Annotated in this window: 210 protein-coding genes, 1 tRNA gene, 1 other RNA gene, 3 pseudogenes and 1 riboswitch (1 of these 216 only partly in view); of the genes and pseudogenes, 115 read left to right on the forward strand and 100 right to left on the reverse strand. The window is 65.7% G+C overall.

Going from position 1 to position 225,824, the window contains the following annotated elements; genetic code table 11:
* Nucleotides 1-17: 17 nt before the first annotated feature.
* From QX121_RS04435 to QX121_RS04445, 3 genes are all read right to left on the reverse strand, one after another.
* The gene (locus QX121_RS04435) at nt 18-1,295 is read right to left on the reverse strand and encodes a multidrug effflux MFS transporter (protein WP_315811277.1); all 1,278 of its coding nucleotides are present in this window, start codon (nt 1,293-1,295) and stop codon (nt 18-20) included.
* Between the two features lie 119 nt (nt 1,296-1,414).
* Complete coding sequence (locus tag QX121_RS04440; RefSeq protein WP_315778772.1) at nt 1,415-3,238, reverse strand: aminopeptidase P family protein; 1,824 nt, start codon at nt 3,236-3,238, stop codon at nt 1,415-1,417.
* Between the two features lie 479 nt (nt 3,239-3,717).
* A complete protein-coding gene (locus QX121_RS04445) occupies nt 3,718-4,614 on the reverse strand; it encodes a 50S ribosomal protein L11 methyltransferase (RefSeq protein ID WP_315736799.1) in 897 nt (298 codons plus the stop codon).
* A 268-nt stretch (nt 4,615-4,882) separates the two neighbouring features.
* On the opposite strand from QX121_RS04445, the gene QX121_RS04450 reads away from it, so the two are divergent.
* A complete protein-coding gene (locus tag QX121_RS04450; protein ID WP_315736801.1) occupies nt 4,883-5,047 on the forward strand; it encodes a Flp family type IVb pilin in 165 nt (54 codons plus the stop codon).
* A gap of 189 nt (nt 5,048-5,236) precedes the next feature.
* On the opposite strand, the gene QX121_RS04455 is transcribed toward QX121_RS04450, so the two are convergent.
* On the reverse strand, nt 5,237-6,838 hold the full coding sequence (locus tag QX121_RS04455; protein ID WP_315811278.1) for an NAD(P)/FAD-dependent oxidoreductase: 1,602 nt from the start codon (nt 6,836-6,838) through the stop codon (nt 5,237-5,239).
* 200 nt (nt 6,839-7,038) lie between these two features.
* Here QX121_RS04455 and QX121_RS04460 point away from each other — a divergent pair, with 200 nt between their 5' ends.
* The 4 genes from QX121_RS04460 (at nt 7,039) to QX121_RS04475 (ending at nt 13,332) form a co-directional block, all read left to right on the forward strand.
* Entirely contained in the window at nt 7,039-9,318 is a 2,280-nt protein-coding gene (locus QX121_RS04460; RefSeq protein WP_315811279.1) for a fused MFS/spermidine synthase, read from the forward strand.
* Between the two features lie 506 nt (nt 9,319-9,824).
* Nucleotides 9,825-10,778, forward strand: a complete 954-nt coding sequence (locus tag QX121_RS04465) for a sugar-binding protein (protein WP_316178606.1) — start codon at nt 9,825-9,827, stop codon at nt 10,776-10,778.
* 13 nt (nt 10,779-10,791) lie between these two features.
* A complete protein-coding gene (locus QX121_RS04470; protein ID WP_315811280.1) occupies nt 10,792-12,294 on the forward strand; it encodes a sugar ABC transporter ATP-binding protein in 1,503 nt (500 codons plus the stop codon).
* Between the two features lie 12 nt (nt 12,295-12,306).
* Nucleotides 12,307-13,332 carry an ABC transporter permease gene (locus QX121_RS04475; protein WP_315755099.1) on the forward strand — a complete coding sequence of 342 codons (1,026 nt, stop codon included), beginning with the start codon at nt 12,307-12,309 and terminating at the stop codon, nt 13,330-13,332.
* Between the two features lie 53 nt (nt 13,333-13,385).
* Here QX121_RS04475 and QX121_RS04480 read toward each other — a convergent pair whose 3' ends face one another.
* Entirely contained in the window at nt 13,386-14,174 is a 789-nt protein-coding gene (locus QX121_RS04480; protein ID WP_315811281.1) for a L,D-transpeptidase, read from the reverse strand.
* 319 nt (nt 14,175-14,493) lie between these two features.
* Here QX121_RS04480 and QX121_RS04485 point away from each other — a divergent pair, with 319 nt between their 5' ends.
* Nucleotides 14,494-14,844: a hypothetical protein gene (locus QX121_RS04485; RefSeq protein ID WP_315736808.1), complete on the forward strand. Its 351-nt coding sequence runs from the start codon at nt 14,494-14,496 to the stop codon at nt 14,842-14,844.
* Nucleotides 14,845-14,870: 26 nt separating this feature from the next.
* Here the strand turns inward: QX121_RS04485 and QX121_RS04490 are convergent, their stop codons facing one another.
* Nucleotides 14,871-15,632 carry an ABC transporter permease gene (locus QX121_RS04490; protein ID WP_315736810.1) on the reverse strand — a complete coding sequence of 254 codons (762 nt, stop codon included), beginning with the start codon at nt 15,630-15,632 and terminating at the stop codon, nt 14,871-14,873.
* A complete protein-coding gene (locus QX121_RS04495; RefSeq protein WP_315755102.1) occupies nt 15,629-16,549 on the reverse strand; it encodes an ABC transporter ATP-binding protein in 921 nt (306 codons plus the stop codon). The genes QX121_RS04490 and QX121_RS04495 overlap by 4 nt, the downstream gene beginning before the upstream one ends.
* Before the next feature lie 290 nt (nt 16,550-16,839).
* On the opposite strand from QX121_RS04495, the gene QX121_RS04500 reads away from it, so the two are divergent.
* Nucleotides 16,840-17,574 (forward strand): hypothetical protein, encoded by a 735-nt coding sequence (locus tag QX121_RS04500; RefSeq protein ID WP_315811282.1) that lies wholly within the window; start codon nt 16,840-16,842, stop codon nt 17,572-17,574.
* A 121-nt stretch (nt 17,575-17,695) separates the two neighbouring features.
* A complete protein-coding gene (locus QX121_RS04505; RefSeq protein WP_315811283.1) occupies nt 17,696-18,742 on the forward strand; it encodes an alpha/beta fold hydrolase in 1,047 nt (348 codons plus the stop codon).
* Nucleotides 18,743-18,747: 5 nt separating this feature from the next.
* On the opposite strand, the gene QX121_RS04510 is transcribed toward QX121_RS04505, so the two are convergent.
* The 6 genes from QX121_RS04510 to QX121_RS04535 all read right to left on the reverse strand — a co-directional run bounded on the left by QX121_RS04510 (nt 18,748) and on the right by QX121_RS04535 (nt 25,007).
* On the reverse strand, nt 18,748-19,371 hold the full coding sequence (locus QX121_RS04510; protein ID WP_315811284.1) for an isoprenylcysteine carboxylmethyltransferase family protein: 624 nt from the start codon (nt 19,369-19,371) through the stop codon (nt 18,748-18,750).
* A 41-nt stretch (nt 19,372-19,412) separates the two neighbouring features.
* A complete protein-coding gene (locus tag QX121_RS04515; RefSeq protein ID WP_315736817.1) occupies nt 19,413-20,438 on the reverse strand; it encodes an NAD-dependent epimerase/dehydratase family protein in 1,026 nt (341 codons plus the stop codon).
* On the reverse strand, nt 20,439-20,990 hold the full coding sequence (locus tag QX121_RS04520) for an Mpo1-like protein (protein WP_315778758.1): 552 nt from the start codon (nt 20,988-20,990) through the stop codon (nt 20,439-20,441). It lies immediately after the preceding gene.
* 244 nt (nt 20,991-21,234) lie between these two features.
* Nucleotides 21,235-21,906 (reverse strand): OmpA family protein, encoded by a 672-nt coding sequence (locus QX121_RS04525; protein WP_315811285.1) that lies wholly within the window; start codon nt 21,904-21,906, stop codon nt 21,235-21,237.
* Entirely contained in the window at nt 21,906-22,322 is a 417-nt protein-coding gene (locus QX121_RS04530; RefSeq protein ID WP_315736821.1) for a hypothetical protein, read from the reverse strand. Before QX121_RS04530 ends, QX121_RS04525 begins: the two co-directional genes overlap by 1 nt.
* A 114-nt stretch (nt 22,323-22,436) precedes the next feature.
* Nucleotides 22,437-25,007 (reverse strand): ATP-dependent helicase, encoded by a 2,571-nt coding sequence (locus tag QX121_RS04535; protein ID WP_315811286.1) that lies wholly within the window; start codon nt 25,005-25,007, stop codon nt 22,437-22,439.
* A 291-nt stretch (nt 25,008-25,298) separates the two neighbouring features.
* On the opposite strand from QX121_RS04535, the gene QX121_RS04540 reads away from it, so the two are divergent.
* Nucleotides 25,299-25,472, forward strand: a complete 174-nt coding sequence (locus QX121_RS04540) for a DUF1328 domain-containing protein (RefSeq protein WP_006614063.1) — start codon at nt 25,299-25,301, stop codon at nt 25,470-25,472.
* A gap of 83 nt (nt 25,473-25,555) precedes the next feature.
* Here the strand turns inward: QX121_RS04540 and QX121_RS04545 are convergent, their stop codons facing one another.
* From QX121_RS04545 to QX121_RS04560, 4 genes are read right to left on the reverse strand one after another with little or no spacing between them, the layout of a single operon-like run.
* Nucleotides 25,556-26,200, reverse strand: coding sequence for a hypothetical protein (locus QX121_RS04545; protein WP_315811287.1), 645 nt, complete (start codon nt 26,198-26,200; stop codon nt 25,556-25,558).
* A complete protein-coding gene (locus tag QX121_RS04550) occupies nt 26,197-26,961 on the reverse strand; it encodes an OmpA family protein (protein WP_315811288.1) in 765 nt (254 codons plus the stop codon). Before QX121_RS04550 ends, QX121_RS04545 begins: the two co-directional genes overlap by 4 nt.
* A 1-nt stretch (nt 26,962) precedes the next feature.
* Nucleotides 26,963-27,724 carry an MBL fold metallo-hydrolase gene (locus QX121_RS04555; RefSeq protein WP_315736828.1) on the reverse strand — a complete coding sequence of 254 codons (762 nt, stop codon included), beginning with the start codon at nt 27,722-27,724 and terminating at the stop codon, nt 26,963-26,965.
* A gap of 60 nt (nt 27,725-27,784) precedes the next feature.
* Nucleotides 27,785-28,624, reverse strand: a complete 840-nt coding sequence (locus QX121_RS04560; protein WP_315811289.1) for a roadblock/LC7 domain-containing protein — start codon at nt 28,622-28,624, stop codon at nt 27,785-27,787.
* A gap of 262 nt (nt 28,625-28,886) precedes the next feature.
* On the opposite strand from QX121_RS04560, the gene QX121_RS04565 reads away from it, so the two are divergent.
* Complete coding sequence (locus QX121_RS04565) at nt 28,887-30,386, forward strand: amidase (RefSeq protein WP_315811290.1); 1,500 nt, start codon at nt 28,887-28,889, stop codon at nt 30,384-30,386.
* A 5-nt stretch (nt 30,387-30,391) separates the two neighbouring features.
* On the opposite strand, the gene QX121_RS04570 is transcribed toward QX121_RS04565, so the two are convergent.
* The gene (locus QX121_RS04570; protein WP_315811291.1) at nt 30,392-31,231 is read right to left on the reverse strand and encodes a class I SAM-dependent methyltransferase; all 840 of its coding nucleotides are present in this window, start codon (nt 31,229-31,231) and stop codon (nt 30,392-30,394) included.
* A gap of 159 nt (nt 31,232-31,390) precedes the next feature.
* On the opposite strand from QX121_RS04570, the gene QX121_RS04575 reads away from it, so the two are divergent.
* The gene (locus QX121_RS04575; RefSeq protein ID WP_315811292.1) at nt 31,391-32,929 is read left to right on the forward strand and encodes a helix-turn-helix domain-containing protein; all 1,539 of its coding nucleotides are present in this window, start codon (nt 31,391-31,393) and stop codon (nt 32,927-32,929) included.
* Between the two features lie 16 nt (nt 32,930-32,945).
* Here the strand turns inward: QX121_RS04575 and QX121_RS04580 are convergent, their stop codons facing one another.
* Nucleotides 32,946-33,452, reverse strand: coding sequence for a thioesterase family protein (locus QX121_RS04580; RefSeq protein ID WP_315811293.1), 507 nt, complete (start codon nt 33,450-33,452; stop codon nt 32,946-32,948).
* Nucleotides 33,453-33,524: 72 nt separating this feature from the next.
* Between QX121_RS04580 and QX121_RS04585 the strand changes: the two genes are divergently transcribed.
* Nucleotides 33,525-34,946: an FAD-binding oxidoreductase gene (locus QX121_RS04585; RefSeq protein ID WP_315771420.1), complete on the forward strand. Its 1,422-nt coding sequence runs from the start codon at nt 33,525-33,527 to the stop codon at nt 34,944-34,946.
* A gap of 160 nt (nt 34,947-35,106) precedes the next feature.
* Here QX121_RS04585 and QX121_RS04590 read toward each other — a convergent pair whose 3' ends face one another.
* The 4 genes from QX121_RS04590 to QX121_RS04605 all read right to left on the reverse strand — a co-directional run bounded on the left by QX121_RS04590 (nt 35,107) and on the right by QX121_RS04605 (nt 38,739).
* Nucleotides 35,107-35,379: a GCG_CRPN prefix-to-repeats domain-containing protein gene (locus QX121_RS04590; protein WP_315736838.1), complete on the reverse strand. Its 273-nt coding sequence runs from the start codon at nt 35,377-35,379 to the stop codon at nt 35,107-35,109.
* A 267-nt stretch (nt 35,380-35,646) separates the two neighbouring features.
* On the reverse strand, nt 35,647-35,877 hold the full coding sequence (locus tag QX121_RS04595) for a hypothetical protein (protein WP_315811294.1): 231 nt from the start codon (nt 35,875-35,877) through the stop codon (nt 35,647-35,649).
* 198 nt (nt 35,878-36,075) lie between these two features.
* Nucleotides 36,076-37,779: a SulP family inorganic anion transporter gene (locus tag QX121_RS04600; protein ID WP_315811295.1), complete on the reverse strand. Its 1,704-nt coding sequence runs from the start codon at nt 37,777-37,779 to the stop codon at nt 36,076-36,078.
* 42 nt (nt 37,780-37,821) lie between these two features.
* Nucleotides 37,822-38,739: a LysR family transcriptional regulator gene (locus QX121_RS04605; protein WP_315778742.1), complete on the reverse strand. Its 918-nt coding sequence runs from the start codon at nt 38,737-38,739 to the stop codon at nt 37,822-37,824.
* A 354-nt stretch (nt 38,740-39,093) separates the two neighbouring features.
* Here QX121_RS04605 and QX121_RS04610 point away from each other — a divergent pair, with 354 nt between their 5' ends.
* The 16 genes from QX121_RS04610 to QX121_RS04685 all read left to right on the forward strand — a co-directional run bounded on the left by QX121_RS04610 (nt 39,094) and on the right by QX121_RS04685 (nt 59,303).
* On the forward strand, nt 39,094-39,792 hold the full coding sequence (locus QX121_RS04610) for an outer membrane protein (protein WP_315736843.1): 699 nt from the start codon (nt 39,094-39,096) through the stop codon (nt 39,790-39,792).
* 232 nt (nt 39,793-40,024) lie between these two features.
* On the forward strand, nt 40,025-40,459 hold the full coding sequence (locus tag QX121_RS04615; protein WP_315811296.1) for a DoxX family protein: 435 nt from the start codon (nt 40,025-40,027) through the stop codon (nt 40,457-40,459).
* A 214-nt stretch (nt 40,460-40,673) separates the two neighbouring features.
* The gene (locus QX121_RS04620; RefSeq protein WP_315811297.1) at nt 40,674-41,486 is read left to right on the forward strand and encodes a class III extradiol ring-cleavage dioxygenase; all 813 of its coding nucleotides are present in this window, start codon (nt 40,674-40,676) and stop codon (nt 41,484-41,486) included.
* Nucleotides 41,487-41,714: 228 nt separating this feature from the next.
* Nucleotides 41,715-41,867, forward strand: a complete 153-nt coding sequence (locus tag QX121_RS04625) for a hypothetical protein (protein WP_315771425.1) — start codon at nt 41,715-41,717, stop codon at nt 41,865-41,867.
* 568 nt (nt 41,868-42,435) lie between these two features.
* Nucleotides 42,436-43,812 carry a group II intron reverse transcriptase/maturase gene (gene ltrA / locus QX121_RS04630; RefSeq protein WP_409997696.1) on the forward strand — a complete coding sequence of 459 codons (1,377 nt, stop codon included), beginning with the start codon at nt 42,436-42,438 and terminating at the stop codon, nt 43,810-43,812.
* A gap of 454 nt (nt 43,813-44,266) precedes the next feature.
* Nucleotides 44,267-45,568, forward strand: a complete 1,302-nt coding sequence (locus QX121_RS04635; RefSeq protein WP_315811298.1) for an MFS transporter — start codon at nt 44,267-44,269, stop codon at nt 45,566-45,568.
* A gap of 70 nt (nt 45,569-45,638) precedes the next feature.
* Nucleotides 45,639-46,871 (forward strand): cytochrome P450, encoded by a 1,233-nt coding sequence (locus QX121_RS04640; RefSeq protein ID WP_315811299.1) that lies wholly within the window; start codon nt 45,639-45,641, stop codon nt 46,869-46,871.
* Nucleotides 46,872-47,040: 169 nt separating this feature from the next.
* Entirely contained in the window at nt 47,041-50,808 is a 3,768-nt protein-coding gene (locus tag QX121_RS04645) for an AsmA-like C-terminal region-containing protein (RefSeq protein ID WP_315811300.1), read from the forward strand.
* A 31-nt stretch (nt 50,809-50,839) separates the two neighbouring features.
* The gene (locus QX121_RS04650) at nt 50,840-51,781 is read left to right on the forward strand and encodes a LysR family transcriptional regulator (protein WP_315713383.1); all 942 of its coding nucleotides are present in this window, start codon (nt 50,840-50,842) and stop codon (nt 51,779-51,781) included.
* A 121-nt stretch (nt 51,782-51,902) separates the two neighbouring features.
* A complete protein-coding gene (locus tag QX121_RS04655) occupies nt 51,903-52,784 on the forward strand; it encodes a shikimate dehydrogenase (RefSeq protein ID WP_315811417.1) in 882 nt (293 codons plus the stop codon).
* A gap of 80 nt (nt 52,785-52,864) precedes the next feature.
* The gene (locus QX121_RS04660; protein ID WP_315736852.1) at nt 52,865-54,004 is read left to right on the forward strand and encodes an ABC transporter substrate-binding protein; all 1,140 of its coding nucleotides are present in this window, start codon (nt 52,865-52,867) and stop codon (nt 54,002-54,004) included.
* 71 nt (nt 54,005-54,075) lie between these two features.
* Nucleotides 54,076-54,951 (forward strand): branched-chain amino acid ABC transporter permease, encoded by an 876-nt coding sequence (locus QX121_RS04665; protein WP_315755128.1) that lies wholly within the window; start codon nt 54,076-54,078, stop codon nt 54,949-54,951.
* Complete coding sequence (locus QX121_RS04670; protein WP_315811301.1) at nt 54,948-55,946, forward strand: branched-chain amino acid ABC transporter permease; 999 nt, start codon at nt 54,948-54,950, stop codon at nt 55,944-55,946. The genes QX121_RS04665 and QX121_RS04670 overlap by 4 nt, the downstream gene beginning before the upstream one ends.
* Nucleotides 55,943-56,686 (forward strand): ABC transporter ATP-binding protein, encoded by a 744-nt coding sequence (locus tag QX121_RS04675; RefSeq protein ID WP_231320008.1) that lies wholly within the window; start codon nt 55,943-55,945, stop codon nt 56,684-56,686. The genes QX121_RS04670 and QX121_RS04675 overlap by 4 nt, the downstream gene beginning before the upstream one ends.
* An 11-nt stretch (nt 56,687-56,697) precedes the next feature.
* Nucleotides 56,698-57,435, forward strand: coding sequence for an ABC transporter ATP-binding protein (locus QX121_RS04680; protein ID WP_315778722.1), 738 nt, complete (start codon nt 56,698-56,700; stop codon nt 57,433-57,435).
* Nucleotides 57,432-59,303: a bifunctional sugar phosphate isomerase/epimerase/4-hydroxyphenylpyruvate dioxygenase family protein gene (locus QX121_RS04685; RefSeq protein ID WP_315778720.1), complete on the forward strand. Its 1,872-nt coding sequence runs from the start codon at nt 57,432-57,434 to the stop codon at nt 59,301-59,303. Before QX121_RS04680 ends, QX121_RS04685 begins: the two co-directional genes overlap by 4 nt.
* A gap of 1 nt (nt 59,304) precedes the next feature.
* Here the strand turns inward: QX121_RS04685 and QX121_RS04690 are convergent, their stop codons facing one another.
* Entirely contained in the window at nt 59,305-60,228 is a 924-nt protein-coding gene (locus QX121_RS04690; RefSeq protein ID WP_315811302.1) for a LysR family transcriptional regulator, read from the reverse strand.
* A gap of 89 nt (nt 60,229-60,317) precedes the next feature.
* Here QX121_RS04690 and QX121_RS04695 point away from each other — a divergent pair, with 89 nt between their 5' ends.
* Entirely contained in the window at nt 60,318-61,106 is a 789-nt protein-coding gene (locus QX121_RS04695) for an NAD(P)H-dependent oxidoreductase (RefSeq protein WP_315796337.1), read from the forward strand.
* A 16-nt stretch (nt 61,107-61,122) separates the two neighbouring features.
* Here the strand turns inward: QX121_RS04695 and feoB are convergent, their stop codons facing one another.
* The 7 genes from feoB to ssrA form a co-directional block, all read right to left on the reverse strand.
* Nucleotides 61,123-63,000 carry a ferrous iron transport protein B gene (gene feoB, locus QX121_RS04700; RefSeq protein WP_315736861.1) on the reverse strand — a complete coding sequence of 626 codons (1,878 nt, stop codon included), beginning with the start codon at nt 62,998-63,000 and terminating at the stop codon, nt 61,123-61,125.
* Nucleotides 63,001-63,020: 20 nt separating this feature from the next.
* Nucleotides 63,021-63,296 (reverse strand): ferrous iron transport protein A, encoded by a 276-nt coding sequence (locus QX121_RS04705; protein ID WP_315713372.1) that lies wholly within the window; start codon nt 63,294-63,296, stop codon nt 63,021-63,023.
* Between the two features lie 107 nt (nt 63,297-63,403).
* Nucleotides 63,404-63,691 carry a ribbon-helix-helix domain-containing protein gene (locus QX121_RS04710; RefSeq protein WP_315736862.1) on the reverse strand — a complete coding sequence of 96 codons (288 nt, stop codon included), beginning with the start codon at nt 63,689-63,691 and terminating at the stop codon, nt 63,404-63,406.
* Nucleotides 63,691-63,876, reverse strand: a complete 186-nt coding sequence (locus QX121_RS04715) for a DUF4169 family protein (RefSeq protein ID WP_315736863.1) — start codon at nt 63,874-63,876, stop codon at nt 63,691-63,693. The genes QX121_RS04710 and QX121_RS04715 overlap by 1 nt, the downstream gene beginning before the upstream one ends.
* A gap of 238 nt (nt 63,877-64,114) precedes the next feature.
* Nucleotides 64,115-65,539 (reverse strand): class II fumarate hydratase, encoded by a 1,425-nt coding sequence (gene fumC / locus QX121_RS04720; RefSeq protein WP_315811303.1) that lies wholly within the window; start codon nt 65,537-65,539, stop codon nt 64,115-64,117.
* A gap of 96 nt (nt 65,540-65,635) precedes the next feature.
* Nucleotides 65,636-66,166 (reverse strand): SspB family protein, encoded by a 531-nt coding sequence (locus QX121_RS04725; RefSeq protein WP_315778714.1) that lies wholly within the window; start codon nt 66,164-66,166, stop codon nt 65,636-65,638.
* A gap of 295 nt (nt 66,167-66,461) precedes the next feature.
* Nucleotides 66,462-66,816, reverse strand: a transfer-messenger RNA (tmRNA) gene (gene ssrA / locus QX121_RS04730).
* 95 nt (nt 66,817-66,911) lie between these two features.
* Between ssrA and QX121_RS04735 the strand changes: the two genes are divergently transcribed.
* The 12 genes and pseudogenes from QX121_RS04735 to QX121_RS04790 all read left to right on the forward strand — a co-directional run bounded on the left by QX121_RS04735 (nt 66,912) and on the right by QX121_RS04790 (nt 76,951).
* Nucleotides 66,912-67,508 carry a chromate transporter gene (locus tag QX121_RS04735; RefSeq protein WP_315811304.1) on the forward strand — a complete coding sequence of 199 codons (597 nt, stop codon included), beginning with the start codon at nt 66,912-66,914 and terminating at the stop codon, nt 67,506-67,508.
* Nucleotides 67,505-68,038, forward strand: a complete 534-nt coding sequence (locus QX121_RS04740) for a chromate transporter (RefSeq protein WP_315713367.1) — start codon at nt 67,505-67,507, stop codon at nt 68,036-68,038. Before QX121_RS04735 ends, QX121_RS04740 begins: the two co-directional genes overlap by 4 nt.
* 97 nt (nt 68,039-68,135) lie before the next feature.
* Nucleotides 68,136-68,915: a tripartite tricarboxylate transporter TctB family protein gene (locus tag QX121_RS04745; protein ID WP_315736869.1), complete on the forward strand. Its 780-nt coding sequence runs from the start codon at nt 68,136-68,138 to the stop codon at nt 68,913-68,915.
* Nucleotides 68,916-68,922: 7 nt separating this feature from the next.
* Nucleotides 68,923-70,437, forward strand: coding sequence for a tripartite tricarboxylate transporter permease (locus QX121_RS04750; protein WP_315811305.1), 1,515 nt, complete (start codon nt 68,923-68,925; stop codon nt 70,435-70,437).
* A 12-nt stretch (nt 70,438-70,449) separates the two neighbouring features.
* Nucleotides 70,450-70,611 (forward strand): annotated as a pseudogene (locus QX121_RS04755) (tripartite tricarboxylate transporter substrate binding protein BugD); the annotation flags it as partial.
* 180 nt (nt 70,612-70,791) lie between these two features.
* The gene (locus QX121_RS04760; RefSeq protein ID WP_315811306.1) at nt 70,792-71,586 is read left to right on the forward strand and encodes a thymidylate synthase; all 795 of its coding nucleotides are present in this window, start codon (nt 70,792-70,794) and stop codon (nt 71,584-71,586) included.
* 3 nt (nt 71,587-71,589) lie between these two features.
* Nucleotides 71,590-72,075: a GNAT family N-acetyltransferase gene (locus tag QX121_RS04765; RefSeq protein WP_315736874.1), complete on the forward strand. Its 486-nt coding sequence runs from the start codon at nt 71,590-71,592 to the stop codon at nt 72,073-72,075.
* Entirely contained in the window at nt 72,072-72,584 is a 513-nt protein-coding gene (locus QX121_RS04770) for a dihydrofolate reductase (protein ID WP_315811307.1), read from the forward strand. The genes QX121_RS04765 and QX121_RS04770 overlap by 4 nt, the downstream gene beginning before the upstream one ends.
* Before the next feature lie 248 nt (nt 72,585-72,832).
* Nucleotides 72,833-73,960 carry an FtsH protease activity modulator HflK gene (gene hflK, locus QX121_RS04775; protein ID WP_315736878.1) on the forward strand — a complete coding sequence of 376 codons (1,128 nt, stop codon included), beginning with the start codon at nt 72,833-72,835 and terminating at the stop codon, nt 73,958-73,960.
* Entirely contained in the window at nt 73,957-74,895 is a 939-nt protein-coding gene (hflC, locus tag QX121_RS04780; RefSeq protein ID WP_315736879.1) for a protease modulator HflC, read from the forward strand. Before hflK ends, hflC begins: the two co-directional genes overlap by 4 nt.
* Nucleotides 74,896-75,015: 120 nt before the next feature.
* Nucleotides 75,016-75,222 (forward strand): DUF2065 domain-containing protein, encoded by a 207-nt coding sequence (locus QX121_RS04785; protein ID WP_008960820.1) that lies wholly within the window; start codon nt 75,016-75,018, stop codon nt 75,220-75,222.
* 226 nt (nt 75,223-75,448) lie between these two features.
* Complete coding sequence (locus tag QX121_RS04790) at nt 75,449-76,951, forward strand: Do family serine endopeptidase (RefSeq protein WP_315736881.1); 1,503 nt, start codon at nt 75,449-75,451, stop codon at nt 76,949-76,951.
* Nucleotides 76,952-77,863: 912 nt separating this feature from the next.
* Here QX121_RS04790 and arsH read toward each other — a convergent pair.
* From arsH to serB, 7 genes are all read right to left on the reverse strand, one after another.
* Nucleotides 77,864-78,565, reverse strand: coding sequence for an arsenical resistance protein ArsH (gene arsH / locus QX121_RS04795; protein WP_315771725.1), 702 nt, complete (start codon nt 78,563-78,565; stop codon nt 77,864-77,866).
* A 78-nt stretch (nt 78,566-78,643) separates the two neighbouring features.
* A complete protein-coding gene (locus tag QX121_RS04800; RefSeq protein WP_315771700.1) occupies nt 78,644-79,159 on the reverse strand; it encodes a heme-binding protein in 516 nt (171 codons plus the stop codon).
* Entirely contained in the window at nt 79,144-79,380 is a 237-nt protein-coding gene (locus tag QX121_RS04805) for a thioredoxin family protein (RefSeq protein ID WP_315756369.1), read from the reverse strand. Before QX121_RS04805 ends, QX121_RS04800 begins: the two co-directional genes overlap by 16 nt.
* 16 nt (nt 79,381-79,396) lie before the next feature.
* A complete protein-coding gene (locus QX121_RS04810; RefSeq protein ID WP_409998857.1) occupies nt 79,397-80,392 on the reverse strand; it encodes a permease in 996 nt (331 codons plus the stop codon).
* 53 nt (nt 80,393-80,445) lie between these two features.
* Complete coding sequence (locus tag QX121_RS04815; RefSeq protein WP_315771696.1) at nt 80,446-80,742, reverse strand: metalloregulator ArsR/SmtB family transcription factor; 297 nt, start codon at nt 80,740-80,742, stop codon at nt 80,446-80,448.
* 460 nt (nt 80,743-81,202) lie between these two features.
* Nucleotides 81,203-81,466, reverse strand: a complete 264-nt coding sequence (locus QX121_RS04820; protein WP_315736882.1) for a hypothetical protein — start codon at nt 81,464-81,466, stop codon at nt 81,203-81,205.
* A 448-nt stretch (nt 81,467-81,914) separates the two neighbouring features.
* Entirely contained in the window at nt 81,915-82,805 is an 891-nt protein-coding gene (serB, locus tag QX121_RS04825) for a phosphoserine phosphatase SerB (protein WP_315811308.1), read from the reverse strand.
* Between the two features lie 3 nt (nt 82,806-82,808).
* On the opposite strand from serB, the gene miaA reads away from it, so the two are divergent.
* The 8 genes from miaA to ilvC all read left to right on the forward strand — a co-directional run bounded on the left by miaA (nt 82,809) and on the right by ilvC (nt 91,224).
* Nucleotides 82,809-83,729, forward strand: a complete 921-nt coding sequence (gene miaA, locus QX121_RS04830) for a tRNA (adenosine(37)-N6)-dimethylallyltransferase MiaA (RefSeq protein WP_315778690.1) — start codon at nt 82,809-82,811, stop codon at nt 83,727-83,729.
* A 14-nt stretch (nt 83,730-83,743) separates the two neighbouring features.
* On the forward strand, nt 83,744-84,025 hold the full coding sequence (locus QX121_RS04835; protein ID WP_315778689.1) for a FitA-like ribbon-helix-helix domain-containing protein: 282 nt from the start codon (nt 83,744-83,746) through the stop codon (nt 84,023-84,025).
* An 805-nt stretch (nt 84,026-84,830) separates the two neighbouring features.
* Nucleotides 84,831-86,600, forward strand: coding sequence for an acetolactate synthase 3 large subunit (locus tag QX121_RS04840; RefSeq protein WP_315778685.1), 1,770 nt, complete (start codon nt 84,831-84,833; stop codon nt 86,598-86,600).
* 224 nt (nt 86,601-86,824) lie between these two features.
* Nucleotides 86,825-87,808 carry a threonine dehydratase gene (locus QX121_RS04845; protein WP_315811309.1) on the forward strand — a complete coding sequence of 328 codons (984 nt, stop codon included), beginning with the start codon at nt 86,825-86,827 and terminating at the stop codon, nt 87,806-87,808.
* A 175-nt stretch (nt 87,809-87,983) separates the two neighbouring features.
* Nucleotides 87,984-88,526: an acetolactate synthase small subunit gene (ilvN, locus tag QX121_RS04850; protein WP_315736889.1), complete on the forward strand. Its 543-nt coding sequence runs from the start codon at nt 87,984-87,986 to the stop codon at nt 88,524-88,526.
* 3 nt (nt 88,527-88,529) lie between these two features.
* Nucleotides 88,530-89,219 carry a class I SAM-dependent methyltransferase gene (locus QX121_RS04855; RefSeq protein WP_315778683.1) on the forward strand — a complete coding sequence of 230 codons (690 nt, stop codon included), beginning with the start codon at nt 88,530-88,532 and terminating at the stop codon, nt 89,217-89,219.
* A gap of 229 nt (nt 89,220-89,448) precedes the next feature.
* Nucleotides 89,449-90,054, forward strand: a complete 606-nt coding sequence (locus QX121_RS04860) for a LysE family translocator (RefSeq protein ID WP_315736891.1) — start codon at nt 89,449-89,451, stop codon at nt 90,052-90,054.
* Nucleotides 90,055-90,204: 150 nt separating this feature from the next.
* Complete coding sequence (gene ilvC, locus QX121_RS04865) at nt 90,205-91,224, forward strand: ketol-acid reductoisomerase (RefSeq protein WP_315736892.1); 1,020 nt, start codon at nt 90,205-90,207, stop codon at nt 91,222-91,224.
* 82 nt (nt 91,225-91,306) lie between these two features.
* On the opposite strand, the gene QX121_RS04870 is transcribed toward ilvC, so the two are convergent.
* From QX121_RS04870 to QX121_RS04880, 3 genes are all read right to left on the reverse strand, one after another.
* Entirely contained in the window at nt 91,307-91,885 is a 579-nt protein-coding gene (locus tag QX121_RS04870) for a hypothetical protein (RefSeq protein ID WP_315811310.1), read from the reverse strand.
* 70 nt (nt 91,886-91,955) lie between these two features.
* The gene (locus QX121_RS04875) at nt 91,956-94,037 is read right to left on the reverse strand and encodes a TonB-dependent receptor plug domain-containing protein (RefSeq protein ID WP_409999308.1); all 2,082 of its coding nucleotides are present in this window, start codon (nt 94,035-94,037) and stop codon (nt 91,956-91,958) included.
* Between the two features lie 95 nt (nt 94,038-94,132).
* Nucleotides 94,133-94,351, reverse strand: a riboswitch (cobalamin riboswitch).
* A 188-nt stretch (nt 94,352-94,539) separates the two neighbouring features.
* On the reverse strand, nt 94,540-95,652 hold the full coding sequence (locus QX121_RS04880; protein WP_315796360.1) for a DUF2336 domain-containing protein: 1,113 nt from the start codon (nt 95,650-95,652) through the stop codon (nt 94,540-94,542).
* Nucleotides 95,653-96,188: 536 nt separating this feature from the next.
* On the opposite strand from QX121_RS04880, the gene QX121_RS04885 reads away from it, so the two are divergent.
* The gene (locus QX121_RS04885) at nt 96,189-97,046 is read left to right on the forward strand and encodes an SDR family oxidoreductase (protein ID WP_315811311.1); all 858 of its coding nucleotides are present in this window, start codon (nt 96,189-96,191) and stop codon (nt 97,044-97,046) included.
* Nucleotides 97,046-97,354: a hypothetical protein gene (locus QX121_RS04890; RefSeq protein WP_315811312.1), complete on the forward strand. Its 309-nt coding sequence runs from the start codon at nt 97,046-97,048 to the stop codon at nt 97,352-97,354. Before QX121_RS04885 ends, QX121_RS04890 begins: the two co-directional genes overlap by 1 nt.
* A gap of 31 nt (nt 97,355-97,385) precedes the next feature.
* Here QX121_RS04890 and QX121_RS04895 read toward each other — a convergent pair whose 3' ends face one another.
* Together QX121_RS04895 and QX121_RS04900 are read right to left on the reverse strand one after the other, a co-directional pair.
* Nucleotides 97,386-98,027: a response regulator transcription factor gene (locus QX121_RS04895; RefSeq protein ID WP_315811313.1), complete on the reverse strand. Its 642-nt coding sequence runs from the start codon at nt 98,025-98,027 to the stop codon at nt 97,386-97,388.
* Nucleotides 98,024-99,433, reverse strand: a complete 1,410-nt coding sequence (locus QX121_RS04900; RefSeq protein WP_315811418.1) for a sensor histidine kinase — start codon at nt 99,431-99,433, stop codon at nt 98,024-98,026. The genes QX121_RS04895 and QX121_RS04900 overlap by 4 nt, the downstream gene beginning before the upstream one ends.
* 189 nt (nt 99,434-99,622) lie before the next feature.
* Between QX121_RS04900 and QX121_RS04905 the strand changes: the two genes are divergently transcribed.
* Both QX121_RS04905 and QX121_RS04910 read left to right on the forward strand, forming a co-directional pair.
* Nucleotides 99,623-100,555, forward strand: a complete 933-nt coding sequence (locus QX121_RS04905) for a DUF2380 domain-containing protein (protein WP_315756353.1) — start codon at nt 99,623-99,625, stop codon at nt 100,553-100,555.
* A gap of 190 nt (nt 100,556-100,745) precedes the next feature.
* Nucleotides 100,746-102,455 carry a sulfatase-like hydrolase/transferase gene (locus QX121_RS04910; RefSeq protein WP_315811314.1) on the forward strand — a complete coding sequence of 570 codons (1,710 nt, stop codon included), beginning with the start codon at nt 100,746-100,748 and terminating at the stop codon, nt 102,453-102,455.
* A gap of 48 nt (nt 102,456-102,503) precedes the next feature.
* Here QX121_RS04910 and QX121_RS04915 read toward each other — a convergent pair whose 3' ends face one another.
* From QX121_RS04915 to QX121_RS04930, 4 genes are all read right to left on the reverse strand, one after another.
* Nucleotides 102,504-103,727: an ABC transporter substrate-binding protein gene (locus QX121_RS04915; protein ID WP_315811315.1), complete on the reverse strand. Its 1,224-nt coding sequence runs from the start codon at nt 103,725-103,727 to the stop codon at nt 102,504-102,506.
* 32 nt (nt 103,728-103,759) lie between these two features.
* Entirely contained in the window at nt 103,760-104,746 is a 987-nt protein-coding gene (locus tag QX121_RS04920; protein WP_315811316.1) for a tripartite tricarboxylate transporter substrate binding protein, read from the reverse strand.
* An 86-nt stretch (nt 104,747-104,832) separates the two neighbouring features.
* On the reverse strand, nt 104,833-106,029 hold the full coding sequence (locus QX121_RS04925; RefSeq protein WP_315811317.1) for a CoA transferase: 1,197 nt from the start codon (nt 106,027-106,029) through the stop codon (nt 104,833-104,835).
* Nucleotides 106,030-106,046: 17 nt separating this feature from the next.
* Nucleotides 106,047-106,937 (reverse strand): IclR family transcriptional regulator, encoded by an 891-nt coding sequence (locus QX121_RS04930; protein WP_315811318.1) that lies wholly within the window; start codon nt 106,935-106,937, stop codon nt 106,047-106,049.
* 183 nt (nt 106,938-107,120) lie between these two features.
* On the opposite strand from QX121_RS04930, the gene QX121_RS04935 reads away from it, so the two are divergent.
* Entirely contained in the window at nt 107,121-107,516 is a 396-nt protein-coding gene (locus tag QX121_RS04935) for a rhodanese-like domain-containing protein (protein WP_315811319.1), read from the forward strand.
* A gap of 143 nt (nt 107,517-107,659) precedes the next feature.
* On the opposite strand, the gene QX121_RS04940 is transcribed toward QX121_RS04935, so the two are convergent.
* Both QX121_RS04940 and QX121_RS04945 read right to left on the reverse strand, forming a co-directional pair.
* A complete protein-coding gene (locus QX121_RS04940) occupies nt 107,660-109,216 on the reverse strand; it encodes a glycine betaine ABC transporter substrate-binding protein (protein ID WP_315811320.1) in 1,557 nt (518 codons plus the stop codon).
* On the reverse strand, nt 109,213-110,007 hold the full coding sequence (locus QX121_RS04945; RefSeq protein ID WP_315811321.1) for an ABC transporter ATP-binding protein: 795 nt from the start codon (nt 110,005-110,007) through the stop codon (nt 109,213-109,215). The genes QX121_RS04940 and QX121_RS04945 overlap by 4 nt, the downstream gene beginning before the upstream one ends.
* A 130-nt stretch (nt 110,008-110,137) precedes the next feature.
* Between QX121_RS04945 and QX121_RS04950 the strand changes: the two genes are divergently transcribed.
* From QX121_RS04950 to QX121_RS04970, 5 genes are all read left to right on the forward strand, one after another.
* The gene (locus QX121_RS04950; RefSeq protein WP_409997663.1) at nt 110,138-110,944 is read left to right on the forward strand and encodes an ABC transporter ATP-binding protein; all 807 of its coding nucleotides are present in this window, start codon (nt 110,138-110,140) and stop codon (nt 110,942-110,944) included.
* Nucleotides 110,945-111,161: 217 nt separating this feature from the next.
* Nucleotides 111,162-111,947, forward strand: a complete 786-nt coding sequence (locus tag QX121_RS04955) for an ABC transporter permease (RefSeq protein WP_315756344.1) — start codon at nt 111,162-111,164, stop codon at nt 111,945-111,947.
* A gap of 223 nt (nt 111,948-112,170) precedes the next feature.
* Nucleotides 112,171-113,184: an ABC transporter substrate-binding protein gene (locus tag QX121_RS04960; RefSeq protein ID WP_315736915.1), complete on the forward strand. Its 1,014-nt coding sequence runs from the start codon at nt 112,171-112,173 to the stop codon at nt 113,182-113,184.
* 4 nt (nt 113,185-113,188) lie between these two features.
* Nucleotides 113,189-113,905: an NUDIX hydrolase gene (locus QX121_RS04965; RefSeq protein WP_315736917.1), complete on the forward strand. Its 717-nt coding sequence runs from the start codon at nt 113,189-113,191 to the stop codon at nt 113,903-113,905.
* The gene (locus QX121_RS04970; protein ID WP_315811322.1) at nt 113,902-114,828 is read left to right on the forward strand and encodes a polyphosphate kinase 2 family protein; all 927 of its coding nucleotides are present in this window, start codon (nt 113,902-113,904) and stop codon (nt 114,826-114,828) included. The genes QX121_RS04965 and QX121_RS04970 overlap by 4 nt, the downstream gene beginning before the upstream one ends.
* Nucleotides 114,829-114,864: 36 nt before the next feature.
* Here the strand turns inward: QX121_RS04970 and QX121_RS04975 are convergent, their stop codons facing one another.
* Nucleotides 114,865-117,633 (reverse strand): EAL domain-containing protein, encoded by a 2,769-nt coding sequence (locus tag QX121_RS04975; protein ID WP_315811323.1) that lies wholly within the window; start codon nt 117,631-117,633, stop codon nt 114,865-114,867.
* A 148-nt stretch (nt 117,634-117,781) separates the two neighbouring features.
* Nucleotides 117,782-119,035: a FecR family protein gene (locus QX121_RS04980; protein WP_315811324.1), complete on the reverse strand. Its 1,254-nt coding sequence runs from the start codon at nt 119,033-119,035 to the stop codon at nt 117,782-117,784.
* 127 nt (nt 119,036-119,162) lie between these two features.
* Between QX121_RS04980 and QX121_RS04985 the strand changes: the two genes are divergently transcribed.
* On the forward strand, nt 119,163-120,962 hold the full coding sequence (locus QX121_RS04985; protein ID WP_315811325.1) for a ShlB/FhaC/HecB family hemolysin secretion/activation protein: 1,800 nt from the start codon (nt 119,163-119,165) through the stop codon (nt 120,960-120,962).
* Between the two features lie 273 nt (nt 120,963-121,235).
* Here the strand turns inward: QX121_RS04985 and QX121_RS04990 are convergent, their stop codons facing one another.
* Entirely contained in the window at nt 121,236-122,018 is a 783-nt protein-coding gene (locus QX121_RS04990; protein WP_315811326.1) for a sulfite exporter TauE/SafE family protein, read from the reverse strand.
* Nucleotides 122,019-122,289: 271 nt separating this feature from the next.
* Nucleotides 122,290-123,537, reverse strand: coding sequence for a multidrug effflux MFS transporter (locus QX121_RS04995; protein WP_315811327.1), 1,248 nt, complete (start codon nt 123,535-123,537; stop codon nt 122,290-122,292).
* A gap of 207 nt (nt 123,538-123,744) precedes the next feature.
* Between QX121_RS04995 and QX121_RS05000 the strand changes: the two genes are divergently transcribed.
* Nucleotides 123,745-124,086 (forward strand): YqfO family protein, encoded by a 342-nt coding sequence (locus QX121_RS05000; protein WP_315811328.1) that lies wholly within the window; start codon nt 123,745-123,747, stop codon nt 124,084-124,086.
* A gap of 120 nt (nt 124,087-124,206) precedes the next feature.
* Here the strand turns inward: QX121_RS05000 and QX121_RS05005 are convergent, their stop codons facing one another.
* Nucleotides 124,207-126,516, reverse strand: a complete 2,310-nt coding sequence (locus tag QX121_RS05005; protein WP_409999309.1) for a tetratricopeptide repeat protein — start codon at nt 126,514-126,516, stop codon at nt 124,207-124,209.
* Nucleotides 126,517-126,830: 314 nt separating this feature from the next.
* Here QX121_RS05005 and QX121_RS05010 point away from each other — a divergent pair, with 314 nt between their 5' ends.
* Complete coding sequence (locus QX121_RS05010; protein ID WP_315713314.1) at nt 126,831-127,073, forward strand: hypothetical protein; 243 nt, start codon at nt 126,831-126,833, stop codon at nt 127,071-127,073.
* Nucleotides 127,074-127,207: 134 nt separating this feature from the next.
* On the opposite strand, the gene QX121_RS05015 is transcribed toward QX121_RS05010, so the two are convergent.
* Nucleotides 127,208-127,465: a hypothetical protein gene (locus QX121_RS05015; protein WP_315811329.1), complete on the reverse strand. Its 258-nt coding sequence runs from the start codon at nt 127,463-127,465 to the stop codon at nt 127,208-127,210.
* Here QX121_RS05015 and QX121_RS05020 point away from each other — a divergent pair.
* The 5 genes from QX121_RS05020 to QX121_RS05040 all read left to right on the forward strand — a co-directional run bounded on the left by QX121_RS05020 (nt 127,458) and on the right by QX121_RS05040 (nt 132,944).
* Nucleotides 127,458-129,665 carry an arylsulfatase gene (locus QX121_RS05020; RefSeq protein WP_315811330.1) on the forward strand — a complete coding sequence of 736 codons (2,208 nt, stop codon included), beginning with the start codon at nt 127,458-127,460 and terminating at the stop codon, nt 129,663-129,665. The two genes, QX121_RS05015 and QX121_RS05020, sit on opposite strands and share 8 nt — an antisense overlap.
* A 53-nt stretch (nt 129,666-129,718) precedes the next feature.
* Nucleotides 129,719-130,507, forward strand: coding sequence for a hypothetical protein (locus tag QX121_RS05025; RefSeq protein ID WP_315796388.1), 789 nt, complete (start codon nt 129,719-129,721; stop codon nt 130,505-130,507).
* Between the two features lie 101 nt (nt 130,508-130,608).
* A complete protein-coding gene (locus QX121_RS05030) occupies nt 130,609-131,637 on the forward strand; it encodes a transporter (protein WP_315779365.1) in 1,029 nt (342 codons plus the stop codon).
* A gap of 151 nt (nt 131,638-131,788) precedes the next feature.
* A complete protein-coding gene (locus tag QX121_RS05035) occupies nt 131,789-132,421 on the forward strand; it encodes a CAP domain-containing protein (protein ID WP_315811331.1) in 633 nt (210 codons plus the stop codon).
* 169 nt (nt 132,422-132,590) lie between these two features.
* Nucleotides 132,591-132,944, forward strand: coding sequence for a hypothetical protein (locus QX121_RS05040; protein ID WP_315736933.1), 354 nt, complete (start codon nt 132,591-132,593; stop codon nt 132,942-132,944).
* 64 nt (nt 132,945-133,008) lie between these two features.
* On the opposite strand, the gene QX121_RS05045 is transcribed toward QX121_RS05040, so the two are convergent.
* Nucleotides 133,009-133,734 carry a Crp/Fnr family transcriptional regulator gene (locus QX121_RS05045; RefSeq protein WP_315811332.1) on the reverse strand — a complete coding sequence of 242 codons (726 nt, stop codon included), beginning with the start codon at nt 133,732-133,734 and terminating at the stop codon, nt 133,009-133,011.
* Nucleotides 133,735-133,857: 123 nt separating this feature from the next.
* Between QX121_RS05045 and QX121_RS05050 the strand changes: the two genes are divergently transcribed.
* Nucleotides 133,858-134,088 (forward strand): hypothetical protein, encoded by a 231-nt coding sequence (locus QX121_RS05050; RefSeq protein WP_315796394.1) that lies wholly within the window; start codon nt 133,858-133,860, stop codon nt 134,086-134,088.
* Here QX121_RS05050 and QX121_RS05055 read toward each other — a convergent pair whose 3' ends face one another.
* Complete coding sequence (locus tag QX121_RS05055; RefSeq protein ID WP_315811333.1) at nt 134,089-134,700, reverse strand: TetR/AcrR family transcriptional regulator; 612 nt, start codon at nt 134,698-134,700, stop codon at nt 134,089-134,091.
* 180 nt (nt 134,701-134,880) lie between these two features.
* On the opposite strand from QX121_RS05055, the gene QX121_RS05060 reads away from it, so the two are divergent.
* Nucleotides 134,881-135,171: a hypothetical protein gene (locus QX121_RS05060; protein ID WP_315811334.1), complete on the forward strand. Its 291-nt coding sequence runs from the start codon at nt 134,881-134,883 to the stop codon at nt 135,169-135,171.
* Nucleotides 135,172-135,450: 279 nt separating this feature from the next.
* Here QX121_RS05060 and QX121_RS05065 read toward each other — a convergent pair whose 3' ends face one another.
* From QX121_RS05065 to QX121_RS05085, 5 genes are all read right to left on the reverse strand, one after another.
* Nucleotides 135,451-136,629, reverse strand: a complete 1,179-nt coding sequence (locus tag QX121_RS05065) for a PepSY-associated TM helix domain-containing protein (RefSeq protein WP_315811335.1) — start codon at nt 136,627-136,629, stop codon at nt 135,451-135,453.
* Between the two features lie 23 nt (nt 136,630-136,652).
* A complete protein-coding gene (locus tag QX121_RS05070) occupies nt 136,653-138,944 on the reverse strand; it encodes a TonB-dependent siderophore receptor (RefSeq protein ID WP_409999310.1) in 2,292 nt (763 codons plus the stop codon).
* 385 nt (nt 138,945-139,329) lie between these two features.
* A complete protein-coding gene (locus QX121_RS05075; protein WP_315736945.1) occupies nt 139,330-140,781 on the reverse strand; it encodes a HAMP domain-containing sensor histidine kinase in 1,452 nt (483 codons plus the stop codon).
* Between the two features lie 249 nt (nt 140,782-141,030).
* Nucleotides 141,031-142,590 carry a serine hydrolase gene (locus tag QX121_RS05080; protein WP_315811336.1) on the reverse strand — a complete coding sequence of 520 codons (1,560 nt, stop codon included), beginning with the start codon at nt 142,588-142,590 and terminating at the stop codon, nt 141,031-141,033.
* A gap of 315 nt (nt 142,591-142,905) precedes the next feature.
* Complete coding sequence (locus tag QX121_RS05085; protein ID WP_315811337.1) at nt 142,906-143,652, reverse strand: alpha/beta fold hydrolase; 747 nt, start codon at nt 143,650-143,652, stop codon at nt 142,906-142,908.
* A gap of 444 nt (nt 143,653-144,096) precedes the next feature.
* Here QX121_RS05085 and QX121_RS05090 point away from each other — a divergent pair, with 444 nt between their 5' ends.
* The 8 genes from QX121_RS05090 (at nt 144,097) to QX121_RS05125 (ending at nt 150,666) form a co-directional block, all read left to right on the forward strand.
* Nucleotides 144,097-144,231, forward strand: a complete 135-nt coding sequence (locus tag QX121_RS05090; protein ID WP_315736949.1) for a hypothetical protein — start codon at nt 144,097-144,099, stop codon at nt 144,229-144,231.
* A 296-nt stretch (nt 144,232-144,527) separates the two neighbouring features.
* Nucleotides 144,528-144,653: a hypothetical protein gene (locus QX121_RS05095; RefSeq protein WP_284423887.1), complete on the forward strand. Its 126-nt coding sequence runs from the start codon at nt 144,528-144,530 to the stop codon at nt 144,651-144,653.
* 112 nt (nt 144,654-144,765) lie between these two features.
* The gene (locus tag QX121_RS05100) at nt 144,766-146,343 is read left to right on the forward strand and encodes a 2-isopropylmalate synthase (RefSeq protein WP_315756322.1); all 1,578 of its coding nucleotides are present in this window, start codon (nt 144,766-144,768) and stop codon (nt 146,341-146,343) included.
* 299 nt (nt 146,344-146,642) lie between these two features.
* Nucleotides 146,643-147,659, forward strand: a complete 1,017-nt coding sequence (locus tag QX121_RS05105) for a TRAP transporter substrate-binding protein (RefSeq protein WP_315736952.1) — start codon at nt 146,643-146,645, stop codon at nt 147,657-147,659.
* Between the two features lie 122 nt (nt 147,660-147,781).
* Nucleotides 147,782-148,348: a TRAP transporter small permease gene (locus QX121_RS05110; protein WP_315811338.1), complete on the forward strand. Its 567-nt coding sequence runs from the start codon at nt 147,782-147,784 to the stop codon at nt 148,346-148,348.
* Nucleotides 148,345-149,670, forward strand: coding sequence for a TRAP transporter large permease subunit (locus QX121_RS05115; RefSeq protein WP_315811339.1), 1,326 nt, complete (start codon nt 148,345-148,347; stop codon nt 149,668-149,670). The genes QX121_RS05110 and QX121_RS05115 overlap by 4 nt, the downstream gene beginning before the upstream one ends.
* Before the next feature lie 149 nt (nt 149,671-149,819).
* Nucleotides 149,820-150,425, forward strand: coding sequence for a Spy/CpxP family protein refolding chaperone (locus QX121_RS05120; protein WP_315811340.1), 606 nt, complete (start codon nt 149,820-149,822; stop codon nt 150,423-150,425).
* Nucleotides 150,426-150,590: 165 nt separating this feature from the next.
* Nucleotides 150,591-150,666, forward strand: a tRNA-Lys gene (locus QX121_RS05125).
* Between the two features lie 134 nt (nt 150,667-150,800).
* Here the strand turns inward: QX121_RS05125 and QX121_RS05130 are convergent.
* The 3 genes and pseudogenes from QX121_RS05130 to QX121_RS05140 form a co-directional block, all read right to left on the reverse strand.
* Nucleotides 150,801-150,979, reverse strand: a pseudogene (locus tag QX121_RS05130) (transposase); the annotation flags it as partial.
* Nucleotides 150,980-151,075: 96 nt separating this feature from the next.
* Nucleotides 151,076-152,476, reverse strand: coding sequence for an ATP-binding protein (locus tag QX121_RS05135; RefSeq protein WP_315811341.1), 1,401 nt, complete (start codon nt 152,474-152,476; stop codon nt 151,076-151,078).
* A complete protein-coding gene (locus tag QX121_RS05140; RefSeq protein ID WP_315811342.1) occupies nt 152,473-153,135 on the reverse strand; it encodes a response regulator transcription factor in 663 nt (220 codons plus the stop codon). The genes QX121_RS05135 and QX121_RS05140 overlap by 4 nt, the downstream gene beginning before the upstream one ends.
* 159 nt (nt 153,136-153,294) lie before the next feature.
* On the opposite strand from QX121_RS05140, the gene QX121_RS05145 reads away from it, so the two are divergent.
* The 7 genes from QX121_RS05145 (at nt 153,295) to QX121_RS05175 (ending at nt 162,728) form a co-directional block, all read left to right on the forward strand.
* Nucleotides 153,295-153,717, forward strand: coding sequence for a PepSY domain-containing protein (locus QX121_RS05145; protein WP_315811343.1), 423 nt, complete (start codon nt 153,295-153,297; stop codon nt 153,715-153,717).
* Between the two features lie 252 nt (nt 153,718-153,969).
* Complete coding sequence (locus QX121_RS05150) at nt 153,970-154,440, forward strand: DUF2271 domain-containing protein (RefSeq protein WP_315736963.1); 471 nt, start codon at nt 153,970-153,972, stop codon at nt 154,438-154,440.
* A gap of 23 nt (nt 154,441-154,463) precedes the next feature.
* Entirely contained in the window at nt 154,464-156,668 is a 2,205-nt protein-coding gene (locus QX121_RS05155) for a PepSY domain-containing protein (RefSeq protein ID WP_315811344.1), read from the forward strand.
* Entirely contained in the window at nt 156,649-157,653 is a 1,005-nt protein-coding gene (locus QX121_RS05160) for an FAD:protein FMN transferase (protein ID WP_409999311.1), read from the forward strand. The genes QX121_RS05155 and QX121_RS05160 overlap by 20 nt, the downstream gene beginning before the upstream one ends.
* A 204-nt stretch (nt 157,654-157,857) precedes the next feature.
* The gene (locus QX121_RS05165; protein WP_315811421.1) at nt 157,858-158,895 is read left to right on the forward strand and encodes a zinc-dependent alcohol dehydrogenase family protein; all 1,038 of its coding nucleotides are present in this window, start codon (nt 157,858-157,860) and stop codon (nt 158,893-158,895) included.
* Between the two features lie 273 nt (nt 158,896-159,168).
* Entirely contained in the window at nt 159,169-161,094 is a 1,926-nt protein-coding gene (locus tag QX121_RS05170; RefSeq protein ID WP_315811346.1) for a hypothetical protein, read from the forward strand.
* 11 nt (nt 161,095-161,105) lie between these two features.
* Nucleotides 161,106-162,728, forward strand: a complete 1,623-nt coding sequence (locus QX121_RS05175; RefSeq protein WP_315811347.1) for a PEP/pyruvate-binding domain-containing protein — start codon at nt 161,106-161,108, stop codon at nt 162,726-162,728.
* Nucleotides 162,729-162,776: 48 nt separating this feature from the next.
* On the opposite strand, the gene QX121_RS05180 is transcribed toward QX121_RS05175, so the two are convergent.
* Complete coding sequence (locus tag QX121_RS05180; protein ID WP_315736971.1) at nt 162,777-163,742, reverse strand: LysR substrate-binding domain-containing protein; 966 nt, start codon at nt 163,740-163,742, stop codon at nt 162,777-162,779.
* A gap of 220 nt (nt 163,743-163,962) precedes the next feature.
* On the opposite strand from QX121_RS05180, the gene QX121_RS05185 reads away from it, so the two are divergent.
* The 11 genes from QX121_RS05185 to QX121_RS05235 all read left to right on the forward strand — a co-directional run bounded on the left by QX121_RS05185 (nt 163,963) and on the right by QX121_RS05235 (nt 174,509).
* Nucleotides 163,963-164,994, forward strand: a complete 1,032-nt coding sequence (locus QX121_RS05185; RefSeq protein WP_315736972.1) for an ABC transporter substrate-binding protein — start codon at nt 163,963-163,965, stop codon at nt 164,992-164,994.
* A gap of 191 nt (nt 164,995-165,185) precedes the next feature.
* Nucleotides 165,186-166,229: an ABC transporter ATP-binding protein gene (locus tag QX121_RS05190; protein WP_315811348.1), complete on the forward strand. Its 1,044-nt coding sequence runs from the start codon at nt 165,186-165,188 to the stop codon at nt 166,227-166,229.
* A complete protein-coding gene (locus QX121_RS05195) occupies nt 166,226-167,107 on the forward strand; it encodes an ABC transporter permease (RefSeq protein WP_315736974.1) in 882 nt (293 codons plus the stop codon). Before QX121_RS05190 ends, QX121_RS05195 begins: the two co-directional genes overlap by 4 nt.
* Complete coding sequence (locus QX121_RS05200; protein WP_315811349.1) at nt 167,104-167,913, forward strand: ABC transporter permease; 810 nt, start codon at nt 167,104-167,106, stop codon at nt 167,911-167,913. Before QX121_RS05195 ends, QX121_RS05200 begins: the two co-directional genes overlap by 4 nt.
* Before the next feature lie 11 nt (nt 167,914-167,924).
* Entirely contained in the window at nt 167,925-169,061 is a 1,137-nt protein-coding gene (locus QX121_RS05205) for an FAD-dependent oxidoreductase (protein WP_315811350.1), read from the forward strand.
* Nucleotides 169,062-169,095: 34 nt separating this feature from the next.
* A complete protein-coding gene (locus QX121_RS05210) occupies nt 169,096-169,392 on the forward strand; it encodes a (2Fe-2S)-binding protein (protein ID WP_315736978.1) in 297 nt (98 codons plus the stop codon).
* Nucleotides 169,389-170,795 carry an NAD(P)/FAD-dependent oxidoreductase gene (locus tag QX121_RS05215; protein WP_315811351.1) on the forward strand — a complete coding sequence of 469 codons (1,407 nt, stop codon included), beginning with the start codon at nt 169,389-169,391 and terminating at the stop codon, nt 170,793-170,795. Before QX121_RS05210 ends, QX121_RS05215 begins: the two co-directional genes overlap by 4 nt.
* Entirely contained in the window at nt 170,792-171,925 is a 1,134-nt protein-coding gene (locus QX121_RS05220) for an FAD-dependent oxidoreductase (protein WP_315811352.1), read from the forward strand. The genes QX121_RS05215 and QX121_RS05220 overlap by 4 nt, the downstream gene beginning before the upstream one ends.
* Before the next feature lie 7 nt (nt 171,926-171,932).
* Nucleotides 171,933-172,280 carry a RidA family protein gene (locus QX121_RS05225; protein ID WP_315737085.1) on the forward strand — a complete coding sequence of 116 codons (348 nt, stop codon included), beginning with the start codon at nt 171,933-171,935 and terminating at the stop codon, nt 172,278-172,280.
* Nucleotides 172,281-172,410: 130 nt separating this feature from the next.
* Nucleotides 172,411-173,802, forward strand: a complete 1,392-nt coding sequence (locus QX121_RS05230; protein WP_315778603.1) for a M20/M25/M40 family metallo-hydrolase — start codon at nt 172,411-172,413, stop codon at nt 173,800-173,802.
* Nucleotides 173,803-174,200: 398 nt separating this feature from the next.
* A complete protein-coding gene (locus tag QX121_RS05235; RefSeq protein ID WP_409999312.1) occupies nt 174,201-174,509 on the forward strand; it encodes a DUF892 family protein in 309 nt (102 codons plus the stop codon).
* 294 nt (nt 174,510-174,803) lie between these two features.
* Here the strand turns inward: QX121_RS05235 and QX121_RS05240 are convergent, their stop codons facing one another.
* Genes QX121_RS05240 through QX121_RS05260 form a run of 5 tightly spaced genes read right to left on the reverse strand, consistent with a single transcriptional unit; the run spans nt 174,804 to nt 178,770 of the window.
* Nucleotides 174,804-175,571 (reverse strand): ABC transporter permease, encoded by a 768-nt coding sequence (locus QX121_RS05240; protein ID WP_315811354.1) that lies wholly within the window; start codon nt 175,569-175,571, stop codon nt 174,804-174,806.
* Nucleotides 175,568-176,335: an ABC transporter permease gene (locus QX121_RS05245; protein ID WP_315811355.1), complete on the reverse strand. Its 768-nt coding sequence runs from the start codon at nt 176,333-176,335 to the stop codon at nt 175,568-175,570. The genes QX121_RS05240 and QX121_RS05245 overlap by 4 nt, the downstream gene beginning before the upstream one ends.
* Nucleotides 176,332-177,135, reverse strand: a complete 804-nt coding sequence (locus QX121_RS05250) for an ABC transporter ATP-binding protein (protein ID WP_315736991.1) — start codon at nt 177,133-177,135, stop codon at nt 176,332-176,334. The genes QX121_RS05245 and QX121_RS05250 overlap by 4 nt, the downstream gene beginning before the upstream one ends.
* 1 nt (nt 177,136) lies before the next feature.
* The gene (locus tag QX121_RS05255; protein ID WP_315736992.1) at nt 177,137-177,835 is read right to left on the reverse strand and encodes a GntR family transcriptional regulator; all 699 of its coding nucleotides are present in this window, start codon (nt 177,833-177,835) and stop codon (nt 177,137-177,139) included.
* Nucleotides 177,835-178,770, reverse strand: a complete 936-nt coding sequence (locus tag QX121_RS05260; protein WP_315811356.1) for an ABC transporter substrate-binding protein — start codon at nt 178,768-178,770, stop codon at nt 177,835-177,837. The genes QX121_RS05255 and QX121_RS05260 overlap by 1 nt, the downstream gene beginning before the upstream one ends.
* Nucleotides 178,771-178,870: 100 nt before the next feature.
* Between QX121_RS05260 and QX121_RS05265 the strand changes: the two genes are divergently transcribed.
* Both QX121_RS05265 and QX121_RS05270 read left to right on the forward strand, forming a co-directional pair.
* The gene (locus QX121_RS05265; RefSeq protein ID WP_315811357.1) at nt 178,871-179,860 is read left to right on the forward strand and encodes a fumarylacetoacetate hydrolase family protein; all 990 of its coding nucleotides are present in this window, start codon (nt 178,871-178,873) and stop codon (nt 179,858-179,860) included.
* Between the two features lie 50 nt (nt 179,861-179,910).
* Entirely contained in the window at nt 179,911-180,687 is a 777-nt protein-coding gene (locus QX121_RS05270; protein ID WP_315778590.1) for a cyclase family protein, read from the forward strand.
* Nucleotides 180,688-180,957: 270 nt separating this feature from the next.
* Here QX121_RS05270 and QX121_RS05275 read toward each other — a convergent pair whose 3' ends face one another.
* On the reverse strand, nt 180,958-181,569 hold the full coding sequence (locus tag QX121_RS05275) for a heme-binding protein (protein ID WP_315811358.1): 612 nt from the start codon (nt 181,567-181,569) through the stop codon (nt 180,958-180,960).
* Between the two features lie 111 nt (nt 181,570-181,680).
* Nucleotides 181,681-182,160: an STM3941 family protein gene (locus QX121_RS05280; RefSeq protein WP_315811359.1), complete on the reverse strand. Its 480-nt coding sequence runs from the start codon at nt 182,158-182,160 to the stop codon at nt 181,681-181,683.
* 724 nt (nt 182,161-182,884) lie between these two features.
* Here QX121_RS05280 and QX121_RS05285 point away from each other — a divergent pair.
* Both QX121_RS05285 and ccoG read left to right on the forward strand, forming a co-directional pair.
* Nucleotides 182,885-183,679, forward strand: a complete 795-nt coding sequence (locus tag QX121_RS05285; RefSeq protein ID WP_315811360.1) for a fumarylacetoacetate hydrolase family protein — start codon at nt 182,885-182,887, stop codon at nt 183,677-183,679.
* 355 nt (nt 183,680-184,034) lie between these two features.
* Nucleotides 184,035-185,516: a cytochrome c oxidase accessory protein CcoG gene (gene ccoG, locus QX121_RS05290; RefSeq protein ID WP_315811361.1), complete on the forward strand. Its 1,482-nt coding sequence runs from the start codon at nt 184,035-184,037 to the stop codon at nt 185,514-185,516.
* A gap of 8 nt (nt 185,517-185,524) precedes the next feature.
* On the opposite strand, the pseudogene QX121_RS05295 reads toward ccoG, so the two are convergent.
* The 7 genes and pseudogenes from QX121_RS05295 to xoxF5 form a co-directional block, all read right to left on the reverse strand.
* Nucleotides 185,525-185,848, reverse strand: a pseudogene (locus QX121_RS05295) (amidase); the annotation flags it as partial.
* A gap of 105 nt (nt 185,849-185,953) precedes the next feature.
* A complete protein-coding gene (locus QX121_RS05300; protein WP_315811362.1) occupies nt 185,954-188,287 on the reverse strand; it encodes a xanthine dehydrogenase family protein molybdopterin-binding subunit in 2,334 nt (777 codons plus the stop codon).
* Nucleotides 188,288-188,289: 2 nt separating this feature from the next.
* The gene (locus tag QX121_RS05305) at nt 188,290-188,742 is read right to left on the reverse strand and encodes a (2Fe-2S)-binding protein (RefSeq protein WP_315741262.1); all 453 of its coding nucleotides are present in this window, start codon (nt 188,740-188,742) and stop codon (nt 188,290-188,292) included.
* A gap of 360 nt (nt 188,743-189,102) precedes the next feature.
* Complete coding sequence (gfa, locus tag QX121_RS05310) at nt 189,103-189,666, reverse strand: S-(hydroxymethyl)glutathione synthase (protein ID WP_315713222.1); 564 nt, start codon at nt 189,664-189,666, stop codon at nt 189,103-189,105.
* A gap of 33 nt (nt 189,667-189,699) precedes the next feature.
* Nucleotides 189,700-190,809 carry an S-(hydroxymethyl)glutathione dehydrogenase/class III alcohol dehydrogenase gene (locus QX121_RS05315; protein WP_315756267.1) on the reverse strand — a complete coding sequence of 370 codons (1,110 nt, stop codon included), beginning with the start codon at nt 190,807-190,809 and terminating at the stop codon, nt 189,700-189,702.
* 78 nt (nt 190,810-190,887) lie between these two features.
* A complete protein-coding gene (locus QX121_RS05320; protein ID WP_315713645.1) occupies nt 190,888-191,367 on the reverse strand; it encodes a c-type cytochrome, methanol metabolism-related in 480 nt (159 codons plus the stop codon).
* A gap of 132 nt (nt 191,368-191,499) precedes the next feature.
* Nucleotides 191,500-193,305 (reverse strand): lanthanide-dependent methanol dehydrogenase XoxF5, encoded by a 1,806-nt coding sequence (gene xoxF5 / locus QX121_RS05325; RefSeq protein ID WP_315741264.1) that lies wholly within the window; start codon nt 193,303-193,305, stop codon nt 191,500-191,502.
* 407 nt (nt 193,306-193,712) lie between these two features.
* Here xoxF5 and QX121_RS05330 point away from each other — a divergent pair, with 407 nt between their 5' ends.
* On the forward strand, nt 193,713-194,660 hold the full coding sequence (locus tag QX121_RS05330; protein WP_315741265.1) for a helix-turn-helix domain-containing protein: 948 nt from the start codon (nt 193,713-193,715) through the stop codon (nt 194,658-194,660).
* Nucleotides 194,661-194,680: 20 nt separating this feature from the next.
* Here the strand turns inward: QX121_RS05330 and QX121_RS05335 are convergent, their stop codons facing one another.
* The 3 genes from QX121_RS05335 to QX121_RS05345 are packed head-to-tail and all read right to left on the reverse strand — an operon-like array spanning nt 194,681 to nt 197,647.
* Complete coding sequence (locus QX121_RS05335; protein ID WP_409999313.1) at nt 194,681-195,619, reverse strand: substrate-binding periplasmic protein; 939 nt, start codon at nt 195,617-195,619, stop codon at nt 194,681-194,683.
* Nucleotides 195,616-195,957 carry a cytochrome c gene (locus tag QX121_RS05340; RefSeq protein ID WP_315771598.1) on the reverse strand — a complete coding sequence of 114 codons (342 nt, stop codon included), beginning with the start codon at nt 195,955-195,957 and terminating at the stop codon, nt 195,616-195,618. Before QX121_RS05340 ends, QX121_RS05335 begins: the two co-directional genes overlap by 4 nt.
* Nucleotides 195,958-195,982: 25 nt before the next feature.
* A complete protein-coding gene (locus QX121_RS05345; RefSeq protein WP_315741267.1) occupies nt 195,983-197,647 on the reverse strand; it encodes a methanol/ethanol family PQQ-dependent dehydrogenase in 1,665 nt (554 codons plus the stop codon).
* A gap of 383 nt (nt 197,648-198,030) precedes the next feature.
* On the opposite strand from QX121_RS05345, the gene QX121_RS05350 reads away from it, so the two are divergent.
* Together QX121_RS05350 and pqqA are read left to right on the forward strand one after the other, a co-directional pair.
* Nucleotides 198,031-198,303 carry a hypothetical protein gene (locus QX121_RS05350; protein WP_315741268.1) on the forward strand — a complete coding sequence of 91 codons (273 nt, stop codon included), beginning with the start codon at nt 198,031-198,033 and terminating at the stop codon, nt 198,301-198,303.
* A gap of 217 nt (nt 198,304-198,520) precedes the next feature.
* Nucleotides 198,521-198,601, forward strand: coding sequence for a pyrroloquinoline quinone precursor peptide PqqA (gene pqqA, locus QX121_RS05355; RefSeq protein WP_009031067.1), 81 nt, complete (start codon nt 198,521-198,523; stop codon nt 198,599-198,601).
* Nucleotides 198,602-198,769: 168 nt separating this feature from the next.
* On the opposite strand, the gene QX121_RS05360 is transcribed toward pqqA, so the two are convergent.
* Nucleotides 198,770-199,078, reverse strand: a complete 309-nt coding sequence (locus QX121_RS05360; protein WP_315796444.1) for an EthD family reductase — start codon at nt 199,076-199,078, stop codon at nt 198,770-198,772.
* A gap of 215 nt (nt 199,079-199,293) precedes the next feature.
* Here QX121_RS05360 and QX121_RS05365 point away from each other — a divergent pair, with 215 nt between their 5' ends.
* The gene (locus QX121_RS05365; RefSeq protein ID WP_315741270.1) at nt 199,294-199,506 is read left to right on the forward strand and encodes a hypothetical protein; all 213 of its coding nucleotides are present in this window, start codon (nt 199,294-199,296) and stop codon (nt 199,504-199,506) included.
* Between the two features lie 30 nt (nt 199,507-199,536).
* Here the strand turns inward: QX121_RS05365 and QX121_RS05370 are convergent, their stop codons facing one another.
* The 4 genes from QX121_RS05370 to QX121_RS05385 are packed head-to-tail and all read right to left on the reverse strand — an operon-like array spanning nt 199,537 to nt 202,342.
* Nucleotides 199,537-199,884 (reverse strand): hypothetical protein, encoded by a 348-nt coding sequence (locus tag QX121_RS05370; protein ID WP_315756261.1) that lies wholly within the window; start codon nt 199,882-199,884, stop codon nt 199,537-199,539.
* Nucleotides 199,885-199,924: 40 nt separating this feature from the next.
* A complete protein-coding gene (locus tag QX121_RS05375; protein ID WP_315756260.1) occupies nt 199,925-200,635 on the reverse strand; it encodes an ABC transporter ATP-binding protein in 711 nt (236 codons plus the stop codon).
* Entirely contained in the window at nt 200,625-201,362 is a 738-nt protein-coding gene (locus tag QX121_RS05380; protein ID WP_315811363.1) for an ABC transporter permease, read from the reverse strand. Before QX121_RS05380 ends, QX121_RS05375 begins: the two co-directional genes overlap by 11 nt.
* On the reverse strand, nt 201,362-202,342 hold the full coding sequence (locus QX121_RS05385) for an ABC transporter substrate-binding protein (protein ID WP_315811364.1): 981 nt from the start codon (nt 202,340-202,342) through the stop codon (nt 201,362-201,364). Before QX121_RS05385 ends, QX121_RS05380 begins: the two co-directional genes overlap by 1 nt.
* 86 nt (nt 202,343-202,428) lie before the next feature.
* Between QX121_RS05385 and QX121_RS05390 the strand changes: the two genes are divergently transcribed.
* Nucleotides 202,429-202,788, forward strand: a complete 360-nt coding sequence (locus tag QX121_RS05390; protein WP_315811365.1) for a hypothetical protein — start codon at nt 202,429-202,431, stop codon at nt 202,786-202,788.
* Between the two features lie 20 nt (nt 202,789-202,808).
* Here QX121_RS05390 and QX121_RS05395 read toward each other — a convergent pair whose 3' ends face one another.
* Nucleotides 202,809-203,630 (reverse strand): quinoprotein dehydrogenase-associated SoxYZ-like carrier, encoded by an 822-nt coding sequence (locus QX121_RS05395; protein WP_315811366.1) that lies wholly within the window; start codon nt 203,628-203,630, stop codon nt 202,809-202,811.
* A gap of 56 nt (nt 203,631-203,686) precedes the next feature.
* On the reverse strand, nt 203,687-204,613 hold the full coding sequence (locus QX121_RS05400) for a quinoprotein relay system zinc metallohydrolase 2 (RefSeq protein WP_315811367.1): 927 nt from the start codon (nt 204,611-204,613) through the stop codon (nt 203,687-203,689).
* 161 nt (nt 204,614-204,774) lie between these two features.
* On the opposite strand from QX121_RS05400, the gene QX121_RS05405 reads away from it, so the two are divergent.
* The gene (locus tag QX121_RS05405) at nt 204,775-205,656 is read left to right on the forward strand and encodes a substrate-binding domain-containing protein (RefSeq protein WP_315811368.1); all 882 of its coding nucleotides are present in this window, start codon (nt 204,775-204,777) and stop codon (nt 205,654-205,656) included.
* A complete protein-coding gene (locus QX121_RS05410; RefSeq protein ID WP_315811369.1) occupies nt 205,653-206,213 on the forward strand; it encodes a PQQ-dependent catabolism-associated CXXCW motif protein in 561 nt (186 codons plus the stop codon). Before QX121_RS05405 ends, QX121_RS05410 begins: the two co-directional genes overlap by 4 nt.
* Nucleotides 206,214-206,245: 32 nt before the next feature.
* Here the strand turns inward: QX121_RS05410 and QX121_RS05415 are convergent, their stop codons facing one another.
* The 5 genes from QX121_RS05415 to QX121_RS05435 form a co-directional block, all read right to left on the reverse strand.
* Complete coding sequence (locus QX121_RS05415) at nt 206,246-206,857, reverse strand: hypothetical protein (RefSeq protein ID WP_315796451.1); 612 nt, start codon at nt 206,855-206,857, stop codon at nt 206,246-206,248.
* Complete coding sequence (locus QX121_RS05420) at nt 206,854-207,708, reverse strand: ABC transporter permease (RefSeq protein WP_315741281.1); 855 nt, start codon at nt 207,706-207,708, stop codon at nt 206,854-206,856. The genes QX121_RS05415 and QX121_RS05420 overlap by 4 nt, the downstream gene beginning before the upstream one ends.
* The gene (locus tag QX121_RS05425) at nt 207,705-208,520 is read right to left on the reverse strand and encodes an ABC transporter ATP-binding protein (protein ID WP_315811370.1); all 816 of its coding nucleotides are present in this window, start codon (nt 208,518-208,520) and stop codon (nt 207,705-207,707) included. Before QX121_RS05425 ends, QX121_RS05420 begins: the two co-directional genes overlap by 4 nt.
* Complete coding sequence (locus tag QX121_RS05430) at nt 208,517-209,449, reverse strand: YVTN family beta-propeller repeat protein (RefSeq protein WP_315811371.1); 933 nt, start codon at nt 209,447-209,449, stop codon at nt 208,517-208,519. Before QX121_RS05430 ends, QX121_RS05425 begins: the two co-directional genes overlap by 4 nt.
* A gap of 158 nt (nt 209,450-209,607) precedes the next feature.
* A complete protein-coding gene (locus tag QX121_RS05435) occupies nt 209,608-210,816 on the reverse strand; it encodes an ABC transporter substrate-binding protein (RefSeq protein WP_315811372.1) in 1,209 nt (402 codons plus the stop codon).
* 142 nt (nt 210,817-210,958) lie between these two features.
* Between QX121_RS05435 and QX121_RS05440 the strand changes: the two genes are divergently transcribed.
* On the forward strand, nt 210,959-211,438 hold the full coding sequence (locus tag QX121_RS05440; RefSeq protein WP_315741287.1) for a DUF3280 domain-containing protein: 480 nt from the start codon (nt 210,959-210,961) through the stop codon (nt 211,436-211,438).
* A 648-nt stretch (nt 211,439-212,086) separates the two neighbouring features.
* Here the strand turns inward: QX121_RS05440 and fghA are convergent.
* Nucleotides 212,087-212,932 (reverse strand): S-formylglutathione hydrolase, encoded by an 846-nt coding sequence (gene fghA / locus QX121_RS05445; protein ID WP_315811373.1) that lies wholly within the window; start codon nt 212,930-212,932, stop codon nt 212,087-212,089.
* A gap of 85 nt (nt 212,933-213,017) precedes the next feature.
* Nucleotides 213,018-213,638: a response regulator transcription factor gene (locus QX121_RS05450; RefSeq protein ID WP_315713180.1), complete on the reverse strand. Its 621-nt coding sequence runs from the start codon at nt 213,636-213,638 to the stop codon at nt 213,018-213,020.
* Nucleotides 213,639-213,792: 154 nt separating this feature from the next.
* Between QX121_RS05450 and QX121_RS05455 the strand changes: the two genes are divergently transcribed.
* The gene (locus tag QX121_RS05455; RefSeq protein WP_315811374.1) at nt 213,793-215,139 is read left to right on the forward strand and encodes an ATP-binding protein; all 1,347 of its coding nucleotides are present in this window, start codon (nt 213,793-213,795) and stop codon (nt 215,137-215,139) included.
* 408 nt (nt 215,140-215,547) lie between these two features.
* On the opposite strand, the gene QX121_RS05460 is transcribed toward QX121_RS05455, so the two are convergent.
* Both QX121_RS05460 and QX121_RS05465 read right to left on the reverse strand, forming a co-directional pair.
* On the reverse strand, nt 215,548-215,790 hold the full coding sequence (locus QX121_RS05460) for a bacterioferritin-associated ferredoxin (protein WP_315811375.1): 243 nt from the start codon (nt 215,788-215,790) through the stop codon (nt 215,548-215,550).
* A 65-nt stretch (nt 215,791-215,855) separates the two neighbouring features.
* Nucleotides 215,856-216,710, reverse strand: a complete 855-nt coding sequence (locus QX121_RS05465; protein ID WP_315811376.1) for a xanthine dehydrogenase — start codon at nt 216,708-216,710, stop codon at nt 215,856-215,858.
* A gap of 396 nt (nt 216,711-217,106) precedes the next feature.
* Between QX121_RS05465 and QX121_RS05470 the strand changes: the two genes are divergently transcribed.
* Together QX121_RS05470 and nifA are read left to right on the forward strand one after the other, a co-directional pair.
* On the forward strand, nt 217,107-217,955 hold the full coding sequence (locus QX121_RS05470) for an SDR family oxidoreductase (RefSeq protein WP_315771573.1): 849 nt from the start codon (nt 217,107-217,109) through the stop codon (nt 217,953-217,955).
* Nucleotides 217,956-218,380: 425 nt separating this feature from the next.
* Nucleotides 218,381-220,120 (forward strand): nif-specific transcriptional activator NifA, encoded by a 1,740-nt coding sequence (nifA, locus tag QX121_RS05475; protein ID WP_315740942.1) that lies wholly within the window; start codon nt 218,381-218,383, stop codon nt 220,118-220,120.
* A 334-nt stretch (nt 220,121-220,454) separates the two neighbouring features.
* Here nifA and QX121_RS05480 read toward each other — a convergent pair whose 3' ends face one another.
* Entirely contained in the window at nt 220,455-221,537 is a 1,083-nt protein-coding gene (locus QX121_RS05480) for an integrase core domain-containing protein (RefSeq protein WP_315811377.1), read from the reverse strand.
* Nucleotides 221,538-221,884: 347 nt separating this feature from the next.
* Here QX121_RS05480 and QX121_RS05485 point away from each other — a divergent pair, with 347 nt between their 5' ends.
* The 5 genes in view from QX121_RS05485 to QX121_RS05505 are tightly spaced (at most 38 nt apart) and all read left to right on the forward strand, a layout consistent with a single transcriptional unit that may run on beyond the window.
* Entirely contained in the window at nt 221,885-222,079 is a 195-nt protein-coding gene (locus QX121_RS05485; protein WP_006609648.1) for a 4Fe-4S dicluster domain-containing protein, read from the forward strand.
* A 38-nt stretch (nt 222,080-222,117) separates the two neighbouring features.
* Nucleotides 222,118-223,635 carry a Fe-S cluster assembly protein SufB gene (gene sufB / locus QX121_RS05490; protein ID WP_315811378.1) on the forward strand — a complete coding sequence of 506 codons (1,518 nt, stop codon included), beginning with the start codon at nt 222,118-222,120 and terminating at the stop codon, nt 223,633-223,635.
* Between the two features lie 37 nt (nt 223,636-223,672).
* Entirely contained in the window at nt 223,673-224,434 is a 762-nt protein-coding gene (gene sufC, locus QX121_RS05495) for a Fe-S cluster assembly ATPase SufC (protein ID WP_315740944.1), read from the forward strand.
* A 19-nt stretch (nt 224,435-224,453) separates the two neighbouring features.
* Nucleotides 224,454-225,779: a Fe-S cluster assembly protein SufD gene (gene sufD / locus QX121_RS05500; protein WP_315811379.1), complete on the forward strand. Its 1,326-nt coding sequence runs from the start codon at nt 224,454-224,456 to the stop codon at nt 225,777-225,779.
* A gap of 3 nt (nt 225,780-225,782) precedes the next feature.
* Nucleotides 225,783-225,824, forward strand: partial view of a cysteine desulfurase gene (locus tag QX121_RS05505; protein ID WP_315771564.1) — the start only. 1,200 nt of this gene lie beyond the right edge of the window; only the first 42 of its 1,242 coding nucleotides appear in the window; it begins with the start codon at nt 225,783-225,785; its stop codon lies beyond the right edge, outside the window.

Consider the following 225,824-nt stretch of genomic DNA (forward strand, 5'->3'; position numbering starts at 1 on the left):
TCGCTCACGTACCTCCCTCACATTACCCCGGCTTCGTCCTCTTCCGCCGTCTCGATCAGCTCCTTCGTCACCTTGATCTGCGTGCGCGGGACCAGGAAGATCATGCTGCAGGCGCAGGCGAGGGACAGGGTGAGCATCGCTGATGTCAGCGGCAGCGTGCTGCTGAAATGGCCGCCGAGCCAGGCGCCGAGCTGCGACGTCAGCGCGCCCACGCCCATTTGCAGGAATCCCATCGCGCCGGAAGCGGTGCCGGCTGCGCCCGGCCGGACGCTGATGGCACCGGCTGCGGAATTCGCCATCACGGCGGCATTGGCGAACATCAGCAGCATCTGCGTGCCGAACAGCACTGATGGCACCTGGTTGAAACCGAACAGGCTCCACGTGAAGTTCAGCGCGGCACTGGTGAGCTGCAGTCCCAATCCGAACCAGATCAGCCGATCGAGCGAATGGCGCGGCGCGTAGCGCACGCAGAACAGGTTGCCGACGAAATAGGCGAAGCCGGTGGTCGCAAACCACGCGCCATACTCCGCCGATGAGCGGCCCATCTGCACCTCGACGATATACGGCCCGCCGCCGGCGAAGGCGAAGATGATCTGCGACGCCAGCACCTGGCAGAGCATGTAGCCGAGGAAGGCGCGGCTCCTGACGAGCATGGCGACGTCGTGGCGGAAGCTCGCGCCTTCGATGCGGGCAGGGCGCGTTTCCGGCAGGGTCAAGGTCACGGCGATCGCGGTCACGATCGACAGCGCGGCGACGACGTAGAAGATGGCGTGCCAGCCGAACGCGATCTCGATCAGGCCGCCGGTCAGCGGCGACAGCATCTGCGCGATCATCATGACCGCGACGACGAGGCTGATCATCGCGCCGATGCGCTCGCGCGGATAGAGATCGCGGATGATGGCGCGGCTGATCACCATGCCGCTGGCGCCGCCGAGCGCCTGGAAGAAGCGCGCCGCGATCAGCTGGGGCAGGGTGTCGGCGAAGATGCAACTGACGCTTGCGACGATCGACAGCGCGAGCCCTGCAAGCATCACGGGGCGGCGGCCGAAGCGGTCGGAGAGCGGCCCGAGCAGCAGCTGCGAGATCGCGATGCCGGCCATGTAGAACGACACCGTCATCTGCACGACGGAGGCGTCGCGCCCGAACGTGGTCGCGAGCAGCGGCAGGGCCGGCACCAGCAGGTAAAGCGAGATCGGCGCCAGCCCGGTCATGACGACCAGGAGGACCAGCACGGTGCGCGAGGGGACGGCGCGCGGTGGCGCCGCCCCGGGCGGTCTGCTGATCATTCCATGCATGGTGCCGCTCAAATCAGGTGAACGCCCTGACTGTAGCGGCCTTCCGCTTCGCGGAAATGCCTGTTTCGGCATGCGCCCATGCGGGCAGCGGGACAGTTGGTAGCAGGGCGCGCGGATCGCTACAGTGGCGCAGTCGCCTGATCGAGCCAGCGCTGGTCGTTCTCGTCGAGCGCTGCACGGACGGTTTCCCTGACCCGGCCATGATAGGCGTCGAGCCACGCCCGTTCCTCGGCGGTCAGCATGGCGACGTCGATCAGGCGGCGGTCGATCGGCGCCAGGGTCAGCGCCTCGAAGCCGTTCATCGGCTTCTCCGCGTCCGCGACGTCCTTCGCCACCACGAGCTCGAGGTTCTCGATGCGGATGCCGAACGCGTCGGTCTTGTAGTAGCCGGGCTCGTTGGACAGGATCATGCCGCGCTTCAGCGGTGTCGTGCCGAGCTTCGAGATGCGCGCGGGTCCCTCGTGCACCGACAGATAGCTGCCGACGCCGTGACCGGTGCCGTGCTCGAAATCGATGCCGGCCTGCCACAGGAACTGCCGCGCCAGGGTGTCGAGCTGGGCGCCGGTAGCGCCATCGGGGAAGATCGCACGTGCGATCGCGAGGTGGCCGCGCAGCACGCGGGTGAAGCGGTCGCGCATCTCCTCAGTCGGCACGCCCACGGCGATCGTGCGGGTGACGTCGGTGGTGCCGTCCTGATATTGCGCGCCGGAATCGATCAGCAGCAGATCGCCCGGCATGATGCGGCGGTTGCTCTTGCGGGTGACGCGATAATGCACGATCGCGCCGTTGGGACCGGTACCCGAGATGGTCGGGAACGACACGTCCTTGAGCGCGCCGGTGTCGCGGCGAAAGCTCTCCAGCGCCTCGACCGCATCGATCTCCGTCAACGTGCCCTTCGGCGCCTCGCGATCGATGAAGGCCAGAAAGCGCACCAGCGCGACCGCATCGCGCTGATGGGCGCGCCGCGTACCGTCGATCTCCACCGCGTTCTTGGCGGCCTTGAGCAGGCTGACCGGATCGGCGCCGCGCACCGCCTTGCCGCCGGCGCCCTGGATCAGGCGCGTCAGGGCATCGGCTGCCGTGGCGCTGTCGAGCGCGATGGCTGCGCCGGATTGCGCGAGCTCGGTCAGGCGCGGTGTCAGCACGTCCGGCTCCGCCACCTCGGCGCTCTGCTCGAGATGATCGCGTGTCAGGTTCGAGAGCTTGCGGGAATCGATGAAGATGGTCGGACGTCCGGTCTTCGGCACCAGCGCATAGGACAGCGGCAGTGGCGTGTGCGAGACGTCGGCGCCGCGGATGTTGAAGGTCCAAGCGACGTTGTGGGAATCGGACAGCACCAGCGCCTCGACGCCGAGCCGCTCGATCTCCTGGCGGATCCGGCCGAGCTTGTCCGCCTCGCTCTCGCCGGATAATTCGGCGCCGTGGATGGATACGGCGCCGAGCGGCGGCAGCGGGCGTTCGGTCCAGATGCTGTCGACCGGGTTGCTCTCGACCGGCACCAGCTCCGCGCCGGCCTTGGCACAGGCGGCGGCCAGTCGTTCGGCCGCGGCCGTCGTATGCAGCCACGGATCGAAGCCGACGCGGTCACCGCTCTGCAGGTGTCGCGTCAACCAACTCTCGGGCGGCGGCTCGATCAGCGATTCCACGGTCCAGGCCTTGCCGTCGACCTGCTTGCCGGCCTGCAGCGTATAGCGGCCGTCGACGAAGATCGCGGCGGCCTGCGGCAGCACGATCGCAAGGCCGGCCGATCCGGTGAAGCCGGTGAGCCACGCCAGCCTTTCCTCCGACGGTGGCACATACTCGTTCTGCTGCTGGTCGGCGCGCGGCACGATGAAGCCGGTCAGCTTGCGCCGTGCCAGCTCCTCGCGGAGAGCAGCCAGCCGCGCGGTCAGCGCCACGCCGGTTTCGGGTTCTTCGAACGTCTGGAACAGAGCTTCGAACATCGGTCTCATACTTTAGAAGTGGATCTTGCCGCGTCGGCGACGAATACTCCTCCAGCAGGCAGTGCAGTGCACGAAGAATCTCCTTGCATTCGCCTGTGCAAAAAGATTTGCTGTCGCATGCCGGTCATCCGAAAGAGATGCGGCGAGGAAACGTATGGACGTGACGACCACGATCGTAAAGATCATCCACGGTCGCATGATCTGGGGAGTGCCTCAACTCAACGGCGAGGGGATGCACGATGCCTGCTTTTACCTTCGAAAAACTATCGGCGCCCGCGCCAAGTGGACCAGCGCCCGCACCGGCCGAGAAGCCGCGCAGTGCGCTGGCGGATCTCGTCAATCGTCTCGTCGCGCCGCGCGTTCGACGTGCCTCTCGTAGTCAGTCCGACTCCACCTCCCAGCAGAGCCAGCCGAAGACGTAATCGCGAGCTTGCCGCACCCAGCGTGCAGGTTCGATCCATGCCATGAGCTGATCCGCCTCACTGCTGCTTTTGCAGCAACAGGCTGCTCCACCCCTCGATTCTCAAATGCCGGACCGGAACCAGGCCGCGGGCACGATAGGCGGCGCAGACGGCGCGTGCCTGCGGGGTCAACAGGCCCGACAGGATCACGAAGGCCCCGGGCGCGAGGTGGCGCTGCATCGGCGCGGCCAGCTGGCGCAGCGGGTTGGCCAGGATATTCGCCAGCACCAGGTCGAAAGGGCCGCACCGGGCAAAGTCCGCGGCGGCGAAGCCGGTAGCACGGATGACCCGGACCAGGGGGCCTGCGCCGTTGAGCCGGGCGTTCTCCCGCGCCACCATGACCGAGGGCGCATCGATGTCGCTCGCCAGCACGGACCGGTGCGTCGCCTTGGCGGCGGCAATCGCGAGCACGCCGGTGCCGGTGCCGAGGTCGAGCACCCGTCGCGGCGCGCGGGTCTTGAGCACGTGATCGAGCAGCAGCAGGCAGCCGCGCGTGGTGCCGTGGTGACCGGTGCCGAAGGCGAGCGCCGCCTCGATCTCGATCCCGAGCTTGTTGCCGGGCACCCGCTGCCGGTCATGGCTGCCATGGACCATGAAGCGGCCGGCCGGCACCGGGACGAGGTCGTCCAGGCTGGCCTTGACCCAGTCCTTGGCCTCGACGACTTCGAATGCCAGGGTCTGGGCTACGTCGGAGCCCGCCGCCCCGCCGACGAGCTCCCGCACCAGCGTCTGATCCGGCGGATCGGCGAAATGAACCGTCACGTCCCAGCGGCCGTCCGGCCGCTCGAAGGCCGCGACCGCGGCATCACCTTCGAAGAACACCTCGGTCAGGACGTCGACGGCCGGGCGCGCGGTCGCTTCATCGGCAACGGTGAAGCTGGCCTTGTGGGTGGCGGGCGTGGTCGTTGAGGTCATCAAGGTGGATCCTGGCGAGATTTGACGGCGTGGTTAAGGGATTTGTCTGCCAACGCAAGCGATAGGACCGGAAATCTGCCAGGTTGGAACATTCAACGGTTGTATCTTGCCGCTGGCGGGGCGACGTAAAAGTTGTGATTCAATTCCCGCAAAGAATCTCTGCAACTTGAACAGAGCGCCTTATCTCAACTTTAGGTTCTGGCCGCCTAATTTTCTCGTCATGGGAACCGGATGATCCTCGGTTCCTGGGTTGGGAAACGAGGTTCAGATGAAGACCACTCTGCTGAAGTTCTTGCGTGATGAATCTGGCGCCACCGCCATCGAATACGGCCTGATCGCAGCCGGCATCTCGCTGGCCATCATTGCCGCAGTCAACGGCCTGGGCAGCTCGCTCAGCAGCAAGTTCGAGTCGATCAACACGTCGCTGAAGTAATCCGCCTGACACGGCGTTCTCGAAGAACCGGGCCTCAGCGCCCGGTTTTTCTGCTTTTGGGGTGGGGGAATCTCGAAAGCAGGTCCACAGCATACCCACACGGCCGTGCACTGCTTATTGGATCGTTCATCCACTGCGCGTCCACAGCTTGTCCACAAGGACGCTCACCCGCCTTTCCACCCCTTATCCTCAGCCGAACAGGGCGCGATGGTCGGACAGGATCGCCTGGGCCGCATTGTGGCCGGGGGCGCCGGTGACGCCGCCGCCGGGGTGGCTGCCCGAGCCGCAATGGTAGAGCCCTTTCAGCGGCGAGCGATAATCGGCGTGACCGAGCATGGGGCGGGCCGAGAACAACTGGTTCAGGGTCAGCGCGCCGTGGAAGATGTCGCCCCCGATCAGCCCGAACTGGCGCTCGAGGTCGAGCGGCGACAGCACCTGCCGGCCGAGCACGCTGGCCGCAAAGCCCGGTGCATAACGGTCCACGGTCGCGATCATGAGGTCGGCGACCTCGTCGCGATGATTGTCCCAGGAACGGCCGTCCGGCAGCTCGGGCGCGACATGCTGGCAGAACAGGCTGGCGACGTGCTGGCCCGCGGGCGCCAGCGTCGGGTCGAGGGTGGAGGGAATCAGCAGCTCGACCACGGGATCGCGGCTCCAGCCATGCGCCCGCGCGTCGAGATAGGCCTGGTCCATGTAACCGAGGCTCGGGCCGAGGATGATCCCGGCGGACAGATGGTCGCCGTCGCCCGGCAGCGCGCTGAACGAGGGCAGCCGGTCGAGCGCCACGTTCATGCGGAACGTGCCCGAACCGCACCGCCAGTTCCTGATGCGGCTCAGGAACGGCGCGGGCACGGCGCCGGCCGGCACCAGGCGCGTATAGAGCAGCTTCGGGTTCACGTTGGCGACGACATGGCGGGCGCGGATGGTGCGGCCATCCTCGAGCACGACACCGACCGCGCGGTCGCGCTCGACGATCACCTCGCGCACGCCGGCCTCGACCTCGACCAGCGTTCCCAGCTCCTTCAGGTACCCGGCCATCGCCTGCGTGATCGCCCCCATGCCGCCGATCGCATGGCCCCAGACGCCCTTCTTGCCGTTCACCTCGCCGAAGGCGTGATGCAGCATCACATAGGCCGAGCCGGCGGCGTAGGGGCTGGCATAGTTGCCGACGATGGCATCGAAGCCGAACAGCGCCTTCACCAGGTCGGTCTCGAAGATCTCGTCAAGCATCTCGCCGGCCGAGCGCGTGAAAAGGTCGAGCAGGTCGCGCTGCTGCTCCAGCGACAGCGCGCGCAGGGTGTTGGCGGTGCCGAGCGCGTTGAAGGCCTCGCGGATCGCCGACAGCCCGAACTGGGCGACCAGGTTCGGCGGCGCCCGCAGCACGAGGCTGCGCAGCACGTCCGCGATGGCCTCGAGCCGTGCCGAGAACGGGCCGATCGCGTCGGCGTCCCGCTCGCTCAGTCGCGCAACCGAAGCCAGCGTGCGACCCTCGCCCGTCAGCAGATAGCGGCCGTCGGGCGAGGGCAGGAAGTTCTGCGCCCGGCGCTCCACGATCTCCAGCCCGTGCTCGTGCAGCTTCAGGTCGGAGATGACGCGCGGATTGAGCAGGCTCACCGTGTAGGACGCGACGGAGTTGCGGAAGCCCGGATGAAACTCCTCGGTGACCGCGGCGCCGCCGACCACCTTGCGGCGCTCGACCACATGCACGCGCAGGCCTGCCATCGCGAGGTAGGCCGCACAGGTCAGGCCATTATGGCCGGCACCGATGATGATGACCTCGGTTTCATTCATGTCAGCTTCAAAAAGCCCTGTTTAATGACCCGCACCGGGAACCTCGGCTGGTGCTGTCGCGCCGGACGGCTGCGACGTCAAGGGAAACTCCATTTTGCCTCAGCTCCTCGCCATACCGCCCTGCGATCCGCTATGTCTCGTCTGCTCATCGCGGTCCGGTCTTGGCATCTGATGCCGGCCGCGCCGCTGCCGGAGTCGTCATGACCTCAATCGCCTCGCCCGCCGCCGTCGCTCAGCCCTCTGCCGCACGCAACCGGCTGGTGCTCGTCGTCTATACCGCCGCAATTTTCGTCAGCGCGCTGCTGCTGTTCTCGGTGCAGCCGCTGTTCACCAAGATGGTGCTGCCGCGGCTCGGCGGCTCGCCGGCGGTGTGGTCGGTGGCAATGGTGTTCTTCCAGACCTTGCTGCTCGCGGGTTATGCCTATGCGCATTTTCTCACCCAGCTGCCCAGCCGGGTGCTCCCGATCGCGATTCATCTGCTGCTGCTCGGTTTCGCCATCCTGACGTTGCCGCTGTCGATCGCGAGCAGCTGGGGTGACCCGCCCAGCTCCGGTTACGGGCTTTGGCTGCTCGGCCTGTTCACCGTGTCGATCGGCCTGCCGTTCTTCGCGCTCGCTGCCAACAATCCGCTGCTGCAGGCGTGGTTCGTGCGCTCAGGTCATCCGGCCGCGCCCGACCCGTATTTCCTCTATGCATCGTCGAACATCGGCAGCTTCCTGGCGCTGTTGTCCTATCCTCTGCTGATCGAGCCGATCTTCAGCCTGCGCGTGCAGAACCTGATCTGGACCGGCGGCTATGGCCTCCTGATCGCGCTGATAGCCGGCTGCGGCGTCCTGCTGCTGCGGTCGCCGGTGATCGTCACGAGCCTGCTGCACACCGGGGACAGCAATGCCCCGGCGCCACGCTGGCTGCTGCGTCTGCGCTGGATCTTCCTGGCCGCGGTGCCCTCCGGCCTGCTGATTGCGGTGACGGCGCATATCTCCACCGACGTCGCGGCCGCGCCCTTGCTGTGGGTGCTGCCGCTGTCGCTCTATCTGTTGACCTGGGTGCTGGTGTTCCAGTCGCGGCCGCTGCTGCCGCACAAATGGATGCTGGCGCTGCAGCCGCTTGCGATCGCCGGCGTCGTCGTCCTGCTCGCCTTCGGCGGCGAGCAGAATCTTGCGCTCACGCTCGGCGGCCATCAGCTCTGCTTCTTCATCATCGCCATGGCCTGCCATGGCGAGCTCGCGCGCACGCGCCCGCCTGCCAAGTATCTCACCGGCTTCTATGTCGCGCTGTCGTTCGGCGGCATGGTCGGCGGCCTGTTCGCCGGCCTGATCGCCCCCTTCACCTTTTCTTGGGTCGCCGAATATCCGATCCTGCTGGCGCTCGCGGCGCTGTGCCGGCCGGCGGCCAATGAGCGCTTGCCACGGATCACGCGCTGGTACTGGCTCCTGCTCGCGGTCATTGCCCTCGCGCTGCTGGTGCCCGCCGGAATGACCGGCAAGCTCACGACCTATCTCGAGGACCACCGCGTCTATGTCGCGGGCGCCGTGGGCGTGCTCGCCGTGCTGCTCGCTCTGCTGCTGAACGGTGGCCGCTGGAAGGTGTTCGCGACGGCCGCGCTCGCGCTCGTCCTGATCCGCGCCTATCCGGCCGATGACGGCCGCGTCGAGACGGTGCGCAGCTTCTTCGGCGTGCACAAGATCGTGGTGACCTCGGACGGGCACTATCACGTGCTGATGCATGGCACGACCATCCACGGCGCGCAGAAATATCTCAACGCCGACGGCTCCAAGGTGACGGGGCGGCCCGAGCCGATCACCTACTATCACAAGGACGGCGGCATCGGCCGCGCCATCACCGCGATCCGGGAGCGCAAGGGCGCGCCGCTCAAGGTCGCCGTCATCGGTGTCGGCGCCGGCACACTCACATGCGCAGCCGAGCCTGGCGAGAGCTGGAAATTCTTCGAGATCGACCAGACCATGGTCGATACCGCCAGCGACCCGAAATATTTCAGCTACATCAGGAACTGCGCGCCGGACTTCAAGCCCGTCATCGGCGATGCCAGGCTGACCTTTGCCAAGGAGCCGGACGGCACCTACGATCTCATCATCGTCGATGCCTATTCCTCGGATGCGATTCCGATCCATCTGGCGACGGAGGAGGCGATGGCGATCTACAAGGCGAAGCTGGCGCCGCAGGGTGCCGTCGTGATGCACGTCTCCAATCGGCATCTGGAGCTGGAGAGCGTTGTCGTCGGCATCGCCGACGCCAACGACCTGAAGAGCTGGGTCTACAACGAGGACTCCGGCCGCGACGACGAGTACATCTTCTCCACCGACGTCGTCATCAGCGCGCGCGAGGACGCCGACGTCGGCACGCTGGCCTCCTCGGACAAGTGGACCGAAACCGAGCCGACCGACGGCGAGCGGGTCTGGACCGACGATTACTCGAACATTCTCGGCGCAGTGTATCGGCGGCTGCGCGACGGCGAGTAACAGGGCACTGCCGCCGTTCGACGTCGCCGGGCCCGGATCGCCGTGATGATGGCGTCTGCGCCCAAAGAGGTGCGCGCCTCGTCATTGGCGGGCCTCGGTTGCATTGCCGCATCTATTTCTCGACCGTCTGATCGCCGACTTTGCTGTACCGCATCGCAAAACGCAGTGGTTACGCGCTTTCTGCGTGGGCCTCTGTTGCGTGCCCGTCATGACCATGCTACCTTGAGGTGCGCCCCTCATTTGAAGTCGGTACTTTGCGCGTCTTCGAATGGGTGGGTTGGGGCACGCACGCGCAGTCGAGCTGGATCGCAAACTGAGCGGTGAGGGACCGGTCTGGTCGTCTCGCCCTGAGCGAACGATCGCGCGGACGCTGTCCAGATCGAGGTGCTGTTCGTCCGGGCGGAGCCAGCGGTTCGGACGAGAGATGATTGTTCGCGACTAGATATCGTTCGACTACAAAATGCCGGCCGCATCAAAGCAGGCCGGCTTCACATGGGAGGGGTTCAATGAAGCGTCTTTGGATTGCCGGTGCGTCTGCCTTGTTGTCGATGGCGCTCGGTCTCGGCTCCGCGGGAGCCGCGGACAAGAAGGTCCTCGCCTTCGTCGTCAACGGCGCGTCCGACTTCTGGAAGATCGCCGAAGCTGGCGTCAAGAAGGCGCAAGGCGAGCTGCCCAACTACAACCTGCAGCTCAAATATCCCGAGCAGGCGGCAGCCGCCGTGCAGCAGCGGATGCTGGATGACCTCGTCGCGGCCGGGGCTGCCGGAATCATGGTGAGCGCCGTCGATCCGAAGAACCAGACTGAGCACCTCAACAAGATTGCCGCACAGACGGTGCTCTTCACCACCGACAGCGACGCTCCGCAATCGAAGCGCATCGCCTATATCGGCTCCTCCAATACCGAGCTCGGCAAGGATGCCGGCAAGCTGATGCTGAAGGCGCTGCCGAATGGCGGCAAGTGCGTCGGTTTCGTCGGCCTGCTCGGGGCTGACAACGCCCGCGAGCGCATCGAAGGCGTGAAGGCGACCATCAAGGGATCGAAGGTCGAGCTGGTCGACGTACGCGGCGACGAGATCGACCAGACCCGGGCCAAGCGCAATGTCGAGGACATCCTGGCGGCGATGCCGGACGTCAGTTGTCTGGTCGGCTTCTATTCCTACAACACGCCGCGTATCTACGAGGTGCTGAAGGAGGCCGGCAAGCTCGGCAAGATCAAGGTCATCGGCTTCGACGAGGATCCGATCACGCTCGGCGGCGTGAAGGACGGCGCGATCGAGGGCACGGTGGTGCAGCAGCCGTTCGAGTGGGGCTATCAGGGCATGAAGCTGATGGCGAAGGTCGTGCAGGGCGACAAGTCCGGCGTTCCGGCCAACGGCATCATCATCGTGCCCGGCAAGGTGATCGAGAAGTCCAACGTCGACGACTTCATGGCGCAGATGAAGCAGATGCTGAAGAAGTGACGCGACGGCCGGCGTGCGCGAGCCCTTCCTTGAGCTGATCGACATCGGCAAGACCTATCCTGGCGTGGTCGCGCTCGACCACGCCAGCCTGTCGGTCGCGCCCGGCGAGGTGATCGCCCTGGTCGGCGAGAACGGCGCCGGCAAGTCGACCTTGATGCGCGTGCTCGGCGGCGTGGTGGAGCCGAGCAGCGGCACGATCCGGATCGATGGCGTGGCGCGGACCAGCTACACGGTGGCGGACGCGATCGCGTCCGGCATCGCCTTCGTCCACCAGGAGCTGAACCTGTTCGACAATCTCGATGTCGCAGGCAACGTCTTCATCGGCCGCGAGCCGGTCTATGGCGGCCCGCTGCGGCTGATCGACCGCAAGACGCTGCGGGCCAAGGTGCGTCCGCTGATCGCGCGCCTCGCCGCTGATTTCGAGCCGGATACGCCGCTCGCCGAGCTGTCCTTGGCGCAGCGCCAGCTGGTCGAGATCATCAAGGCTTTGTCGCTCGACGCGCGCTGCGTCATCATGGACGAGCCGACCTCCAGCCTGACGCTGTCGGAAACCGAGCGGCTGATGCAGGTCATCGCCGGCCTGAAGGCGGACGGGGTCAGCGTCATCTTCATCACGCATCGCCTGAACGAAGTCATGCAATGCGCCGATCGCGCCATCGTGCTGCGCGACGGCCGCATGGTCGGCGCGCTGACGCGAGACGAGCTCAGTCCTGCCGCGATGATCCGGCTGATGATCGGCCGGGACCTGCGGTCGCTCTACGTGCCGCCGGCCGCGCCGCCCGGCGAAGCCGTGCTCGACGTGGTGGAGGCCGTGACCGCGACCTATCCCAACCAGTCCGTCAGCCTGCAGCTCCGGCGCGGCGAGATCCTCGGGCTTGCAGGTCTCGTCGGCTCCGGCCGCACCGAGCTCGCGCGCGGCATCTTCGGCGTCGAGCCGCTGCTGGCCGGGGGCATGAGCCTGGAGGGCGAGCCGATCCGCATCTCGACGCCGCGCGCGGCGATCGATCGCGGCATCTATCTCATTCCGGAAGACCGCAAGGCTTGCGGCCTGCTGCTCGACCTGTCGATCGCCGAGAACATCTCGCTGCCGGATCTCGCCTCCTATCTCAGCTTTGGACTTGTCGACATCAGGCGTGAGACCGAGAATGCCGATCGGCAGCGCGAACGGCTCAAGATCCGGGCGTCCGACGTTAAGGTCTCGGTCGGCACCTTGTCCGGCGGCAACCAGCAGAAGGTCGTGCTCGCCAAATGGCTGTCGATGCGGCCAAAGGTCCTGATCTTCGACGAGCCGACCCGGGGCATCGATGTCGGCGCCAAACAGGAGATCTACGACATGCTGCGGCGTCTGGCGGATTCCGGCGTCGCGATCCTGATGATCTCGAGTGACATGGAGGAGGTGATCGGGGTGAGCGACCGGATCGCAGTGATGCATGAAGGCATGATTTCGGGCTTCCTGGCCCGCAACGAGTTCAGCGAGCACAACGTGCTTCAGCTCGCCGTCGGCCATACCGTCTGAGCGAGGGCGCCCGTGCAGAAGAAAGATCTCAGCCTGCTGATCCTGATCCTGGTGGTCGGCGCCGTCGTGGCCTTCATCAACCCGCGCTTCCTGCTGGTCGGCAACCTCTCCAATACCGCCAACCAGGTCGGCATGTTCGGCATTTTCTCGATCGCGGAGGCCTTCGTCATCATCGTCGGCGGCATCGAGCTCGCCGTCGGCTCGGTGATCGCGTTGCTCGGCGTGCTGTTCATCGACCTCATCGTCAACCGGGACGTCGACTGGATCGCCGCCTTGTTCCTCATCCTCGCCGGCGGCATCGCCATCGGCTTGGTCCATGGCACGCTGGTCACCAAGATGCGCATCCAGCCCTTCGTGGTGACCCTGTGCGGGCTGCTGATCTACCGCGGCGCGGCGCGCTACTACACCGAGGATGCCACCGCCGGCTTCGGCTATGGCGCAAGCTTCCCGGCGCTGGAATGGCTGGCCGCCGGCCGCACCGATGTCCTCGGCTTTCCGCTGCCGCATAGCGTCGTGGCGCTCGTCATCGTGGCCGGCATCGCCTGGCTGGTGCTGCACCGCTCGGTGTACGGCCGTTATTTCTACGCGGTCGGCAAGAACGAGGAGGCGGCGCGCTACTCCGGCATCCGGTCCGATCGGGTCACGATCGCGGCCTATGTGATCTGCGGCGGGCTGACAGCGCTGGCCGCGGTCCTGCTCGCGATGTACACCCGCTCGATCTCGCCGGCGGTGCACGGCTCGTTCTACGAGCTCTATGCGATTGCCGCGGCGGTGCTCGGGGGCTGTTCGCTGCGCGGCGGCGAGGGCTCGGTCATCGGCGTCGTGCTCGGCACGATCCTACTGCAGATGCTGCAGAACCTAGTCAATCTGCTGGGCATCCCGAGCTCGCTCAATTTCGCCGTGATGGGCACGGTGATCCTGATCGGCGTGCTGGCCGATCAGTATTTCGTGCAGCGGCGCACGCGCATGCCGACGGCCCGTGGGCAGGCCAGCGCCGATCGCGCGTCCGCCTCGCTCGAGCGGGTCAACGCCGAGTGAGGAGGCGCCGATGCGCTGCGTAACAGCGCCCGGCCGCGAGGATCAATGCGCGATCAGTCCTGATAGGTGTAGTAGCCGCGCGGCTGATAATAAGAGCGCGGCTGGTAATAGCGCGGCTGCGCGTAGCTCGGATTGCTGTTTTGGTAATCGTACTGCTGCTGCTGCGGATAGGCCTGCGCGTCGTAGACGCGCCGGGCCGTGCCGCGCGGCGCCGGATAGCGCACGCCGTTGTCGCTGCCGTCGGCGGGATAGATGTAGCCGTCATCGGGCCGCTGCTGCGGAACGACCTGGCGTCCCGGCAGCATCTGTGGCTGCGGCGTCAGCACGACCGGCTCGCCACTGTCGTCATACTGCTGCGGCACGTCGCGGCGGGCAACAGCGGTGCCGCGGCGTGGATTGCGCGCCAGCGCCACCTCGGCCGAGCCGGTCAGGGTCACCGTGGTGTTGAGCACGCCGTCCTTTTGCACCAGGTCGTAGAGCGTCGTGGCATTCGCCTTCGACAGCCGGACGCAGCCGTGAGACGCGGGGGTGCCGAGCCGGCCCTCTGAATCGGTGCCGTGAATGGCGTGGCCGACCTTGGTGAAGAAGATCGAGTGCGGCATCGGCGCGTCGTCGAACTCCTTGGAAAAATGATCGGCTTCCATGCGGAAGGCGCGGAACGAGCCATTGGGCGTTTCGCGCGAGGGAATGCCGGTCGAGACCGGCCACCGGTAGCGCTCGACGCCATCGACGGCGACCGTCATGATCTGGTTGTTCTTGTCGACGGTGATGTCGATCTTGGCCAGAGCTGGCGTGGCCGACAGAAAGGCGAAGCCGGCAACTGCAAAAAGGATGGTACGCATCTAACCTCTGGCCTCCAGGGCCCTCGACTGTGGAGAGACCTCAAACGGGACTTCGACAACGCCCAGGTCATCGCCTCGGTCTGCACTATGTCGGAATTGCGGGCTTTGTTCCAGCCGAGGGCACCCTCAACCTTAATGGCGGGCAGGGACCGGACAAAGGCTCCCCGCGTTCATCGGCGCTGACATTTTCGCGACCCGCGGATGGCCTTTCATTCCGGCGCTTAGGACCTCTCTAATCGGTCCAATTCGTCACGACCGCGCAACTTTTTGGCCGCATCCGCGTTTCAAGGATTCCTCCATGCGGTTTCCAGGATTCAAAATGCTGACGATGAAGGCCAAGACGGCGGTGCTCGACGATCGCGCGCCGCAGAAGCTGACATATCTGCTCGCCGCGCTCGCGCTGGTCATCCTGGCGCTGGCCTGGCTGGCGCTGCCGCAATTCGCCCATGCCCAGGGCATCATCCGTGGCGCCCATGAAGGGGCCCACGAAGGCAACCGCATCGCCGGCCCGGTCGGCGGCGTCGTCGGAGGCGCGGTCGGTGCGGGTGTCGGCGGAGCCGTGGGCGCCGTCGAGGGCGTGCTCGGCATTCCACACCGCTCCTATTACCACCGGCACTATCACTGCCGGGGATACCGCGATGGCTACGGCCGCTTCCACTGCTACCGCTGAGCTGGAACGCCGCCCCCGATGCCGGCTCAATGCTTGAGCCGGTATCCGGTCTTGAAGATCCACCAGATGATCGCCATGCAGATCGCCAGGAACAGCAGCGTCACGCCGACGCTGATTTCCACCCTGACGTCGGCGATCTCGTAGAAGCTCCAGCGAAAGCCGGAGATCAGGTAGACCACCGGGTTGAGCAGCGCGATCGAATGCCATGTCGGCGGCAGCATGTTCACCGAGTAGAAGCTGCCGCCGAGGAAGGTCAGCGGCGTCACCACCAGCATCGGGACCATCTGCAGCTTCTCGAAGCCGTCGGCCCAGATGCCGATGATGAACCCGAACAGGCTGAAGGTCACGGCCGTCAGCACCAGGAACGCCAGCATCCACACCGGGTGCTGGATGTGCAGCGGCACGAACAGGCCGGCGGTGGCGAGGATGATCAGCCCGAGAATGATGGATTTCGTCGCGGCCGCGCCGACATAGCCGAGCACGATCTCGAAATGCGAGATCGGCGCCGAGAGGATCTCGTAGATCGTGCCGATGAATTTCGGGAAGTAGATCCCGAACGAGGCGTTGGAGATGCTCTGGGTCAGCACCGACAGCATCACGAGGCCGGGCACGATGAAGGTGCCGTAGCTGACGCCCTCGACCTGGCTGATGCGCGAGCCGATCGCGGCGCCGAACACGACGAAGTAGAGCGAGGTCGACACGACGGGCGACACGATGCTCTGCAGCAGCGTGCGCCAGGTGCGTGCCATTTCGAACTTGTAGATTGCGGCGACCGCGCGAAAATTCATTGCCGCACCAGGCTCACGAAGATGTCTTCCAGGGATGATTGCTTGGTCTCGAGATCGACGAAGCGGATGCCGGCGGTCCTGAGATCGCCGAGCAGGCTGGTGATGCCGGTGCGCTCGCCTTTGGTATCGTAGTCATAGGCGAGCCGCCAGCCGTCGTCCGACAGCGCGAGATCATAGGGCGCGAGCGCCTCGGGGACGGCTTCGATCCGGTGCTGCAGATGCAGGCTCAGCCGCTTCCGGCCGAGCTTTGCCATCAGCTTGGCCTTGTCCTCGACCAGGACGATCTCGCCCTTGTTGATGACGCCGACGCGATCGGCCATTTCCTCGGCTTCCTCGATGTAGTGCGTGGTGAGAATGATGGTGACGCCGGCGGCCTTGAGCTCGCGCACGACGTCCCACATGCCCTTGCGCAGCTCGACGTCGACGCCGGCGGTCGGCTCGTCCAGGAACAGCACCTGCGGCTCATGCGACAGCGCCTTGGCGATCATCACGCGGCGCTTCATCCCGCCGGACAGCGTGATGATCTTGGCGTCCTTCTTGTCCCAGAGCGAGAGGTCCTTGAGGATCTTCTCGATCAGGGCGGGGTTGTTGGGCTTGCCGAACAGTCCCCGGCTGAAGCTGACCGTGGCCCATACGGTCTCGAACGAATCGGTGTGCAGCTCCTGCGGCACCAGCCCGATCAGCGCCCGCGCGGCGCGATAGTCGCGGTTGATGTCGTGGCCGCCGACCGCGACCTTGCCCGTAGACGCATTGACGATGCCGCAGATGATGCTGATCAGCGTCGTCTTGCCGGCGCCGTTGGGCCCGAGCAGCGCGAAGATCTCGCCCCGCTCGATCGCGAGATCGACATTGTTGAGTGAGGTGAAGCCCGAGGAATAGGTCTTCGACAGGCCGGTAACGGAAATGACGGGAGGCATCACGAGGGAATTCGATCCGAGGGATTCGAAAAGGGCAGGGAGCTGCGCGAAGGAGGGGGCGCAGGCGCGGGCGAAGCGCTCAGATAGGAACGGCGGTGCGTTACCGCAATCGCGCGCGCCGCTCTCGATCGTGTCGCTTGTTGGGCTTTTCCGTGGCCGACGCCGGTGAGTGTTGCTGCGCAGCCACGTCTGGGGGAGGAACGCGCACCGCAATGTCCGACGATGTTGCGTCCGCGAGCATCTTGGGTACGGTCGCGCCGTCTCGACATTTCCGCCGCGGAGAAGGACCGATGACGCCACGCGCCAGCACCGTTCGACCCACCTGCAAGCGCAGCCTCTCGGCGCGCTGGTTTGGCATGGTGGCGCTGGCCGTTGCGCTGGCTCTGCCGCTCGGCACCGGATCGGTGCGGGCGGCGCCGAGCCCGGCGGCCGCGAGTGCCGCCAGCAGCACGCATGTCTATCTGCTGCGCGGCGTGCTCAACATCTTCTCGCTCGGGCTGGACGACATCGCCGCCAAGCTGGATTCGCAGGGCATTCCGAACACGGTCGCCAATTTCGTGTCGTGGTCGTCGCTCGCCGACGAGGCGGCGGCCGCCTATCGCGCCGGCCGGATCAAGACCATCATCCTGGTGGGCCATTCCTCGGGCGCGACGGCGCTGCCTGACATGATCAACAAGCTCGGCCAGCTCGGCGTGCCCGTGAAGCTCGCGATCGGGCTCGACTCGGTGTTCAAGACCAAGCTCGTTGGCGGCAACGCCGAGCGCTACATCAATTTCTACATCGCCAGCGGCGCCGGTGAGCCGGTCCGCCGCGACGACGGCTTCCGCGGCAAGCTCGAGAATGTCGACGTTCAGTCGGTTCCCGGTGTCGGCCACGTCACGATCGAAAAGAACCAGATCATGCAGCAGAAGGTGATCGGTGCCATCGACGGCGTGGTGTTCGGCGGTCGGGGCCGCCCGGCGGCGGCGCCGCCGACCCGCATGGCCGCCCCGCAGCGGGCTGCCAACGTCACCGGTTACCGGTAATAGGCGGCCGCGCCACCGGGCGCGCGCCCCAAAATGCTCCCATTCGGCGGCGACAAGCGGTATGGCAGGGGGGGAGATGACCCTGCTTGATCTGAGCTTGAGAGCTTTCCCGGGAGCGCGAATGACCAGCGTGGCGCGAATCGCGAGGCGGTGGCTCGGCCCAGCCAAGGCGGCTGCCGGCAGGAGATTGCTCGCGATTCTCGTCACCACACCTCTCCTCGCCGGACTTGCCGCCCCGAGCATCTCGCAGGCCGCCCAGCCCGGCGCTGCTTCCGCCCCCGCGCCGACCAGATCTGCCAAGGCATCCCCGGCAGCAACCCCCGCGGCGATCCGCGCCGCACCCCCCGCGCCGCCCGAGATCAGCCAGCCGCTGCCGCCGCCGCGGGTGTACCTGTTCCGCGGCGCGCTCGGGCCGCTGTTCTCGACCGGGATGGACCGTCTGGCCGAAAAGATCGAGCAGGCCGGCTACCGGGCCAGTGTCTATGAATTCACGCTGTGCGACCTGATCGCGCTCCAGGTGGCCAAGAACTACCGCCAGGAGCCGGGCCCGATCGTGCTGATCGGCCATTCGATGGGCGGGCTGTGCAGCGTCCGCATCGCGATCACGCTGCAGGAGCAGAACATCCCGGTTGCCCTCGTCGTCACCGTCGATCCGGCGCATGCGACCAAGAGCGTGCCGCCCAACGTGCAGCGCTTCATCAACCTGTTCCTGTCCGACAACATTCTCGGCGGCGGCGACGTCAAGCCCGAGCCCGGTTTTCGCGGTCATTATGCGAGCTTCGACATGAAGGATCATGACGAGGTTACGCACATCAACATCGACAAGATGGAGGATGTGCACGCCCAATTGGTCACCATGATCAGCCAATTGTCGCAGACCTCGGCCACTGCCGAGGCCGACCCGGTGCCGCTGCGCTACTTGGTGCCGCCGAAAGCCTCCGTGGAGTTGTGGGACAGCGGCACTGCACTGGCGGTGCGGCCGGGCGAGACCCTGGACCAGATCGCCACCAATTATCGCGTTCCGCTCTGGGCTCTGCAGCAGTCCAATCGCGGCCTCGCCGCCCAGCCGCTGGTCCCCGGCCAGCGCATAATCCTGCCGCGCCATCTGCTGCCGCAGGTGGCAAGCCAGCCGCCGCAGCTACCGTCAGAAGCCCAAGTCAGGCGCTGAGCGCTTCAGCCCGGCGGCAGGAACGGAATGATCATCGGCACGCGCTGCCGGTAGGTGACGTAATCCGGCCCGAGCTCCTGAGCGAGGAAGACCTCTTCCATCTTCGCCTTCCAGGCCATCCCGAGCGAGATCAGGACGGCGCCGAGCACGGCGGTCACCGTGCCCACCGCGACGCCGGTGGCGATCATGCCGAGGATCAGCCCGGTATAGATGGGGTGACGGACCATGCCGTAGGGGCCGGTATCGATCACCTTGTGGCCTTCCTTGTGGGTGATCGCGTTGGACCAGAAGCGGCCGAGATGGATGCGCGCCCACCAGGTGAAGGCGATGCCGGCTAGGGTCACGACGGTCAGCAGGTAGACGCCGGTCTCGCCGGGATTCCAGAACGGCTTCTCGCCGAGCAGGCGCGAGGTCCACGGCGTGAACAGGATGCCGCCGAGCACGATCAGCGCGTGATAGCGGCTGGTCTTGATCACCGTCACATGCTTGCGGGTCTGCCCCGACCAGAACGAGGCGCCGACCCAGCTCGCGAGCCAGATCAGCCAGATGATGGCGAGCAGCGAGGTGGGCCAAGTGGTGGTCCATCCGCTGAACGCAAACGACGAGATGGGGCTGGCATCGCCGGACATGTCTTGGAACCGTTGTGAGACCTGGGACCGGCTGCTCTTAGCTATTCGGCCGCGGTGCGAAAAGGGTGTTGTTTGTCGTCGGGCCGCCTTCGCGGCTCGGAATCGAGCAGAAAGGCGATCGTCTCGCGCAAGCTCGGCTCGATCGGGCGCGGGGCGTAGCCGAGCTCGCGCTTGGCCCTGTCGATCGACAGATCCGAGGCCGCGCGGGCGATCCGCACCCCCTCGGCGGTGCCGGACGGGCAGCGCTTGGTGAGGTGATCGGAAACGAACTCGAGCATGCCCGCCGACAGCTCGGCCAGCCGGCCGGGCACGGCGACCGCGACATGCTTGCGGCCGCTGATCGCCGCCATCAGATCGAGGATGCGGCTGAGGCGCAGGCTCTCGCCGCCGAACACGTAGCGGCCGCCGACCCTGCCGCGCTCCATCGCCAGGATCAGGCCCGCCGCGACGTCGCGGACGTCGACCAGGTTGACGATGAAGTCGAGGTAGAGCTGGAGCCGGCTGTCCAGGAAGAGGCGCAGCATCTGCGACGGTGGTGTCAGGTTGCTGTCATGCGGGCCGATCGGCATCGTCGGCGTGCCCACGACGACGGGGAAGCCGTCCGCGGCGGCTGCCATGGCGCGAGCCTCGGCGAGCGCCTTCGAGCGCGTATAGGCGCCCGGCATCGCGTCGGCCGGAGGTGCGGTCGGCGCCGAGGCGGCGCCGGTCGAGCCCGGATAGTCGAACAGGATCGATTCCGTCGAGCAGTGCAGGAACCGGCGCACCCGGCCGGCACGCGCCGCCGCCAGCACGGTCTCGGTGCCGACGCAGTTGACGCGAAAGAAGTCCTCGCGGTCCGGCATCCACATGCCGGGCAGTCCGGCCAGATGATAGACCTGATCCGCGCCGGCGACCGCCTGCTTCACCAGGCCCGCATCGAGCACCGAGCCTTCGATGTACTCGACGTCAGCGATCATGTGGCTGGGGCAGCGAATGTCGAGCACACGCACCTCGGCGCCCCGCGTCGTCAGCGCAGAGACGAGGTGATGGCCGATGAAACCGCTGCCGCCGGTGACGAGGACTTTCATTTAGGGACGCGAGTGCTGATCGCCTTGAAGCCGGTCCGATGCGAGCCGATCCGGCGACCAGTTCGGCGCGATGAGGTCGGCCACCGAAGGCCGCAGACCCAACGCCATGTACAATTTCGCCATCACGAACATCGGACCGAGAAAGAGATGCGCCGGATGATCCAGCAGAGATGGATTGTTGCGCTCGAACACCTTGTGGCCCACGGCCTGCGAGACGAAGCCGAAGATGATGAGCGCGGCAAACAGCGCCCAGAAGGCGACACCATGGACGTGATCGGCGATCATCATGGCCGCAGCAAGGAACAGCACGGCGAAGGCGAGGATGCCGGCCCCGAGTGCGGCATCGAGCAGCAGCCAGTAGAGCAGGACGGGCAGCGCCAGCACGGCGCCGAGGCCGATCCGGATGCCGAGCGCGTCGAAATGCCACAAGCTCAGGGGCAGCACGGCGCCCAGGAACAACAGGATGATCCCGAACACATGCATTAGGCCGTTGCGCGGATCGCGATGATATTCGACGTAGTCGACCATCTGGCGTCGGAACATGGCGTTCATGGCTGGCTCGCTCGTCAATGAGATCGACCGCCGCTCAATCGACGGCCGCAAAAAGGGGGCTATACCATCAAGCGGCTGCATCGACAAACCCGGCAATCGCGGCCCGGCCGCATCGCCGGGCAGAGCGCCGACTTGAAAACGGGTTCCATTCGCGCCGGCCGGAGAGCGCACCGGCAACCTGCTGAAACAACAGTCGCACCGGCAGCGCTCCGGGTTCATGGCCTCCGCGCAGGGCCCAATTGCATCAATTGCGATGCTTGCGGGGGCCCTGCCTGCTGGGCGTCGCCGGAGCAGGGGGCGGAGGTGGCGCTGCGGCCTCTTCGACGGTTTTTGCGATCGGAATGATCTGGATCTGCTGATTGACGGCGGCGGTCGGCTTGGACGGGTCAAGCAACTGCTCCTCGCCAAGTCCGATCGATTGCAGCCGCTTGACCGAGATCTTGAAGGTATTCGCCAGGATGTCGCGGATCGCGTCGGCGCGGCGCTGGCTCAGGATGACATTCGACTCACGCTTGCCGTTGGCTTCGACATGGCCGACGATCAGGAACGTGTAGGGCAGGAGGTCGGAATACACCATCGCATCGGCGATCCGCCCGACGGCTTGGTATGATTCCGGACGCACGATCGGCGTGTCCACGTCGAATTGGATGTCGACGTTCAAGGCCGGCAGATTCATCAGCTCCGGCGCGATCGGCGGACGCTTCTGCGGCGGTGGCTCGTTGCGCCCGCGCATCCTGGAGCGCTCCTGGGTCTGCTGCTTCAGCGCCGGCAGATCCAGCGCGGGCGCGGTTTCGAAGCGGACGAGCTGGCGCACGATGTCCTCGCGACTCACCTCCTGCGACCATACGGGCGCGCTCGCGGCCGCCAGCGAAGCCGCGATCAGCCCTGACAGCAGTGATCTCGCTGCCCGCCGCATCAGCGATACCCCGCTTCGCCCATCGCCTGCTGACACCGCGCGCTCACACCGTTGGTCGTCATCAGGCACGGGATTGATTTGCTGGTCTCCTTCGTGGAGCCGCCGCACAGCTTGACGATCTCGCGCTGGCAGGCATTGGCGACCGTGACCCGCGCGGCGATGCGCTTCTGGATCGCCTCGAACGCCTTGAAATAGGTTGCCTTGCACTGCGCGGAGACCACGTCCTGGTTGCGCGAGAGGCATTCCTTGAGGCGGTTGGAGTCGAGGTTGACGCCGCGGCAATTGGCGGTGATGTCAGCGCCGCAACTGGACGCGATCAGCCCCGCGGAGTCGCCAAAGCTCATCGTCTGCGCCGCCGCCAGCGAGGGCACACACAGCGCGACCGCAACACTCAACAGAATGTATCCTCGGACCATGATTGCATCTCATACGATGCACGCTGCCATGGTCAAGGCCAAACAACGGCGAAGTGTGAAGCTCGATTGCGACGCGCGGCAACGGCCGCCCGGCGGCGCGGCCGTCGCGCCAGATCACGCCCGCTGGACGAAGCTGTCGACGACGTGCTTCTCGCCGGCCTTGTCGAAGGCGATGGTCAGCTTGTTGCCGTCGATCTTGACGACGCGGCCATAGCCGAACTTCTGATGGAAGACGCGGTCGTCGAGCGTGAATTCCGACGTCGTGCCGGTGGATTTCGCCACCAGCTCGCCCTCGATGGTCATCGGTCCGCGCTTGCCGCGGCCGAAATGACCGCCGAACGGATCACGGCCTGAGAACGGCGATGGCTCTTCCTTGAAGCCGCCCTCCGACGAACCGCGTGCCGCGCCCGGCCGACGTGCCTGCGCGCGCTGCCAGCCCGGCGTGGAATAGCTCGATCCGAACGACTCGACATTATCGAAGCGTGACGGGCCGTAGCCCCCAGCGCCGCCCCAGCCCGAGCCCCCCTTCGATTCGGTGATCTCGACGCTCGCCGCGGGCAGTTCGTCGAGAAAGCGGGACGGGATCGTGGTGGTCCAGGTGCCGTGGATGCGGCGGTTGGTGGCGAAATAGATTTTTGCCCGACGCCGCGCGCGGGTCAGGCCGACATGGGCGAGGCGGCGCTCCTCTTCCAGCCCGGCGCGGCCCTGCTCGTCGAGCGTGCGCTGGCTCGGGAATAGACCTTCCTCCCAGCCCGGCAGGAACACGTTGTCGAACTCCAGCCCCTTGGCCGAGTGCAAGGTCATCAGCGACACCGCTTCCTCGTCGGCGGCGCCCTCGCGGTCCATCACCAGCGAGATGTGCTCGAGGAAGCCGTGCAGGTTCTCGAACTCCTCCATCGAGCGGACGAGCTCCTTGAGGTTGTCCAGCCGCCCGGCCGCATCGGCCGAGCGGTCCTTCTGCCACATCTCGGTGTAGCCGCTCTCGTCGAGCACGATCTCGGCGAGCTCGGTGTGCGACGTGACCTCGCGCTGGGCGCGCCAGCGCTCGAACTGCAGGATCAGCCCGCGCAGCGAGCCGCGTGCCTTCGGTTTCAGCTCGTCGGTCTCGACCACCGCGCGCGCCGCCTCGAACAGCGGGATGCGGCGCTTGCGCGCGTGGTCGTGCAGCATCTGCACGGTGGCGTCACCGAGCCCGCGCTTGGGCACATTGACGATGCGCTCGAAGGCGAGATCGTCGGCCGGCGAGTTGATGACACGCAAGTAAGCCAGCGCATCGCGGATCTCGGCGCGCTCGTAGAAGCGCGGGCCGCCGATGACGCGGTAGGGCAGGCCGAGCGTGACGAAGCGGTCCTCGAACTCGCGCATCTGGTAGGAGGCGCGCACCAGGATCGCGATATCGTTGAGATGCTCGCCCCGGCGCTGCAGCTCCTCGATCTCCTCGCCGATGCCGCGCGCTTCCTCCTCGGAATCCCAGGCGCCAGTGACGGTGACCTTCTCGCCCTCGACGTCCTCGGTGTGCAAGGTCTTGCCGAGCCGGCCTTCGTTGTGCGTGATCAGGTGCGAGGCGGCGGCGAGGATGTGCCCCGTGGAGCGGTAGTTGCGCTCCAGGCGAATGACCTTGGCGCCGGGGAAGTCGTGCTCGAAGCGCAGGATGTTGTCGACCTCGGCGCCGCGCCAGCCATAGATCGACTGATCGTCGTCGCCGACGCAGCAAATGTTTTTGGGAGGAGACGCGGGGCTGGGCGCAGCAACACCCGTCTCGTCATCACCGGGCCGACGCGCAGCGTCGTGACCCGGTGATCCATCTTCTTCCGAAGACGCGATGGATTGCCGGGTCGAGCCCGGCAATGACGAACCAGGGGACGACGGCGCCTGCGACAGCAGGCGCAGCCACAGATATTGCGCGACGTTGGTGTCCTGATACTCATCGACCAGGATGAACTTGAACCGGCTCTGGTACTGCCGCAGTACGTCCGGGTTCTCGCGGAACAGCCGGATGCTCTCCAGCAGCAGGTCGCCGAAATCGGCGGCGTTGAGGATCTTCAGCCGTTCCTGATAGCTCGCATAGAGCTTGCCGCCCTTGCCGTTGGCGAACACGGCGGCCTCGCCCGAGGGCACCTGGGATGGCGCCAGGCCGCGGTTCTTCCAGCCGTCGATCAGCCCGGCCAGCATGCGCGCCGGCCAGCGCTTGTCGTCGACGTTCTCGGCCTGCAGCAACTGCTTGAGCAGGCGGATCTGGTCGTCGACGTCGAGCACGGTGAAATTGGACTTGAGCTGTACCAGCTCGGCATGGCTGCGCAGGATGCGGCCGGAGATCGAGTGGAAAGTGCCGAGCCACGGCATGCCCTCGACCGCCTGTCCCAGCATCTCGGCAAGCCGCGTCTTCATCTCGCGCGCGGCCTTGTTGGTGAAGGTCACCGACAAAATCTCACTCGGCCGTGCGCGCCCCTGGCTCAGGATATGCGCGATGCGCGTGGTCAGCACCCGGGTCTTGCCGGTGCCTGCGCCGGCGAGCACCAGCACGGGACCATCGAGCGTCTCGACCGCTTCGCGCTGCTCCGGATTGAGGCCCGCCAGATAGCGCGCCCCACCGGTCGCGGCGGCGCGGGCGCGCGCGGCAATGCCGCCGGCGACGGGCTGGTGGTCGGGCGCAGGAAAAGGGCTCACGCGGTTGGGCTCGGTCATCAGCGAATCAGTCTCGTCCCTCTGATGGCATCATACGACGGCATCACGAGGTCTGCAGGAAGGAGCCCTCATAGCAGGGATTGACGGCTATATGGGGCCGGCGGGGGCGTTTTACAGCCCTAAATCGGGGCAGACGGACGCCGCTCCAGCCTCCATGGGCGTTTGTTCCGGCCAATCGCGAATTTTTAGCGGCCCGCGCGCCCGGAACCTTTGTTCCGAGCCACGATTGTCCTGGCAACGGCGCAAGCTCCGCGTCGCTTTGAACCGCAATCGAGAGACAGAGGTCGTGTCATGTTAGGCTGGGTTGTCACCTTCCTGGTTATCGCATTGATCGCCGGCATCCTCGGCTTCGGCGGCATCGCTGGTGCGTCGATCGAGATCGCCAAGATCATCTTCTTCATCGCCATCGTGCTGTTTCTGGTTTCGGCCGTCGTGGGCCTCGCCCGCGGCCGCAGCCGCGTGTAGTCGGCCTCATCCCTGACAATGAGGTCGGCGAAGGGCGCAGTGCCTCGCAAGAGGTGCTGCGCCCTTTGCGTTTTGGGGAGGTGTCAGGCCGGCGCAGTCAGCGCGACCTGCACCTTGGCGAGCGCGGGATCGAGCGCAACGGAGGCGAGGCGCGCATCGTTGGAGAGCGCGGTCAGAGTGAGCGTCTGGTCCTGCACGCGGAAGATCCGGCACAGCGTCGTCGCTTCGGAGGCGTCGCGCAGCATCACCGACAACGGCGCGATGTGGGTCTCGTCGGCGATCTTCTCCGCCACCAGCGCAAGCCGCGTCGCCGCTGCCGCAAGCTGCTCGGTGCGGTGGGCAGTCGTATTGGCCGCAAGCGGCAGGCCTTCCTCGTTGGTGAGCAGCACGGTTTGGAAGCGGCCGACTTCGGCGATGCGGTCGAGCAGCGGCACCAGCTCTCGGCGCCGGCCGGGCCGGCTCGCGAGCTGCGCCAGATCCAGCGAGATACGCTCACGCTCGACCAGCGGCGCCAGCACATCCTCGATCGCGCTGCGCAGGCTGGTCTCCCGCTCGATGGCGTCGTGGCTGCTCTGCTCCTGCAACTGGTCGAGGCTGGCCGCCTGCATTTGCACCTGCCGCCGCAACAGCTCGCGGGACAGCGCGCCCTGGCGGGCGCCGAACAAATAGCCCGAGGTGAGCAGCAGAATGGCGGCGCCGAGGCCGCTCACGATGGCATAGATCGTCATGGTCGCTTCGTCGCTGTGAGTTGACTGCAATCGTCGACGCCCGCAATGCGCAGCACGGCCTTGCGGTCGCCCGCGACCGCCTGGGCATCGCCGCGCGCCTCGCCGGCGCCGGCCGCGCGCACCGACATCCGCTGCGCGGAGAGCCCCTCGCGCTTCAACTGGGCCGCGATCTCCTTGGCGCGCGAATAGCTCAGCAGCACGTTCAGATCCTCGGTGCCGCTGGCGTCGGTATGGCCCTCGATGATGATGGTCGCCTCACCGTGGCGCGCGAGCGCGCGTTGCAGGATCGCCAGCGACCGCTTCATGTCGGCAGGGTTCGGTCGCGCGCTGCCGCGCTCGAAGCCGATCGCCAGCGGGGCGAAGCACTCGGCGGGGGGCTTCGTCGTGCCCTGGGGCTCCGGGGGCGCTGCCGGGGCGATCGGCGGAGTTGGTGGCGCGATCACGACGGGAGCGATTGCGGGCGACGTCGGCGGCGCGATGATCGGCGCCGGTTCGACGATCCGCGCCTCCCGTCGCTTGGGCGCCGCGTCGGCAACGCGGTCGTCGCGCTGCGGCACGGCCGTCACCGGCATTGCGGCCGTCGCGGTCGGCGGCGTGGCGGTGCCTTGCTGCCAGAGCGCTGCGGACATGACGGCGATCAGGGTGCCGGCGATGGCGAAGGCCGCGGCGAGCCAGACCGGCGCCTCCTCGCCGGCCACGGCGCACGCATCGACGCGCATTGCGGGCGACGGCGGAACGGAGTTCGGGGAAGGCGCCAGCATGTCAGCCCACGGGCACCTTGAATTTCGGCGTGATCAGGTCGATGCCGCATTCGAGCCCCGCGCACCACGCGATAAACTGGCGCGACATCGTCGCATCCGGAAACAGCGCGCCGTGCTGCGGGGCGATGATCTCGATGTCGAGCGTGCTGACCATCTGCGCCCACGCCTTCATGACGCGGTTGGAGACCATGTAGCGCCGGTGAAAGCCTTCCATGAAGCGCGTATGCGCCTTGAAGTCGCGCACGACGGTGTAGTCGACGCCGATCGAGGCGCCGAGGTCGCCGCTGTAGAGGATCTTCGAGATCGGATCGTAGAGCTGGAAATTGCCCTCGCTGTGCAGGAAGTGCGCCGGCAGCGCGTAGAGCCTGCTGCCTGCGAGATCGAACACCATGCCCTCGTCGGGAATCGGCTTCAGCCGGTGGGCGACGATGTGGTCGAAGCCGAAATGCGGCACGAAGCGGGTCCATAGCTCGGAGATGTAGGCGTCGGCATCGGTCGTCATCAGCCAGCCGTTGATCGCCGCGACGATGTCGGGGTCCTGGTGCGACAGAAACAGATATTTCAGCCGCCCGCCCGAGAGCTGGCTGAAGGTCTCGCTGAGCACCCTGGAATAGACCTTGTGGCCGCCGGGATCGAGCAGCATGCCGACGCGGTCGTGGATGATGAGATGCTGGTTCGCCTGCACCGCGAGATCGCCGGCGCCGAAATCCTCCAGCAGGATGTTCTTGTGAACGCCGTCGTCATAGAGGACGGTATTGGCCATGAAACTACTCCCGTCGGCGCCGCGTCGTCGCCGCGCGCCGGCTCATTGGACGACGGTGCGCTACAGCACCTTCTGCAGCGACCGGACGGCTTCGCGCATGTCGAAGAAGGTGAGCCCGAGCTTGCTGTTCTCGTTGGTGAGCGCGAGCAGCAGCGCGCCGCGGCCGGCGCTGACCAGCACGGCATAGCCGGACTCGCCGCGGATGATGACCTCCTGCAGATGGCTGCGGCCGAGCTCCATGGCGGCGCGGCCGCCGAGCGACAGCAAGGTCGCGGTCATGCCGGCGACCCGCGTCTCCTCCATGTCGGCCGCGAGCACGCTCGCGATCATCAGCCCGTCCTCCGAGATCAGCGCGCAGGCCTCGACCCCGAACGAGTCGCTCTGCAGCTTGCGCAGCACCCGGTTGATTTCATCGAGTCGTGACATCGGCTTCTCCTCGACGGCGCGCGGGGCAAACTTGGAATGAAACTGACTTTGAGCCATGGCGGGATCCTGGGTGTCATCTTGAGCTGTTGAAACGGAAGCGGTCGGAATGTCGGGGTGTGCAGTAATGGAGGAGGGATGCAGCGGGTCATCCGGGACCAACCTCGTCGTTTGTTCCGGACTGCCGTCCGGCGCCGTCAGCGCGCGCGTTTCGATCGTATCAACCGCATCGTCGAGCGCGCGCTGCTCGGCCTTGATGCGTGAGCGCGAGACCGGCGGGTCCATCGCCTGCAACTGGGTCACCAGCGCCTGGCGTGCCGACTGGTAGACTTCGGCGCGGCGCTCGGGGGAGGAATCCGGCAGGTTCTCCATCGCGCGCGACAGCAGGATGAAGTAGTCGGCGGTGGTCACAGGAACAGCTGCCGCATCCTCATGCGGACCGTGCGCTCGGCTCAGCAGGCTTGCGAGGCGTCCCATCGCTCTCTCGTCAACTCTACGCAACTAACGATGCGTAAGGTTAGGTCGGCACAAGAGACGCGACGAATGATCTGAATCAAATTAACTAGATTCGGGACCAAGCTGCGCAATCCGGCCGTCAGGTCGACCGGGGTCGACCATCGTGCCGCCACGATTGCCACCGTTGCGCCCGATTGATGCCGCGTTCGGCGCAACTGCGCCTCTGTTGCAACCAGAATCAGCTACGATGACGGCGGCGAATTGCAGTACGGGGGAGGGCAATGTGAACGTCCGGGACTATGTGCGGCGCGATGCGACGGCGCTTGCCGCCGCGGTGAAGGGCGGCGAGACCAATACGGCGGAGCTGCTGCAGCTCGCGCTGGCGCAGCACGAGCGGGCCCAGCCGAGGACCAACGCCGTCTGCAGGCTGATGGAGCGCGAGGCCCGTGCGCAGCTCGCCAAGCCTGCCAACGGCCCGCTCACCGGCGTGCCGTTCCTGATCAAGGACTGCGCCCAGGACTATGCGGGCCTTCCGACGGCCTATGGCAGCAAGGCGCTGTCCGGTTTCGTCGCCGGCGAGCATGCCTCGGTCGTCAGGCGGTATCTCGAAGCCGGCCTCGTGATCTTCGGCAAGACCAACCTGCCGGAGCTCGCGCTGAAGGGCGTCAGCGACTCCCGCGCCTTCGGCCGCGTCAGCAACCCCTGGAATCCCGCACATACGCCGGGCGGCTCCAGCGGCGGCGCTGCGGCGGCGGTCGCTTCGGGCGTCGTGCCGATGGCCGCCGGCAATGACGGCGGCGGTTCGATCCGCATTCCCGCCGCCTGCTGTGGCCTGTTCGGGCTGAAGCCGTCGCGCGGCTTGGTCTCGTCGGGCCCGGGCTTCGGCGAGTACTGGTTCGGCGCCTCCTGTGAAGGCGTGCTCTCGCGCAGCGTGCGCGACACCGCGCTCGCGCTCGACGTCATCGCGGGCAGTGAGCCGGGCGATCCTTTTCTCACCGCCGAGCCCGGCGTGGTCTACGCCAACGCGGTTGCCCACGATCCCGGCCGCCTGCGCATCGGCTACACGACGGCGTCGCCGATCGGCACGGAGGTGCACGCCGAAGCGAAGCTCGCGGTCGACAACGCGGTGAAGCTGCTGCAGGGCCTCGGTCACGAGGTCGAGGAGGCCACCCCTGACATCGACGGCGCCGCGCTCGCGACCTCGTTCCTGCACATCTATTTCGGCCAGGTCGCGGCGCTGGTGGCCGATGCGCGCGGCAAGGGCGCGAAGCGCGAGGAGTTCGAGCTGCTGACGCGGGTGTTGTCGACGCTGGGCGGCGCGATCTCGGCGGGCGCGCTGACAGCGCAGCTGCTGAAATGGAACGGCTTCGCGCGCGCGCTTGCCCGCTTCCATCTGCGCTACGATCTGCTGCTGACGCCGACGCTCGCGCATCCGCCGATCCGGCACGGCCAGGGCGATCCCTCGACCGCCGAGCAGACCTTGCTCGACATGCTCGACCGCATCGGCCTGCTCGGGCTGTTGACGCGCTGGGGCGTGCTCGACGGCATGATCGACAAGATCGCCCGCGACAGCCTGCAATACGTCCCGTTCACGCAGCTCGCCAATCTCACGGGCACGCCGGCGATGAGCGTGCCGCTGCACTGGACCGCCGACGGCCTGCCGCTCGGCGTGCAGTTCACGGGCCGGCTCGGCGACGAGACCAGGCTGTTGCAGCTCGCCCGCCAGCTCGAGCAGGCGCAGCCCTGGTTCGACCGCTTGCCGGACTGGGTGGTGCAGAGCTGACGATCTCAGCGCTTGATGATGACCACTTCGAGATACTCCGACGGCACTACCATCGTGCCGTCCTCGGCGCGATTGAGCGTCCCGATCAGGGCCAGCATGTCGCGCTTGAGATCGGCCTGGCGGTCGCCATCAAGCGCAGCGAAGGCCTTGAGCACCGGACCATAGTAGGTCTTGAACACGTCGACGAAATGCTCGGGCGAGCGGTAGCGCATCGCGAAATGACGCCGATGGCAGCGAATGTCGGCGGCATCGGCGAACATCTCTCGGATGCGTGCCTCGGTGCCCCACAGCGCCGGCGATTTGGCGCCGGCGGGCGGTGGCAGATATTTGCCGAGCGTCTTGAACAACTGGCCGATGAAGCCGTCGGGGGTCCAATTGGCCAGGCCGATCTTGCCGCCGCTGCGGCACACCCGGGTGAGCTCGGCGGCGGCGCGCTCCTGCCGGGGCGTGAACATCACGCCGAATGTCGAGACCACCACGTCGAACGTGCCATCGCCGAACGGAAGCGCCTCGGCATCGGCCTCCTGGAACTGCACGGACAGGCCGTCGGCGGCGGCACGCTGGCGACCGCGGTCGAGCAGGGCAGGCACGTAGTCGGTCGAGACGACGTTGCACCAGCGCCGCGCCGCAGCCAATGTGACGTTGCCGTTGCCGGCGGCCACGTCGAGCACCTTCTGGCCGGCGCGGATGTCAAGCGCCTCGCAGAGTTCCTCGCCGACGATCTGCAGCGTGTTGCCGACGATGGCGTAGTCGCCGGACGACCACGCGCTGTGCTGGCGTGCCTTGAGCGCGGTGAAATCCGGCTCTGCGGTCACGCCGGCCTGAATTGCAACTGATGCGGTCATGATGGTCTCCTCCGGAGAATGCAGCGCTGTTGCGCGCGCTGGTGTGTGGAGACGTACGCGACAGGCTTTGGGCAGCGCTATCCAGATCGCGACACGGCCATCCAGATCGTGAACTTTTCGAGCGCCGCCGATGACCCATAGGCAATTGGACGTCGTCGCATGATGGACGGAGATCAGGTTCCCCTGGCGGCGCGGCAGCCTTTGCCACGCAGCGTACGCCGCGCGCTCGAAGCGATGCATGACGACCTCGGGCGGCGCTGGACGCTGGCCGATCTGGCGAAGATTGCCGGCGTTTCCGGACGGACCTTGCAGCGCCAGTTCGTCAGGTCGATCGGCCGGTCGCCGCAAATGGTCCGGCAGGAGCTCGGCTACGCGCGCGCCCGTGTCGAGTTTCTGCAGGGGCGCGCCGGCGAGAAGGTGATGGACGTCGCTCTGCGCTGCGGCTTCCCGCATTACGGCCGCTTCGCCGCCGGCTATCGTCGCTGCCACGGCGAGACGCCGTCGGAAACCCTGAGGCGGCAGGCGGTCTTGATGGCGCAGCTCGCCGCGTCGCGCACCACCATTGCGCCGGTACGCGACCGGCCGACCATCGCCTTCGCCATGACCGCCACCGATCCGAGCGTGCGCGAGCTGGCGGACGACCTCGCGGCCGAGCTCACGCTGGCGCTGACCCGCGCCGGATTTGCCGTGACGACCCAGCCGCGCGCGGCGCGCTACCGCATGAACGCGTCGCTCCACGGTCGGGATGGCGCGTCCCGGCTGCTGCTGCAGCTGATCGACCAGGACAGCGGCGGGCTGATATGGGCGCATCGCGGCGAGGTCATGCTGCGGTGGGAGGCCGACAGTCACGAACGGTTGGCCGCCCGCGTGGCGGCATCGCTGCTGCAAAGCCTGCGCCGCGCCGAGATCGATCGGGCGCTGCGCAAACCGGATGAGGATCTGACCGCGCAGGATCTCGCGCTGCGCGCCATGCCCGGCGTGCTGTCGCTCGACGCCGACGGCAACCGCAGTGCGCTCGAGCTGCTGCATCAGGCCATCGCCCGCGATCCCCGTCATGCCCTGGCCACGGCGCTCGCGGCCTGGGCCTACGGCCAGCGCGCGGTCTATCATTTCGGCACCGCGCCCGGGCAGGATCGGCAGCTTGGTCGCGCCCTGGCGCAGCGCGTGCCGACTGAGCTTGCGGATGCGACCGTGCTGTGCGTGCTCGGCAATGCGCTCACCTTGCTGGATGAGCTCGCCGAGGCCGAGCAGGTGGTGGGCCGGGCGCTCGCGCTGGATGGCGGTGCCGCCTGGGCCTGGAGCCGCAGCGGCTGGCTCGATGTCTATCGCGGCGATGCCGCGTCGGCGATCGAGCGCTTTCGGATTGCGCTGGATCTCGCGCCGCAGGACCCGCTCGCCTTCAACGCCCTCATTGGAATCGGCTGCGCGCATTTCGCCGCCGGCACCTACGCGGAGGCGGCGCGCTGGCAGCAGCGCGGCCTGCGCGAGCATCCGTCGTCGCTGTGGGTGCACCGGACCATGTGCCCGTCCCACGTGCTGGCGGGTGAGCGGCCGGAAGCCCTGCGCAGCCTGCAGGCGCTGCGTGCCGGCTATCCGGACCTGACCCTGGCCGAGGTCCAGCGCGGCATGCCGCCGCTGCCGGACGCCTATTCGGCCCGGGTATTCGAGGGATTGTCCGACGCCGGCCTGCCGGCGTAGCGGCGGCCGGTCACCGTCATCTCTTCGGCATGCCGATGGTGCGGCCGAGCCCGTCGGGCCGCGGCAGCGTGGCATGCGCCTGCAGCACGCGGGCGATGTTGGCCTGGATGTCCGGCGGAAACGGTGCGACCTTGCGCTTGGTCATGTCGATGTGCACCGACATGTTCTCCGAGGTGGCGGAGACCCAGCCTTCCTCGGCATGGCGCAGCTCCTCGAAGGTGTGCAGCCGCTTCTCGTCGGCGGCGATCAGCCAGACCGCGATCTGGACGGGATCGCCGAGATGGATCTCGCGCAGGTACCGCACGTGGCATTCGGCGGTGAAGGTCGAGCCCTGGCGCTCCTTCATGTAGGCGGGACCGATGCCGAGCTCGGCCCAGATCTGGTCGATGGCGCGGTCGAACATCACGTTGTAGTAGGCCATGTTGAGGTGGCCGTTGTAGTCGATCCATTGCGGCTCGATCTGCATGACCTGTGACAGAAACGGTCCGGCGCCTTGCGCTGCGGGCACTGCATTATCGCTCATCGGCTCTTCCGTTTGCTCCCTTGACCCCTTGATCGTCCTTTGTCACGGTCCGCCCAACTTTCGGAGGAAGCAGTGGCGACGACGATCCCCCATCACGATTTGAAGCGGCCCGCGCCGGAGGCGCTGAAAAGTGCGCTCGACGCGCTCGCGGCCCGCTTCGGCAACAGGCTTATCACCTCGCAGGCCGTGCGCGAGCAGCATGGCCATACCACGACCTGGCTGCCGACGCAGCCGCCGGATGGCGTGGTGCTGGCGCAGGAGACCGCCGACATCCAGGACGTCGTCCGCATCTGCGCGCCAAAGGGCGTGCCGATCATTCCGTTCGGCACCGGCACCTCGCTGGAGGGCCAGGTCAATGCGCCGGCCGGTGGCATCTGCATCGACATGCGCGACATGAACAAGGTGCTGGAGGTGCATGCCGAGGACCTCGACTGCGTGATCCAGCCCGGCATCACCCGCAAGACCTTGAACGAATATCTTCGCGATCAGGGCCTGTTCTTTCCGATCGATCCCGGCGCCGACGCGTCCCTTGGCGGCATGGCCTCGACGCGGGCTTCCGGCACCAATGCCGTGCGCTACGGCACCATCCGCGAGAACGTGCTGGCGCTGAAGGTCGTGCGCGGCGATGGCGAGATCATCAAGACCGGCACCCGCGCCAAGAAGTCCGCCGCCGGCTACGATTTGACGCACCTGTTCATCGGCGCCGAGGGCACGCTCGGCATCATCTGCGAGATGACCATCCGCCTGCGCGGCATTCCCGAGACCATCGCCGCGGCGTCGTGCTCGTTCGAGACCGTGCGCGGCGCCTGCCAGGCGACGATCCTCGCGATCCAGACCGGCATTCCGATGGCGCGCATCGAGCTGCTCAACGCCGCGCAGGTCAGGGCGTGCAACGCCTATTCCAAGCTGACCTTGCCGGAGACGCCGCTGCTGCTGCTCGAATTCCACGGCAGCGCGGCCGAGGTCGCCGAGCAGTCGAAGAACTTCGCCGAGATCGCGCGCGAGTGCGGCGGCGGCGACTTCGCCTGGACCACCAAGCCCGAGGACCGCACCAAGCTCTGGCAGGCGCGTCACGACGCCTATTGGTCGGTGAAGGCGATCCGGCCCGGCGTCGGCGTGGTCGCGACCGATGTCTGCGTGCCGATCTCGCGGCTCGCCGATTGCGTCACCGAGACCGAGGAGGATCTCGCGCGTCTCAAGCTGACCTCGCCGATCGTCGGCCATGTCGGCGACGGCAATTTCCACTGCTCCTTGATGTGCGATGTCGACGATGCCGATGAGATGGCGCGCGGCGACGAGTTCATGCATCGCCTCGTCGAGCGCGCGCAGGCCATGGACGGCACCTGCACCGGCGAGCATGGCATCGGCCAGGGCAAGCAGAAATATCTCGAGTCCGAGCTCGGCCCGGAAGCGCTCGATGCGATGCGCGCGGTGAAGCAGGCGCTCGATCCGCAGAACATCTTCAATCCCGGCAAGATCATCCCGGCGCGCTGATTGGCAATCCAAGCCGAGCTGAGTTTCGGATTTGGGTCCGGCGCGCAGGGCCGCTGCTGACATCTCCCTCCATGCGGGGAGATGTCGGATCGCGTGACGATTCGCCAAATAGAAAATGCCGCCGCGTTCGACACGCGGCGGCATTTTGTTTCCGTTCAGATCAACGGCAGACGCGGCGCGGTCCCCACGGGGTCGGCCGCACCCAGCAGGTGCGCGGGCCGAAGCCGCCATAGCCATAGGGGCGGTAGACGCGCGGGGCGGGCCGGCAACGGCCCCAGCGGTCCGGGAACCAGCCGGGACCGCAGCCGCCGGCGACGCGCTCGACATTGCTGTCCGGAGCAGCCGGCTGAGCCGGCAGCGTGAAGGCCTGCGCGGCCGACGCGCCCAACATGACGGTCGCGGCGAGCAGGGCGGAGGTGAACAGATTGCGCATTGCAGTGCGGTCCTCTCGTTGGTTTCGAAGCAGTGTAGTCCTTAGACGTCGTCGGACAGGTTTTGGTTTCGCAATTTTCTCGACGCCGCGAAACCTCTTCCTGGTACCACAGAGATCTCCATGACACCGATCGCGCGATGCAGCTCTGCTGATCATGTGGCGCATCGCTGCAGTTTGGTCGCCGTCGTGCGGTGTTCTAGCAGACATTCGCTGCAAGGAACATGAACGATCAGCGACGCGTCCTGCTGGCTTTCGTCGCAGGCGGCATCATTTGCCGCCTTGCTGCGCCTTTGCGTCCTTCAGCGCCGTCCTGCAGCCGTCGGAGAGCTTGTCGAACTTCTCGATCATGCATTGCTTGATGCGGCGGCCGCCCGGCATGATTCCAGTACAGAGCGTACGCACATCGTCGCCGCAGGCCTGGCGCATGGCGCTCCTGTCCTGAGCCTGGGCGGCGGTGCTGGAGATGACTATCAACAGCAGCGGAAGCAGCTTGTGCATGATCGATGATTCCTCTCTCGCCGCGGCCGACGCGCCGGGCCTCGTGAGGCGGTTGTCTCGCCGATGAATTTAGCGGGCATATGTCGACCGTCGCCGCAACGTGTAACGGTTTGTATCACGAGGTCACTGCGCAGAGCGCAAGCGTCCGCTTGCCCCGGAGTCGTCGTCGACCACGGCGGCGCTCGTGCCGCCATTCCCTCAAGCGTGCACATCCGAGGCACTGCTGCGCAGCTTCCGCAGCGCGTGATCGACGCTGTGGAACACGCGATCCCGCGGCAGCACATCGTACAGGCCGAACCGTTCGAAGGCTTCCTGGGCCCGCAGCGACTCCAGCCGCGCCACCGCGAACACGATACCGGTCTCGTTGCAGATATGGATCACGTCGCGCAGAGTCTGCGCGGCGGTGAAATCGATCTCGACGATGGCGCTGGCCTCGAACACCACCAGCCGCGGCTTGCGGCTGCGCAGCAGGCGCTGCATGTCGGCGCGGAACGTCGCTGCATTGAGGAAGCTGAGCGGGGCCTGGAAGCCGACCACGGCGATGTCGGACAGATCCTCGCCCTTGATCTGCGGATGCGCCGGCCACCAGATCGTCGTGTCCGGCACGCGCTGGAAGGCGATGAGGTGGGCGCGTGTCGTGCTCCAGATGCCGTGCAGCAGCGACAGCGCAATGCCGAGCGCGACGCCCTGCTCGATTGGCAGCGCGACGATCGCCACCGCGGTCGCCAGGATGAGCAGGAACTCGCCCTTGGACGCGCGATAGACGCTTGTGATCTGCGCGACGCGGATGATGCGTAGCGCGACGAACAGCAGCACGCCGCCGAGCGCCGCTTCCGGCACATTCGCAAGCAGCCGAGCTCCGAACAGCACGAGCAGCAGCACGATCGCGGCGGCGAGCAGGCCCGCGACCTGCGACCGGCCGCCGGTCTCGACCACGATGCCGGTGCGCGGCGGACTGGCATTGACCGGAAACGCGCCGAACAATCCGGCGAGCAGGCTGCCGGCACCGGCGCCGAGGAAGTCGCGGTCGACATCGGCGGAACCATCGGGATCGGAAGGGAACGAGCGCGTCGTCGCCGACGTCTGCACCATCACCACAACCGCGATCAGGAAGGCGAGCGGGATCAGCTTCGCCCATTGTTCCGGTCCGATCAGCGGCACGGACGGCATCGGCACCGTGCCGGCGATCTCGCCGATGACGGGCACGCCGCCCCCCTTCAGCCCGGCCGACACCACGAACAAGGTCGAGGCCGCGAGCGCGATCAGCGCGCCGGGTATGCGGGCGCTGATCCGCTCGCAGACCGTGATGGTCGCGAGCACGCCGAAGCCGATGAGCATCGTGTACGCGTTGGCCTTGCCGAGTTCGCCCGCCAAGGTGGCGATCCGCGCCAGCGTTGGCCCGCTCGGTGACGGCAGGCCGAGCACGCCCGGCAATTGCGAGACGATGATGTGCACGGCAATGCCGGCCAGGAAGCCCACGGTGACCGGCACCGACAGCACGTTGGCGATGCCGCCGAGCCTGAAGCCGCCGGCCAGCACCAGCATGACCCCGACCAGCAGCGCCAGCGCCGCGGCCAGGCTGCCGTATTCGGGCGTGCCGCTGGTCGCGAGCAGCGCCAGGCCGCCGGCGAAGATCGGCGTGATCGTGGAATCGGCGCCGCAGGACAGGAAGCGGTTGGCGCCGAACAGCGCGAACCCCAGGGATCCCGCCATGAAGGCGAAGAAGCCGGTCTCGGGCGTGAAGCCGCCGAGCTTGGCGGTCGCCATCTGCTCGGGAATCGCGATCGCCGCCAGCGTCAGCCCGGCGGCGAGATCGGCGGGCAGGGCGCTGATCCGCCAGCCTCGCAGGGAGCGGAGCATCGGCCAATGATAGTTGCCGTCGTGGCGTGGTTGCTCGATCATGTCGATGTCTCCGAGTGCATCGCGGCCGAGCTGTTCGTCCGCTCACGCAAGATCGCGATCCCAAGGTGGCTCGGGCGCGAACGCCGCGGCGAGGTGGTCGATGAAGGCGCGCACCTTGGCCGATGGCGTGCGATCCGGCAGGTAGACGGCATGCACCGCCAGCAGGTCCGATGGCGGCACGTCGAGCGTCAGCGGCACCAGCCGTCCTGCGCGGATCTCGTCGCCGACGATGAAGGTCGGCTGGTAGATCACGCCTTGCCCGGCCAGGGCGGCGGCGAGCAGCGCATCGCCATTGTTGGCGCGCAGATTGCCGCTCACGGTGACGTCGACGGCCGCCTTGCCGCCCATGCGCCAGCGCGACGGGCCGGCCGCCGCCAGCGTATAGCCGAGGCAGTTGTGGTCGGCGAGATCGGCCGTGGTGCGCGGCGTCCCATGGGCGGCGAGATAGGACGGCGCCGCGCAGACCATCATCCGGCACGGCGCCAGCCGCCGCGCCACCAGGCTGGAGTCCTTGAGCGTGCCGATGCGGATCGCGAGATCCCAGCCTTCCTCGATCAGGTCGACGAGCCGGTCGTTGAGGCCGAGCTCGACGCTGACGCCGGGATAGAGCGCGGCGAAGCTTGCGAGCAGCGGCGCGATCTGGCGCGTGCCGAAGGCGAGCGGGACATTGAGCCGCAACAGGCCGCGCGGCTCGACCCGGTCGGCCGCGATCGCGCTCTCGGCCGCCTCGAAATCGCCGAGCACCCGCTCGGCGAGATCGAGATATCGCCGACCGGCCTCGGTGATGGTCAGCCGGCGCGTGGTGCGGTGAAACAGCTTCGTGCCGAGTCGCGTCTCCAGCGCTGCCAGATGTTTCGTGACCATCGTTGGCGACATGCCAAGCGCACGCGCGGCCGCCGACAGGCTGCCAGAACTGGCGATCCGCGACATCACTTCCAGTCCAGTCAGACGGTCCAGCATTCAGCCTCACTCGCCGGGTGTGAGGTGTCTCGCTAGCAGACTCGTGAGGTGCGGGGAATCATCACTCTTGCGGACGGGGGCGGGGGTGGGCGTCCGTCATAACGATGGCGCGAATCAGTCGCGCTGCCTTCGCGTCATCGCACTGCAAGTGAAAAGATGTCGCAACAAATTCGGGTTCTCGCCGGTATCAGTTGCCGCGCCACAGTGCAGTCCCGAACAATGCCGCATTTGATCACTTCCTGACCCAAAGCGGGTCAACTTGGTGCCCGACTTCGTTTTCAGTTTCCGCCCCGCGCGAGCGCCTTCTGGGGATGCACTCGCTTGCACATGTATTGAGTTTGTGAGGATGGGTTGATGAAAGCAGTGTACACTCTTGCTGTTGCCGCCTGTGGCGTCCTGCTTGCCGGCACGGTCGCGCAGGCAGGAGATTTCAGGGTCCAGCGGCCCGTAGCAGTCTACGATGCCCCGTACTACAATTGGACCGGCTTCTATGCCGGCGCATTCGCCGGGGGCGCGCACGGGCTGTGGACCATCGACTTCTATCGCAACAACAATCACGGCCATGCCGAGGAGGGCGCTGATGGCGTGGCCTTCGGCCTCTATGGCGGCTACAATTATCAGTTCGCCAATCGCTTCGTGGTCGGCGCCGAGGTCGATCTCGGCCGGTCCACCGCGTCGCAGAGCAACGACATCTTCGACAACGATTCGTCCTACGCCAAATACGGCATGTTCGGCTCGGTCCGCGCGCGCGCCGGCTATGCGTTCGACCGCTTGCTGGTCTTCGGCACGCTCGGTGTCGGCATCGCCAACTTGACCAACAATATCCAAAAGGGCCGCAACGCCGGCGAGCAGGTGGTGTGGGAGGATCAGGTGAAGGCCGGCCTCACGACAGGCGTCGGTGTCGAATACGCCTTCACCAGCAACTGGGTCGGACGCGGTGAATATGTCTACACCGACTACGGCAACGTGACGCTGTTCAATCGCGACGGCAACCGTGCCGACTTCAAGAACGAACTCCACCTGATCCGCGTTGGCGCGAGCTACCGGTTCTGATCGGGAGCGGCGGCATGTGCCCCCGGTTTCCGGAGGCATGTCGGCGTCATGCAACGGTGGACGAACGGGGCGTCGGCATTCGAGGCGCCGTGGCGTCGGTGCGTAAGGCGGTACGTCCACGACGAACCGCCTGCCACCTCACCTCAATGGTTTGAGCTGTCTTTCCTGGCGGCCAGATTATCGTCTCCCAGGGAATGATCTATGTCTCGGCACTATCCATTGGGAGCCCGAGATGATCGATTCGCGCACTGCACCCTACGCCGCCCTGCTGCTTCGCCTGACGCTGGGTGGCTTGTTCCTGGCCCATGCCAGCCTCAAGCTGTTCGTGTTCAGCCCGGCCGGCACTGCAAAATTCTTCGGCAGCATCGGCCTGCCGCCCGAGCTCGCCTACCTCGTCATCACGGCCGAGATCCTCGCCGGCATCGCGCTGATCCTCGGCGTCTACACCCGCTGGGTGGCGCTCGCCGCCGTGCCGATCCTGCTCGGCGCCATCTTCACCGTCCATGGCTCCGCGGGGTTCTTCTTCAACAATCCGAAGGGCGGCTGGGAGTATCCGGCGTTCTGGGCCGTCACGCTGGTGATCCAGGCCCTGCTCGGCGACGGCGCCTATGCGCTGGGCAGCCTTCGCAGCGGTCTTGCCGGCGGGCAGTTGCGCAACGCGCATTGATCGTCATGGTTGGTTGACTGCCGCGACAATCTCAGTGTCGTCCCCGCGAACGCGGGGACCCATAACCACAAGCGGACTTGGGTTGAGCGCGCTGGTCGACGCGCAGCCTGCCTCAAATGCCGATCACGCGGTATGGGTCCCTGCTTTCGCAGGGACGACAGCTGTGGGTTGGGTTGGCAGCTGAACATCCCTCTAGAGAACGAGGAGCCATGACATGACCCTGCCCAGCATCTTCCTGTCGCACGGCTCGCCGATGCTGCCGCTCACGGATTCGGCCGCCCGCGACTTCCTCGTCGGCCTCGGCGGCAGTCTGCCGCGGCCGAAGGCGATCCTGGTGATCTCGGCGCATTGGGAGACCGACATCCCCACCGTCAATGCGGTCGCTGCCAACGAGACGATCCACGACTTCTACGGCTTTCCGCGTGAGCTCTATCAGTTGCGCTATCCCGCGCCGGGCGCGCCCGATCTCGCGCACGCCGTGGCGGCGCGGTTGCAGGCGGCCGGCCTGCCGGTCGGCATCGACCGCGCGCGCGGCCTCGATCACGGCGCCTGGGTGCCGCTGCTGCTGATGTATCCGCAAGCCGACATTCCGGTGCTGCAACTCTCGATCCAGACCGAGCGCGGTCCAAGGCATCATCTCGAACTCGGCCGCGCGCTGGCGCCTTTGCGCGAGGAAGGCGTGCTGATCATCGGCAGCGGCAGCTTCACCCACAATCTCGGCGAATTCCGCAAGCGCCGGCTCGACATCGACGACCCCGCGCCGTCCTGGGTGGTCGACTTCGCCGACTGGGTGCACAACGCCGCGATCGAAGGCCGCGTCGACGATCTCGTCGACTACCGCCGTCTCGCTCCGCATGCGCGCGACAACCATCCGACCGACGAGCACTTCCTGCCGCTGTTCGCAGCGATGGGCGCGGCCGGCGAGGGCGGGCGCGTCGAGCGCCTGCACAACAGCGCCAATTACGGCGTGCTGCGCATGGATGTCTATGCGTTCCATGGCGTCGACGAGGCGAGGGCAGCGGCGTGAGCCGCTGAACTCATTAGTTCTGCAATGTCCAAGCCGCCGTCATTCCGGGGGGAGGGCCGCTCGCCTTGAACCCGAAATCTCGATATTGGCTGACGTCTTCTACTAATCACGAGCGATGGCGGAGCGTTGCCTGCCCGTCGGGTTACTATGTCGCAGGTGATTTCGCTTGTGTCGTCGGGCAAATCACCGCGATCCTTCCGCGCATCCCGCCTCACTTGCGGAGGGGCGTTGCGCGCGATCGTCACGACACGCGAGGCGGGGAGCGGTGGCCGCGAGAACTCGCAGCATGTCCTTTTCGATGTGCGGACGAACGATGCTCTTGCGGACGTGAAGTTGCAGGGTTCTGATACCTCGACGCTGGTATCACCGCGCAACGCGTGAAATGCGTTGTCGCGCATGGCGGCCAACAAGCCGAGCGCCAGGAAGCCTGCATATAAGCGTGAAGACCATCGCGCAGGGAGGGCCGGGTGATCTCGGCTGAACCTGTGGTACCTGCCGCCTGCATTTTTTTGAGCAGGCGGGCCACGGGCGGTGTGCCGAGTATGAACGACAGCTTGGAGGTGGAAGTCCTCTATCCAGCCTGATGGCGGCGAAGGATTAGCGAAGCGCAAGGGCGTCATCGCGAGGTGGGGTCTGAAGACAGCGTGGAGCAAAGCCGCGGCCCGATGAACAAACATCGGATGTGAGGCCTACCCGGCCGGACGAGCGAGCCACCAATCGCGAAGTCCACGGTCATCAAGGGGCGGGGTGGTAGATCCGACGGGCATGCGGTGAAGGCGGTCGGTCTTACCTCGGGAGATCTGCGTCGTGTCCCGGCAACGGGACTGAGGTCGTTGCAAGGCGATCTGAACGCGACGCAGAAGTCAGCAGAGGGCATAGTAGGCGGCAGCGTACCGCCGAAGGCCCGAACGATGGAAGTTCTGGTGGAGCGGTGATCTCGCACGACCCAATGCGGCAGGAAGCTCAGAGCAATCTGAACCCTCGCCCCGGACCGAGGGGTGAAGCCCCGCGGGCCGGCGCCGGGGCGGCCGAAGCTCGCGCGGCGAAAGCCTGTCTCGATCAGACGGCGGTCGCGGGACCGTCGATGGAAAGGATCGTCGCACGTGAGAACCTGAAGAAGGCATTGGACCGAGTGAAGCGCAACAAGGGCGCGGCGGGGGTCGACGGGATGACCGTGGATGATCTGCCGGCCTACCTGAAGGTGAACTGGCTCGCGATCCGCGCCCAACTGCTCGACGGCACCTACAAGCCGCAGCCGGTGCGGCGTGTCGAGATTCCGAAGGCATCGGGCGGCGTCAGGCTGCTCGGCATCCCGACGGTGCTCGACCGCTTCATCCAGCAGGCGGTTCTGCAGGTGCTGCAAAGCGAATGGGATCGGACGTTCTCCGAGACGAGCTTCGGCTTCCGGCCGGGCCGCTCGGCGCATCAGGCGGTGGCGAAGGCGCAGACCTACATTGCGTCCCGGCACGCGGTCGTGGTGGATATCGATCTGGAGAAGTTCTTCGACCGGGTCAATCACGACATCCTGATGGGGCTGGTCGCCAAGCGGGTTGCCGACAAGCGACTCCTGAAGCTGATCCGCGGCTTCCTGACTGCGGGCGTGCTGGAGGGAGGGCTGGTCAGCCCGACGGAGGAAGGAACGCCGCAAGGCGGGCCGCTCTCGCCGCTGCTGTCGAACCTGATGCTGGACGTGCTGGACAAGGAGCTGGAGAGGCGAGGTCATCGCTTCGTGCGCTATGCCGACGACTGCAACATCTATGTGCGCAGTCGGAAGGCGGGCGAGCGGGTGATGGCGAGCATCGAGAGATTCCTGGAACGGCGCCTCGAGCTCAAGGTGAACAGGGCCAAGAGCGCGGTCGCCAGACCGAGCCACCGCAAGTTCCTGGGCTTCAGCTTTACGCAGGGGAAGAAGCCGCGCCGGCGCATCGCGCCTGAGGCCATTGCCCGTTGCAAGGCGAGAGTTCGGGAGCTGACGGGGCGACAGTCTGGCCGAAGCCTGGAGCAGATCATCGAGAAGCTGGCGCTGTATCTGAAGGGATGGCGCGGCTACTTCGGGTTCTGCGAGACGCCGTCGGTGTTGCGCAAGCTCGATGAGTGGATCAGGCGGCGGTTGCGCGCCGTCGTCTGGACCCAATGGAAGTGCGGTCCTACTCGCTTCGACGAGCTGCGACGCCGCGGCGTCGACCGGGAGACGGCGCTTAAAACCGCCGGCAACCCACGTGGTCCCTGGCGGCTCGCCAACAGCGCCGCACTGGCCAACGCTCTGCCAAGGTCCTTGTTCGCCTCACTCGGCCTGCCTTTCCTCGCAGCCCGCAAAGCCGCTTAATCCGCCGAACCGCCGTATACGTGATCCGTATGTACGGTGGTGTGGGAGGGGTGGAGTCGCGAGACTCCCCCCTATCCCGATCGGCCAGCGCCCGGCCTTCCCTGCGCCCTCCTGATTGATGAGGGTGAGCAGCTAAGCACAGCTCGGGCGCGATGGCGCCGCGAGAAAGCGCAGCCATGACCCAGCGAAGCTCGCCACACACGCGGTGTCGTCCCGGCCTTGAGCCGGGACCCATAACTACCGGCGTGAATGAGACGGATGACCGCCAGCCATATCCCTCGCGAGATCACGCGGTATGGGTCCCGGCGTTCGCCGGGACGACAGCTGGGCAGAGGGAATAGTGCGGCGCACACATGACCTCGGAGGTAACTGACACGGGATGGCGCGGCGTAGAAAATCCTTGACCCCTCCGCATGCAGATGATGCGAAGGATGCACCAGGGAGTGAAACAACAATGCGCCTGCCGTTCTATTATGGCTGGGTCATCGTCGCCGTGACCTTCGTGACGATGGCCGTCGGCGTCAATGCACGCACGGCGTTCTCGCTGTTCTATCCGCCGATCCTCGCCGAATTCGGCTGGGACCGCGGCGTCACCGCCGGCGCGTTCTCGTTCGGCTTCGTTGCCTCCGGAATCGTCAGTCCACTGATCGGACGGCTGATGGATCGCACCGGCCCGCGGGCCGTAATGGAACTCGGCGTCGCGCTGATGGCCGGCGGCCTGTTGCTGGCGCCGCTGACCTCGCAGCCCTGGCATCTCTACATCACGATCGGCGTGATGGTCGGCGCCGGCAGCGTCTGCCTCGGCTATTCCGGCCAGTCCCTGTTCCTGCCGAACTGGTTCATCCGCCGCCGCGGGCTGGCGATCGGCATCGCCTTTGCCGGCGTCGGCATCGGCTCGATGACGCTGTTGCCGTGGGTGCAGCACATGATCGCGCAGACCAACTGGCGCACGGCCTGCACCGCGATGGGCATCGTCGTGCTGGTCGTGCTGGCGCCGATCAATCTGCTGCTGCGCAAGAAGCCGGAGGAGATCGGCCTGCGTCCCGACGGCGACGTCGCGCCGCTCGCCAATGCGGTCAAACCGGTCTCCAACATCGTCGATGCCGCCTGGGCCGGCACCGACTGGACATTGTCGCGCGCGCTGCGCACGGGCCGGTTCTGGTGGCTCGCGCTCGGCTATTTCTTCGGGCTCTACGTCTGGTACGCGGTGCAGGTGCACCAGACGAAATACCTGCTCGAGATCGGCTTCAGCTCGAGCGTCGCGGTGTGGGCGCTCGGGGCCGTCAGCCTGCTCGGGATTCCCGGCCAGATCGCGCTCGGCCATCTGTCGGATCGCCTGGGGCGTGAGGCGGTGTGGGGATTAGGCTGTCTCGGCTTCGCGATCTGCTTCGCCGCGCTGATCGCGCTCAAGGCCGCGCCGTCGCTCGTGCTGATCTACGTCATGGTGGCGACGCAGGGCGCGCTTGGTTACGGCCTGACCTCGGTGATGGGCGCGGTCGCGCTGGAAATATTCCAGGGCGCGCATTTCGGCAGCATCTTCGGAACGCTGATGCTGATCGGGCTGTGCGGCGGCGCAGCAGGGCCGTGGGTGACCGGCGTGCTCTATGACTACACCCTGAGCTACACGCCGGGCTTCGTGATCGCCTTCCTCGGCGCCTTCGTCTCGGCGGCGGCGATCTGGATCGCGGCACCCCGCAGGGTCCGCCTCGTCGCCGGCCAATTGCACAGGTTAAGGACGGCAGGGGCCACGGCGTGATGTGTGATCCGGCCGACTTGCCATCGCCGCGCGGCCGTGAGCTAATCGGCCAATCCAAGGGAGGGACCACATGAACGAGCATGTCCAGGCCGCCAAGGCTGCGCCGCTGTTCAATCCGCTGTCGCCGGAGTTCATCCGCGACCCCTATCCCTTCTATGCGCAACTGCGCGACAACGATCCGATGCATGTGACGCCGTTCGGCGCGTTCCTCGCCAGCCGGCACGCGGAATCGAGCCTGGTGCTGCGCGACAAGCGCTTCGGCAAGGACTTCGTCGCGCGTTCGATCCGGCGCTACGGTCCCGACATCATGCAGGAGCCGGTGTTCCAGAGCATGCGGCATTGGATGCTGCAGCAGGACCCGCCGGACCACACCCGGTTGCGCGGCCTGGTCGTGAAGGCGTTCACCGCGCGGCGCGTCGAGGACATGCGGCCGCGCATCCAGGAGATCGTCGACCGCACGCTCGATCAGGTGATCCCGCAGGGCCGGATGGACCTGATCGAGGACTTCGCGTTCAAGCTGCCCGTCACCGTGATCTGCGACATGCTCGGCATTCCCGAGGAGCATCGCGAGGCGTTCTACAAGAGCTCGCGCGAGGGCGGCCGACTGCTCGAGCCGGTGCCGCTGTCGAAGGCCGAGATCGCCGAGGGCAATGCCGGCAACGCCGTGTCCAAGGCGTATTTCCAGCACCTGTTCGAGTTGCGCCGGAAACATCCCGGCGACGATCTGACGACGCAGCTGCTGCAGGCCGAGGAGGACGGTGCCAAGCTCAGCCATGAGGAGCTCACCGCCAACATCATCCTGCTGTTCGGCGCGGGGCACGAGACCACGGTCAACCTGATCGGCAACGGCCTGCTGGCGCTGCACCGCAATCCGGACCAGTTGGCGCTCTTGAAGGCGCGGCCGGAGCTGATCACGAACGCGATCGAGGAGTTCCTGCGCTACGATTCCTCGGTGCAGCTCACCGGGCGGGTCGCGCTCGAGGATATCGAGGATCTCGGCGGCCGGCGGATTCCTGCGGGCGAGAGCGTGCTGTGCCTGCTCGGCTCGGCCAACCGCGATCCCGCCGTGTATCCGGACAATCCGGAACAGCTCGATATCACCAGGCCAAACGTGAAGCCGCTGTCGTTCGGCGGCGGCATCCACCATTGCCTGGGCGCGCAGCTTGCCCGGATCGAGGCCGAGATCGCGATCGGAACCCTGCTGCGGCGGCTGCCGGAGCTGAAGCTGGACGATCCGGACAACCCGGAATGGCGGCCGACCTTCGTGCTGCGCGGCCTCAAGCGGCTGCCGGCCCACTGGTAACCATCTTCGTTAACGGAGTTGTGCAACGCCCCCGGAAAGACCGACAGCGCTGTGACTTCGCCATACTTAATCCTATATGATGCAGCGCTCCGGTATCGATGCCAGTGGGCCGCGGCCGCATTGGTTTTAAGGTTGGGACACCGGAGCGTTGTCCTTTGAGGGAGACCCCGTGCAGACGACCCTGCTCGGCTTGGCGATTGCCTTCATCCTTGCGCTCCTTGCTGCGCTGATCGGCCCGTACTTCGTCGACTGGAACCAGTTCCGGCCGCAGTTCGAGGCCGAGGCGAGCCAGGTCATTGGCGTGCCCGTGCGGGTCGCCGGTGCGCTGGATGCACGGCTGTTACCGACGCCGACCTTAAGGCTGCGCCAGGTCACGTTCGGTGGCGCCAACCATCTCGGCAAGCTGCGCGCCGACAAGCTCGACGTCGAGTTCAGCCTTGGCGATCTGATGCGCGGGGAATGGCGGGCGAACGAACTCACCATCGGCGGCATGGCCGCCGATCTCGGCCTCGATGCCAAGGGCCTGGTCGACCTGCCGGCTGCCTCCGGCCGCTTCAATCTGGCCGCGCTCGCGATCGACCGGTTCAATCTCACCGGCCGCGTCGCCCTGCACGACGCAGCCAGCCGCTCGACGCTGGAGCTGACCGACATCGTCTTCTCCGGCGACGTGCGCTCGCTGGCTGGCTCCCTGCGCGGCGACGGCGCCGTGTCGATCCGCGGCGGCCGCTACCCGTTCCGGGTGTCGTCGAGCCAGGACAAGGACTCCAACGGCCTGCGCGTCCACCTCAACATCGACCCGGGCGAGCGTCCCGTGATGGCCGACATCGAAGGCCTCATCAGCTTTCCCAACCGCTCGCCGAAGTTCGAGGGCGCGCTGACGCTGTCGTCGCCCCCGAAAGAGCAGGGCGCCGACAACGACAAGCCCGCCCAGTCTGCGAAGGAGCCGTCCGCAAAGCAGGTCCAACAGGCCAAGACCCGTCCGCTGAACCAGGCCGGCGCGACGCCTTGGCGCATCGCCACCAAGATCGTCGGCGACCAGGCGACGGCCAAGCTCGACCAGATCGAGGTCAGCTTCGGCCAGGAGGATCGCTCGCTGAAATTCGCGGGCAGCGGCGACGTCCGTTTCGGCGCCGCCCCCGCGCTGAAAGCCTCACTGTCCGCACGCCAGCTCGATGCCGACAAGCTCCTGGCCGGCGGTGACGACGTCAAGGACCGGCGGGCGATTGCGCCCGCGCTGGTGCTGCCGGCGCTGCGCAACTGGATTGCACAACTGCCGACCTTGCCGATGCCGGCCAACGTGCAGTTCGCGACCGAGCAGATCATGCTCTCCGGCCGCCCGGTGCAGAACTTCACCGCCGACCTGCACAACGAGCCGTCGGCATGGAGCCTCGAGAAGGTCGATCTGCGCGCGCCCGGTTCGACGCGGCTGACCTTCCGGACCATCGGCATCTCGACCTCGGTGACATCGGGCTTCACCGGCGCGCTCGATCTCGAATCGTCGGAGCCCGACACGCTGGTGGCCTGGCTGCAGGGCCGCAGCGACAGCAGCTACCGCACCCAGCGTCCGCTGCGGCTGCGCGGCGACCTCAACGTGGCGCCGGAGCGGATCGCGATCGACAGCCTCAAGGCCGATATCGACGGCGGCTCCGTCGATGGACGCGTCGCTCTCGTCAACCGGTCGGCCGGGCCGGGCTCGCGTTTCGAAGCGGTGCTGAAGGGCGACCGGCTCGACCTCGACGCGGCGATGGCCGTGACCCGGTCGCTGGTCGGCGTCACCGGCGAGTGGCCCGCCGAGGCCACCGTGGCGCTCGACGTCGGCCGCGCCAAGCTCAGCGGCCAGGAGCTGCGTCCGCTCACCGCGCGCTTTTCCTACGATCCCAAGACCATCGCCATCGACCAGATCAAGTTCGGTCAGAGCGGCGGCGTGACGAGCGAGGGCTCCGGCCGTTTCGATCGCGCCGACGCGACCGGGCGGCTGGTCGTGACCTCGATGGCCGGCTCGCTCAAGGAGATCACGGCGCTGGTGCAGCCGTTCGCGCCGCAGATCGCCGCGCGCTTCGATGCACTCGGCACGCCTGCCGGCGCTGCCCGGTTGAAGCTCACGCTCGATCTCGCCAAGGATCCTGCCAATGCCGACCGCAGCCAGGCCAAGGCGGTGCTCGATCTCGATGCGCCGCAACTCAAGGGCTCGGCGACGCTGACGGCCAAACCGTCGGCGGCGGCGCTGCGCAGCTTCGAGGTCGACGCGATCGATCGAACCGAGCTTGGGATCGAGAGCCGCGTCGCGGCCGAGCAGGGCAATGTCGTGCTGGCGCTGCTCGGGCTCGATCGCGTCGCGGCGGCCGGCAACGGTCCGGCCCAGTTCGACGCCAGCGTGACCGGCAGCTGGCGCACGCCGCTGCGGGTGAATGCGAAGCTGTCCGGCGCCGGGCTCGATGGCGATGCGCAAGGCTCCGTCGATCCCTGGGGGGACACCGCCAAGGCCAACGTCAATCTGCGCCTGCGCAGCGCCAATCTGTCGCCGTTGTTCGGATTGAAGCCGCAGGATCCGGCGGCGCAGAACATCCGCCTGTTCTGCCGTCTCGGTCTTTCCAACAATCGCGTGACGCTCGACGACATCGACAGCACGGTCGGTGGATCGCGGCTGCGCGGCCGGCTCGCCCTGGTGCTCGACGAGGACAAGCAGATCGATGGTGAGCTCGGGCTGGACGCGCTCGACGTGCCGCAAGTGTTCTCGGTGCTGGTCGGCGCAGCCGGGCGTGAGCAGGCCGAGCCTCTCGGCGCAGGTCTCTTGAAGGGATGGCGCGGGCGGGTCTCGTTCCAGGCCCTCAGCGGCGCCATTCTGAACGGCACGGATCTGCGTCCGCTGGGTGGCGCCATCAAGAGCGACGGCCAGTCGCTGACCATCGAGAACGTCAAGGGCAAGCTCGGCGGCGGCGACGTCACCGCGACCGTCGATGCGCGCTCCAACGCGAATGGTCTCGTCCTGAACGGCCGCGTCGAGCTCGCCGGCATCGACGGCAACGCGCTGCGCTATCACAGCCTGAAGATGCCGGCCGGCAAGGTTTCGGCGCAGATGACGCTCGCCGCCGAAGGGCGCAGCGTGCAGGCACTGGTCAACGCGCTCTCGGGCAATGGCACGGTGACGCTCGACAATGCGGCGCTCCCCAATCTCGACCCGCGGGCGTTCGATGCGGCGTTGCGCGCGGCCGACGCAGGCCAGGTGAGCGACGACGGCAAGTTGCGGCAGGTGATCGAGCCGGTGCTGACATCGGGGACGTTGCCGGTCGCGTCTGCTCAGATCCCCTTCATCATCCGCGATGGCCGGCTGCGTGTCGGCGCCACCACGCTCGAAGCGCAGGGCGCCCGCGCCGTCGTGTCCGGTGGCTTCGACATTCCTGCCGACCAGGCCGACATTCGCGCCAGCCTGAGCGCGAACACCGTCGGCAACGCCAACAGCCGTCCCGAGATCCAGCTGTTCGTGATCGGCACGTCCGGGGCGCTGACGCGCGCGGTCGACGTCACCTCGCTGTCGTCGTGGCTCGCGGTGCGTGCGATCGATCGCGAAACGCGGCGTCTGGATGCGATCGCGCGCGGCGAGGTGCCGCCGGCCTATCCGTCGTCCACCGCGTCGCTGCCCGGTGTACCCGAGGCTGGCCCGGCCGCGCCGAGCGCGGCCGACGTGCCGCTGCCCGGGCGTGATCCGCGGCGTGAGCCGCGCGCCAAGCTCGGCGGTCCCCGCGCCGTCGTGCCGCCGCTGACCCCGCCGCTCTCCGCTCCCGCGCCTCAGCCGGCGGCACCGGTGGCATCGAGCCAGCCGCAGGTCGCGCCCTTGCCGCCGCCGGTCGAGATCAAGCCCGCGCCGGGTGCGCTGCCGCCGCGCCCCAGGCCCGTGCCGCGTCCGCCGGTCGTGCTGACGCCGCCGGGCAGTCCATGATGCCGGCTGACGGCGTGCGGGGACCGCGCCGATGATGACGTTGCGACAGGTCGAGGTCATTCGCGCGGTCATGGTGACGGGCACCATCAACGGCGCCGCGCGCCTGCTGAAGGTGTCGGCACCGGGCGTCAGCCGTCTGGTGAAATACACCGAGCGCTCGCTCGGCATCCGTTTCTTCCAGCGCCAGAACGGCCGCTATTTCCCGACCCCCGAGGCGCAGAACATCTTCGAGCAGATCAACAGCGTCTACGAGAAGGTCGACGATCTCAGCTACATCATCTCCAACATCGGCCGCGGCGCGCTGTCGGAACTGCGCGTCGGCTCGGTGCCCAGCATTTCCCAGGTGATGGTGCCGCGCGCGATCGAGCGCGTCCGCCGCCGCTATCCCGATCTCGGCATCGACATCAACATTCTCAAGATCGAGGAAGCGATCGACTATCTGATGCTGGGCAAGGGCGAGTGCGTGGCGATGAGCTACCGACTCGATCATTCCGGGCTCGAATTCCTGCCGCTGGCCTCAGGCGAATTGTTCTGCATCGTGCCGCCGGGACACGAGCTCGCCGGCCGCAAGCAGGTGTCGGCTGCCGAGATGACGCGCTATCCGCTGATCGGCATCGATCCCAACGACCCCTACGGCCGGATCATGGCGGAGATCTTCGCGCGCAACAAACTCAGCTACAACATCTCGATCAAGGCGCGCTTCGGCACCACGGTCTGCGCGCTGGTGAAGGCCGGGCTCGGCATCGCGGTGATCGACCAGTTCACGGTCGCGCATGGCGGCTATCCCGGCATCGAGTTGATCAAGATTGCCGAGCCCACGCGGTTCGACACCTACATCGCCGTCAAGCGCGGCACGCCGCTGTCGCTCTACGCCGAACACTTCATCGACTGCCTGCGCGCGGAGATGCGCGCGCTGGAGCCCGGCCGACGTCAGGTGGCCAAACCGGCGAAATCCGGCGGCGGCAAAAAATAACATGATGTTAGGTTCAGCCGATATTTGAGTAATTGTGTTAGCGAGCGAACGCGCTATCGTCTGCATCGAAATCCGCGCGTGCGACGCTCGCACGTCACAGCAGCAAGAGACAAAAGCGAACGTGCCCGATCTTTCCGCGCTCAAAGCCCGCAAATTCCTGACCGGCTTGATCGGTGCGCCGATCGCGCATTCGGCGTCTCCCGCGATGCACGAATATGCCGCGGCGGCGCTCGGCGTGCGCTGCCATTACCAGCTGATCGAGGTGGCCGGTGCCGATCGCGCGGGTCTGGCGACGCTGCTTGAAGGCGTGCGCCGGCTCGGCTTTGCCGGGGTCAATGTGACCTATCCCTACAAGGAAGCTGTGGTCGAGCTGCTCGACGAACTCGCGCCGAAGGCGGCGGCGATGGGCGCCGTCAATACCGTCGTCGTGCGCGATGGCCGGCTGATCGGCCACAATACCGATACCACCGGCTTCGAGCGGGCAGTGGCGCCGCTGGTCAGCCGGACCGGTCGCGGCGTCGTGGCGCTGATTGGGGCCGGCGGGGTTGGTAAAGCGATTGCGTTCGCGCTTGCGAACCTCGACGTCGCAGGCTTGCACATCTACGACACCGAGCGTGCGCGTGCGGAGAAGCTGGCGAACCTGCTTCCGGGCGGCAAATCCATCACGGTGGCCGATAGCGTCGAAGAGGCGCTGCAGGGGGTGGTGGGCGTCGTCAACGGCACACCGATCGGGATGCTGCCGAACCGCGGTACGCCGGTGCCGGAACACTTGCTGCGCGCCGATCTCTGGGTCGCCGATGCCGTCTATTCGCCGCTGTGGACGCCGCTGCTGAAAGCCGCCAAGGCCAAGGGCGCGCGCGTTCTGCTCGGCCGCGAGCTTGCGATCTACCAGGCCGCCGACGCGTTCGAGCTGTTCACCGGTCTAGCACCGTCGACCGAGGCGATGGGCGCGGCGTTCGACAACCATATGGCGGAGAGATATCCGGCGGTTGACGCCGCCTGACCAAACCGGCCAATACGCGCCGGACTAGTCGTTCAAGCAAGAAACGCAAACAAGCGTTTGGAAACAGAGGAGGAAACAACGTGAGATCGATCACCCTGGCTGGCCTGTGCTCAGCCGTGCTGCTGTCCGGAGCCGCCTTCGCGCAATCCGGCGCCCCCATCAAGATCGCCAATGTCGCCGAGCTCTCAGGCGGTGGCGCCACCGTCGGCAACAACTGGAAGAACGGCATCGATCTCGCCGTCGAGGAAATCAACGCCAAGGGCGGCATCCTCGGCCGCAAGATCGAGGTCAGCCATGCCGACTCGCAGTCGAACCCCGGCGTTGCGCGTGCGCAGGTGCAGAAGGCGCTCGATGGCGAGCCCTACGTGCTGCTCGGGCCCGGCTATTCCGGCTCGGTGAAGGTGACGGCGCCGCTGGCGGCCGAGGCCGGCATCACCCAGATCATGGGCGGCGAAGCGGCCGAGCTCACGCAGGCCGGCAACAAGTTCCTGTTCCGCACCTCGTTCGGCCAGCAATCGTCGATGCCGAAGGTCGCGAAGTACATCAACGATGAGCTGAAGGCGAAGTCGGTCGCGGTGGTCTGGGTCAACAATGATTTCGGCCGCGGCGGTCGCGACGTCATCACCAAGGAGTTCAACCGTCTCGGCATCAAGGTCGCGGCCGACCTCTCGACCGAAGCCGGCCAGGCCGACTTCGCCGCCGACGTCAGCAAGATCAAGGCGGCGGCGCCGGATGCGGTCTTCATCTATGTCAACGAGGAAGAGAGCGCGCGCATCCTGAAAGAGATCAAGCGCCAGGGCGTGACCGCGCCGCTGATCGGCGAGACCACGCTGGTCGGCCAGAAGGTGATCGAGCTCGCCGGCGATGCCGCCAACGGCGCCCGCGGCCATGTCGGTCTCACCACCGACGCACCGATCGAGGCCATCAAGGCGTTCCGCGACCGCTTCGTGAAGAAGTACAACTACGTGCCGGATCACAACGGCCTCAAGGGCTATCTCGCGATCTACATGGTCAAGGCCACGACCGAGAAGATGGGCAAGGTGGATTCCAAGGCCTTCGCCGACACGCTGCACGGCCTGACCATCAAGACCTCGACCGAGCCGAATATCCTGATGGATGTCACGTTCGACCAGAACGGCGACATCGATCGCCAGGGCTTCCTGGTCGAGGTGGTCGAAGGCAAGCAGGTCGTGAAGCAGGTGCTGCCGAAGCTCAACTGAGGACAACGGTCGACCGGCGGCGCCGGAGGGGATGCCAGTGCCGCCGTCACCCAAAGGCCTAGGGGGAAACGATGTCCAATCTGCTCGACCTGATCGTGGCGGGTCTCGCCACCGGCGCCATCTACGCGCTCGTTGCCGTCGGCTTCACCTTGCTGTGGCAGACCTCGCAGACCATCAACTTCGCCCAGGGCGAGTTCGTGATGCTGCCGGCCTTCCTGATGCTCGCGGTGATGCATCTCGGCGCGCCGTTCTGGCTCGCGGTTCTCGTCGGCATCCTGTTGTCGGCACTGCTGCTCGGTCTCGCCTTCAAGATGCTGCTGGTCGATCCGATGCTGCGGCATGGCGTGCTGCCGCTGGCGATCGCCACCATGGCGCTGGCGGTCGGGATCAAGGAGGCGGTGAAGCAGTTCTTCAGCGCCGAGGCATCGCCTTTCCCTTCGATCGTGCCGGTAGGTGACGTCACCGTCCTGGGCCGGGCGATTTCGCTGCAGAGCCTCGGCGTGCTCGCAGTCGCGATCCTCGCGGTCGTCGGATTGACCACGCTGTTGAACCGCACCTCGCTCGGCCATCAGATGCAGGCGGCCGCGCAGAATCCCACGGTGGCGCGCATCATCGGCGTGCCCGTCGAGCGTATGATCCTCCTGACCTTCCTGATCAATGCCGTGCTGGTCGCGCTGGCCTCGCTGCTGATCACGCCAATCTATCTCGCGAAGTTTTCCAGCGGCGAGGTGCTCGGGCAAGCGGCGTTCATCGCCGCGATCGTTGGCGGCTTCAACCAGGTGCGCGGCGCCATTGCCGGCGGTCTCCTGATCGGCGTCGTCGACAACCTCGCCGCCGCCTACGTCTCCACTCAGTATCGCGCCGCCGTTCCGATGGTGCTGCTGATCCTTGTCATCCTGTTCCGGCCGCAGGGCCTGCTCGGACGCGCCGAGGAGCGTACGGTATGAGCAAGCACAGCAAACTGCTTCTCGCCGCGCTCGGTCTCGTCATCATCGCGGGTCTGATCATCATCCCGATGAACTTCAACCGCTACGGCCTGTATATTCTGAGCCAGTGGGCGGTCATGACCATTGCGGCCATGGGGCTCAACCTCACGCTCGGTTATGCCGGACAGGTGTCGCTGGCCCAGGGCGCGTTCGTCGGCATCGGCGCCTACGGGGCCGCGATCCTGACTACGCATGGCTGGCCACTGATCGCCGCGCTAGGGCTCGTCATCGTGATCTGCTTCGCCGTCGGCTGGCTCTTGGGCTATCCGGCGCTGCGCGTGCAGCACCACTATCTCGCCTTTGTCACGCTCGCCTTCTCGACCTTGGCGTTCCTGGTGTTTCGCAACGAGAGCTGGCTCACCAACGGCATCTACGGCATCAGCAACATTCCGCGCCCGGAAATCTTCGGCTTTCCGACCCGCAAGCCATTGCCGTTCTATTACCTCTGCCTCGGCTCGCTCGGTCTGGTGACGCTGGCGATGTGGTGGCTGATCCGCTCGCCCTGGGGCCGCGCCTTCATGGCGCTGCGCGAGAACCCGATCCGGGCGCAGTCGCTCGGCATCGACACCAGGCGCTACACGCTGATGGCGTTCGCAATCGGCTCCGTGCTCGGCGGCATCGCCGGCGTGCTCTATGCGCCGCTGACGCAATATGTCGATCCCGTGCCGTTCAACCTGCAGCTCTCGCTCGATCTCTTGATGATGGTGATCGTCGGCGGCGCCGGCTTCATGCTCGGGCCGTTCCTCGGAGCCATGATCGCGGTGCTGCTGCCGGAGTGGCTGCGCTTTGCCGAAGGCTATTACCTGATGCTCTACGCGGCCGCGGTCATCGTGCTGCTGATCTATTCGCCGAGCGGCATCCTCGGCATTCTCGACCGCTATCTCAGCTCACGCCGGACTCAGGCGGCATCCGCGCTGCGAGCGGCGGCTCAATCCAAGCTGGAGGCCGCGCAATGACAGCAGTTCTCGACGTCCGCGACGTCAAGAAGAGCTTCGGCGGCATCACCGCCGTCAACGGCGTCAGCTTCGACGTGCAGGAGGGCGAGATCCTCGGCCTGATCGGTCCCAACGGCTGCGGCAAGTCGACCCTGTTCAACTGCATCCTTGGCCAGCTGGTGCCGAGCGCGGGCGAGGTGAGGGTCGATGGCAAGCTCGTTACTGGACAGCGTCCGTCGGACCTCAATCGCCTCGGCGTCAGCCGCACCTTCCAGCTGCTGCAGGTGTTTCCCAAACTGTCGGTGCGCGACAATCTGATCCTTGCCGGGCAGGAGCATCGTGGCAGCATGCTGTCGCGCCTGCTCGGTCCGTCGGATGCGGGACTCACCGAGACGGCCGATCAGATGATCGGCTTCTTCAAGCTGGAGCATCTTGCCAACGAGCCGGCGGGCGGCCTCTCCTACGGCCAGCAGAAGCTGCTCGATGCGGCCATGGCGTTCATGGGCGGCCCGCGGCTGGTGCTGCTCGACGAGCCTGCAGGCGGCGTCAACCCGACCATGCTGGGCGACCTCAAGGAGCGGCTGATCGCGATCAATCGCGAGCGCCGCGCCACCTTCGTCGTGATCGAGCACAACATGGAGTTTGTGATGTCGCTGTGCTCGCGCGTGATGGTGATGGCGGAAGGCAAGGTGCTTGCGATCGGCAAACCCGACGAGATCAGGGCCAACCCGGCCGTGATCGAAGCCTATCTCGGACACTGAGGGAGCCGGCGATGAGCGATCCCATTCTCGATGTCCAGAACCTCGTCGGCGGCTACGGCAAGATGACGATCCTCAACGGCACGACCTTCTCGGTGCCGGCGGGCTCGATCACCACCGTCATCGGTCCGAACGGCGCCGGCAAGTCGACCGTGTTCAAGGCGATCTTCGGCCTGCTCAAGCTGCGCGAAGGCAAGGTGGTCTTCAAGGGCCGCGACGTCACCGGCTTGAGCCAGCGCGCGCTGCTCGGCGCCGGCATCTGCTACATCCCGCAGGGCCGCAACATCTTCGGTGAGCTGTCGGTGCGTCACAACATCGAGCTTGGCGGCGTCGCCGCTTCGCGCGATCTCGATCTGACCGCCCGCGTCGAGGCGGCGCTCGACGTCTTTCCGGTGCTGCGCAAGAAGGCGGATCGTCAGGCCTCGACCCTGTCGGGCGGCGAGCAGAAGCAGCTCGAGATCGCGCGCGGGCTGCTTCTCGAGCCGCAGCTGGTGCTGATCGACGAGCCCTCGATTGGCCTGTCGCCCTTGATGGTGCAGCAGACCTTCGACATGCTGAAACAATTGCGCGACCGCGGCGTCTCGGTGCTCCTGATCGAGCAGAATGCGCGCTCGGCGCTGGAGATCTCCGACTACGGCATCGTGCTCGAGCTCGGCCGTACCCGCATCATCGACAAGGCCGATCGCGTGCTGGCCGATCCGCGCATCGGCCAACTGTTCCTGGGCGGCGCGATGGAGGAGACGGCGGCATGAACCAGCGCTCGATCGCAACGGTCTCCATCTCTGGCGCGCTCGACGAGAAGCTCAAGGCGATCGCTGCCGCCGGCTTCGATACGGTCGAGATCTTCGAGAACGATCTGGTCGCGTTCGGGATGCGGCCGCGCGAGATCGGGCAGATGTGCCGCGACCTCGGCCTTGCGATCTGCGCCTATCAGCCGTTCCGCGATTTCGAGGGCATGCCGGAGCCGCAGCGCGCGCGCAACTTCATCCGCGCCGAGCGCAAGTTCGACCTGATGCAGGAGCTCGGCACGGATCTGCTGCTGATCTGCAGCAGCGTGTCGCCGGCCTCGCTCGGCGGCATCGACCGCGCCGCCGCCGATTTCCACGAGCTCGGCGAGCGCGCCGCGAAGCGGGGTCTGCGCGTCGGCTATGAGGCGCTGGCCTGGGGCCGTCACGTGCATGACTATCGCGATGCCTGGGAGATCGTGCGCCGCGCCGATCACAAAGCCATCGGCGTCATCCTCGACAGTTTCCATGCGCTCGCACCGGCGCTGCCGACCAACGCGATTCGCTCCATTCCCGCCGACAAGATCTTCCTGGTGCAACTCGCCGATGCGCCGAAGCTCGAACTGGATGTGCTGTCCTGGAGCCGGCATTTCCGCAGCTTTCCCGGGCAAGGCGATCTGCCGGTCGGGGCGTTCATGGAGGCGGTGGCCGCGACCGGCTATACGGGGCCGCTGTCGCTGGAGATCTTCAACGATCAGTTCCGCGCCGGCTCGGCGCCGCGCACCGCGCTCGACGGCATGCGCTCGCTGCTGCTGTTGCAGGATGACCTCGCCGGGAAGATGCCCGCCCAGCCGGAGCCGCGCTTCGAGCCTCGGGTCAGGAGCCACGGCATCGGCTTCGTGGAATTCGCGGTCAGCGAGGACAAAGCGGAGTCTCTGGCGAGACTGTTCGGGCAGCTTGGCTTCCGCAAGACGGGGCGTCATCGCAGCAAGGCGGTGCAGCGCTGGTCCCAGGGCGCAATCGAGCTGGTGATCAACTGCGAGCCGGCCAGCTTTGCGCATTCGCATTACGTCACGCATGGGGCAGGCGTCTGCGCGTTGGCGCTGGACGTCGACAGCGCCGCTCGTGCCATGGCGCGGGCGCAGTCCTTGAAGACGCGCACCTTCACGCAGCCGGTCGGGCCGGGGGAACTGGAAATTCCGGCGATCCACGGCGTCGGCGGCAGCCTGTTGTACTTCCTGGATACGCACGGGCGGCACTGGGACGTCGATTTCGAAGCTGTCGCCAGCGACAGGAGCACCGACCGTCTCGTCGCGGTCGATCACATCGCCCAGTCGATGCCGTATGAAGAGATGCTGTCCTGGCTGCTGTTCTATGCCGGGATCATCGACTTCTCGCGGCTGCCGCAGATGGAGATCGCCGACCCCCGAGGCCTCGTGCAGAGCCAGGCGATCGTCAACGGCGATCGCAGCCTGCGCTTCATCCTCAACGGCTCCTCGGCGACGCGCACCTTGTCCTCGCGTTTCATCTCCGAGTTCTTCGGTTCCGGCGTCCAGCACATCGCGTTCTCCTGCGACGACATTTTTGCAGCCGTGGCCGAGATGCGCGCCCGCGGCGCCGGCTTCCTCGACATTCCCGATAACTACTACGACGATCTCGAAGCCAAGTATGATCTTGCGCCCGAGACGATCGCAGCGCTCCGTGCCAACGAGATCCTGTACGACCGCGACGGCGACGCCGAGTTCTTCCAAGTCTACACCCATATCTTCGAGGAGCGCTTCTTCTTCGAGATCGTGCAGCGGCGCAACTATCAGGGCTTCGGTGCGGCCAATGCCGCGATCCGGCTGGCGGCGCAGGCGCGCGAGGTGCGGCCGGACGCGATGCCGCGGCTGTAGCTCAGGGCTCGGGCCGGATGCCGGGCAGGCCGACGATCTCCTCGGCGAGATAGTCGATCAGCAGCCGCACGCGCGCGATGCCGGCGCGCTCCGGGACGATCAGCATGTTGAGGGGAGTCGATGGCAGACGGTGGTCGGGCAGGATGACCGTCAGCCTGCCAGCCGCGATGAGGTCGTCGACCAGCCACGCATGGCTCCCGCCGATTCCGCGCCCGGACAGCACGGCCTCTCGAACCGCGAGTCCGTGATTGGTGCGGAAGCAGCCTCTGAACGGCACCTCATGGCGTTCTCCGTCGGGTCCCATGACGACCAGCGACTCGCTGCCCGCGACGTTGGTCATGCGGATGCCGTCATGCCCGATCAGTTCTTGCGGCGTGCGCGGCGTGCCGCGTCTCGCCAGGTAGTCGGGAGAAGCGACCAGCAGCCGGTGCGAGTAGCCGAGCGACCGCAGCTTCAGAGAACTGTCGGTGAGCGGGGCGAGACGCAGCGCGATGTCGACACCCTCCCGCACGAGGTCGATGCGCTCGTCGGTCAAATTGAGATCGATCGCGATGTCCGGATAGAGATCCTGAAACGCGAAGACCAGCCGCGCGACATGCAGGATGCCGAAGGCCGCCGTGCAGGAAATCCGGATGATGCCGCTGGCAGCGCCGCGCGCACCGCGCGCCTCGTCGCCGGCCTGTTCGATAAGCCGCAGGATCTGGACGCAGTTCGTGTAGTAGCGGCTGCCTTCGTCGGTCAGGGTGACGCGCCGGGTGGTGCGGCTGAGCAGCGGCACGCCGATCGCATCCTCCAATTCCTGAAGGTGACGCGAGATGGTGGACTGGCCCAGCCCGAGCTCGCGCGCCACGGCCGACAGGTTGCCGCGCTCGGCGACCCGGACGAAGCTGCGCATGTTGATGAGGCTGATGTCTGATTTATCCATAAAACAGCTTAATGTTATCGATATAGGTCATATAGTGGATAAGTTGGCGCGCGTCTATGTTCCGGCTGTTCCAGCAAAGGATCCAAGCCATGAACGTGCTGCTCGTCTTCGCCCATCCCGAACCCCGCTCGCTGAACGGCGCCCTGCGCGAGGTCGCCGTCGCCGAGCTCAAGGCCCAGGGCCACGAGATCCGGGTCTCAGATCTCTACGCGATGGGCTGGAAGTCGGCCACCGACCGCGCCGACTTCCCGCTCTTGCCGCCGGACGGGCCTCTGAACGTCGCCACCGCGTCTGGCGAGGCCTTCAAGACCCACACCTTGACCGAGGACGTCAGGGCCGAGCAGGACAAGCTGCTCTGGGCCGACGCGGTCATCCTGCAGTTCCCGCTGTGGTGGTTCACGATGCCCGCGATTCTCAAGGGCTGGGTCGACCGGGTGTATTCCTACGGCTTCACCTATGGCGTCGGCGAGCACAGCGACAAGCGCTGGGGCAACCGCTATGGCGAGGGTGTGTTTGCCGGCAAGCGCGCGATGCTGGTCGTGACCACCGGCGGCTGGCAGGAGCATTATTCGGAGCGCGGCATCAACGGGCCGATCGACGATCTCCTGTTTCCGATCAACCATGGCATCCTGTTCTATCCCGGCTTCGACGTGCTGCCGGCCTTCGTGGCGCACAAGGCGAGCCGGATCGACGAGGCCGGATTTGTTGAGATCGCTGACCGACTGCGCGAGCGCATGCGGACGCTGTTCACGGATCAGCCGACCCCGTACCGGCGGCAGAACCACGGCGACTATCTGATCCCGTCGATGCAGCTTCGTCCCGAGCTCGGCGCGCCGGACGCGCGCGGCTTCGCGCTGCATGTCGACGCCGCGCGCTGACGTGGAGGGCGCGGGCTCAGCCCGCGCCCATCGCGACCGCAATGTGGTAGGTCGCGAACGCGGCCGCATAGGCGAGCGCGAACATGTAGAAGAAGGTGACGGCCATCCAGCGCCAGCTGCCGGTTTCTCGGCGGATGACGGCGAGCGTCGAGGCGCATTGCGGGGCGAAAATGTACCAGGCGAGCAGCGCGAGCGCGGTGGCGAGGCTCCATTTGCTGGCCAGCACCTGTCCGATCTGCTCGGCGGCCTCCTTGCCGCCTTCGATCGCATAGACGGTGCCGAGCGCGGCGACTGCGACTTCGCGGGCGGCCATGCCGGGCACCAGCGCCACCGCGATCTGCCAGTTGAAGCCGACCGGCGAGAGCAGGGGGGCGATCGCCTGGCCGATCATCGCCGCGAGGCTGTAATTGATCGCGGGCTCGGTCGCCCCCTCCGGCGGCTGCGGGAACGACGCCAGGAACCAGATCAGCACCATCATCGCGAAGATCGTGGTGCCGGCGCGCTGCAAGAACATCTTGGCGCGGGTGTAGACGCCGATCGCGATGCTGCGCAACCGCGGCATCTTGTAGTCCGGCAGCTCCAGCATGAACGGCGCCGGCTGGTAGTCGCGCATCAGGAAGAACTTCACCAGGAACGACACCAGCAGCGCGCTGATGATCCCGGCGGCGTAGAGCCCGAACATCACCAGGCCCTGCAGGTTGACCAGGCCCCACACCTTGGTCGGCGGGATGAAGGCCGAGATGATCAGCGTATAGACCGGGATCCGCGCCGAGCAGGTCATCAACGGCGCGATCAGGATCGTGGTGAGCCGGTCGCGGCGGTTATCGATCACGCGCGTCGCCATGATGCCGGGAATGGCGCAGGCAAAGCTCGAGAGCAGCGGGATGAAGGCGCGGCCATGCAGCCCGGCGCCGCCCATGATGCGGTCCATCAGGAACGCCGCGCGCGCCATGTAGCCGAAATCTTCCAAGAGCAGGATGAACAGGAAGATGATGATGATCTGCGGCAGGAACACGATGACGCTGCCGACGCCGGAGATCACGCCGTTCTGCAGGAAGCTCTGCAGCAGGCCTTCGGGAAGCTCGTCGTGAACGAGCTGGCCGAGCGCGTCAAAAGCCGCCGACAGCACCTGCATCAGCGGCTGGGCCCAGGCGAACACCCCCTGAAACATCACGAACAGGATCGCCAGCAGGATCAGCAGGCCGCCGACCGGATGCAGCGCGATGGCATCGATCCGGGCGGTCCAGGTATCGGGCCGCTCGGGCAAGCTGACCGTCTCCGCGATGATACGATCGGCCTCGCGCTGGGTGGCGCGCAGCTCCGGGACCGTGAGAGGACGCCAGGTGTTGGCGCGCTCTCCGGTGGCCGCGGCCGCCCGGGCGAGGAGCTCGTCGGTCAGCCGCAGCAGGTCGTCGGTGCCGCCCTTGCGCACGGCGATCGACGTCACCACCGGCACGCCCAGCGCTAGCGACAGGGCGGGGACGTCGACCGTGACGCCGCGCCGCTTGGCGATGTCGAACATGTTGAGCACGAGCGCCAGCGGCCGGCCGGTGCTCTTGAGCTCGAGCAGCAGCCGGATCGTCAACCTGAGGTTGGTGGAGTCGGCGACGCACAACACCAGATCGGGCAGGACCTCGCCGGTGGCACGTCCCAGCACGAAATCCCTGGTGATTTCCTCGTCAGGGCTGCGACCGCGCAAGGAATAGGTGCCGGGCAGGTCGACCAGCGAGACCTGGCGGCCCTGCGGGGTGACGAATGCGCCCTCTTTGCGCTCGACCGTGACCCCAGGATAGTTCGCGACCTTCTGGCGGCTTCCCGTCAGCGCGTTGAACAGCGAGGTCTTGCCGCTGTTGGGCGTACCCACCAGGGCCAGATGCAGCAGAGGGCTTTCCATGACGACGCTTTCCGCGCGGCCTATGCCACGATGACGGCCATGGCCTCGCGCCGGCGGACCGCGACGGTGATGTTGTCGACACGCACGGCGATCGGATCGCGCCCGACGATCCCCTCATGCAGAATTTCGACCCGGGCGCCCTCGACGAAGCCCAGTTCGATCAGCCGGCTCTCCAATTCGACGTCCGGCAGGGACGAGCTCGCGCCGCCCGCAGCCAGATGCTGGATTGTTCCGGTATAGCCTCGCCGGGCGAGACCGAGCGGCTGAGGCGGCCTTGTATCGCAGATTTCGCTCATAGCCTGTATTTTCAATCGCGTGCCAAGAGGTCAAGCGCGGCATGTTAAATGCCGCTGCATCTTAGAGCGATTTTAAACAGGCCGGGCGGACCGCCGTCTGATCTGCCTCAAGGAGCCGCGGCGGCTGCCGTGTGCCGGGCGTCCACCGCCGCCTTCGGCTCGAGGCCGGAAGAAGCTGCGGCGCGGCTCTTGAAGTGGTCGAGCACGAACAGCCGGATCGCCGAGGACAGGTTGCCCTGCTGGCGATTGTTGTCGATCTCTCCGACCAGCTCGGACAGGGTCATGTTACGGAGACCCGAAATCTCCTTCATGCCGTTCCAGAAGGCCTCTTCGAGGCTGACGCTGGTCTTGTGGCCAGCAACCACGATTGAACGTTTTACGACGGGCGACTTCATCACGCGTCCTCGCCATTGATACGATGTTGATCGAGTAATTCGTTCGCGCGCTTGTCGCGTTGCGCGTCATTTGCGCGTTCGGACTTCGTCCTGCCGAAGCGAGCGCGGTTGCTTTCGGCGACCTTCGCTGCTTCATCGCGCTCCACGCGCTTTCTGAAACGTTTCAAGTTGATGACATCACCCATGCTTGCTCCAATCATCTAAGCCATCGAACGTCGTGACGAGAGCATGCGCATTGCGCGGATGAGCCCAGGCGTTCTCCAGACAATCACGTCATCGCTCCCTGATAGTTCGAGGGCCAGTCGCGTCGTTGCGAGCGGGATTTGTTTACTCACCAAACGCAGCAGAACTTGTAGTCGAGAGTATCCTTTAGGGGTTAACGGCGAGAATTGCATCACCCCCCGTAGTACTACGGGACTACCGTCAGGGTCGTCCGGGCCTCGTCATCTTCTCGGGTTGCACGAGGCGGTTGAATTCGTCCTCAGACACGAAACCGAGCCTTAAAGCTTCCTCTTTCAGCGTCGTGCCGTGCTGATGCGCTGATTTGGCGACCTTGGCCGCATTGTCGTAGCCGATCTTCGGCGCAAGCGCCGTCACCAGCATCAGCGAGCGCTGCATCAGCTCTCGAATCCGATTCTCGTCGGCGCGAATTCCAGTCACGCAATGTTCGCTGAATGAACGCGCTGAATCACCTAGTAATTGTACGGACTGCATCATGCAATGTGCGAGCAATGGCTTGTAGACGTTCAGTTCGAAATGCCCCTGGCTGCCGGCCATGGTGATCGCCGTGTGATTGCCGAACACCTGGCAGCACACCATCGTGAGTGCTTCGCACTGCGTCGGATTCACCTTGCCCGGCATGATCGAGGAGCCGGGCTCGTTCTCCGGCAGGATCAATTCCCCCAATCCCGAGCGGGGGCCCGATCCGAGAAAGCGGATGTCGTTCGCGATCTTGAACAGGCCGGTGGCCGCCGCGTTGAGCGCGCCATGTACGTACACATAGGCGTCGTTGGACGCGAGCGCTTCGAATTTGTTGGCGGCGCTGGTGAAGGGCCAGCCGGTGATGTCGGCAACATGCTTGGCGAACAGCTTCGCGAATTTCGGATCCGCGTTCAGGCCGGTGCCCACGGCGGTGCCGCCTTGGGCCAGCGGCAGGAGCTCTCGCGCCGCCGTCTCGATTCTTGCGATCGCGCTCTCGACCTGCGCGGCGTAACCGGAGAACTCCTGGCCGAGCGTGAGCGGCGTGGCGTCCTGGGTGTGGGTGCGGCCGATCTTGACGATGTCCGCGAACGCGTCCTGCTTGGCGCGCAACGCCGCCAGCAGCTCCGACAGCGCCGGCACCAGATGGCCCGAGATCGCCCGTGCCGCGGCGATGTGCATCGCGGTGGGGAAGGAGTCGTTGGACGACTGGCTCATGTTGACGTGATCGTTCGGATGCACGGGCTTCTTGGTCCCGCGTTCGCCCCCGAGCAGTTCGCTGGCGCGGTTGGCGATCACCTCGTTGAGGTTCATGTTGCTCTGGGTGCCCGAGCCGGTCTGCCAGACGACCAGCGGAAAGTGGTCGTCGAGCTTGCCGTCGATGACCTCCTGCGCCGCTTGGACGATGGCGTCCGCCATGCGCGGCTCGAGCAGGCCGAGCTCGCGATTGGTCTGCGCCGCAGCCATCTTCACGAGGGCAAGCGCGCGCACGATGCCGATTGGCATGCGGTCGTGGCCGATGCGGAAATTCTGCCGGCTGCGCTCGGTCTGCGCGCCCCAATAGCGGTCGGCGGCGACCTCGATCGGGCCGAAGCTGTCGGTCTCCGTGCGCGTCGATCCGTGCGATGATGAACTAGCTGAATGTGCCATGAAGCATGCCCGTCATTGGTTGCGAACCGGCGTCGACCGGTTCGAGCATGCTTCAATCTAGTGATCCGACCGTCGTTCCGCGCGGGGCGAATGCGCCTACTTCTTGCGGAAACGGTCCAGACGCACGACTTCGGCGCCTTCTCCTGGCGTGGCCGGCGGGAGCGGCTTGTCGTCGCCGGCTTCGGCCGGCGTCGCAGGCAACGGACCGGCAATGGCCGATGGCGCCGGCGCGGCCGGCAGTTTCGGCGCGGCCGGCGTCTCGGCAATCGCCTCCGACGGCTCGAACTGCAGTCCGAATTGTACGGACGGATCGAAGAAGCTCTTGATGGCGTGGAACGGCACCACGAGGCGCTCAGGGATGCCGCCGAACGACAGGCCGACTTCGAACCGATCCTCCGAAACCACCAGATCCCAGAACTGGTGTTGCAGGATGATCGTCATCTCCTCCGGATATTGCGCCAGCAGCCGCGGCGACAGCTTCACGCCCTCGGCCTTGGACACGAATGTGATGAAGAAATGATGCTCGCCTGGGAGTCCATGGGCGGCAGCGTCGCTCAGCACCCGGCGCAGCACCCCGCGCAACGCGTCGCGCGCCAGCACATCGTATCGAATATGATCCGTCGCCATGATCGGTCCTGTGTCGTGTAGGGCTGCGCCCGACGCTTCGGGCGGCCGCGCCCGGCAAGGCAGCAGCATTCCCGACTCGCGTCAATCACATCGTACCCGGCATCGGCGCTGAGGTCAGCAGCCATGCCGGTCGATCGCCAGATATGGGAACGGGTAGAAGCTGGCGGAAGTCCGGTCAACGAAGGAATGAATCGAAGCCGCGCCAAAAAGCTGGGGACAGCACGGCCCTGAAGCGGAGATGGGTTAAAGCGGAGACAGGTTAAAGCGGAGACAGGTTAAAGCGGAGGAACGTGAAAGTGGAGGCTTCTGTTGCCAGGTGCCTCCGAACCCCGCCTAACGGAGCTTAACCCGTTAGGACTTTAAGGTGGTCTTTCAAACTGCGTTACGCAGCCTGAGCAACCGGAGCAAAGTTGTCGTTGGCAACTATTGCAGTAGCCCGATAACGGCGGAACAATACCGGGAAAAAGCTCGCCCTTTACGCCCTCGTCGATCCTATTTCGCCCCCGCCAAAACCCATCTGTCGATGGGCTTTGGTGGAGGCGCCGGGTACCGCCCCCGGGTCCGAATGGTTTATTTCGACGGCGATTTATTTCCATAGCCGGCAAGCCGGCAGGTTCTATATAGGCCCCCGGCCGGCGGATGCACAGGGCCGAAACGCCGCGGCACGCGACAAAAATGTGGGCGGCTGCCGGGAACCCTCTGGTTCGACCTTGGCAGGCTGGTTTTCGTCCTCCTACAGTGCGGCATGCCTTCCGAAGTTGCGCTGGTTGCCTCTCCCGCGGCCGACATCGCCAAACACCCGCCCAACCTTCGCACGCTCTTCTTCGCATTCGCGAAAATGTCGCTGTCGGGCTTCGGGGGCGTGCTGGTGTTCGCCAGGCGTGCAATCGTCGATGAGCATCGCTGGATGACGGCGGAGGAGTTCAACGCGACCTTCGCGCTCTGCCATTTCCTGCCCGGACCCAACATCGTGAATTTCTCCGTGGTGTTCGGCGCGCGGTTGCGCGGTGTCCCCGGCGCGCTCGCTGCCTTTGCCGGCCTGCTCGGGCCCCCGGTGCTGCTGATCACCTCTCTCGGCGCCATCTACGGTCATTTTGGACAAGCCGACACGTGGCGACGGGGGCTTGCTGGCGTGTCCTGCGTGGCCGTGGGCCTGCTGGCGTCGGTGGTGTTTCGCATGATCTCGCCGCTCCTGAAGAAGAGCGACCTGGCGGGCCTCGTCGTCGTGGCCGGCGTGTTCGTGGCGATCGGGTTGGCGCGCCTGCCACTTCAGGAGGTTCTGCTGGTGGCCGTTCCGCTCAGCCTTGCCGTCACCTATGCCAAGACGCGGTGGGCACGATGAGTGGGGACGACAATCCGTTGTTCCAGCTGTTCTGGACCTTTGCGTTGATCTCGCTGTTTGCGGTTGGCGGCGCAGTGGCGGCGATTCCCGAACTGCAACGTGTTGCAGTCGAGGCCCGGCACTGGATGACGGACAAACAGTTCGCCGATCTGTTCGCACTCTCGCAATTGTCGCCCGGGCCCAACGTTCTGATCGTCACCCTGATCGGCTATTCGGTTGCAGGCGTGGCAGGTGCGGCGGTCGCGACGATCGCGATGTGCGGTCCCACCGCCGTGCTCTCCTATTTTGTCAGCCGCTGGCTCTCGAATGCGCGGGATGCGCGCTGGCCCGCCATGCTGCAGGCGACGCTGGTGCCGCTGTCGATCGGCTTGATGGCCGCGAGCGCCTGGATTCTCGGTCAGGCTTCCGACCAGACGTGGCGGGCGTTCGCGCTGACGGTCCTTGCCGCAGTCGTTGCATCTATGACGCGACTCAATCCGCTCTGGCTGCTCGCCGCGGGCGGCTGTCTTGGTTTTGCTGGCCTTCTCTAGGGAAAGTCGCTAGGCAAAATAGAAGCGCGACCGGTTTGCTCCGGGCCGCCGAACGAAAACAGTGCCGGCCATCAAGGCCGATCAGGGAGGGCGAGGCATGGCCGAGACCACGGGCCAATTGTCGGGCGAAACGGCGGGCATGCCGGCTGCCCGCAGCGCGACCGGCGCATCGATCATTCTGGTCCTTGCCTTCGCGCCACAGATCATCGAACTGCTGATCGCCTTGGCTGGTCTCGTGGCGCCACTATCCGGACGCGGTCCGCTGCAGGTCATTGCGGCCCATGCGTCGGCCTTGTCAATGGCGATCCCGAGCCTGGCGCAGCAATATGCCGCAAGCGGCAAGACATCGCTGTCTTCCGATGTTCTGCTGGCTCTTATCTACACCTATCCGCTGATCGCGGTCGCGGTGTTCACATTCATGGCACGTCCACGCGCGCCGCAGGACTATTTCGGCGGCGTCGTGCTGATGGCGATCGCGCTGTTCGCGCTGTGGGCCTCCAGCGATCTGCAGGGCATGCGCGGCTTCTCGTTCGGTGCCGGAACTGCGCCGCGGATGTTCGGTCTGCTGCTGCTGGGGCTCGGAGCTGCCGTGGCCGTGATCGGCGTCGTGAGTGAAGGCGCGCAGCTTGCGACCTATCACTGGCGCGGACCGCTGTTCGTCTCGCTCGCGATCCTGACCTTCGCCGTCTCCATTCGCCCGCTCGGACTATTGGTCACGGGGCTTGCAAGCTTCCTGATCGCGGCGATCGGCAGCCCCGAGACGCGCTGGCGCGAGGCCCTGATCGTTGGCATCTGCCTGACCGGCGGCTGCGCGCTGCTGTTCCCCTACGTGCTGGGATTGCCGATGCCGCTGTTGCCGCGTTTCCTTTTGCAGTGAGGGCGTGATGGATCTGTTTGCAAATCTCGCCCACGGTTTCGCCGTCGCGTTGTCGCCGATCAATCTGCTGATGTGCCTGATCGGCGCGCTGGTCGGCACGCTGGTCGGCGTTCTCCCGGGCATCGGGACCATCGCCACCGTCGCGATGTTGCTGCCGATCACCTTCGGCCTGCCGCCGGTCGGCGCGCTGATCATGCTGGCCGGCATCTACTACGGCGCCCAGTATGGCGGCTCGACGACGTCGATCCTGGTCAACATTCCTGGCGAGGCGACGTCGGTGGTAACCGCGCTCGACGGCTTCCAGATGGCGAAGCAGGGCCGTGCCGGTCCGGCGCTGGCGATCGCCGCGATCGGCTCATTCTTTGCCGGCTGCGTTGCCACCGTGCTGATTGCGATCCTCGGCGCGCCGTTGACCAGGCTCGCGCTGGCGTTCGGCCCAGCCGAGTATTTCTCGCTGATGGTGCTGGGCCTGATCTTCGCAGTCGTGCTGGCGAAGGGCTCGGTGCTGAAGGCGATCGCGATGATCGTGCTCGGACTGCTGCTGTCGATGGTCGGCTCGGACATCGAGACCGGCGTCTCGCGCATGGCCTTCAATATTCCCGAGCTCGCCGACGGCCTGGGCTTTGCCACCGTCGCGATGGGCGTGTTCGGCTTTGCCGAGATCATCCGCAATCTCGATGCCGGCGCGGAGATGGACCGCGACCTCGTGCAGAAGAAGATCACCGGCCTGATGCCGACCCGAAAGGATCTGAAAGACTCCACGCCGGCGATCCTGCGCGGCACGGTGCTCGGCTCGATCCTCGGCATCCTGCCGGGCGGCGGTGCGGTGATCGCCTCGTTCGCGGCCTATACGCTGGAGAAGAAGCTCGCGCGAGATCCGTCGCGGTTCGGTCGCGGTGCGATCGAGGGCGTCGCGGCGCCGGAGAGCGCCAACAATGCGGCGGCCCAGACCTCCTTCATCCCACTGCTGACGCTCGGCATTCCGCCGAATGCGGTCATGGCGCTGATGGTCGGCGCGATGACCATCCACGGCATCGTGCCGGGCCCGCAGGTGATGCAGAAGCAGCCTGATCTGGTCTGGGGCATGATCGCCTCGATGTGGATCGGCAATCTCATGCTGATCATCATCAACCTGCCGTTGGTCGGCATCTGGGTGCGGCTCTTGCGCGTGCCGTACCGGCTGATGTTCCCGTCGATCGTGATCTTCTGCGCGATCGGGATCTACTCCGTCAACAACGCGCCGGTCGATGTCATCCTGGCGGGCGCGTTCGGCCTCGTCGGCTACTGGCTGATCAAGCATGATTTCGAGCCGGCGCCGCTGCTGCTCGGCATGGTGCTGGGGCCGCTGATGGAGGAGAACCTGCGCCGCGCGCTGTTGATCTCGCGCGGCGACTGGTCGGTGTTCCTGACGCGGCCGCTGTCCGCCGTGCTGCTCGCGATTGCCGCGGGGCTGCTGGTGCTGGCGGTGCTGCCGACGCTGCGCCGCAAGCGCGACGAGGTTTTCGTGGAAAGCGAAGGCTGACCTCGCGGGCCAGCCGCCGCTGCCCAGGCGCTCGACGACGAGGGCGTCCGCAAGCGCCTGCTTGAGTTCGATAGCGTCATTCCCGGTGCTGCGGACCGCACGCCGGAAGCGCTGGCGGCGCTGGTGAAGGCGGAAATCATCAAGTGGACCGCGGTGCTCAAGCCGGCGAGCTAGCGCGAGACGACCTTCGAGGCGGAAGGGGCAGGGCGAAACGGACGGTTCCGCCCTTGTCATTTGCGGCGGCGGCCGACAATTTTCAGGGTATAATTGGCGACCGGGCCGAGTCGAGGCTAGGGCCGGGCGATTCCTGCCGTTAAATTCGCCGCCTTCTGCGAAAGGCCGCCAGCGCGCACCATGCATCAGTATCACGATCTGCTCGAACGCATCCTGTCCGACGGTGCCGAGAAACACGACCGCACCGGCACCGGCACGCTGTCGGTGTTCGGCCACCAGATGCGCTTCAACCTTGCGGCCGGCTTTCCGCTGGTGACCACCAAGCGGCTGCCGCTGAAGGCGATCGTGCACGAGCTGCTGTGGTTCCTGAAGGGCGACACCAACATCAAATACCTGCACGACAACGGCGTCACCATCTGGGACGAGTGGGCCGATGCCAATGGCGATCTCGGCCCCGTTTACGGCTATCAGTGGCGCTCGTGGCCGACGCCGGACGGCGGCCATATCGACCAGATCGGAGGCGTGATCGACATGATCAGGCGCAATCCGGATTCGCGCCGGCTGATCGTGACCGCCTGGAACCCGGCCGATGTCGAGAAGATGGCGCTGCCGCCGTGTCATTGCCTGTTCCAGTTCTACGTCGTGAACGGCAAATTGTCGTGCCAGCTCTATCAGCGCTCGGCCGACGTGTTCCTCGGCGTGCCCTTCAACATCGCCTCCTACGCGCTGCTGACGATGATGGTGGCGCAGGTGACGGGATTGAAGCCCGGCGAATTCGTGCACTCCTTCGGCGACGTGCATCTCTATTCCAACCACATCGAGCAGGCGCGGCTGCAACTCACCCGCGCGCCCCGTCCGCTGCCGACCATGACGCTCAATCCGGACGTCAAGGACATCTTCGGCTTCCGCTACGAGGACTTCGCGCTCGCCGGCTACGATCCGCATCCGCATATCAAGGCCGAGGTCGCGGTCTGACGCATGCCACTGTCGATCCGCAGCGCCCGGCCTGACGACATCGGAAGCGTGTTCGCGCTGATCCGGGAGCTCGCCGACTACGAGAAGCTCTCGCACGAGGTTTCAGCCAGCGAGGCGGACATCGCCGCGGCGCTGTTCTGCGCGCATCCCACGCTGTTCTGCGACATCGCCGAGTGGAACGGCGAGGTCGCGGGCTTTGCGGTCTGGTTCGTCAATTTCTCCACCTTCGCCGGAAAGCCCGGCATCTATCTCGAGGACCTGTTCGTTCGCCCCGCGTTCCGCCGCAACGGCATCGGCCAGGCGCTGCTCGGCCATCTCGCTCGCACCTGTGTCGAGCGCAACTGGGCGCGGCTGCAATGGTCGGTGCTCGACTGGAACGCGCCGTCGATCACCTTCTACAAGTCGCTCGGTGCCGAGCTGATGGACGACTGGAAGCTCTGCAAGGTCATGGGCGAGGCGCTCGCTCAGCTCGCGGAGAGGGCGCCGTGATCGAGATCGTGCTGATCGTCGCAGTCGCCGACAACGGCATCATCGGCGCCGCCGGTGCGATCCCGTGGCGGCAGAAGAGCGACATGCAGCGCTTCAAGGCGATGACCATGGGCCGCCCGATCGTGATGGGCCGCAAGACCTTCATCTCGTTTCCGCGCCGGCCGCTGCCGGGCCGCACCAACATCGTCGTCACCCGCGATGCCGAGTTTCGCGCGCCGGGCGCGATCGTGACCCATACCGTCGATGAAGCGCTCGGCATCGCGCGTGGTGATGCGCTGCGGCGTTCAGCCGCGGAGATCGCGGTCGTCGGCGGCACCGAGCTCTTTGCTGCGACGATGCCGATCGCCGACCGGTTGGAGATCACCGAGGTGCATGCGAGCCCGCTTGGCGATACCGTGTTTCCGGCGATCGACCCGGCCCAATGGGAGGAGGTGGCGCGGGAGCGCCATGCCTCGGGGCCTGACGATCAGGCCGAATTCTCCTACGTCACCTATCGCCGGCGGCGGTGAGCGTTTGCCGGTGGGACCGGCGCGACGGCCGTTCAAGACCGTCCGTTAATGATGAAGTCGCGCTGTTTGGCCGCGTGGCGGATTTGAGGCCGCGGCAAACCGGCGCTTCCGGCCCTGTTTACATTGACAAAACCCGGTTCGGGCTTAGCTGGAGCGCTACGTTGTAAGGGGCGGGGCCGTCCCTTATAACCCGGCGACCGTCGGGGCCGGCGTTGGTGCACACTCAGCCTCTCGGAGGAGATCGATCGATGGCGTGGAAGAATCAGGGCGGAGGCCCGTGGGGTCAGGGTCCGAAGGGGCCCTGGGGCTCGGGACCGCAACCGGTCGGTCCAAGGCCGCCCGACCTGGAAGATCTTCTGCGGCGCGGCCAGGACCGGCTGCAGCAGTTCATCCCCGGTGGCGGCTTCGGCACCGCCGGCGTCCTGCTGATCGTGCTCGGCGCCATCATCATCTGGCTCGCCTCCGGCATCTACCGCGTGCAGTCCGAGGAGCTCGGCGTTGTGCTCCGCTTCGGCAAATATGTCCGCGATGAGCAGCCGGGCCTGCGCTATCACCTGCCTTATCCGATCGAGACCGTGCTGCTGCCCAAGGCGCTGCGCGTCAACTCGATCTCCATCGGCATCACCGCCAATGACGATCCCGGCCGGCGCGGCCGCGGCGGTCGCGATGTCCCCGAGGAAAGCCTGATGCTGACCGGCGACGAGAACATCGTCGACGTCGACGTCACCGTTCTCTGGCGCATCAAGCCGAAGGGCGCCGCCGACTTCCTGTTCAACATCCAGAACCCCGAGGGCACCGTGAAGGCGGTGGCCGAGAGCGCGATGCGCGAGGTGATCGGCCGGTCGAACATCCAGCCGATTCTCACCGGCGCCCGCACCGTGATCGAGCAGAACGTGCAGGAGTTGATGCAGAAGACGCTCGACAACTACGGCTCCGGCATCCAGATCACCCAGGTGCAGATGCAGAAGGTCGATCCGCCGGCCCAGGTGATCGAGGCGTTCCGCGACGTCCAGGCGGCGCGTGCCGACCTCGAGCGTCTCCAGAACGAAGCCCAGACCTACGCCAACAAGGTCGTGCCGGATGCGCGCGGTCGCGCCGCGCAGATCCTGCAGGTCGCCGAAGGCTACAAGGAGCAGGCGATCGCCGAGGCCAAGGGCCAGAGCGCGCGCTTCCTCAAGGTCTATGACGAGTACAAGAAGGCGCCCGACGTGACCCGCGAACGGATCTATCTCGAGACCATGGAGCGCGTGCTCGGCGGCTCGGAGAAGCTCGTGCTCGACAGCGGTGCCTCCGGCGGCCCCGTGCCGCTGCTGCCGCTCGGCGATCTCCTACCGCGCCGTACGGCGCCGGCGGCTCAGCAGGGAGGCGTCCGATGAGGTCCCCCGTTGCAGGCATCGTCGCGCTCGTCGCCGTGCTCGTGCTCGTCGTCATCGGCTACAGCTCGCTGTTCACCGTGCAGCAGACCGAGCAGGCGCTGGTCGTGCGGTTCGGCAAGCCGGTCGACGTCGTCACCGAGCCTGGCCTGAACTTCAAGGCGCCGTTCATCGACAACGTGATCTCGATCGACAAGCGCATCCTCGACCTCGAGAACCCCTCGCAGGAAGTGATCGCCTTCGACCAGAAGCGGCTCGTCGTCGACGCCTTCGCGCGCTACAAGATCAAGAACGCGCTGCAATTCTACCAGAGCGTCGGCTCGATCCAGACCGCCAACGTCCAGCTCGGCACGCTGCTCAACGCCTCGTTGCGCCGCGTGCTCGGCGAGGTCACCTTCACGCAAGTCGTGCGCGACGAGCGCGAGGGCCTGATGCGCAAGATCCGCGATCAGCTCGACAAGGAGGCCGACGCCTACGGCATCCAGGTGGTGGACGTCCGCATCCGCCGCGCCGACCTGCCGGAGGCCAACAGCCAGGCCGTGTACAACCGAATGAAGACCGAGCGGCAGCGCGAGGCCGAGGAGTTCCGGGCGTTCGGCGGCCAGAAGGCCCAGGAGATCAGGTCGAAGGCCGATCGCGAGGCCACCGTGATCGTCGCCGAGGCCAACTCGCAGGCGGAGCAGACCCGCGGCGCCGGCGATGCCGAACGCAACCGGCTGTTCGCCGAGGCCTACAGCAAGGACCGCGACTTCTTCGCCTTCTATCGCTCGATGACGGCGTATGAGAACGGCCTGAAATCCGGCGACACCCGCTTCCTGCTGCGGCCCGATTCGGAGTTCTTCCGCTACTTCGCCAACCCCTCGGGGAAGCCGGCGGCGGAGACCTCGTCCACCGCCGGCTCGACCGCGGCCGTCGCGGTGCCGGCGCCCAAGCCCTGATGGCACCTGCCTGATGCCCAGGGCGGTTGATCCGGGCGAATAGGAGTTGACATGGACGGGGCGAAGCCGTTGCTTCGCCCCGTTACATATCAAGAAGGTCGAACGGGAGGTCCGGGTCCGATGAGGTCCATTGCGTTTTCCGATTTCCTCATCGGATTAGGTATCCTGTTCGTGCTCGAAGGCCTGATGTTCGCGGCCAGTCCGGAGTGGATGCGGCGGGCCATGAAGACTGCGATGACCACGCCCGACAACGTGCTGCGCGCGGTTGGCATCGGCTCCGCGGTGGCCGGTTTGGTCCTGATCTGGGTGATCCGGCGACCGATCTGAGCGGCGGATTGTTGTGCGTTTGCGCGTTCGCCGAACGAGGGGCGGCCGCGGCAAACGACGGTCCGCCGGCCGGCCAACGCCATTGTGAGGCGATGGCTGCGCCATTTTGCCGTATTAGGTCGCCCTCAATGATGAATCTGCGGTCCGATCCGGCGTGCTTGCGTCCCCCGCCGGTTCCGGCGCACTGTAACGGTTGAATTTGCCGACTTTTCTGGAGATCCGCCCGATGACCGCAACCCTTGCTTTCAGCCGTCGACTGCGCCCGATCCTGACCGCGGCGGTTCTTGCCGCGGGGTGGGCGCTCGCGCCGGCCCCGGCCTCGGCGCGGGGGCCGGAGGGGATCGCCGATGTCGCCGAAAAGGTGATCGACGCCGTCGTCAACATCTCGACCTCGCAGACTGTCGAGCCCAAGGGCGGCTCGTCCGAGGGGCGGAACGCCAATCCGCAGGTGCCGCCGGGCTCGCCGTTCGAGGAATTCTTCGACGACTTCTTCAAGAACCGCCGCGGCGGTCCGGGCGGTCGCGGCGGCGCCGACAACTCGCCACGCCGCACCAACTCGCTGGGCTCCGGTTTCATCGTCGACGATTCCGGCGTCGTCGTCACCAACAACCACGTCATTGCCGACGCCGATGAGATCAACGTGATCCTCAACGACGGCACCAAGATCAAGGCCGAGCTGGTCGGCGTCGACAAGAAGACCGACCTTGCGGTGCTCAAGTTCAAGCCGCCGCGGCCGCTGACCGTCGTCAAGTTCGGCGACTCCGACAAGCTGCGGCTGGGCGATTGGGTGGTCGCAATCGGCAACCCGTTCAGCCTCGGTGGCACCGTCACCGCCGGCATCGTCTCGGCCAAGAACCGCGACATCTCGTCGGGACCCTATGACAGCTACATCCAGACCGACGCCGCCATCAACCGCGGCAATTCCGGCGGCCCGCTGTTCAACCTCGAGGGCGAGGTCATCGGCGTCAACACGCTGATCATCTCGCCGTCGGGCGGCTCGATCGGCATTGGCTTCGCGGTGCCGTCGAAGACCGTGGCCGGCGTCGTCGACCAACTGCGCCAGTTCGGCGAGCTGCGCCGCGGCTGGCTCGGCGTGCGCATCCAGGGCGTCACCGACGAGATCGCGGAGAGCCTCAACATCAAGCCGGCGCGCGGCGCGCTGGTCGCCGGCGTCGACGACAAGGGACCGGCCAAGCCGGCTGGCATCGAGCCGGGCGACGTCGTCGTCAAGTTCGACGGCCATGACATCAAGGAGCCGAAGGACCTGTCGCGCATCGTCGCCGACACCGCCGTCGGCAAGGAGGTCGACGTCATCGTCATCCGCAAGGGCCAGGAGCAGACGCTCAAGGTCAAGCTCGGTCGGCTCGAGGATACCGAGAAGGTGCAGCAGGCGGCGATCAAGAAGGACGAGCCGGCCGAGAAGCCGGTGACCCAGAAGGCGCTCGGGCTCGATCTCGCCGCGTTGTCGAAGGACCTGCGCGCCCGCTACAAGATCAAGGACAGTGTCAAGGGCGTCGTCGTCACCGGCGTCGACCAGGCCTCCGATGCCGCCGAGAAGCGGCTGTCGGCCGGCGACGTCATCGTCGAGGTCGCCCAGGAGGCGGTGACCTCGGGCGTCGACATCAAGAAGCGCGTCGACCAGCTCAAGAAGGACGGCAAGAAGTCGGTGCTGCTGCTCGTCTCCAACGCCGACGGCGAGCTGCGCTTTGTGGCGTTGAGCCTGCAATAGGGTAGGAGTCCACGCCTCCACATCGCGGGGCACGGTGCGTAGGGTGGGCAAAGGCGCACCGTGACCTACGCTTGGTACGACGCTCTCTCGCGCGCCGTGCCCACCATGTGGCTCTGCGTTCGCGGCACGACGGTGGGCACGCTGCCGCCCTGCGGACGGCTGCTTTGCCCACCCTACGGCAGCTCCACACTCCGCTGTCGTCCCGGCCTTGAGCCGGGACCCATAGCCCCAGGGAGCAGTTTGGGCCGGGCTGATCATTGGCCGTTTGCTCGTCACGACGGCCGCGGCGTATGGGTCCCGGATCGGCGCCCCGACGCGCTGGCGCGCGCCGTGGCTTGTCCGGGACGACGACGGTTCGCAAGGCGAATTCACGGCTCAAACAGCAATCGACATAGCTTTGCAGTCTCGCGGCGCCATCGCGCCCGAGGTCTGCAATCAGTTCGTCCCTCGCGACAATGCAGAGGGCGCAGGGAATGCCGGGTGAAGGCCTCACCCATGGCCCGCCTGCTGAAAAAATGCAGGCGGCAGGTACCACAGGCAAAGCCGATTCAACCGGCATTCCCTGCGCGGCGGTCTTCACGCTTATACGCAGTCTCCCTGGTGCGCCGGGCTTGTTGGCCACCATTGCCCATGCAATGCGAAGCATTGTCACGAGCGTGACACCAGCATCGGGGTGTCAGGACGCTGCGACTTCACGTCCGCGAGCGATCGTTCGTCCGCACTCTCATTGAAGAGAATGCTGCGATCTCTCGCGGCCACCGCTCCCCGCCTCGCGTGTCGTGACGATCGCGCGCTACGCCCCTCCGCAGTGAGGCGGGATGGCGCTAGACAATCATGAATTCTGTAAAATAGCAAGATATTTATTTTTTCCAGAATTAAACGGGCGGCAGCCGCTCCACGGCAGGCGCCGGCTCACAGCGACCGCTGGTTGACCCGCTTCGACAGCTCCTCGGCACTTTCCTTGCGCTCGGAATAGCGGTCGACCAGATAGTCCGCCCGGTCGCGCGTCAGCAGTGTGAACTTGACGAGCTCTTCCATGACGTCAACGACGCGATCGTAGTAGGACGACGGCTTCATGCGATCGGTGTCGTCGAACTCCGCGAACGCCTTCGGCACCGATGACTGGTTCGGGATGGTGATCAGCCGCATCCAGCGGCCGAGCACCCGAAGCTGATTGACCGCGTTGAACGACTGCGAGCCGCCACTGACCTGCATCACGGCCAATGTCTTGCCCTGCGTCGGCCTGACGGCCCCGAGCGACAGCGGGATCCAGTCGATCTGCGTCTTCATCACGCCGGTCATCGCGCCGTGCCGCTCCGGCGAGCACCACACCATGCCTTCGCACCAGGTCACGAGGTCGCGCAGCTCGCGGACCTTCGGATGATCCGGCTCGGCGTCGTCGACCAGCGGCAAGCCGTGCGGATCGAAAGTCCGTGTCTCCGCGCCGAAGCGCACGAGAATGCGCGCCGCTTCCTCGGTCAGCAGCCGGCTGAACGAGCGTTGCCGGAGCGATCCGTAGAGCAGCAGGATTCGCGGAGGGTGGGAGGAGAGCGCAGGCTCCAGCAGCTTCGCGCGGTCGATGGCACGGAATGAGGTTTCGTCCAATTGAGGCATCGTGTCAGACAACGCGGTATCCTCCGGCAAAATGATCGGCGTTGGCCGTCCTCGTTCGAGATCCGCCGGTACAAGCGCTCAGAACGCGATGTCCGCAGCGACGGCTTCGATGCCGGCGTTCGCGCAGATGTCGTCTTTGTCGCCTCCGGGCGCGCCGGATACGCCGATCGCTCCGACCTGCTGGCCAGCGGCCTCTATTGGCATGCCGCCGCCGACCATGACAACGCCGGGAACGTTGACGATGGCCCGTTCCGGAGCATCCGGTCGTGCCAGGCGGGCTGCGAGCGTGCTCGTCGCCTCGCGCCAGCTCGCGGCCGTCCGCGCCTTGCCCGTCGCGGCCTCTAGCGTATGCCAGCCGGCGAAACGGTCGCGCAGGGTGACCAGCGCGAGCCCCGACGGATCGCTCACGGTCACGGCAGTCTGCCAGCCGCGTTTGCGGCACTCCGCGAGCGCCGCCTGTGCCGCCTTGAGCGCCGTGTCCGGCGCGATGATCCGGCGCGTCCACGTGGGTTCGTCGGCGCGCGCCACGACAGCCGGGCCGAGCAGGAGGACCACTGCGAGCAGCGGACGCAACACCATCACGCCGACAGCCATTTCGCCATGTCTTCTGGCTTCGGCAGGCCGCCCGCATGGACGACCTTGCCGTCGATCACCACGCCCGGCGTCGAGGCGATGCCGAACCGGGCGATGTCGGCGAAGTCCGTGATCTTTTCCAGCTCGATCTCGATGCCGAGCTTGCTTGCTTCCGAGGAGGCCATTGCTGCGGTCTGAACACAGCGCTTGCAGCCGGAGCCGAGAATTTTGACGTTCTTCATGGGGCTTGTCCTTTCATCAGAACAGGGCGTTGAAGAGATAGCCGACGGCGACGATGCCGGCGGCGACCACGCCCGCGAAGACAGCGATCAGCCGGAGCGTCAGCACCTTGCGCAGAATGAGCATCTCGGGAAACGAAAGCGCGATGACGCTCATCATGAAGGCGAGCACCGTTCCGAGCGCCGCGCCCTTGCCGAGCAGCGCCTCGACGACGGGAATGATGCCCGCAGCGTTGGCGTACATCGGCACGCCGATCAGCACCACGGCCGGCACGGACCACCATTGGTCCTTGCCCATGATCGAGGCGAGCAGCTCGTTCGGGACATAGCCGTGAATGAATGCGCCCGCCGCAATGCCGATGATGATCCAGGCCCAGACGCGGCCGACGATGTCGCGCACCGCGTCGATCCCGGCCCGGATCCGATCGGCGACGGTCTGTGAATCGGGCTGCAGCTCCGCCTGTCCTGCGCGCACGTCGCGAACCCACTGCTCGAGCCAGCCTTCGAGATGCAGTCGTCCGATGATCCATCCCGCCACGATCGCGACCGCCAGACCGAAGGCCAGATAGATCGCGGCGATCCTCCAGCCGACCAGCGCGAACAGCAGGCCGAGCGCGACCTCGTTCACCATTGGCGCCGCAATCAGGAACGAGAAGGTCACGCCGAGTGGGACGCTCGCCGAGACGAAGCCGACGAAGAGCGGCACCGCCGAGCACGAGCAGAAGGGAGTGAATACGCCGAGGATCGCAGCCGCGACGTTGCCGAGGCCCTCGCGCTTGCCGGCGAGCAATGCGCGGGTTCGCTCGGCTGAAAAGAAGCTGCGCACGACGCCCATGCCGAATACGACCAGCGTCATCAGCATCAGCACCTTGGGCGCGTCGAACACGAAGAAGCGCGTGGCTTGTTCCAGATGGCTGCCGCGGGGCACCGGCAGCAACGACACCAGCCATGCCGAGAGCGCCTCAAGCTGCCAGTAGATCGCAAACCACATCGCGACGGCAGTTGCCGTCGCCATGATCCAGATCGCAGCCGATGCCGATCCGTCAGGGTAGGTTGAAGCTTCGGTTTTCATGCTGCGCTCCTGTCCGGCTCAGGCATGGCCGCCATGACGGCGTCGAGGATGGCGCGCCGATCGGGCGTCAGGTCAGGGCTCAGCCGATACCGGACCCACTGGGCGTCACGGCGGTCGATGACGAGACCTGCGGCCTTGAGGGCGGACATGTGCCGGCTCATGCGCGATGCGCTGGCTCGGAGCTGCTGCATGAGCTCGCAGACGCAATGCTCGCCGCCGTCCCAAAGGATGCGCAGGGCGGCGAGACGGGTCGGCTCGGCCAGAGCGACGAGCAGCGGGACGGGATCGGACATGGCGGCGATATATGCGTATTTTCGTATTTGCGCAATAGCGCATATAATGGTTATGGATATGCGGTTTGACCGGCAATCGGCGCGGCGCGCGGCGTCAGGCTGACAATGGCTGGGTGATGCATGGCCCGCGCGGCGACGCCCTGCGAGATCCAGGTTGGGAAATTAGGCGAGCTGCTTGGCGTCAGGCCAATGCACGCGCAGGATGGTCTTGCCGCCGGCGGCCGGAATGTCCGTGCGACTGGTCTCGACGACGCGGCCGCCGAGCGGGGCATGAAAGCGGAGAGCGGCGATGTTGGCCTCGAAGACCCAAAGGTGCAGCGGGCTGGGCGTCTGGGCTGTCCGCGGAGCGGATGTCCAGGATCTTCACCACGCGCGACGCCACGCGTTTTCTCGGATAGGGAGCGCGGCCTCGCCGAGCGAGACGCGCGCTGCCTATGTGACGATGGGTTGCTCGCGTCGCTCAGTTGCGAACGCTGCCCACGGTGGTCGGAGCGACGAGAGCGGCGCTGCGACGGTGCTGGGCGAGCACGGCGAGCTGGTGCGGGGAGGCGGCGCTGTCCGCGGCGATGGTCTGCTGCGCGGCGGATGCACCGACGACAGAAAGCTGGTGCGGGGTGGCCGGCAGCGCGCCGACTTCGTAGCTCGGCAGCTCACCGGCGACAGCCGCGCCGGTCAGCAGCGCGAGGGCAAGAAGAGAGCCGGGAATGATGTGCTTGATGGTCATCGGGAGGTCCTTTTGTGACGATGATCGATTGCATCGCGTGCAATCGCTTTCGTTTCCTTGGACACTCCCTAGCCTTGTCAGCTTTATATGCGCTGCAGCATGATTTGACAATTCATCGATTGGTGATGCGGTTAAAGCGACACTGCGCGCCCCGCCTTGATGCGGAGGGCGAATGATCTGATCTGCGATCTGAGATGAGATTGGAATGAAGTTACGTGCGAGTGCATAGGATTGAAATAAAATCCTAATGATGTGCTGATCAGGCTTTTCGTAACGGCTTTGCTTGCCTTGCGTCCGACTCTGGATTGCTTCGCTGCGCCGCTGCGCTCGCAATGACGGCCTGGCGGCTGCCCATGAATGCGTCCTCTCTCACAACAAGGGGAGAGGGCGCCGTATTGCGCTTCGCTTGCACGCGTCGTTTGACATCCGCGCCACGGCGGCGGCTCTGTCAGTCGACGAACTGATCGCGCGTGTAACCTTGCGCATAGAGCAGGGCGGTGAGGTCGCCGTGGTCGATGCGGGCCGAGGCGGCGGCCGAGACCGCGGGCTTGGCGTGATAGGCGACGCCGAGACCGGCCGCCTCGATCATGCCCAGGTCGTTGGCGCCGTCGCCAACCGCCAGGGTGTCGATCTCGTCGAGATCGAACGACTCGCGCAGTTCGATCAGGGTGGCGAGCTTGGCGTCGCGGCCGATGATCGGCTCGCGCACATCGCCCGTGAGCTTGCCGCCATCGATGATGAGCTCATTGGCGCGGTTCTCCTGGAAGCCGATCTTGGCCGCGATGGCGCTGGTGAACAGCGTGAAGCCGCCGGAGATCAGGCAGGTATAGGCGCCGTTGGCGCGCATGGTCATTACCAGATGACGGCCGCCCGGCGTCAGCTTGATGCGTTTGGTCAGGACCTCGTCGACGACGCTCACCGGCAGGTCCTTCAGCAATGCGACGCGCTCGCGCAGCGCCGGCTCGAACGCGATCTCGCCGCGCATGGCGCGCTCGGTAATGGCGGCGACGCGCGGCTTCAGCCCGGCGAAGTCCGCGAGCTCGTCGATGCATTCCTGGCCGATCATGGTGCTATCCATGTCGGCGAGAAAAAGCTTCTTGCGCCGGACGGCTTCGGGCTGCACGACGATGTCGATCGGCATGTCGCCGCGCAGGTCGCGCAGGCGCGCCTCGAGCTTGTGGACCTCGCCGTCGTGGGCGAAGGGGATGTCGATCGCGACCTCGTCGAACAGCCAGCGCGGCGTGCCCGGCGAGGGCAGCACGGCCAGGAAGGCCTCCACGATCGTGGTATCAAGCGCGGGATCGGCGGGATTGCAGATGAAGGTGGCGACGAGAGACATCAGGTGACTTTGCCAGGGATCAACAAAGCCGTGCTTATCGCAGGGCCGACCGCCAGCGGCAAGTCGGCGCTGGCGGTGGAACTTGCGCAAAAAGCGGGCGGGGTCGTCATCAACGCCGATTCCATGCAGGTTTACCGTGACCTGAGAATCCTGACGGCGCGGCCAACACCTGACGACGAGGCTGATGTGCCGCACCGGCTCTACGGCCATGTCGACGCAGCCGTGAACTACTCGGCCGGCCACTATGTCCGGGATGCCGCGGTCGTTCTTGCCGAGGCGCACGCGGCCGGGCGGCTGCCGATTTTCATCGGCGGCACCGGGCTGTACTTCAAAGCGCTGACACGGGGATTGGCGGCGGTCCCGCCCGTCCCTGACGAGGTCCGAGACGCGGTGCGCCTGCGGCTCGACCGCGACGGGGTCGAGGCGCTGCATGCCGAGCTGGCGCGGCGCGATCCGGCGGCGGGCGCGCGGCTGAACGTGCGCGACCGCACCCGCGTCGCCCGCGCGCTGGAGGTGATCGAAGCCACCGGTCGGCCATTGGCCGAGTGGCATGCCGAGACCACCCCGCCGCTGCTGCCGGAGGGCAGCTATCGGGCGCTGTTCATCGCGCCGGAGCGCGAGACGCTCTATGCGCGGATCGACGCGAGGTTCGATCTGATGCTGGATCGCGGCGCGCTGGAGGAGGTTGAACAGCTGGCGGCCCGCGGGCTCGATCCGCTGCTCCCGGCCATGAAGGCGCACGGCGTGCCGGCGCTGATCCGTTATCTCCGCGGGGAGATCACGCGGGAGGAGGCGGCCGTCATCGGCAAGGCCGACACCCGCCATTATGCCAAGCGGCAGTTCACCTGGTTCCGGCATCAGCTGCCGGAGTTCGGGTGGATGACGCCGGAGCAGGCGCGGGCGTGGGTGGCGTCAGCCGAGTGAAGGAGGAGATCACGATGGCAGATATTCTGATCCGTGACGTCGACGAGACCACAATGAGCTTGCTGCGCCGCAGGGCCGAGCTGCGGGGCCTCAGCTTGGATGCCTATCTGTTTGAGATACTGGAGAAGCTTGCGCGCGAGGAAGCTGGTTCCGCCGATGACGATGAACCGTTCGGCAGTTGGCTATTCTCAATTTCGAGGCCCGGCGTCGACTTGGATGAAGAACTACGGCGTCTTCGGGAGCCCCGCAGCACGCTTCGATCATTCCAGGCCCCGCAGCGGGAGGACGGGACTTAAGGTTCTGTGAACCCTACTAATGCGGGGCAAGGACCTCCACATCGCTACCCGTCCTTGCGAAGCTCATGGCTAACAACCATCCTGGTGTGTGGTTGGTCTCAGAGGAGGAGGCACCCTTGGGAACCAAGAACGACGGACAATCGATGCAGTTCGAGTTTTATGGTCGCGCTGCGGGCCAGGATCGAAAGCATTTCCGCCTTGGGACAAGTATGGGAATACCGGGTCCAAACTATTTCGCGGATGTCCGTGGATTCGCAAATGAGCAGGTGATTCATGATGCCATTGCTGGCTCTTTGGACCCCAAAGATATTGAACACGTCCTAACTGAGTTGCTGGACTCTCGTAAGCTTGCCCGAGAGTTCATGTGGTTTCGCTTGAAAATGAGGGAGAATGCCCCGAGGTCTTAGAACGAGAAGTGCAGACGTTGCCCCGGAGTGACGGCCGGGGGCTCATTTACCGCTCGCCGAACGGAAAATTCCGCGTTAACATTACAAAATCGCGCTGACGAGCCGGCTTTGCCTTGACATTGGGGCATCGCTGGCTATCTTTCGCGCAACCTTTGGGAAGTTAGATCGGCACCATGCGCAACATTATTACCGCCATCCTTATTGTAGTCGTACCCAGGCGCATCGCCGGGGATGGCTAGCGGCCATCCATGATCCGAGCGGTGCGCAGGGCCTTCCAGGGCCCTTTTTTATTGCCCGGAAGCCGTCGAACCGACCAGCCGAGCCACTGACCGAAGCCATCCGCTAGACCCGACCGACCAAGACGACAAGCCGCTGACAGAAGCGATCCGGAGCCTGCCATGACCGACAAGAGCCACGATCCGAACCAGATGACCGGCGCCGCGATGATCGTGCGCGCGCTCATCGACCACGGCGTGCAGCACCTCTTCGGCTATCCCGGCGGCGCGGTGCTTCCGATCTATGACGAGATCTTCCAGCAGAGCGAGGTTCAGCACATCCTGGTCCGCCACGAGCAGGGCGCCGGCCACGCCGCCGAAGGCTATGCGCGCTCGACCGGCAAGCCCGGCGTCGTGCTGGTGACCTCGGGCCCCGGCGCCACCAACATGGTGACCCCGCTGGCCGACGCGCTGATGGACTCGATCCCGCTGGTCTGCATCACCGGCCAGGTGCCGACGCACCTGATCGGCAACGACGCCTTCCAGGAGTGCGATACGGTCGGCATCACCCGGCCCTGCACCAAGCACAATTGGCTGGTCCGCAACGTCAACGATCTCGCAAAAGTGCTGCACGAGGCGTTCTACGTCGCGACCACGGGCCGTCCGGGTCCGGTCGTCGTCGACGTGCCGAAGGACGTGCAGTTCGCGACCGGAACCTATCATCCGCCGCGCAAGTCGGACGTGCACATCTCCTACGCCCCGCGCGTCAAGGGCGATGCGACGCAGATCCGCAAGGCGGTGGCGCTGCTGGCCGGCGCCAAGCGGCCGGTGATCTATTCCGGTGGCGGCGTCATCAATGCGGGGACCGAGGCCTCGAAGCTGTTGCGCGAGCTGGTCGAGGTGACGGGCTTCCCGATCACCTCGACCCTGATGGGGCTGGGCGCCTATCCGGCGTCGGGCACCAACTGGCTCGGCATGCTCGGCATGCACGGCACCTACGAGGCCAACATGACGATGCATGATTGCGACGTCATGCTGTGCGTCGGTGCGCGCTTCGACGACCGCATCACCGGCCGCACCGACGCGTTCTCGCCGAACTCGAAGAAGATCCACATCGACATCGATCCGTCCTCGATCAACAAGAACATCCGCGTCGACGTGCCGATCATCGGCGATTGCGGCGATGTGCTCGCCGACATCCTGCAGGTGTTCAGGGCCGAGGCGAAGAAGCCCGACATCAAGGCGTGGTGGCAGCAGATCGCCACCTGGCGCGCGCGCAACTCGCTCGCCTTCAAGCCGAACCGCGACGTGATCATGCCGCAATATGCGATCCAGCGGCTGTTCGAGCTGACGCGCGGGCGCGACACCTACATCACCACCGAGGTCGGCCAGCACCAGATGTGGGCGGCGCAGTTCTACGGCTTCGAGGAGCCGCACCGCTGGATGACCTCGGGCGGGCTCGGCACCATGGGCTACGGCCTGCCGGCCGCGATCGGCGTGCAGGTGGCGCATCCCGACAGCCTCGTCATCGACATCGGCGGCGACGCCTCGGTGCAGATGACGATGCAGGAGATGTCGACGGCCGTGCAGTACGAGCTGCCGGTCAAGATCTTCATCCTCAACAACCAGTACATGGGCATGGTGCGGCAGTGGCAGCAGCTCCTGCACGGCAACCGCCTGTCGCATTCCTACTCGGAGGCGCTGCCGGACTTCGTCAAGCTGGCAGAGGCCTATGGCGGCGTCGGCCTGCAGGTGTCTAAGCCCGGCGATCTCGACGGCGCGATCAAGGAGATGATCTCGGTCAAGAAGCCGGTGCTATTCGACTGCCGCGTCGCGGCGCTGGAGAACTGCTTCCCGATGATTCCGTCCGGCAAGGCGCACAACGAGATGATCCTGCCGGCGGAAGCGTCCGATCCGGCCGCGGCGTTCGCCGGCGGCAAGGCGCTGGTGTGAGGACTGATCGTGAGGGCGATGCCAACCCAACACTCCGCTGTCATCGCCCGGCTTGCCGCCTTCGCTAAAGCTTCGGCGCGCCCTGAACGCGCGGCCTCGTCGAAGCCTTGGCGAAGACGGGACCGGGCGATCCAGTACGCCGCGGCCACCATGAGTCCTACGACGGCGACGGCGTACTGGATGCCCGCTTTCGCGGGCATGACAGCTGTGATCAGGAGGCGGCCGTGTTCACACTAGCCGAGCTCGAAGCCGCCCACGCCATCGTCGCGGCCGCGGTGCCGGCGACGCCGGCGCATGCGTGGCCGCTGCTGGCGCAGCGGCTGGGGACGCATGTCGTCGTCAAGCACGAGAACCACACCCCGGCCGGCGCCTTCAAGGTGCGCGGCGGGCTGGTCTATGTCGACAACCTGAAGCGCACGCATCCCGGCGTTCGCGGCCTGATCACCGCGACGCGCGGCAATCATGGCCAGAGCGTTGCGTTTGCCGGCCGTCGCAACGGCCTGCCGGTGACGATCTATGTGCCGCATGGCAATTCGGTCGAGAAGAACCGCGCCATGGCGGCGTTCGGTGCCGAGCTGATCGAGCACGGCAGCGACTTCCAGGAGGCGCGCGAGGAGGCTGGCCGCCACGCCGCGCGCGACGGCCTGCACATGGTGCCGTCGTTCCATCCCGATCTCGTGCGCGGCGTCGCCACCTACGCGCTGGAGCTGTTCCGCAGCGCGCCCGATCTCGACGTGCTCTACGTCTCGATCGGGCAGGGCTCGGGCATCTGCGGCTGCATCCTGGCGCGTGATCTCTTGGGCCTGAAGACCGAGATCGTCGGCGTGCAATCGACCGAGGCGCCGTCCTACGCGCTGTCGTTTGCGGCCCGCACCGTCGTGACGACCAACAGCGCCGATACGCACGCCGACGGCCTTGCCACCCGCAGTCCCGATGCCGATGCGCTGGCGATCATTCTTAAAGGCGCCTCGCGCATCGTGCAGGTCAGCGACGCCGAGATCGCCGAGGCCGTGCGCATTCTCTGGACCGACACCCACAATCTCGCCGAAGGCGCCGGCGCGGCACCGCTCGCAGGTGCCTTGCAAGAAAAGGGCAGGCTCGCCGGCAAGCGCGTCGGCCTGGTGCTCACGGGCGGCAACATCGATCTCGACCTGTTCAGGCGCTGGGTGCTGCCGGCGGCCACGCATGCCGAAGCGGGGGCCGCATGAGGAACTCGCAACTCGCCACAAACACCGCCGTCATACCCGGGCTTGACCCGGGCATCCACGAACCGCGCGCTCGACGCTCGACGTGGATGGCCGGGAGCGCAGACAAGTCTACGCAGTCTGCGCAAGGCAGACTGCTATGCCCGGCCATCACGGCTGAAATCCTATGGGGACACCAATGAACCAGCCAGCATCGGCCTATTTCATGGAAGAGCGTCACGATCCGAACGAGACGCACACGCTTGCGGTGCTGGTCCAGAACGAGCCGGGCGTGCTCGCGCGCGTCATCGGCCTGTTCTCGGGCCGCGGCTACAACATCGAGAGCCTCACCGTCTCCGAGACCGAGAGCCAGAAGCATCTGTCGCGCATCACCATCGTGACGACCGGCACGCCGATGGTGATCCAGCAGATCAAGCACCAGCTCGACCGCATGATCCCGGTCTACCGCGTCGTCGACATGACGCTGACCAAGCGCGCGATCGAGCGCGAGCTCGCGATGGTCAAGGTGCGCGGCACCGGCGAGCCGCGCGTCGAGGCGCTGCGGCTGGCGGATGCGTTCCGCGCCCGGGTGATCGACGCCACCACGGAAAGCTTCGTGTTCGAGATCACAGGCAATACCGACAAGATCACGCAATTCATCGATCTGATGCGTCCGCTCGGCCTGGTGGAAGTCGCCAGGACCGGCATTGCGGCGATCGGGCGGGGATCGGAAGGGATGTGAGCCATGCTGGCGCGCGACTGGTACTACAACGAACGCAACCGGATCGGGCTCGACCATGCCGTGGCCTCGATCTATGGCTCGGGCGATGATGCCGACGAGCGCGCGCGCGCCGCTCTGAAGATGCTCGGCGTCAAGCCGGGCTGGCGGGTGGCCGACATCGGCTGCGGCAACGGCGTGCTGGCGACAGAGGCGGCGCTGCTGGGCGCGGTGGTCGACGCCATCGACATCTCGCCGGCGATGCTGGCGCTGACCCGGATCTACAGCCGCGACCGCCGTACCGCGGTGCGGATGCATTCGGCGGGGCTGCTGTCGTTCGCCTATGAGGCTGCGACCTACGACCTGATCGCCAGCGAGTTCACGCTGCACCATCTGCCGGACTTCTGGAAGGCGGTGGCGCTGGCGCGGATCTTCGCGGCGCTGAAGCCCGGCGCGCAATTCTTCCTGCGCGACATCGTCTATGTCAGCATGCCCGACGGCGCCGAGCGCTCGGTCGAGCAGTGGGCGGACTTCAACATCAAGAACCACGACCTCGCTCGCGACAGCGTCATCACCCACATGCGCGACGAGAACTCGACCTTTGCCTGGGTGATGGAGCGCATGCTCGCCGAGGTCGGATTCGTGACCGTATCCGCCGACTACCACGCGCCGATGCACGCGACCTATGTGCTGCAGAAGCCGGCGGGGCAGGGCTAGGCGCTGATGCTTGTGCGCGACGGTGAGGTGGGCACGCTGCCACCCTCCCCTGGAGGGGGAGGGTCGGCTCACATCGCGCGAAGCTGCGATGTGAGCCGGGGTGGGGTGATGCCTCCACGCCGGAGCTATGTCTGGGGCCCACCCCACCCCGATCGCGCATTGCATGCGCGATCAACCCTCCCCCTCCAGGGGAGGGTGAAGAGTCGTCGTGCGGAGAGAACTCATTAGAATGTCCCAGCAGCTCCTCATCGCCTTCGTCACCTTCGCGTTCGTGATGGCGTTCACGCCAGGGCCGAACAACATCATGCTGCTGTCGTCGGGCGTGACCCATGGCTTCCGCCGCACGGTGCCGCACATGATGGGCGTCAGCTTCGGCTTCGCCTTCATGGTCGGGGCCGTCGGCTTCGGCCTCGCCACGGTGTTCATCTCCTATCCGGTGCTGCAGGAGGTGCTGAAATATCTCGGCGCCGCCTACCTGATCTATCTCGCCGTGGTGATCGCGTTCTCCGGATCGGCCAAGCCGGATGACGACACGACGCCGCGCGGCCCGATGTCGTTCTGGGGCGCAGCGCTGTTCCAGTGGGTCAACGCCAAGGGCTGGGTGATGGTGATCAGCACCATCACCGCCTATGCCGCGATCGCCAGCTTCCCTGCCAATGTCGCGCTGCAGGTCGGGATCAGCTTCGTGATGGCGATCGGCTCGACCATTACCTGGACCCTGTTCGGCACCGCACTGCGGCCGCTGCTGAGTTCCGAACGCGCGGTGCGCGGCTTCAACATCCTGATGGCGGTGCTGCTGCTCGCCTCGCTCTATCCCGTCTTCATGGACGCATGAGGGAGGCGGCCGCCATGCGAGATCGGGGTTTCCAACCACGCCCAAAATGCTCTAGACACGGGCCGGATTTCGTCCGGGCGCAGCCGCCCGTGCCTCACCCAAGCGTCTGACTTTTCAGCCAATTCCGGCCATCTCAAAGAGGAAACGACAATGCGTGTCTACTACGATCGCGACGCCGATCTGAACCTGATCAAGGGCAAGAAGGTCGTCATCGTCGGCTACGGCAGCCAGGGCCACGCCCACGCGCTCAACCTGAAGGATTCCGGCGTCAAGGACGTCGCGATCGCGCTGCGCAAGGGCTCGGCTTCGGCCAAGAAGGCCGAGGGCGCCGGCTTCAAGGTGATGGAAGTCGCCGAGGCCGCCAAATGGGCCGACCTGGTGATGATGCTGACCCCGGACGAGCTGCAGGGCGACATCTATCGCGAGCACCTGCACGACAACATGAAGCAGGGCGCCGCGCTCGTGTTCGCCCACGGCCTCAACGTGCATTTCAACCTGCTCGACCCGCGCCCCGATCTCGACGTGCTGATGATCGCCCCGAAGGGCCCCGGCCACACCGTCCGCTCCGAGTACCAGCGCGGCGGCGGCGTGCCCTGCCTGATTGCGATCGCCAAGGATTCCTCGGGCAACGCCCATGACCTCGGCCTGTCCTACGCCTCGGCGATCGGCGGCGGCCGCGCCGGCATCATCGAGACCACCTTCAAGGAAGAGTGCGAGACCGACCTGTTCGGCGAGCAGGCGGTGCTGTGCGGCGGCCTGGTCGAGCTGATCAAGGCCGGCTACGAGACCCTGACCGAGGCCGGCTACGCCCCGGAGATGGCCTATTTCGAGTGCCTCCACGAGGTGAAGCTGATCGTCGACCTGATCTATGAAGGCGGCATCGCCAACATGAACTACTCGATCTCCAACACCGCCGAATATGGCGAATACGTCACCGGTCCGCGCATCGTCACGGCCGAGACCAAGGCGGAGATGAAGAAGGTGCTCGGCGACATCCAGTCCGGCCGCTTCGCACGTGACTGGATGCTGGAGAACAAGGTCAACCAGACCTCGTTCAAGGCGACCCGCGCCAAGCTCGCCCAGCATCCGATCGAGGAGGTCGGCGCCCGGCTGCGCGACATGATGCCCTGGATCAAGAAGGGCGCGCTGGTCGACAAGAGCAAGAACTGAGTTCGCGCAGGACTTGCTGAGAATTGAGAACGGCGGGCCGAGGCCCGCCGTTTTTGTTTGGTAGGTGAGTCCTTAGGCTGTTTCAGGACGTCGCGCGGCGTGAGGCCAGCGGCGCGAGCAGGCGGACGATCTCGCTGACAGCGACCAGGCCGACGAGCCAGGCGGCGCTGGTCAGGCCGAGGCGGGCGACGATCGGGAGCGTGAAGCTCGCGGCACCGCCGAGCGCGGGCGTGGCGGCCAGCAGCACCAGCTCATACGCCGTGTAGGCGCCCAGCAGGGCGGCGGCAAAGGCGAGCGGAGCCGGGCTTGCGCGCAGAGCCTGCAGCACGCCCCGGGCCGTGGCAGTGGCGCTGAGCGCGGCGGCGCCGATCATCGCGCCCCAGGCCAGCGTGTTGGCATCGACCGGATAGTGCAGGGCGCCGAAGCCGATGCCCTGGTTGACCAGCCAGGCGCCGAGCATCACCGGCAGCGCCGTGCGCAGCGAAAGCATGGCGGCCGCAATCACGGCGAAGGCCGCAAACGGCGTCGCGCAGGCGAACACGAAGCTCGCCAGCGCACAGGCGGTCGTCAGCAGCGCGAAACAAAACGCGGCTGCATGCCGCGGCGGGACGGGCGCGAGGCGAGCCTCGGAACCAGAGGGGGCGAGGACGTCGAGAGTCATGGAACATCTCCTGTTGTTGCAATTGTAGTCCAGTTTTGAGGCGGCTGTCAGCCGCTTCGGGAGGTCTGCATCACTGCACGCCGAAGCTCGCGAGCCGGATGCCGCCGAACACGCCGAAGCCGGGTGCCAGGAAGCCGGTCGGGTTCTGGGTGTGACGGTTGAACAGGTTATCGATCCGGCCAAACACCTTGACCTGGTCGGACAGCGCGTAGTCGCCGCGCAGGTTCACGAGCGCATAGCCGGGTGCGACGAGGCCGGTGGTCATGCCGTCGCGGCTGACATCGAGCCAGTCGCCGACCCGCAGCAAGGTGGCCGACAGGCTCAGCGCATCGATCGGCAGCCAGGTGGCGGTGGCGCTCCATTTCTCCTTCGGCCGGCGCAGCAATTGCTGGCCGGTGGCCGCGTCGACGGCGCGGGTGAAGGTGTAGTCCGCGCGCAGCGATATCCGATCGGTGAGCCGCGCCGTCACGAAGCTCTCGGTGCCTTCGGTGGTGGCGAGGCCGACATTGGCGTAGGAGGTGAAGGTCGCGTTGAAATTGATCAGGTTGGTGATGCTGTTGTGGAAGTAGGTCGTGCCGAAGCGGACGCGATCGTCGAACAGCGGCTGCTCGAAACCGGCATCGTAGCCGGCGCTCTGCTCCGGCCGGAGGTTGGGATTGGCGAAGAAGTTGAACGCCGGGAAATCCTGGTGCAACTGGCTCAAGGTCGGTGCCTTGAAGCCGGTGCCGTAGCTCGCCTTCAGCTTGGTCTCGGTGACCGGCAGGATCACCGCCGGCGCGATCCGGTAGGTGCCATGGCCGCCGAACTGGTCGTTGACGTCGTTGCGCAGGCTCGCCACGACGAACCAGCGCTTCGCGAACTCGGTCTGCAGCTCGACGAAGCCGGCCTTGTTGCCGTTCTCGGCCGAAAGGTCGGTGGTCTTCAGCCGTTCGGTCTGCTGCTCCAGGCCGACGATCAGGTTGTTGCGCGGGGCGAGCTCGGTCACCGCGTGCCAGTCATATTTGATGCGCTCGCCGGTCGCGACCGCGGCGACGGGATTGCCGGCCGTCAGATCGGACGACCAGTTGTTCACATAGTTGACGCCGAAGTAGTTCCTGATGCGGCCGCCGAGCAGCGACCATACGGCTTCCTCGCGCGTCGCCAGTTGATGGATGGTGTGGTTGCTCTGGGCGGCGTCGGGAAAGCTGGGAAAGCCGCTGTCGCCGGTGAACAGCAGGGTGGCGTCAGTGTAGCGGACCACCGAATTGAGCGTCCAGGCCTCGTTGAGATCGACGCCGAGCTTGGACGAGGCGGTGACGTTGTCGTAGGCGTTGCCGATGGCCTTCTGCCCCGCAGGCAGCAATTGCCACGGGGTCACCGGAACGTCACCGGCGTGCAGACGCGCGACGTTGACTGCGTAGTTGACATTGTCCTGGGAGCCGCTGACGCCGGCTGACTGGTTGAAGGTCTTGAACGAGCCGCTCTCGATCGAGGCGGTCGCCCGCGCAGGTCCGTCGCCCTTGCGCGTGATCACCGAGATGACGCCGCCGATGGCATCGGAGCCGTACAGTCCGCTCTGCGGCCCGCGCAGCACCTCGAGCTGCTGGATGTCGGCGGCGAGCACATGCGCGAAATCGAACGCGCCGTTGCCGTTGGTGACGTCGCCTGCGTCGATGCCGTCGATGATGAGCTTGGTGTGGTTGGCATTGGTGCCGCGCATGAAGACGTTGGTCTGGCCGCCCGGGCCGCCGGCCTGCACGATGTTCAATCCGGGGACCGTGCTCAGGATGTCCGGCACGGTGCGGGCCTGCTGCGCGGCGATATCCTTGTCGGTCACCACGGTGATCGCATTCGCGACGTTGGCGACCGGCGTCACAACGCCGGTCGGGCTGACGGCGACGGGGGCGCTGGCCGGCGCTGCCGGCTTTGCAGCCGGCGTCTGCCGTCGCGCGGCGTTGCGGGTTGGAGAACCGCCGGACACCGCCGGCCCTGCGGCAACCGGCTTGCGCGGCGCGTCAACCTCGACCGGCGGCAAAAGGTTGGGGGAGGCGGATTGCTGCGCGGCTGCCGGGAAAGCACCGAGCAGCGCAAACGACGCGAGGACGCAGAGCGACGACAGAACGGCGCGATGCCGCCTGGCATGGGGAACGGGAGACACGAGTGACCTCGGCATGACGTCAGTGGCACGTCACCGCGAACGAGGTCTCACGCAGACCTTTGCAGACCTGCCTGAAAACGATGCCAATAACGCCCCGACCGGCATCCTCGCGTGTGACCACGGCTGACGGCAGGTCTCCTGGCTCGCGGGTCATCACCTCCACGTCGCCTTCCCGGGACCGAGATTTCCCAGTGGCCTATGACGCGAGATTCGCCGCTTACAGTTGCGGGGGCAGCTGCGGCCTTCGATCACGTCTCTTGCGAGACGCATCCGGCACCGCATTCCCTTTTGAGCCCCGGTCGAGGGGCACCGTCACGATCACCGTAGGAGTGCGGGCGCACCAAAGTCAATCCGGCGCCCGGCGATCTCCTGGCGATAACGCTGGCCGGTCGGCTTGATGATGCCCGGCCGCCTGCGACAACCATAGCTGTCGTCCCCGCGTTCGCAGGGACGACAGCGGAGTATGAGGAGGCTCGCGAGTCGTTGCTGATGAGGATTGCGTCTTGTGAGCACCCGCTCACTTCTCGACCTTGTTATGCACCATCCAGAACCGCAGCGTGCGCTGGGCGGTGTCGAGCGACAGCCGGGCATAGTCGCGCTCGGCGAGCTTCAGGGTGTCGCTGTCGATGGCGTGCTTGATCGGCCGGTGGGTCAGGATCTTCGCCACCACCGACCAGGCCAGCCTGGCGGCACGGCAGGGGATCAGCACGATGTCGGTGCGCGGGCCCTCGAGCACCTTGGCCATCATCTCGGTCGGGACGTTGTTGAGCAGGCCGAGTGCGGCGGAAACCTCGCCGAAGCGGCGGGTCTCGGCGAAGAAGGCGATGGCGGCATCGTTGAGCTCGTTCAGCCCCTTCATGCGCTTGACGGCGTCTTCGGCGAGCGTGAAGTCGCGGCCGACCAGGCCGCCGTCGCTGCGCGCGACGTCCGCGATGGCCTTGAGGATCTTCTTGATCTCCTGCTGCAACGCCGGCGGCGCCGAGGACATCAGCTTGGCGCGCACGGCTTCGGTGGCGCGGCGCAAGAGGTCGCGCAGGTGCTTGGTGGGCAGGTCGACGCGCAGCCCGATGATCTCGGACAGCTCGTCGTCATCCGCGGCATGCGCCATCATCCCGGAATAGCCGGTATCGGAGAAGCGCGCGGTCTGGTTGTTGGCGAGCTTGCGGATGACCCGGCGCTCGCCGCGGTCGACGATGATGTCGGTCACCGCCTCGGTCAGATGCGGACGGCTGGAGATCGCCATCAGGTGATCCTGGCCCTTGGTCGCCGCGACCTCGACCAGCGTATGCTCGGTCAGCCGGCTCGAGTGCATCAGCACGCTCTCGGCCACCGAGATTTCGTCGTCACGGGCGAGCTGCTGGATCAATTCGACGGGCGCGTAGTCGACCGGCGCGAGATGCTTGGAGAGCTCGGCCCGCGCGCGGGTCTCTACTCGCGAGACCAGCATGCACAGCACATTGTCGAACACCTTGATCTGGTCCTCGGTGAGGCGTTCGCCGTCATGCAGGAACAGATTGGTGACCTGGCGCAGCGTGTTGACGCGCTTCGCCGAGGAGCCGCTGCGGACGGCCTCTTCGAGCTCGGTGATGATGGAGTGTTCTGAAGGCGGAAGCTGTTCTGGCTGTGACACGATCGCGCTCGTTTGTCCGGATGGCCGGAGCGACAGCGACGCGCTTGTGATCCCGCTGCAAGGCTCTCGGCCGGAGCAGTTTTCGGCACGGGCGATAACAACGCGTTAGGGTCGGAGGACGTAGTACCCCGGAGAAACACGGATACGGAAAATTAAGGCGATACGCGTAGAGGGGGACGACGAGCTGGAGCGCGGTCTTCCGGAGATTCGCCGGACAGGCGATGGAATGAGGCCCAAACACCTCCCCACAGACCCGGCGACGACAGGCCAGCGAAACGGAAAGGTTAATGATCTCATAAGGTCACAGACCTTCCTTCATCCAGTTTGCTCGCTGCCCTCGATCTCACGTCAGCTGTCATCCTCCCAAGCATTGAAACTTAAATCCCAATCTTGCCGCGGCCATCTTGTTGATGCGCCGCGTGCCGTCTCCCGGTGTTCCGGGGCGGGCTCGGCGGGGATGACCTCGTGCGAAAAATCAGCGCCAGCATCGCGCCGCATCCCGTGCGATAATCGCCGCGCAAATCGTTGAGGTCACCATGAAATCCGTCGTCATCACCGGCGCGTCCACCGGCATCGGCTTGGCCTGTTCGAAGCTCCTGCTCGCGCGTGGCTTCCACGTGTTCGGCAGCGTTCGCAAGCAGGCCGATGCAGACCGTCTGCGCAGCGAGCTCAGCGCCAACTTCACGCCGCTGCTGTTCGATGTGACCGACGAAGCGGCGGTGAAGGCGACCGCCGGCGAGGTGCGAGCGGCGCTCAAGGGCGAGACGCTCGCCGGTCTCGTCAACAATGCCGGCATCGCCGTCGCGGGGCCGGTGACGGAGCTGCCGATCGAGCAGTTTCGCCATCAGATGGAAGTGAACGTCATCGGTCCGGTCATTGCGACCCAGGCGTTCGCGCCGCTGCTCGGCGCCGATCCGGCCATGAAGGGAGAGCGCGGCCGGATCGTGATGATCAGCTCGGTCGCGGGCCGCAACGGCAACCCGCTGATGGCGCCGTATTCGACCTCGAAGCATGCGGTCGAGGGGCTATCCGAGAGCCTGCGCCGCGAGCTGATGCTGTTCGGCATCGACGTCATCGTCATCGCGCCGGGGGCGGTGAAGACGCCGATCTGGGCCAAGGCCGAGGAGGTCGACCTGTCGGCGTACCAGGCCTCGCCGTTCTTCCCGGCGCTGCAGAAGATTCGTGGCTTCATGCTGCATCTCGGCAAGACCGGGCTGCCGGCCGAGACCATCGCCACGCGGGTGGCCGACGCCTTGACCCTGCCGGCGCCCAGGGTGCGCTACGAGATCGCGCCCGATGCTATCAGGCAATGGATCGTGCGGGTGCTTCCGAAGCGGACCGTCGATCGCATCATTGCCAAGCGGCTCGGTCTGACGCCGGTGACCAGGGCCTGATGCCGGCGATGACGACCATCGGCAAGACCCAGGCGGAGCTGACCCGCCTGGTCGAGGAGGAGATTCGCGCGCAGCCGGGGTGCGAGACGGCACGCGTGCCGGCCGTTCATGCGCTCGACGTGCGCAGTGGCCGCAACTGGGAGATCCCGCACGTCGTTCTCGGCGACAGCCTGATCAGCGACGTCGACCGCGCCGTGATGAGCGTGCAGCGCCGGCTCGGGCGCGAGTTTCACCTGATCGATGATCCCGTCACGGAGCCAGCGTCGGAAGCCGCCGCGACGCCGCAGATCGACACCAACGACTCCTGACATTCCTTGCGCTGACGTGAGCCCTGCGGGCTCAGGTCAGCAGGCCCTGCCGCAGCGCCAGCCGTACCAGCTCGATGTCGCTGGCGACGCCGAGCTTGTCCTTGATCAGCGAGTGCAGGTTGGCAACCGTCTTCGGGCTGAGATGCAGCGCTGACGCGATCTCGTCGGTGGTCCGTTCGGCCAGCAGCATCTGCATCACCTCGAACTCGCGCGCGGACAGGACGTCGGCGGCCGCCCGCTCGCCGGACAGCCGGCTGAGCGCGAGCTCGTGATCGATGTCGGGGCTGATCGCGATGCGGCCGGCGAGCACGTCCATGACGGCGCGCACGAGCGTCTCCGGCGGGCTGCTCTTGGTGACATAGCCGCGGGCGCCGGCGCGGATCGCCTGCACCGCGAAGCCCGCATTCTCATGCATCGTGAAGACGAGGATGCGCGCGCTACGATCCCATTGCCGGATGCGGCGGATGCCCTCAATGCCGCCGACGCCCGGCATGGTCAGGTCCATGATGACGAGATCGGGCCTGACCTCCTTGAACAGCCGGTAGGCTTCGGCGCCATCGGCCGCTTCGGCGACCACGTGCAGCCCCGGCTGCTTCTGCAGCATCGACCTGTAGCCCTCGCGGACCACGGCATGGTCGTCGACCAGCAGGATGGTGCCGGCGGGCGCGGTCATGCCGCGCATGCCGCTTGCGGCTGGGTCGGCGCACGCGAGAGATCGGGCAAGGCCGGGACCGGAATCTCGATGCGGAGTCGCGCGCCACCGCCGGAGGTGGCCGCGAAGCTCATCTGGCCTCCCATGGAGGCGACGCGCTCGCGCATGCCGAGCAGGCCCATGCCCGGCTTGTCGGGAGCTTCACCTGCGGGACCGTCGTCTTCGACGGTGAGCACGGTCGCGCTCGCCGGCCCGTCCTGAAGCGTCAGCTGCAGCCGCACGCGCGTCGCTCCGGCGTGCTTGACGGTATTGGTGAGCGCCTCCTGGGCGATGCGGTAGAGGTTGGTGGCGATGATGCCGGGCAGTCGGTCGATGCCGCCCGACAGGCTGATCTCGAAAACGGTGCGGCCGTGCTGCCGCCTGTTCCATCCGGCGACGAGGCCTTCGAGGCTGGCGGCGAGGCCGAGCTCGTCGACATCAGGTGGGCGCAGCCGCATCAGCGCGCCGCGCAACTGGTCCATCATGTCGCTCGCGGTGCGCGCGATGCCGTCGCAATCGCCCACCAGAGCGGGGCAATCCTGCGCCGCGCTGTGACGGATCGACGCCGCGAGCGCCCGGATCGCCGCCAGCGACTGGCCGAATTCATCATGCAGCTCGCGCGCGAGGTTGCGGCGCTCGTCGTCCTCCAGCGCAATCAGGCGCCGGGTCAATTCGCTGCGCTGGGCCAGCGCTGTCTCCAGCCCCTCGGCGAGCTGGTTGAAGGCATCGCGGATCGCCGACAGCTCGGCAAGGTCGAACGGCGGCAGCCGTGCCGACAGATCATGGGCCGCGATCCGCTCCAGCCCGGCGCGGATCAGCCGGGTCGGGCGCAGCGCGCGGGCCAGCGCGGCGTAGGCCAGAATGCACAGCAGCGCCAGCGCCGTCCCGAGCACGGGCAGCAGCCGGCTGAGCTCGCGCCAGGCCTCCGCGGTCATGACGCCGGCATCGGCCCAGACGACGGCATCGCCGGTCGTTTCGCCGCGAAAGCTGACCGGCCGTGCCGCTTCCCGGCCCGGATCGAACAGCCGCCGATACAGCATCGCGAAGGCGCGGGGCGGATCGTCCGTCTGCGCCTCGGCGCCGCCGCAGATGCGCTGCACGATCGCGCCGTCGACGCCGCGATAGGCGATGCACAGGCCCGGTCGCATCGCGGCGGCGGCGACCGCATCGAGGTCGGGAAAGCCGGCCGGCGGGCTGTTGACCCAATGCATCTTGCTTTGCTGCAATTGCAGCGTCCTGGCCGTGATCTCGGCGATCCGCTCATTGCGCGCATGCACCGAGCGGTCGGTGTCGAACAGCACATAGGCGCAGATCGCCCCAAAGCAGAGCGCCGAGACCACCGAGATGCGCAGGGTCAGACGGTATTTGAGGTCGTAGCGGGTCCACATCTTCGGCACGTCCATGGTAGCCCTGCCCGCCGGCATTTAACGGCAGAACCGCCTGGGCCAAAAGCGCTGCGGCCTGGTCGCCGTCACCGTCGTGAAAATTTCCCGTGCCGCGCCGGGACCGCGGCCGCTGCGGCCATAGCGCCGCTGCGTCTAGTTTTGGATCGCCAGACATCGCTGCAGGGGGATCCCATGTCAAACCGTCGCGTCGTCCGTTGTCTCGTTCTCGCGCTTGCTTTCGCGGCCGGTCCGGTCCGCGCCGCCTCCGGCGATGTCCCGGCTGTGCTGGTCGACGATTTCAGCTATCTCGACACGTCCGGCGAGCCGGTCGATCAGACCGCAGCGCATCAGCGGCGGCTGGATGCATTCATCGCCGCGCTCCGCAGCGACGTCGCCGCCGACGCGCGGCTGCGGCCGGTCAGCCCGTCCTGCGCGCCGTCCTGTCCCACCGATGCGTCCCCGGAGGCCCGGCTGCAGATGGCGGCCGCGGCCGGCGCAACCGTCGTGATCACCGGCGGAGTCCAGAAGCTCTCCACGCTGGTGCAGTGGGCGCGCGCCGCGGCCATCGACGTCGCCTCCCATCGGGTCGTCTTCGACAAGGTCTTCACCTTCCGCGGCGACAGCGACGAGGCCTGGCAGCGCGCTGCGATCTTCGTTTCGCGCCAGGTCCGTGACGCACTGGCGCCGCCGGAGCCGATCCGGCTGGCGCTGCTGCCGTTCGAGCTCGACGACACCAGCGCAGGCGCGGCGCTCGGCGAGACCGAATCCGACCAGAAAGGGCTGCAGGAGGCGACCGACGCGGTGCGGCAGCTGCTGGCGCAGTCCGGGCGCTATCGCCTGGTGGACGCGGCCGGCGAGATCAAGCCGGGGCAGCCGGTGCGTGAGTGCGACGATTGCGAGGCCCGGGCGGCCCGCGCCGTCGGCGCCCAGCAATCGCTGCTCGGCATCGTCCGGCGGATCGGCCGCACCGAATACATCATCGGCTTTCGTGTCCGCCAGGCCGACAGTGGCGCGCTCGTCGCCGCCGGTGACAGCGGATTGCGCCTCGGCGCCAACTATTCCTGGAGTCGCGGCGCGGTGCGTCTGGTGCGCGAGCGGCTGCTCGAGACCGGCACCCAGAATTGAAAAAGGCGAGGATCGGTACGCGAGGACGGCAGTGATGCCACCTCTCGTCGTGGCGCGAGACGACACGCCGCCCTCCGTGCAAATCCGGGCTGTTGTGATTTGTGACGATTTCATTACGGTCGGATGACAGGATAGGCTTCCTTGATCTGTCGGCATGCGCCGGCGAAGGGCGCCTGCATTCGACCGCCTGATGTCACTGACCCCGAACGACCAACCGATCACCACGCTCGCCGCGGCGAGCGCAACACGCTCCGCGGCCGTCCGGCTGTCCGCCGTCGCCGCGCCGCATGTCGCGGCGCTGGCCCTGATGCTGCACACCGAGACCGATTTCGGCTCGCGGCTCGGCTTCGTGCTGGCCTGGGGCATCCTGAACTGCTTCTGGCTGGTGCTGCTGCGGCGGCCTGCGGTGTCCGGCGCGTTGGCGCTGACCATGGTCGTGGTGCTGGTGCTGCTGTCGCAGCTCAAGCACGCCGTGGTCCAGATGACGGCGAACTTCGTCGACGTGATGCTGATCGATCACGACAGCGCGGCGTTCCTGTTCACGATCTTCCCGAACCTGAAGCTGTCGGTGCTGGTGGCGGCCGCCGTCGTGCTGCCGCTGATGGGGCTGCTGTGGTGGGCGGATCCGTTCCGGATCGCGCGGCTGCCGGCGCTGGCCGGCAAGCTCGCCTGCCTTGCCGCGCTCACGCTGTATTCGCTCAACTGGCGCGACGAGACCTGGCGCGGCTATTATGACGACGGCTATCTGTCGAAATTCGCCCGCTCCGGCGTCACGGCGGTGTCGGACTTCCTCGCCAACGGCTTCATGGAATCCGACGCCACGGCTGATCGAAGTCTGGCTGCCTTCGTCCCAGATTCCTGTCATCCGGCCGGACGGCGCCCGAACATCGTGCTGATCCACGACGAATCCAGCTTCGACATCCGCTCGGCGCCAGGCATCAAGGTGCCGGATGGCTATGGCAGCCATTTCAAGTCGTTCGACGGCAAGGCGCGGCAGTTCATGGCCGAGAGCAATGGCGGACCGAGCTGGTTCACCGAGTACAACGTGCTGGCCGGCTTGTCGTCGCGCTCGTTCGGCCGCTTCGCCTATTTCGTGACCCGGATCGCGTCCGGCCGGGTCGAGCGCGGCCTGCCGCTGGCGCTGCGCAATTGCGGCTACGACACGGTGTCGCTCTATCCCGCGCAGGGTGCCTTCATGAGCGCGCGCAGCTTCCAGACCACGGTCGGCGTCGATCGTTTTCTCGACGCGCGCGATCTCGGCGCCAAGGGCGTCGAGCCCGACGGCTTCTTCTACGATGCCGCGCTCGATCTGATGCAGCACCGGCCGCGCGGAAAGCCGCTGTTCATGTTCGTCTATCTCGCCGCCAACCATTTCCCGTGGGAGACGACGTTCCGGCCCGACCTGACGCCGTCCTGGCGAGCGCCCGGCAATCTGCCTTCGATCGATGAGTATCTGCGCCGCCAGGCGATGAGCGCGACGGACTATCAGCGCTTCCTCGCCAACCTGAAGAAGCGCTTCGGCGACCAGCCGTTCCTGATCGTGCGCTACGGCGATCACCAGCCGGAGTTCTCGCCGCACATTCTCGATCCCAAGCTCGACGAGGCCGGCATCGGCGAGAAGCTCGAGAGCTACGATCCACGCTATTATCAGACCTATTACGCCGTCGATGCCGTCAATTTCGAGCCGCGCCAGAGCGCGGTCGTGATGGATCGGATCGACGCCGCCTATCTGCCGCTGGTCACGCTCGAAGCCGCCGGCATTCCACTCGATCCGTCCTTCGCCGAGCAGAAGGACATCATGCTCCGCTGCAAGGGCGTGTTCTACGCCTGCGGCGACGGCGCCGAGGCGCGCCGCTTCAACCGCATGCTGATCGACGCCGAGCTGATCCGGGGGCTGTGACCGGCCGACGCCAAGGTCGGCCGGGCAACGTGTTTGCAACGCCCGCTGCTACTCCGCCGCCGTGTCGGTGACGATGCCGCCGATGTTCTGCCAGTGGGCGCCGTCGAACTGGATCATCTGCAACTGCTTGTTGACGCGATAGTCCGTCGGCGAGGTCGTGATGCTGATGCCGGGCAGCAGCATGCCGAGCTCGACACGGTTGAGGTTAGTGGCCTGCTTCAGCACGTTCTCTCGCGTCAGCTCGTCGCCGCACTGCTTCAGCACCAGGACCAGGAGCTCAGCGGTGATGTAACCGTAGACGTTGAAGTTCGAGCCCTTGTCGCCGTCGGGATAGTACTTCTCCATGAAGGCGAGATAGCGCTGCACGCCGGGGTCGTTCTTGAAGCCCTCCTCGAGCGGGTCCTTGACGTAGCCGACGCTGATCAGGCCCTTGGCATTCTCGAGCCCGGCGGGCTTCAGGGTGGCGCCGAGCGAATTGGCATTGATGTCGACGATGTGGACCGGCTTCCAGCCGAGCTCGGCGACCTTCTTGATGGCCTGCGCCGCCTGCTTCGGCGTCGAGGCACTGAACAGCAGATCGGCGCCGGCGTCCTTCAGCTTCAGGATGTGAGAATCGATCGTCGGCTCGGTGATCTCGTACGACGATTCGGCCACGATCATCTTGGCGGCCTTGTCGCCGAGCCCGGCCCTGAGGCCGGCGAGATAGTCGCGGCCGAGATCGTCGTTCTGGTAGAGCACGCCGATCTTGGCGTCGGGATGGGTCTTGAGGATGTACTGGCCGTAGATGCGGCCTTCGACGACGTAGCTCGGATTGAAGCCCATCGTCCAAGGAAAGTTCTTGGGATCGGTGAAGCGCGAGGCGCCGGTGGCCGCGAACAGCTGCGGCACCTTCTTCGTGTTGAGATATTTCTGCACGGCGACGTTCGGCGCGGTGCCGATGATCTGGAACGTCAAGAGCACCTCGTCGCTCTCGACCAGCTTGCGCACCTGCTCGACCGTCTTCGGCGGCGAGTAGGCGTCGTCATACTGGATCAGGTTGATCTTGCGGCCGTTCACGCCGCCCTGGTCGTTGATCATCTTCATATAGGCGGCCTGCGCCTTGCCGATGGTGGCATAGGCCGACGCCGGGCCGCTCAGCGGCACGGTCTGCCCGACCTTGATCTCGCTGTCGCTGGCGCCGGTATCGTACTTCTTCTCGGCGGCCAACGCCGGCGCGGTTGCCGCGAGCGACAGCAGAGCAAGCGCGGCCAGCGCAGTGGTCCCAATCCTCATCACATCCACTCCCTGAATATCTTTTGTGAAACTCACTCGGCCTTGATGGCGGCGTCGCGGATGACCGCGCTCCACTTCTTGGTTTCGTCGGCGATGAACTGGCCGAACGCTGCAGCGTCGCGCGGCTGCGGATCGAGCCCCTGGGCGAGCAGCTTCTGCTTCACCTCGGGGGCTGCGAGATCGGCGAGAATCTCGCGCGACAGCCGGTCGACGATCGGCTGCGGCGTCGCGCTCGGCGCCATGAAGCCGTACCAGCCCGACGCCACCACGTTCGGCAGGCCCTGCTCGCGCAGGGTCGGCGCCTGCGGATAGATCGCGCTGGGCTCGGTGGCGGCGACGCCGAGCACGCGGAACTGGCCGGCCTGGATGTAGGGCAGCGCGGTGCTGATCGCGGTCAGCGTCGCATCGACGCGGCCGGCGAGCAGCTCGGTGTAGGCCATCGAGTCGCCGCGGAAGGGAATGTTGAGGCCGGTCACCTTGGCGTCGCGGAACAGCAGCTCGGCGGCGAGATGCGGCTGCGAGCCGGCGCCCGGCGAGGCGAAGGTCAGGCCCTCGGGCTTGGACCTGCCGTAGGCGATGAGCTCGGCCAGCGTCTTGAACGGCGCGTTGGCGCTGATCATCAGGAAGATCGGCGCAACGACCGTGCCGGCCACGGGGCGCAGGTCCTTGACCGGATCGTAGGTCAGCTTGCCGAACAGCGCTTCGGCGGTGACATAGGGCGCGGCGGCGTAGAGCAGGGTGTAGCCGTCGGGTGCGGCGCGGGCGACGAGGTCGTTGGCGATGCGGCTGCCGGCGCCCGGCTTGTTCTCGATGATGAACTGCTGGCCGAGATGGTGCTCGAACTCCAACGCCAGGAGGCGCAGCGAGATGTCGCTGGCACCGCCCGCGCCATAGGGACAGATCAGCCGCACCATGCGGGTCGGCCAGTCGCCCTCGGCGCGTGCGAGAGGGCCGTTGCCCAGCGCCAGCGCGGCTCCTGCGCCGAGCAGGCCGCGGCGCGTCATCGTCGGTTGTCTCATCGCGCGTCTCCCTGTCTGCTGCATCCGTTGTCCGGGCTGCTCCGGCGCGTTCTTCGCCGCGCCTTGTCGTCTTTGCTCGCGCCGCGTCAGATCACCTTCCTGCGGGCGAGATCGTCCATCTCCTGGTCTGATAGTCCGAGCCAGCCCTGGTAGACCTCGCGGTTGTCCTGGCCGACGTCGCCGGCGGCATGGCGCAGCGTGGCGGGATCGTTGCCAAAGCGCGGCACGACGTTCGACATCGCCACCGAGCCGAAATCGCGGTCGGGCACGCGCGTGATCATCTCGCGCGCGATCGCCTGCGGATCAGTCGCGATCTGGTCGATCGCGTAGATCGGCGCGATCGTTCCCTTGGCCGCGGTGAAGCGGGCGACGACACCATCCAGGTCATGCGCGGCGCACCAGGCGGCGAAGATCGCGTTGAGTTCGGCGGCATGCGTCACCCGCGACGCGTTGTCGGCGAAGCGTGGATCGTCGATCAGGTCGGGACGATCGATCGCGCGGCAATTGGCGGCGTAGAGCGCGTTGGTCGAGCCGGCGAGCGTCACCCAGCGATCGTCGCGGGTGCGATAGACCGCGGCCGGCGCCGAGTAGCCGTTGGCATTGCCAATCCGGCTGCGGCTGAAGCCGAGCTGGTCGTGCTCGACCGGCAGCACGTCGAGCAGCCGGAACACAGCCTCCGTCAGCGCCAGGTCGATCTCCTCGCCCGGCGCCTCGGGATCAACAGCCCGCTTCCACAACGCCGCCAGCACGCCGAGTGCGCCGAACGCGCCGCCGATGGCATCGCCGATCGGATAGCCAGGATGGGTCGGCTCGCCCTCGGCCTCGCCGGTGATGTAGGTGAGCCCGCCCATCGCCTCGAAGATGCGGGCAAAGCCCGGACGGTCGCGGTAAGGCCCGTCCTGGCCGAACGCGGTGGCGCGCAGGATGACGAGGCGCGGCTGGATCGACCACAGCACCTCTTTCGTCAGCCCCCAGCGGTCGAGCGTGCCCGGGCGGAAGTTCTCGATCAGGACGTCGAAGCGCGGCAGCAGCCGCTTGAACAGCGCGAGCCCCTCCGGCGTGCGCAGGTCGAGCGTCGCGAGGCTCTTGTTGCGGTTGGCGGTCTTCCACCACAGCGGCTTGCCGTCCTTGAACGGCGGAAAGGTGCGGACACCGTCGCCATGGCCCGGCATCTCGATCTTCAGAACCTCGGCGCCGTAGTCGGCGAGCAGCGTCGCCGCGAACGGTGCAGCGATGATCGTCGCGATGTCCAGAACGCGCAAACCCTGGAGTGGCCCGGCCATGTCGTGATGCACCTGTCTCAGCCGGCTTCGGCCGCAAGCGCCGGCTCCGGCGCGCGCCTGATGATCTCGGGCTCGGCTTCGTTGATGAGCGCCCGGATGCTGGCGGCGAGCGCCGTGATGCGCGGACCGATCTCGGCCTCGAGCTGACCCGGCTGCAGCCGGAAAGCGGGAATGCCGCAATTGACCGCGAAGGCGCGGCCGGAGCTGTTCGCGTAATGCAGCGGCGCAGCGACGGCGTGAATCGCGGGCATGTATTCGCCGACACAGGTGCAGAAGCCGCGCTCGGCACATTGCGTGATGCCGTCGAAATAGAGCGTGCGGAAGCTGGCCCATTGCTTGGCATCGTCGGCGGCGAGCTGCGCGTCGAAGCGCGCGGCTTCGGCTGGAGGCAGGATCGCGGCCGCCGCGCGTCCCATCGCGGTCGCGACCACGGTGATCGGCATGCCGATGTCGGGAACGTGCGGCCCGACATCGCCGGAGCGCGCCGTCTCGACATACACCACGGCGTTGCCGTCGAGCAGGCCGATCGAGACGGTGCCGCGCACGCTGGCGGCAAAATCCTGCATCAACGGTCGTGCGAGCTGCCGGAACGGCATGTCGGCGAGCAGCGGATGCGCCATCCGCAGCGCGCGGACACCAAGGCGATATTTCGCGAGGTCCTGGTCGAAGGAGAGATAGCCGAGCTCGGTGAGCGTGTGGGTCAGCCGGGCGACCGTAGGCCGCGGAATTCCGGTGCGCACCGATATGTCCATGTTTCCGAGCACGGGAGATTCCGTCCCGAACGCCTCCAGCACGATGAGGCCCTTGGCCAGCGTGGTGGCAAAGGCGGCGTCGCCGGCGCTGTCGGCCAGCATCGTTTCGAGGGCGCGATTGCGGACGGCGAGGGCGGATCGTGGAGGTGCGGGCATGCGGCGGAGAATGATCCAGGAATTTTTGAGAGTCCATATATTTGTAGATGTGATGATTCATCGTCCACTATGTGGACGAATGTCGGACGTGCGGTGGCCACGCGCGATGCTCGCCCGATCGTGGCTTGTGACGCGGGTGGAGGCCCGCTACCGGTGCCGCCTCAACGTCCGGGAGGCCAATCGATGTCGACATCAGTCAAGCAGATGCTGGAAGCGGCCAACGCCGCGGTTCCGAAGATCACGCCGGCCGAGGCGCAGGTCATGATCGCCAAGGGCAACACCCTCGTCGTCGACGTGCGCGATGCGCCGGAGATCGAGAAGAGTGGCAAGATTGCCGGCGCCGTGCACGTTTCGCGCGGCATGCTCGAATTCCGCGCCGATCCGGACTCGCCCTATCACGACAAGAATTTCGCCAAGGACAAGAGCGTGATCCTGTATTGCGCTTCGGGCGGCCGCTCGGCGCTGTCGGGCAAGACGCTGAAGGATCTCGGCTACGCCAAGGTGTTCAACGTCGGCGCGTTCAAGGACTGGGCCGAGAATGGCGGCGCGGTGGAGAAGCCGATCGAGCCGGGGATGTGAGCGTGCCCAGCTGATTGGTGCGGCGGTCGCAGCGCCAACCACCGCCGTCATTGCGAGCGAAGCGAAGCAATCCAGGGCTCCGCAAGGACTCTGGATTGCTTCGGCGCTACGCGCCTCGCAATGACCTGCTGCGAAGGCAGGGCTTACTTCGCGATCTTGCTCCACAGCCAGCGCGCCACCGCCTGCGGCGAGGACTGTGCATCACTACCGGAAGCGCGCAGATTGGCCTGCTGCATGGTCGCGATGTCGATGCGGCCGAGCAGCGGCCGTAACGCATCCTGCAATGCGTGGTCCTCGGCGCGCTTCGGCGACAGCAGCAGGATCGCGTCGTAAGGCGGGATCGCCTGCTTGGGATCGTCGAGCACGACGAGGTCGTATTTCGCGATCAGCCCGTCGCTGGTGTAGCCGGCGATGACGTCGACCTCGCCGGAGGCGACCGCGGCATACATGAAGTCCGGCTGCATCTGGCGCTGGGCGCGGAAGGCGAGACCATAGGCGTCGCGCAGGGCCGCCCATTCCGGGCGCGAGAAGAACTCGTAGTCGCCGGCGATCGACATCTTGGAGGCATGTCGCGCGAGGTCGGCGATCGAGCGGATGCCGAGGGCTTCCGCCTTCTTGCGCGGCATCACCAGCGCATAGGCGTTCTCGAAGCCGAGCTCGCCGAGCAGGGTGACCTTGTCCTTGGCGAGATCCTGCTTCAACGCATCGAGCAGTGCGACGCGCGGCAGCTGCTCCGTGTGGTGGAACTGGTTCGCCCACAGCGTGCCGGAATACTCGACATAGAGATCGATATCGCCGCTCTTGAGCGCACCATAGATGACGCTGGAGCCGAGGCCGGCGCGGGATGTGGCCGTGAGGCCTGCCGCCTGCAGCCGCTCGCTGAGCAGCGCCGACAGCACATATTGTTCGGTGAAGGTCTTGGCGCCGATCACGTAGCGCGCGGACGTGCCGGCGAGCGAGGGCAGCAGGCTGGCACCGACCATCAGCGCGATCGTCGCGGTGCCGAGGCCCACGCGGGCGCGGCTGCGCATGCGCAAGCCATGCTCGATCAGCGCTAGCAACTGATCGACCGCAAGCGCCAGCACCGCGGCGGCGACGCAGCCGAACACGACCAGCACCCAGTTCTGGGTCTGCAATCCGGCAAAGATGTAGTTGCCGAGCGAGGTCTGGCCGATCGGCGTCGACAAGGTCGCGGTGCCGATCACCCACACCGCCGCGGTGCGGATGCCGGCCATGATGACCGGCAGCGCCAGCGGCAGCTCCACCATCGTCAGCGCCTGGCGCTCGGTCATGCCGACGCCCTTGGCGGCCTCGATCAGGCTGGCGTCGACGCCGTTCAGCCCGGTGATGGTGTTGCGCAGCACGGGCAGCATCGAATACAGCGCCAGCGCCAGCATGGCCGGCAGGAAGCCGAAGGCCGAGAACGACAGGCCGAACCAGCGCAAGCTCAGTGCCGCCAGCGCCAGCAGCAGCGGATAGAACAGCGCCAGCAGCGCCAGTCCCGGCACCGTCTGCACCACGCTGGCGACGCCGAGCAGCAGATTGCGCAGGGCAGGGCGATTGCGCGCGACGAGCGCGAGCGGGAAGCTGATGGCGAGACCGAGCGCGAGCGCCGCGATGCTGACGCGCAGATGGCTGCCGAGATAGTCGGCGAGATGCGACAGCGCCTCGGCGAAGCGTGGATCCGACAGGACGCTCATGCCGCCCCGCTGTCGGGCAGCAGCGCCACCAGCCGCGCCGCCTGCCGCCGCGGCGTCGTCATCAGCTCCGTCACGTAGGGGTCGCGGCTGGCCGCGAGCTCGGCCGGCGTGCCGATCTCGATCAGGCGTCCGCCGCGCATCACCGCGATGCGGTCGGCGAGCAGCAGCGCCTCGGTGATGTCATGCGTGATCATGATCGTGGTCAGCGCGAGCTTGTCGTGCAGCGCGCGATAGTCGCCGCCGAGAGCATCGCGCGTCAGCGGATCGAGCGCGCCGAACGGCTCGTCCATCAGCACGATGCGCGGCCGCGCCGCGAGCGCGCGGGCGACGCCGACACGCTGGCGCTGGCCGCCGGAGAGCTCGTGCGGCAGCCGGTCGCGATGCGCCTTGCGGTCGAGCTGGACGAGGTCGAGCAGCTCGTCGACGCGCGTGGCGATCTCGGCCGGCGGGGTCCCCAGCAGCCTGGGGGTGATGCCGATATTGGCGGCAACCGTCATGTGCGGAAACAGCGCCCCGTTCTGGAACACATTGCCAACCCGGCGACGCAGGCTGACAGGATCGAGGCCGGCGATATCCTCGCCGGCAATCCGGATCGTGCCGCCGTCCAGCTCGATCAGGCGGTTGGTCAGCCGCAGCAGCGTGGTCTTGCCCGAGCCGGAGCCGCCCACGATTGCCAGGAACTCACCCTCGGCGATCTCCAGCGATACGCCGTCGACCGCGGTCACAGCGCCTGCCGCGCCGGGGAAACTCTTGCGGACATTGGCGTAGACGATGAACGGCGTGCGCTGCATGCGGCCTTGTGGAACGGTTGGCCTTGGGCTCAGGCAGAACACCTAGCACGTCCGGCCGCCGCGTTGAACTTCGCCCCGCAAGCGGCTAAGCCGTCCCGGCCATTCTCGGGGGAGGAACTTGGACGTGACGATGCCCACGGCCGCCGCGGTCGCGCTGGAGCGAACGACGGTGGCATTCCGTCTCGCCGGCGGACGCACCTACACCGCCGTCGAGACGGCGGATCTCAGCGTCGCCGACGGCGAGTTCGTCGCCATCGTCGGGCCGACCGGCTGCGGCAAATCCACCCTTCTCAACGTGGCGGCGGGCCTGCTGAAGCCGGCCGCCGGCCACGTGCGCATCTTCGGCCAGCCTCTGGCCGGCCTCAATCGCGACGCCGGCTACCTGTTCCAGGCCGATGCGCTGTTCCCATGGAAGACCGCGCTGGAGAACGTCGCGATCGGGCTCGAGGTCGCGGGCACGCCGTCGAAGGATGCGGCCGCCAAGGCGCAGCAATGGCTGACCTCGGTCGGCCTCGGCGCATTCGGCAACCGCTATCCGCACATGCTGTCGGGCGGCCAGCGCAAGCGCGTCGGCCTTGCCCAAGTGCTGATCCGTAATCCGCGCATCATCCTGATGGACGAGCCGTTCGGGCCGCTGGACGCGCAGACGCGGCAGATCATGGGCAATTTGCTGCTCGATCTCTGGAATGCCGACCGCAAGGCGGTGCTGTTCGTGACCCATGACCTGGAGGAGGCGATCGCGCTCGCCGACCGCGTCGTCATCATGTCGGCCGGTCCCGCCTCGCGCATCATCGGCGACTGGCGCGTCACGCTGCCGCGCCCGCGCGACATCTTCGAGGTGCGCATGAAGCACGAGTTCCACGAGCTGCACCGCGAGATCTGGCAGACGCTGAAGGCCGAGGTCGAGAAGACCTACAAGCAGGCGGAGGCAGTGTGACGGGGCGTTTGCAGGGCTTGAGTTGTCGCGCGCTTCCTTCTCGGCCACGGCGGTGCGCTCCCTCCCCCCTTGCGGGGGAGGGTTGGGGTGGGGGGTACCCAGCAAAGATTGGTGCTCGTGGCACCCCCACCCCCAACCCCTCCCCGCAAGGGGGAGGGGAGCAGAGCGGCGTGAGAGGCTTCACCTTCGTACCCACCACACCGCATGGAGCAGCGTGATGTCGCGTCTCGGTCTGCTCGCGCTGCAATTGCTCGTCGCGATCATCGCGATTGCGCTGTGGCAACTGCTCGCCACCGTGCCCGTGTTTGGACGCATCTGGCTTCCGCCATTCTTCTTCTCCAACCCGGTCGACGTGTTCGCGCAGGTCGTCAAATGGTTCGCCACCGGCGCGATCTGGAAGCACCTCGCGATCACGCTGTGGGAGTCGATCCTGGCGTTCGCGATCGGCTCGCTCGGCGGCGTGCTGGTCGGCTTCTGGTTCGCGCGCAAGCCGCTGGTGGCCGCGGTGTTCGACCCCTACGTCAAGATGGCAAATGCGCTGCCGCGCGTGGTGCTGGCGCCGATCTTCACGCTGTGGCTCGGCCTCGGCATCTGGTCCAAGGTCGCGCTCGGCGTGACGCTGGTGTTCTTCATCGTGTTCTTCAACGTCTATCAGGGCGTCAAGGAGGTCTCGACCGTGGTGCGCGACAATGCCCGCATGCTCGGCATGAGCGAGCGGCAACTGATGCGCCACGTCTATTGGCCGTCGGCGCTGTCGTGGATGTTTTCGTCGCTGCACACGTCGGTGGGCTTCGCCGTCGTCGGCGCTGTCGTCGGCGAATATCTCGGCTCCGCGGCCGGCCTCGGCTATCTGATCCAGCAGGCCGAAGGCATCTTCGACGTCGCCGGCGTATTTGCCGGCATGTTCGTGCTGTCGGCGTTCGTCATCCTGATCGACATCTGTGTCACGCTGGTGGAGCGTCGGCTGCTGGTGTGGCGCCCGGATGCGGCGGATGGGCGATGAGGGGCGCGGTGCCGCCATGCCCACCGCTGTCGTCCCCGCGAATGCGGGGACCCATAACCACAGGACGTCGTTTGTGGCATGCGCGATGACCAGTCTTCTCCAACCGCGACATCACGCGGTATGGGTCCCGGCGTTCGCCGGGACGACAGCGGCAATTCGGGGCGGCCTTCTCATTCACAGCACACACGCCTAATCTGACCGATAACATGAACGGAGGAAATCAATGAACAAGATGTTGGGCCGGGTCACCGGCGCGCTGCTGGCGCTGACGCTAAGCACCGGTCTCGCCAGCGCCGCCACCAAGGTCACGATCGCAATCGGGGGCGGCGCCTGCCTGTGCTATCTGCCGACCGTGCTGGCCAAGCAGCTTGGCGAATATGAGAAGGCTGGGCTCGAGGTCGAGCTGGTCGACCTCAAGGGCGGCTCGGATGCGCTGAAGGCCGTGCTCGGCGGCAGCGCCGACGTCGTCTCCGGCTATTTCGATCACTGCGTCAATCTCGCGGCCAAGAAGCAGGAGATGCAGTCCTTCGTCGTCTACGACCGCTATCCCGGGCTCGTGCTCGTCGTGGCGCCGTCGCACAACAAGGAGATCAGCTCGGTCAAGGATCTCGCCGGCAAGAAGGTCGGCGTCAGCGCGCCGGGCTCCTCGACCGACTTCTTCCTGAAGTACATGCTGAAGAAGAACGGCCTCGATCCGTCGGGCACGGCCGTGATCGGCGTCGGTCTCGGCGCGACCGCCGTGGCTGCGATGGAGCAGGGCCAGATCGATGCGGCCGTGATGCTCGATCCCTCGGTCACCGTGCTGCAGGGCAAGCATCCGGATCTCAAGATCCTCAGCGATACCCGCACCCAGCACGACACGCTGGAGGTGTTCGGCGGCGAGTATCCCGGCGGCGCGCTGTACTCGACGGCGGCCTGGATTGCCGGCCATGACAAGGAGACGCAGGCGCTGACCAACGCCATCGTGGCGACGCTGGGCTGGATCCATTCGCATACGCCGGAGGAGATCATGGCGAAGATGCCGGAGGAGCTGGTCGGCAAGGACAAGGCGCTCTATCTCGCGGCGCTGAAGAACACCATCCCGATGTACTCGCAGACCGGCAAGATGGACCCGAAGGGCGCCGACGCCGTGCTCGCGGTGTTCAGCACCGGCTCGCCCGACGTCGCCAAGGCCAATGTCGACGTCAGCAAGACCTTCACCAACAAGTTCGTCGAACAGGCGAAGGGCACGAAGTAGGGGAATGACCGAGGTCGTCATCCACCGCGTCACCGCGCTCGACCTCAAGGTCGAGCCGTGGGAGTGGCCGTTCGCGAACCAGCGCCGCGACGACATCGCGGCGCATTTCGCCGAATGCCGGCGCGCCAAGCCGGGCCTGTGGAACGGTCGCGTGCTGCTAGGGCGCAACCCGCGCTTCGCGGACGGCCTGTTCGAAGCGAGCTATTTCGAGACCGATTTCGCCAGCCTGCTGGCGTGGCGCGACTGGGGCTTTCCGGATCGCTCCGCCTTCAACGGCTTCGGCATGGGCGCGCTGCGTGCCGCCGACGGCGCCTTCGTACTCGGCGAGATGGGCGTGCATACGGCCAATGCCGGCCGGCTGTATTTTCCCGCCGGCACGCCGGATCTCGCCGACGTCAACAACGGCGTGCTCGATCTCGCCGCCAACGTCGCGCGGGAGGTCGAAGAGGAGACCGGGCTCGCGCCATCGGACTATCAGGCCGCGGCGCATTGGGACTGTGTCGTGACCGGCGCGTCGATCGCGCTGATGCGCGTGCTCGACGCCTCCGACATGGGCGAGGCTCTGCAGCGCCGCATCGAGGCCAATCTCGCGGCCCAGGACGAGCCGGAACTCTGCTCGATCCGGCTGGTTCGAAGCAGGAGCGATCTGACTGCGGCGATGCCGCGCTTCGTGACCGCCTTCCTCGAAACGCAATTCAGCCCCGGAGAGCCGTCCTCATGAGCAAGAAACCGCGCACGCTGGCCGATGAGCTCGATGGTTTCATCTCGCCGTTCCGGATCGATGGCGGGCACAGATTTCACCTCAAATCGCACAAGACCAAGGTCAAGGGCGGTCTCGACAAGGAGCAGGGCGAGGCGATCATCGAGCAGAACCGCCAGCGCCTCTCCGATTTCCAGGAGAAGCTGTACGCGCAGGACCGCTGGTCGGTGCTGGTGCTGCTGCAGGGCATGGATGCCTCGGGCAAGGACAGCGCCATCAAGAGCATCTTCGAGGGCGTCAATCCGCAGGGCTGCGAGGTCACCTCGTTCAAGCAGCCGACCTCGAAGGAGCTCGATCACGATTTCATGTGGCGCAGCGCCATCGCGCTCCCCGAGCGCGGCCGCATCGGCATCTTCAACCGTTCCTACTACGAGGAATGCCTGGTCACGCGCGTGCATCCGGAGATCCTCAAGGCCGAGAAGCTGCCCCCGAGGCTCGTCACCAAGAACATCTGGCGCGAGCGCTTCGAGGACATCTCCGCTTTCGAGCGTTACTTGTCGCGCAACGGCACCGTGATCCTGAAGTTCTTCCTCAACATCTCCAAGGAGGAGCAGCGCGCGCGCTTTCTCGACCGGCTGGAGGAGCCGGCGAAGAACTGGAAGTTCTCGATGGGGGACATCATCGAGCGCGCGAAGTGGCCCCGCTACCAGGCGGTCTATCAGGACATCGTGCGCCACACCTCGACGCCCTATGCGCCGTGGCATGTCGTTCCGGCCGACCACAAATGGTTCGCCCGTGTCGTCATCGGCTCGACCATCGTCGCCGCGCTGGAAAGCCTGGATCTGCATTTTCCGCGCGTCGATGCCGCCTCGCGCGAGGAGTTCAAGGCGGTGCGGAAGGCGCTGGAGAGCGAAGGCAAGGGCGGCAAGAAGGGCGGCGGCTGAGACGCGAAGCCAAAGCCGCAATCACCCGGCATTGCCTCACGCCGCGCCGGCCTGCCGCCGGTCGGCGTCGCCCGCCACCAGGAATCGACGCTCGAAATCGGTGGCCGGCATCGGTTTGCCGAAGTGATAGCCCTGTCCCTGCTCGCAGCCGAGCCGCAGCAGGAACTCCGCCGTCGCCTCGTTCTCGATGCCCTCGGCGATCACGGACAGGCCGAGCTGTTTGCTGAGGCTGACCGTCGAGCCGACGATGGCCGCGTCGTCGGCCTGGGTCAGCACGTCACGCACGAAGGAGCGGTCGATCTTCAGGCCATCGAGCGGGAATTTCTTCAGGTAGCTCAGGCTCGCATAGCCGGTGCCGAAATCGTCGAACACCAGGCTGACGCCGAGCGCCTGCAGCCGGTTGAACGTCTGCAGCACGCCGGGTTCGTCGTGCAGCAGGATGTCCTCGGTGACTTCGAGCTCGAGCAGGCGCGGCGACAGGCCGGTCGACGTGAGCAGCTTGCTGACGAAGGCGGCGAGGTCGCCGGACTGGAACTGGGACGGCGACAGGTTGACGCCGACGCGGATGTCGTGGCCGGCGAGCTGCCATTGCCGCGCCTGCCGGCAGGCGGTGGCCATGACCCAGGTCGCAACCGCCTCGGACAGATGCGAGGTGTTGACGACCGGAATGAAATCACCAGGAGGCACGAGGCCGCGCGTCGGATGACGCCAGCGGATCAGCGCCTCGGCGCCGATCACGCGGCCGTTCAACAGCTCCACTTGCGGCTGGTAGAACAGCTCGAATTCGTTCCGCTCGACGGCGAGCGCAAGCTCGGCCTCCAGCGTCAATCGCTGCTCGAGCTCGCGGCGGATGGCGCTCTCGAAGAGCACATGGCTGCCCGGCCGGTCCATCTTGGCGCGACAGAGGGCGAGGTGCGCGTTGCTGAGCAACTCGTCTGCCGAGTGCCCGCCCTCGGGATGCACCGCGACGCCGAGGGTGACCTTGACGCGCTGCTGACGCGTGCCCGCGTCCAGCGGCGCCTCGAACAGCTGCGACAGATGGTCGGCGAGCTCGGCCACGGTGCCGCCGATGGCGGAGCAGGGAATGGCGACGGCGAACTCGTCGCCGCTGAGCCGGGCGACGCGGCCCATGTTGCCGATCTCGGTGCGGAGCCGCTCGGCCGCCGCGCGCAAGACGCTGTCGCCGAAGGCGTGGCCGAGCATGTCGTTGATGCGCTGGAACGCATCGAGCCCGATCACCAGCAGCGCCACGCGGTCGGACGCGGCATCCGCGGTCTCGATCATGGCGGCGAGCTCGCTCTGCAGCGTGTTGCGGTTGATCAGCGCGGTCAGCGTGTCGTGCTCGGCGAGGTAGCGGATGCGCTCGGCCTCGCGCTTGCGCACCGAGATGTCGCGCAGGATCACGCCGTATTGCAGGCCGTCGGCGCCCTGCCAGGCGGAGAAGCTCGCCTCGACCGGAAACACCTCGCCGTCCTTGCGGCGGCCGTCGAACTCGATCGTGGATCCGCCGGGCAGCAACGTCGCCGGCAGCGCCGCCTCCTGCTGCGGAAACAGGTCATGCGTGTCGCTGCCGTCGGCGCGCAGGCGCGCGAAGGGCTGGCCGATGATCTCGTCGGCACCGTAACCGAAGATCGCGACGGCGCCCGGATTCCACACCGTGATCCGCCGGTCCCGGTCGGTGCAGACAAGCCCGTCGCCGATCGACATCGCGATTCGCTCGAAGCGGCTCTCGGCAACGTGCCGTAGCAGGCCGCGGAAGCCGATCTCGTCGAGGGCCGTTGCCGCGAGATAGGCGACCAGCGCGATCTGCAGCAGCGAGGTGTCGAGCACCAGGGCATAGCGGTCGTGCAGCAGCAGCGCCGCGGCCTCGATCAGGACGCTGATCATGGCGATCAGCAGCGCGCGCCGCGCCGCCGAGAGCTGCCGCCAGCTCGCCAGCATGATGATGACGATCAGCAGCAGGCCGGCCATTGTGGCCGTCGTCGATGTCGAGAGCAGGGTGCGGTGCTGAATGATGGACTCGGCCGCTAGCGCCTGCAGCATGACGCCGGGCAGAACGCGGCCGTTCGGCACGCTGTAGTAGTCGCCGAGCTCGATGGCGGTCGCGCCGACGATCACCCGCTTGTCCTTGAGCCTGGCCAGCGCCGCCGCGTCGCCGCGGACGACGTCGACATACGACACCCGCGGCAGGGACGATGGATCGATGCCGTAGTCGACCAGGAACGAGCTGTGCTTGACCGCATCGCTTCCGGCGAGGAACGCTCCCATGGACTGCAGGTAGGTCTTCGCGCCGCCGGTCTCATCATTTTCGCCGAAAGCGTAGCTTCTGACGCGACCGTCGCGTGCCACCTCGATGTTCACGAAGGCCGACCATGCGAGCTGCTCGAACTGTGGCAGCGGTCGGTTGAGGTGAATGGCGGTTTCCTTCCCCGCCGCATCGAGCTGCCTGAAGACCGGCAGCACGACCGAGCTTCTGGCATTCTGCAGCGCGTTCAGGAAGGCCTGATCGCCGGCCGCGTCGGACGGCGTGCTGAAATCGACGTCGAAGGCGACGTCGCGGACACCGGCGCGCTGCAACTGCTCCAGCAGGTGCGCATACTGGGTCCGCGGCCACGGCCAAACGCCGATGGCTTCGATCGAGCGCGGGTCGATCGCGACCACCGCGATCTCGCCGCTGGCAGGGCGGTTGTCGAGGCGGAAGCGCAGATCGACGAGAGCTTGGCTCAACAGCTCGTGGCCGCCTGACAGGCCGACCGTCAGCAGCGCAACGACCACCAGAATATGCGGCATGAACCGCCTGAACATGCCCTCTCCCCAATGACTGCGTGCCACGTCGACGCCCGCTTTCGCGATTCCAATCTCATCCCACTCCGACCGCAGAGCCATCAGGAACCCTGCTGGCCTGCGCTCCCCCATGACCACGCATGCCGGCGTGAAGCTCGATGGCGGATCCTCAGTTCTTGTTGTGACCGTAGGCGTGGGCATTGCCGTTGCCGTGGCTGCCATTGCCATGGTCGCCGCTATTGCCGTTGCCGCTACCGCTGTTTCCGTTGCCGCTGTTTCCGTTGCCGCTGTTTCCGTTACCGCCGTTGCCGTTACCGTTGTTGCTGTGGCCGTTGTTGCCGTGGCCGTTGTTGCCGTTGCCACTGCCGCCATTGTTGTTGCCGTTGCCGCCGTTGCCATTGCTGGCGGCATTGGCGCTGGCGGAGCCGCTCGGTGAGCCGATCGCTGCGGTGACGGCGGCTGCGATCGAGGAGTCTCCCGACGTGCCGCTTGCGGTGGCCGAGTTGCTCGTCGCATTGCCGCTGTTGCCGCGCGCGTCATTCCAGGCGGTGCTTCGTCCTGCACCGGCGCTCGGCGTGTGGGCGCCATGGGCGAGGCCGCGCGTCGCCTTCTGGATGTTCAGGTTGACCTCGCCGATCGATGACGAGATCCGCACGACACCCGGCTTCGCGCCGCCGAGGCCCGTTGCCGAATGCTGCTGTGCGACGACCGTTGCGCCCGAGCCGTTGGCGTTCAGTGCGTGGATCACGCTCCCCTTCGCTTCGCGCGGCGGATGCAGGCCGTCGCGCGGCACCGGAACGCGATCGATCGTGGAGGCGCGCGGGCGGCCGTGCTCGATCGGGCTGAAGGTGCCGGAACCGGACAGGCTGAGGCCGGAGCGGCCGGTCGCAAAGGCGGTGGCGGCCTGGCCGGGCATCACCTGGGCGATCTGGCCGGTCTTGAAATCCGACACCTGCACCTGGCCGCGGCTGACCTCGACCTTGGTGCTGCGGCCTGAGATCGTGACGCTGAACTGCGTGCCCTTCACGACGGCGGCGAGATAGGGCGTCTCGACCTCGAAATGCTGGACATTGCGCTTCTCGACGTCGAGCAGGATCGAGCCGGCGCGCTGCAGGATGGTCGTCGCCATGCCGTCCTTGGGCGCGGCGGGCAGGCCGACTTCGGAGTTCGGCGCGATGACGATCGTCTCGGCGCCGCGTGTCAGCCGGACGCGGCCGGTCGGCCCGGTGCGGATCGTATCGCCTGGCTTCAGCGGGTCCTCGCGACCGAGCGACACCTGCGCTGCGCCCTGGGTGGTGACCCAGACCTCACCGGACGATTTGCTCACCAGCCACGGCTCACCGTCGGCCGCGAATGCGGCCGGTGTTGCACCGAAAAGGCACGCGGCGACTAACGCCGGTATCAGGAAGCGCTTGAAGGACATGGCACGAACTCGCGTCGTTGGCGGCTTTTGAAACTAATCGAAATGTTTCAAGAGACCCTTAGGAGTTGCAGCCGTGTTTGCTTCCCGCATTTACGCTTCATTGACCTTAACAAACTAAAAACGAGCCATGCGCGCTGGTTGTGTTGAGCGAACCGGAAGGGCTGCGGGTTGGCGCGACAGGGCCATCATACCGCACGCATCGCGACGGCTGCATGGAGCCGCGCTTGCCGCCGGCATTTCGCTTTCGGCGGCCCTGTTTGCAGCGACGGCCCACGCGCAGCAGGTCAGCCAACCGAGCTTCGATCCGCGGCAGACCGAGCGATATTTCGACGAGCAGCAGTCGCGCTCAACGCAGCCGGCGCCGCCGCGGCCGCGGGCGCCGCAATTCGCGACCCAGGGCGGCGGCGATCGCAAGCCCTTGTTTACCATGCGCGCCGTCACCCTGACGGGGGCGTCCGCGCTGCCTGCCGAGCAGCTCGCCGCGAGCTATCAGCCCTATCTCGGCAAGCCGGTGTCGCAGGCCGACCTCGCTGCGATCGCGACAGCGATCAGCGATCAGTATCGCGCCGCCGGCTATCATCTCAGCCGTGCGATCATCCCGCCGCAGGACATCCGCGATGGCCGGGTGCGGATCCAGATCGTCGAAGGCAGCATCACCGAAGTGGCCTTGAAGGGCGCCGGCGCGGAAGAGTTCGGCATCAGGCCGATGCTTGGCCCCGTGCTGGCGGAGCAGCCGTCCCGGCTCGAGACCCTGGAGCGGCAGTTGCTGCTGATCAACGGCCGCGGCGGCGTCCGTCTGGTTGATTCCTCCTTGGAAGAGATCGGCGGCACCACCGGCCGGTTCCGCCTGGTGATCGAGCTGCAGACCTGGCACGTCTACGGCTTTACCGGGATCGACAATCTCGGCTCGTCGACGGTGGGCCCGTGGCAGAGCTATGCCACCGCCGCCTTCAACTCCTATCTGCTGCCGGGCGACACGCTCACGGCCAACATGTCGACAACTCCCGGCGATCCGCGCCAACTCGCGTTCGGGCGACTGTCCTACGACGTGCCGGTCGGCACCGACGGGGCGCATATCGGCGCTTCCGCGCTGTATAGCGAGGTGCGACCGGGCGACTGGAGACGGCTGTTCAACGACAACACCGTGACCGAGACGCTCGAGCTGCGCGGCGGCCTCGCGCCGATCCAGTCGCAGCGCGCCTCGCTGAAGCTCAATCTCGCGGCCGCCTTCAGCGACGTGACCGAGCGTGACCTGTTCGGCATCTGGTATCGCGATCGCATCCGGACGCTGACCTTCACCGCCGACTACCGCTGGAAGGATGATGTCGGCGGCGACAGCTATTTCACGCTGGCCTATCGGCAGGGACTGAACGCGTTCGGCGCGACGCGGCTCGACGATCCACTCGCCTCGCGCACGGGCGCCTCGCCGAGCTTCTCGGTCTTCAACGGCTGGTTCGCACGCTATCAGACCTTGTCCGAGGCGTGGTCGCTGAAGCTCGCGGCCGCCGGGCAGCTCGCCTCGGGTCCGCTGTACAATTCGCAGCAGTTCTATCTTGGCGGCCTCGCCTATGGCCGCGGCTATGGCAGCGCCGAGATCAGCGGCGACAATGGCGTCGCCGGCACGTTCGAGGTCCGCTTCGAGCAGAAACCGAACTGGCAGTATCTCACGAGCTATCAGCTCTACGGATTCTTCGATGCCGGGCTCGCCTGGAACGACGGCTTCCGGCCGTCCGACGGCGTGGCGCTGACCTCGGCGGGCGCCGGGGTGCGCTTCACCTTCCCGAACGACTGGCGCGCCGATCTCGGCGTCGCCGTGCCGCTCAGCTACCGCGCACCCGACAATTCGACGCGCAGCGCGCGTCTGCTGTTGACGCTGTCGAGCGTGCTGAAGCTGTGCCCGCAGCGCGGGCAGGGCCCCTGCATCTGAGAACTTGCGCGCTTGGTGCGGCAGCAGAGGTCCACTTCTCCCATTGGGAGAGGACCGAATGCTATGGCAACCGCTGCAGCCGACCAACTCACGCGCTGGCTGTCGCGATGGTTCATTGCCTTGGATGGCGCGTACTGCGAGATCGGCGAGACCTCGTCCATATCGTCGATAACAGCTTCGTCGAGGCGCTGGGAGCACATTGGTATGCTCGGGCGGCGAAGTCTCAAGAACGCTGAATTCTTCTGCTTCGGGCTGACAGCAGATGTGCCATTCCTACTCATGTCGCCATACCTTCACCGCCGAAATCAACAGTATTGCGGCGAGCGTCGGCAGGAGGATGGCACTCGGGACGACGCCAAGTAGCAGGCCGCCAACAAAGGCGCCAACGATAGAACCGGCAGCCATTGCCAGCATGAATGACGCATTGTCTCGGACCACGACGAAGCTCTGATCTCGGCTGTAACGCGCAAATCCGACAAGCATCGTCGGAAGGCTGACTGCCAACGAAAGGCTTCCCGCCAGCTTTACATCAAGGCCGAACAGCAGGATCAGCGTGGGAATAAGAAACTCACCTCCGGCTACGCCTAGCAGCGAAGCGATCACACCGATAATGAAACCTGCCAGTACGCCAGCGGCAACCAGGCGCCAGCCGGCGAACGGCGCGGTAGCCCCGGCAGAAGCGTCATGAACGAACAACAGCACGCCAGCTATAACAACCAGCAGCGTTGCAATGATTTTGTAGAGTGTTTCCGATTTCAGGCGCGTAGCCCATGAAGCACCGACATACGCCCCGACAAGGCTGCCGGCGAGAAGGTTCGCGATGATTGACCAATGTTCGCCGATCTCGGCAAAGGGCACTGTACGGGCACGGAACGCTAGCGCGGCCGCGACCACAATCAGGCTAGTGGCCTTGTTCAAGATGACGGCTTCGAGGCCTCGGAAACGAAATAGGCTGATCAGCAGCGGCAGCCTGAACTCCGCGCCGCCGAGGCCGATTAGACCGCCTAGCGCGCCGATTGCAGCGCCAGCGCCGAAAGCGACTGGTTTGTTTCGCACTGGAACACGTGGGCATGGGCGCGCAGGGCGGCCTGAACAATACTTGCCCGTGATCCGTCGCTGCGGCTGGCTTCACGCCTGCTTACGGCAGGGCGTGGGGCTCAGGAACCCTAGTCCAGAACTCGGTCATTTGTAAATGTCAGCTTCAGTACAAAAGCGGCCTATCGGTCCCGCTGCTGGCTGCTTGCGGTCGAGGCCCGGGAGCTGCCCTTGCGTGCGCAGCCGCCGCGCCGAAGAAGTTGGCATCGCGACTGCGGTGGCCGCATCAGATCTAGACCGGTTTGCCGGAGCCGTGGAACAGCCGGCCCTTCTCGGTGATCAGCACGATGACGAGCGCGCTCGACGTGCAGGCCAGGAAGCCCGCGGCGAAGGGCAGCGCGGAGCCGTCGAAGGCCTGGCCGACGATGGCGCCGGCGGCCATGCCGAGCAGGGTCGTGATCGAGCCGTAGAGCGAGGACGCGGTGCCGGCATTCGCCCGCTGCGGCTCCATTGCCAGGGCGGTGAAGTTCGCGAACATAAGGCCGAACGTAAACATCATGCCGGCCGACAGCAGCATGAACAGCCACAGCGGCAGCATGCCGAGAACGGCCGCGCTGAAGCATGCCAGTGCGATGACGACGCTGCCGACCAGCGCGCCGTGCGAGATCATGCGCATGCCGAGCCGTCCGACGAGGCGGGCATTGAGGAAGCCGGCCACGGCAATGGTCACCGCGATCGCCGCGAAGGCGAGCGGGAAGTAGTGGCCGAGATGAAAGACGCCGGTGAATAGCTGCTGCGAGGACAGGACATAGCCGAGGATGGCGCCGAAGATGCCGCTGGCCGCGAGCGCATAGCCCAGCGTCTGGCGGTTGGTGAGGGTGTTGCGGAAGGCGGCGGTGATCGCGGCGATCGAGAACGGCTTGCGCTCGCTCTCCGGCAGCGTCTCGGGCAGCCGCACCGCGGTCCACAGCAGCGCGACGATGCCGTACAAGGTCAGCACCACGAAGATGCCACGCCACTGCGTCAGCAGCATCACCGCCTGCCCGAACGACGGTGCGATCACGGGGATGGCGATGAACACCATCATCGCCAGCGAGACCACGCTCGCCATGCGGCGGCCGGCATAGCAGTCGCGCACGATCGAGGTCGCGATCACCCGCGTCGCCGCGGTGCCGAGGCCTTCGAGCGCGCGCGCCAGCAGCAGCAGCTCGAACGACGGGGCGGCGATCGCGAACAGGCTGGCGACCGCGTACAGCACCATGCCGCCGATCAGCACCGGGCGCCGGCCGAAGCTGTCGGACAGTGGGCCGATGACGAACTGACCGAGGCCGAAGCCGATGACGAACGCCGACAGCACGGTCTGCAGCCGGTTGGCGACGTCGATGTGGAATGAGGCGCCGATGTTCGGCAGCGCCGGCAGCATCATGTCCATCGCCAGCGGATTGAGCGCCATGATCGCCGCGACCACGATGACGAATTCGGTGAAGCCCATCGGCCGGTGACGGACGATCTCGATGGTGTCGGCACTGGTATCAGCCAAGGCGCGGGCCTTCCATGGTGTAGGGAAATGCGGAAATGGGCACCCATACCTATCGGCTTTGCTGCGTCGCACAAGGCGTGTTTCGGAATGGCTGGTCACCGGCGCCGGCCGTTGGCGCGATTGTGACCCGCCGTGACCCGCTGAAAATTGCGCCGGCGGCGACGCGATGGTAACGGCCGTGTGATCGACGTCCGGATCCAGGCCAGCATGAAGACCTACAAGATCGTCGTCTATGTCCCGGAAGCAGCGGGTGACGCCGTGCGCCACGCGATGGGCGAGGCCGGCGCCGGCCGCATCGGCAATTACGACCACTGTTCGTTTACCGCGAAGGGCGTGGGCCGGTTTCGTCCGCTGGGAGGCGCCAATCCAGCCATCGGCGGGGTCGGCCAGCTCGAGACGGTCGAGGAGGAGCGCATCGAGACCGTCTGCGCCGAGGACCGGCTGAAGGCCGTGCTACAGGCGATCCGCGCTGCGCATCCCTATGAGGAGCCGGCGATCGACGTCTACCCGATCGAGGTGGTTGCGTTGCGATCCGCCGACAGTGCTTGATCTCATTGAAGACCCGTTCGACTTTGTTGCGTCCCCAGTCATTTCGGCGTCGATTTCGCGCTCGCTCCATTTGAGGTTCTCGGGCGCCCTTTGTGAGCTAAGGCAGGAGAGCCAGCTATCTTAGTTTGGCTTGTCAATCTGCCGCCTGATCTCGCCGATGAACGCCGCCAGATTCCGGTCCTCCGGCGTCATGATTGCGAGCCTTTCGGCGTAGCCCAGCGCCGCCTTTGCATCGCCTGTCGCGCGGCTGAGCGAAACCAGAGCGGACAGCACATCCCTATCATTGGGATGGCTTTCCAGAGCTTCCTTTAGGACCGTCATTGCCTCGTCGGCTCGCCCGCCGGAATGCAGCGCCACCGCGTAGACATAGATATAGCGAGCGCGACCCGGTTCGAGTTCGGTTGCTCTGCGCAACTCGGCGAGCGCCTCGTCGTGCCGCTTCAGCCGGGTCAAGGTCAGGCCGAGTGCGTGATGCGCGGCCGCGTCGGTAGGTGATGCCGCAATTGCTCCGCGCAGAACGGTTTCTCCGTCGCCGTCGCGGCCAATTTGGCGATAGAGGTCGGCCAGATTGATGGCGGCCGCCGCATAGTGCGGGCTGAGCCTGAGGGCTGCCTTGTACTCGGTCTCTGCGTCCCCGGTCTGTCCGCGCAAGGCCAGGAAGTTTGCCAGTGCGGTGCGGGCCTCGGGCCGTTCGGCATTGGCGCGCTGCGCCGTGATGAATTCGTGTGCCGCCTGATCGAAGCGTGCGCGATCGGGCAGCGGCTGGCTTGCGGTCGGAACGGAAGCGAGCAGGGAGGCGACCCTGATCCGCACGCCACGCACCGGATCGGTGAGCAGCGGCGAGACCAGCGGCCAGATCTGGCCGGCGGGCACGTTTTCCAGCATGTCCAGCGCGCCGATCCGCACCATGGGATCGGGATCGACAAGGCCTGCCCGTGCGGCCGCAATGCTCGCCGGAGCGATGCGCGAGGCGAGTTCGCCGAGCGCGCTCGCACGCGCCACGGCCGGCGCGTTCCTGTCCGCGGCCAGAAGGCCAAGCAGCGCGGCGGCGTCGGCCTGGTCGCTGCGTGCTGCGCGGAACGCGGGCCCATAGGTCTGGAAGCCCTTTCGGTCGGGCCCGAACCATTGCTCGATCGCGGCGGCGGCCCATTGCGCCGGCTTGTCGCTGTGGCAGTCGTTGCAGGCGTTCGGGGTCCCCAGCTCGACCGAAAGATCAGGGCGCGGAACGCGGAAGGCGTGATCGTGACGCAGGTCGATCTGCATATAGGTGCGCGCCGGCATGTGGCACGACATGCAGGTCGGCGCCGGATCGGCGCCCGCGTGATGGCGATGCTTCGCATCGGCGTATTTTTCGGACGCATGGCATTGCAGGCAAACGCCTTCGCCGGAGGCTCGGAGCTTTGCGCCGTGCGGCTCGTGACAATCGCTGCAGGTCACGCCGGCGGCAAACATCTTGCTCTGCTTGAACGGCGTATAGTTATAAGGCTCCTCCACATCGCGGATCTGGCCATCGGCATGATAAGTGGTCCGCGCCAGCGCCTCGACAATATGGGTCTGGGACAGCGATTGACCGGGTGCCCAGTCCTCGCTGAAGCCGGCACGGCGCGCGTGGCATAGCCCGCAGGTCTCGATCTCCTTTCGCAGCGCGGCCGGCGCGGCTGAACGCGTCGCATTTCCGCTCCGCGGATCGATCGGCCAGCTGACGCCGCGCCGTTCGTCGAAACGGACCAGCAATCCTTTGCTCGGATCCTCGTGCTTGCCGAACGGCCACCAGCGTTGCTTGTCACGGGCCCAGGCGGCGTGGGCGGAGCCCTGACCGTGACAGGTCTCGCAACCGACGCTGATTTCCGCCCATGTCGTCGCGAAGCGATCCGTCGCGGCGTCGTAATGCTTGCGCACGCCGGTCGAGTGGCATTCCGCGCACATGAAGTTCCAGTTCTGGTTCAGCTTGGTCCAGTGCAGGACGTCGTCGTGCTTGATCTCTTCTTCGGGATGGAGATGGAACCAGCGCTGGCCGCCTTTGTCCTTGGGCCGGCCGTCCCATGCGATCGGCAGCGCCTGGATACGCCCATCTGGAAATTCGACGAGATATTGTTGCAGCGGATCGACACCGAACGTGTACTTCACCTCAAACACGGCAAGCTTGCCGTCGGGCCCGTCGGTTTCGATCATGAATTTTCCGCCATCGCGGAAGAGGCGGGAATGCACACCGAAGTAGTCGAAGCTCTTGTTGAAATCGCCGAGCACCGTCTTGTCGGTCGCGTGCGCCATCGCGGCCTTGTGCTGCGAAATATCCCATAATTTGGCTTCCGCCTGATGGCAGCCGGCGCAGCTTTCGCTGCCCACATAGGTGGCGACGAATGAGGCCTGCGCCGTGGAGGCCGGTCCGTCGGCCTTGAGGAGATGAAAAACCATGCCGACCACCAGCACGAGCGCGATCGTGACCGCTACTGCTATCCAGATCGCGCGCCTGGAGAAGGCCGTTTCGCCGGAAGCAAGCCGATCCGCCGGCGCAGCCGGTGATGGGGCCGCGGCGGATCCCTTCCGCGGTCCCTTCGTGCCGGCTTTTGGCGGCCTGCGTGTCAACGCTTGTACCTCACGCCCCAAATTGGTGAGCTTGCGATCAAGCTGCTCCGTCGGTCATCTCCGCACATGCAGGAATGTCTGCCAAGGTTGCTTGACCTGCATCAAGGTGTGCCTCCCGGAGGGGCCGATGATGAGCTTTCCGATGGGAGGATGCCAAGATGAAATTATCAGTTGCCCTGACAGGGCTGTTGCTGGTGACGGGGTTCGTAGCCGCGAGCACCGAAAGGGCAAGTGCCGTGGTGTATTGTCAGTATGTCGAGTATCCCGTCGGCTGCGTCGTCAGGCCCGGCGTCGTGCTGCGGCCCCGCCCGGTGGCGCGCGCCGTGGTGGCCCCAGGCGTGCGCGTGCGGGGAACGCCGATGAATCGAGGCGGGCCGGTTAATCGCGTCGGCAGACGCTAGAATTATAGAATTATCGCTCTCCGCGAGCCGGTTGGGCCGGCCGAACGTCATTGCCCGCGCCGATGATCGCGGTTTGCGGGCAGGATCGTTCCGGCAGCGAGAAGCCGTGTCAATTGTGTCATTTGTCAATTGTCTCATCCAAAGGCAGTGATCATGAAGCGAATGAAGTTGGCTGCGTCGGTGCTGTCGTTGACGACGCTACTCGTGCTTCCAGCATTGGCCCAACAGTCGGCGCCGCCGAGTGCTGTGTTGCCGACCGAGCGATCGGTTCTGCCGATTCCTGAACCGAACCCTCCACACAGCACCGTATTCGATGCGCGCGATGCGACGCCGCCGCCGCGGTTTGAAGTCAAGGCGCCGGCCGGTGCACCCAATGTACTGATCGTGCTCATCGACGACATGGGCTTCGGCCAGTCGAGCGCGTTTGGCGGCCCAATCAGGATGCCGACGGTCGACCGCCTCGCCAACGAGGGTCTCCGCTACAACGAGTTTCACACCACGGCGCTTTGTTCGCCGACCCGCGCGGCGCTGCTCAGCGGCCGCAACCATCACATGAACAATTTCGGATCGATCGCGGAAACCGCGACGACCTTCCCGGGACAGACGGGCCAGCGTCCCAACAATGTCGCGTCCGTCGCGGAGATGCTGCGGTTGAACGGCTACAGCACGGCGCATTTCGGCAAAAATCACGAGACCGCGGCATGGGAGGTCAGTCCCTCCGGCCCGACCGACCGCTGGCCGACGCGCCAGGGCTTCGACAAGTTCTATGGCTTCATGGGCGGCGAAACCAATCAATGGGCGCCGCTGATTTACGATGGCATGACCCAGGTGGAGCCGTCGAAGGACCCGAACTATCATTTCATGACCGACATGACCGACAAGGCGATCGACTGGATGCGGTCGGAGAAATCGCTGACGCCGGACAAGCCGTTCTTCATGTATTTTGCACCCGGCGCCACCCATGCCCCGCATCAGGTGCCCAAAGAATGGATTGCCAAGTACAAGGGCAAGTTCGATCAGGGCTGGGACAAGCTGCGCGAGGAGACGTTGGCGCGGCAGATCAAGCTCGGCGTGGTGCCACCCGATACCAAGCTCGCCCCGAAGCCGGACGCCATCCAGGACTGGGACAAGCTGAGCGCTGACGAGAAGAAGCTGTTCGTGCGCCAGATGGAAGTATTCGCTGGATTTGGCGAATACACCGACACCGAGATCGGCCGCCTGATCGACGCCATCAAGACAACGGGCCAACTCGACAATACGTTGATCTTCTACATCGTCGGCGACAACGGCGCGAGCGCCGAAGGCGGCGCGAATGGCCTTTACAACGAGATGACCTATTTCAATGGAGTGCAGGAATCCGTCCAGGACGTCTTGAAGCACTATGACGAACTCGGCGGTCCCAACACCTACGGCCATTACGCCGCCGGCTGGGCGGTCGCTGGCGACACTCCGTTTACCTGGACCAAGCAAGTGGCCTCGAGCTATGGCGGCACCCGCAACGGCATGGTCGTCCATTGGCCGAAGGGGATCGCGGCGAAAGGCGAGCTTCGCCCGCAGTGGCATCACGTCATCGACATCGTGCCGACCATTCTCGAAGCAGTGAAACTGCCCGAGCCCAAGAGCGTAAATGGAACGGTCCAGACTCCCATCGAGGGCGTGAGCATGGCCTACAGCTTTGCCGACGCCAAGGCGCCGAGCAGGCATGCGACGCAGTATTTCGAAATCTTCGGCAACCGTGCGATCTACAGCGACGGCTGGCTGGCCGGCACGGTGCACCGGGCGGCCTGGGAAACCAAGCCGCGGCGGCCGCTCCAGCAGGATATCTGGGAGCTTTACGATGCGCGATCGGACTTCAGCCTGAGCAACGATCTGGCGGCCAAAAATCCGAACAAGCTGAAGGAGATGCAGGAGCTGTTCCTGAGGGAAGCCGTGAAATACAACGTGCTGCCGCTCGACGACCGCACCCTGGAGCGCACCAACGCGGCGCTGGTCGGACGTCCCGACCTGATGGCCGGCCGCACCAGCCTGACGGTCTACGAAGGCATGATCGGGATGACGGAGAATGTCTTCATCAACCTGAAGAACCAATCGCACGCCATTACTGCCGATCTGGACATCCCGAAGGGCGGAGCCAATGGCGTCATCATCGCCCAGGCCGGACGGTTCGGTGGCTGGACCTTCTACCTGAAGGACGGCAAGCCGACCTATACGTATAACTTTCTCGGTCTGCAGCGATACACCGTGACCGCCAAGCAGGCTCTTCCGGCAGGCAAAGCCGCATTGCGCTTTGAGTTCGCCTACGACGGTGGCGGCCTGGGCAAGGGTGGCGTGGGCACGATCCTCGTGAACGGAAAGACCGTCGCGACCGGCCGGATCGAACGAACCCAATGCTGCTTCTACTCCGCGGACGAAGGCGCTGACGTCGGCGCCGATGAAGGCACGCCTGTTACCGAGGCCTACAAAATGCCGTTCAAGTTCACAGGCAAGATCGGCAAGGTGACGATTGATCTAGTGGATATGAAGAAGGCCGACACTGAAGAAGCCGTCCAAGCCCGCAAGGCAGCGGCGTTGAAGAAGGGACTGTCCGATTGATGCGCTCTTCGCGCTCGCCAGGTCAGTGATCGGTCCCTTGAGAAGGAGCGGCAATGAAGACAGCCATTCTGGCGACGATCCTTCTGGCCTCGAGCCTAGGGGGAGCGGTCGCGCAAAATGCAGGCACCGCGGAGCCCGAGGTTCTCGCTGACGGCAACGGCGCTGTCAGCAGGCGCTTCGATAACACCAGCAAGGTTCGTTTCATCGAGATCTTTCTCGCAGGTCGCGATGCGAAGACGGGGAAGGTGGTTGCCGCCTGCCACAACAGCATATTCACCTCGAAGGGAATCCCCGCGTCGAGAGACACTGCCCCGCAAATGTTGGTCGAAGGCCTTGATTTCGAGGCCATGAAGAAGGACTTCGGCGTGCTCGGCGCATCGTTGAATGGTCCGAAAATCTGGCTGCCGGATTGGGTCGAGGTCACCGTCGGAAAGCAAAGAGAGTTCAACGGAATCGCCACCGCATGGGTCGCCCAGTTGAACCTTGGCAGCAACGTGAGCGTCTCGGAAACCACTCCGTACAAGCCGATCACCATCGCGCGGGAGAGCGGGCTCGGTTGGAAAAAGGGCGCCCTGGCGCTTCTTCTCGACGATGCCGAGGGCAATACCTGGATCATGAAGGGATTCCAGCTAGGCCTCAAGCCGCAGCATACCTTCGAACAATTCGTTGCCGCAGGAGCAAGCAACTTCAAGCAGCTCCCGCCCGGGTGGAAGTTCCGGATCAAGACGCTTGAGAAAGATCTGACCGAGGTACCCAAAAGTGGTATCGCTACGATCATGTCGGACGAGTTTTTCAATGTCTACGACAAGACCGGACCTGGGATGAGCGACTACAAGCCGTAGTCGTCGACGACAACTCAGGCATGCCGCCTGAAATGGGAGCGTGGGGGGTACGATTGCAGCGCGATAGATCGGGACGCAGGTCCGGCTTCCTGCGATTGTGGCTGAGCGGCGTTTTCGCGTCCGCCGCGTTCGCTTCGTTTTCGCCTCTGGTCGCCCATGCCGATGAGAGCGGCATTTCGTTCTGGCTGCCGGGATTGTACGGCAGCCTCGCCGCAACGCCTGCCACGCCGGGCTGGTCGGTGGCTGCCATCTACTACCATACGAGCGTGGGTGCCTCAGGCGCGGCCGCGGCGTCGCGCGAGTTCCAGGTCGGACGATTTTCTCCGACCGTCAACATCGATCTCAATCTGGCTTTGCGCGGCCAGGCCGATCTGATGTTCATCGCGCCGACCTACACGTTTGCGACGCCCGTACTCGGCGGCCAGTTGTCGGCGACGCTGGCCAGCGTCTACGGCAGAAATTCCGCGAGCATCGCCGGTACGTTGACGACGGTTGCCGGTCCGATCGTCAGCACGCGCACCGGATTCCTCGAAGACGCACTCGTCTCTTACGGAGATCTCTATCCGACCGTGAAGCTCAAGTGGAATAACGGCGTCCACAATACCATGGTATATGGCGCCGGCGATATTCCCGTCGGCGACTACAGTCGGAACCGGTTGGCCAACATCGGCATCGGTCACGGCGCCATCGACTTTGGCGGCGGCTACACTTATTTGAATCCGACGACCGGCACGGAATTCTCGGCCGTCGGCGGCTTGACCTACAATTTCAAGAATCCCGATACCCAATACCAGAGCGGCATCGATTTCCATCTGGACTGGGGCGTGTCGCAGTTCCTGTCGAAGCAGGTCTTCGTCGGTTTCGTCGGCTACGCCTATCAGCAGATTACCGACGACTTCGGTCAACCCGCCGTTCTCGGCGGCTTCCGCTCGCGCGTCCTCGGCGTTGGCCCGCAGATCGGATATATTTTCCAGATCGGCAGCAATCAGGCGTTCCTGGGGCTGAAGGGATATGGCGAGTTCGACGCCGCCAACCGGCCGTCGGGCTGGAACACGTGGCTGACGTTCTCGATCTCGGAGGCCGCGCCCGCCAGCACGGTGGCGCCGACTTGGCACAAAGTGTCGAAATAGAATAGAGAAGTATCGACCTCCCGCATTGGACTGAATTCCGGCATTGTCATATCGGGTGGTTCCGCGGCGGTGCAGCACGTCCGTCGCTTCGGACCGAAACGGCGGTCGAGCTGCGCTTACCCACTCCGGATTGATGAGTACGTGTCCTAGCATGCGGGAGCTTCGTTTCACGTTGCGCGGCTTTGGCGCGGTTTTGGTTGCAGCGCTGCTGGCGCTGTCGGCCCATGCGGCATTTGCCGGCGACGCCGCACCGGCCGATCAGATCTCGGCGTTCCGGCTTGCGCATGGCGAAGGCCGCGTGACGCGCGACGCGACGCTCGACCGCATCGCGATGGAGCAGGCGCGTGCGATGGCCGACAAGGACGATCTCAGCCACGAGGTGCTCGGCCCGTTCACGCGCCGCGTGGCGCCGTCGAAGGCCGGCCGCGCGGCCGAGAACATCGCCTACGGCTATGACAATTTCGACAAGACGCTGGGACAGTGGATCAACTCGGCGGGTCATCGCAAGAATCTGCTGCTGCCCAAGGCGACCAAGGTCGGCATCGCCAGCGCAAAGAATGCCAGCGGCAAGCGCACCTATTGGGCGATGGTGATCGCGGGCGACTACGACGCCGACAAGCCGAAGGGCGCTCCGAAGAGCAAGGCCAAGGCCGTCGTCGCGCAGACCGCGACCCGATCCGAGAAAGGCAACGCCACGCCGGCGACGCGCTGGGGCGCCAAGCCGCCGACATCCTCCTCCAAGGACTGCCACCTCAGCATCAAGGTGATCGGTCTCTGCATCTGAGCGCAGTGACCTGCGGCCATGGCTGAACGCGACGCCCGCCGCGCGATCACGGCGTTGTGCGAACAGCGCACGTTGTCGGGGCGAGCTTTATCAGCTATGCAATTAATGGTTGTCTTTTGGGCAGCCACTATCGTGAAGATTTTTCATCTCATTTTGAACGGAGACCATCATGGCAGTCATTGAGCAGACCTCAACCACCAGCACCAATCCGCAGACCGCCTCGGCGTCCTTCCAATGGTCGCTCACGTCCTACGAGGAACAGGGCAATCTGTGGCTCAAGTGGAGCACGAACGCCCCGTTCCGCGCGCAGCAGGGGCAGATCTCCGTCTACAGCGGCAGCAGCTTCCCTTCCGATCCGAAGAAGGACCGCAAGGCCTGGTCGTGGGACAACGAGCATGGCGGCGGCTCGGGATGGGACACGGGCCTGCGCTACGGCTCCGACTGGTACTGCGCCTGGATCGCCGAGAAGAGCCCGAACGGGCCGTACGCCTACGCGGTCACGCTCGTCACCAAGCTCGCCTGAGCTGACGCGCCGTAAGAGGTGGGATCTACGATCCCACGCGATTGGCCGCGCTGAGACCTGTGCCTCAGCGCGGCTGCTTCTTCAGGTGCAGATAGCCGGGATCGAATTCGCCGATCGCGCATAGCCGCGTCCAATCGTGCACCGTCAGCATGCCGCTGCGGAAATCGACGGCGCGGCTGGCGCGCAGATCGACCAGCGTGCGGTTGACCGTCGCGATTGCCATGCCCAGCGCCTCGCCGAGCTGCACCAGGCTCACCGGCAACGGCAACTGATCGTCCCGGACGTGGCCGAGCGCCCTGGCGCGATAGAACAGCTCGCAGAACAGATGCGCCATGCGCGCCGGCTTGCTCCGCGCGCTGTTGTTGGTGACGGCCTCGCGGAAGATCGACGCATCGATCAGGGTCTCGCGCCAGATCGCAAAGCCGAGCGCCGGGCGCCGGCTCATCGCCCGGATCAGCTCCTTGTGCAGCACGCTGGCCACGGCGGCCGGTCCGATCGCGCAGACCGCATGATCCATGCGGTCGAGGAACAGCGCCTGGGCGTCAGGCCAGTCGCCTGGCATGTGGAAGGAGAGATATTGCCGCGCGCCGCTCGGCAGCAGGTGATAGCGCGCCACCCATCCGGACAGCACGACGACGGAGCGGTCCGGCTCGTCGCCCTGGCGGATCAGGTCCTCATGATCGACCAGCTCGCGCGGGGCGAAGCTGAGCGTCTTGATCTCGGCGACGTCGTCGTTCGAGAGCTGCGAATGCTCCTTGAGCTTGGTGATGACGGTCCGGTTCGCTTCCATCGCAATCGTGCCCGTGTCGTCCTCTCGCATATCAAATGAGATGATGCCGCCGGCAGTTCCGAACTAAAGTTGAGCGCAGAAGATGCGGGTAATGTCACCGGGCGCCGCCTCGGGAGAACAGTCATGCCCCACATTGCGTTCCTCGACCTGGTCCGGCGCTTGTTCGGCGGTGCAGCTGCCGATGGCGAGAGCAGCACGGTGGGGAACGACGGCCGTTCCGATCCGTTGGTGCATCCGATGTCGGATCAGGAGCTCTCGCGCGCCATCCGCGATCTGCGCCGCCATCGGCCATCCGAGACCGCGCCGAACAGACCCGCACGGCGTTCGTCGGCTGCGCGGCGCGATCGCTCGTGACTAGACCGATCGCGCCGGCGCCGTGTCCTGCTCCATCAGAAACAGCATCAGCCGCACCAGCTCGTCCTCCAGCTCGCGTGTGCCGACGAGGCGATGTTCGCGCATGACGGCGGCCCGGATCGGTCCCAGCGCAGCGCGCACCAGGATGAAGCGGCGCGCGGCCGGCATCGTCTCGCTCCGCAATCCCGCCGCCTCGATCAGCCGCTCGGTCATGCGGTCCACCATCTCGTGCAGCGCCTTCTGCAGCTCCGCGTCATGGCCCAACAGGCCGAGCAGATAGCGCCGCACGCGGTGACGGCCGGCGAACGGGGCAAAGCCCTGGCGCACCGCCGCGCGCACGATCGCCTCGCGGCCGAGCCCGCGATGCGTCTCCAGCGCCTCCGCGAACTGCGCCTCCTGGCGGGCGAACTCGCGCAGCACCAGCGCACGCAACAGCGAGGTCTTGTCCCTGAAGTAGCTGTAGAGCGTGCCGATCGAGAAGCCCGCGCGCTCGGCGATGGCGTTCGTGCTCAGGCCCTTGCCGCCGCCGCTCTGCAGAAGTTGAGCGGTCGCCTCGAAGATCACGTCCAGGGTCTGCCGCGTGCGCTTCTGCACCGGGGTTTTTCGAAGCATTTCAGGAGCTTGCTGCACGGTCTGGACCTTGGCTGGCGGACGGGCGAAATCGAGTAGGCGTTGCCGCCGGCTCGGGTTAGATCAGAGCCCGCATGCGGGCGGCCGGACAATGAGTGGATGGGCTCCGGGCCGAGCCTGCTTGCACCGGCTGAACCTCATTTGAACGAAGGACTGATTGCCATGCTGCGCGTCGCATTCCCGTTTGTCACAATCATCGCCGTCTCCCAATGTCTTCTGTCGCAGGCCGCGCTGGCCGGCAACCGCACCGCCGCCGACAGCTGCGCCGCCAAGCTGTCGCCGGTGGCGAAGCAGATCTACGACGTGACCGCGCCGGCCATCGGCCCGGACAGCGTCGTCAAGGACGCGATCGTCGAGCGTGTCAGGCCGCTGGTGATGGCCGGGAAGTTCGATCGCGACACCGCCCGCGCCAACGCCACGCCGGCCGGCGAATGCCTGGTGCTGCTGAAGTAGGTCGCGCCGCGCCCCATAAGGTTTGGAGGCTGCGACGGGACATGAGGCCGCAGCCTCCCGGAGCAGGCGGCGTCGCTCCGGGACAAGCCGGCTTGGCAAGTCAGCCGACTCGCACATCAATAGGTGATACTGGACCTTCTCACCCGTCACTGGGTTGCCGGTGCCGCGTTCATGGCCGCAGCGCTGCTGGCGGCCTGTCGCTGCTGCTGCACGTGATCATCGCCGCCAACGCCGTCCGGCGCGCGCCGCACGCCCGCGCGGTGGCCTGAGCGCGCGTCCTCATTCACCCGGAGCGAGCTGGATCGTCCGTGCCGGCTCTGGCCGACGGCGCAGCCGTCTGCGCGAGACGTAGAGCAGCACGCCGGTGATCCCGAACAGCGGCATCAGCGCGGCGGCGAGCATGAAGACGAATTGGCCGGGCCAGCCGAGAATGCTGCCGCGGTGGATATCCAGGATCCGCGCCAGGGCGCGCTCGCCCACGGTCTTGTCGGCGTAACGCTCGGCCGCGAGCAGCCGGCCGGTCGCGCCGTCGATGCGGAATTCGTCGCTCCGGCCGTCGTGCGCCTCGCTCGGCCAGGTGCGCACGCGCGCCGCCGTGCCGACGCCCGTGGGCAAGGTGATCTGCATCACGGCAAAGCGATCCCCGATCTGTTCGCGCAACGTGGCCCACACTGCGTCGAGCGCGACGAGCTTGGCCTGCGCTGTGGAATCTGCCCGGCCGTCGCGTGAGGCCTTGCCGGGCATCGGGGCGGGCGACGAGGACGGCGCGAGCAGCCAGGTCAGGCCGTCCTTGTACCAGGCGTAGGAATAGGACAGCCCGGTCAGCGCCATCACAAGGTAGATTGGCAGCACCCACGTGCCGATCACGCTGTGCAGCGAGCGATGCAGGCCGCGACCGTTCAGGCCGAGCTGCGGCTTGAGCCACAGCGTCGCGCTGCCGGCCCGTCGTGGCCAGCGCAGCACGAGGCCCGTGATCAGCAGCACCACGAGCCCGAGCACCGCGGCGCCGGTGATCTGGCGGCCGGCGCCATTGCCGTCGCCCGGCAGCAGCAGCCAGCGATGCAGCCGGCGGACCGTGGCGAAGAACGCCTCGCCGCTGATCGGGCCGAGCACGCGGCCGTCATAGGGATCGACCAGCGCCGAGGTTGGCCGCCCGCCGTCCTGGCCGCGCGCGAAGCGGATGCGCACGGCGGCGGTGGGATCGCGCGACAGCGTGATTGCGGCCACCTTGCCGGCCTCGGGATCGGCCTGCAGCCGCGCGACGAGTTCCGACGGCGCGAGCGGCGCCTCCACCCGCGGAGCGACGCGCGCCAGCGAGGCGTTGAGGCCGGCCTGGATCTCGTCCTCGAAGCTCATGACCGCGCCGGTGAGGCCCATCAAGGCGAGGATCAGCGCCGCCGCGAGGCCCAGGACGGAGTGGATCTGCAGCAGCGCTGGTTTGATGCGCAATGGCGTCAAGCGGCGTCCTCCCTGCCTCGTTGCTAGAACTTCACCGTGGCCGACAGCGACACCCGCCTGGCATCGCCGACCGCGACGTTCAGCGCGCTCACGGCCGACGGATAGTAGACGTTGTCGAACAGGTTCTTGACGTTGAGCTGATAGATCACCGGCAGGTTCTGGTGCCTGGTCTCATAGGTCGCGAAGAGATCGGCGACCACATAGGACGGCAGCACGAAGCTGTTGGCGGCATCGCCGGCGCGGTCGCCGACATAGCGCGCGCCGCCGCCGAGCCGCAGCTGGCCGGGCAGGGCGGTACCGAAGTCGTAGACGAGATAGAGCGAGGCGGTGTTGAGCGCGACGTTCTGCAGCCGCTTGCCGGCATAGACCGGATCCTCCGTGACCCGCGCGTCGGTGTAGCCGTAGCTGCCGATCATGCTCCAGTGGTCGGAGAGCTTGCCGGTGACGTCGATCTCGGCGCCGCGCGAGCGCGCCTTGCCGGCGGTGGTGTATTCGACCACGTTGCTGGCATTGGTCTGCGACACCAGCACGTTGCGCTTGTCGATGTCGTAGACGGCGATGGTGCCGGACAGCCGCTTGTCGAGGTCGAACTTGAAGCCGGCCTCCCAGGCCGTGCCTTCTTCCGGCGCGATGCTGGAGCCGAGCACGACGCCGCCGCTGAGCGGGGCGATCGTCGAGTTTGGCTTCAGCGATTGCGTGTAGCTGGCATAGAGCGAGAGCTGGTCGCTGAGCTTGAGGATGGCGCCGCCGAGCGGCAGCACCTTGTCGGCGGCGACATCGGTGTTGGCCTTGAACGGGCGTCCGCGTCCGGCGATCTGCTCGTAGTCCATGTAGCGCACGCCGCCGACCAGCGCGAGCTTGTCGGTGAGATGCAGCGTGTCCTGCAGGAACAGCGAGTAGGTGCCGAGCTTGTCGGTCTGGTCGCTGTCGGTGGCCGAGATCGTCGTGCCCGGCTGGATCAGCCCATAGACCGGGTTGTAGATGTTGAACGTCGAGACCTTCTGCCGGATGAGGTCCTGGCGATAGATGGTGCGATACTGCGCGTCGCCGCCGACTAGCACCTCGTTGCGCATCCCGCCGATCCAGAAGCCGCCCTGCAGATAGGAGGTGCCGTAGCTGACCCTGCTGAGCGAGCCCCAGGTGCCGTCGTTGCTGCGCGTCTCCGCGCCGGTGGTCGCGTCGATGGAGGTGATGCGCAACTGGTTGGCGCTGTAGGTCTCGGTGTTGTAGCTGTAGGCCGCGGTCAGCTTCCAGTCCTCGTTGAGCCTCTGCTCGACCGAGGCCTGGACGAGGTCGGATTGTCCCCACATGTTGTTGTAGGGCTCGTCGAGCCGCCGCGTCGCGGGGATCGCCAGCGGCGCGCCGTTGACGAAGGCGGTGCCGCGATCGAACGGGCTGATGAACTCGCGATGCTCGTAGGTGAGCTGGACGGTCGTCATGTCGCCGTACCAGGCGAGCGACGGCGCCACCAGCATCTCGCGGTGGCGGCCGAAATTGCGCCAATAGTCCTCGCTGACGCCGTAGCCGATGAAGCGATAGGCGAGCCCGCCATCGCCGATCGGGCCCGTCACGTCCACGGTGCCGTCCGCGCCGGTCTTGTCGTTGGCATAGGCCGAGCCGAGCAGCGTGACCGAGCCGTGCTGATACAGCTCCGGCCGCTTGCTGATGGTGTTGACGATGCCGCCGGGATCCATGATGCCGTAGAGCAGCGAGGCCGGCCCCTTCAGCACCTCGACGCTCTCGACCGCGGCGGTGAGGCTGCGTCCCTGCACCAGCGGCATGCCGTTGCGCATGATCGAGCCGTCGCGGTTGTCGCCGAAGCCGCGCCGCATCACCGCGTCCTGGGTGCCGGCGAGCGTGTTGGTCTGGGTGACGCCAGAGATGTTGGCGAGCGCGTCGTCGAGATTGCGCGGCAACTGATCCTTGATCACCTGCGCGGGCACGACATTGACCGACTGCGCCGCATCGAGCGGCGAGGCGCCGCTGCGCAGGGTCGTCGCGCTCGGCATGGCGCGATAGTTGAGCTTGGCGGCATCGAGCACCGCGGCCTCGGCTGCGGCGCGCTCGGCGCGCGTCGGCATCGGCGGTGGTTGCGCGGCGCGCCGTGCCGGCTGCGCCTGGGCGCGGCGCTGTGGCGCGCCAGAGGTGGCTTGAGGTTTACGCTTCGGTGTCGACGAGTCCACCGTCACCGGCGGCAGCTCGGATTGAGCATGGACTGTGGAGGAGCAGAGCAGGTCGGCGGTCAGGGCACTCAGGATCGCAATCGTGTGACACATGCCGGAGCGCGGATCGCGCCGGCCTTCCATCTTCGTCATCGTTTACTTTCACTTCCAACGTCGCGCCGTTCAAGCGAACGGCTTGCATGACGTGGTGTGTAGCAACGAGGTCGAGCGATGAACACGCCGCGCTGAGTTGAATTGCTCTAAGCAGCGCGGCGCCGAAATGTTCTGAATTGGTTCGGACATGCGCGCGCACGCGGCAGCTTTGCGGCCTCGCGCGCGAACTGATCATGGGGTGCGCAGACCGATGCACGAACGTGCAGACGTTGCGCATGCGCGGCGCTTCTTCACCCGCTTTGGCGAATGAAGCACCGTCGGTCTCATTTTTCGGGACTCGGCGCCGACCCTTGTCAGCGCATCGGATACGTCGTGCCGGAATGCGCGCTCATCGTGCCCCATCGATGCGCGCGATCGACCGGGACTATTGTGCCGCGGCGAGCTCCAGCTCCGCCGGCTTGCCGGGCCCGATCAGCGGAATGTCGAGCGTCACGCGCGTGCCCTGCTGCGGCTGGCTGTCGAGCTCGATGCGACCCCCGAGCGTGGACGCGACGAGGTTGAAGGCGATGTGCAGGCCGAGGCCGGCATTGCCCTTCTCGCGGCGCGTGGTGAAGAACGGATCGAACACCCGGCCGCGCACGTGGTCGCGCATGCCGACGCCCTCGTCGGCACAAACGATGCGCACCGAGTCCTCGCTGGGTGGTGCGACCTCCACGGTGAAGACGCCGCTGATGTCGCCAGGATAGGCATGCGTCGCCGCATTGAAGGCGAGGATGCTGATGACCTGTCCGAGCGCGCCGGGATAGCTGGTGAGCACGATGCCCTCCGGGCAGGAGAGCACGACCGTCAGTCCCTGGCGCGCCAGCAGCGGGCGGAGCTTCGCGACGTGATCGCTCATCCAGCCCAGCAGTTCGAACGTCTGCAGCGTTTCGTTGGCCTGGTCGACGGCGACCTGCTTGAAGCTGTGCACCATCTCGGAGGCACGGTGCAGGCTCTGCGTCGTCAGGTGCAGACCCTGCTGCAGCCGCTCGACCCCCCGCGCCAGATCCGAGCGCCGCACCGGGCCGCCGCCGAGCATGCGGGCGATCGCCTCGACGTCGCCTTCCATCGCCGTCGACGTGGTCAGCGCGAGGCCCAGCGGTGTGCTGACCTCGTGGCCGACGCCGGCGACGAGCTGGCCGAGCGAGGCCAGCTTCTCGGCCTGCACCAGATGAGCCTGCGTGGCATGCAGATCGCGCAACGAGGCCTCGGAGCGTTCCTTCTCGCGCTGCAGCGCCTCGGCGGTGCGGAACTGCTTGCGTGCCTGGTACTCCCGCGCCCCGACGGCATAGAGCGAGAGCAGGCAGGCATTGCCGACCAGCGAATGATCGATGAAGCGCAGGCCGGGCGGCAGCGGCTCGGTCGCAAGACTCTCGGCCACCGCCAGCGCGCTCCAGCTCGTTGCACAGAAGATCGCGTAGGAGCCGGTGCGCAACGGCAGCATGGTCGATACGAACAGGATGACGATGATCATGCCGGCCGCGGAGTAGGTGAAGCCCGAGGGCAGCACCCAGTAGATCGTCGGCAGCACGCAGCCGGGGATCACGCAATAAACCAGGTGAATCGGCTCGGCCCATCGGCGCGCCGGCGTCGACAGCAAAGCCGTCAGCGGCAACAGCACCAGCGCGGCGGTCCCGCCGCGGATCGCGAACGTGGTCGGCACGATCTCGGGATAGAGCACCCAGTCCCACAGCGTGTAGCCGGCAAAGGTGAGGGCGCCGAGCAGCATCGCGATCTGCGTCCAGGCGGTGCTGCCGCGGACGTAATGGTCGACGAAACGCCGCTCCTCGACGGTATCCTCGAAACGGAGACCCAGACGCTCCAGCAATCTCAACATTATGCCACCGCAATCGAAAAACGATCCCCCGCCGCGGAGTGAGAGCCTCGGCGGGAGGGCAGACATACACGAGATGATCTGTTTGAGAAAACGACGGGAGATCGCATCCGCCGCCCGCGGCACGCAGAGCGCTATGAGAACTGTTCCAATTCTCGCCGTGCGGCATGTCTCCGCCCAGCCGAACGGAGCCGATCAGTGCTGCAGCATTTGCGCTCGACTTTCGTCAGGCTGCGCAGAGCCGCCGAGGACTCATGGCGCCGCATGACCCTCGACCACTACGTCCTTGCCGTAGCGGCCCTTCGTTCGGAACGTCACCTTGTCGCCGTCGAAGCTGAGCCGCCAATTGCGCTCCTCGCCCTGGCCAATGAACTGGGCGTCGATCACGAAGGTCGTGGCGTCGATCCAGCTGCCCTTCATGGCCCGGTAGGTGAAGGGCTGCCAGGGATGGGGCGGCGCGGTCTTGCGATAGAGGCCATCGAGGCCGATCGGGCTCTGCAGATGCACCGTGCCTCCGGCGCGGTCCCGCGAGGGGATGTCCCAGGTGACCTGCGGTTCCGGTCCCGTGAGGTCCAGCTTGATCGTGTTGATGCCGAGCGGGCCGGGCGGGAAGCTGTAGGTCTTGCCCGAGATGGAAGCCGCCATCTCCGGCAAGGCTCCGACCGGGCCTCGCGTTTCCGTCGCGACCTCGCGGACATCAGCGGCGAGCGCGGCTGCCGCTTCCGGCGCCGCAGGCAGGGCGCTGTCAGATGTCACAGTCGCCGAAATGGTGTTGGCGAGCTTGCGGAATGGACAGAACTCGCGCGCGGTCATCACCGCCACGATGTCGCGGTCGGGCAGCACCATGATGACCTGGCAGTGGTAGCCGACCGCCATGAACACGTGTTTGTCCGGCAGGGCCCAGAACTGATCGGCGTAGGAGAGCCCCGGATCGAACTTCGCATTCATGCTGACGGTGGCGTGGTTGACGGCTTCGATCCAGTCCGGCGGCAGCAATTGCTGCTCGCCCCAGCGGCCGCGCCGCAGATAGAGGTAGCCGATCTTCGCCATGTCGCGCGGCTTCAGCGCCAGCCCGAAACCGCCGGCGGAAATTCCCTGGGCATCCTTGAACCAGGCGTGCTCGGTGATCCCGAGCGGCCCAAACAGCCTCTCCTTGGCGAAGTCCTCTGCGCTCTTGCCGGTGAGCTTCGTGACGATCGCGGAGAGCAGATGGGAGTTGCCGCTGTTGTAGTAGAACATCTCGCCGGGCGCTTGCGCCATCGGCCGGTCAAGGATGTACTGCACCCAATCCGGGCTCCGGCCCATCTCGTAGAGGGATGTCTCGGCGCCGCCGCTATAACCCTCGTCCCAGTCGAACCCGGAAGTCATGTTGAGCAGGTGCTGCACCGTGAGCGCCTGCTTGCGCGCGTCGACATTGTCGATCTTGCGATCCTTGAAGAAGTCGAGCACCGGATGATCGAGACTGTCGAGCACGCCGTCCTTGAGCAGCATCGCAATCAGCGTCGAGACCACGGCTTTGGTCGCGGAATTGATGATGTGCGGCTCGTCGGCCTTGTAGGGCGCGTAGCTGGCATCGAGCACGATGCGGCCATGGCGCGTGATCAGCAGGCTGTCGAACCTGAACGTCTTGCCCGCGGCGACGAGCTTCGCCAAGGCCGCCGAATCCATCCCCTCATCCTCGGGGGTGGCGATTGGCCAGTCGGATTGCGGAAAGCCGGCTCGGCTCGCCTCATCGGCGGCCGCGTGGGGCGTGAGCGGACAGACGAGCAGCAGGGCGACGGTAAACCAGAATCCGGTCCTGACACGCAACATGGCATTCCCCCGGCGAACGGGGCGTAGGACATGCTATCAGAGCGCGACAATCAATCAAAGATTGCGTGATGATCGCCGCGCGCCGTCATACTGCCACCGGCGCTCGCCTCATACCCGGTGTCGTCCCGGACAAGCGCGCAACGCGCGCGCCGATCCGGGATCCATAGCCCCAGGGAGATGTGCGAGGCACGATGGCCGACCGTTCTCGCCCAGCCACGTCGGCCGCGGCGTATGGGTCCCGGGTAAGGTCCGCCAACGCTTGCGCGTTGTCGGACTTGCCCGGGACGACAGCGAATGTGTGGCCGGCAATCATCCTCATCGGTCCTCTCGGTCGGACCAATGCGCCCGCAGCGCGGCGGCAATGCTCTGCGGCCGCTCGACGATGCTCCAGTGGCCGGCGTCCTGCTCGACATGGAGCTGGGCGCCATGGCGCTGCGCGAAGCGGCTGAGGGTGTCGAGCGACATGTAAGGATCACGCGTGCCCGAGATCACGAGGCCGCGGCGTGGCAGATTCGCCAGCCGTTCGATCCAGTCACCGCTGAAGCGAAGCGCGTTGGCGGAGCGATACAGCGCGAGGATCGACCGGCGCATCGGTGCCTGCCATGCCGCGGCTTCGCGCGCAGCAAGCTCTGCTGGCAGGCCGCTCTGGCGGAACGCACGCGCCATCATGCGTTGTGACGACAGCGCCATGAACAGCTCGCCCAGGATCGGCGTGTTCCAGATCCGCGCGATCAGATGTCCCCGATAGTCCGCATCGAGCGCCGCGCCCGCAATGGCCCAGGAGCGCACCAGTTCGGGCCGCAGCGACGCCGCCCGCAGCACCAGCAGCGCGCCCCAATCATGCCCGACCAGATCGATCGGCCCGAACGCCGCATGCTGCGCCTCGATCAGCGCCAGGAGCCAGTCCGCGTAGGCGTCCTTGGTGCCTGCGAAGCCCGCGGGCGGCTCGCCGCAGAAGCCCGGCAGGCAGGGCACGGCGACGGTTGCGCCGAGCGCTGCGATCAGCGGTCCCCAGATCGCGGGCGTATCGGGGACGCCGTGGAGAAAGAGGCGGTTGGTCATGGCTCGTGCCTAACACAGGCCGTGTCGCTGCATCATGCACAAAAATTCTACTTTCTTTTTTTCAGAAATCGTGATTGTATGCGCCATCCCGCCTCGTCGAAGAGGGGCGTACGCGTCGTCACGATACGTGGAGTGCGGGGAGCGATGGCCGTGAGGCGCCGGTGGACGACCGGCGTTTTGCGGACGGCGAAGTCGTGTGGTCCTGGCCTCCCGATGCTGAGGTCAAGTTCGTGCCGTTGCGCGAAGCCGCGGCGCGGGCGATGGGGGCAAGAACGCCGATCCCCAGGGAGAGCGCGAAGTAAGCCGTAAAGCCGTTGCGCAGGGAAGGCCGGGTTGTCCTGGCCGATCCTGTGGTTCCTGCCCCGTGCATTTTCTATCGCACGGGGGCCGCGGGTGTCGGCAGACGCCCGGTCTTCCCTGCACCCTCTGATGGAAGAGGGTTCGATGCCGGTGAACAACTCGGGCACGGATGTGTCGCGGGAGCGTGAAATGCGTGCTGGTGCAGATGCCGACAACCACACCCTCACCGTCATCCCGGACAAGCGCGCGGTCACGCGTGCGCCGATCCGGGATCCATAACCCCAGGGAGATCTGCGAGGCACGATGGCCGCTCCAACTCGCCCAGCCAAATCCGCCGCGGCGTATGGATCCCGGGTCGGCGTCCGCCAACGCTGGCGCGTTGGCGGCCTTGCCCGGGATGACCCTATTTATAGGGAGAGCGGCGCGTGCCCGCCCCAATACGTCACCCCTCCTGACCATTATTCGGCGTTGCGAGACCCTCCCATTCCCAGTAAAAGCGCTGTCGAGGGCACCTCGGCAACAAACCGTCAACGGTTTTGCCGCACAGTTTTCGTGTTCTCGCAAAGGGTTTGGCAATGCTGATTCGCAGCGCAGAGATCGAGGCCATCGCCGGGGCAGACGCCCGGACGATCGCGCTCGCCGCGCTGCAGCCCGCCGACCTGATCGGCGCGATCGAGCTTCTGCTTCTTAGCTGCCCCTGAGGGCCGGCTGGGCGGGATGCGCCTGGGCACTCAGGGGGCTGCTTCGACACCGAAACACCCTTCAGCGCCTCTGGAAGCCACGCGCACCACCCGAAAAGTTCGAGGAAAGCAGATGTCCAATCCCGTTCAGTCCGACAAGGACCGCGTCGTCATTTTCGACACCACCCTGCGCGACGGCGAGCAGTGCCCCGGCGCCACCATGACCTTCGAGGAGAAGCTCAACATCGCGGCCATGCTGGACGGCATGGGCGTCGACATCATCGAGGCCGGTTTCCCGATCGCGTCCGACGGTGACTTCGAGGCTGTCAACGAGATCGCCAAGCGGTCCCAGAACGCGGTGATCTGCGGCCTGTCGCGCGCCGGCGCCAAGGACATCGACCGCTGTGCGGAAGCCATCCGCCCGGCCAGGCGCGGCCGCATCCATACCTTCCTGTCCACCTCGCCGGTGCACATGAAGTACAAGCTGCAGATGGACCCGCAGCAGGTGTTCGAGCTGGTGATCTCCTCGGTGACGCGCGCGCGCAACCACACCGACGACGTCGAATGGTCGTCCGAGGACGGCACCCGCACCGAGTTCGACTTCCTGTGCCGCTGCGTCGAGGCTGCGATCAAGGCCGGCGCCACCACCATCAACATTCCCGACACCGTCGGCTATGCCGTGCCGGAGGAGTATTACGACCTGTTCAAGCGCGTGCGCGAGAGCGTGCCGAACTCCGACAAGGCGGTGTTCTCGGTCCACTGCCACAACGACCTCGGCATGGCGGTCGCCAACTCGATGGCCGGCGTCCGCGCCGGCGCCCGCCAGATCGAATGCACCATCAACGGCATCGGCGAGCGCGCCGGCAATGCGGCCCTGGAAGAGGTCGTGATGGCGATGCGCGTGCGCAACGACAAGCTGCCGTACTGGAACAAGATCGACACCACGCAGCTCACCCACGCCTCGAAGGTGGTCTCGGCCGCGACCTCGTTCCCGGTGCAGTACAACAAGGCCATCGTCGGCCGTAATGCGTTCGCGCATGAGAGCGGCATCCATCAGGACGGCATGCTGAAGAACGCGCAGACCTACGAGATCATGCTGCCGGAGACGGTCGGCGTGAAGCAGACCTCGCTGGTGATGGGCAAGCATTCCGGCCGTCACGCCTTCGTCCACAAGCTGGAGGAGATGGGCCACAAGCTGGCAGGCAACCAGGTCGAGGACGCCTTCGTCCGCTTCAAGGCGCTGGCCGATCGCAAGAAGCACATCTACGACGAGGACATCGAGGCCTTGATCGACGAGGGCATGGTCAGTGCCCATGACCGGATCAAGCTGCTGTCGCTGTCGGTGATTGCCGGCACCCGTGGCCCGCAGCGCGCCACCATGAAGCTCGACGTCGACGGTGTGACGAAGATCGAGGAGAGCGAGGGCAACGGGCCGGTCGATGCCGTCTTCAACTGCATCAAGTCGCTGGTGCCGCACGAGGCCAAGCTGGAGCTGTACCAGGTCCACGCCGTCACCGAGGGCACCGACGCGCAGGCCGAGGTCTCGGTCCGGCTGTCGCAGGATGGCCGCTCGATGACCGCGCGCGCGGCGGATCCGGATACGCTGGTGGCATCTGCGAAGGCCTATCTGGGTGCGCTCAACAAGCTCGTCATGAAGCGCCAGCGCGACGTGGCGCAAGGCGCGGGTACGGCGGCCGCAGCGGCGAGCTGAGCTCACGATCGTCGGTTGGGGCCGAACCTTGCTTCGTCATTCCGGGGCGACGCGCAGCGTCGAACCCGGAATCCCGAGCTTGGCTTGCGCCAGCGCCGATAACCTCCGGATTCCGGGCTCAGCCGCTTGCGCGGCTGCCCCGGAATGACAGTCACCACCATTTTTGCGCTGCAGCACGGGAATCCTCGCCTCTGCGGCTAACGGTCAATGGCATTCCGGCCGGCGACCCGCTAACAATGTCCTTGGCATACAAAGCGGGGGCGTCATTGCAATGTCCCCCGAAACGTCGGGAGGACACCTTGCACTTCAAGTTTCGCCATGTGATCGCCACCGCCGCCTCGCTCGCGGTGCTCGCTCTGGCCGGCCCGGCCCTGGCCGCCGACAATCCGATCGTGATCAAGTTCAGCCACGTGGTGGCGTCGAACACCCCGAAGGGCCTCGCCGCCGACAAGTTCAAGGAGCTGGCCGAGAAGTACACCGACGGCAAGGTCAAGGTCGAAGTCTATCCGAACTCGCAGCTCTACAAGGACAAGGAAGAGCTCGAGGCGCTGCAACTCGGCGCGGTGCAGATGCTGGCGCCGTCGAACTCGAAGTTCGGCCCGATCGGCATCAAGGAATTCGAGGTGTTCGATCTACCCTACATCCTGCCCGACCTCGCCACCCTGCGGAAGGTGACCGACGGCCCGCTCGGCGCCAGGCTGCTGAAGCTGCTCGAGCCCAAGGGAATGATCGGGCTCGCCTACTGGGACAACGGTTTCAAGCAGATGAGCGCCAACAAGAAGCTCGTCGATCCCGCCGACTACAAGGGTCTGAAGTTCCGCATCCAGTCTTCGAAGGTGCTGGATGCGCAGTTCCGGACGCTCGGCGCGATTCCGCAGGTGATGGCGTTCTCGGAAGTCTACCAGGCGCTGCAGACCGGCGTCGTCGACGGCCAGGAGAACACGCCCTCGAACATCTATACCCAGAAGATGCACGAGGTGCAGAAGTACATCACGCTGACCAATCACGGCTACATCGGTTACGTCGTGGTCGTGAACAAGAAGTTCTGGGACGGCCTGCCGCCGGATATCCGCGCCGCCTGCGAGAAGGCGATGAAGGAAGCGACCGCCTACGGCAACAACCAGTCGGCGAAGGAGAACGACGACGCGCTCGAGGAGATCCGCAAATCCGGCAAGACCGAGCTGGTCAAGCTGACGCCGGCCCAGGACGAGGCGATGCGCAAGGCGATGATGCCGGTGTACAAGGACGTCGCGGGGCGCGTCGGCCAGCCGCTGATCGACGAGTTCCTGAAGGAGACGCGCGGCACGACCAACTGATGGCGTGAGGCGAGCGGTGCGCGGGCCATGGTCTGCGCACCGAGAGGGTGAAGCACTCGGCGCGCAAGAAGGCAGACGGCGCAGCCAAGCGCCGCGGACGTTTGATTGTGGGGGTAGGGGACTTGGGCTTTCTGTTGCGCATCCTCGATCGGCTCGAGGAGATCCTGATCGCATTCCTGATCGCGGCGGCGACCTCGATCATCTTCGTGGCCGTGCTGCACCGCTATCTGGTCGGCGTGCCGTTCCTCTATCCGATCCTGTTTCCGATCGACCTGTCCTGGGCGCAGGAGCTCTGCATCTACATGTTCGTGTGGATGGCGAAGTTCGGCGCCGCCTACGGCGTGCGCACGGGCATCCATGTCGGCGTCGACGTCGTCGTCAACATGATGCGGCCATCGCTGCGCAAGGTGACGGTGCTGTTCGGCCTGCTTTGCGGAGCGCTGTTCACCTCCATCATCGGCACGATGGGCGCCAAGTTCGTCTACGGCCTGTCGCAGACCGACCAGGTGACGCCCGACATGGAGCTGCCGAGCTGGCTCGTCTACCTCTGCATCCCGCTCGGCTCCTATCTGATGTGCTTCCGCTTCCTGCAGGTCGCCTGGCACTATCTCCGCCACGACGAGCTACCGCATCATGATCATGCGGCCGTCGAGGGCATCGAGACGACGGGCGTGGAGGCCGCGCGATGAGCAGCCTCCTCATCTTCAGCCTGCTCATCTTCCTGATGCTGACGGGCATGCCGATCTCGATCGCGCTCGGCTTGACCGTGCTGTCCTTCGTCTTCTTCATGACCAACGTGCCGACCGAGTCGGTCGCGCTGAAATTGTTCACGGGCATCGACAATTTCGAGATCATGGCGATCCCGTTCTTTATCCTGGCCGGCAACTTCCTGACCCATGGCGGCGTCGCCCGGCGGATGATCAATTTCGCGACCTCGATGGTCGGGCACTGGTATGGCGGCCTGGGCCTCGCCGGCGTCATGGCCTGCGCGCTGTTTGCGGCCGTATCCGGCTCGTCGCCGGCCACGGTGATCGCGATCGGCTCGATCATGCTGCCGGCGATGGTCCGCCAAGGCTTCCCGAAGCGCTTTGGTGCCGGCGTCATCACCACCTCGGGCGCGCTTGGCATCCTGATCCCGCCCTCGATCGTGATGGTGGTCTATGCGGTCGCGACCGGCGGTAGCATCGCGCTCGATCCGGCCGGCCATCGCGTCTCCTCCGCCTCCGTCGGTCAGCTGTTCATCGCCGGGGTCATTCCCGGGCTGATGTTGGCGAGCCTGCTCGGCTTCACGACCTTCTACCGGGCCTGGAAGAACGACTATCCACGGATGCCGCGGGCGAGCTGGGCCGAGCGCTTCACGGCCTTCCGCAAATGCGTCTGGGGCCTGCTGCTGATCGTGATCGTGCTCGGCGGCATCTACACCGGCAAATTCACGCCGACCGAGGCCGCGGCCGTCAGCGCCGTCTATGCCTTCGTCATCGCGGTGTTCGTCTATCGCGACATGTCGCTGAAGGACGTGCCGAAGGTGCTGCTCGGCTCGGCCAACATGAGCGCGATGATCCTCTACATCATCACCAATGCCGTGCTGTTCTCGTTCCTGATGGCCAATGAGAACATCCCGCAACAGATCGCCAACTGGATGGCGGCGGCCGGCGTCAACTGGATCGTGTTCCTCTTGGTCGTCAACATCCTCCTGCTGCTCGCCGGCAACGTGATGGAGGCGACCTCGATCGTCTTGATCATGGCGCCGATCCTGTTCCCGGTCGCGGTCAAGCTCGGCATCCATCCGGTGCATCTGGGCATCCTGATGGTGGTCAACATGGAGGTCGGCATGTGCCACCCGCCCGTCGGGCTCAACCTCTACGTCGCCTCCGGCATCGCCAAGATGGGCATCACCGAACTGACCATCGCCGTCATGCCCTGGCTGCTGACGATGCTGGGCTTCCTCGCGCTCGTCACATACGTGCCGGAAATCTCGCTGTGGTTGCCGCGCATGCTGGGGATGCTTTGAGGCGCGGCAACGAACTGAAACTGATTTGCAAAAACAGAAAGGTATTTGAAGCAATTACATCTTCGTAAGGTCGCACACTCTGTCCAAACTGTAAGTTGAAGGCGCGGAACGGCAGGCTCATGCTGATCCGACTTTCCAAGGAGGTTGGCATGAGAAAGTTCACCATCGCCGCTGTCGCCGTGCTCGCCATCGCCGGCTCGACCGCGGTCTACGCCCAGCGCGGCTGGTTTCATGATCACATGCACCATGCGCGCATGAATCCGGAAGATCGCGCCGCCATGCTCGATGCGCGCATCGCTTCCGTCCATGCCGGACTGAAGCTGACGGCGGACCAGGAGAAGTTGTGGCCGCCGGTCGAGAGCGCGGTGCGCGATCTCGTCAAGCTGCGGTTCGATCGTGCCAACGCGCGAATGAAGGCCGCCGATGAGGCGCAGGACAAGGATGTCGATCCGGTGGCGCGGCTGCGCGAGCGTGCCGACACCATGGCGGTCACGGCGGATGCGATGAAGAAGGTCGCCGACGCCGCCGACCCGCTCTACAAGACGCTCGACGACGGCCAGAAGCGCCGGCTGTCGATGCTGACCCGGCCGATGGGGCGCATGATGGGACCGGACGGTCCGCGCCATCACCGCTGGATGGAGCGCGGCGAGGGCGGCACGGAGGATGGTCCGGGCTTCGGCGAGCATCGTTTCGGCCCGGGACCGATGGGCCGCATGGGCTGGTCCGAGGAGGAACGCGAGTCCGGGCGGCTCTGACAGCCGTTTAACGATCCGTCTGATTTCACTTGGGGAAAACCGCCGCCCGCCGGCGGTTTTTCTGCATCGAAAGTGCCGAAAAATCCTCAGGGATCGCTGGACATCTCGGAATCGCTTTGCTAAACGACCGGCTCTCGCGGAAGGCTTTCTCCGGATGCAAGATCCGGGCGCATAGCTCAGTTGGTAGAGCAGCTGACTCTTAATCAGCGGGTCCTAGGTTCGAGCCCTAGTGCGCCCACCAAGCCTTTCAAGGACTCTTGGCTGATCCCGTGAATTGGCTGATCCCGTGAAGCCATTCCGACAAGCGGTCATTTCGGAAGATGCCGGCGCTTGATCTCGCCATTGAGCCGCTCGATCGGATCGGTCGAATGCAGCTTGGCGCGATGCGGACAGGACCTTGCTGACTGAAGCCTTGATGTCTTCATCCGCGTCGGAGATCACAAGTTTGACGCCGCACAGCCCACGGCGGGCGAGCACGTGCAGGAACGCCGTCCAGAATGTCTCGGAGGGACGATGTCCATGCCGAGAACCTCGCGGCGGCCGTCGCTGTTCAGCCGCTCGCCTTCCGGAGTGACCTAGCGGCCGTCGGTCTGCCGGCCTGGCCTCCCGTCGTGGACAGGTGGGGACGCGCCCGGTTTTTCGTATTCTCATCACATGCAATGCGTCGAGCCTACCGCGCCGGGGTTTTTTCCCTTTTTACTCGCACTTTCTTCAACTGGGCCCAAGGCTTGGAGGGAAAAGCGGGCCTGGAAACCACTCTGCGCTCCAGGCAACGGAGATGTTAGAATAAGCTCGCCGCCAACGCCGGAGGCGATGGCTCTTGCAATCGCCAGGCCCAGGCCGGACCCTTCTGCATCAGTACGACCGCGCTCGAAGGGGCGGGACAGGCGCGTCAGCAACTCTGGCGGAACCGGCGGTCCTTCGTTGGTCACCGTGAGCACGCCAATGTTTGAAAGTGTCACTGTGACCGGAGCGTCCGACGCTCCGTGCTTGAGGCCATTCTCGATCAGGTTGCGCGCCAGAATGGCAAAAGCATCGGTATCAATATCCAACAGAACCGGCGTCGCAGGAATATTGAGAACAAGCCGGCCGGCCGTGGCCGGATCGCGCATTATCTCGTCTGAGACTAATTTCAGCACGGATGCGATGTCGATCGTCTCCTTGGCTTGAAGGCGCCCGCCCTCGGCCTTTGCCAGTTGCATCAACTTTTCAGACAGTCGCCAAAGCCGCCGCAGCGCCGTCTCGATCTGCTGTGCCCGACTTTGCGCCGCAGCGTCCTGCGTCTCCGCGATCAGCCGCTGTGTCTGCGCCAACGCGGCGGCGATCGGTGTACGCAGTTCGTGCGCAGAGTTGGCAGTAAAGCTTCGCTCAGCTTCTAGTGCACGCCGAAGCCCTTCCAACAGGTGGTTCACAGCGTCGGCAATCGGTGCGATCTCGGAGGGCAGGTCTGCGACCGGAATCGGAGACAGGTCGCCGCTGCCACGCGCCTCTATACCCCTCCCCAGGCGCCTGACCGGCGCCATCGAGACGCGCACGACGCCCCAAACCGCCACAAGACCGAGAGGCACCAAGAGGCCGAGCGGCAGAGCCAGGCCGAGGAGAGCCTTGTTTGCGACCTCGCGACGGTGGGCAAGCGGTTCTGCCACGGCGATCGTCACCGTGTTTCGCAGCGCGGCGTCGAAGTAGAGTCGGTGGGTCGCTGTGTCGACGAACCCCGTCTTGGCGAAAGGCGGAAATATCGCGTCGTCAGCGCGGTGCGAGCGCAGCAGCACGGACCCGCGCGCGTCGCGCACGATATAAGTGAAGTACTCGTCATGCTCCCTCAGGGTCGCAATACGCTGCGAGGTGTCGCCGTCCTCGCGGTCCAGGATGTCGAGCACTGCGAGTGGCAGGATGCGCTGGGCTGTTTCCTCGAGCGCACTATCGAAAACCCTGTTCATTTCGTGGCGCAGCCTTTGAGCTGTCGCGACGGCTGCGACGATCCAGAGAAGTGCGATGCCGAGTCCTAGCCACAGCGAGATGCGCCACTGCAAGCTGCGCGGCGGCATCATGCGCTGTGTCCCAGTCGGTAACCGAGACCACGCACCGTCTCGATGACGTCGTGTCCGAGCTTCTTGCGAAGCCGACTGACGTGCACCTCGATGGTGTTGCTCTCGATCTCTTCTCCAAATGAATAGAGCCGTTCCTCAAGAATGGTCTTTGACAGGACCCGACGCGGTCGCTGCACGAAGGTCTCGAACAGCACCCATTCCCGCGCTGTCAAGTTGATGTTCTTTCCTGCACGGGTGATTGAGCGGGCGGCCAGATCGATCTGGAGATCGCCGATCCCGACAAGTGGATTCGGATTGCCGGAATAGCGACGCGCGACGGCGTTCAGCCGCGCCGAAAGCTCCGAAAGATCGAAGGGCTTGATCATGTAATCGTCCGCGCCGGCGTTGAGGCCTTCAATGCGATCGGAGAGTTGATCGAGTGCCGTCAGGATGATGACCGGCGTCACCATGCCCTCGGTGCGGAGATCGCGCAGGAGCTTGATACCGCGACCGTCGGGCAGCATCAGATCCAGTAGAAGCAGGTCATAGGCCGTGCTGCGCAGATGGTCCTGCGCGGCATCAAGGCGGGTAACCCAGTCAACTGAGTGTCCATCGGAGACGATCTGGTCGCGCACCGCGGCGCCCAGAATCGTGTCGTCTTCAATCAGCAATATCCGCATCGCCTCATTCCGCCCACCCCCCATCCATCTCGGATCATAGATAGTCATAGAGGGGAATCTGACGTTGACCTGACGCAAAAGCCACAGCGTCTTCAGGTCGCCGTCAGGAAACCGGCTCACAAGGACGACAGGTTGAGGCTTCGAACGGGAGCAGGAAACGTGAAAGCGATAGCAGTGATCGTGGCCATTCTGATGGGCACTCTGGCGCCGGGTCTGGCGGTGGCTGATAATGACGACTGCAAGGTTCCCATGGCCCAATGGCAGCCGCGCGAAGCAGTCGAGCAAATGGCAAAGGCGCGCGGCTGGACCGTGCGAAGGATCAAGATCGACGATGGATGCTTCGAGATTCGAGGGCAGGACGAGAACGGTCGTGAGATCGAGGCAAAGGTAGATCCCGCATCGCTCGCCGTGATCCGCGTGAAACAGAAGCGTGGAGAGCACGGCAGGAACCGCGATGATGAGGAAGACGGTGCCCGGCGTAGTGGACGCTCCGGGCCGGAGGGAGCCCCTGAGCCAGCGGGAGTACCGCCTTCCAACGGGCTTTTTCAGGGCGGTGCCGTCCCCAAGGCCGAAGTCAAGTGATGCCGTGGTGCGGAGTCCATCTCGTTGGAGCCGTGATCAGAGAAGGTGAGAGTCGGCGCCATTGACTTCCATTGCCTGAGGCGAACGAACACATCGCGTTCAAGTGCGCCCCGCTTGCTGCGGGGCGTTTGCCGTTTTTGAAAAGGTCCAACCTGACGGCTGCCTGAAGCAGATTCCTATCGACCTTCAGGAGCACGTCATCTGCGGTCTTCAGTCTTGGTGCGATCAATACGCCACTGCTGGAGACCAACAATGAAATCGCTGCTCGCCGTCCTTGCCGTCACCACCGCGCTGACCGCTCCCGGGCTCGCCATGGCGCGTCCTGTCACGCTGACCACCACGCTCAGCAACTATGGCGGGAACGGAGCCTATCTCGCGCTTTACGTGACCGATTCCACGGGCGCCTATAAAGGCACGCTGTGGGTGGCGGGCTCAAAGTCCAAATATTACAGCCATCTCAGCGGTTGGAACCGAGGATCCCGCGGAAACCCCGCCGAAATCAACGGCATTACGGGTGCCAGCGTCGGTGCCGGCCGGACGCTGAAAGTCACGCTGGACCTCGCGGATGCGCTCTTTGATGCAGGCTACAAGCTCCACATCGATGCCGCCGCCGAGGACATGCGGGACAGCCCGTCCGAGGTGGTCGTTCCGCTGACATCCGCGGGGGCAAGTCGGCCCGCGGCGGGCCGCAGCTACGTCCGCTCCTTCACCTACGCCATGTAGGCCTATGGACAGGGATGGATGTCATGCTGCGCTGGATTCATCGGATTCTAGGCCTTTTCGTCATCATTCCGCTGATGGCACTCGCGATCAGCGGTTCGGTGCTGTCGGCGATTCCGGCCTGGGATCGGGCTGAAGCAATTTCGCCAAGCAGTGTCACCGTCGCCGCTTTGGCTGGCCGAGTCGTCGGCACCTATCCTGGTGTGGAGGAGCTCAAACGCCTGCCCTCCGGTAAGATCATCGCCTTCTATTCCGGGAACGATGGCCCGGCCGCGAGCGTGGTGAACCCTGTGAGCGGTGAATTTGTTTCGGACTACACGCGCTCGGCATTCGAACGCTGGATGACCAACCTGCATCGCTCGTTCTTTCTCGGCGATAGCGGGCGCGTGGCCGCCGGCGTCGGCGCGCTGGCGATGCTGGTCCTGCTGCTGTCTGGCCTGCAGATGACCGCCCGGTGCATGGGAGGATGGGAACAGATTCTCAGCCGGGCGCGCGGCAATGGCATTCAGCGACTACATACCGACCTCGGCCGGCTGGCGGCTGGTGGGCTTCTGCTGTCAACTCTGACGGCGCTCTATCTGTCGCTCACCACGTTCGGACTGATTTCGGACGGCATGTCGCAGGCGCCCGCTTTCCCGACGGCGACGACCCGCGGCCCGGCTCTTCCCGTCGAGCAAATCACGGCCTTGCGCGGGATCGATCTTTCCCAGCTCCGAGTGCTGACTTTTCCCAACCCGGCGAACCCGGACGATCTCTTTCACCTGACCACCGTGACCGGCGAAGGATATGTCGATCCCGCGGGCGGAGGCCTGCTGGCTTGGCACGACCATTCAATCGCCCGGCAGATCTACGAATTCATCTACATGCTGCACACCGGCCAAGGGCTGTGGTGGCTCGGCTTGCTGCTGGGCGTCAGTGCCCTCAACGTTCCGGTACTTGGCTTGAGCGGAGCTGTGATGTGGTGGAGCCGGCGCCGTGCATATGCTCCAATTGCTGACAACGTTATCGCCAAGAACGCCGACACCGTGATCCTGGTCGGGAGCGAGGGTGGCAGCACATGGGGCTTTGCCCGCACGCTGCACGCCGCCCTGACGGCTAACGGACACGGGGTTCATACGGCCTCGATGGATAGCTTGTTGCGATCCTATCCATCGGCGCGGCGCATGTTCCTGCTGGCCGCGACCTATGGCGACGGCGCGGCTCCCGCGACGGCCAGCGTGTTCCTCAAACGCCTTGACGGGATCACAGAGCCGCCGCCTTTCCCAATCGCGGTCCTCGGCTTCGGTGACCGGCAATTTCCGCAATTCTGCCGTTTCGCTCGCGACGTCGAAGCGACGTTGGCGCGGAAGGGCTGGGCGTCGCTGATGCCGCTGGAGACGATTGACCGTCAATCCGCGCAGGAATTCGCGCGGTGGGGCGAGGCGCTGTCGCAGGTCATGGGCGAAGAGCTGGCGCTGCTGCACGTGCCTGAGCGGCCGCGCACGCATACCCTGACGCTTGTCGACCGCGTCGACTACGGCGCGGAGGTGCAGGCGCCAACCTGCGTGCTGCGCTTCGCGCTGCCGATGAGCCACATGTTCGCGCGCGTCGCAGGGGGCGGCTGGCCGCGCTTCACGGCAGGCGACCTCATAGGCATCGTGCCGCCGGGCTGCACCTCACCGCGCTATTATTCGTTGGCCAGTTCGACCAGCGATGGATTTGTCGAGATCTGCGTGCGCAAACATCCCGGCGGGCTTTGCTCGGGCCTGCTTCACGGGCTTGAGCCGGGCGACAGCGTCGAGGCCTTCGTGAAGGCCAATCCAGCCTTCCGTCCGGCGCGCGGACGAAAGCCGGTCATCCTGATCGGCGCCGGCACCGGCATTGGTCCCCTGGCGGGATTGGTCCGCGCCAATTTCTCGCGCAGGCCCATGCATCTCTATTTCGGCGGTCGCGATCCAGCCTCGGACTTCCTCTATGAGCGCGAGATCGCCGGCTGGCTGAATGACAGACGGCTGACGAGCCTCGCCACCGCCTTCTCGCGCGTGAAAGGCGGCGGCTATGTGCAGGATCGGCTGCGCAAGGACGCCGATCGATTTCGTGCCCTGATCGCCGGTGGTGCGCAGGTCATGGTGTGTGGTGGGCGCGACATGGCGGCGGGCGTGACGGAGGCGATAGCTGATGTGCTCGCGCCGACCGGCCTGACGCCCATGGTGCTCAAGGCCCAGGGGAGGCTTGCTGAAGATGTCTACTGATCTTGTTCGCCACGCATTGAGCGGCGCCACGATGGGAACGCGCTGGTCGGCGCTGGTCTATGCTTTTCCTGACACCGACATTGCCGCACTGGAGGCCGCCCTGGCTCGTGCCGTCGATCGCGTCGACCGCCAGATGTCCACATGGAAGCCGGACAGCGATCTGATGCGATTGAACTCGGCCGCGCAAGGCGTCTGGGTATCCCTACCTGCCGAGATCATGCAAGTTCTGCAACGGGGCGTGACGATCGGACATGCATCGGGCGGAGCCTTTGACATCGGCCTGGGGCACCTGGTCAATGCCTGGGGCTTCGGACCTGCTGCCTCTGCTCCCGACAAGGACGCGATCCAGATGGCGCTTCGTGAGCGACTGCCGCCAACCCATACGGTTCTAGAGCTGGATGTGCCGGGAAGCAGGGTGCGCAAACACGCGCAGTCTACGTTGGACCTTTCAGGAATCGCCAAGGGTTTCGCCGTGGACGAGATGATGCGAACGGTCGAGGCCTTCGGTATTTCCAATGCGCTCGTCAGTCTGGATGGAGAGCTGAAAGCACGAGGCGCCAAGGCGGACGGAACACCGTGGCGCGTGGCGGTGGAAAAGCCCGACTACGAACGGCGCGGTCCGCTTGGCGTCATTGAATTATGGGACGCGGCGGTCGCTACTTCAGGCGATTACCGGCATTGGATCGATCTCGGGCGAAAACGTCTGTCTCACACCATGGACCGGTCACGCGGCGGTCCCATCGACAACGCAATCGCCTCAGTCTCCGTCGTCGCGGCAAGCTGCATGGATGCTGACGCATGGGCGACGGCATTCATGGTCCTCGGTCCGGTGCAGAGCAAGGCGCTGGCGCAGGCGCAGGGCCTCAGTGCCCTGCTTATCCAGCGAGGGAACGAGAGGTTGGTCGAGATTCCCGTCGGTCCGGCGTTCGAGGTGCCTTGGGCAGCGTCGGCGGAGATGAGGCGGCAATATCTATCACATGGGTGAGGTCGATGTGCACGCGCTCCGCCTAGCTGCCTAGTACGGCGGCAAACGGCCATGCGGTGGATTGGCTCTCGATGCTGGATCTTGGTTCCGACAAATCATCGTGATACAGCCGGATGGAGAGGTTTGACCAACATCAAGCTCGCGCATCGTCGCCCATTTAGCTTCCTCTGCGAATTTTTCGTCCGCGACGCAGAGGAGATGGTCATGAAGGCGCTCGTCTATAACGGTCCGGGAAAGAAGGGCGTTGAGGAAAGGCCGAAACCCGAGATTTCGGCTCCGACCGACGCCATCGTCAAGCTTGTGAAGACGACAATCTGCGGGACTGACCTTCACATATTGAAAGGCGACGTTCCGACCTGTGTACCCGGCCGAATTCTTGGCCATGAGGGCGTCGGCATCGTCGACAAGATCGGCGGCGCCGTTACCGCCTTCAGGCCGGGCGATCACGTCATCATCTCCTGCATTTCCTCCTGCGGGACCTGCGACTATTGCCGGCGCGGAATGTATTCCCATTGTGTGAACGGCGGATGGATCCTTGGCAACCGAATCGACGGAACGCAGGCGGAATACGTGCGTACTCCGTTTGCCGACACCAGCCTTTATCATGTGCCGGCCGGAACCGAGGAAGACGCGTTGGTGATGCTGAGCGATATTCTTCCGACCGGCTTCGAGTGCGGCGTGCTCAACGGTAAGGTCCAGCCCGGCTCGACGGTGGCGATCGTCGGCGCCGGCCCGATCGGCTTGGCAGCCCTGCTGACGGCCCAATTTTACTCGCCGGCCGAAATCATCATGATCGACCTCGACGACAATCGCCTGGAGATGTCGTCCCGCTTCGGCGCCACAACTGTCATCAACAACAAGGATGGCAAGGCTGTTGAAAAGATCATGGAGATGACGGGCGGTCGCGGCGTCGACACCGCCATGGAAGCGGTCGGTGTGCCGGCGAGCTTCATCGTCTGCGAGGATATCGTTGCGCCCGGCGGCGTCATTGCCAATATCGGTGTTCACGGCGTCAAGGTCGATTTGCACCTGGAGCGACTGTGGGACCGCAATATTGCGATCACGACAAGGCTCGTCGACACTGTCACCACGCCGATGCTGCTTAAAACGGTACAATCTCGCAGGATCGACGCGAAGAAGCTCATCACCCATCGGTTCAAGTTCGAAAAGATCCTGGACGCCTATGAGACCTTCGGAGCAGCTGCCAGTACGCACGCCCTGAAGGTACTGATCGAGTTCTAGTACCCGGACTCATAGCCGGGGGATAGGTCGGCCTTTGAAGGGGCGCTGGCTAACCTTTTTCTCGATCCAGACGAAGGTTCAGCTCTGTCGTCGCAGGCTTGGACGAAGGCATCGATCGCACGACTGCGACATTTTGGGAAAGACGCGCGTAACCTACGGACTGCCGAGCTTCAGCGCTGATCGCCGAATGTGACACTTCGATGAATGATCCAGCGCAACACTGCACCGTTCGCCGGCTGCTACGAGGCCGTTATCAAACTGCGACGTGCGCCGATGAAAACTGAAATTGTCAGAGAGCTCGGACAACCCGACATCCTGCTGCCGCAGCTCGTGGCAGAGGGATTGGCCGCCAACGATCGCATCAAGCTCCGCCTCAGCGCGCTGCAGGCCGCGGTCCAACATGCAAGACAGCCGCGCGCGAACGTGCCTGATCTCGCGATGGAGAGCCGCGCTGCCGGGCTGGCGCCTGCGGCGCTCGTCACACTGATCGGCGGAGCACATCTGGCTGGCGACGACAAGGTGGTGGCACCGGGACTCGCTCCTCTGCTGAAGGGCATCGAGGGCGATATTCTCGCGATGATCGGTGCCGCCGCCGCAGGCAATCCGTCGGAAGGTCAGCAGTTCGAAAGACGCCTGGCCTCGATCCGCAGCGCGGGTCACCTCGAAGCGACGCCGGAGATCGAGATCGCCCGCGTCGGTCGGCTGACCGGGGTCGAGCATGACGGACCGGACAGCCTGCATCGGCTGGTGATGGACCTGCACAAGGCATTGAACCGTCTGGCCGCGAGCAACTCGGAGGAGGTCATCGCCGGCGCACATGTCTTCGGCGTGCAGGACGCCGATCGCGCACCGATCGCGAGCTTCATGCGCGGGCTCAACGAGACGAGACCGCTCAAGTTCAATCATCCCGGGCTCGATACGACCGCAATCCGGGCGGGCGACCGGCTGGTCATCCAGAACGACATCGGCACCACCGATGCGCATGTGATCGTCATCGTGGTCACGGCGAGAGCCGTGACCATCACCTATACCGACGTTCATCTGGCGCGCGCGAAGTTCTTCGTATCGCTGTTCGACGAGTGTTCGCTGAAATGGAGCGGCCTGGACAAGCATGCCGCCGCGGGGCTCGAGGACGACGGGACGTTCTATCTCGTCACCGGATCTTGTGAGTATGGAGCGCCCGACGATCGCGACGAATTGCTCGCCGCCATCGGATCTTCGCTGGTGTTCCTGATCGACTGGAACAAAGCGCGCAAACTGCTGCGCAGCTGGGTCGCCAAGACCGATGCGGTTCGTATCCTGGAATGGGCGGCGCGGCAGCGTGTCGGTCACCGCGGCTTTCTGGAGCTTGGCGGCAGCGAGCTGCTCGGCGCAGCCGTGCGCAGCGCGGCACCGACGCGCATCGGCTTCGGCGAGCGGCTCGACCAGGTGCTGGGGCGCGAGGCCGCGATCGGTTTCCTCAAGACGTGCCTGCAGGTCTCGACCGAGGCTTTGCGCGAGGGGCAGTCGTCACGGCTGGCGCGGGACCGGATCAGCGCCGAGTTGGTCAGGCATCTCGATCGCGTCGATAGCGGATTGCTCGCGATGGTGCTCCGACAGATCGGCCTGGCGCGCGATGTGGCGGCGCTGGTCCAACAGGCCGTGTCGATGATCGAGCCGGAGCCGATGTTGGTCAGGCAGCTCGCGGAGCGGGCGGGCCGGATCGAGCGGAAGGCCGACAGGATCGCCATCGAGGCGCGTGCGGAAATCGCGCGGCTCGCTGCGCGGCCGGTGATCGGCGACCTGGTCGACCGGATCGAGCAGGCGATCGATGAGTTGGAGCAGGCTGCGTTCATTGCGTCGCTGGCGCCGGGCGCGCTGAAGCCCGAGATCAGATCCGCACTGGGGGCGCTCGCGTTGGTGGCGGTGTCGGCAACCGAGCACGCCGCGTCGGGCCTCGCCGCCGCTGCCGAGGTCCAGGAAGGCCGCCGGGCAGATTCGGAAGATGCGTTGGCGGCGGTTGCCCGGCTGATGGATGCCGAGCACCAGGCGGATGCCAAAGAACGGGAAATCACTGCGAGCGTATTCTCCGGCGGGCTCGATCTGGCAGCCTCTCTTGGCGCTCTGGAGCTCGCGCGGGCGATCGAGCGCGCGACCGACTGCCTGGCGAGCTTCGGCCATTTGCTGCGGCGCTACACGATGAGTGACCTCTCGGCCTAGGGAACGAAGTGATGACGATGGTGCGGATCGGGGATGGCCGGCGCGAGCTGCCTGGCGCCGAAGAGGTCGGGGCGAAGGCGGCAAATCTCGCACGGATGGCGGCGCTGGGTTTGCCGGTGCCGCCTGCGTTCGTGCTGCCGGTGCAGCTCTGCGCCGACGTGGTGGCCGGCAAGGGGCAGGCAACGCGCCAGCTCGTTGACGGACTGAAAGGAGGGATCGCCTTTCTCGAGCAGGCGACCGGAAAGTCGTTCGGCTGCTCGCGCAATCCGCTGCTCGTGTCCGTCAGGTCCGGTGCGGCGCGGTCGATGCCGGGCATGCTGGATACCGTTCTCAATGTCGGCTGCACGTCGCGCGCCGTGCGCGGTCTGGTGCGCGCAACGGGGCGGCCGCGGCTGGCCTGGGACTGCCGGCGGCGCCTGCTCGAGAGCTACGCCGAAACGGTCATCGGGATCGATCCCGCCCCGCTTGCCGAGCGATTGAGCCAGATGATTGCCGCCGAAGGCGTCAGCAACGAGCGTGAGCTGGACAGCGAGGCGCTCGAGCGGCTGGTTTGCGACGAACACAAGCTTCTGGAAGAGGCCGATGATGACGGATGGCTCGAAGATGCCGCGGTGCAGCTGGAACGCTCGGCGCGGGCCGTCTATCGATCCTGGACCAGTGAGCGGGCGCGGACCTATCGCCGGCTCGAGGGCCTCGAGCATCTCAAGGGCACGGCGGTCATGGTGCAGGCCATGGTGTTCGGCAATGGCGGCATGTCGTCCGGTGCGGGCGTCGCATTCTCGCGCGATCCCTCGACGGGAGCGGACGAGCCGGTCATCGACGTCATGTTCGATTCGCAGGGCGAGGACGTCGTCTCCGGCCGAAGGACGCCGGAAACCGAGAGGGCCCTGTCACGGGCGCTGCCGGATGTGGCGCTGGGGCTGCGTGCAACTCTGAAGCGGCTGGAAAGTGAATTTCGCGATGTGCAGGACATCGAATTCACCATCGAGGAAGGCCGATTGTGGATCCTGCAGACAAGAGCCGCCAAGCGCACCCCGCGCGCCGCGCTCCGCATCGCGGTCGACCTCGTGCACGAAGGATCGATCACGCGGGAAGAGGCCCTGGGAAGACTTGATGGCATCGACGTCGAGGCACTCACGGAGACCTCGCTCGTTTCGACCGGCCAGCCAGCAGCCGTGGGAGTTGCGGCTTCCGGCGGTGTCGCAACGGGGCGGGCGGCCTTCGACAGCGCGTCCGCGGAACGCCTCGCGGCGGCAGGTGATCCGGTCATTCTGATCCGTCACGACACCAGCACCGCAGACATCGCGGGTTTCGCTGCAGCTTCCGGGATCGTCACGGCCGTTGGCGCCCGCACCGCGCATGCCTCGCTTGTCGCCCGTCAGATGGGCAAGCCCTGCGTGGTCGGTTGCGCCGCGATCCGGGTCGATGGTGAAGCGCAGCAGGCGCGTATCGGCGCAGCGGTCGTGTCCCCCGGCGACTGGATCACCGTCGACGGCAATACGGGTCGTCTCTACCTGGGACGCGGCGAAATCGTCGCGCAACGGCCCGAAGCTGAGCTTGCGGAGCTGTCGGCATGGCGGTTTCCGCGCGATCCGGCGCCTGGAGGCGCAATCGCTGAAGCGCCCGCGGCCTGACCAGTTGAACCCTGGTCTAGGCGAAGGACCGGATCATACGCCGCTCAATCAGCGGGTCGTAGGTGCGCCCACCAGGCCCCCGACCAAGCCTTCCCCGGTTTCTCCAGCGCTTGATGCCCGGCTGAGCTCTTCCAGGGCCTGTCGCACCGACTCGACGAGGTCCAGCGCCACCGGCGAGGGGCTGCGCTGCGGCGGAAACACCGCGGCGAATTCGAAATCGATGCGCGGCGTGAATGGCCGCATCACCACGCCGCGGCCATCGAATTCGCGCGCGGTGAACGGATCACAAATCGAGACGCCCAGTCCCGACGACACCATCCCGCACATGATTTCCGACAGCGTCGTCTCGACCCGCAGCACGCGCCTGACATCCTCGCGATGGAAGATCTGATCGATCAGATGCCGGCTGGTGGAGCCTGACGAGAGCGAGATGAAGGTCTCCCCCTCGAAGTCGCGCGGCACCAAGATTGTCTTCGCACAAAGCCGATGGCCTGCCGGGAGGACGGCAACGCGCGCCAGCGCCGGCAGCTTGATACTCGGCAGGCCGGCATGGGCGATCGGCACTTCGGCAAAGCCGACGTCGCATTGCGCGTTCAGCACCCAGTCGATCACGATCGGCGAGATCACGCCGAAAAATGCGAGATTGAGATTGGGCCGCTCCTGCAGGAAGCCGCCCGCCAGCCGTGGCAGATAGCCATTGGCAAGAGCGGGCAGGGCGGCGATGCGCAACGTGCCGGTGCGCCGGCCGCGAATTTCCTCGGCTGCTGCAGTGATGCGATCGAGCCCGACGAAGGAGCGTTCCACCTCCATGTAGAGCGCCGTTGCCGCGGCGGTCGGCACCAGCCCGGTGCCGCGCCGTTCGAACAGCTCCATCTTGAGCAGCGCCTGAAGGTCGCGTAGCAGCCGGCTGACCGCCGGCTGCGTCACCGCCATCAGCTTGGCGGCTTCGGTCACACTGCCGCTCAGCATCATCGCCCGGAAGGCTTCGACCTGCCGCGAGTTGATCCGCGCCATCAGTCCTCCAGTCCATAACATTTGCGTATGAATAGGGTGCCATTATTCATTGGACGATCAAAGCCTCTGCTGCGATCTTTTTTGGCAGGGTGAGGGGTGGCTCGTTTTTTAGGCTCGTCAGCTCCGGGTTTTCTGGACTGCGGATGCATCGGCCAAGCCCGATCTCCCTGGGGCGGTTAATTAATACCGTCTCATATCCAAGATGATGGAGATCGGTCCGATGAAGCACCCTAAACTCCTGATGGCGGTCAGCGTCGCCGTCCTGGCTTCAGCCTCCCAGGTCTGGGCTCAGCAGAAGACGCTCTATGTCGCCGGCTATGGTGGCTCGTTCGAGAAGACCATCCGCGAGGAAGTGATCCCGCCGTTCGAGCAGGCCAACGGCGTCAAGGTCGAATACGTCGCCGGCAACTCCACCGACACACTCGCCAAGCTGCAGGCGCAGAAGGGCAATCAGCAGATCGACGTCGCCATCGTCGACGACGGTCCGATGTACCAGGCGATCCAGCTCGGCTTCTGCGACAAGGTCACCGGGCTGCCTGGCGATCTCCTCGATGTCGCGCGCTTCAAGGACGACAAGGCGGTCGCGATCGGTCTCGTCGCTACCGGCCTGATGTACAACAAAAAGGTGTTCGCCGAGAAAGGCTGGGCCGCGCCGACGTCGTGGAATGATCTCAAGGATCCGAAATACAAGCAGCTGCTCGTCATCCCGCCGATCAACAACACCTACGGCCTCAACGTCCTGCTGATGCTGGCCAAGATGAACGGCGGCAGCGAAGCGAACGTCGATGCCGGCTTCAAGATCTTCAAGACCGACATCAATCCGAACGTGCTGGCCTACGAGCCGTCGCCGGGCAAGATGACCGAGCTCTTCCAATCGGGCCAGGCCGTCATCGCCGTGTGGGGCAGCGGCCGTGTGCAGAGCTTCGCCAACACCGGCTTCCCGGTCGATTTCGTCTATCCGAAGGAAGGTGCCGTCAGCCTGCTGACGACGGCGTGTCCGATCGCCAAGACCTCGGTCTCGCCGCTGGCGTCGAGCTTCATCAAGCTGCTGCTCGATCCGAAGATCCAGCTCACCATGTTGAAGGAATATGGCTACGGCCCGGTGGTGAAGTCCGTGGTCGTGCCCGAGGGCGTCGGCGCGATGGCGCCGATCGGCGAGCGTGCCGCCAAGGTCTATGCGCCCGATTGGAGCGTGGTCAACGAGAAGCGCGAGGAATGGACCAAGCGCTGGAATCGCGAAGTCGAGCGCTAATCAGTCGTTTGTTGCGAACCTCTCTCGTCGACGGCGGTCTTCTCCCTCTCCCCTTGTGGGGGAGGGTTGGGAGGGAGGGACCACACCAATGGTCTTCGGGCCGCCTCCCACCCCCGGCCCCTCCCCGCAAGGGGGAGGGGAGTGCACCGTGCGCGCGGCGCCAGCATTCCTCGCCCATCTGGATCCAAAGCATGTCCTTCCTCGAGCTTGATCGCGTCGGCAAGTCCTTCGGCCCCAACACGGCGGTCGAGGAGTTCAGCCTCGGCGTCGCCAAGGGCGAGTTCATCTCGTTCCTGGGGCCGTCCGGCTGCGGCAAGACGACAACCTTGCAGATGATCGCGGGCTTCCTCGACCCGTCGCACGGCGCGATCCGGCTCGAGGGCAGGGATCTGGTCGCGATGCCGCCGGCGAAGCGCGGGCTCGGCATCGTGTTCCAGAGCTACGCGCTGTTTCCGCACATGACGGCGGCCGAGAACGTCGCCTTCGGCCTGGAGATGCGCAAGGTCGCGCGCAAGGATCGTGAGGAGCGCGTGCGCGCGGCGCTCGCACTTGTCGGCCTCGCCGGCTATGAGGACCGTCATCCGCGCCGCATGTCCGGCGGCCAGCAGCAGCGCGTCGCACTGGCGCGCGCGCTGGTGATCCGCCCGAGCCTGCTGCTGCTCGATGAGCCCCTGTCCAATCTCGATGCGCGCCTGCGCGAGGACATGCAGATCGAGCTGCGCCAGATCCAGCGCAATCTCGGCACCACGACCATCCTCGTCACCCATGATCAGATCGAGGCGATGTCGCTATCCGACCGCATCGTCGTGATGAGCAAGGGGAGGATCGAGCAGATCGGCACGCCGCAGCAGGTGTACGAGCAGCCGGCCTCCGCCTTCGTCGCGCAATTTCTCGGCAAGACCAACGAGTTTGCTGCGACCGTGGACCGCACCGGGGGGCAGGCCAGACTGGTGGCGGGATCTTGGAGCGCGCCGGCGCCGGCCGGCGTGGCCGGCTCCGTCGCCGTCAGTGTTCGGCCCGAGCGCATCAACTTCGGTGACGCCGGTCTTGCAGGGCGCATCGCAAGCCGCATCTTCCAGGGCAATCACTGGCTGTTCCAATGCGACACCGAATGCGGGCCCGCCATCGTGATCCGGCAGAATGACGGCCAACCGCAGCCTGAGCAGGGCGCAGCGGTGCATCTCGTCTGGCAGGTCTCGGACATGAGCCTGCGCGCCGCGAAGGCTGCAGCATGAGCGCGACCATCGCGTCCAACTCGTCCGAGACGCGCGCCGGCCTTTCGCTGGCGCTGCCGGCCTTGATGCTGTTCCTGGGAGTCGTCGTGATCCCGTTGGCGATGACGGTGATGCTGTCGTTCCATGATTGGGGCCAGTACAAGGGCATCGAGCCAGTCTTCATCCTGAAGAACTGGATCGAGATCTTCGACGACCCCTACTACGCCGAGATGTTCTGGCGCACCTTCCGCGTCGCGGTGCTGGCGACCTTGATAACGGCGGTGTTCGGCGTGCCCGAGGCCTACATCCTCAACCGCATGCAGGGGCCGTGGAAGGGCCTCTTCCTGCTGGTGATCATCGGCCCGCTGCTGATCTCGGTGGTTGCGCGCACGCTCGGCTGGGCGCTCCTGTTCGGCGGCAACAACGGGCTCGCCAACAAGCTCCTGATGACATCAGGCCTGATCGATTCGCCGGTCCGGTTCATGTTCACCGAGACCGGCATGGTGATCGCGCTGGCGCACGCGATGATGCCGTTCATGGTGCTCGCGGTATGGACCGCACTGCAGCGGCTCGATCCGCAGGTCGAGAATGCGGCGTTGTCGCTGGGTGCAAGCTCGCTGACGGTGGTCCGCCGCATCGTGCTGCCGCAGATCATGCCGGGCGTGCTGTCGGGCGCCATCATCGTATTCTCGCTGTCCGCCAGCGCCTTTGCGACGCCGGCGATCATCGGCGGCCGCAGGCTCAAGGTCGCCGCGACGCTCGCCTATGACGAATTCCTCAACACGTTGAACTGGCCGCTCGGCGCCGCGGTTGCCGTGCTGCTGCTGATCGCGCTCGTCCTGATCGTGGTCGGCTCCAATGCGCTGATCGAGCGCCGCTACCAGGAGATGTTCCGATGAGCAGGAACGGTCCTCTGGCGCTGATCTTCCATGCCGTCTTCGTCGTCTTCATGGTGGCGCCGATACTCGTCGTGTGCTGGGTCGCGTTCACGCCGGAAGGCTTTCTGTCGATTCCGATCACGAGCTTCTCGCTGCGCTGGTTCAGGGCGCTCGCCGACTATCCGGAATTCGTCCACGCCTTCGGCGTAAGCCTGTGGCTCGGCGCGCTGTCGTCGTGCGTGGCGCTGCTGTTCGCGGTGCCGGCGGCGCTCGCGATCAGCCGCTATCGCTTCCGCGGCCGTGACGCGCTGTCGGCGCTGTTCCTGTCGCCGCTGATGATCCCGCATGTCGTGCTCGGCATCGCCTTCCTGCGCTTCTTCACGTCGGTCGGCATCGGCGGCACCTTCGTCGCGCTGGTGATCGCCCATGTCGTCGTGGTGTTTCCGTTCGCGCTGCGGCTGACGCTCGCGTCCGCGACCGGCATGGACCGCTCCGTCGAGATGGCCGCGATCTCGCTCGGCGCCAACGGCTGGACGATGTTTCGCCGCGTCACCTTGCCCGCGATCCTGCCCGGCATCGTCAGCGGTTGGATGCTCGCCTTCATCCAGTCGTTCGACGATCTGACCATGACCGTGTTCCTGGCGACGCCCGGCACCGAGACCCTGCCGGTGCGCATGTTCCTCTACATCCAGGACAACATCGATCCGCTGGTGACATCGGTATCGGCCAGCGTCATCGCCATCACCATGACCGTCCTGATCCTGCTCGACCGCTTCTACGGGCTCGACCGCGTGCTCACCGCCAAAGGCGGCGACGCAGGACGATAGGAGACACTACGATGAGAGACTATGACGTCGCCGTCGTCGGCGGCGGCCTGCTCGGCTCTGCGATTGCCTGGGGGCTCGGCCGGCTCGGCCAGCGCGTCGCCGTGCTCGACGAGGGCGATATCGCCAAACGCGCCTCGCGCGCCAACTTCGCGCTGGTGTGGGTGCAGAGCAAGGGCCTGGGCATGCCGGCCTATACCGGCTGGACGGTGCGCGGCTCCAAGGCGTGGCCGAAGCTCGCCGAGGAGCTGAAGGCTCAGACCGGGCTCGACGTCGTGCTGCAGCAGAACGGCGGCTTTCACCTTACCCTCGGCGTGGCCGAGTACGAGCAGCGCGCGCAGCTCGTGGCGCGAATGCACAATCAGGTCGGCGCCGCCGACTATCAGATGGAGATGCTGCCGGCGGCAGAGGTGAAGAAGATGCTGCCGCTGATCGGCCCGGAGGTCTCCGGCGGCAGCTTCTGTCCCTATGATGGCCACGTGAATTCGCTGCGCACCTTCCGCGCCCTGCATGCCGGCATGAAGCAGTTCGGCGTCGACTATCTGCCAGAACGCGCGGTCGGCGCGATTGCCCGTGAGGGCGATGAGTTCAGGCTGACGACGGCGCAGGGCGAGGTACGCGCAGCGAAGGTGGTGCTCGCTGCAGGGAATGCCAACCAGACCCTGGCGCCGATGGTCGGGCTGTCGGCGCCGATGGGCCCGACGCGCGGCCAGATCGTCGTGACCGAGCGCACGATGCCGTTCCTGCCGCATCCGCTGACCACGATCCGCCAGACCGACGAAGGCACGGTGATGATCGGCGACAGCAAGGAGGACGAGCTCGACGATCGCGTGCAGAACCATCCGATCAACGCTGTCATGGCCGATCGCGCCCAGCGCACCTTCCCGCATCTGGCGCGGCTCAACGTCGTCAGGAGCTGGACCGGCATCCGCGTGATGCCGAAGGACGGCTTCCCGATCTACGAGCAGTCGGAGAGCCACCCAGGCGCCTTCGTCGCCTGCTGCCATTCCGGCGTGACGCTCGCGGCGAACCACGCGTTCGACATCGCGCGCATGGTCAAGGACGGCGCGCTGGAGCCGGAGCTGGTCAGCGCATTCACAGCCAGGCGCTTCGACGGCGAAGCGGAAGCGGGCGGCAGTGGCTACTACTGATAGTGAGAGGCCCGGCACGGGCGCGGAGATGATGATGTTCAAGCGAGCAGAGGGTGACGCCAGGCGATCGGTGACGATCCATGTCGAAGGCAAGGCGATCGCCGCGCGCGAAGGCGACACGGTCTCGGCGGCGCTGCTTGCGTCGGGTCTCGACGTCAGGCGCTCGACCGCGGTCAGCGGCGCCAAGCGGCTGCCCTACTGCATGATGGGCGTGTGCTTCGATTGCCTGGTCACAATCGATGGCGTCGGCAATCGGCAGGGCTGCCTGGTCCCGGTCGCCGAGGGCATGCAAATCGAAATCCAGAAGGGCAAGCGGGAGATCGGCAAATGAGCGCGGCGCCGAAGCATGATCAATACGACGTCGTGGTGATCGGCGCTGGCCCGGCCGGGCTGGCCGCAGCGACCGCGACGGCCGGCGCCGGCCTGTCGACTTTGCTGCTGGACGAGAATGCTGGTCCCGGCGGGCAGGTCTGGCGCGCGATCAGTTCGACGCCGGTGAAGAGTGAAGCGCTGCTCGGCACCGATTATTGGTCCGGGGCCGAGATCGCAAAGTCTGCCGAGACCAGCGGGGCCGAGATCATCCATCGGGCCACGGTGTGGAGCCTCGATCGCAAGCTCGAGCTCGGCGTCTCCGTCGGCGGCGGCTCGGCCTTCATCAAGGCCGGGCGGGTCATCATCGCGACCGGGGCGCAGGAGCGCCCGTTCCCGATTCCCGGCTGGACCCTGCCCGGCGTGATGACGGCGGGCGCGGCGCAGACGATGCTGAAATCGTCGGGGCTGGTGCCGGATTGTCCGACGGTGATCGCAGGGCAGGGACCGCTGCCGTGGCTGCTCGCCGCCCAGATCCTGCGGCTTGGCGGCCGCATCGACCGCGTGCTCGACACCACGCCGCGCGCGAACTACGTCACAGCACTGCCGCACGCCTTCGCCTTCGTGACCTCGTCCTATTTTCTCAAGGGGCTGGCGATGATGCGCGAGGTGCGCGCGAAGGTGCCGGTCACCACGGGCGTGGTAGAGCTCGCCGCCACCGGCAACGGCAAGCTCGACGCCGTCAGCTATGTCGCCGCGGGCGGCAAGCGGGAGACGCTGCCGGCCGAGCTGTTATTCTTGCACCAGGGCGTGGTGCCGAACGTCAATCTGGCGATGGCCGCTGGCGTCGAGCATCGCTGGAATGAGCTGCAGCTGTGCTGGACGCCCGTGCTGGACGCCGGCGGCAACAGCTCGATTCCGGGCATCGCGATTGCCGGCGACGGTGCCGGCATCGGCGGTGCGCAGGCCGCGCTGTGGCGCGGACGTATCGCGGCAGCCAGCGCCATCAAGGCCCTTCGGCCCCAGGCAAAGGTTTTGGACTATTCAGCGCAGTTGAAACGCGCCGAGCGTGGCCGTGTCTTCCTCGACGTTCTATTCCAGCCGGCCAAGCAATTCCGTATTCCGCAAGGCGACACCATCGTGTGCCGCTGTGAGGAGATCACCGCCAGGGATGTGCTCGACTCCGTCGCGATCGGGGCCACCGGACCGAACCAGCTCAAGGCCTATCGCCGGACCGGCATGGGGCCGTGCCAGGGGCGGCTGTGTGGCCTCACCGTCACCGAGCTGATGGCGCAGGCGCGCGGCAAGAGCCCGCAGGAGATCGGCTACTACCGGCTGCGCGCGCCGGTGAAGCCGATCATGCTGTCCGAGCTCGCGAGCCTGCCGAAGACCGAAGAGGCGACCAAGGCCGTGGTGCGCGGATGACGGTGAAGAAGGATGCCATCATCGTGGGTGGCGGCATCCACGGCTGCTCGACCGCGCTGCATCTATGCCTGGCCGGGTTGAAGCCGGTGCTGATCGAGAAGGACTATGCCGGCCGCCACGCCTCCGGTGTCAACGCCGGCGGCGTGCGCCAGCTCGCGCGCGACGTCGCGGAGATTCCGCTGTCGATCCGCTCGATGGGCATCTGGGAGAACATCAGCGACCTGGTCGACGATGATTGCGGCTTCGAAAGCTTCGGCCAGGTGCTGGTCGCCGAGAACGACGCGGAGCTCGACGCCTGCCGTGCCCGCGTCGCCGATCTCAATGCGCGCGGCTTCAGCCATGAGGAGCTGATCGACGGCACGGAATTGCGCCGCCTCGTGCCGGCGGTGGCGGAGAGCTGTCCGGGCGGCGTGGTGTCGCGGCGGGACGGCGCGGCGCAGCCCGCGCGAACCACCACCGCGTTCCGCCGCAAGGCTGAGCAGCTCGGTGCCCTCATTCGCGAGGGCGTGCCCGCGACCAACATCCGCAAGGACGGCAAGCTCTGGCATGTCGACGTCGGCTCTGAGAGCTTTGCCGCGCCTGTGCTGGTCAATGCCGCCGGCGCCTGGGCGGGACGGATCGCCGCGCTGTTCGGCGAGCCGGTCCCGGTCGAGACCATCGCGCCGATGCTGATGATCACGTCTCCCGTCGCGCACTTCATCGATCCCGTCGTCATCCTGCGCGGCCGCAAACTGTCATTCAAGCAGTTCCCCAACGGCACGGTGCTGATCGGCGGCGGGCACCTCGCCATCCCCTATCAGGATCGCAACGAGACCGTGCTCGACTGGCGCAAGCTATCGGAGAGCGCGCGCACCGTCGCGGAGCTGTTCGAGGTGATGCGCAGCGCGACCATCGTGCGTGCCTGGGCCGGCATCGAGGCGCGCATGCGCGACGACATTCCGGTGTTTGGACCGAGTGCGCGGCACGAGGGGCTGTATCACCAGTTCGGCTTCTCCGCGCACGGCTTCCAGCTCGGCCCCGGCGCCGGCGCGGTGATGGCCGAGCTCATCGTGCACGGCGGCACCCAGACGCGCATCGGCGATCTCAGCATTGCGCGCTTTCAGACTTCCACCCCTTCGTCAACGACATGAGGACATGATGACGATCACCCGCAAGATCCGCTCCGCCATTCATCACCGCATCGTCGAGGCCAACGGCTTCGTCTTCATCGGCGGCACCATCGCCGACGACACCTCGGTGTCGATGGGCGAGCAGACCCGTAATATTCTCGGCAAGATCGACGGCTTCCTGAAAGAGGCCGGCACCGACAAGTCACGCGTCGTCTCGGGCCAGATCTTCGTCACCGACCTGTCGAAGAAGAAGGAGATGGATGCGGCCTGGACCGAGTTCTTCGGCGACGATCTGCCGGTTCGCGCCACGGTCGGCGTCTCCGATCTCGGCGGCGGCGCGCTGATCGAGATCGTCATCACCGCCTTGAAGGGCTGAGCACAACGCCTCGGCTCGGACAAATGTGATCGAGGGTGACGCGCGGACTCGCTCCGCGCGTCATTTGCTTTTAAGGGGATTTCGATCGAACATGGTATGACTGCAACGTCACGCGACGAAAGACGACCTCATGAGCGATGCCCGCACCGTTCCATCTCCTTCCGCCGGTCTCGCTGCCGTGTTCCGGCACATCGACGCCGAGAGGGAGCATTTTCTCACCCGCGTGATGGACTATGTGCGCCATCCCTCGATCAGCGCGCACAATGTCGGCATTGCCGAGGTGGCTGCGCTGCTGGTGAGGATGCTGCGGGAGATCGGCCTCGAGGCCGAGGCGGTGCCGACCGCGGGTCATCCGATGGTGCTGGGACGCTGGCACAACAAGCCGGGCGCGCCGACCGTGCTCCTCTACGGGCACTACGACGTGCAGCCGCCGGATCCGCTGGAGCTGTGGCTGAGTCCGCCGTTCGAGCCGACCATCCGCGACGGCCGCATCTATGCCCGCGGCATCGGCGACAACAAAGGGCAGCATTTCGCGCAGCTCATGGCGATCGAATCGCATCTCAAGGTTCACGGCGAGCTGCCGTGCAACGTCATCTTCCTGCTCGAAGGCGAGGAGGAAATCGGCAGCCCACGCATTGCCGAGTTTGTCGCCACGCATCGCGAGAAGTTGAAGGCCGATTTCGTGGTCACCGCCGACGGCCCGATGCATGCGTCGGGACGGCCGACCATGACCTATGGCGTCCGTGGCATGTGCTCGTTCGAGCTGCGCGCCAAGCACGCCATCCGCGACGTTCATTCCGGCAATCTCGGCGGCATCGTGCCGAATCCGATCTGGACCCTGGTGCATCTGCTTGCGACGATGAAGAATGCCGCCGGCGAGATCACCATCGACGGTCTCCACGACGCGATCGTGCCGCCAAGTGCGCTTGACGTCGCTGCGGTGAAGCGTTTGCCGCTCGATCTCGATGCCGCCAAGGCAAGCCTCGGTCTCAGCCGCCTCGATGCGCCGGCAGAACGCGGCTACTACGAGCGGCTGATGTTCCACCCGACGCTCACCATCAATGGCTTTCACGGCGGCTATGGCGGCCCCGGCAGCAAGACCGTCCTGCCGTGCGAGGCGGTCGTGAAATGCGACATCCGCCTGGTCGAAGCGATGACGCCGGGCGACGTGCTGGCCAAGGTCGAGGCCCATGTCAGGAAGCACGCGCCCGAGGTCGAGTTCATCCCCCGCGGCGGCATGCTGCCCTCGCGCGTGCCGCTCGATTCGCCCTATGGCGCAATCATCCGCGACGCGATTCGATTGGCACAGGGCGTCACGCCCCTCGAATTTCCGTGCACTGGCGGCAGTCTGCCGGACTACGTCTTCACCAAGATCCTCGGCGTCCCGGCCTTCGTCGTTCCCTATGCGAATGCCGACGAGGCCAATCACGCGCCGAACGAGAACATGACGATCGACTGCTTCTACAATGGCATTCGCACCGGTGCGGCACTGCTCGACCGCGTCGGCGCGCGCGAGCGCTGATGCCGGTGCAACGCCCATCACGATCTCGCGTGCAGTGCGGGAGGCGTCATCGAGCAGCCATGAACGGATGGCAAGCACACGCTGGTTCGTCGCGTTGCGGGCGAATCGGCCGCACGCGGCGAGATCGCGCATGGATTAACGCAGTTGATATCGCCTAGTCTCGGAAGAGATTAGTAAACGCCGCTTCAGGGCTCGGAGCTGCCACATGCACGACCCCGTTGACCAGCCGAGTGATTCGGTAAGTTCCGCTTCTCCTTGCGCGCGCGATCAGCGCAGCGCTCCGGAACATTCCGCCACGGTTCCCGTGATCCAGCTCGACCACGCGCCCGCAATCGATCCCGCGCCCAATGTCGATCAGGCTGCACAAAGCCGTGGCGTTCTCGGTCGGAAACGGTCCGATGGCGCGCATCTTGTCACACCGACCATGTGGCGCTGAGAAGGATTCGTTCTCGGCGGCCATCGGACATGCGATGTCCGGCGACGAGTTCCTGAAGAACACCTTCGCCAACAAAACGCATTCGAGAAATTTTGAGATCGCCGCCTACACGTCGCTGCTCTCGCTGTGCCGTGCCGCCGGCCTCGAGGACGCCCGCGCGCCGCTCGAACAGTCGCTGCAGGAGGAGGAACGGAGAGCAGAGTGGGGCGACTCCGATGTCGAGAAGGTCACGCTGGAATTCGTTCGCCACGAGGAGCGTCAGACGGCGTGACCTGGCGGTATCTCGGTCGGGATAGGAACCCGTCAGCGCGATGACAACCTCCGGTATCATCCGGATACCCGCGACTCTCCTGATCTAGTAAGTAAAACCTAGCCCTTCTTGGGGCGTTTCCTCCCTGGACTTGGGCCGCCTGCACCTTGTGTGTCGGCGGCCTCTTTCTTTCGGGGGCGGGTCAGGTGCTGGCTCCGCAATCGGAGCCATGGGCGGTCGGTCCAGTCGCGCTCCTGGAAGCCGGCTTGAGCGGCCTCCGGCAATATTTCACCGCGATCGCGCGCGACCTGAGCCTCACCGCCGCGCGTGCTGCCAGCGCAGCAGCCGGCTCTCGGCCGCGCCCATCGCGAGCGCGGTCATGTAGCCGATGATTCCGAGCAGCATCACGCCGGCAAACAGATCCGCCGAGCGGAACGAGCGCGCCGACAGCAGCACCCATTGGCCGAGGCCGTCGAGACCGGCGAGCATCTCGCAGACGACGGCGAGGATCAGCGCGACCGTGAGGCTCAGCCGCATGCCGGCGAGGATGTCGGGTGCGGCCGATGGCAGCGCGATCTTGAAGATCACGGCGAGCCGCGACATGTGCAGCACCCGCGCGACTTCATAGAGTCGCGGCTCGACCGCGGCGAAGCCGTGGATCGTCCCGAGCAGCAGCGGCCACAGCGAGCCGAACGCGATCACGAACAGCGCCATGCCCTGGCTCAGTCCAAGAAAGGCGATGGCGACGGGAATGATCGCCGAGACCGGCAGCGGCCGCAGCAGCTCCAGCGTCGGCGCGACGTAGATGCGCATCGTCTTCGAGGAGCCGATCATGGCGCCGAGCGCGATGCCGGCGGCGGAGGCGAGCAGCCAGCCATAGGCCATATGCGTGAGGGTGCCCGTGAGCTTGGTCAGGAGATCGCCGCTGGTGAAGCCGCGCAGCAGCGCCGCCCAGGCGCGGTCGGGACTGGGAAGAAACACCGGTGATATCAGGCGCTGATCGGCGGCGAACTGCCACAGCACGATGATGCCGGCGGCGACGGCGAAGCTGGCGAGGCGCCAGGCGATGTCAGACCATTTCATGCCTGCTCTCCCATGGCAGCCGCACGTCCGAACAAGCTCCGCTGTGCAGCCATCAGCACGGTGTTGAGGGCGAAACCCGTGACGCCGATCCAGACGAGATAAGCGAGCATCAAGTCCGGCCGCAACGCCTGCTGCGCGGTCATGATGCCGGCGCCGAGGCCGAGCGGGTTGATCGCGATCTCCACCGTGACGGCGACGATCAGCGCGATGCCGGCGGCGAGCCGGAACGCCAGGAAGATACGGGGCAGGGCGGCGGGGATGACGATCTTCCTGATGCGATCGCGCTGCGTCAGCCGCAGCACGCGCGCCACCTCGAGCAGCCGCGGCTCGATGCCGCCCACCGCGGCACGCGTCACGATCAGCACCGGCCAGACGCAGGCAAAGGCGACGATCGCGATCTCCATGCGATAGCCGAAGCCGAGCGCGATCAGCGCGATCGGCAGCAGCGCCACTGAAGGAATGGGCCTGATCGCCTCGATCGTGACCTCCATCAGCCGGTTGAAGATAGGCGACAGGCCAAGCGCGATGCCCAGCACGAGGCCGATGGTGCCGCCGAGCGCGAGGCCGGCGAACACCGAGGCGAGCGTGTCGCGCGTCGCCGCCAGCAGCGAGCCGTCGGTCAGCGCGCCCAGCAAGGCGAGCGCGATCGCGCTCGGCGGCGCCAGCGAGTCGCTCTGCACGCCGGCGAGCCGCATCCAGGCCTCGAACACGAGCAGCGCCGCGAACGGCAGCAGGGCGGGCTTGACGCGATCCGGCATCGTCATTCGCTCGCCTTGATGAAGTCGAACAGCTCGCGCCGCAGCCGCAGGAACTCCGGATGCTCGCGCGTCGCCAACTGGTCGCGCGGCCGCGGCAGGTCGATCTGCATCGTGAGGCCGACGCGGCCGGGATGCGGCAGCAGGCCGACCACGCGGTCGCCGAGATAGATCGCTTCCTCCAGATCATGCGTGACGAACACGACGGTGGCGCCGGTCGCCGCCACCAGCGCCAGCATCTCGTCCTGCAGCCCCTGTCGCGTCATCGCGTCCAGCGCGCCGAACGGCTCATCCATCAGCAGCACCTTGGGATCCTGCGCGAGACAGCGCGCGATCTGCAGCCGCTGCTGCATGCCGCCGGACATCTCCGTCGGATATTTGGCCGCATGGCCGGCCAGCCCGACCTTGGCCAGCAGTTCGGCGATGCGTGTCTCGCGCTTGATGGCGGGCATGCCGATCGTCTCCAGCGCCAGCGAGATGTTCCCGGCGGCGGTGCGCCACGGCAGCAGCGCCTTGCCATAGTCCTGGAACACGACCGCGATCTCGCGCCGCGGCGCGCGCATCGCCTCGCCCTCGAAACGCACCGTGCCGCCGCTCGGCTGATAGAGGCCGGCGGCGAGCCGCAGCGCCGTGGTCTTGCCGCAGCCGGAGGCGCCGACCACGCACAGGATCTCGCCAGCTGCGACCTCCAGGCTGATCGTGTCGATGATCGTCTTGCCGCCGAGCACCAGCGCGACATCGTCGAAGGCGATCTGCGCGCGCACAGGCGAGGGAGATGATTGCACCAATGCGAGGGCAGGCTCTGCCATCTCAGGATCCCTTCGGATGCGGATAGACGATATCGACGGTCGAGCGCAGATGTGCCTCAAGCCGCGCTTGGGCCGCGGCGGCATTGCGCGCGAGCACGAGGTCGGCGAGCGTCTCGTGCTCCTTGATGAAGCCGCTGCCATCCTCGAAGCTGCGCATCATGACGCGGCGGTAGCGGTAGGCCTGGTCGTAGAGATCCGAATGAGCGGCGAGCAGGCGCCGTGATCCGCAGGCCCCCAGCAGCGCGGTGTGAAACGCCTTGTGCAAGCGATCGAACTCCGGAGCGCCTTCGCGGAACTCGCTCTGCATGCGCTGGATGTAGCGGCGCATCTGATGGAGCGCGGCGATGATGCCGGCCTCCCATTGGTCGTCGCCGCTCTGCATCGCCAGCCGCAGCGCCTCTTTTTCCACGACCGTGCGCATGCGCGTGATGTCAACGAGATCGTCGCGGCTGACCTCGGCCACGCGAAAGCCGCGCTGGCCGATGCCGACGATCAGGCCGCGCGACACCAGCCGGGACAGCCCTTCCCGGACCGGCGTCGGCCCGATCTCGTAGCGCTTGGCAAGCTCGACGATCCCAAGCCGCGAGCCGGGGGCGAGGACGCCGGCGACGATGTCGCGCTCGATCAGCGCGGCGGCGCGCTCGCTGAGCGTGTCGCTGCTCGGCGGCTCGGTCTGCGGGATCGGGTGTGGTGCCGTCATCAGTCGAGGATCAGCTTCTTGAGATCGAGCTTGCTCTGCAGCATCTTCTGCGCGGACATCACGTCGATCCACCAACCAAGCTGCTCGGGTTTCAGGACCGGCTCGGCGTAGTTGGGCGTCGTCAGCTTGACCAGCTCTAGCGGCTGCTTGGTGAACTTGGCGATCGCGGCCGAGGCCTTCTCCCGGTCGCTGTTGACGACCGGTGCCGCCTCGGCGATGGCCGCGCGGAATTTCCTGACGGTCTCCCGGTTCTTCTCCGCCCATTCGCGCGAGGCCGCATAGAAGATGATCGGCTCGGTGCGGGCGAGCTCGGCCGCGTAGTGCGCGCCCACCGTGCCGAGATTGGCATTGGTCATGCGCATCACGAAAGGCTCCGCCGTCAGCACCGCATCGACGCCGCCCGACTTGATGGTGTCGGCCATGGTCGGGAACGTCACTTCGACGAAGTTGATGCTCTTCGGATCGACGCCCTTCTCGACCAGCCATTTCACGAACAGCACCTGAAGGAACGCGCCGATGCCGGGGGCGCCCACCTTCTTGCCCTTGAAGTCCTGCGGCCCAGTGATGGTGATGCCGTTGCGCACGAAGGCGGCGACCGCATCGTTCGAGGTCTTGTTCATGATCGAGGCGCCGGAGACCGCGACGAGGTCGAGACCGCCATCGGCCGCCTGGAGGAACACCGTCGAGGTCGGCCCGCCGATCTGGATCGAATTGGAGAGGATGGCGGCGGGGATGTTCGAGTTGATCCCGATCAGCACCATCTCGGCGTCGAGCCCGTGCTTCTTGAAGAGACCCTCATCGACCGCGACCATCGCCGAGGCGCAGTCCGAGGTGGCGGTGCAGCCGATCTGGATCTTCTCGGCGCGTGTCGCAGATGTGAGCACAAGCGTGGCCAGCACCGATCCGAGCGCAGCACTGATGATCCGATGACGCATCCTTGACTCCTCCCCCGGGCGTCCGTCTCTCGGGCGCCTCTTGTTTATCGATATTTTCTATGTTTGTATATTTTCCGATAGAACACAAGGGGAGGCCAGCGTGAAACTTGCGACATTTCGAGCGGAAGGCGGGGAGCGGATCGGCGTCGTCCATGGCGGCGATTCCAAGCTTTTCGACCTCACCGCGGCCGCCGATCGCGCTGGCAAGAGCAATCCGGCGTTCGGCTCGATGCTGTCGTTGATCGATGCCGGCGAAGCTGCGCTCGACGCAGCACGCGCGCTGGTCGAGCGCCATGGCAGCGACGAAAGCCTCTCGCGCGACGTCGGCGGCACCGAGCTGCTGGCCCCGGTGCCGGAGCCGCGCCAGATGCGCGACGGCATGTTATTTCCGCTGCACATCCTGCAGGCGCCGCGCGGCCAGCGAAAGCTCGCGGCGCGGCAGCGCGGCGACGCGGAGGAGCTCGCGCGCATCGATGCCGAGCCGCTCGGCGAATTGCCCGAGGTCTATCGCAAGGTCCCGATCTTCTACATCACCAACCGCTTCAGCGTGCGTGGCCCCAACACGACGGTGAAATGGCCTGGTTACAGCAAGGTGATGGATTACGAGCTCGAGTTCGGCGTCATCACCAAGGGCAGGGGCAAGGACATTTCGGCGGCGAAGGCGCGCGACCACATTTTCGGCTTCACGATCTTCAACGACTTCTCCGCGCGCGACACGCAGCGCATCGAGATGGACGGCCGGCTCGGCCCCTCCAAAGGCAAGAGCTTTGACGGCGGCAACGTGATGGGGCCGTGGATCGTGACCCCGGACGAGATCGGCGATCCCTATCGCCTGAAGATGGAGGCGCGGGTCAACGGCGAGGTGCGCTCGCGCGGCGTCAGCGAGGGCATGCTGTTTTCGTTCGAGGAGCTGATCGCCTATATCAGCAAGGACGAGACTCTGATGCCGGGCGAGTTCATCGGCTCGGGCACCGTCGGCAATGGCTGTGGCCTGGAGCTCGGCTGGTATCTCGAACATGGCGACGTGATCGAGCTCGAGGTCGAGAAGATCGGCATCCTGAAGAACAAGGTCGAGCGGCAGGACGTCTGATCCTGCTGCCGACGACAACAACCAAGAACGATGACAAGAGAGGACCGCCCATGGCCCGCAGACTGATCGACATCTCCGTGCCCTTGCAGAACGACGTGCCGGCCGATCCGCCGGGAGCGCACCCGACCATCCAATACATTGATCACCAGCAAGGCCTGCCGCGGATGCTGCAGTTTTTCGACGGGCTGAAGGCCGAGGATCTGCCGGACGGGCAGGGCTGGGCGGTCGAGCAGGTCAATCTGTCGACCCACAACGGCACGCATCTCGATGCGCCCTGGCACTTTCATCCGACGATGAACCGCGGCGAGCGCGCCTGGACCATCGACGAGGTGCCGCTGGAGTGGTGTCTGCAGCCGGGCGTGAAGCTCGACTTCCGTCGTTTCCCGGACGGCTATGTGGTGACCGCGAGGGATGTCGAGGATGAGCTCAAGCGCATCGGCCACACGCTGTCGCCGCTCGAGATCGTCGTCGTCAATACCTCGGCCGGCGCGCGCTTCGGCCAGGCCAACTACGTCAACTCCGGCTGCGGCATGGGCTATGAGGCGACGATGTATCTGCTTGAGCGCGGCGTGCGCCTGACCGGTACCGACGGCTGGAGCTGGGACGCGCCGTTCGTGTTCACCGCGCAGAAATACGCCGAGACCCACGATGCCGCGCTGATCTGGGAAGGCCACAAGGCCGGCCGCCACATCGGCTATTGCCATCTGGAGAAGCTGCACAATCTGGAGCAACTGCCGTCGACGGGGTTCATGGTGTCGTGTTTCCCGGTCAAGATCGAGCGCGCCTCGGCCGGATGGACGCGGGCGGTGGCGATCATCGAGGGGTAGGGCGCCTAATCTCCGATTGAAGTCACGACATGGGTTCTGGCGCGTTTGATCTTCGCGTCATTCCGGGGCGGCGCGCGCAAGCGCGACGAGCCCGGAATCCATCGAGCCGCGCGACGTGCTGAAGGATGGATTCCGGGTTCGCGCTGCGCGCGCCCCGGAATGACCGAGGAGAGGACTCGGCAAAGCCAAAGAGGGAGCTCGTCGCGCGTCGTGGTGACAGTTGCGAGCCGACCTTGACTGCAAAATCAAGCCGCTCTCTCTCATCTCGCTTTAGCAACTACACGCCAGCATGACCTCGTTCCGCCGTAGCATCGGCAGGGTCCAGGGCGGATTGTAGAACGCGAGCAGCGGCGATCCGGTGACGGTCAGCCCCTTGCGCTGCGCGTAGTCACGCAGTTGGTGAGTTTTGTCAGCGATGATGCCGTCGGAGGTGGAGCCCGAAAAGGTGATCGCGACCATGCGCTGCGCAGACTGGGCCGTCAGCTTGATCCGGGCATCGGCCGGCGGCGGCAGAGTGTCGAGCGACCAGTTCGAGGGCATCACGAAGCTGATGCTCCAGCGGTCGCTGGCGACGCCATCGGCGGGCGCGATGGTGGCGCTGGCCTGCTGCTGCACCGGCGCGGTCATGGCGATCTTCGCCTTCGCCTGGTTAGCGCCGAAGATGTAGGCCCCGACAATGCGGAACCCTTCCTCGATGGCGGGCTTGCGCGCACCCTGCACCTCGGCCTGCGCGATGATCATCGGCGCATAGGCGCGGATCTCGAAGTCGCCGTCGCGCAAGACGACGTCGTATTTGGGTTGTTCGACCCGGCTCATGATCGGCCCCGCGGCGATGGCGCCGGCCAGCGCGAGCACGACGATGCCGGTGAGCCAGAGCAGCATGCGGCGTCTCCCGGGTGGTGTCGGCTCGGTCATGGCGGTTGCCGTTTGGGTGGTGGAAACACAGAAACGAAGCGCACGCGCCCCCGGATCAGCAGACCGGCCTCTACGATGCTAACAGATCTTATCGCCCTGCTGCAACCAATGCGCGCGGGCTCTATTGAGCAGATCCGCGAGAGCTGCAGGTTGCATCTCCCATCCGCCGCCAAGCGTGCCGTCGGCGCCCGCAAGCGATCGGGCGACTTTAACGAACCGCCCTTCCTTGTTGGAATTGCCCACGACGTCGTAGCCGATGAGCTGTTCTCTCGATCCCGGCGTGGGGGAGTACGGACGAAAGGCGTGCACGTCCTTCCATTTCAAGAGGCCGCTTCGGAACAGCGTATGCTGGGTGACGCCATCGGGAGTGAGGACCAAGCTGTCCGGACGAAAGATGCTCCACCCGACGAAGGGGATGCCGAGGCTGAAGAAGCCGATTCCGGCGTATCCGATGAGGTGATTGGCCTCAGGATCTTGGACCATGAAGAGGGCCGCCGCGAGCAGGGCGATACAGGCAAGTAACCCGAGCAGGGATTTTGACCGTGATGAATGGATCACGACCGGTGGCCGGTCAAGGCTCCCTTGCGTTGTGAATCCCTCCGCATCCGGTGGGCTGCACCGTGCTTAGATGTCGTATGCCTGGCGCATGTTGAAAAAATCTTAAGTAGGACCGGAACTTTCGGTGGACAGTCCTTGGCAGCCTCAGTCGAAATTTCTCTTTCGTTTTATCGGAAAATGTGCTTATATCGCTTATCCCGCCTCATTCAGAGGGGCGTACGCGTCGTCACGATACGTTGAGGCGGGGAGCGGTGGCCGCGGGTCTGTCAGGCGCTTTTGCGCAAGACGACTGTCAGCTCGCGGACGTTCAAGCCGTGTGGTCCTGGCGCCCCGATGCTGGCGCCAAGCCTGTTGCTGACCTGACGGGTTGCGCAGGTGACGGGGGCAAACAAGCCGGTCCCCGGGGAGAGCTCGGAGCAGACGTTCACCCATCGCGCAGGGAAGGCCGGGTCTGTCCGGCTGAACCTGTGGTTCCTGCCGCCTGCATTTTTTCCGCAGGCGGGCCTCGGGCCTCAGTCGAGGTCCGGCCTTCCCTGCGCCCTCGCGTTTCCGGCGAGGGTCTCGAGCATCGCTTCGGGCGTGTGTTGCGTCGCGAGAGCGACGGCGCGTGCGCATAGTGGCGCTGGCATACTGGATATGCTTATCAGTTGAGCGGGGCGCCGATGCTGGCGCGCCACCACCAACAAATCAGCCGGCCGCAACGGCTGATCCCAGGAGGAAACCCATGGCAGACACCTCACGCCGCGATCTTCTCGTCGCCGGCAGCGCCGCCGCAGCGGCTGCGATCATGACGGACACTTACCCTGCCGCGGCGCAGGCCGGGCCGAAGCCGATCTTCGCCGTGCCGGCGACCACCATTCCGATCGCCGGCGAGCAGGGCGTCTTCCCCGTCCGCCGCATCTACTGCATCGGCCGCAACTACGCGGCGCATGCCATCGAGCGCGGCTCCGATCCGAACCGCGAGCCGCCGTTCTTCTTCCAGAAGCCGACCGACGCGATCCAGAATGTCGCGATCGGCGAGGTCGCCGATCATCCCTATCCGTCGCTGACCAAGAACTATCATCACGAGGTCGAACTGGTCGCGGCGCTGAAATCCGGCGGCACCAACATTCCCGCCGAGTCCGCGCTCGATCATGTCTATGGCTACGCGCTCGGCCTCGACATGACCCGCCGTGACCTGCAGAACGGCATGGCCGCCGAGAAGAAGCCATGGGAGATCGGCAAGAGTTTTGATCATGCCGCTGTGCTCGGCCCGATCCATCCGGTGGCGAAGGTCGGCCACTTCACCAAGGGCGCGATCTCGCTCGCGGTCAACGGCACGGTCCGGCAGAACTCCGACCTGACCAAGATGATCTGGAACGTCGCCGAGCAGATCGCGAAACTGTCCGAGGCGTTCGAGCTGAAGGCCGGCGACATCATCTATTCCGGCACGCCGGAGAATGTCGGCCCGGTCGTCAAGGGCGACGTGCTCTTGTGCAAGCTCGAGGGCCTGCCGGATATGTCGATCAAGATCGTTTGAGTGGAGGGGCTGGATCACACGTCGTGTGCAGCATGTTAACGCTGCCGATCGGAACGGAAGTCGCCGCCGCAATGCCGGTACGCTCCTTCTCCCCGCACGCGGGGAGAGGCGAGCAGCGAGCGTCGCTACGCGCGCTATCCAACAAGCGCGGCAGCCGCAGCCATCCCTCCGGATGCTGCGACTGCCGCCGTGGCGCTCGCGGCGCCGCGCCTCTCATCGCCTGCCGGACGGGAACTATCGTTGTTCCCGCGCAAACAGGCGCTGCCACCCGTTCGCAAGTTTGTGGCCCGACAAAGAGCCGCCGGGCACCGCCGCCTATCGTTGCCCTGCATCAGCCGAGCGAACGAGGGCAGCCGTGGCCATCACCATCGAGATCGATCACGCCAAGACGAGGCGCATGGCGCAGGGCCAAGGCCAAAGCAAGGGCCAGGGTCAGGCCCGCGGCCCGGCACGGTCGTTGCGCAGCGCTGGCGGCCCGGTGGTTCCGCAGGGCGTCAAGGGGCCAATCCGGCGGCTGAAATGGCTGATTCTCGTTCTGACGCTCGCCGTCTACTACATCACGCCGTTCGTGCGCTGGAACCGCGGGCCGAATGCGCCGGGCCAAGCCGTGCTGCTCGATTTCGCCCACGGAAAGCTCTATCTTGGCCCCGCCGAGATCTGGCCGCAGGATCTCTATCTCATCACCGCGGCGATGCTGCTGGCGACCTTCATCCTCGTCCTGGTCAACGCGCTGGCCGGCCGCCTGTGGTGCGGCTTCGCCTGTCCGCAGACGGTGTGGACCGACCTGTTCCTGCTGGTCGAGCGCCTCGTCGAGGGCGACCGCCGGCAGCGGCTGAAGAACGTCGGCGCGCCGCTGACGGCGCGGCGAATCGCGCAGATCGCCACCAAGCACGCGCTGTGGATGGCGATCGCGCTCGGCACCGGCGGCACCCTGATCTTCTACTTCACCGACGCGCCGGAGTTGCTGCGCGATCTCGTCCATGGCGAGATGTCGGCGACCGCGCTGACCTGGACCTTGGTGTTCGCCGGCACGACCTATGGCCTCGCCGGTTTCGCGCGCGAGCAGGTCTGCACCTTCATGTGCCCGTGGCCGCGTCTGCAGGGCGCGATCTGGGATCCAGAAGCCTTCACGGTGAACTATCGCGATTATCGCGGCGAGACCCGGATGTCGGCGAAAAAGGCCGCCGAGGCGCGATCGCAGGGGTTGCCGGCCGGCGATTGCGTCGATTGTGGCGCCTGCGTCGCGGTCTGCCCGATCGGCATCGACATCCGCCAGGGGCCGAGCTTCGCCTGCATCAATTGCGGCCTCTGCGTCGATGCCTGCGACGGCGTGATGGCCAAGCTCGACCGTCCGCGCGGCCTGATCGACTACGAGAGCTGGCGCAACATCGAGCGTGGCCGTGTCGGCGAGCCGCGTGTCTCACGGCTGGCGCGGCCGAAGACGATCGGGCTCGCGCTCGCCTGCGTCGCTGTGGCCGGCGTGATCGCTGTTTCGTTCGTCACGAAGACCACCGCCGTGCTGTCGGTGCAGCACGATCGCGATCCGATGTCGGTGCGGCTGTCGGATGGCTCGGTGCGCAACGGCTACACGGTGAAGCTGCTCAACAAGTCGTCCGCCGTGCAGAGCTTCAAGCTCGGCATCAGCGGCATCGATGCGGCGCTCGCCATTGTCGGTCATGCGGCGGCGGATGCGATCGAGGTCGAGCCGGACGGCTCGGAGGCGCTGCGGGTGACGCTGACCATGCCCGAGTCTGTGGATGCCGATGTGACCTTCCAGGCGGTCGATGCGAGCGGGCAGGTCGTGCTGACCGCGCACGACCGCTTCGTCAACCGGTAGAGGAGGGCTCAGAGATACGCCTTCGGCAGCAGCATGTGGATGCCCTTGTTGCCGTCCACCAGCTGGGTGACGCGCAGATTGCCGGCCAGCGAGCACAGCATGTAGGCCTGGTTGCGCGACAGGTTGGTGCGGGCGCAGACGTGCTTGACCATCTCGCGCACCGCCTGCTTGGCGGCGTCGTCGAGATCCTCGTCGAGGCCGATCGACATCAGGTGGGTGGCGTTCTCGGCGAACGGCCAGGTGATGTCCATGTCCTTGCGCACGGTGAGGCGGAAGGTGCCGGCGACGCCGGTCTCGAGCGCGGTGATGCAAAACTCGCCGTCCGCCGTGATCGGCCGCTATGCCTCGGTGCGCTACGGGCGCTGACTGATCCTGCTTCTTCTGGCGTGGTCATCGGCCGGATCGCTCCGGCCAATGATCTGGTGATTGCTGCAAGCTCACGTCGCGAGCTGATTGCCGATCGGCAATGCGCGCAGGCGCTTGCCGGTGGCGGCAAAGATCGCGTTGGCGAGCGCCGGCGCGAATGGCGGCACGCCCGGCTCGCCGACGCCGCTCGGCGGCGTGTCGGGATCAACGGGCACGATGTGCACGTTGGTGACCAGCGGCGCCTCGTCGATTCGGACCACCGGATGGTCGTCGAAGTTGCGCTGCTGCACCCGGCCATTCTTGAAGCTGATCTCGCCATATTTGGCGAGGCTCAGCCCCATGATCGCGGCGCCTTCGAGCTGCGAGGCGATGCGCTCGGGGTTGACGAAGGTGCCGCAGTCGATCGCGGTGTCGACCTGATGCACCACGAGCTTGCCCTTGTCGTCGACCGACACCTCCACGATGGTGGCGATGTAGCTGACGAAGCTGCGATGCGCGGCGATGCCGAGGCCGTGGCCCTTGGGCACCGAGCGGCCCCAATTGCCCTTCTCGGCCACGAACTCGACGACGCGGCGCAGCCGGCCGGTGTCGATCGGATAGCTCTCGTAGGGCTCGCCGTAGTTCCAGAGATCCTTCACCGAGGCGAGCTTCAGGACGCGCGGAGTGCCGATCAGATCGAGCAGCGTGTCCTTCTGGTCGCGGCCGGTCGCGTGCGCGATCTCGCCGACCATCGACTGCACGGCGAAGGCGCGCGGGATGTTGGAGACCGAGCGGAACCAGCCGATGCGGGTCATCGCCTTGGCGGCGGGATTCTCACATTGGATGTTGGCGATCTCGAACGGCATGTCGACGAGGCCCATGCCGAGCTCGAACGGCGCGGCATGATCGGCGCCCGCCGCGAAGGTCGACAGGATGGTTGGCGCGGCGCTGCGGTGGCGCCAGGCCACCACCTTGCCGCTCTTGTCGAGCCCGGCTTCGATGCGCTCCACCGACACGGTGTGCAGGAAATCGTGATGGAGGTCGTCATCGCGCGTCCACTGCACCTTGACCGGTGCGCCCAGCGTCTTCGACAGCAGGGCAGCCTCGAGCGCGAAGTCGCATTTGGACTTCCGCCCGAACCCGCCGCCGAGCAGGGTGACGTTGACGGTCACGTTCTCCGGCGGGATCTGCAGCGTCTTGGCGACATCCTCGTGCGTGCCGCCGGGGCTCTGCACAGGCGCCCAGATCTCGGCCTTGTCGCCCTTGACGTCGGCGACCGCGACCGGCGGCTCCATGCTGGCATGGGCGAAATGCGGCAGATAGTACTCGCCGGTGATCACCTTGTCGGCCGACTTCAGCGCGGCCTCGACGTCGCCTTCCTCGCGTACGACGAGGCCCGGCTGGCGCGCGGCGGCCTCGAGCTCGGCCCGATAGGCGACAGAGTCGTAGCTCGCATTGGCGCCGTCGTCCCACTCGATCTTGAGCACGTCGCGGCCCTTGATCGCGGCGCCGGTGTTGCGCGCGATCACGGCGACGCCGCCAAGCGGCTGGAACTTCGACGGCCAGGGCCAGCCCTTGACCTCGATCACCTGCTCGACGCCGGGCACCTTCAGCGCCTCGGCCGGATCGAACGACTTGACCTTGCCGCCGGTCACCGGCGGCCGGGCGATGACCGCGTATTTCATGCCGGGCAGGCGGACGTCGGCGCCATAGCGCGCCTTGCCGACGGTGATGTCGTGCAGATCGACGATACTGACCTGGCCCTTGCCGAGATAACGGAAGTCCTTCGGCGACTTCAGCTGCACGGTGTCGACCGCAGGGACCGGCAGATTGGCTGCATCGGCCGCGAGCTCGCCGAAGCCGAGGCGGCGGCCGCTGGCGCTGTGCACGACCTCATGATTGACGGCTTTCACTTCGCTCGGCGGCACGCCGAGGCGCTTGGCCGCCGCGGCTTCGAGCATCGCCCGCGCCATGGCGCCGATCTGTCGCATCGGCAGCAGATAGTGCCGCGTGCTGCGCGAACCGTCGGTATCCTGGTTGCCGAACTTCACCTCGTCGCCGGGAGCCTGCACGACGCGCACGCGCGACCAGTCGGCTTCCATTTCCTCCGCCACGATCAGTGGCAGGCTGGTACGCACGCCCGTGCCCATCTCGGAGCGGTGGGCGAGGATCGACACGATGCCGTCGGGGGCGATCGAAACGAAAACCTTGGGATCGACCACGGTGCCGTGCGGCATCTTGCCGGCGCCGGTTTCATAGGCGGCAAACGCCGGGCGCGACAGCAAGGGAGCCGCGAGCACGAACCCGCCGGCGAGGCCCAGCGTCTGCAGGATGGTACGGCGCGAGACGTTCTCGACCTTGAGATGCCGCTCGAAGCCGCGGCGAGACGCGGACTTTGCGATGTCGGGATTTGCGATGATGCTCATGATCACACCCCCGTCGAGGCCAGATGGACCGCATTCTCGATGCGCTGATAGCAGCCGCAGCGGCAGATGTTGCCGGCCATCGCATCCCTGATCTGGTCATGCGACGGCTTGGGATTCTCGTTCAAGAGTGCGGCCGCCTGCATGATCTGCCCGGCCTGGCAGAAGCCGCATTGCGGCACGTTGACCTGCCGCCACGCCTTCTGCACCGGATGATCTCCAGTCGGATGCAGACCTTCGATGGTGGTGACCTCCCGTCCCGCGACATCCGACACTGCGGTGATGCAGGCGCGCGCCGCTTCCTTGTCGACTATCACGGTGCAGGCGCCGCACAGCGCTGCGCCGCACCCATATTTCGTTCCGGTCAAACCCAGCTCGTCGCGCAGATACCACAGCAGCGGCAGGCTCGGATCGCCATCCCAGCTCTGCTCCTGTCCGTTGATTTTCACCTTGATCATGTTCGCCCTCGCTCTGTCGGACCAATGGTCGCTGTTCTGATCGTTGGTGGACGCGCGCGGGACCACATGTCCTTACGTGCACGCGCCGGATCAATCGAGAGTTGTCGGAAAACGACTAATGATAGCAGACCGGGACAGGCATCGGTCTACACAGGCGCGTGTGTTGTCAGAGCAGACGAGCGCTGCGCGTGCAGCCCGCTGCAACGCAGATGCGGAACAATGGGCGATGCGCCGACAACAATGGCGGCCGCCAGACCAAAACGACGACAAAAAAAGAATGCCTCGCCAGCGTGGGGCAGGCGAGGCACCAAGTCTTCAGGAAGGAACGCTTCAGTTGGTACGCTTGGTACGTGGCGGCCGTCAGGCCGCCTTTGCTTTCGCCACGTGGGTGGCAATCGCATCCATCAGGGCCGGCGACAGGCAGTCATAGGGCTCGAGCCCCAGCTCCTTCAATCGCGCCCGAATCTCGCCCATCTGTTCCGGCTTCACGCCCGACTCGATCACCGAGGAGACGAAGGCCGCAAAGCCCGGCGCGGCCGAACCCTGCTCCTGGAACAGCTCGGGGTGAATGAAGTCGAGGCCGTAGAACGGGTGGCCCGTGTTCTCGATGCGGCCATACATATGCGTGCCGCAGCCCGTGCAGGCGTAGCGCTGGATGACGGCGGAGGGATCGACGATCTTGAGCTTGTCGCCGTTCTCCAGCACCGTGACGTTCTGCCGCGGCACCACTGCAACGACCGAGAAGGTCGCGCCGGAGGGCTTCCAGCATTTGGTGCAGCCGCACGCGTGGTTATGCGCGACATCGCCCTTGATGCCGACCTTGACCGGCCGGTCGTGGCATTTGCAGACCAGCGTGCCGCCGGCGAAATGGCCGCTTCCTTGTTTGACGCCGTTATCGACGGACGGATGGATGTGGACAGTCATGGCGCAATCCTCCTCAGTTTTGCGTGCTTGGGGTCAGAACACGACGACGGAACGGATCGATTTGCCCTCATGCATCAGGTCGAAGCCCTTGTTGATGTCTTCGAGCTTGAGCGTGTGGGTGATCATCGGGTCGATTTCGATCTTCCCGTTCATGTACCAGTCGACGATCTTGGGAACGTCGGTGCGCCCGCGCGCGCCGCCGAACGCCGTGCCCTTCCAGACGCGTCCGGTGACGAGCTGGAACGGGCGGGTCGCGATCTCCTTGCCGGCTTCGGCGACACCGATGATGATCGATTCGCCCCAGCCGCGATGGCAGGCTTCCAGCGCCTGGCGCATCACCGTGGTATTGCCGGTGCAGTCGAAGGTGTAGTCGGCACCGCCATCCGTCAGCGCAACCAGATGCTGGACGATGTCGCCGGTCACCTTCTTCGGGTTGACGAAGTGGGTCATGCCGAAGCGGCGCCCCCATTCCTCCTTGCTGTCATTGACGTCGACGCCGACGATCTTGTCGGCGCCCGCCATCCGCGCGCCCTGGAGCACGTTGAGGCCGATGCCGCCGAGGCCGAAGACGATGACGTTCGAGCCGGGCGTGACCTTGGCCGTATTAACGACTGCGCCGACGCCCGTGGTGACGCCGCAGCCGATATAGCAGCTCTTGTCGAAGGGCGCGTCCTCGCGAATCTTCGCGACCGCGATCTCCGGCAGCACGGTGAAGTTGGAGAAGGTCGAGCAGCCCATGTAGTGGTAGATGGCCTGGCCCTTGTAGCTGAAGCGCGACGTGCCGTCGGGCATCAGGCCCTTGCCCTGCGTGGCGCGGATCGCGGTGCAGAGATTGGTCTTGCGGCTGAGGCAGCTCTTGCACTGGCGGCATTCCGGTGTGTAGAGCGGAATGACGTGATCGCCGGGCTTGACCGAGGTCACGCCAGGGCCGACCTCGCGCACGATGCCGGCGCCCTCATGGCCGAGGATCGAGGGGAAGATGCCCTCGCTGTCGAAACCGTCGAGCGTGTAGGCATCGGTGTGGCAGATGCCGGTGGCCTTGATCTCGACCAGTACCTCGCCGGCCTTCGGCCCTTCGAGGTCGACCTCGACGATCTCCAGCGGCTTCTTGGCTTCGAAAGCGACCGCGGCGCGCGTCTTCATGTCTCAAACTCCTCTTTCATTCTCTTGAGCCCGCGACGCTGCCCAGGGAAACTGTTCAGGCGCGGTCCCCGTCGTCAGTCATTTCTTGCCCATGCAGGAGTTCTCCGCTTCCGTATAGGCTGGCGGTTTGTCCTCGTGCTTGGCCGGGCGAACGCGTCCCACCGCGTCATTGCCGCGGGCGCGCAGGTAGATGTAGAGGTCGTCCATGTAGCAGGCCACGTTCGGATTGTCGCCGAAAGCCGGCATGACGTTCTCCTGGGACGTGCTGACATTCTTGCGGCCGCTGGCGATGACACCGATGAAATCGCCGTAGCTCATGGTCTTGACCGAGTCCTTCAGCGCAGGCGCATAAGTCGATCCCATGCCGTCGGGCCCGTGGCAGACGTGGCATTCGGAATGATAGCGGCGGTATCCGGAGTAGGTGTACCAGTCGACCGATCCGTCGGCGCCCACCTTGTAGGTCGGATTGCCATCCTTATCGAAGTACTTCCCGTCCTCGGACTTGACGGCCGCAGGATCTCCCGGACTTTCCGCCCAGGCATTTTCGGCGACAGTCATCCCGCCGGTTGCCAGGATCAGAGCCGTGGCGACCGCAAAACAGATTCTACGCAAGGGCGTCTTCCCTCAATTTTCTGGGGCAGGCGAACCGGCGCATGGACGAGATCCATGCGCCGGAAGCAGGTGCCTAGCTCACTGCTGCGGGAGCGAGAACACGGTGAGCGCGCCGCCCAGGGCGGTGTAGTTGCTCAGCGCTGCGTAGCCGCCGACCGCACCGAGACCGGCGGTCGGATCCGTCAGGCCCGCCGCGAGACCGATGCCGGCCCAGCCACCGACACCCGAGAGCACGGCGACATACTGCTTGCCGCCTGCCTCGTAGGTCGTGACGTTGCCGATGATGCCGGACGGAGTCTTGAACTTGTAGAGCTCCTTGCCCGTCTTGGCATCGACCGCCTTGAGGTAGCCTTCGAGCGTTCCGTAGAACACCACGCCGCCGGCCGTTGCGAGCGCACCCGACCACACCGAGAACGGCTCCTTGTTCGACCAGGCGATCTTGCCGGTCTTGCCGTCCCAGGCGATGAAGTTGCCCATATGGGTCTCACCCGCCGGCGGATACATCGACAGCGTCGCGCCGACATAGGGCTGACCTGCGGTGTAGCTCACCTTGAAGGGCTCGTAGTCCATGCAGACATGGTTGGTCGGTACGTAGAACAGCTGCGTGTCCGGCGAGTATGCGGCCGGCTGTTCATCCTTGGTGCCGAGCGCCGCCGGGCAGATGCCCTTGGTGTTGACGTCTTCACCCTGCTTGTCGGTCGAGTATTGATCGACGACCTTCGGACGGCCGTAGGTCGGCGAGTTCTTGTCCATGTCGACGCCGGTGGTCCAGTTCACCTTCGGGTCGAACTTTTCGGCGACGAGGAGCTCGCCGCTGGCACGGTCGAGCGTATAGCCGAGGCCGTTACGATCGAAGTGCGTGAGCAGCTTGCGCGGCTGACCGTTGATCGACTGGTCCGACAGGATCATCTCATTGACGCCGTCATAGTCCCACTCGTCGTGGGGCGTCATCTGATAGACCCATTTCGCGACGCCGGTGTCGGCGTGGCGGGCGAAGATCGTCATCGACCACTTGTTGTCGCCGGGACGCTGCTTCGGGTTCCAGGTCGAGGGATTGCCCGACCCGTAATAGACCATGTCGAGCTGCGGATCGTAGGAGATCCAGCCCCAGGTGCAGCCGCCGCCGGTCTTCCACTGATCGCCTTGCCAAGTCTTCAGGCTCGAGTCCTTGCCGACCGGCTTGCCGAGCGCGGTGGTGTTGGCATCGAACAGGATCTGGTCATCCGGACCTTCGGAATAGGCCTTCCAGACCTGCTTGCCGCTCTTGATGTCGTAAGCGGTCATGCTGCACTGGACGCCGAACTCGCCGCCGGACGTGCCGACCAGGACCTTGTCCTTCACCACCAGCGGCGCCGAGGTGCCGGTCTGGCCCTTGGTCGGATCGCCGTTGACGGCGGTCCAGACATGCTGGCCGGTCTTGGCGTCGATCGCCACCAGCTTGTCGTCGGCCTGATGCAGGAAGATCTTGCCGTCACCATAGGCGACGCCGCGGTTGACCGTGTCGCAGCACATCACCGGAATGACGTTCGGGTCCTGCTTGGGCTCGTACTTCCAGACGATCTTGTTGTCCTGCGCGAGATCGAGCGCATACACCTTGTTCGGGAACGGCGTATGCACATACATCAGGTTGCCGATGATGAGCGGTCCGCCTTCATGGCCGCGCAGCACGCCGGTGGAGAAGGTCCACGCGACCTGCAGCTTGCCGACGTTCTGGGCGGTGATCTGGTTGAGCTTGGAGTAACGCGTATTGGCGTAGTCTCCCGCCGGCATCACCCAGTCCTTCGGGTTGGCCGACATCTTGACCAGCTCTTCACTGGCCCACGCGCCACCCGCGGCAAGCGCCGCGACTGACGTCAGACATGTTGCGAGTAGCACTCTTCGCATCGTCTTTCCTCCCGGGTTCAACTGAGGTTCCGCATCACGCGGCCCAGTATTCGTTTTCGGCATCATTGATTATCCACTTCCCAACCGGGAAACTTGCCCAAAAGAGAAAAGAGCTTGCTCAAGAGTGAAGCGAATAGAAGTTTTTGAAGGAGATTTTGCTTTGCTGGTCCGCAACATGAGGGCCACTCTTGCTGCGCAGCATCAATTTGCAGCATCGCGGTTCCACCGAGGGTTGACGTTTCCCTTGACCTTACAGAGATGAAGGCGGAGGATCAGGCAGGGCGCGTTATGGAACGAGTGCGCCGCGAAAGAGCCGCAGCCTTAAAATGGGAGCAATCTTGCTGCAGTCTCGTTCGCCGTCCTGCGGCGGACCCGTTGCGTTTCGATCATGAATCGGTGGATGAAACATGTCCGATACGATCCGCTCGCTTAATACTTCGGGCTTCTCGCCGAAGAGCCAGATCCAGCGTTGGTCAGATGCACTGACCGACCTGTGCGGACGTTTCGATGTCGATCCGCTGGAGGGGGCCTCATTCGAGGGGCGCATCAATTTCACGACGGTGTCGCGCCTGAAGCTCTGCCAGATCGAGGCCAGCCAGCACCGCATTGCGCATTCCTATGCGCGTGCGCAAAAGGCGGCACATCCCTACATCAAGATCTTGTTCCAGACCTATGGAACGTCCTATTTCGAGCAGGATGGCCGCCAGATCGAGATCGGCCCCGGCGATTGCCTCGCCTACGATGTGTCGTCGCCGCACACGATCATCAGCCCCGCGTTGACGCGCCATGACGTTGTCATCGTGCCCAAGGAGCTGTTGCAGGAGCGCGGTTTCCGGTCGGAGAAGATGCCGGCATACAAGCTGTCGGCGCGGAGCGGGACCGGCCGGATTGCGCATGACGTCACCCATGCCGCGTTCGACGAGGCGACCCGGCTGTCGCCCAACTCGGCGGCCAGCGTCGCCGAGTCGCTGATCGATCTGCTGCTGCTGCCGCTGCGCGAAGCCGATCGAATGCTGGACCGTGCGGGACCCGAGGCGGTCTATATCCGCGCTCAAGCCTTCATCCGCGAGCATCTGCGCGATCCCGATCTGTGCATCGATCAGATTTCGGCGGCCCTGGGTTGCACCAAGCGCTACCTTCACATGGTCTTCAGCGATCGTGGGATGACGGTCAGCGACTACATCTGGCGGGCCCGGCTTCAGCATTGCCGGCAGGAGCTGGAGACGCAGAGCGGCAAGACCATCACCGATGTCGCGTTCTCATGGGGCTTTTCGAGCTCGTCGCACTTCAGTCGCGTTTTCCGCAAATATTTCGGCGTCGTGCCATCGTCGGTTCACAAGACTGCGGCGCGCTGAGCGGTCGTGGAGCGACCGCGCTAGCGTGCGCCGCTCCGGATGATCCTCTGGAATGCATCGCCGAGAATCACCGGCTCGCGCGGCGGAAGATAGGTCAGTCCGGCGGACCGACCGAGATTCGCCAGGGCCCCGGAGCCGTCGAGCTCCGTCAATGCCTTGTCGACCGATGTGATGAGCTCGGCCGAACTGGCCAGCCCGACATAACCTCGGTTCACGCCGATCGGATAGCTGTAGCCCGACCCGCCGAGCTTGGTGTCGGGATGAGCCGCCCGATACGCATCGAAACGTCTGCTATCGAGCAGGGTCGCGTCGAACTTGCCCTGTTCGAGCGCGCCGAGCAGATCGTCCCGCGCCGGAATCAAATGAGTGATGTCGTCGATCAGCCGTCCCTTGTCGAACGTCATCAGGATGGCATCCGCCAACGTGCCGCTCTCGATTGCCAGCCGCAGCCCGGCCAGATCGCCGATGTCGGTAATCGGACGCGGTTTCGCGGAAGGTCCGAGAACGACGGTCAGTGTTGAGAACATATACGGCTTGCTCGGCATCAGCGTGCCGAGCGGAACACGGCGGCGGCGGTCGTCGCGCGTGGCGCCATCGAAGTCCGGCAGCTTGGCCGTCTTGACGCCCGGCGCGACCAAGCCGTCCTGCGTGAACGCATAGCTGCCGAGCAACGAACAGCGTCCGTCCGATAGCAGTGCATTCGCCTCCAGCGCTGGACTGGAATCTTCGTCCAATTTGCTTTCGTACCACTGGATCTCGAGCTTCCTGCCGAGGCGATCGGCGATCGCCTGACCGAGCAGGACATCGAAGCCGCCGCCGGGCTTGCCACGATGATGGACCGAGAGCGGCGGAAGATTTTCGTCGAGGCAGATGCGCAGCACGTCGTCAGCGGCTGAAGCCGCTGACGACACCGTCGAAATCATCAAGGCGGCCAACCAACAGCAGAGATGGCGCATCATTGCGCTCTCCGGCTCGAAACGTAGGCCCACAGCGCGGTGATCTCGTCATCGCTGAGAATATCGCCCCAGGGCGGCATGCGGCCGTTCTTGCCCTGCTTCACCGTGGTGACGAAACGAGGCTGGTCATCGGGAAACCGGCGCAGGTCGGGCGTCACAGTGCCGGAGTTCACCATGTTGGGCCCGTGGCAGTGCGAGCACTTCTGAGCGAACGTCGTCTTGCCGAGGTCGACCTGGCTGTGTGCAGCGCTGCCATCTTGTTGTTGGGCGAGGGCGGTCGTCGATGGCACGGCCAAAGTCGCCATGACGGCGGCGAAGGCCGCCGCCGTTCTCATGAACATGGTCTGTCTCACGGGCGATCCGCACTCAATTCTTGACCGCGAAGACCCACAACGAGCCGCCTGCCGGAACGTTGGCGAGGCGCTCGTCACCGGAGAACAGCGAGTAGACGCCGCCGTAGCCGGAGGTGACAGCGACATACTGCACGCCGTCCTGCTGCCAGGTGACGGGCTGGCCCTCGATGCCGGAGCCGGTCTGGAACTGCCACAGCTTCTTGCCGCTGTCGGCGTCGAAAGCTTCGAACTCGCCGGTCAGCTTGCCCGAGAACACCACGCCGCCTGCCGTGGACAGCACGCCGGAGAAGCGCGGGATGTCGCTCGGCTGCTCCCACTTGGTCTTGCCGGTCATCGGATCGATGGCCTTGAGCTGACCGCGCGGCCCTTCCGGCCAATCCCACAGATCCGTCAGGTCCATGCCGAGGTACCACTCGCCGGCCTTGTAGGTCGCAGGCTCGGTCTTGTAGTGACCGCCGAACACGAGCGTATTGGCATAGGCCAATCCCGTTTGCGGATTGAACGACATCGGTTCCCAGTTCTTGCCGCCGAGAATCGACGGATAGACCGTGACCTTCTTGCCCTCGCGCGCATCACGCGTCACGTCGGTCTCGACCGGCTTCCCGGTCTTCAGGTCGATGCTGGAGGCCCAGTTCACCTTCACATAGGGGTTGGCCGCGAGCAGCTTCCCATTGGTGCGATCGAGCACGTAGAAGAAGCCATTGCGGTTGGCGTTCATCAGCACCTTGGTCGGCTTGCCCTCGACGTTCATGTCGGCGAGCACCATCTCCGCGACCGCGTCGTAGTCGAACGGATTGTTCGGCGAGAACTGGAAGTGCCACTTCATCTTGCCGGTCTTCGGATCGAGCGCGAGCACCGAGCAGGTGTAGAGGTTGTCGCCCGGGCGCACCGCCGCGTTGAACGGTCCGGGATTACCGACGCCCCAGAACACGGTGTTCTGCTCGGGATCGTAGGAGCCGGTGATCCAGGTCGAGCCGCCGCCCAGCTTCCAGGTGTCGCCCTTCCAGGTGTCGCCGCCGGGTTCATCCGGGCTCGGGACCGTGTGCGTGCGCCACAAATGCTTGCCCGTCGCGGGATCCCAACCATCGATGAAGCCGCGGGTGCCGAACTCGGCGCCGGAGATGCCCGTCAAAACGACGCCGTCGGCCACCAGCGGCGCGACGGTCATCGAGTAGCCTTCCTTGATATCGGCGGCTTTCTGGCGCCACAGCTCCTTGCCGGTTTTGGCATCGAGCGCAATCACGTTGGCATCGAGCGTCGTCCGGAACACCTTGCCGTCGTACAGTGCGGCGCCGCGATTGATGATGCCGCAGCAGACCACGCGCGGCGTCTCGGCGGGATAGTCGATCTTGCTCTTCCAGATCTGCTTGCCGGTCTTGGCGTCGACGGCCATCGTCGCATTGTGGGTCGTGACGTAGAGCACGCCCTGATAGACCAGCGGCTGCGATTCTTCACTGCGATCATCGGCGAAACTGTAGTTCCAGACCGGGACCAGGTTCTTGGCGTTGTCCTTGTTGATCTGGGTGAGCGGGCTGAACCGCTGCAGATTGTAGCCCATGCCGTAGTTGAGGACGTTTGCCGTATCAGTTGCACCCTTGACCAACTGATCGGCGCTCTGCGCGCTTGCACCATGTGATGCAAAAATGGCGAGGCCTGCGGCCAGCGCGATCCGCTTCATTCATTTTCCTCCGAGATTTTTATGCGCGCCTATCCTGACGCTGCGGGAACAACACTCCCCTCGAAATCAGGAACCGTCAATACGAAAAGGTGGCAACGACCCCCGTCTCATCGGGAAGCCCTCCTCGTTCGATTCGGACGGAGCAGCCAAGCCGTTGTCGCTGCTCGCTGATCGAGTTCGGCATGATGGCACCGCTCCTATGCTGCGTTGCGGCACGAACATTGCTTCACTGCATCATGCCGGGACAACAGAGGAGTAGGCGGATGAGACGAACCATCCTTTGGCTCGGCATGCTTTGTTGCCTTTGGGTGAGTGCGAGTGCGCGTGATCTCGGTCAGTGGGGAGCGGTCGATCCTGCATTGCGTCAATGGTACGAGGCGTTGATGCAGCCCGATGTCCCGACGGCATCATGCTGCGGTGAGGCTGACGCCTACTTTGCCGATGAGATCCATGTCCGCAACGGCAAGACCTATGTCATCATCACCGATGACCGTCCCGATGAGCCGCGTGGCCGTCCGCACATCGATGTCGGTACCGAAATCGAGGTCCCCGATCACAAGCTGAAGTGGGACAAGGGAAATCCGACGGGGCACGGCATCATCTTCCTGAGCCGCAATCGATATGTGTTCTGCTATGTGCAGCCGGGCGGTGCGTGAGCGAAGCTGCCGTCCCGCTCAGGGGGCACGTCCTACGAGGATTGAGGCGGAACGGCGTCCAGCCAGGTGGGTGGATTTTTGTTTCGTTCAATCGATCGCCAACCGCTGGGAAATGCTCCACGGTTGCGGAGCCTTGCGTTCCACCTGATGCGGTCCTAGCTTCGACGTCGGCGCGAGCAATGCGTCAGTCAATGATAGTCGAACTTGGGAGCTTGAAATGGCCTGGAAGACACCGAAGATCGTCGAAGTGCCGGTTGGCATGGAAATCAACATGTACGCCTGTGCGGCGCGCAAGTAGCGCGTAGCGGTCTGCCAAGCCACGAAGAGCAAAATTTGCTTCGGACTGGCTTGGCGGATCCATTCTGCAGACGACCCGCGAGATCGTCCCGGCGACCGGCCTCTCGGCCGATCGGGTATGACGGGCACACCGCCGAACGTTGGTGACGGCCTGAGGACCGTCCAAGGATCAAACGTCCTGCGTGTCGAAGATATACAGATCGACGCCGCCATCGGCGAAGTTGGGCAGATCGCCCGCCGCCGCCTTGCCTTCGGCAGAGCCCATTCCCGCCTGCAGCGCCTGCATCGAATCGAATACCAGGGTGGCAACGAGGTGGATGTTGGTGGCGCCCGCCGGCCCATTCACCGGGCCGCGGCTGATATCGTAGCTCTTCAGGCCGGGAATCTTCTTCGCCAGCGGCACGTGGACGTTCATGTAGTGTTTGTCGAATGCCTCGGCGCTCTTGGGGGTCTTGTAGAGTACGAGAACCTTGGGCATCTGCTTCCTCCGCATTCGCTCTTCTTGAGGTCGATCGACCGAGTCCATTGCAGCCGATCTGCCGGTTCGGATCAAGCGTCAGGGCCGGCTTGGCCCGGGGATGGTCGTTCCAGCATTGGTTCCGCTGGATAATTTGTTGCGCAAAGAGAAACTGATGCAGCCGGATGTCGTAGTTTCAGGTACGTTGCTTCAGGCTTATCGAAGGACAACGAGCCATGAGCCCCATCGATCTCGTCATCACCGTCTGCGCAGTCCTGTCTCCGGCCACCTGCGAGGAGCAGCATCTCGTTTTCGCAGATGGCGGCGCCTCTCTGCAGCAATGCGCGATGAAGGCGCCGCCCTACATCGCCCAGTGGATCGGCGAGCACCCGAAATGGACGGCGGTGCGGTGGCGCTGCGAATATCCGCACACTAACGACAAGGCCTGAGGCCGGCTTGGCCGTCGGCACGCTGGCTGCCTACTTCGTGCACTCCTTGAGGTCCTTGTCCGCGACCGAGATCACGGCGTCAGCCTTGATGTCGAGGCCGCGTACGACGCACTGCCGCTCGCCGGCATAGCTCACCTTGGCGTCGTAGCGCCCAGGCTCAATGCCGGTGAGCTTCAGCCGTTCGTCGTGATCGAGCTCCTTGTCCTTGTCGCTCAGCGTCTGGTTCGGACCCCAGTTGTTCTGGCCGGCCGGAGAGAGCTGAAAACCGGTCATCGTTGCGGTGGTCAGATTCCAGAGCCGGATGCCCTTACTTTGTGCGACGGCTGCGAGCGGCATGGCGAACAGAATGGTTGCCGTCACGGCGAGTCCGCGTTTCATGGCATTTCCCTGGGTTTCCGATGTCCTTTGATTGCCATGACTATGACACGGAAAAATCCAGTCGCGCCAGATCGGCCTTGGTCGCCGCAACGGTGTCGTTGTTGCGCTGCGCGCGCGGCAGGTCGATCGGGACGGCATGCAGCAGACGGGCGGGGCGCGAGGATAGCAGGAAGATCCGGTCGCCGAGCCGCGCCGCGTCGTCCATGCTGTGCGTGACCAGGAGCGTGATCATCGGCCTGTTGGCCACCAGCGTCGCAATCTCCTCGCGCAGCCGCGCGGCGAGCGCGTCGTCGAGCGAAGCCAGCGGCTCATCCAGGATGAGGAAATCCGGCTCGACCGCAAAGGCGCGCGCCAGCGCGACGCGGCGGGCCAGGCCGAGCGACAACTCGCCTGGAAAATGGCTGCGATGTCCCTCGAGCTCGAGCACGCCGAAGATCGCGGCCAGCCTGTCCTCGGCGACACCGGGCGCTGCCAGCCGGACGTTGTCCTCCACCGATCGCCACGGCAGCAGCCGCGGCTCCTGGAACACCATCGCCAGCCGGGCTCCCTCAGGCCGCGATACCTGGCCCTGATAGTCGTTGTCCAGACCGGCGAGGATCCGCAGCATCGTGCTCTTGCCGCACCCGGAGGGGCCGACGACGACGCCGACCTCGCCCCGCTGCAGCGCAAAAGCAATGCCCGCAATCACCTCCTGGCGCTTGCCATTGGCGCTGGTGTAGCTCTTGGACCTGATATCGACCTCAAGCCGCACGGAGCCGCCACCTCGATGCGCGCTGCTCGAACGGCTGGACGATGACGGCCTCGATCACCAGCACCACGGCAGCAAAGCTGAGCGAGTAGGCGAGCAGCAGCGGAATGTCGAACAGCTGGAAGGCGACGCCGATCTCGAAGCCGATGCCGTTGGGCCGTCCGAGCAGTTCGGCCACCAGCACGATCTTCCAGACCAATGAAAGGCCGGAGCGCGCGGCAGCCGCAATATAAGGTGCGAGCTGCGGCAGCAGGACGTGGCGGAGGATGCGTCCGCGCGAAAAGGAAAACACCTTGGCCATCTCGTCGAGCGATGGATCGAGCGCGCGGGCGCCTTCACGCAGGGTGACGACGGCCGTCGGCAGCTTGTTGATCGCGATCGCCGCGATCGCAGCGACCTCGGTGAGACCGGCCCAGATATAGGCGAGCACGATCACCACCAGCGCCGGCAGATTGAGCAGCAGGATCAGCCAGGGATCGCCGAGGCGGTTGGCGAGCTGGCTGCGCCCCATCAAAAAGCCGATTGCCGAGCCGAGTGCCATCGACAGAGTGAAGGCGAGGGCGACGCGGGCGAGCGTTGCGCCGAGATGCAGAAACAGCGCGCCGGACCGCGCCTCCGCCACCGCAACCGCAAGCACGGCCGATGGCAATGGCAGCTTGGCGCTGCCGGCGACAGCCGCGGCAATCCACCAGGTGGCGAGCAGAAGCGCAAAGGACAACAGCCGCAGCACTAATCCCTCGCATCCGCCCTGTAGTAGGTGCCGGGACTGAGCTCAGTCGCGGGGCCGACCAGATCGCGACCGCCGATCGAGGCGAGAACGCCGTAGAGAACGCGGGCGTCGGCCTCTTCCTCTGCCACCGGCCGGCGCGGAATACCTTCGCGATAGCGGTCGCGATAGGCGCGCAAGGTGGCGTCGTCCTGTGCGCCGGTCAGCGGGGCGATCGTTTGCCAGTCGGCGTCGGAAGTCGCCAGGATCTCCTTGGCCTTGGCCGTGACGGTTAGGAAGCGTGCGACGAGATCGCGATGCTTGGCGGCCCAGTCCTCGTCGAAGACATAGCCGATCATCGCGGTGCGGCCCTTGGCGCCGAATGGCGGCAGCAGGTCCTCGATGCCGGCAAGCCGGCGGAAGCCCTTGGCCTCCAGGGCCGCGCAGAAATTCCAGAAGTTCAAGCCCGCATCCATCTCGCCGTCGGCCAGCTTGGCGGCCAGCAGCGGCGGTGCCCCATAGGTGATGGTTGCCTGCGATTTCAGATCGACGCCGTCGCGCTTGAGCGTGGCCTGCAGCAGCAGCCAGCTCTTGTCGAGCGGGCCGCCGGCCACCGCGAGCTTGCGTCCCTTCAGATCGGCAAGCGTCTTGATCGGTGAGGTCGCCGGCACCATCACGGCGCCGAGCGCGCTCGAATAGGGATAGAAGGTCAGCTTGGCGCCGAGCGCACGCTCGCGCGACACCCACAGCCAGTCCGATACCATGATGTCGGCATTGCCGGCACGCAACGCGATCTTGCCGGCCTCCGGGCTCGCAAGCTCGACCGCATCGATCGCGATATCCGCCTGTTTGTCCAGCTGGCGGGCGCGGATCACGGCCAGCTCCCAGGCGAAGGTGCCGGTCTTCTGCACTGCAACCTTGACGGTCTCGGCGGCGCAGCATGCCGTAACCGGCAGCAGGGCGCAGGCGACAATCGCCATCAACAAACGACCGATCTGCGTCATGAGCCCGTCTGCATTTCCTCGAGATGTGTTCTTTTCAGCCTCATTCCCTTAGCATAGCTTCGGCTGCGATGCCGCGGAGGACTGTGATGCGTAGTGCTGTTCCGGTAGGACCGATTGTCGCCACCCTCATTGCCATGATCGCGCTGCGCGGGTCGGCTCACGCCGAGGATCTCAACGACTATCCGACCTCTGCGCGGGCCGAATATGTGTTCGGCTGCATGAAGGCCAATGGCGAGACCCGGGAGGCGATCGCGCAGTGCTCCTGCTCGATCGACGTGATCGCCTCGATCCTTCCCTATGAGCGCTACGTCACGGCCGAGACCGTCCTCAGCATGTCCCAGGTGCACAGCACTCTCGGCACCCAGTTCCGCACGTCCGAGCAGGCCGCCAACGCGCTGAACGATCTCCGTCGGGCGCAGGCCGAAGCCGAAGTGAGATGCTTCTGAAGCGCTGCCGCTCTGCCGCATCAAGTCCCTGAGCCGTCGGCCGGCCAGTCGTGCTCGAACACGTGGCCCTGCGTATCCTTCGCTTCCGCACGGAATTGCTTGGCGCCGTTCGACACGTAGGTGAAGCGGATATTGGGATCCTCCGAGATCGAGATGCCGCCTTCGACCGACAGCACCAGGCTGCCGTCCTGCGACAGCGTCAGCCGGTCGATGAAGAAGGCCGGAATGTAGAGCTGCGTCACCTGGTCCATCTGGAGCCCGGAATTGTTGGGATGCCCGACCATGACCTGCGCTTCGCGGATGCCGCTCGTGGCGCCGTCGCTGCTCTGCATGAACTGCCGGTAGCGCATCTGGCCGATGCGCGCCTTGGCCTCGTCCGGATTCTTCGCCGCCGGGGCCGAGCAGCCTCCGGAAGCCTTGACGAAGGTCTTGACCACATAGAGCTGGCCGTCGGTGAGCTCGGCCACCGCATGCACATCCGTGTAGTTGTTGACGCGGACCCGCGTCGAAATCGCGGTCACGTTGGCGTCCGCGCCGAGCGTAAACTTGGCCGCCATCGGCGCGGGATTCTGGTCGATCACCAGCGTGATGGTCTTGATGCGGCGCTCGTCGGCGGGCGACAGCTTGCTGCGCAGGGTGACCGGAACGACCGAGGCATCCTCGGCGCGCGTCGGCATCTCGATCGACAGCACATTGGTGCCGTCCTGCATCGCCTTGTTGTTGAAGATGTCCTGGACGAGTCCCGGCCAGGGATCGTAACCATCAGCGGCCTTCGCAGGTGCGAAGGCAAGCGCGAGGCATGCCCCGAGAAGCAGGGTGGACGGCAGGTGGAGCCGGATCATGGCGCAATCCTCCTCGGGCAGTCGGGTGAATTAACAATCATAGCGCGTTGCCGCCCTCATTCCCATTCCATTTCCGAGAATGCCGCCGTTGCGTTGCGGGCATTGTAGTCGTCGAACAGCTCCCATTTGCCGCGCTCCGATCCCGCGGCCCCAGCGGCGTCCGCGATCGGCCTGCCTGCCTTGATCAGCCCGCGAACGTCGTGGGCCAATATGTCGAGGTAGCGACGCTCGTCGCTGAGCGCCAGTGGCCACGGGCCGACAGGGCCATGGCCCGGGACGACGCGCTCGGCCGGGATGGTCGCGAGCGCGGCCATGTCGGCGATCCAGCCACGCAGGCTGCCATCCATCACCGGGATGTGACGCAGGAATACGAGATCGCCGGCGAACAAGATCCGGCTCCGGTCATCATAGACGGACAGGTCGCAGTCGCTATGCGCGGTGCTCCAGGCCTTGAGCGTGAGGGTACGGCCGCCGAGGTCGAGCATCATCTCGTCGTCCACGAGGATCGACGGGGCGACGAGACGGACCTCGTCGATCAGCTCGGCACCCATCAGGCGCCGGAACGCCTCGATGTAGTGCGGTCCGCGCAATGCAAGCGCGCGCGGCAGGTTCTTGGCGCCGACGAAGCGCGTGCCGTCGCCCTCGAATGCCGCGTTGCCGAATGCGTGATCCGGATGGGCGTGAGTGTTGACGACGTAGCGCACCGGCTTGGCGGTACGGGCGCGGATCGCTGCCAGCAGCGCGCGGCCTTCGCGGACGCTGCCGCCGGTGTCGATCACGGCGACCGCGTCGTTGCCGACGATGAAACCGACATTGGCGATGGCGCCCTCGTTCGCCGCGTTCATCAGCGCGGTCTGGCCGATGTGAACGAACACGCCGGGCGCGATCTCGCTGACCTCGAGTTCCGGCGGCATGGCAAGAGCGGCGCTGCCGAGCGCCAGCGCCCCCCAGGCGGTGATCGCGATGATCAATTGTCTCACCATCGGCTTGCCTTGCTCGCGTGAGAGGTGTGCGTCAGACGATGGACGTTGCGGTGCAGCAATGGGTCAACTCTTCGCGATGACGGCGGCTGTTGCACCGGAGCGGCCGGCGGCCTAGCATTTTCAAAAATACCGCGATGCGTTCGATAGGGATGGAAATACGGATGACGAAGCGTCACAAACTTGCCTGCTCGCTGGCCGTTGCCGCGGGGCTCACTCTGCTCGGACCGGCCGCCGCTTTCGCGCAGAGCAATGATGGCCTGGACCTGTCGATCGAGCTGGTCGATCCCAAGGTGCTCAGGGTCTGCGCCGATCCGCGTAACCTGCCGTTCTCGAACGAGAAGGGCGACGGCTTCGAGAACAAGCTGGCCGAGTTCTTTGCCGCCAAGCTGCAGAAGAAGGTGGACTACACGTTCTTCCCGCAGGCCACCGGATTCGTGCGCATGACGCTCGGCTCGCACCGTTGCGACGTGATCATGGGCTTTCCCCAAGGGGACGACCTGGTGCAGAGCACCAGTCCCTATTACCGGACGGCCTACGCGATCGTGACCAAGCCGGGCTCCGATCTCGCCGATGTGACGACGCTGGAGGATGCCAGGCTCAAGGGCAAGCACATCGGCATCGTGGCGGGCACGCCGCCGGCGACCAACATGGCGCTGGCCGGGCTGATGCCGACCGCAAAGCCCTATCCGCTGATGATCGACACCCGCGTCGATTCCTCGGCAGAGGCGATGATCAACGATCTGAAGTCCGGCGATATCGATGCCGGCGTGCTGTGGGGCCCGATGGCCGGGTACTACGCCAAGCAGGCGAGCCCGCAGCTGCACGTGACGCCGCTGGTGAAAGAGACCAGCGGACCGAAGCTGATCTATCGCATCGCCATGGGCGTCCGTGGCGCGGACCAGAACTGGCGCCGTCAGCTCAACAAGCTGATCCAGGAGAACCAGGGTGAGATCAACAAGATCCTGCTGGACTTCGGGGTGCCGCTGCTGGACGAGAGCAATCATCTGATCACCGCCGAGGCTGCGGCGAAGACATCGCCATGATCGTTCGGCTCGCCGCGGCGGCGTTGGCAGGCGTGCTGCTGATCGTCGCGGCGGTCCGAGCCGATGATCTCGTGCCGGAGCCGGACAGCTACCGGACCGAGAACTACCGCGCGCCGGTGCCGACGACCCTGGCCGGTGCACGCGTGCTGTCGACGCGGGAGACCGAGGCGATCTGGCGCGCGAAGTCCGCCGCCTTCGTCGACGTGCTGCCGCGCCCGCCCAAGCCGAAGAATCTGCCGGCAGGGACGGTGTGGCGCGAGCAGCCGCGCCTGGACATTCCCGGCAGCATGTGGCTGCCCGATACCGGCTATGGTGTGCTGGCGCCCCAGACTGAGGACTATCTGAGGCGCGGGCTGGCGCACGCGTCGGGCGGCGATCTCGGTCGTCTGCTCGTGTTCTACTGCCTCGAAGACTGCTGGATGTCGTGGAATGCCGCCAGGCGCGCGCTGACCTACGGCTATCGCAACGTCGCCTGGTATCCCGACGGGACCGACGGCTGGAGCCGCGCCGACCTGCCGCTGCAGCAGACGCAGCCTGAGCCGCGGCCTGAGGAGTGAGCGGGGAGGGCGGCGAGAGCGCATCAAAACAGCTACTCCATGTCCTGCTGGATCTCCCGGGCCAGCGCGAACAGGCGCTGGTCGATTGCGGTCGGCACCTCGCAGACGAACTTCATCACGCGACGCCGATCCTCGAAGATGCGCGTCTCCCAGTTCAACTGGTTGGTCATTTCCTCGACCTTGGCCTGATCCGGCGCGGCGCTGCTCTGCATCTCCTGCAGCTTGATCGTGTCGCCGCGCACTTTGTCGACGGCCTCGCGCTGCTTGCGCATGACGCGCTCGAGGCCGTTCATGACCGATGTCCGCTGCGCGTTCAGCGTGTCGAACAGCCCGACGAACAGCAGCTTGCCCTTGCGTGTCTTCTCCTCGGCCGTACCGGTGAGGAAATCGGCGGCGTCCTTCTGGGCCTGCTCCAGCGGGATACGGCGCGCGGCAAGCTTGGCGACGAGCTCGGCCACCTTCGCATCGTCCTTCCAGCTCGCGCCGACATCGTCGATCGGCGGGCCGGACCACACCGCCGCGATGGAGATTTCCGGCACCTTGGCCTGCGGGCAGGGCCAGTCCGGATAGCGCGGATCGGCGCCTTGCGCAGCACTGGCTGACGCAGCGATGGCGACGGCCGCCAGTATCGTTCTCAACCTCATGCCTCGCCTCCGGGACCACGCCTGACAAAACCCCGCGACGGATCATAGGCCAGGATCGCGCCGATCATGAATACGGCGGTGCAGCCGCCGACCACCGCGAGCGAAACCCAGTTCAGCTTGCCGTACAGCGCAAAGCGGATGAGCTCGACCGCGTGGGTGAAGGGGTTGGCTTCGCAGAGATAAGCCAGCCAGGGACTGCCTTCCTCGACCCGCCAGAGCGGGTAGAGCGCCGACGAGGCGAAGAACATCGGGAAGATCACGAAGTTCATGACGCCGGCGAAATTCTCGAGCTGCTTGATGCCGGAGGAAATCAGCATGCCCAGCGCGCCGAGCATCAGGCCGGACAGGATCAGCGCCGGCAGCACCGTCAGATAGCCCATCGGCGGCGGGGTGATGTCCCAGAACCAGGCGATGGCGAGAAACGCATAGACCTGCAGCACCGAGACGGCGGTGCCGGCGAGCAGCTTGCAGAACAGGAGATAGCCGCGCGGCAGCGGGCTCACCAGCAAGGTGCGCATGTTGCCCATCTCGCGATCATAGACCATCGACAGCGACGACTGCATGCCGTTGAACAACTGGATCATCGCCATCAGGCCGGGTGCGATATAGACCTCATAAAGGATGTAGGTCTCGTACGGCGGAATGATTGAGATACCCAGCACCTGGCGGAAGCCGGCGGCGAAGATGAACAGCCAGACCAGCGGCCGCACCAGCGCCGAGACAAAGCGCTCGCGCTGATGCAGGAAGCGCAGGCCCTCGCGCCAGACGATGCCGGTGAGGCAAGTGATGTATTCGCCGGCCGAGAAGCCGCTGCGTGTGGGTGGGGGGGCGTGCACGGTGGTGACGGTCATGGCTCGGAGCTCCGCGCCGGACTGGCCTGGGTCGTCAGCCGCGCGAACGCCGCGTTGACGTCGGTCGCACCGGCCTCGGCGATGACCTGCGGGACGGGCCCGCGCGCCAGCACGCGGCCTTGATGCAGCACCACGAGATCGTCGGTCGCCGCGATCTCGTCGAACAGATGCGTCGCCCAGAGCACGCCGATGCCCTGCTCGGCGACGAGTTGGCGGACATGGCCGACGATGTCGGCGCGCGCCTTGACGTCGAGGCCGACGGTGGCCTCGTCGAGCAGCAAGAGGCGCGGCCGGTGCAGCAGGGCGCGAGCAATCTCCAGCCGGCGCATCTGGCCGCCGGAGAGGTCGCGCACCTTGTTGCCGGCGCGGTCGGCGAGGCCGATCCGCGCCAGCAGCTCCTCGCTGCGCGCGCGGGCCTCGCGGCGGGCGATGCCGTGCAGCGCTGCGTGGTAGAGCAGGTTCTGGGTCAGCGACAGATCGAGATCGAGCGTGCGCGGCTGGAACACGACGCCGAGTAGCCGCAGCGCCTCGCCCGGCGTCCGGCCGATGTCATGGCCGAAAATGCCGATCTGGCCGGTCTGCACCGCGAACAGCCGCGTGATGAGCGAGAACAGCGTGCTCTTGCCGGCGCCGTTGAGGCCGAGCAGGGCGGTGAAGCTCGCAGGCTGGACGGCGAAGCTGACGTCGTTGAGCGCCTTGCGTGCGCCGTAGGAATGGCTGACGCCGGCGACCGACAGCGCGGGGACCCGCTCGGGCGCCGGCTGCGATGCAGAGCCTGTCGAGTCGAGAGCGGGTGCGTTTTGCGTCGTCATGGCTGTGCAATCGTGATGCCCCAGGGCAGCTCGCCGACCTGGATGGTCTTGATCACCTTCTGCGCGGCGACGTCGATCACCGAGACGTCGTTGGAGACGCCGTTGGTGACGAGCAGATATTTCTCGTCCGGTGTGAACTCCATGTGCCAGACGCGCTGGCCGACCAGGAGATACTTCTTCACCTCGTGGGTGGCGCCGTCGACGACGGCGACACGGTTGGCCGGGCCGAGCGCGACGAAGCCGGTCTTGCCGTCCTTGGTCAGGGCGATGCCGACCGGCTGGATCGCCTCGCTGCGCAGGCCGGGCACGGCGAACTTGATCTTGCCGGTGACCTCGCGCTTGGCCGGGTCGATGATCGAGACGGTGCCGCCAATCTCGGCCGAGACCCACAGCTCCGAGCCGTCACTCTTGAACTCGGCAAAGCGCGGCCGCGCATCGACCAGCACGTTGGCGACGATCTTGCGGGTTGCCGTGTCGATGAAATGCGCCATGTTGGTGGTTTCGGAGGTGCAGATCAGGATCTTGCCGTCCGGGCTGAGCATCATGCCCTCGGGCTCGACGCCGACCTGGACGTCGCCGATGCGGACGCGCTTCTCGAGGTCGAGCACCGTGACGGTGTTGTCGTTCTCGTTGGCGACATAGAGCGTCTTGCCGGCGGCGTCCTGCGCGAACAGCTCGGGATCGGGGCCGGAGGGCAGGGTATCCACCACCTCCATCTTCTTGGCATCGATCACCTGAATGGTGTCGTCATCGCCGACCGCGACCATCACGAACTTGCCGTCGCGCGTGAACGCGATGCCGCGCGGCCGCTGGCCGACCTTGATGGTCTTGGTGACCGTCCAGGTGTCGGTGTCGATGACGGAGACGGTGTTGCCTTTTTCGTTGGAGACGAAGGCGACGTAGGCGGAGGCGGGGGCTGCATGGGCCATGACGAGTGCGGCGATGAGCAGGCTGACTGCTGTGCCGAAGCGCTTGCAAAGCTGCGATCGCCCTTCGGGACGCGCGTGTGCGGAAGGCTCCACACCAGCACGCATGTCGGCCCGGCATGTCGGACTAGGCATTCTCATCAGCATGGTTCGATCCGACATCATTGCAGCTTGCACTTGGTTTCGGGGCGGTCGATACCGAGGGTGTCGAGTTCGGAGACCTGGTGCAGGAAGCCCTCCTGCGGGGAGACCGAGACGATCATGCGGCCGTCGGCTAAGAGGATCGGCTGGCGGAGCTGCAGGTTCCAGTCGCGCAGCGAGAGGCGGGTGCCCTTGAAGGCGGCGATCGTGAAGTTCTGGCTCTTGAGGTAGTCGGTCATCGTCTTGGCGTCGCCGGAGTTGGTGCGCGAGGCGACCTCGCCGACCATGCGCACGGCCATCCAGGCCTGCATGTCCAAGGCGTCCATGCGGCGCGAGGCGAGCTTCATGAAGCGGTTCTGCAGCTGGGTGGCGCCCCATTGGTCCTGTGAAGGATCCCAACTGGTCGGACGCAGGCCAGCGGAGCCGGCGACGGGCCTCGCATCCCAGGTGCGATAGGGCAAATAGGAGGCGAACACCTCGCTCTCGTCGGCGGTGACCAGCACGTCATAGGCCGGCGCCTTCTGCGTGAACACCGGCATCTGGCGCTGGATCAAGGTCACACCGCTGTCGGTGCGGCGCGCGCCGCCGGTGTCCGCGAAGGTGCGCTCCTCGACGATCTTGGCGCCGAAGCGGGTGGCGGCGCGGCGCAGCGCGTCGGCGAACAGTCTGTCGTTGTCGTGCGAACCGGTGACGAGCAGCCAGCGCTTCCACTGCTTCCAGACCAGATATTGCGCCAGGCCGTCGGCCAGCATCGAGCGCGTCGGTGCGACATGGATGACGTTGGCGCGGCAGTCCTGCTCGCGCAGCCGGTCGTCGGTGGCGCCGACATTGAGCAGGGTGACGCCGCGGCCCCGCAACGCATCTGCGACCTTCAGCAGCGCATCTGCCGGCAGGTCCACGAGGACGAATCCCGTCTTGCCGGCGAGCTCATTGGCGGCCTGCGCGGCGTCCTCGTCATCCTTGACGCGGCGGTCGATCAAAGTGAAGCGCTGGTTGAGGAACTTGCCGGTGGTGTTGTTGTCCTCGATCGCGAGCTTCGCGCCGGCCACGCCATCATCGGCCGCAGGCTGGTCGAGCGGCGACAAGGTCTGCCGCACGTTGGCGCGGCCGAGATAGCCGATCGCGATGTCAACCGGATCCGCCGCGCTGGCGGCAGTTGCGGCGGCGATGAGGCCGATCGCGCCCATCAGAGATCGGGCCAGAACTCCCAGGACCACATGTCCTCCCATTGTTCCCTCGTCCTTGTCCGGCGAGGTTTCGTCTTGCAAGATGAACGAATTGGCCTAGCTTTCAACCCCACTTTTGGCCGCTGTCGCGTCATTTCGGATCACGACCTTGAAACCTGCCGTTCTCCCCGCGTTCCTGATCCTGATGTCTGCGACATCAGTGCATGCCGAGCCGACCAAGGTGGCGGTGTTCGACTTCGAGCTGATCGACACCAGCCTGCAGGGCGAGGTGCAGGGCCCGCGCCAGGACGAGCAGAACAGGCTGGCGCATGCGGCCGAGCAACTGCGCGCGGCGCTGCAGGACTCCGGACGTTTTCGCGTGCTCGACATCGCTTCCATTAACGATGCGGCGCACCACAGCAATCTGCAGGCCTGCGGCGGCTGCGACGTCAAGCTCGCGGGCGACATCGGCGCCGATCTCGCCATCACCGGGACGGTGCAGAAGGTCTCCAATCTCATCCTCAACATGAACATCTATCTGCGCGACGTTCACACCGGCAAGCCGGTCGCGGCGATGACTGCGGATATGCGCGGCAACACCGACGAATCCTGGACGCGCACCATGGCTTGGCTCGTCCGCAACCGCCTGCTGGCGCCGAACTACGGTGCGCCGCAGGCGCAGTAGCCGACGAGATATGACGGTGCATTCTCGCGGCGGATGACGCCCGAGCTTTGCGTGCCGGTCGCCCCTTGGAAAACAAGAGGCGCAGGGAAGGCCGGGAGCCTGCCGCCCCCATGGCCCGCCTGCAGAAAGAAATGCAGGCGGCAGGTACCACAGGTTCGGCTGGGACATCCCGGCCCTCCCTGCGCGGATGGTCTTAACGGTTGCTTCGCGTTCTCCCCGGTGCGCCGGGCTTTCTGGTCACCGTGCGCGACGACGCGCTGTGAGCACGCCGCCGCGGAGGCATCAGCATCGGGATGCCAGGACCACGCGACTTGGCCATACGCCGTGACGCGTTCGTCCGCACGCTCTCACGGGGCATGTGATGCCCTGAGCATGCTGCGCGCCGCCGGCGTCCACCGCATCCCACCTCCACGTTCGTGACGACCGCGATACGCCCTCTCGACGAGGCGGGATGGGGCTAAACAATCACGATTTCCGGAAAAACGAAAGTGAAATTTTTGTCGCCGCCGGGCTGGACGCTGGGATCGCCTTGTGGCGCCGAGCGAAATCCGCCTCGTCGCGCACGTGGAATCCGGGCGCCGGGGAGACAAAATCGCCTCGATGGGCGCGTCATCGCACCCGTCGGGCAAATCACGTCCGCGGCTGATATCAGCGGCCGAGCCGCGCGGCGTGCCAGCGCAGGTGATCGGCCATGTAGGTCGAGATGAAGTAGTAGCTGTGGTCGTAGCCTTCCTGCTTGCGCAGCAAGAGCGGGATGTTCGCTTTCTCGCACGCCGCCTTCAGCAGCTCCGGGCGCAACTGCTGGGTCAGGAACTGATCGGCGGTGCCGACATCTACCAGCAGGTCGGAGACGCGCGCGCCGTCCTCGATCAGCGCCACCGCATCGTGCTTGCGCCACGCCGCCTTGTCGGCGCCGAGATAGCCGCCCAGGGCCTTCTCGCCCCACGGCACCTGCGAGGGCGCGACGATCGGCGAGAACGCGCTGGCCGCGCGGTAGCGGTCCGGGTTGCGCAGCGCCACGGTGAGCGCGCCATGGCCGCCCATCGAGTGGCCCATCACCGACTGCCGGCGCGGGTCGACCGGGAAGTTCGCCGCGACCACGCTCGGTAGCTCCTCGGTGACGTAGCTCCACATCCGGTAGTTCTTCGCGAACGGTGCCTCGGTCGCGTCGACATAGAAGCCGGCGCCGAGGCCGAAATCATAGGCATTGTTGGGATCGCCCGGCACGCCGTCGCCGCGCGGCGAGGTGTCGGGCGCCACGAAGACCAGGCCGAGCTCGGCGCAGGCGGCACGAAACTCGCCCTTCTCGGTGACGTTGGCGTGGGTGCAGGTCAGGCCGGAGAGATACCAGACGACCGGCAGCTTCGCGCCGTCGGCATGCGGCGGCACGAACACCGAGAACGTCATCTCGGTCTTGGTCTCCTGGCTGGCGTGGCGGTAGACGCCCTGGACGCCGCCATGGGATTTGTTCTGGGAGACGGTCGTGAGGGTCATGGGATCACCTGTTCGGCAATGATGTCGGGCCGCTGGCGCGCGTGCCGCCAACGCGTGTCAAGCTGCGTCGTTCAATCGGGGCGAGTCAAGCGACGCCGTTCTCGATCGCCAAACGCACCAACTCGCCGGATGTTCGCACGCCGAGCTTCTGGCGGATGATCGAGGAGGTGTTGGCGACGGTCTTGTAGGACGAGTGGATCAGCCAGGCAATCTCGGACAGGCTCTTGCCGGCGCTGAGCAGGCGGAGGATCTCGAGCTCGCGCGAGGTCAGCTTCGCCAGCGGGCTCTGCGCGACCGCGGCGCCCGCGAAGGCGATGCTGCGGGCGATCGCCGGCGGCAGATAGCTGCCGCCGCGCGCGACCTCGCGGATCGCCTCGGCGAGATCGTTCGGGTCGCCGCTCTTGGAGACGTAGCCCTTGGCGCCGATGTCGATGGCGCGCGCCGCGAACACCGGATCGTCGTTCATGCTGAACATGATCAGCCGGGCATTGGCATCGTGGGCGAGGATGCGCCGCGCCAGCTCGAAGCCGGAGACGGTCGGCAGGTTGATGTCGACGACGCAGACGTCCGGCCGGCGCGCGATGAAGCTGGCTTCGCCGCTCTCGGCATCGGCGGCTTCGAGCAGCTCGAGGTCCGGATCGGTCGAGAGCAGGGCCCGGCAGCCTGATGCCACAATGGGATGGTCATCGACGATCAGTACGCGCATGGCCTTGGGGTCCCGGACTTCCAACTCGCGTCATTGTTGCGATGCATCATGGATGCATGCTGCGCGGTCTGGCATCATGTTGCAATTAGATCGCCGGCGGATTTGTCTGTCAATGTGAGGACGCGTGAAACCCGGTGGCTTTGAGGCGGAGAGAATGTGGCAGAATTGGTCGTTGCGGACCCGCATCAACGTGCTGCTGGCGCTGCTGCTGACGCTGGGCCTCGCCATCAACATCGGCCGTCTCGTGCTGGAGGCGGCGCCGCGCGTGCTGGCCGAGGACCAGAGCGTCATCCGCCTGACACGGGCCTTCGTCGAGACCATCATGGACGAGGTCAATGACGCGCCCGATCCGGACGCGCGCCTCGATCGGATCGTCGGCGATCTCCGACAGCTTCGTCACGTCAGCGTGAGACGGCAGGGAATGCCGGCGCAGACTCCGCCCTCTCCGGGCGTCGGCCGCGCGGCGCCGGCGTGGTTCATCGCACTGGTGCATCCCGACAAGACCTCGGTCAGCATGCCGGTCATCGTCGCCGGCCGGAGCGACACGCTGGTGATCACGTCGCATCCCGACGACGAGATCGCGGAAATCTGGGACGGCATCGTCACCCAGCTCGTCGTCGGCTCGCTGGTCGGGCTGGCCTTGTTCGCGATCACCATGCTCGTGGTCGGCCGCGCGCTGGCGCCGCTGGCGGATCTATCGGAGGCGATGAGCCGGATCGAGGCCGGCGCCTATGATACCCGCGTCAAGCCGGGCGGCGCGCCCGAGCTCGCGGCGCTCTGCGCCAAGCTCAACCATCTCGCCGGCGCGCTCGGCGAGGCGGTGGAGGAGAAGCGCCGTCTGGCCGAGCGCACGGTGTCGTTGCAGGACCACGAGCGCAAGGAGATCGCGCGCGAGCTGCATGACGAGTTCGGGCCGCATCTGTTCGCGCTGCGCGCCCATGCCAGTGCGCTGATGCGGCTGCCGGAGGCTGCGACGCTCGACGTCGCGGCGATGCGCCGGCACGGCCAGGCGATCCTCGACCAGGTCAACGCCGTGCAGCAGTTCAACCGCCGCATCCTCGAGCGGCTGCGGCCCGTGGGTCTCGCCGAGCTGGGCTTGCGCGAGGCGCTCGGCGCATTGGTGCGGCTGTGGCAGGAGTCAAGGCCGGAGGTCGTGATCGAGACCAGGTTCACCGACATGGTCGTGCGTAGCAATGAGACGGCGGAGCTGACGATCTACCGGGTGGTGCAGGAAGCGCTGACCAACGTGTTCCGCCACGCCGAGGCCACCGCGGTCGACGTCACCATCGAGCCGCTGCAGCAGACGACGGCCGGCCACCGCCGCAGCTACACGCGGGTGCGCGTCCGCGACGACGGCCGCGGATTCAGTCCGGAGCACAAGCTCGGCTTCGGCCTCACCGGCATGCGCGAGCGGCTGCTGGCGCTCGGCGGCACGCTGACGGTAGCCTCCACCGGCACGGGCGTCACGATCGAGGCCATGGTGCCGGCCGACGCGGCGTGAGTTCGGCCGCTAGGAACCAACCACCGGACGCCGCATTCAACGAGCGACTTGCGATCCGCGTGAGCCGCAGCCCGGAGCACGCGCTGGTAGCTCGTGGTGATCAGATGACTAGAACCCTGCTCGCGCTGGGCAGCGCGGCCTTGTTGGCTGCGCTGTCGTTCAACGATGTCGTCTGATTACCACGCAAGGTCACGCCGTCGAGGCAGCCTCATGCGAGGGAGAACCATGGACCGGACCAGCGACACTGAACTTCAGGAGAGGATTCGCCGAGCTGCGCGTCGGGTGCGACGCGCGGCGACCGACGGTAAGCCGCTCATCCGATCGATCCGCTGGGGGGAGGCACGCGCCTGTCGCATTTGTCCGACATCCGACAGCGCGCGATGTGCCATGTCGTGCGCTGTGATCGCCTCAGGCCACCGACACCATCGCGCACGGCACGGGCTCGGCCTGCACCGGCCATACCGCCGCAGCAACCCTATCACCCTGCCGCTCATCGAGAATCCGCTTCACCGAGCGTGAGCAGAGGCCGCATTGGACCGTGCAGCCGAGACAATCATACACTTGCGCCGGCGAGCCGAAGGTGATGTCGGCCGCCGTGACGATGTTGCGAATGGCCGTGTCGCTGATGACGTTGCAGGAACAGATGATCATGGCTGTTGCTCGCTCCTGCAAACGATAAGCAACCGGGATGCCAAGGCCGGCGCGCCGGATACGGGCTAATCAGAATCGTTCGAAACGATCTGATCGGCGGGCACGCTCGCGCTCGTCCTGATGCAGTTTGCGGCGTGCAGCCGTATTGCGGCCAGCGTCGCCTGGGCGAGCGCCTGTCCCTGCGCATCGATCCCGGTCCACTGCGCATGGCGGCCGCGTGGATCGATCTCGGCGAGCGCGATGCCGGCCGGCACGTCGCTGCCGTCGCGGACGATGCCGCGCAGGATGCCGTCATAAGGGGCCGTGACCGGTGCGCCGGAGAGATGGCCGATCACGAAGCCCTTGTAGATGCGCGTGCCGATCTCGATCGGGGTATGCCATCGGCCCTCGTGCGGCGAACGCACCAGGCGCTCGACGCCGACGAGCGCGCCGACATCATCCGTTGCCAGCGTCCAGCCCTCGCGCACGATCTGGCCGAGCCGGTCCGGCCGGGTCTCGATCGCGATATCGCAATTGGCTGTTGGCGAGAAGCCCGGACCGATGCCGATCGAGAGCCGCGTCATGCCGCGCAAATTCGGGGTCACCTCGCGCCGCTGCATCCGCGCGTCGATCAGGACGTCGATGGTACGGACCGGCAGGAGATCGAGCAACCCGAGCGGGGTGACCAGGACGTGCCGGGGATCGCCGAGCGCCTTGAACACCTCCATCGTGCTCTCGATGCGCTCGCCGGTCACGTTCTCGATGCGGACGGTGTCGCCGAACAGAGCGTCGTGAAACGCCATCTTGCGGCGCATGACCGGCGGATTGGGATCATGCGACAGCACCACGCAGAAGCCCGCACGATGCAGATGCACGCCGATCGCGGACGCGACGTCGTTGGTCCCGAGGACCACGGCGAAGCGCACTGCATTCGTCCTCATGTCCCGGTTCATACGGCGTTGGCGTCTCGTGGCTGTCGTCGTGCGGCTGGCAAGCCGTCTTCCCGTTCGAATGATCAAATCCGTCGAGCAAGAGTTGGACCATCAGCCATCGTTTTGAAAACGATCGCTCTTTGAAGGTCTTGCAAAGGACGAAGCACAAAGCCGACGCTGGATGTGTCCAGAACGCGCCAATCTGTCGCGAACCCGACAGAAAAGGGCTGCTTTGCCCGCCGTTTTCGCTGGCCCGGAATCTGCACAACCGACGCATGGCAATACCGCTGATATTTCCGATCGTCGCGGAGCCTGCGCCCAGACCACGTCTGAGGCAAAGGCAGCAGCCGAAGCTTGGCAGCCGGCGTCCTGGTGGCGTTGCGGCGCAGGATCAGGACGGATGACGTGAGTCTCGTTCTCGACCAGGACGTCCGCGAGCCCGCCATGGCGGCGGCCGAGACCATCGCGGCGTGCCCGTTCCATCGAGACATGGCGGCCGCCGAGCGGCCCGCGCGCACTGAGCAGAAAACGCTCGTGCTGACCGGCGGCTCGCGCGGCATCGGTCATGCGACCGCAAAGCTGTTCTCCGACGCCGGCTGGCGCATCATCACCTGCTCGCGCCAGCCGTTCGACGGTGCTCGCTGTCCGTGGGACGCCGGTCCCGACAACCACGTCCAGGTCGATCTCAGCGATCGCAAGGCGATTCCGCGCGCGATTGCCGACATCAAGCAGCGGCTCGACGGCGCGCCGCTGCATGCCTTGATCAACAATGCCGCGATCTCTCCGAAGGCCGGCGACGGCGGCCGGCTGGATTCGCTGTCGACTTCGGTCGAGACCTGGATGACCGTCTTTCACGTCAACTTTCTCGGACCGATCTTGCTCGCGCGCGGGCTGTTCGAGGAGCTGAAGCGCGGGCAGGGCGCGGTCGTCAACGTGACGTCGATCGTCGGCACCCGCGTCCATCCGTTTGCGGGCACCGCCTATGCGACCTCGAAGGCGGCGCTCGCCTGCCTGACCCGCGAGATGGCGCACGACTTCGCGCCGCATGGCATCCGCGTCAACGCCATCGCGCCCGGCGAGATCAAGACCGAGATGGTGTCCCCGGAGACCGAGGCGCGGTTCTCGCCGCTGATCCCGATGCGCCGGATCGGCGCTCCGGAGGAGGTCGCCAAGGTGCTGTTCTTCCTGTGCTCGGATGCGGCTAGCTACGTGACCGGCGAGGAGATCCAGATCAACGGGGGGCAGCACCTCTAGGTTGATCACAGCCGCGCGCGGCCGACACGCGGATGTGAACACGTCATACCCATGGCTTGCAGCCGAAGGCGACGAGCGGCGGGCCGAAGGTGGAAAGTTGGTGTTCAGTGTTGTCCGTTGCGATCCGATCGCAAACAGGCAGACGAATGCGCGGATATTAGGTGTCGAGAAGACAACGCGAAATCGGCAGGCGCACCGTTTTTGCCGCCCGCGCGGACGTGCAATGCACGCATCGTGACGGGTGCAAACTCATTTGTTAACATCATGAAAGCCTGCAGCTTTTCTGTTCTGTCCGTTGCACACTACTTCTGCGGCAATGCAGCAAAGTTAGGCACGACAATCATCTGCAGTTGGGGGAGGATGTTAGAACATCTACAATCACGGGCGGCTTCACCGAGGCGTTCGTGACGATCAGAGAAGCGGCCATGGTCCAAACGGAAACACGTCAGGTCGAAGCTCAGGACGTCAGGTCCAACGCCGCTCCGATCCCGCTCAGCGAGATCGCCCTGACGGGCATTTTCGAAATCTCGAAGATCCTGGCGGCGCCGACGCGGTTGGAGATCACCCTCGCCAATGTCGTCAACCTGCTGCAGTCCTTCATGCAGATGCGCCACGGCGTGGTGTCGCTGCTCGCCGATGACGGCATTCCCGATCTTGCGGTGGGGGCCGGGTGGAGCGAAGGCAGCGATCAGCGCTATCGCGAACGTCTGCCGCAGAAGGCGATCGACCAGATCGTCGCCACCGCCGTGCCGCTGATCGCGGAGAACGTCGCCGATCATCCCGCCTTCAGCGCCGTCGACGCGGTGACGCTCGGCGTCGGTGCCGACACCCGCGTGTCCTTCCTTGGCGTTCCCATCCGCATCGACCAGCGCGTCGTCGGCACGCTGACGATCGACCGTGTCTGGGACGGCCGCGCCGTGTTCCGGCTCGATTCCGACGTTCGCTTCCTGACCATGGTCGCCAACCTGATCGGCCAGACCATCAAGCTTCATCGGGTCGTCGCGCGTGACCGCGAGCGGCTGATGGCGGAAAGCCACCGGCTGCAGAAGGAGCTGTCGGAGCTGAAGCCGGCGCCGAAGGATCGCAAGAAGGTGCTGGTCGACGGCATCGTCGGCGACAGCCCGGCGCTGCGCGCATTGTTGGAGAAGATCAACGTCGTCGCCAAGTCGAATGCGCCGGTGCTGCTGCGCGGCGAATCCGGCACCGGCAAGGAGCTTGTGGCGAAGGCGATCCATGAACTGTCCAATCGCGCCAAGCGGCCGTTCATCAAGATCAACTGCGCCGCATTGCCAGAGACAGTGCTGGAATCGGAGCTGTTCGGCCATGAGAAGGGCGCCTTCACCGGCGCGATCAACGCGCGCAAGGGCCGCTTCGAACTGGCCGACAAGGGCACCTTGTTCCTCGACGAGATCGGCGAGATCTCACCGGCGTTCCAGGCCAAGCTCCTGCGCGTGTTGCAGGAGCAGGAGTTCGAGCGCGTCGGCGGCAATCAGACCATCAAGGTCGATGTCCGCATCGTCACCGCCACCAACCGCAACCTCGAGGAGGCGGTGTCGCGCAACGAGTTCCGCGCCGACCTCTACTACCGGATCAGCGTGGTGCCGATCAAATTGCCGCCGTTGCGCGAGCGTCGCAGCGACATTCCGCAGCTGGCGCGCGAGTTCCTGCGCCGCTTCAATTGCGAGAACGAGCGCGACCTGACGTTCGACGTCAGCGCGATCGAGGTGCTGATGCATTGCGGCTTCCCCGGCAATGTGCGCGAGCTGGAGAACTGCGTGCAACGGACCGCGACCATGGCAACGGGCTCGGCGATCAGCATGGACGACTTCGCCTGCAGCCGCAACGAGTGCATGTCGGCGATCCTGTGGAAGGGTAACACGGTAACCCCGCCACCGCCGCGCGGCCAGCCCATGGTGCCGCTGCCGATCCTGCCGCGGACGTCGGCGCCGATCGAGGCTCCCGTCGAGTTGCCGGCCATCGATGCCGATGACGGCGAGTATTCCGAGAGTACGGAGGGCGGCGCGGTGCCGGAGCGCGACCGCATCGTGCAGGCGATGGAGCGCTCCGGCTGGGTCCAGGCCAAGGCCGCGCGCCTGCTCGGCCTCACGCCGCGCCAGATCGGCTACGCGCTGAAGAAGCACAATATCGAGGTGAAGCGGTTCTGAACGGGTTGGGTCTCATGAGGGGCGCGCAGATGGCGCGCCCTTTTTTATTTCACGTGCATGCTGTCGCCCGCGTAACGATAGTCGTGAAACTCGAGATCGCGCCCCGGCGACGGTCGGCTCCCCTCCCCCTTGCGGGGAGGGGTCGGGGGTGGGGGTCTCCGGGCGCTGATCGTCGTGAGTTCGCTCGCTGTACTCACGTCCGCTGAGCTGCTCGTTACATCACACGTCGTCACTCCGCTGGTGACAGCATTAGCGCGCATCACGTGCAGCGTGCTCTGACCGACCGGGTTGATCCCTGACATTTTGGACCGGGCTGATCCCTGACACTATTCGATCACTGCTGTGTTGTCTCCGCCGTTTCCTGCGCGACGCGGAGCCGCGCACGCGGCGGAGCAAAGCGCAGGAAACGGCGGTCGCGGTCGATCAGCCCGAGGTCTCGGCCCCAGAAGCGGACGATGTGGCCGCCGGTATCGTGCTTGGCGAGGCCGATGAGTTCGCCGGCGAGCGCTTCGCCAACGAAGACGTGCTCGCCTTGCCATTTGATGTCCCCGGTGGGACGCACGCGGCGGACCTCGTGATCGGCGTCGTACCAGGGATCATCGAGACGGTCTGGCATGAAGCGCACCGGCCTGCGCCAGAGCTTGACGGGGGCCACCTGGTCGAGCGCCTCGTGCGGCCGCTCCTCGTTGAAGTGGCGGCGAAAGGCGTCGAAGCGTCGCTGCTGCTCGGCGGCCGTGTCTGCCGGTGGCTTCGACGTCTCGGCCTTCAGCGTGCGGTGCATGCGCTCGTGCCGGCCGTTGTCCTGCGGGCTCGCTGGTGGGATGTAGCGTGGCTCGATGCCGAGCTTGAGCCACCACACCGAGAGCGCCGAAAGGCCGCCAGCTCCCGTCGATCCGAACGGTACTCCATTGTCGGAGCGGATCGCGTCGGGAAGGCCGATATCCTTGAAAACGCGCTCCAGAGCGCCCTTCACGCCAGCCCAGGTCGGATCGACAATGCGCACCTCGATGAGATAGCGGCTCGCCGCATCGGTGAGTCGGCGTGGCTGCGCTTCGACCAGGCCTTCACGCTTCAGGAGGTCGCCGATCGTCGAGGCCGCCGGCCAGTCGACCTCCGGCCGCTCGCGCGCGAGCCAGGCCTTGATCTTCTTGGGGCCAAAATGCGGAAACCGTCGTCGTGTTGCGATGATGCGCCGTGCCAGCCGGTCCGCTGTGGCGTGCGGGCAGTTCTGCACGGCGTGGCTCTTCTCCTCGAACCACTGCGGATCCCCGCTCGCGCGGCGGCGCTCCCAAACGTAGAACGTCTCCCGGCTGATGCCGTGCCGCGCGCACAGCTCCGTCACCGAAAAAGCTCCCGTGTCGTACTCCCGAAACAACCCGATACGCTGCTCCACAGGACTGCTCTCCCTGAAAGGCATCGACCGATCCTCCTTCGAATCGGACGAAGCTTGCCTGTCAGGAATCAACCCGGTCTGAATTGTCAGGACTCAGCCCGGTTCATACCCTCGTGGACCCCCACCCCCGACCCCTCCCCGCAGGGGGGAGGGGGCTCACTGCCTTCGTGGCGGGGGCTCGACCCAAACGCGCACGCGACTTCATGCGGCCTGTCGCACTTGCGACATGCTGTCGGGAGAGCGACAGCTGACCGGCGTAGCGATCTTTAGAATCCTCCTTAGAAATCAACCAAATGCTCTCTGGCACGCGGCTTGAAAGATACCCCGTGAATGACGTCGTCCGATGTCGCAGGGATCGCGGGGAGCTGCACATGACCTACAAGATCATCGCCTCACAATGCACGGTCTGCGGGGCTTGCGAGTTCGAATGTCCGAATGCGGCCATCCGGCTGAAGAACGACATGTACATCATCGATCCGAAGAAGTGCACGGAGTGCGAGGGCCACTTCGACGCGCCGCAATGCGCTGCCGTCTGTCCGGTGCCGGACACCTGCGTGCCCGCCTGACGCGGGCCACGACGGAAACATTGCAAGCGGAGTGAGAGATGGCAGCGGTTCAGGAGACCATTGATCGGGTCAAGGGCATCGACGTCGATCAATATCGCTACGGATTCGAGACCGTCATCGAGTCCGAGAAGGCCCCGAAGGGGCTGTCGGAAGACACGATCCGCTTCATCTCAGCCAAGAAGAACGAGCCGACCTGGATGCTGGAGTGGCGGCTGGAGGCGTACCGCCGCTGGCTGACGATGACCGAGCCGACCTGGGCGCGCGTCGGATACCCGAAGATCGACTATCAAGATCTCTATTACTACGCCGCGCCGAAGCCGAAGAAGAAGGTCGCCTCGCTCGACGAGATCGATCCGGAGATCCTGAAGACTTACGAGAAGCTCGGCATTCCCCTGCGCGAGGTCGAGATCCTCGAAGGCGTCGAGCGGCCTGCGGCGGCGGAAGCGGATGTCGACGGCGAGGCCGCGGCGCCGCGCAGCAAGATCGCCGTCGATGCCGTGTTCGACTCGGTGTCGGTGGCGACGACGTTCAAAGAGGAACTGAAGAAGGCCGGCGTGATCTTCATGCCGATCTCCGAAGCGCTGCGCGAGCATCCCGACCTCGTCCAAAAATATCTTGGCACGGTGGTGCCCACCACCGACAACTATTTCGCGACGCTGAATTCGGCGGTGTTTTCCGACGGCTCGTTCGTCTACATCCCGCCGGGCGTGCGCTGCCCGATGGAGCTGTCGACCTACTTCCGCATCAACGAGCGCAACACCGGCCAGTTCGAGCGTACCCTGATCATCGCCGACAAGGGCGCCTACGTCTCCTATCTCGAAGGCTGCACGGCCCCGCAGCGCGACGAGAACCAGCTGCATGCCGCCGTGGTCGAGCTGGTCGCGCTGGATGACGCCGAGATCAAATATTCGACGGTGCAGAACTGGTACCCCGGCAATTCCGAAGGCGTCGGCGGCATCTATAATTTCGTCACCAAGCGTGGTGACTGTCGCGGCACAAATTCGAAGATCTCCTGGACCCAGGTCGAGACGGGCTCGGCGATCACCTGGAAATATCCGAGCTGCATCCTGCGCGGCGACAATTCCAGCGGCGAGTTCTATTCGATCGCGATCTCGAACGGCTTCCAGCAGGTCGATAGCGGCACTAAGATGATCCATCTCGGCAAGAACACGTCGAGCCGGATCATATCCAAGGGCATCGCCGCCGGCAAGTCGCAGAACACCTATCGCGGCCTGGTCAGCGCCCATCGCAAGGCCTCCGGCGCGCGCAATTTCACCGCCTGCGACTCGCTCTTGATCGGCGACAAATGCGGCGCGCACACCGTGCCCTACATCGAGGCCAAGAACTCCTCCGCGGTGTTCGAGCACGAGGCCACGACGTCGAAGATCTCCGAGGACGTGCTGTTCTACTGCATCCAGCGCGGGCTCTCCCAGGAGGAAGCGGTCGGCCTGGTCGTCAACGGCTTCGTCAAGGATGTGCTGCAGCAATTGCCGATGGAGTTCGCGGTCGAGGCGCAGAAGCTGATCTCGATCAGCCTCGAAGGATCGGTTGGATGACGGCGTCGCGCCGCGACAGCATCAGAAGGAGTGTTCGATGACGGCCTTGCTCGAAATCAAGGGGCTCCATGCCGAGATCGCAGGCGGACGGAAGATCATCCAGGGTCTGGACCTGACCGTGAACAAGGGCGAGATCCACGCCATCATGGGCCCGAACGGCGCCGGCAAGTCGACGCTGTCCTACGTGCTGGCCGGCAAGCCCGGCTACGAGGTCACGGCCGGCGAGGTCTATCTCAATGGCGAGGACCTCTTGGCGATGTCCGCCGACGAGCGCGCCGCCAAGGGCGTGTTCCTCGCGTTCCAATATCCGTTGGAGATCCCCGGCGTCGCGACGCTCACCTTCCTGCGGGCCGCCTTCAACGCCCAGCGCAAGGCGCGCGGCGAGGAGGAGCTGTCCTCGCCGGACCTGATCAAGCGCGTGCGCGAGATCGCCAAGACGCTGAACATCGATGCCGACATGCTGAAGCGGCCGCTCAATGTCGGCTTCTCCGGCGGCGAGAAGAAGCGCAACGAGACCCTGCAGATGGCGCTGCTGCAGCCGTCGCTCTGCGTCCTCGACGAGACCGATTCCGGCCTCGACATCGACGCGCTGAAGGTCGTCGCCAACGGCGTCAACGCGCTGCGCTCCGCCGAGCGAGGCATGATCGTGATCACCCACTATCAGCGGCTCCTCGACTACATCGTGCCCGACATCGTCCATGTGTTCGCGGCGGGCCGCATCGTCCGCACCGGCGGCAAAGACCTCGCGCGCGAGCTCGAGGCGACCGGCTACGCCCAGTACCAGAGCGAAGCGGCTTAAGGCGCCGGGGAGGACGAACATGGGCGTCGTGATCCGCAAGACCAAGGCCGAACTCGGACTGGCCGATCTGTATCAGGGCGCCCGCCGCTATCTGCCGGGCGGCGAGGAGATCACCGCGGTGCGCGCTGCTGCGTTCGACCGTTTCAATGCGGTCGGCCTGCCGCACCGGCGCGTCGAGGCGTGGCGCTACACCGATTTGCGCACGCAGATGAAGGAGGCCAAGCGGCTCGCCTCGCTGCCCGACGACGCGGCAAAAACCAAGGCGCGCGAGGCGAGCGACTTGTTCGCGGGCGCTGGCTTCCGCAAGCTGATGATCGTTGACGGTGCCTTCGTGCCCGAGCTGTCCGACCTCGCCGATCTCGAGCCGGGCCTCACCATCCAGCCGATGGCCGACGCGCTCGCCGCCGACAAGCCGCTGCTGTCGCAGCGTCTCGGCCCCGTCGTGCCTGACGACGATCCGGCGTTGGCGCTCAACACCGCGCTGGCTGCCAATGGCGTCGTGATCCTGGTCGCGCCGGGCACGGCACTGAGCCGACCAATCCACGTCGCGTTCGTCACGACGAACTGGGTCGCAACCTCGATGTACACGCGGTCGCTGGTCAATATCGGAACTGGGGCCAGCGCCACCATCGTCGAGTCGCATCAGGGGCCCGACGGAAGCGAATATCAAGTCAACACCGCGATGCAGCTCGTCGTCGGCGACGAGGCGCGGATCGACCATGTCAAGGTGACCCGGGAGGGCAACAGCGCGCTGCACATCTCCTCGCTGCTCGCCAATATCGGCGCGCGTGCGACCTTCAATCAGCTTGGCTTCGTCGCCGGCGGCAGCCTGGTGCGCAACCAGCTGTTCGTGCATATCGCGGGTGAGGGCACTGTTGCCGACATCCGCGGCGGATCGCTGCTGTCGGGCACCCAGCATGCGGACACGACCTTGGCGATCGAGCACGCAGCTGAGAACTGCCAGAGCCGCGAGACCTTCAAGGCGGTCGTCGGCGACACCGCGCGCGCGGTTTTCCAGGGCAAGATCACGGTCAGTCCCGGCGCGCAGAAGACCGACGCCAAGATGATGTCGCGGGCGCTGCTATTGTCCGACGAGGCCGAGGCCGACAGCAAGCCGGAGCTCGAGATCTTCGCCGACGACGTGCAGTGCGGCCACGGCACCACGACCGGCGCGATCGACGACGAGCTGCTGTTCTATCTGATGGCGCGCGGCATTCCGCCCAAGGAAGCCAAGGCGCTGCTGATCCAGGCCTTCGTTGGCGAGATCATCGAAGGCGCCGCCGATGAGAGCGTGCGGGCGGCGTTGACCGAAGCGATGCTGGGCTGGCTCGGACAACGGGAGTAGGTGATGCATGCAGCGGTGAACGGAAGCGGCTACGACGTTGGCCGC

It is taken from the genome of Bradyrhizobium sp. SZCCHNR2028, assembly GCF_032380995.1.
In the GTDB taxonomy this organism is placed as follows: Bacteria; Pseudomonadota; Alphaproteobacteria; order Rhizobiales; family Xanthobacteraceae; genus Bradyrhizobium.

Excerpts from the sequence above, each read along its gene's own strand:
- QX121_RS04435 (WP_315811277.1), bottom strand. The coding sequence starts at position 1,295 with ATGCATGGAATGATCAGCAGACCGCCCGGGGCGGCGCCACCGCGCGCC.
- QX121_RS04440 (WP_315778772.1), bottom strand. The coding sequence starts at position 3,238 with ATGTTCGAAGCTCTGTTCCAGACGTTCGAAGAACCCGAAACCGGCGTG.
- QX121_RS04445 (WP_315736799.1), bottom strand. The coding sequence starts at position 4,614 with ATGACCTCAACGACCACGCCCGCCACCCACAAGGCCAGCTTCACCGTT.
- QX121_RS04450 (WP_315736801.1), top strand. The coding sequence starts at position 4,883 with ATGAAGACCACTCTGCTGAAGTTCTTGCGTGATGAATCTGGCGCCACC.
- QX121_RS04455 (WP_315811278.1), bottom strand. The coding sequence starts at position 6,838 with ATGAATGAAACCGAGGTCATCATCATCGGTGCCGGCCATAATGGCCTG.
- QX121_RS04460 (WP_315811279.1), top strand. The coding sequence starts at position 7,039 with ATGACCTCAATCGCCTCGCCCGCCGCCGTCGCTCAGCCCTCTGCCGCA.
- QX121_RS04465 (WP_316178606.1), top strand. The coding sequence starts at position 9,825 with ATGAAGCGTCTTTGGATTGCCGGTGCGTCTGCCTTGTTGTCGATGGCG.
- QX121_RS04480 (WP_315811281.1), bottom strand. The coding sequence starts at position 14,174 with ATGCGTACCATCCTTTTTGCAGTTGCCGGCTTCGCCTTTCTGTCGGCC.
- QX121_RS04485 (WP_315736808.1), top strand. The coding sequence starts at position 14,494 with ATGCTGACGATGAAGGCCAAGACGGCGGTGCTCGACGATCGCGCGCCG.
- QX121_RS04490 (WP_315736810.1), bottom strand. The coding sequence starts at position 15,632 with ATGAATTTTCGCGCGGTCGCCGCAATCTACAAGTTCGAAATGGCACGC.
- QX121_RS04495 (WP_315755102.1), bottom strand. The coding sequence starts at position 16,549 with ATGCCTCCCGTCATTTCCGTTACCGGCCTGTCGAAGACCTATTCCTCG.
- QX121_RS04500 (WP_315811282.1), top strand. The coding sequence starts at position 16,840 with ATGACGCCACGCGCCAGCACCGTTCGACCCACCTGCAAGCGCAGCCTC.
- QX121_RS04505 (WP_315811283.1), top strand. The coding sequence starts at position 17,696 with ATGACCAGCGTGGCGCGAATCGCGAGGCGGTGGCTCGGCCCAGCCAAG.
- QX121_RS04510 (WP_315811284.1), bottom strand. The coding sequence starts at position 19,371 with ATGTCCGGCGATGCCAGCCCCATCTCGTCGTTTGCGTTCAGCGGATGG.
- QX121_RS04515 (WP_315736817.1), bottom strand. The coding sequence starts at position 20,438 with ATGAAAGTCCTCGTCACCGGCGGCAGCGGTTTCATCGGCCATCACCTC.
- QX121_RS04520 (WP_315778758.1), bottom strand. The coding sequence starts at position 20,990 with ATGAACGCCATGTTCCGACGCCAGATGGTCGACTACGTCGAATATCAT.
- QX121_RS04525 (WP_315811285.1), bottom strand. The coding sequence starts at position 21,906 with ATGCGGCGGGCAGCGAGATCACTGCTGTCAGGGCTGATCGCGGCTTCG.
- QX121_RS04530 (WP_315736821.1), bottom strand. The coding sequence starts at position 22,322 with ATGGTCCGAGGATACATTCTGTTGAGTGTTGCGGTCGCGCTGTGTGTG.
- QX121_RS04535 (WP_315811286.1), bottom strand. The coding sequence starts at position 25,007 with ATGACCGAGCCCAACCGCGTGAGCCCTTTTCCTGCGCCCGACCACCAG.
- QX121_RS04540 (WP_006614063.1), top strand. The coding sequence starts at position 25,299 with ATGTTAGGCTGGGTTGTCACCTTCCTGGTTATCGCATTGATCGCCGGC.
- QX121_RS04545 (WP_315811287.1), bottom strand. The coding sequence starts at position 26,200 with ATGACGATCTATGCCATCGTGAGCGGCCTCGGCGCCGCCATTCTGCTG.
- QX121_RS04550 (WP_315811288.1), bottom strand. The coding sequence starts at position 26,961 with ATGCTGGCGCCTTCCCCGAACTCCGTTCCGCCGTCGCCCGCAATGCGC.
- QX121_RS04555 (WP_315736828.1), bottom strand. The coding sequence starts at position 27,724 with ATGGCCAATACCGTCCTCTATGACGACGGCGTTCACAAGAACATCCTG.
- QX121_RS04560 (WP_315811289.1), bottom strand. The coding sequence starts at position 28,624 with ATGGGACGCCTCGCAAGCCTGCTGAGCCGAGCGCACGGTCCGCATGAG.
- QX121_RS04570 (WP_315811291.1), bottom strand. The coding sequence starts at position 31,231 with ATGACCGCATCAGTTGCAATTCAGGCCGGCGTGACCGCAGAGCCGGAT.
- QX121_RS04575 (WP_315811292.1), top strand. The coding sequence starts at position 31,391 with ATGATGGACGGAGATCAGGTTCCCCTGGCGGCGCGGCAGCCTTTGCCA.
- QX121_RS04580 (WP_315811293.1), bottom strand. The coding sequence starts at position 33,452 with ATGAGCGATAATGCAGTGCCCGCAGCGCAAGGCGCCGGACCGTTTCTG.
- QX121_RS04590 (WP_315736838.1), bottom strand. The coding sequence starts at position 35,379 with ATGCGCAATCTGTTCACCTCCGCCCTGCTCGCCGCGACCGTCATGTTG.
- QX121_RS04595 (WP_315811294.1), bottom strand. The coding sequence starts at position 35,877 with ATGCACAAGCTGCTTCCGCTGCTGTTGATAGTCATCTCCAGCACCGCC.
- QX121_RS04600 (WP_315811295.1), bottom strand. The coding sequence starts at position 37,779 with ATGATCGAGCAACCACGCCACGACGGCAACTATCATTGGCCGATGCTC.
- QX121_RS04605 (WP_315778742.1), bottom strand. The coding sequence starts at position 38,739 with ATGCTGGACCGTCTGACTGGACTGGAAGTGATGTCGCGGATCGCCAGT.
- QX121_RS04610 (WP_315736843.1), top strand. The coding sequence starts at position 39,094 with ATGAAAGCAGTGTACACTCTTGCTGTTGCCGCCTGTGGCGTCCTGCTT.
- QX121_RS04615 (WP_315811296.1), top strand. The coding sequence starts at position 40,025 with ATGATCGATTCGCGCACTGCACCCTACGCCGCCCTGCTGCTTCGCCTG.
- QX121_RS04620 (WP_315811297.1), top strand. The coding sequence starts at position 40,674 with ATGACCCTGCCCAGCATCTTCCTGTCGCACGGCTCGCCGATGCTGCCG.
- ltrA (WP_409997696.1), top strand. The coding sequence starts at position 42,436 with ATGCGGCAGGAAGCTCAGAGCAATCTGAACCCTCGCCCCGGACCGAGG.
- QX121_RS04635 (WP_315811298.1), top strand. The coding sequence starts at position 44,267 with ATGCGCCTGCCGTTCTATTATGGCTGGGTCATCGTCGCCGTGACCTTC.
- QX121_RS04640 (WP_315811299.1), top strand. The coding sequence starts at position 45,639 with ATGAACGAGCATGTCCAGGCCGCCAAGGCTGCGCCGCTGTTCAATCCG.
- QX121_RS04650 (WP_315713383.1), top strand. The coding sequence starts at position 50,840 with ATGATGACGTTGCGACAGGTCGAGGTCATTCGCGCGGTCATGGTGACG.
- QX121_RS04665 (WP_315755128.1), top strand. The coding sequence starts at position 54,076 with ATGTCCAATCTGCTCGACCTGATCGTGGCGGGTCTCGCCACCGGCGCC.
- QX121_RS04670 (WP_315811301.1), top strand. The coding sequence starts at position 54,948 with ATGAGCAAGCACAGCAAACTGCTTCTCGCCGCGCTCGGTCTCGTCATC.
- QX121_RS04675 (WP_231320008.1), top strand. The coding sequence starts at position 55,943 with ATGACAGCAGTTCTCGACGTCCGCGACGTCAAGAAGAGCTTCGGCGGC.
- QX121_RS04680 (WP_315778722.1), top strand. The coding sequence starts at position 56,698 with ATGAGCGATCCCATTCTCGATGTCCAGAACCTCGTCGGCGGCTACGGC.
- QX121_RS04685 (WP_315778720.1), top strand. The coding sequence starts at position 57,432 with ATGAACCAGCGCTCGATCGCAACGGTCTCCATCTCTGGCGCGCTCGAC.
- QX121_RS04690 (WP_315811302.1), bottom strand. The coding sequence starts at position 60,228 with ATGGATAAATCAGACATCAGCCTCATCAACATGCGCAGCTTCGTCCGG.
- QX121_RS04695 (WP_315796337.1), top strand. The coding sequence starts at position 60,318 with ATGAACGTGCTGCTCGTCTTCGCCCATCCCGAACCCCGCTCGCTGAAC.
- feoB (WP_315736861.1), bottom strand. The coding sequence starts at position 63,000 with ATGGAAAGCCCTCTGCTGCATCTGGCCCTGGTGGGTACGCCCAACAGC.
- QX121_RS04705 (WP_315713372.1), bottom strand. The coding sequence starts at position 63,296 with ATGAGCGAAATCTGCGATACAAGGCCGCCTCAGCCGCTCGGTCTCGCC.
- QX121_RS04710 (WP_315736862.1), bottom strand. The coding sequence starts at position 63,691 with ATGAAGTCGCCCGTCGTAAAACGTTCAATCGTGGTTGCTGGCCACAAG.
- QX121_RS04715 (WP_315736863.1), bottom strand. The coding sequence starts at position 63,876 with ATGGGTGATGTCATCAACTTGAAACGTTTCAGAAAGCGCGTGGAGCGC.
- fumC (WP_315811303.1), bottom strand. The coding sequence starts at position 65,539 with ATGGCACATTCAGCTAGTTCATCATCGCACGGATCGACGCGCACGGAG.
- QX121_RS04725 (WP_315778714.1), bottom strand. The coding sequence starts at position 66,166 with ATGGCGACGGATCATATTCGATACGATGTGCTGGCGCGCGACGCGTTG.
- QX121_RS04735 (WP_315811304.1), top strand. The coding sequence starts at position 66,912 with ATGCCTTCCGAAGTTGCGCTGGTTGCCTCTCCCGCGGCCGACATCGCC.
- QX121_RS04740 (WP_315713367.1), top strand. The coding sequence starts at position 67,505 with ATGAGTGGGGACGACAATCCGTTGTTCCAGCTGTTCTGGACCTTTGCG.
- QX121_RS04745 (WP_315736869.1), top strand. The coding sequence starts at position 68,136 with ATGGCCGAGACCACGGGCCAATTGTCGGGCGAAACGGCGGGCATGCCG.
- QX121_RS04750 (WP_315811305.1), top strand. The coding sequence starts at position 68,923 with ATGGATCTGTTTGCAAATCTCGCCCACGGTTTCGCCGTCGCGTTGTCG.
- QX121_RS04760 (WP_315811306.1), top strand. The coding sequence starts at position 70,792 with ATGCATCAGTATCACGATCTGCTCGAACGCATCCTGTCCGACGGTGCC.
- QX121_RS04765 (WP_315736874.1), top strand. The coding sequence starts at position 71,590 with ATGCCACTGTCGATCCGCAGCGCCCGGCCTGACGACATCGGAAGCGTG.
- hflK (WP_315736878.1), top strand. The coding sequence starts at position 72,833 with ATGGCGTGGAAGAATCAGGGCGGAGGCCCGTGGGGTCAGGGTCCGAAG.
- hflC (WP_315736879.1), top strand. The coding sequence starts at position 73,957 with ATGAGGTCCCCCGTTGCAGGCATCGTCGCGCTCGTCGCCGTGCTCGTG.
- QX121_RS04785 (WP_008960820.1), top strand. The coding sequence starts at position 75,016 with ATGAGGTCCATTGCGTTTTCCGATTTCCTCATCGGATTAGGTATCCTG.
- QX121_RS04790 (WP_315736881.1), top strand. The coding sequence starts at position 75,449 with ATGACCGCAACCCTTGCTTTCAGCCGTCGACTGCGCCCGATCCTGACC.
- arsH (WP_315771725.1), bottom strand. The coding sequence starts at position 78,565 with ATGCCTCAATTGGACGAAACCTCATTCCGTGCCATCGACCGCGCGAAG.
- QX121_RS04800 (WP_315771700.1), bottom strand. The coding sequence starts at position 79,159 with ATGGCTGTCGGCGTGATGGTGTTGCGTCCGCTGCTCGCAGTGGTCCTC.
- QX121_RS04805 (WP_315756369.1), bottom strand. The coding sequence starts at position 79,380 with ATGAAGAACGTCAAAATTCTCGGCTCCGGCTGCAAGCGCTGTGTTCAG.
- QX121_RS04810 (WP_409998857.1), bottom strand. The coding sequence starts at position 80,392 with ATGGCGACGGCAACTGCCGTCGCGATGTGGTTTGCGATCTACTGGCAG.
- QX121_RS04815 (WP_315771696.1), bottom strand. The coding sequence starts at position 80,742 with ATGTCCGATCCCGTCCCGCTGCTCGTCGCTCTGGCCGAGCCGACCCGT.
- QX121_RS04820 (WP_315736882.1), bottom strand. The coding sequence starts at position 81,466 with ATGACCATCAAGCACATCATTCCCGGCTCTCTTCTTGCCCTCGCGCTG.
- serB (WP_315811308.1), bottom strand. The coding sequence starts at position 82,805 with ATGTCTCTCGTCGCCACCTTCATCTGCAATCCCGCCGATCCCGCGCTT.
- QX121_RS04835 (WP_315778689.1), top strand. The coding sequence starts at position 83,744 with ATGGCAGATATTCTGATCCGTGACGTCGACGAGACCACAATGAGCTTG.
- QX121_RS04840 (WP_315778685.1), top strand. The coding sequence starts at position 84,831 with ATGACCGACAAGAGCCACGATCCGAACCAGATGACCGGCGCCGCGATG.
- ilvN (WP_315736889.1), top strand. The coding sequence starts at position 87,984 with ATGAACCAGCCAGCATCGGCCTATTTCATGGAAGAGCGTCACGATCCG.
- QX121_RS04855 (WP_315778683.1), top strand. The coding sequence starts at position 88,530 with ATGCTGGCGCGCGACTGGTACTACAACGAACGCAACCGGATCGGGCTC.
- QX121_RS04860 (WP_315736891.1), top strand. The coding sequence starts at position 89,449 with ATGTCCCAGCAGCTCCTCATCGCCTTCGTCACCTTCGCGTTCGTGATG.
- ilvC (WP_315736892.1), top strand. The coding sequence starts at position 90,205 with ATGCGTGTCTACTACGATCGCGACGCCGATCTGAACCTGATCAAGGGC.
- QX121_RS04870 (WP_315811310.1), bottom strand. The coding sequence starts at position 91,885 with ATGACTCTCGACGTCCTCGCCCCCTCTGGTTCCGAGGCTCGCCTCGCG.
- QX121_RS04875 (WP_409999308.1), bottom strand. The coding sequence starts at position 94,037 with ATGCCGAGGTCACTCGTGTCTCCCGTTCCCCATGCCAGGCGGCATCGC.
- QX121_RS04885 (WP_315811311.1), top strand. The coding sequence starts at position 96,189 with ATGAAATCCGTCGTCATCACCGGCGCGTCCACCGGCATCGGCTTGGCC.
- QX121_RS04890 (WP_315811312.1), top strand. The coding sequence starts at position 97,046 with ATGCCGGCGATGACGACCATCGGCAAGACCCAGGCGGAGCTGACCCGC.
- QX121_RS04895 (WP_315811313.1), bottom strand. The coding sequence starts at position 98,027 with ATGACCGCGCCCGCCGGCACCATCCTGCTGGTCGACGACCATGCCGTG.
- QX121_RS04900 (WP_315811418.1), bottom strand. The coding sequence starts at position 99,433 with ATGTGGACCCGCTACGACCTCAAATACCGTCTGACCCTGCGCATCTCG.
- QX121_RS04905 (WP_315756353.1), top strand. The coding sequence starts at position 99,623 with ATGTCAAACCGTCGCGTCGTCCGTTGTCTCGTTCTCGCGCTTGCTTTC.
- QX121_RS04910 (WP_315811314.1), top strand. The coding sequence starts at position 100,746 with ATGTCACTGACCCCGAACGACCAACCGATCACCACGCTCGCCGCGGCG.
- QX121_RS04915 (WP_315811315.1), bottom strand. The coding sequence starts at position 103,727 with ATGAGGATTGGGACCACTGCGCTGGCCGCGCTTGCTCTGCTGTCGCTC.
- QX121_RS04920 (WP_315811316.1), bottom strand. The coding sequence starts at position 104,746 with ATGAGACAACCGACGATGACGCGCCGCGGCCTGCTCGGCGCAGGAGCC.
- QX121_RS04925 (WP_315811317.1), bottom strand. The coding sequence starts at position 106,029 with ATGGCCGGGCCACTCCAGGGTTTGCGCGTTCTGGACATCGCGACGATC.
- QX121_RS04930 (WP_315811318.1), bottom strand. The coding sequence starts at position 106,937 with ATGCCCGCACCTCCACGATCCGCCCTCGCCGTCCGCAATCGCGCCCTC.
- QX121_RS04935 (WP_315811319.1), top strand. The coding sequence starts at position 107,121 with ATGTCGACATCAGTCAAGCAGATGCTGGAAGCGGCCAACGCCGCGGTT.
- QX121_RS04940 (WP_315811320.1), bottom strand. The coding sequence starts at position 109,216 with ATGAGCGTCCTGTCGGATCCACGCTTCGCCGAGGCGCTGTCGCATCTC.
- QX121_RS04945 (WP_315811321.1), bottom strand. The coding sequence starts at position 110,007 with ATGCAGCGCACGCCGTTCATCGTCTACGCCAATGTCCGCAAGAGTTTC.
- QX121_RS04950 (WP_409997663.1), top strand. The coding sequence starts at position 110,138 with ATGCCCACGGCCGCCGCGGTCGCGCTGGAGCGAACGACGGTGGCATTC.
- QX121_RS04955 (WP_315756344.1), top strand. The coding sequence starts at position 111,162 with ATGTCGCGTCTCGGTCTGCTCGCGCTGCAATTGCTCGTCGCGATCATC.
- QX121_RS04960 (WP_315736915.1), top strand. The coding sequence starts at position 112,171 with ATGAACAAGATGTTGGGCCGGGTCACCGGCGCGCTGCTGGCGCTGACG.
- QX121_RS04965 (WP_315736917.1), top strand. The coding sequence starts at position 113,189 with ATGACCGAGGTCGTCATCCACCGCGTCACCGCGCTCGACCTCAAGGTC.
- QX121_RS04970 (WP_315811322.1), top strand. The coding sequence starts at position 113,902 with ATGAGCAAGAAACCGCGCACGCTGGCCGATGAGCTCGATGGTTTCATC.
- QX121_RS04975 (WP_315811323.1), bottom strand. The coding sequence starts at position 117,633 with ATGTTCAGGCGGTTCATGCCGCATATTCTGGTGGTCGTTGCGCTGCTG.
- QX121_RS04980 (WP_315811324.1), bottom strand. The coding sequence starts at position 119,035 with ATGTCCTTCAAGCGCTTCCTGATACCGGCGTTAGTCGCCGCGTGCCTT.
- QX121_RS04985 (WP_315811325.1), top strand. The coding sequence starts at position 119,163 with ATGCGCGCTGGTTGTGTTGAGCGAACCGGAAGGGCTGCGGGTTGGCGC.
- QX121_RS05000 (WP_315811328.1), top strand. The coding sequence starts at position 123,745 with ATGAAGACCTACAAGATCGTCGTCTATGTCCCGGAAGCAGCGGGTGAC.
- QX121_RS05010 (WP_315713314.1), top strand. The coding sequence starts at position 126,831 with ATGAAATTATCAGTTGCCCTGACAGGGCTGTTGCTGGTGACGGGGTTC.
- QX121_RS05015 (WP_315811329.1), bottom strand. The coding sequence starts at position 127,465 with ATGAGCACGATCAGTACATTGGGTGCACCGGCCGGCGCCTTGACTTCA.
- QX121_RS05025 (WP_315796388.1), top strand. The coding sequence starts at position 129,719 with ATGAAGACAGCCATTCTGGCGACGATCCTTCTGGCCTCGAGCCTAGGG.
- QX121_RS05035 (WP_315811331.1), top strand. The coding sequence starts at position 131,789 with ATGCGGGAGCTTCGTTTCACGTTGCGCGGCTTTGGCGCGGTTTTGGTT.
- QX121_RS05040 (WP_315736933.1), top strand. The coding sequence starts at position 132,591 with ATGGCAGTCATTGAGCAGACCTCAACCACCAGCACCAATCCGCAGACC.
- QX121_RS05045 (WP_315811332.1), bottom strand. The coding sequence starts at position 133,734 with ATGGAAGCGAACCGGACCGTCATCACCAAGCTCAAGGAGCATTCGCAG.
- QX121_RS05050 (WP_315796394.1), top strand. The coding sequence starts at position 133,858 with ATGCCCCACATTGCGTTCCTCGACCTGGTCCGGCGCTTGTTCGGCGGT.
- QX121_RS05055 (WP_315811333.1), bottom strand. The coding sequence starts at position 134,700 with ATGCTTCGAAAAACCCCGGTGCAGAAGCGCACGCGGCAGACCCTGGAC.
- QX121_RS05060 (WP_315811334.1), top strand. The coding sequence starts at position 134,881 with ATGCTGCGCGTCGCATTCCCGTTTGTCACAATCATCGCCGTCTCCCAA.
- QX121_RS05070 (WP_409999310.1), bottom strand. The coding sequence starts at position 138,944 with ATGACGAAGATGGAAGGCCGGCGCGATCCGCGCTCCGGCATGTGTCAC.
- QX121_RS05075 (WP_315736945.1), bottom strand. The coding sequence starts at position 140,781 with ATGTTGAGATTGCTGGAGCGTCTGGGTCTCCGTTTCGAGGATACCGTC.
- QX121_RS05080 (WP_315811336.1), bottom strand. The coding sequence starts at position 142,590 with ATGTTGCGTGTCAGGACCGGATTCTGGTTTACCGTCGCCCTGCTGCTC.
- QX121_RS05085 (WP_315811337.1), bottom strand. The coding sequence starts at position 143,652 with ATGACCAACCGCCTCTTTCTCCACGGCGTCCCCGATACGCCCGCGATC.
- QX121_RS05090 (WP_315736949.1), top strand. The coding sequence starts at position 144,097 with ATGCCGGTGAACAACTCGGGCACGGATGTGTCGCGGGAGCGTGAAATG.
- QX121_RS05095 (WP_284423887.1), top strand. The coding sequence starts at position 144,528 with ATGCTGATTCGCAGCGCAGAGATCGAGGCCATCGCCGGGGCAGACGCC.
- QX121_RS05100 (WP_315756322.1), top strand. The coding sequence starts at position 144,766 with ATGTCCAATCCCGTTCAGTCCGACAAGGACCGCGTCGTCATTTTCGAC.
- QX121_RS05115 (WP_315811339.1), top strand. The coding sequence starts at position 148,345 with ATGAGCAGCCTCCTCATCTTCAGCCTGCTCATCTTCCTGATGCTGACG.
- QX121_RS05120 (WP_315811340.1), top strand. The coding sequence starts at position 149,820 with ATGAGAAAGTTCACCATCGCCGCTGTCGCCGTGCTCGCCATCGCCGGC.
- QX121_RS05135 (WP_315811341.1), bottom strand. The coding sequence starts at position 152,476 with ATGATGCCGCCGCGCAGCTTGCAGTGGCGCATCTCGCTGTGGCTAGGA.
- QX121_RS05140 (WP_315811342.1), bottom strand. The coding sequence starts at position 153,135 with ATGCGGATATTGCTGATTGAAGACGACACGATTCTGGGCGCCGCGGTG.
- QX121_RS05150 (WP_315736963.1), top strand. The coding sequence starts at position 153,970 with ATGAAATCGCTGCTCGCCGTCCTTGCCGTCACCACCGCGCTGACCGCT.
- QX121_RS05155 (WP_315811344.1), top strand. The coding sequence starts at position 154,464 with ATGCTGCGCTGGATTCATCGGATTCTAGGCCTTTTCGTCATCATTCCG.
- QX121_RS05165 (WP_315811421.1), top strand. The coding sequence starts at position 157,858 with ATGAAGGCGCTCGTCTATAACGGTCCGGGAAAGAAGGGCGTTGAGGAA.
- QX121_RS05170 (WP_315811346.1), top strand. The coding sequence starts at position 159,169 with ATGAAAACTGAAATTGTCAGAGAGCTCGGACAACCCGACATCCTGCTG.
- QX121_RS05175 (WP_315811347.1), top strand. The coding sequence starts at position 161,106 with ATGACGATGGTGCGGATCGGGGATGGCCGGCGCGAGCTGCCTGGCGCC.
- QX121_RS05180 (WP_315736971.1), bottom strand. The coding sequence starts at position 163,742 with ATGGCGCGGATCAACTCGCGGCAGGTCGAAGCCTTCCGGGCGATGATG.
- QX121_RS05185 (WP_315736972.1), top strand. The coding sequence starts at position 163,963 with ATGAAGCACCCTAAACTCCTGATGGCGGTCAGCGTCGCCGTCCTGGCT.
- QX121_RS05190 (WP_315811348.1), top strand. The coding sequence starts at position 165,186 with ATGTCCTTCCTCGAGCTTGATCGCGTCGGCAAGTCCTTCGGCCCCAAC.
- QX121_RS05195 (WP_315736974.1), top strand. The coding sequence starts at position 166,226 with ATGAGCGCGACCATCGCGTCCAACTCGTCCGAGACGCGCGCCGGCCTT.
- QX121_RS05200 (WP_315811349.1), top strand. The coding sequence starts at position 167,104 with ATGAGCAGGAACGGTCCTCTGGCGCTGATCTTCCATGCCGTCTTCGTC.
- QX121_RS05205 (WP_315811350.1), top strand. The coding sequence starts at position 167,925 with ATGAGAGACTATGACGTCGCCGTCGTCGGCGGCGGCCTGCTCGGCTCT.
- QX121_RS05210 (WP_315736978.1), top strand. The coding sequence starts at position 169,096 with ATGTTCAAGCGAGCAGAGGGTGACGCCAGGCGATCGGTGACGATCCAT.
- QX121_RS05215 (WP_315811351.1), top strand. The coding sequence starts at position 169,389 with ATGAGCGCGGCGCCGAAGCATGATCAATACGACGTCGTGGTGATCGGC.
- QX121_RS05220 (WP_315811352.1), top strand. The coding sequence starts at position 170,792 with ATGACGGTGAAGAAGGATGCCATCATCGTGGGTGGCGGCATCCACGGC.
- QX121_RS05225 (WP_315737085.1), top strand. The coding sequence starts at position 171,933 with ATGACGATCACCCGCAAGATCCGCTCCGCCATTCATCACCGCATCGTC.
- QX121_RS05230 (WP_315778603.1), top strand. The coding sequence starts at position 172,411 with ATGAGCGATGCCCGCACCGTTCCATCTCCTTCCGCCGGTCTCGCTGCC.
- QX121_RS05235 (WP_409999312.1), top strand. The coding sequence starts at position 174,201 with ATGGCGCGCATCTTGTCACACCGACCATGTGGCGCTGAGAAGGATTCG.
- QX121_RS05240 (WP_315811354.1), bottom strand. The coding sequence starts at position 175,571 with ATGAAATGGTCTGACATCGCCTGGCGCCTCGCCAGCTTCGCCGTCGCC.
- QX121_RS05245 (WP_315811355.1), bottom strand. The coding sequence starts at position 176,335 with ATGACGATGCCGGATCGCGTCAAGCCCGCCCTGCTGCCGTTCGCGGCG.
- QX121_RS05250 (WP_315736991.1), bottom strand. The coding sequence starts at position 177,135 with ATGGCAGAGCCTGCCCTCGCATTGGTGCAATCATCTCCCTCGCCTGTG.
- QX121_RS05255 (WP_315736992.1), bottom strand. The coding sequence starts at position 177,835 with ATGACGGCACCACACCCGATCCCGCAGACCGAGCCGCCGAGCAGCGAC.
- QX121_RS05260 (WP_315811356.1), bottom strand. The coding sequence starts at position 178,770 with ATGCGTCATCGGATCATCAGTGCTGCGCTCGGATCGGTGCTGGCCACG.
- QX121_RS05270 (WP_315778590.1), top strand. The coding sequence starts at position 179,911 with ATGGCCCGCAGACTGATCGACATCTCCGTGCCCTTGCAGAACGACGTG.
- QX121_RS05275 (WP_315811358.1), bottom strand. The coding sequence starts at position 181,569 with ATGCTGCTCTGGCTCACCGGCATCGTCGTGCTCGCGCTGGCCGGCGCC.
- QX121_RS05285 (WP_315811360.1), top strand. The coding sequence starts at position 182,885 with ATGGCAGACACCTCACGCCGCGATCTTCTCGTCGCCGGCAGCGCCGCC.
- QX121_RS05300 (WP_315811362.1), bottom strand. The coding sequence starts at position 188,287 with ATGAGCATCATCGCAAATCCCGACATCGCAAAGTCCGCGTCTCGCCGC.
- QX121_RS05305 (WP_315741262.1), bottom strand. The coding sequence starts at position 188,742 with ATGATCAAGGTGAAAATCAACGGACAGGAGCAGAGCTGGGATGGCGAT.
- gfa (WP_315713222.1), bottom strand. The coding sequence starts at position 189,666 with ATGACTGTCCACATCCATCCGTCCGTCGATAACGGCGTCAAACAAGGA.
- QX121_RS05315 (WP_315756267.1), bottom strand. The coding sequence starts at position 190,809 with ATGAAGACGCGCGCCGCGGTCGCTTTCGAAGCCAAGAAGCCGCTGGAG.
- QX121_RS05320 (WP_315713645.1), bottom strand. The coding sequence starts at position 191,367 with ATGACTGTCGCCGAAAATGCCTGGGCGGAAAGTCCGGGAGATCCTGCG.
- xoxF5 (WP_315741264.1), bottom strand. The coding sequence starts at position 193,305 with ATGCGAAGAGTGCTACTCGCAACATGTCTGACGTCAGTCGCGGCGCTT.
- QX121_RS05330 (WP_315741265.1), top strand. The coding sequence starts at position 193,713 with ATGTCCGATACGATCCGCTCGCTTAATACTTCGGGCTTCTCGCCGAAG.
- QX121_RS05335 (WP_409999313.1), bottom strand. The coding sequence starts at position 195,619 with ATGATGCGCCATCTCTGCTGTTGGTTGGCCGCCTTGATGATTTCGACG.
- QX121_RS05340 (WP_315771598.1), bottom strand. The coding sequence starts at position 195,957 with ATGTTCATGAGAACGGCGGCGGCCTTCGCCGCCGTCATGGCGACTTTG.
- QX121_RS05345 (WP_315741267.1), bottom strand. The coding sequence starts at position 197,647 with ATGAAGCGGATCGCGCTGGCCGCAGGCCTCGCCATTTTTGCATCACAT.
- QX121_RS05350 (WP_315741268.1), top strand. The coding sequence starts at position 198,031 with ATGCAGCCCGATGTCCCGACGGCATCATGCTGCGGTGAGGCTGACGCC.
- pqqA (WP_009031067.1), top strand. The coding sequence starts at position 198,521 with ATGGCCTGGAAGACACCGAAGATCGTCGAAGTGCCGGTTGGCATGGAA.
- QX121_RS05360 (WP_315796444.1), bottom strand. The coding sequence starts at position 199,078 with ATGCCCAAGGTTCTCGTACTCTACAAGACCCCCAAGAGCGCCGAGGCA.
- QX121_RS05365 (WP_315741270.1), top strand. The coding sequence starts at position 199,294 with ATGAGCCCCATCGATCTCGTCATCACCGTCTGCGCAGTCCTGTCTCCG.
- QX121_RS05370 (WP_315756261.1), bottom strand. The coding sequence starts at position 199,884 with ATGAAACGCGGACTCGCCGTGACGGCAACCATTCTGTTCGCCATGCCG.
- QX121_RS05385 (WP_315811364.1), bottom strand. The coding sequence starts at position 202,342 with ATGACGCAGATCGGTCGTTTGTTGATGGCGATTGTCGCCTGCGCCCTG.
- QX121_RS05390 (WP_315811365.1), top strand. The coding sequence starts at position 202,429 with ATGCGTAGTGCTGTTCCGGTAGGACCGATTGTCGCCACCCTCATTGCC.
- QX121_RS05395 (WP_315811366.1), bottom strand. The coding sequence starts at position 203,630 with ATGATCCGGCTCCACCTGCCGTCCACCCTGCTTCTCGGGGCATGCCTC.
- QX121_RS05400 (WP_315811367.1), bottom strand. The coding sequence starts at position 204,613 with ATGGTGAGACAATTGATCATCGCGATCACCGCCTGGGGGGCGCTGGCG.
- QX121_RS05405 (WP_315811368.1), top strand. The coding sequence starts at position 204,775 with ATGACGAAGCGTCACAAACTTGCCTGCTCGCTGGCCGTTGCCGCGGGG.
- QX121_RS05410 (WP_315811369.1), top strand. The coding sequence starts at position 205,653 with ATGATCGTTCGGCTCGCCGCGGCGGCGTTGGCAGGCGTGCTGCTGATC.
- QX121_RS05415 (WP_315796451.1), bottom strand. The coding sequence starts at position 206,857 with ATGAGGTTGAGAACGATACTGGCGGCCGTCGCCATCGCTGCGTCAGCC.
- QX121_RS05420 (WP_315741281.1), bottom strand. The coding sequence starts at position 207,708 with ATGACCGTCACCACCGTGCACGCCCCCCCACCCACACGCAGCGGCTTC.
- QX121_RS05425 (WP_315811370.1), bottom strand. The coding sequence starts at position 208,520 with ATGACGACGCAAAACGCACCCGCTCTCGACTCGACAGGCTCTGCATCG.
- QX121_RS05430 (WP_315811371.1), bottom strand. The coding sequence starts at position 209,449 with ATGGCCCATGCAGCCCCCGCCTCCGCCTACGTCGCCTTCGTCTCCAAC.
- QX121_RS05435 (WP_315811372.1), bottom strand. The coding sequence starts at position 210,816 with ATGGGAGGACATGTGGTCCTGGGAGTTCTGGCCCGATCTCTGATGGGC.
- QX121_RS05440 (WP_315741287.1), top strand. The coding sequence starts at position 210,959 with ATGTCTGCGACATCAGTGCATGCCGAGCCGACCAAGGTGGCGGTGTTC.
- fghA (WP_315811373.1), bottom strand. The coding sequence starts at position 212,932 with ATGACCCTCACGACCGTCTCCCAGAACAAATCCCATGGCGGCGTCCAG.
- QX121_RS05450 (WP_315713180.1), bottom strand. The coding sequence starts at position 213,638 with ATGCGCGTACTGATCGTCGATGACCATCCCATTGTGGCATCAGGCTGC.
- QX121_RS05455 (WP_315811374.1), top strand. The coding sequence starts at position 213,793 with ATGTGGCAGAATTGGTCGTTGCGGACCCGCATCAACGTGCTGCTGGCG.
- QX121_RS05460 (WP_315811375.1), bottom strand. The coding sequence starts at position 215,790 with ATGATCATCTGTTCCTGCAACGTCATCAGCGACACGGCCATTCGCAAC.
- QX121_RS05465 (WP_315811376.1), bottom strand. The coding sequence starts at position 216,710 with ATGAGGACGAATGCAGTGCGCTTCGCCGTGGTCCTCGGGACCAACGAC.
- nifA (WP_315740942.1), top strand. The coding sequence starts at position 218,381 with ATGGTCCAAACGGAAACACGTCAGGTCGAAGCTCAGGACGTCAGGTCC.
- QX121_RS05480 (WP_315811377.1), bottom strand. The coding sequence starts at position 221,537 with ATGCCTTTCAGGGAGAGCAGTCCTGTGGAGCAGCGTATCGGGTTGTTT.
- QX121_RS05485 (WP_006609648.1), top strand. The coding sequence starts at position 221,885 with ATGACCTACAAGATCATCGCCTCACAATGCACGGTCTGCGGGGCTTGC.
- sufB (WP_315811378.1), top strand. The coding sequence starts at position 222,118 with ATGGCAGCGGTTCAGGAGACCATTGATCGGGTCAAGGGCATCGACGTC.
- sufC (WP_315740944.1), top strand. The coding sequence starts at position 223,673 with ATGACGGCCTTGCTCGAAATCAAGGGGCTCCATGCCGAGATCGCAGGC.
- sufD (WP_315811379.1), top strand. The coding sequence starts at position 224,454 with ATGGGCGTCGTGATCCGCAAGACCAAGGCCGAACTCGGACTGGCCGAT.